This window comes from Bacillus massilinigeriensis, from assembly GCF_900117315.1.
Lineage (GTDB): Bacteria > Bacillota > Bacilli > Bacillales > Cytobacillaceae > Bacillus_BE > Bacillus_BE massilionigeriensis.
In genome coordinates this window covers 2,071,261-2,301,946 of record NZ_LT630337.1, presented here as the reverse complement: position 1 = coordinate 2,301,946, position 230,686 = coordinate 2,071,261, and the positions used below count along the sequence as shown (strand labels likewise).

Sequence of the window (230,686 nt, the reverse complement as noted above, 5' to 3'; positions counted from 1 at the left end):
GAATACGAGATTGCAAGACGTTATCGGGATACAGCAGTAGGCACCATTTATGCGGGATCTAATGAAGTAATGAAGATTATCATTGCTAAAAATATGGGTTTATAAAGAGTAGATGAATATAACTTGATACCAATACCCCTTATTTGAAAAATAAATAATTGACCCTTGAGGGAGGGAATAATGTGAATCTTTTCGCTGGTTTAGAGAGGAATGCAAGGAATAACTCACAAAAGACGGCCATCATTTATCAGGATAAAGCCCATACTTATGCTGATTTTAATCAGGAAGTAAATCGAATTGCGAATGGTTTAATCAGAGATGGAGTAAAAAAGGGTGATAAAATCGCCATCATGATGAAAAACTCCGATCAATTTGCCTTCATCTATTATGGAATACTAAAAGCCGGCGGGGTGGCTGTTCCAATTAATTTTCGCCTTACTGCACATGAAGTGAACTATATATTAAAGGATTCCGACTCGATTGTTGTTTTTGCTGATGAGGATCTTTCAGAAATTATTAGTGAAGCGGCTGAAGGGAATCACCTATTAAGGCAGAAAATCATTGTAGGTTCAATAAAAAAAGATCACCAAATCCTTCAATCAGAATTTCTTCATTCTTCCACAGAAGATCCTAACATTGGCGTTATGGAAGATGATGATGCCGAAATACTCTATACATCAGGAACAACCGGCCTACCTAAAGGTGTAGTACTTGATCATCATCGTATTTTACATGTTGGTTTTGGGACGATGGTTACGATGAAGATGGGGCCAGAGGATCAGTTGCTCCATATTGCTCCATTGTTCCATTCAGCCCAGCTGAACCTATTTTTGCTTACGGGAACGTTTCTAGGATGTACACAAGTCATCAGACAGGATTTTCACCCAGTCCAAACTTTGAAGGATATTGAACAGTATAAAATAAGCCTATTTTTCGGTGTTCCTACCATGTACAACTTTTTACTTCAGGTTCCAAACAAGGAACAATATGACTTATCCAGTGTAAAGAGATGTGGCTATGGTGCAGCACCGATGCATGTTGCTTTATTAGAACAAGCGATGGAATTATTCGGGACCGATCAATTTTATAATATGTGTGGTCTAACTGAAGGAGGACCTGGAGGCGTATTTCTTTTACCTGAAGAACATCAGCATAAGCTTGGAGCCTCCGGTAGAGCGAACCATTTTACCGATGCAAGAATTGTGGATGATAATGGAGAGGATGTAAGACCAGGTGAAGTAGGGGAGTTTATCATTAAAGGTGAATCCATTATGAAAGAATACTATAAAAAGCCTGAGGAAACGAAAAAGGCTTTAAAAGACGGATGGCTCTATACCGGTGACCTAGCAACCATTGATGAAGAAGGTTTCATTACCCTAGTCGATAGGAAAAAGGACATGATTATTTCAGGTGGAGAAAATGTTTATTCTACCGAAGTTGAACAAACCTTATATAAATATCCAGATATTCTAGATGCTGCGGTTATCGGGGTTCCAGATCAGGTATGGGGTGAAACGGTAGCTGCAATCATCGTTCCAAAACAAGGAAAGAAAGTCAACCATGAGGAATTACTTCAATTTTGCCGAAAACAATTAGCTGGGTACAAGATTCCTAGAGTGATATATGAAACTGACCAGCTACCAAGAAATGCTTCTGGGAAGGTGCTCAAATACCAATTACGCGAGGAGTACCGCGGAGTTAACGTGAAATAGGTGAAATAAGAGTTGATAAAGAAAAAGGGTGTTCCAAATTTGTTTCATTTGGAACACCCTTTACATTTTATTAGATGACTCCTTGGGCTAGCATTGCATCTGCAACCTTAAGGAATCCTGCAATATTAGCTCCTACAACTAGGTTACCCGGGCAACCATACTCTTCTGAAGCCTTTAAACTATTGTGGTAAATATCTACCATGATATCATGTAATTTTGAATCTACTTCTTCAAAAGACCATGATAGTCTTGCGCTGTTTTGAGCCATTTCTAATGCAGAAACAGCAACTCCGCCAGCGTTTGCTGCTTTTGCTGGCCCAAAAAGTACTTTGTTGTCTAAGAATACTTCAATTGCTTCTAGTGTAGATGGCATGTTAGCACCTTCGCCAACTGCTTTTACCCCATTATCTACTAAAATTTGTGCAGACTCACTGTCGATTTCATTTTGAGTGGCACAAGGTAAAGCAATGTCACAAGGGATAGACCAAATACCTGAGCAGCCTTCGTAGTATTCTGCATTTGGATTTTCATTTACATATTCGGAAATTCTTTTTCTTTCTACTTCTTTTAATCTTTTTACTGTATCAAGGTTAATTCCATTAGGGTCATAAATATATCCGTTTGAATCACTACATGCTACCACTTTCGCACCAAATTGCGTTGCTTTTTCAATTGCGTAGATGGCAACATTACCTGAACCTGAGACAACAACTGTACTACCTTCAAAGCTATGACCGTTATCTTTTAACATTTCATTAACGAAATATACTGTTCCATAACCAGTTGCTTCTGGTCTTGCCAAGCTTCCACCGTAGCCAAGACCTTTTCCAGTTAGTACTCCAGCCTCATATCCACCACGAATTCTTTTATATTGTCCAAACAAATAGCCAACTTCACGTGCACCCACTCCGATATCACCTGCAGGAACATCCACGTCAGGACCGATGTACTTGCATAGCTCTGTCATAAAGCTTTGAGTAAATCGCATAACTTCCATATCTGATTTTCCCTTTGGATCAAAGTCTGATCCGCCTTTACCTCCACCAATCGGTTGACCAGTTAAAGAATTTTTAAAGATTTGTTCAAAGCCTAAAAATTTGATGATGCTTGCATTAACGGATGGGTGGAATCTTAGACCACCTTTGTAAGGTCCGATATTGCTATTGAATTGAACGCGGAAACCACGATTTACTTGAATTTTTCCTTGATCGTCAACCCAAGGCACTCTAAAGGTAATAACTCTTTCCGGTTCGGAGATTCTTTCAAGAATTGCATTATCCATGTATTTTGGATGTTTAGCAAAGACAGGTACCAGTGAGTCAAAAATTTCTTTGACTGCTTGATGGAACTCGCTTTCATTTGGATTTCGCTTTTTCACTGTTTCAAATACTTGATTGACATACTCTTTTGCTTTAAGTAAGGAATCTTGCTTGACACTTTCTAATGTAGCCATGAACTTTCTTCTCTCCTTTAATGAAAACTAAGAAATAATTTTTGAATTTTTAGATTTTTGCAACCAATTTAATTAATTAATGATTAATTGACAGGAATAGTTTATATTTAAAATCAATCGAAAACAATATAAAATTTAGATGAAATTAATGCTAAAATGAGATTAATAAATGGAGGGTGGATGCAATGGAATTACGTCAAATTGAATATTTTATTGAAGTGGCCAAGCGAGAACATGTGACAGAGGCTGCCCACAATTTACATATAGCACAATCCGCCATTAGCAGGCAAATTGTTAATCTTGAAGCAGAATTAGGGGTTGATTTATTTATTCGTGATGGGCGAAATGTTAAGTTAACGCCTATTGGAAGCAGGTTTCTTGAACACATGGAAGAAGCGATGCAGGTAATAAAGAATGCCAAAAGAGAAGTTGTCGAGTTTTTAGACCCATTAAAGGGGACCATTAGAATAGGATTTTCAAGTAGCCTTGCAGTATATATGTTACCGACTGTTTTATCTGCATTTCGTAAGGAGTACCCAGATGTGAAAATTCTTCTAAGCCAACAATCTTATCGCTTGCTCATTGATTCTGTGTCAAGTGGGGAGATTGATTTAGCTTTACTAGGTCCAGTTCCAAGTCATGAAAAAAAGGTAGAAGGAGAAGCTTTATTTCTTGAAAAACTGGTGGCTTTGCTCCCATCAAGTCATCCACTCGCGACTTCATCAGCCCTACACTTGAGAGATTTGCAAAATGAATCATTTGTTTTGTTTAGGAAGGGCTTTGTTCTGCACAAAATGGTTGTGAATGCATGTCAAATGGTTGGCTTTACACCTAAAGTTTCTTTTGAGGGTGATGATATTGATGCAATAAAAGGCTTAGTTTCAGCAGGACTCGGTGTAACGGTGATTCCAGAAATAACCTTAATTGACAGTCTTCCAAGATTAACCGTTCAAGTCCCCATCGTAGAGCCGGAGATTACCCGATCAGTAGGATATATCATTTCGAACCAGCGCAATATACTGCCAACAATTAAACTATTTCTTGATTTTTGTAAAGATTTTTTTCAAGTATTAGAGAAGTATTCCTGATATTGAATAAGAGGCTGTTCCATTTGGTGCTTAGCACCTATTCTTGGAGCAGCCCTTTATATTAAATAAAAAAAATATATATATAGGAAAGAGATTTTTTATACCGATGAATCACTATATTGAACTCTATACTGCTTAGGGGTTATGCCACAATATTTTTTGAAGAGGGACGTATAATAGCTTTGATTACAAAATTTAAACAGATTGGCAATATCCGAAATAGGGAGAGAACCTAGAATTAAAAAATACTTCGAATCCTCAATTCGTTTCTTATTTATATATTCAGTAATATTTAGACCGACCTCTTGTTTAAAAACCTGAGATAAATAGTTAGGATGAATATTTAAAAATGATGCAATCTTATCAAGAGATAGATCGTTCAAAATCTCATGATGAATGTATGTTATTGCTTTGTTGACAACATATTGATAGGATTTTTTGCTTTGGTCTTTTTGAGTTTTAATGAAGGTATAGAGCATGTGATATTCAAGCTCTATAAGCTCACTGTTGATATCCGTTTCTTCTATTTTTTGAATAAAGGCGTCGCTTAAATTATAAGCATTTTCTGGATCGACCCCACCGTTAATAATTGCTCTGGTAAATAGGGTGCAAGAACATATGAGTGAATTTTTCAATGATCTTTTTGTATCCTTTGCAAGGATAGGGCGGTCGAGTCGATTAATCTCATTTAATATTTTTTCTGCTTCCTCTAGCTCACCTCTAGCAATACTGCTTAATAATCTTTGTTCCAGTGTAAAAGAAGGATGAAAATAAAAATTGTGTTGATTTTTCGTTCGAATCTCAAGGAATTTCTTAATCATGCTTTTATGTTGTTCAAAATTTGTTGTCGATGTCATTTTAAAGCCCTCATTTACATTAAATTATTAATAAAAACTTAATATTTTTAATATAACTGTAATTATTTTACCATTAAAATAAAGACATGTTATAAAAAGGAGGAACTAAAGTATGAAAAGTTTTAAAACAAAGTTGATAGCGCTATCATTAGTTTCCAGTTTAGCATTAGTCGGCTGTAACAGCGACTCAGGCAGTGACAAAAGCAAGGATGAAGGTACAAAAGACACAAAAACAGAAGAGCAAGTGGTGTTAAAGTTTGCTGCACAAAATGATAATACTCCTGCAACACAAGCTTTGATTGATGAATTTAATAAATCTAATGAAAAATATGATGTTGAATGGGTAGAAATGACAAATGATTCTGCACAAATGCATGATCAGCTATTAAACTCCCTATCTAGTGGATCAAGTGAATATGATGTCATGTCTCTTGACGTTGTATGGGCTGGTGAATTTGCTGGTGCAGGTTATTTAGAACCAATTGATGTGAATATGCAAAAAGCAGAAATGAATAAAGAAGACTTTAACTCAGGTTCTATGGCTTCAGGTAATTATAAAGGAAAACAATACACACTTCCATTCTTCCCTGACTTAGGATTACTTTACTTCCGTAAAGATATCGTAAGCTCAGAAGATGCTGCGAAGCTTGAAAGCGGAGATTATACTTACGATGATCTTTATGCAATGGCAGAGAAGTATACTGGTAAAGATGGTACAAATATTGGTCTAGCATACCAATCTAAGCAATATGAAGGGTTAACAGTTAACCTTACTGAATTTTCAAAATCATATCAAGATCTTGCTGGCGGACTTGAAACAATGTATAAATTCGCTACTGCAAAATTCACTCCTAAAAATATCTTGAACTATATGGAAGGTGAATCTCACGTAGCCTTCGAACAAGGAAAAGCAGTCTTCGAACGTAACTGGCCATATGCTTTCGGTCGTATTAAAGGAAAAGAAGATGGCGTAAAATTAGCTGTTGACCAAGTAGGTATTGCTCCACTTCCAAATGGCGGTGCTGTTGGTGGTTGGTTATTAAGCATTAACAAAGCTTCTGAAAATGCTGAAGGAGCATGGGAATTCATTCAATTCGCTGCTGGTGAAGAAGGACAAAAAATTATGTCAACAACAGGCGGATACTTACCAGGATTCAATTCTTTATTAGAAAATGATGAAGTAAAAGCTGCTAATGAAATGTTAGGCTATGAAGGTTTCCAAAATGCATTAAAAGAAACTATCGCACGTCCAGTATCTCCAGATTACTCTAAAGTATCAGATACTATTCAAGTTAATGCACATAAATACTTAAGCTCTGGTAGTGGCTTAGATGAAGCTGTTTCAAAAATTGAAGAAGCAGTTAAAGCGGAATAATTATTGAGAATAATGTTTTGGAGACAAGAAAAGGCTCTAATGATTTCTGGTTAGAGCCTTTTTATCATCATAGATTACAATTTTCTTACGATGAACAATAGAAAATTGTTACTTTCTTCTCTCTCCAAGAAAGGGTGAATAGCATGAAAAAACTTGGGTTTAAGGGATTTCTATTTCTTGTTCCGCTTTTAGTATTATTAGGTGTATTCTCCTTATGGCCAGTCGTTCAATCCTTTGCCTATACATTTTTTGACTATCAATTAAATGATCAGCAAAAATCAGGCTTATACGTAAACGAACGTTTCAACGTCGATTTATATAGTGAAACTTCATTGTATGTTTCAATGTTTTTAGAAGAAGAGGCTAATAACATCAATGATACAACAGACAAGGAAAACATTGCAAAAATTGTTAGTCGTGTAAATGAAACAGCTGATCAATATAAGAATGAAAAAAAGGTTATAAAAATTAGTAAGGATCAAAGAGCTGAAATCGAAAAGTTATATAAAGATTCCCGTGCTTTAGTGAAGGATTTAAACCAAAAATATGAACTTATTCATAAACAAGATTTACCTGATCTCATTGATGATTTTCAAAATAGTATTATTCCTTCCAACTTTATCGGTCTAGACGGTTACAAGAAGGCATTAACAGATGAAAGGATTGGTATTGCTTTTTGGAATACCTTGTTATTTACCCTCGTATCTGTATTCTTAGAGTTTGTGCTCGGATTGGGTCTCGCTTTAATCCTAAACAAGGCTATGTTTGGAAGAGGAATCATTCGGACGACATCCTTAATACCTTGGGCTATTCCTACGGCAGTTGCTGCCTTAATGTGGAGTTACTTATATGATGGTAATAGCGGGATTATCGCAATGTTCTTTGAGAATCTTGGTCTAGTAGAAGACTCTAGAAATCTATTATTATCTGGGGCTGGAGCAATGACCTCCACCATATTAGCCGATGTTTGGAAAACGACTCCTTATATGGCACTATTGCTACTCGCGGGACTACAAAATATATCTCCTGCATTATATGAGGCAGCGTCCATTGATGGAGCGGGTAAAATTCAATCATTCTTCCGAGTAACTTTACCACTTCTAAAACCTTCCATCCTAGTTGCTTTGTTATTTAGGACTTTAGATGCTTTCCGCGTCTTTGACTTAATTTACGTATTAACAGGTGGTGGACCAGGCGGAGCAACGGAGACATTATCAATCTACACCTATAAAGTTATGTTTGCTCAAACTAACTTTGGTTATGGTTCTGTTGTTGTTATGCTGATGTTCCTATGTGTTGCAATCATTGCAGTTATTTTTGTCAAAGTACTCGGAACTAACTTAATGGAGAAAAGCTAAAGGAGGGCTATTAGGATGAAATCTGCAAAACGGAAGCTTTGGATCACGTTTGGGATTTTTGTCATCGTCTATTTGTTTGCGATGGTATTCCCGTTCTTTTGGGTATTTGTAACCTCCTTTAAAACATCAGGAGAAATCTTTGGAGATGGAGCTTTTAGGGTTATACCCGATGCACCAACTCTAAAAAACTACATGATTGTATTATTTGATAAAGGAATACTAAACGCAGTTAAAAATAGTTTAATTGTAGCGACTACAACCACCGTTTACGTCATTATTGTGGCAACCTTTACAGCGTATGCAATTTCTCGCTTTGATTTTAAGGGAAAAAATTTACTACTTGGTCTTATCTTAGCGGTATCTATGTTCCCACAAATGATTATTACTGGACCAGTGTATAACTTGTTTTTGCACCTAGATTGGTTAAATAGCTACGCGATTGTATTACCATTCTCAACAATTACTCTTCCAATGGCTGTTTGGATACTGGTGACTCATTTTAATCAGATTCCACTGGCATTAGAAGAATCTGCAAGAATTGATGGGGCGACATCCCTGCAAATATTGTGGAAGGTTATCTTTCCACTTGCAGCACCAGGTGTATTCACAACTGCGATCATAACCTTTATTGCTGCATGGAATGAGTTCCTTTTAACGATTACAATGAACCCAGATCAAAAATATCATACTGTACCGGTAGGGATCTCATTTTTAAGAACACAATTTGAAATTCTTTGGGGAGAGGTATCCGCGGCAACTGCTATTGTTACTATTCCAACATTAATCATTGTTCTATTTTTCCAAAAGCAAATCGTATCGGGACTTACCTCTGGCGGTGTAAAGGAATAATTCCGATATTACCAGAAGGATATTTCCTAGAGGAAAAAGGGAGAGGAAAGGCTATCTCAAAACAATACAGTAAGGTATTTTTTGCGATAGCCTTCTTATTTAATTTATATCTTAATCCACAAACGTAAACGTTTACGTAAATTATTAACTTATTAAAGGAATCAATAGTAAGAATAATATCTAAGAATACATCAAAAGAGGTGTCCGAATATGTCATGGGCAATTAAGTCAGAAAACTACAACTTAGATAACCTCTTAATAGAAGAAAGTTTATTTTCCACAGGGAATGGTTATTTGGGGGTAAGAGGAAATTTTGAGGAAGGGTATACGAAGGACTCTAAAACGATCCGTGGGACGTATATTAATGCTTTTCATGATATTGTTGAAATTCCATATGGTGAAAAGCATTATGGATTTCCAGATACACAGCAAAAGCTGCTTAATATCATTGATAGCCAAACGGTTCTAATAGCTCTAGAGCATGATGGTATAGAAGAATGGTTTTCAATATTTGGGGAATCTGGAGATATCTTATCCTATGAACGAAAGCTTCATTTAGATAAAGGATTCACAGAAAGAATTGTTCACTGGAGGTCCCCATCTGGAAAAGAAGTGAAACTTCATTTCAAACGATTAGTATCTTTAACAAATCTAGAATTATTTATTCAAGAAATTATTATTGAGCCTATTAATTATAAAGGAAAAGTAAAGATATGCTCTGTGGTTAATGGGGATGTTTCGAATTATATTGACCCTACAGATCCGAGAGTAGCCTCTGGACATGCGAAAAGGCTACAAGTGACGAATATTCAAGTAGAAAAAGAAATTCCCGCCATTGAAGTTGAGACATTAGAGTCAAAATTAAAGTCTGCATGTTCGGTTACTTATGATATTAATAGAAAAGCAGAAATACAACATGTCAATCATGATTTATCCATTTCTTCAACTTTTAGTTTTCACCTTCTATCCAAAACTGTTTTTACAAAAAGAAGTGTCTTTACTGATACTCTTCGCCATGGAGATCAGCCCATTCAAAAAGCAATTGAACTTCAAAAGGAAATTTCGTTTGAAGGCGCATTAAGGGAACAAGAGACTTATTTAAGTGATTTTTGGAGTCATGCAGATATTCAAATTAAGGGAGATCTAAAACTACAAGAGGGAATCCGATTTAATTTATATCATTTACTTCAGTCAACTGGTCGAGATCCTCATTCTAATATTGCTGCTAAAGGGTTATCAGGTGAAGGTTATGAGGGACACTATTTTTGGGATACTGAAATCTTTATTTTCCCAGTATTTCTACTAACAAAACCTGAATTGGCTAAGCAGCTGCTACTTTATCGGTATTCCATATTAGATGCAGCGAGAGATCATGCGAAGGAAATGGGGCATAAAAAAGGAGCTTTGTTCCCTTGGAGAACGATATCTGGAACAGAATGCTCCTCTTACTATCCATCTGGGTCAGCGCAATATCATATAAGTGCAGATATTGCCTATAGCTTTATTCAGTATTTCTTTGCGACACAGGATCACGACTTCTTGAAGGATTTTGGTTCGGAAGTATTAATAGAAACTGCAAGGTTATGGTTAGAAGTAGGTCATTTCGATCAGGATCAGTTTAAAATTGATGCAGTTACAGGACCGGACGAGTATACATGTCTTATTAACAATAACTATTATACGAACGTGATGGCTAAACATAACTTAACCTTTGCTGCAAAAGCCTATTGGTACTTAAAATATGAAGCTCCGGTACAATATACCCAATTGCAAAGGCGAATTGGAATAGGAGATGAAGAAGCTTTAGCATGGGAGCGAGCTGCTCAACATATGTATTTGCCGTACGATGAGAATCTAGGAATTAATCCTCAGGATGATTCTTTTCTACACAAAGCAGTATGGGATTTTGATCATACTCCTGATGATCATTATCCACTTTTATTACATTATCATCCACTTACACTGTACCGCTATCAGGTATGTAAGCAGGCAGATACTGTATTAGCTCATTTCCTATTAGAGGATGAACAGGATTTTCAGATAATGAAGAAGTCATTTGATTATTATGAAAAAGTGACAACCCATGATTCCTCGTTGTCAACATGTATCTTTAGTATCATGGCAAGTAAAATTGGATATTTTGAAAAGGCATACAATTACTTTATTGAAACTGCGCGTCTAGACTTAGATAATACTCACGGAAATACAAAGGATGGTCTTCATATGGCCAATATGGGAGGGGCCTGGATGGCGATTGTCTTTGGATTCGCTGGTCTTCGTATTAAGGAAACAGGGTTATCCTTTACCCCCTCCATTCCTGAAAAATGGGAGTCATTATCGTTTCCAATTCAGTTCCAAGGCTCCATGCTACGAGTGACGATCAAAAAGGATCGTATCTCCTTAATTATCGAAAAAGGGGATTCTTTGACAATAAAAATATATGAAGTTGAATATATCGTTGGGAAGAATCAAACGACTGAAATCATGCTAAGAAAAGAAAGATAGCTAACCTTTATGTGGGATGGACGGTGATTATTGTTCCATCCTTTCTTTATATTTGTAATTTAGTAAAGAAATAAATACCGAAATAAATATTGGAATATTTAGAAAATTATCTTATAATTAAAATGATTGATGAAAATCGTAAATGAGAGGAGTAGAGCAGAGAATGACGAGCACGAGCATAGGCAATAAGGGTTATTTTGGTGAATTTGGAGGGAGCTTTGTTCCGCCAGACCTTCAGGAGGTTATGGATTATTTAGAGGAGCAATTTCTCCGATTTATGGATGACCCAGAATTTAAAGAGGAATTAAATTATTACTTGAAGGAATATGTGGGAAGAGAAAATCCATTAACCTTTGCACACAATTTAACAAAGCAATTAGGTGGTGCAAAAATCTATCTCAAAAGAGAAGATTTGAACCATACCGGTGCTCATAAAATAAATAATGCCATTGGTCAAATATTATTAGCCAAAAGGATGGGAGCAAAAAGAATTATTGCCGAAACTGGTGCAGGTCAACACGGTGTTGCAACAGCAACCGCTTGTGCCATGTTTGGAATGGAATGTGTCATTTATATGGGAAAGGTTGACACGGAGCGTCAAGCATTAAATGTTTTTAGAATGGAATTATTAGGCGCTAAGGTTGTGCCTGTGGAAAAAGGGCAGGGGCGGTTAAAGGATGCAGTAGATGAGGCATTAAATGACTTGGTCCAAAATTACAAAAATACCTTCTATCTACTTGGTTCTGCCGTTGGTCCTCATCCATATCCTACGATGGTCAAGCATTTTCAAGCAATAATTAGTGAGGAATCAAAACGGCAAATTCTTGAAAAGGAAGGTAGACTCCCAACAGCTGTAATAGCATGTGCCGGTGGAGGAAGCAATGCTATTGGTGCGTTTGCTCATTATCTTGATGATCAAGAGGTTCGTTTGATTGGTGTTGAGCCGGAGGAAGCACCAACTTTAAGTCAAGGAGTTCCAGCTGTTATCCATGGATTCAAATGTTTAACACTATTAGACGAAAAAGGGGAGCCGCAACCAACTTTTTCGATTGCTGCAGGTCTTGATTACCCTGGTGTAGGCCCTGAGCATAGCTATTTAAAGGTAAGTGGAAGAGCAGAGTATGTCACGGCAAGTGGGAAGGAAGCTTTAGATGCATTCCAATTGCTAAGTAAGACAGAGGGAATTATTCCAGCTCTTGAAAGTTCTCATGCAGTTGCTCATGCAATAAAACTTGCCAAACAATTATCTAAGGATGATGTGCTAATAGTAAATCTGTCTGGTCGTGGGGATAAGGATGTTGAGCAGGTTTTTCATATGTTAAATAAATAAATTTAAAAAGGGTCATCTGTTGAAGGGAATTTTCCCATGTATGTTAATTTATGGGGAGAGTTTCATTCAAAGATGCCCTTTTTGAATTTACTGAATTTTAATTATTAATCCTTAACTTTTCAATATATTGAATTTTGTCCTCAGTAATTAAATGATGACTTTGGAATTTCGGGGTTTTATGCAATTCCTTTTTAAGTTGTTCTAATAGAGGAAGCAGTTGATTTTCATCTATCATAGTATACTTTAAGCCATACTCAAAAACTTGATCCTTCATTTCATTCTGCCAAACAACATGTCCTTGTAATTGTATTTTTTTATCAAATAGTTCAATAGTAATTTGAAGAATGACTTCTGAATGAACTGGTAGCTTGATATGAGATAGAAAGTGTATTCCCCCTCGGCCAATATTATCAATAATGATCTCGGATACCCCAAGAGAGAGGGGTTGACCCTTTATTTGAGCTATCGTCATATCACTGCTAATTGGAAATGGTAGCTCAATTCGGTGACTTTTTCTCCGTTCTTTCATCTCCTTGGAGCATCGTGGAGTTTCAGGAAGGATAATCATGCTAGTTAGTAGCTTTTCAAACTTTTCTAGTTCAACAGGTTTACTAAATAAATAGCCTTGTACCTCATCGCATCCATAACTCTGTAAGAGCTTGAGTTGTTCTAATGTTTCAACACCTTCAGCCACCACTTTCATTTTTAAATCATGTGAAAGCCGAATCATTGATTTTACAATTAATCCATCTTGACTATTTTCCGTTATGTTTTGAATAAAGGATCGGTCAATCTTAATAAAATCAAATTGATAATGTTTTAAATTTGTGATGGATGCATAGCCTGTCCCGAAATCATCTAATGAAAGCTTGACTCCAAGATCCTTAATATATCCAATCGCTTTTTCAATGACTTCCTCTTTATGCAATATTGTATTTTCGGTAATCTCAAATTCAAGTAATGTAGGATCCACGTTTGTTTGATTAAGAATATGGCTAAGGGAAGTCTTCCAATTGTATTTTTGTAAACTTTTGGAGGATAAATTAATCGAAATTGGAACGACTGGTTTTAATTCCTGCTGCCATTTTTTTATTTGTTCACATACATGGAGAATGACCCATTTCCCTATTTCGATTATAAAGCCAGATTCTTCTGCTAATGAAATAAATTCCCCAGGTGAGACAAGACCCAAATCTGGATGTTTCCATCTTATCAAGGCTTCTGCACTGATAATCTTTTTGGACTTTAAATCTATTCTAGGCTGATAATATAGTTCAAATTGGTTGCTGGTTAATGCATGACGTAAGTCCTTTTCCAATAAAAAAGCCTTATAAGCAAGAATGTCGTGAGTTGGGGAATAGAATTGGTAATTATCTTTTCCAAGTTCTTTAGCTCGATTTAATGCAGCATGCGCATTAGTTAATACTTTTTTGAAATCGTTGCTGTCATTTGGAAAGATACTTATACCAATACTAGCTGTTAAGAATAACTCATATGAATCGATCTTAAAGGGTTCATTTATTTTATTAAGGAGACTTTTTGCAAAATGAGCAATTACTTCTGGACTCTCATAATTAGTAAATAGTATGGCATACTCATCGCCACTAATTCGAGCAAGGAAATGTTGATCTGATAACAAACTTAACATTCTTTTTGACATGCTTTTGATTAGTTGATCTCCTATGGCATGTCCTAATGAGTCATTAATTTGTTTAACACGATCTAAATCAATAGATAAAACAGCGAACCTTTCACCTGTTCGTTTAAACTCTTCAGCAATAGTGGATAATCTTTGTTCAAATGACCTTGCATTAGGTAAATGAGTCAAAAAGTCGTGATAGGCAAGATAGGTCATTTTTTCCTCGAATTCTTTTTGAGGGGTTATGTCACTAACCATTCCATATAATTGTGCGACTTTCCCTTCATGATTTAAGATTGGTATTGTATGATCCTGCACCCAACGAATGTCTCCATTTTTATGAAGGATTCGGTATTGATGATGGAGGGACTTCCCTTCTAATAATTGCTTTTGAAGTAATAAATACTCTGAGCGATCATCGGGATGAATGATATTCTCCTAGACTAATGAATTTCGATAGATATCTTTACGCTCATATCCACATATATTTTCAATAGCAGTTGACAAAAAATGGAATTGATTTGATTCAATATTCAGTGACCAGATTCCTGCATCCAGGTTATTATAGAGAGCTCTAAGCTGTTCTTCATTCTTTCTTAATTCTTCCTCTGCAAGATGCTTCCTTGTTATGTCCTGACATACCCCAATCTTTCGAATTAATTGGTTTCTTTCATCGAAAAATAATTGAACCTTTTCGTAAATATAGCGTATTTGACCATCATATCGTATGACTCGATATTCAAACTCATAATTTTTTTTATCCAATTGTGCCTTCCTAATCGCATCTGTGACTCTGAGACGATCGCTAGGATGAATGATTTCAAGAAAATTTTCAAATGAGGGAGGAGAGTCTTCATCATTCATTTTTACTCCTAAGATTTTGTAAAGATGCTTGGACCAGTAAGATTTACCGGTAATCATGTCAATATCCCAGTTACCGATTTTGACCATTTTTTGAGCGAGCTCAAGACTATTTTGAACCTTGAATAATGCATGTTCTTTTTCTTTTAGTTCACTAATGTCTTTGATGATTCCAAATAGGCCAATAATTTTCTCGTCAATAACCATTGGAACTGAAGTAATATTAACTTTTATCTCATGACCGTTTTTATGGATTAATTCCGAGTTGTAATTTTGTGGGTAACCTTCTAATACTAGCTTAAATTTATCTAAATTCTTTTTTAATTCACTCGTTTTCACGTATTTATTAAATGATCCACTAACTTCCTTTGGTGAATAACCAAGCATTTCAATTTTTTGATTAACCTCAAGAATATCTCCACTTTCATTTAGGGTGAAAATAAGATCAGTATGATGTTCAAATAGAGATTTGTAATTTAATTTTTGAGTGAATTCTATATTTGATTGAAGATTTTGTTTTTGATTAAGCTCAGTTGTACTGTTGGAAGAAGTGCCATCTGAAACATTTGGTTTCTTTTTTTTGAAGAAAAACATTAATTCGGCCCCCTGCTCTATGCTGATATAATACCTATAACCTAAGTGGTAGAAGTTAGGAGGTATTGCGGTTTGCTTTTAACGATCTAAAGAGTTTCATATATCTGGTTGGAACATTATTTTAATATTATAGGTTAATTATATTAATTATAAGGTAGTTTTATATTAATGTCATTATGATTATAGTATTAAGATGTTGGAAAATCATAATGGATAGGGGAAGTTAAGTTCGATATTGTTAGACTAAAAATTGGTCACTTATTCGGACAGTGGCGACTCTCTTCAGTATTGCCCAGTTCATTAGGTAATTTATTCGGACAGGGGAGCACCTTCTTTTATACCTTTGAAAAACCCATATTGAACAGTTAAATTTCGATGAATTGTGTTATTTGGTGGAAAGTATTGATTGGAAGTAAGAATCTTTTTAAGCATCATTAATGATTCAACGATATATGGACCCTTATTTAGCATGAAGCAATCGGCTCTTTTGCCCTGTGCGACGTCTGTCATTTCAGACCTGGTAGGGTTTCCTTGTTTTGTTAAACCCTCGAGGACACTTGTTGCCCAAATGGTTGGTGTATGTGCCGCCTTGCAAATATTAAGAATCTCATCCTGCACGAAAGGTAAATTTTCCAGGCCCACCTCTACTGCTAAGTCACCTCTAGCAATCATGATACCGAAGCCTCCATTAAACTTTAATCCTTCAAGGATGATCCTGGCTAGGTGGTGTATAGCATCCTTTGTTTCGATTTTAGCGACAACTGGAATATCTAAGCGAGAGTACCTTTCCAATTCTTCCCTTAGTTTAAGTAAATCGAGAGGAGAGTGGACAAAGGAAATTCCCACAATATCCGCATTTTCTGTAATAAAAGCCAAATCCTTCATATCCTTTTCAGTTAAGGAGGATAAATTTAAGCTGATAAGAGAATCAGGCAGATTCAGACCCTTTCCCTCTTTTATTTTTGCAGTCCTTTTCTCTGGAAAAAGGATTCTAACATCTACATGGTCATTTCGAATACGTTCAACCAAGCCATGAATCTTTCCATCATCTATATAGATGCGATCATTGATTCGCACATTTTTAAATGCCTTTACCAAAGTGACTGGGACGCCAGCAGGGCTTTCATTCGTTGCAGGGTGTCCTTTTTTTTCAGAATCAAGGTAAAGACGCAGCAAATCACCTTTTCTCACAAAAATCTTTTTCTGTTTTTTTGAATCCTGATGTTGGTTGTCTCTGCTAACCTTTCCAATGCGAATCTTAGGACCAGCTAAGTCCATATAAATTTTACAAAATTGATTTCTTAGTATGCCATGTTTTATTAATTTTCTTTCAGTAGTTCTTATAAGAGTAATGAGTTCTTTCCATATGAGCTCATTGTCATGGGCACAATTTATTCTTGCAATGGTCATCCCATTTGTTAAGAGGGACTCGACCAATGCTGGCTGGCTAATCATTTTTGCATCAAGGGTAACCATTATGGAAAAAGGAAGTTTCTCCTCTAATTTTCCGAAAATTATTTCTGAATGAAGCTTAGAGAGGTGTTTTGAATCAGAAGGGGAGATGACTTGAACATTTGGAGGTTCCACAGTCAATCCTTGATGGAAGAGTATTTGCTTTAGTGTATAGAGAGGATGGGGATTTGATGCATTTAAAGATGAGAAACCATGATTAACCAAATGATCTTCTAATTTAGGATTATGTTTTGCCATTATAGCTAAGTAAGTAAGCAGGTTGTCACGGCTTACAATTCTTGATTCAATAGGGTATTTTTCAAGTAATGTTTCACTATCATTAATCGCTTGGTGATATAAATTCAAAATTAATTGGGAAAAATCCTTTTGATTATATGTTTGGTTAATCAATTCCATCACATCCTTCTTCTCTTTTTGCATTCTTTAATATTTATTCAAAAATGGATGTAATGTGAACAATTAATGGAATAACAAAAAAAGTGTTGAGGGCTTTCGTTCGATTCACTTCTACATTTTGGAAAGAATCTATTGTATAATTGGAGGGAATTGTTATGGTGTATTGGATCCAGTTTTTGATTCTATTAATTTGTATTTTTATTGGGGTAAGGATGGGCGATGTTGACCTAGGAGTTATGGGTGGAGTCGGTTTATCCATCTTAGTTTTTTTATTTGGTCACCAACCAACTTCAGCACAATAGAGATTATAATTATGATTTTGGCGTTTGTTACAACTGCAGGTGCTACAGCTGTTGTAGCTATCTTCGGTATCGCGTGGATGGGTGATACTTTCTTTAATGGTAATTCTGAACTTATCTCTGGTTCCATTTCAGATTTAGTTACTGCTGCTCCTTGGTTATTTGCAGTCGCGTTATTTGCTTTGTCCATTCTATTATATAGCCAAGCGGCAACAGTACGAACATTAATGCCTCTGGGAGTTGCATTAAGCATTAATCCAGCTCTTCTTATAGCTATGTTCCCAGCAGTAAACGGATACTTCTTTATTCCAAACTACCCAACTGTTGTTGCTGCAATCAACTTTGATAGGACTGGTACTACAAAAATAGGAAAATATATTTTAAACCACAGCTTCATGGTCCCAGGCTTAATTGCAACCATCGTAGCTGTAGGGGTAGGTATTTTGTTAAGTTCCATTTTACTATAAGTCATCATTAATAATGAATAGGGGTTGAAGGTAATGAGCAGCTTGAAACGTATAGAGAAGGACTTCTTAGGTGAAAAGGAAATTCCTATTGATGCCTATTATGGTGTTCAAACGATGCGTGCAGTGGAAAACTTTCCAATTACTGGTTACCGAATTGACTCAAAGCTTATTACAGCGATGGCCACTGTAAAAAAGTCAGCTGCGATGGCCAACTTGGCTATTGGTCAATTAGATCAGTCTATCGCTGATGCTATTATTAAAGCATGTGATGAAATCATTGATGGGAAGCTTCACGACCAGTTTATCGTGGACCCAATCCAAGGTGGCGCAGGAACACCCATAAATATGAACACAAATGAAGTCATAGCCAATCGTGCACTAGAATTAATAGGGGAGGAAAAAGGAAATTATAAGGTGATTAGCCCAAATTCACACGTGAATATGGCACAGTCCACGAATGATTCCTTTCCAACCGCTATTCACTTATCTGTCTTAGATGGACTAGAAGAGCTACTCGAAACAATGGAAGAGTTATATTCAGAATTCATGTGGAAGGCCGAGGAATTTGACGGTCTAATCAAAATGGGAAGAACACATTTACAGGACGCCGTACCGATTCGTCTTGGACAAGAATTTGAAGCCTATGCGAGAGTATTAAGGAGAGATATTAAGAGGGTTACCCATACTAGAGAACATTTACTTGAGGTAAATATGGGTGCAACAGCTGTTGGTACAGGGCTAAATGCTGACCCTGAATATATAGAGAAGGCTGATTCGTATTTAGCCAAATTTAGCGGCTATCCTATAAGAGGTTCAAGGGACTTAGTCGACGGTACTCAAAACACAGATTGCTATGTTGAGGTATCCAGCTCCTTAAAGGTATGTATGCTGAACATGTCCAAGGTAGCAAATGATTTACGTTTAATGACATCTGGTCCAAGATGTGGTTTAGGGGAAATTAATCTTCCTCCACGTCAACCGGGTTCTTCCATCATGCCAGGAAAAGTAAATCCAGTTATGGCAGAAGTACTCAATCAAAGTGCGTTTCAGGTGGTAGGAAATGACTTAACTATTAGCATGGCCTCTGAAGCAGGTCAATTTGAATTAAACGTAATGGAACCAGTAATTGTCTTTAATCTTTTACAGTCTATTAATATAATGAATAATGTCTTTACAGTATTCCGTAAGTATTGCTTAAGTGATATTACAGCTAATCCAGAAAAAATGGAGGCCTACGTGAATAATAGTGTCGGTGTAATTACTGCAATTAATCCGCATGTAGGTTATGAAACAGCTGCTTCGATCGCAAGAGAGGCCATATTAACTAATAAGCCAGTAAGAGAAATCGTTCTTGAAAGAGGCGTATTAACAGAAGAAGAGCTTGATACGATTCTTCATCCATTTGAAATGACTCACCCTGGAATTGCGGGGAAAGAGCTGTTAAATCAAAAAAAAAGTAAAAAGGATGAAAAATTAGTTTTATCCTAGTTAACAACATTTTACAAAAGATAGAAAGCTGGTAAAAAAAGGCTTTCTATCTTTTTATTTATAGTATTGTAATAAATTGTATGAATAATCAAATTTGTTCAATAAATGTTCAAAAAAATATTTTTATTTTCCGAATATTTTCTACAAATATCTACAAATTTAGCAGTATGATAGAAATAAAGGAAAATAAAATAATAGAAATGCAGGTGAAAAGTATGAAGGCCTATTTAAAAAATTGGTTGATTACAAAAAGAAAAACGCCTGAAGCATTCTTATCCTTGGTTAAAGATGGAGATGATCTCATCCTTCCACTTACAAATGGGGAACCTAACATCCTATTAGATGTACTAGAAGAAAATGCTTCACGGTATAAAGGGGTAAAAATTCATCAAATGCTCACACTAAGGGACCGGCCATATATTCATGGTCAATTTAACGATTCGTTACAGCATGTCTCTTATTTCTTAAGTGGACCAACAAGAAAAGCCTTTTTACAGGGGCAATGTGAGCTTGTCCCGAACAATTTCCATGAAGTACCAAAGATATTATTATCAACGTTAAAATCGCCAAAGGTAATAGCTTGTGCTTCGCAGATGGATGAACATGGTTATTTTTCCTTAGGTACTCAAGCTGATTATGCCGCCAGCTTTATTGGAAAGATGCCATTTATTTTAGAGGTTAACAAGCAAATGCCAAGAACCTTTGGGGCAAATCAAATACATGTAAGTCAAATAGAGGGATTCATCGAAGCCGATTATCCATTGACAGAGTCTGGTTTTGCAACAATCACTGATACAGATATAAAAATTGCAGGTTTTATTGCTGAGCAAATTGAAAACGGTTCCACCCTTCAAGCAGGAATTGGTGCAATTCCAAACGCTGTTGTCAGCCAGCTTGAAAACCATCGTCACCTCGGAATTCATTCAGAATTAATCTCTGATGGTATCGTAGATCTTGTTGAAATAGGGGTTATTGATGGTATGTATAAAAATACCCACAAGGGAAAAATAGTCACCACCTTTGCCTTTGGCTCACAAAGACTGTATGATTTTATCGACAACAATGTGGGGGTTGAATTTTTACCGGTTGATGTTGTTAACGATCCAAGAGAAATTGCTAAAGAGGATAAAATGATTTCCATCAATGCAACTACGGAAGTGGACTTCTTTGGACAATGTGCATCAGAGACCATTGGAGGAAAGTACTATAGCTCCAGCGGTGGTCAATCAGATTTTGCAAGAGGTGCCATATTCTCTAAGGAAGGAAAAGGGTTCATTTGTTTACATTCCACTACAAAGGATGGAAGTATATCAAAAATCCAACCACATCTTTCAGCAGGTTCTGTCGTAACAACCTCAAAGAATGATGCAGACAGAGTGGTTACGGAATATGGAGTAGCAGAGTTAAGAGGTAAGTGTATATCTGATCGTGCAAAGGCACTAATTGCAATTGCGCACCCAAAATTCCGAGAAGAGCTTTTGTTTGAAGCCAAGAGACTTGGGTTTATTATTTAGGTAAATATAGTTTGATTCTAACCTATTTGTTAACATAATCTTATTATGGTAACTAGATGAAAGAGAAAGGAGTACCGAATTGGGTACTCCTTTTATCTTTCGTCTTGGTTGTTATAAAACTTAAAGGGTATTTTTACCAGCAAAAATAACAAGACTTAATCTAATGTTGTTTATTAGGAAGCTTTGACTCAGGATGGCCTTTTCCTCGCTTTTTATTCTTCTCAGCTTTTTTCTGCTGTTCATGTATTTTTTGAACAAATTCATGTGTATTTTCCATGAAGGTACCTCCCTGTGATGAATGCTATGATGTTACTATCCCCATTTTTCAATAAATCCATCCTTTTGAGATGAAGATTTCAATTTGTTCCCATTAAGTTACCCTGTATCAAAAACTTATTTTTATAATTGGATAGTGCTAGCAATGGATAAATATATCGGTAGCTGTGATAATGGATGTAAAATCCGCCACCCATCCCTTGACCAACCGGGTATGAATCCATCCATTCATCACGGTGGATATTATTAAGTAAAAAAGAAACTCCTTTTTCAATTTCGGATGTGACCACATTAGAGGCTGATATTAAAGCATCCAACGACCAAGCTGTTTGGGTTAAATGACTAGACCCAAGTGGAATGTATGAATTATAGATATCACTTTTGCATGATTCTCCCCAACCGCCATCATCATTCTGAATATTCTTTAGCCAATTCACTGCTTTTTGGATGGAAGGGTGCGTAGAACTTAAGCCCACTGACCTAAGACCTGTTACAGCTGACCATGTGCCATAAATATAGCAAATACCCCATCGTCCATACCACGAACCGTCTAATTCTTGATTTTTTAAAAGCCACTGAACTCCACGCCGTATAATGGTATGATCCTTTGAAAGTTTTGTATAGGTACCGATAAATTCTAAGGTTCTTCCAGTTAAATCAGAACTACTTGAATCTAGAAGTAGGAATTTTCCACCTTCAATCGGTAATTGGTTTAAGAACCTTTTATCAACATTTTTTTCAAAGGATGGCCATCCACCATCATCATTTTGCATGGTATATAGCCATTTAAGTCCTTTTTTCCAAGCATCTCGGTAAAGAGGATGAGACGATTTTTGCCTAAATATAGATCTTAAGGAGGCTGTTGTGTCGTCGATGTCAGGGTTTATGGTATTAATATCTGAAAATCCAAAGCCACCTGGTAATACACCAGGATTATGAATGGACCAATCTCCAAATCGGTTATGTTGTCTAGTTAATAAATACTGATGTGCTTTTTCAATCATAGGATCATTAGAGGGTAGCCCGGCATTTTGTAAACAAAAGCTGATTAATGAAGTGTTCCAAACATGAGCTGTTGTATATTGCATATGAGGATGACCATGAATGGAGCATTTCATAGCCTTTAACCCATCAACTGCACGGATAATGATTGGGTCATTTTTTGGGTGACCAAGTGACAAAAGGGCAAATATCATTAAAAATGTGGCACTGTAATAGCTGTACAAGGTGCCGTCCTTTTCAAGATGATTCAGCATATATTCTTTAGCGCGGTGAATGGCCTTGGAATGAATAGCTTGTGGCAATCCTATGATGTTTTTAATCCCTGTTTCCAAGAGTCTAAATAATTTCCGAACTCCTTGAGTGTCTCTCCAATGAAAAAAATCATCCTCCTCTCTGTGAACTATTAAATCAGAAAGATCAGGACTTTTCTTCGTCTTTATCTGAAATTTCTTAGAGGCCAAAATCATTAGTGGGGTAAGATTTGCCCTACCATAAACAGAGAAATCATAGAAGTTAATGGGGAAGCTGGTTGGTAAAAGAATGACCTCTACAGGAACCGGAAAAAATGATGGCCAACGATATTGACCTGTTAAGGCAAGCATGATCTTTGCAAACATATGTGCCTTTCTTAACCCACCATTAGACAAAATGAAGTCTTTGGCTTTCCTTAATCGATCATCGGTTTGATTGTAGTATCCTGAATATGAAAGAGCGTAATATGCTTCAACCGTTGATGTAATGTTTCCTTCTCCATCTTCATCAGCAAATAGCTTCCATGAACCATTTTCTCCTTGTTTACTCAAAATTCTTTTCGACAATTCCTTAATTAACTCTTCATCATGAATTTCAAGAGTTCTTAATAAAATGATCATATAGGCATCAGTGGAAATTCCAGTTTCAAATGGGTATCCCCATGAACCGTTTGTGCTTTGATTATCCCTTAATTTTTGTACTATTTCATTCATCACGATATCGAGCTTTTGCATAATAATCTAAACATCCCCTGCCTAGAAATATTTCATATTTATACATATTCCTTGGGGAGGTGAACAGTTATTTGTTTCTTTAAAAAAAAGACACCGCTCCCGGAAAATTTACTTGAGATAAAGAAAGAACTGAAAAGAAAAAGGAATGAGAATCAGCTTGTTGAGGGGGAAAAGCTAACCAAGGAGGATGAAAGATTAATAAAGGAAATCACAGTGAAATGTAGTGATTTCAATCAAAATAATGTCACTCGTACCAAAGCCTATCTCGATTTTTATAGAAAACACCCCCAGATTCATTGGGCATTCCTCGGTCATATGGTTTCTAGAAACGGGGGATGGAACATGACTGATTTAAAGGGGGAATTTCTTTCAAGGATTATGAATGACAGAACAAAAAAGGATTTTTACTCCTTTTTAGAGCGGGGGAACTGGCTGATTTTTCAAGATGTCTATCCACAATTTTTGCTGTATGAAAAAAGCCTGAAAAGAAATCATAATTTATTTTATTTATTGAGTCACTTTGGAGTATCTGTTTTTATGGAGCCAATATGGAATTACTTTTGGAAGACAAAGGATAGCTATATACTTACCGTTGCTCTTATTATTAATGAACAGAGTTATTTAGAAAAAAGAGTGGTCCAAAATGAAAAGTACAGGAGTAGGGTACTGAATACGATTCCATTTAAATTACAGGACATACTTACGTTTAATCAAATAGTATTTCCATACGATAAGGGTGGAATATCCTATGGAAGAGCTGAGCTGATCGGGCTTTCCCTTCATTATTTTAGTAGTTTACATGAGAGAATTCTCCTTGGCAAAAGATTGTACTCTTTACTCTTCCATCATGAAGAGGTTCTGGAAAAAGTCTTTCAATGGGCTGTTTCACATCCACATACAGGGTCGAGAAAGGATTACTGGCCAGACCTATTTAATGATGTAAAGGAGGAATTGCCGAATGAGTATTCTTCCCTACGTCTAAAGGATTGTCAGCTAAAAGAAGGGGCTAATAAAATATATAGTCCCAGGCTCGAATATGCCTGGAAAAATATTATCCAACCAAAAGCAGAACCAGGAGATTGGTTTAATAATTGGAGAATAATCGAATATTTAAAGAAAGAGGATGGACTAGTTGAAGGAGAAATTAAACGAGAATACTGCAAGACCCTTGAGACCCTTGAGCTCGCTGTTTTTGCGAAAAATGCGATATACTAGCCTTATCCCATATTTTGTAGCGAGCCTCTTTGCCTCTTTGCTTGGAACTTATTTAGATTTATATTTTGTCGGGAAAAAGCTATATTCCTTTCCAAGACGAAACTTTTCTGAAATATTTTCTATTGAAATCCTCATCCCGTTGCTCATTTTGCCAATCGCAACAGTTGTAGTATTATCTGTTATACAGCGGATGGAAAAATGGACGCGACTTTGCTTTCTTCTATTCATTAGTAGTTTGGTACCATTGGTAGAAAAGGTTTCAGAAGATTGGGGATTCTTTCAACATAGTGAGCAATGGAGACACGGCTATTCTTTCATTGGCTATTTATTATTTTTTTTAGTCATTTGGCGAGTTTTTCAATGGACAAAAAACTGGTTTTAAGTCGTTAGTTTTCATTATAAAAGACAAGCATGAGCTAAATGACAAGAAATTGTCGGTGTTTCTTTGGTCTTTGTTTGAATTGATATAAGTGAAACTGGTACAATAGAATGGTTATAGATTACATATTTATTAGGTTTTATAGGAGTGTGAATTCAACTAGTGCGACTTTCAAAAGCAATTCCGAACATGTTTACACTTGGGAATTTATTTTGTGGTTTTTTATCCATCGGATTTGCTTCAAATGGGGAATACAATAATGCAGCGATTTTAATATTAATAGGAATGATGCTAGACAGTATGGACGGAAGGCTTGCGAGAATGTTGAATGCTGATAGTGCATTGGGCAAGGAATTGGACTCATTAGCAGATATCGTGACATTTGGAGTTGCTCCCTCCTTTTTAGTATATTTTACATATTTTAGCCAATTTGGATTAATAGGAATGGTTGTTGCTGGATTATTTCCACTATTTGGGGCATATCGGTTAGCAAGGTTTAATATTGGTTCGAGTAAATCCTCCTTACATTATTTTGTAGGGGTTCCGATTACAGCAGCTGGTGGAATTTTGGCTTTGTTAACACTGTTCGGAGACACTCTCCCAAACATCATTACGACAGTTGTTTTCACCGCACTTTGCTTTTTAATGGTGAGTCGACTGAGAATTCCTAGCCTTAAAGAGGTTCCACTTCCGAAATACGGTACGATAGTAACCATTTTTCTAGGCTGCCTTTTGTACATTATTTATAGGCAGTCATATCATGATTTTCCTTACTTAATCTACATTGCAACACCGGTATATATCGGATATTTAGCCTATCGCTTTGTAAAAAGGAAAAACACAAAGGATTTTGATTAAAAAAAAGAGGCTCTCCCCATTCCTATGTGCATGGCACGTAAGAGGGAGAGCCTACTTTCTTAACGATTGGATGATTGAGTTCGTCGAAATTGATATTGCTTCCACTGAAATAGAATGAAGCAACCAATACAAAATCCAAGGATGGCAATAAAAGCCGCAAGAGCAACCATAATTGTGAAAATATATCCAACTATATCCCAATCCATTAAGAAACCAATTAGGCCTAAAGCTAAGCAGCTAACTGCAATGATTTGATTGAATTGTTGCTGTTCATAATCTTCAGGTATATATTTTGATGGGTCTTTTTTTAAAAATAACTTTGCAATTCTCATGACAGGATTGAAGCCAAATAAAATTCCCAGTAGCCCACACACCAATGGGATAGCTAGAAGCCACTCCATACTCGTTCCCCATGTTAATAGAACACTGATGACAATGACCCACTGATTCGTACGTACCAGTGGCCTTGGAATACTTTTTGTGATACTCCCCATATTAATCCCCACTTTTCTTATTGGTATTATTAATTTTAATTATTGTAACTTTTTTTCTTTGTTTATGGAAGTATTTTGCAACTTTTTCTTTTCCTTTACGACTAATAATTAGACAAAGTGGTAAAAGGAGGAAATGTACTTTTGAGAAAAATATGCATTTTATCAGTTTTCATATGTATCTTTTTGTTTAGTAGTGTCATTGTGTGGGCCAAAGAAAAAGATGCAGAAAGCGGGAATTTTAATCCTACATTCACATTAGTAAATGAACATTCATTATCAGAAATTGAAAAGAAGTTTGTTGAAATGGCGAAAACAGTGGAAGGTGTACACCACTACGGGGATCTTTATGTCATTTCCCAAGGAGCTAAGCCTAATTCTGGATATATGTTAGAATACACGGAGCAGCTTCAGAAATGGGAGCAGCTACAAATCATGGTAAAAAGCGTTGAACCAAAAAAAGGGGAGATGTATTCGGATGTCATTGTCTATCCATCTATCGTTGGGCGTCTTCAATTACCAGCGTATACGACGCTCTCTGTTCTCGATGAAACAACTCACAGACCATTTTTAAAACAGAAAAGCTTGCCATTTTCTTTTCAAAAACAAATGATTATTACTGAAAAATCGAAGACCTGGAAGATTCCATTAAAGAAGCCAATTACGAAGAAATCTCTAGCTGACTATCGAATTACATTAGAAAAGCTAGGGAAGGATTCCAAAACCATTCCTGTAAGGGTAACCCTTGAAAGGAAGAACAAAATACTAAAAATAAAACCAACACATTCATTTGAATATAACTCAAGCTATCTTCTACAAATAGAGAATAAAAATTCAAAGGAAAAGAAAACCATCATCCCATTTGAGGTGAAGCCCAAAACCATTAGGTTAAATGATGATTTTAATCATTCTTTAAATGGCTGGATTGGCGGATTCTCTGATTTACCTATCAATTATGACCAAGAAGCCTATCAATTAGAATTTGCACACTCCATTATACCGAGTAAGGATATTCGTTTGACCAAAGGCCTAAAGCTAAGTGGGATGAACAGAAGTGATGATCTTTTCATGTTTGCCAAGAAAAAAATAAGCAAAGAGGATGGTTTGGCACCGAGCACTAAATATTTATTAAAGATGGATGTTCAATTTTATACGAATGTGAATCCAAAGCAAATTGGTATTGGAGGGGCTCCAGGGGAAGCGGTATACGTAAAAGCAGGAGCTACCACAGTTGAACCAAAAGCGATTCCACACAATTCTGATTTAAGAATGAATATCGATAAGGGCGAACAAGCATCAGGTGGGAAGGATGCTGTTTTAATGGGGAATATTGCGAAAGAAAGCAGCTCAAATGATCAATATATACTTAAGAAATTATCATTGAAAAAAGAAATGGAAGTGACCACTGATAAAAACGGAGAGCTGTGGTTAATATTTGGAACGGACTCCGGTTTTGAAGGGAGGACTACTCTTTATTATCAAAATGTCGAAGTAATTCTTTCAAAAAAATAAAGGACCGTTGGACAAAGGAGATTGCCAATTTCGCAATCTCCTTTTCTCTTAACAATGATATAAGATAGTTTAAGATTATAGATGATCATTTATCCATTGTAAAATGTCTGAGAAAACCTCTTCTCTATTGATTTCATTCAATATTTCATGACGACCACCTGGGTAAAATTTATAGGATATGTCCTTTATTCCAACGGATTGTAATTGGTGAATATTTTGCAATACGCCTTTTGTATTTTTTCCAACAGGGTCCAATTCCCCAGATAAGAAATAAGCAGGAAGGTCCTTCGGTATTTTCCCATCCTCTTGATAAAGAGATAGCAGCCCCTTTAAGAAATCATCAAAAAAACCAGCTGTGAACACTCCTCCACAGAGGGGATCATTTATATATTTGTCAACTTCATCAACATCGCGAGATAACCAATCGAATTCAGTTCGAGTCGGATGGAAGGCCTTATTATAGCTTCCGAAAGTTAAGGAATTAAGCCTTTTGCTGGGTGTCCGTCTTCCATGCTTCTTGGCCTCACGAGTAGCAAGTATATGCCCGAGTTTTCCAACAAAACCCGGATGTCCACCGGTTCCGGAAAAAACGACTCCTTGTAGGCGTTTTCCAAAAAGCTGGATGTACCTCCTTGACAGGAAGGATCCCATGCTGTGACCGAAAAGGATAATGGGAGTATCGGGGTATTCTAGTTGAATGATATCTGTTAACGAGTTCATATCTTGGACAATCGTTTCGTATCCGTCATCATCGGCAAAATATCCGAGATCTTCATTCCTTGTTTCGGTGTGACCATGCCCACGATGGTCGTTTCCATAGACAAAGATGCCATGCTCGACCAAGTATCTTGCAAATTCATGATAACGTCCAATATGCTCTGCCATTCCATGTGAGATTTGCACAATTGCCTTTGGTTGACTATTAGATGTCCATTTCCTTGCAAAAAGCTGCTTCCCATCTTTTCCGTAAAAATAAAAAGTTGAGGTTTCCATGGTAATCTTCCCTTCTATTAGTTACTCCCCATTAAAACAAAAGGACTAGTACTTGATTTTATTATAATCAATACCAAATAATGAATATAGAAAAAATTCTTGCCTATTAATAAATTGGATAATTAAAATTCTTTTATTTAAGGTAAAAAAACGATTATTTATTCGTATAAGGTGACATATAGTTTTTAATACTATATAATAAGGTTATGGAATATTAATAAAAGTGATTAATAAAAGACGGGGATGATAAGTTGAAAATTATCTGTTTTGGGGATAGCCTAACTAGAGGGGTCTCTTTTGTGAAGGGAAGATTAAGAATTATTAAGGAAAATTATCCGACCTTCCTTCAGGAAATGTTTTCATCACTTTCTAATTATACAGAGAATGTCTCTATCGTGAATAAAGGTGTGTTTAATGATAATTCTGATTTATTAGTGATGAGACTCGAGAAGGACGTCATTCAAGAGCATCCCGATTATACAATTATCGGAATAGGTGGCAATGACTGTAACTTTCAATGGAAGGAAGTAGCAGAATATCCTGAAAATAACCACAACCCCATTGTACCTATAGATCGATATTTAGAAAATGTGAAAACCATTGTCACAAAATTAAAGGATGAGGGAATAACCCCGATCGTTCTCACTTTACCGCCATTAGATCCTGTGAGATATTATCAATATATTTCCAATTTATACGGGAAATCAATTAGTCATTGGATCAGTACTGTAGGTGGAATCGAGCATTGGCATGGACTTTATAACCGTGCTTTGAATGCACTTGTTGATGGAATTGATGCAATAAAAATTGATGTAAGAACCACCTTAAAGAGGGCAGGGGATATATCGCAGCTCATAAGTAATGATGGGATTCATCTCACTCCAAAAGGCTACGAGGAACTAAGTTATGCAATATTTCAGGAACTAACAAAAAGGCAAGAAGGATACGAGCTTAATTTTGTTCAGCTTGGAGAGGTTAAGCGAGCATAATATCAAAAAAGTGGCTTCAGATATCAAAAGGAGCCACTTTTTTGTATTATTTAGTTTGGGCTTTTTGCAGTGCCTTTTTTATGTCGATGATTCCATGGCCAAAATCATTGTCAACTCCTTTATCCCCAATATCAATAGCAGAGCTTCTAATAATATTCATCACCTGCTGATTGCTTAGCCTAGGGTTGATTGACAAAATAAGACCTGCAAGTCCAGCTACATGTGGTGAAGCCATAGATGTTCCTGAAAGGGACGCATATCGATTTTTGAAATAGGTGCTAGGGATGGAGACTCCCGGGGCAGTTACATCAATATAATCTCCGTAATTAGAAAAGTCTGCCCGACTTCCATCAGGGTTAACAGCAGAGACGCTTAATACTTCTGGAAATGCGGAAGGGTAGCTTGGTTGGGAGGTGGAATCATTCCCAGCAGCAGCCACAAGAACCACATTTTTATCAAAGGCATATTGAATAGCCTCTTGCATTACAGCGGATGGTTGATAGTTCCCGAGGCTTAAATTTATGACATCTGCTCCATGATCTGTAGCCCACACAATACCCTTTGCGATATCAAAGGAGGTACCATAGCCTTCCTTGTTCATTACCTTTACGGGCATAATTTTGTTATACCATGTGACTCCAGCGGTTCCTTCTTGGTTATTCGTTTCTGATGCAATAATTCCTGCAACATGAGTACCATGTCCGTTTTCATCATTTGGATGATTATTTTTCTTAAGTACATTATACCCTTTAAGCAACCTTCCTTTTAAATCTGGATGATTTAAATCTACACCCGTATCGACAACCGCAATTTTCACCTTTTTGTTTCCGCGTGAAATATTCCAGCCTGCTTCTGTTTCAATAATCGGTAGGTTCCACTGATATTTTTCTGTATAAAGAAAATCGTTTGGAAGATCAAATTGATTTTGCAAGTATAAATAATGAGGTTCTGCGTAAATAACTCCTGAAATTCCCTGAAAATAACGCAATAATTCTTTGGTCGTAAACGTACTGGAACGGAAAATATATACCCTATTTAATTCATTAAGGAGACTTCCGTTAATTGCTTTAAGGTATTGATTGATTTGGGATTTCCTTTGTGGATTTTGAAATTTGACAATCGCTTCATGATCGACATAATGACTTTTATCACGCACGTTATGATGAATAATTTGAACTTCAGGGTGATTGTTTAACCTTTGCTTAATTTCCTCCCCTTGTCCGATGGAATTGACCTGAAGGATATGAGGTTGGTCAATTGTCATTAATTGCTGAGTATGTGCTGTCACTTTGGGAGAATTTAAGCCCTTTTTATTAGTGCCAGGGCTAGCTTGATGGTCATTTTCATAATAGTATACAGCGCCAATTGATAAAAGAATAAATAATGCTATTAAAAACATAGAACTGCGCTTCAAGGAGACACACCTCACTTTTCAATAGTTTTTATCCTTATCCTTTTACAAAAGGTTTGAAAAAAACAAGGGAATGATTGGAGAAGATGTTTCAATATATTACAAAAGCTTTAAAATTGATTTGTAGTACGAACCTATTGATTATTTTTTTCATATACCATTAGTGAGGTGATGAAAATGGTGAAAATCTTTCTTGATCCTGGACACGGTGGAACTGATCCAGGTGCAGTAGGTAATGGATTACAAGAAAAAAATGTCACATTACAAATTGCATTGAAAATCCGAAATATTTTATCGGATGAATATGAGAATGTCTCAATTAAGATGAGTAGAACGAAAGACGAAACGGTTAGTTTGAATCAACGAACCAATGAAGCCAATTCGTGGGGAGCAGATTTCTTTCTTTCTATTCATATTAATTCAGGTAATGCTGTAGGATTTGAATCATTTGTCTACCCGAATGTTGGCAGGCCAACAACCTCTTATCAGGAAGAAATTCATGAAGCCGTCATCGATGCCACTTCATTTAACAACAGAGGAAGAAAACAAGCAGATTTTCATGTTCTTAGGGAATCCAACATGGATGCTGTATTGACGGAAAATGGATTTATTACTACAAAGTCTGATTCAGAAAAATTAAAGAGTAGCGCCTTTATTGAGAGAATTGCACGAGGACATGTAAATGGTCTAGCCAAGGCATTTAACTTAAAAAGGAAAAAGGGAAGTGGGGAACCAAGGAAAGTTGCTAAGCCTCCATTGTATCGAGTAATTGTTGGTTCTACGAAAGAATCAACAAAACGAGACACTCTTGTTAAGAAAGCTGAGGATAAGGGATTTAAAACCTATGTTTTTCAGAAGGATGGCTTATTTCATGTACAAATCGGGGCTTTTAAGGAAAAGGAAAACGCGGAAGACCTAATGAGAAAAGCCCAAAAAGCAGGTCTAGAAGCCAAAATAACTCTATAATATTTTAAGGCGGCGATTAATTCGCCGCCTTTGTTATACATTAAGAAGTGAATTTTTTTCCTTTTGTTAAAGGGACCTTTTCCTTCTTTTTTTCCTGTGAATGATAACTATGTAAAATCATACCGATAATAACAATCCCTATTCCCATCATAGCCATCGATGAAGGGAGCTCTGCATGGAGTAGAATAATTTCAAGAGCGACAGCAAAAAGAATTTCAATTGATTGAGTTGCTTCGACGGCTGCAAGGCTTTTCATATTATCCTTTACTAAATCTGTTGCCTGGAAAAAGAGAATAGTGGCAATAACACCAGAAGATATCGCAACTATTAGGGATTGAATCGTTTGATCGAAACTTGGACCTCCAACTGTATATAGACCAAAAAAAGAGAGAAGTAACCAAAATGGAAGGCTAGCAAGGGTCATGCCTAATGTACGCTGGTATACATCGATTCTCCCTTGACATACCTCCATCATTTTACGATTTCCAAGTGGATAAGCAAAGGTTGATATTAATACTGGGAGTATTCCAAATAACGTTTTCTTAATAGAGAGACTGTTAAAATGGTCCCATTGCATAAAAATAACTCCCACCAAAATAATCAATGACATGCTAAGGCCTTTAAATGGTATTCTTGCCCTTTTTCGAACCGGACCGTTTTCCGTTAGGATGGTTTCATAGAAAAGCGGGACTAGCAGGGATCCAGAAATTATGGTAATTTGCCATGTACCTGCAACTAACCAACCAGGACCAAATGCTGCTGCAAAGGTAATAGGAGCATAGAAAAATCCAAATCCAATGGTACTCCACAATAGCCACGCCCAAGGTTGCTTTTTCATTTCAAGCCATAATGAATGAAAATTCTTCCTCCACAAAACGATGACAAGTAGGAAGGGAACCATAAAAAAATATCTTAGGGAGGAACTCCAAATCCAACTTCCCCCAGATAATTCCATCGCTCGATTTAAAACAAAGGTAAAGGCAAAGAAAAAAGAAGACAATATCCCTAAAAAAATCGGTTTCATGCGTCACCTCCGTGGTGAATATAATATTCTGATAAATGGAGATAAACATAGATTAACAATTTAAGAAAATTCGGTCAAATATAATGGTCTTAATAATTTTTAGAATAATTTGTGTGAAACACTAAATATTTTGTTAAAATATGAGAATAATATTTTGCTTTTCCATTTGTGATGGCAGCAAAAAAATATTTATAATCAATCTTTTTTTAGTGTGAACGTTTGTAAAGGTTTGAAAAGTGACGGTGGAATACAATGTTTTCAGAGGAATTTTGGAATCCAATTTCAATATCTATTAGGGTTAGTTTGATTTCAATAATAGTGGTTACAATTCTGGGCATCCTTTTAGGGAAATGGATGTCAAATAGACGTTTTCGAGGAAAAACGGTAGTAGAAACGATTATTTTATTTCCAGTTGTATTACCTCCAACGGTTATCGGTTTTCTACTTATCATCTTTTTTGGGAAAAGTGGGTTTGGTGGAATTTGGATAGAATCAATCTTTAATCAGTCAATTATGTTCACTTGGGTGGCAGCAGTTATTGCAGCTTCTGTTGTGGCCTTTCCCTTTATGTATCAATCTGCAAAAACAGGCTTTGAAGGTGTAGATCATGAAATCGAAGATGCAGCTCGGGTGGATGGTGCAGGTGAATGGAAGCTATTCTATTATGTAACCTTCCCGCTTGGCCAAAAGGCAATAATTTCTGGCATAATTCTAAGCTTTGCAAGGGCATTAGGTGAGTTTGGTGCAACCTTTATGTTTGCAGGAAATATCCCAGGGAAAACCCAGACAATCCCAACAGCCATCTATTTAGCATTTGAATCGGGAAATATGAGGATGGCTTGGATGTATGTGATATCAATAATCATCTTTTCCTTTATCTTATTAGCCTCTCTTCGTAGGTTTCAAAGGGAATAACTGGGTTTCAAAGGGAATAACTGGGTTTCATGGGGATACATGAAATTTGAAAGTTAAATGACCTACTATTCTGATGATTCCTTTTCATTTTGCAGGGATTCATTTTCGCTTATTATTTTTTTAATTTCTCCTATATCGCCCTTTGCGTTAATGATTCTTACAAGGTCAGTCATATTTTCTGCATTCATATCATCTTTTTGAATATTTTCCATAATGAATGTCTCCTTTAAATTGATGGCCAGTATTTCTATCTTAGGTTGGCGATTATTTGTGAGTTTATACTTTTTAGTAAATAGAATTATATGCTGAATTAGTTGGCGAGGATTGTTTATTTAGGCTTAAACATATGAAGAAAGTTGGTAATTGGTAATGATGTGGAGAAGTCAATGGCTGAGAATTTAAAGCAGAACATGCAGTTTTGGTACAATGTTTGTAACGGTGAATTTTTTTGAAAAGGAAGGATTATTGGACAGATGACCTATTTAAATGAAAACTGTGTCCAATTGGATTTAACGGACAGAGAATCCGCTATATAGGGATGAATCAGCCAAGAAAGGGCTGATTTTGGAAAGATAGCGGAAGGAGAGTCCGGTAAATTCATGAAAAAGGAGTATTTTACATAAAAAGCGTAATATTAAAGTCTGTAACGGCGAGTTCCCAAAAGAAACCGGAACCGACCGAATTGACAAATCGTAAAGACACCAACTAAAACAGAAACATCAAACCCCCTAAGAACACATGTCTCTGCAACAGTTAAATCTCTTCCGAAATTGATGCCTCCAAAAAGAATATAGGAAATGCCTTAATGTATATCCTTTTTCTTAAATCTCCCGCCACGAACCTCCGAAATATCAGCAACTGCAAGGAAGGCAGAGTCATCAATTTCTGTCACGATATCTTTTAATTTTGCTTCTTCTAAGCGGTTGATCACGCAAAAAATGACCTTTTTATCATCACCAGAGAAGGCACCTTCACCTTGCATATAAGTGACACCACGACCCAGGCGGTTGAGAATAGCGTTCCCAATATCTTGAAAGTTCTCGCTGATAATCCATACGGATTTTGATTCATCTAAACCTGCGACAGTAACATCAATTGCTTTGAAGGCAATAAAATAAGCAATTAGTGAATACATAGCTCTGTCCCAAGAAAAGACAAAACCCGCACTTCCTAATATAAATAAATTAATAAACATGATGATTTCTCCAACAGAAAAGGGGAGCTTTTTATTGGCTAAAATGGCAAGGACCTCAGTCCCATCCAGACAGCCTCCATATCTAATTACTAGTCCAACCCCAACACCTAAAAGAATTCCTCCAAAAACGGTTGCTAGTAGTATATCCTGAGTAAAAGCAGGAACGGGATGTAGTAATGCTGTGGTAATTGAAAGAATTATGATTCCGTAGAGCGTGGAAAGGGCGAATGTTTTTCCAATTTGTTTATATCCGAGAAAGAAAAAGGGAATATTTAAAATAAAGATAAATAATCCTAAAGGTAAACCTGATAAAAAGGATGCCATGATTGAAATACCTGTTATACCGCCATCAATAACGTTATTTGGTACTAGAAATATCTCTAAACCTATCCCCATTATAATGGCACCTAGGGTAATTAGAAGGGCCCTTTTTACAATTTTTCTTATCGGAGCTCTTTTATGTTGAGGTTTATTGGCCGCTAATTCAACTTGTTCTGAGATACTTAATTGCTTGACTTCCGACATTAACATTCCTCCCCGTTTTTTTCTCTAATAAGAATATTATATCTAAAAAGTGTTGATTATGTTAGAAATATACCAATTTCTCAAAACGGATTACTGATTATTGTCCATTTTCATCTGGGCAATCTGAGATATTAAATCTTCGATACGATCACAACTAACAATATCCCCATTAACAATGGCGTATGGCTTTTTCTTACATAGATTACAATGACTCAAGCATTCGAATTCCTTATATTGAACTTTTGGAGTGTTTAGAATTTCTTGGAATTGCTTTATTAACGATTCTTCTAATAATCGATCTAGATTCTTTTGACAAAATTCGATTTCAATTGACTTTTTCTTTGGAAAAAACTTTGTAAGTAATGACATAATTTTATACTTCCTTTTAATTTAGAAAATGGTGGAAAAATACTCAATTTTGCTCAAAAATTCATTGAGGAGATGAAATCTTTATTAATTAAATTTTACATAAAAAAAATAAAGGATGTAAAGGAAGATGTCTTCTTTATTATTTGCTTAAAAATCCAGTATTCTAAAAAGAGCAAAGTGTTATTTTTGTCTTTCAAATAATCTTATTGTAAAATAATCGAATAAATACTATGAAAATAGTGATAAATCTATATAATCGATATCTTAGGAGGAAGTAAGTTGAAAATATTAGGAATATCAGGGGCACTCATTGGTGCAAAAACAGCTATAATCGTCAATGAGGTTTTAACATATGCAAAAGAAAAAAATCCAAACATTGAAGTGGAGCTTATTGATTTAAGAGATTATCAAGTAGAATTTGTTGATGGACGACCATTCGCTGCATACAATAATGATACACAAACAGTAGTCAATAAAATTCTTGAAGCGGATGCATTTGTCATAGGGACACCTATTTATCAATCCTCTATTACAGGTGTTCTAAAAAATCTTTTCGACCATTTACCTACTACTGTATTTGAGTCTAAAATTGTTGGGCTTGTATCTACTGCTGGCTCTAACCGCCATTTCTTAGTTGCAGAAACTCAATTAAAACCAATTATTTCATTCTTTAAAGCAATCATTGCTAGTAAAAATGTGTTTGTGACGAATGCGGACTTTAATAAAGAGAATGTTATCATTGAGGAAGATATAAAAACACGCTTAGCAGAGTTGGCAGAGGAAATAGTTACTCTACATCAAAAATTATACTCTTAATTCTCAACAAAAGTGTTTAGGAGAAACTATAATAAAATATGGTTCTAAGATTCCTGATAAGAGGCATAAGTTCTTTTTGGATAAGAAAAATTCTGTTTTTATATCCAATACCTTGAAAAAGGGGAGAAACGCATGCCAACAGGATTACATCAAGTGGATTTAAATGTCCCAATTGAGGAGGTTTGGAAATTTGTAAGTGTGATGGACCAATGGGCTCCACTGGTCCCAGGATATATTGAGCATCAAATATTATCCGACCTAGAATCTACTTGGACATTTATCAGTGACCTTGGATTAGTGAAGAAAAAGATTAGTTTAATGGTGAAGATTAGCTCAATCAATGCTCCAACTAAAGTGAAATTTGATTTAACTGGTATTAACGAGAATTTTTCAGGTAACGGGTATTTTGAGGCGAAAAATGTTGATGGTGACAAAACGCTAATGACAGGTTGTTTAGATATACAGGCACAGGGGATAATGGCAAAAATGGTTAACGGGATTCTTAAAACCTATGTTCCACAATTAACGATGGAGTTATCAGAGGCAGTAGGTGAAAAATTAAGAGAAATCACTAAAGCTAGAACGTAAAACGATTTTTTCTAATAGAAGAGAATTAATGCACCGGGATGAATAATAAAACTCGGTGCTATTTCTTTTTTATTATTGTATTGTTTTTCCCATGTTGCTATGTAAATATAAAGGAGAATTCATAAAAAAACAATCAATACATTTCAATACCATTTCTTGAAAAAGGAGAAACGAGTATGAACCGATGTGGGTGGGCTAGTCAAGACCCGATATATATAGAATATCATGATAAGGAATGGGGTGTCCCTGTTTATGATGACCGGCTTCTATTTGAATTTCTAAATCTAGAAGGTGCTCAGGCCGGTCTGAGCTGGATAACGATTCTAAAGAAACGGGATAATTATCGAAAAGCATTTGATCACTTTCGGCCAGAAATAATTGTTACCTACAATGACAAAAAAATAGAGGAACTTTTGCAAAATGAAGGCATAGTTAGAAATCGATTAAAAATTAATGCAGTAATAACAAATGCCAAAGCCTACTTAAAAGTAGTAGAGGAATTTGGTTCTTTCAGAGATTATATTTGGTCCTTTGTCGGTGGGAAACCAATTCAAAATCATTTCCAAAGGCTTGAGGATGTCCCTGCTTCTACTCCAATAAGCGATGCAATGAGTAAGGATTTAAAAAAACGCGGCTTTAAATTTGTTGGCAGTACAATTTGTTATGCATTTATGCAAGCAACTGGTATGGTTAATGATCATATTGTAACTTGTATTTGTTATCAGGGAGACAAGCTGGTACGCAAATAGCAGATTATTTCATGTACTTTCAGTTGAATTAGCTGTGATGTGAGATAATATAGAAAAATATCATTATGGAGGAATGACATAGATGAAACATTTACACGATACAACAGCCTTGCATAATGGCGTCAAAATGCCCTGGCTTGGATTAGGGGTCTATAAGGTAAAAGAGGGAGATGAGGTCTACAACTCCGTATCGGCTGCCCTTAAAGCTGGTTATCGAAGCATAGATACAGCAGCATTATATGGAAATGAAGAGGGCGTAGGGAGAGCAGTTAAGGATTCGGACGTACTTAGAGAAGAAATCTTTATTACAACGAAAATCTGGAATACTGATCAAGGCTATGATAAAACCCTTGAGGCATTTGAAACAAGCCTAAGAAAATTAGATTTATCGTATCTAGATTTATTATTAATCCATTGGCCAGTAAAGGAAAAATACAAAGATACATGGAAGGCATTTGAAAAATTATATCAAGATGGACTTGTTCGAGCTATTGGGGTTAGTAATTTTCAGATTCATCATTTAGAGGATCTCCTATCTATATCAGAGGTAAAACCGATGGTGAATCAAGTGGAATTACATCCTTTTCTAACACAGGTTGAACTGAGAAAGTTTTGCAAAAGTCAGGATATAAAAGTAGAAGCATGGTCCCCACTAGGCCGAGGTCATCTACTTAACCACGAGGTAATAACAAAAATAGCTGAGAAATACAATAAAACATCAGCTCAGGTAATATTACGTTGGGATTTGCAAAAAGAAATTATCACTATCCCAAAATCAACTAAAGAACACCGCATTATTGAAAATGCAAATATTTATGATTTTGAGCTTTCAGCAGAAGATATAAAAAGAATCGATGCATTAAATCAAGATAAGCGCTTTGGACAACACCCGGATCATTTCCACTTTGATTTTTAATTTATTAGGATAAAATAAATAGAAACATCCCCACTTCAATTATTGAAAGGGGATGTTTTTTTGTTAGAAAAACTTCTTTTTTTCAAAACTTATTAATTGTATGATAGAAATAAGAAGGATGTTATGGTTACTTTAAATAAAATAACGAGGATTCATTTTGACGGAGGATACAAAATATCATGAGCATTTATGAAATTATTCTGGACATAATTGGGAAAAAAGGTCCAGCGACGATTCCTTCCATCTTACAGGATATGAATGAGTCTGCTTATGTACAAGAGATTCAAGAAAAGCCAATTCAATTATCACAAGTGAAGGCGGCCATCAATCGCAAAAAAGATTTGTTTTCAGTTGAAGATAATCTTGTGTCCATTCTCCCTGAAAAGGAGCTCGTTTCTTTATCTATTTCAATAAATCACTTTGATGTTACGTACATGATTAGCATTGACTTTACTCAAAAGACCTTTCAGTTTTTTGAATGGTATTTTCAAAATCAAAGCCATCCAAAGGAAGAATCAACCAAAATAATCGGATCCTTTGATGAATTTACTAAAGAAATCTATCGTTTGAAAATATGGAATTGGGATGAGGATTTCCAAAGTGATGAAGTTCATATAGGCGGGACAAGCTGGGAAGTAAAGCTTGTTACGAAGGCAACTACTTATGACAGTAGGGGATATGAAAAATACCCAAAGGAATGGCGTAAGTTTTGCTTAGCACTTTCAAAATTGATCGGAACGAGTATTCTTTAATCATTATTCATAGAGACCATCTTCAATGGTTTAAGAAAAGGGTTCATTTTTTTCTTAAAAATATAATTATTTTTCGGATTTTGGAAAAAGCTATGAATGAAAAGATAATGCAGGAGGGTTCTATTTGAAAGAAAAAGAGTTCTTTCCTTGTCAGGAGGAAATGGATCGAATTCAACACCAGCTTGTGGAACAAATTGCTTTTATAAGTGTTAAGGAAGAAGAGGAAAGAATGAGATCGGAATTGGAGCACCAAGGAGAGGCTGATAAAAAATAGCCTCTTTTTTTTTGTCAATTATTTTTTCCTTAATAGTAAAATTCTACTATTTTGATTTATTTTACCGTAATTTACATTAATTTCAGATATAATTTAATTATTAAATAAATTGTCGTTTTGAAGTGTTTTGTTGAATTTTGTCGGCAATTTACATTCTACAAATATCGATAAAAATGCAGGGGTTTTGCAATAAAAGGAGAATATTTTATCAAAGATATGGGGAATTCGTCAGGTAGAAGGGAAATTTGGGATGAAATTTAGAACAAGACTTTACTTTGGCTTTGGTATTATTATCACAGTGATGACCACTCTTTTGGTCATTGTTTTCATAGTTTTAAACCATCTAAATACAAATATGATTCATGCTGTGGAGGAAAGGTATTTTGCCATTAAGCATATCAATCATGTGCGGCAGAGTTTAGTTTCACTTGATAAGGAAGTTGCAGCATTAGCGAATGAGAAGGACCTTACTTCAACTAATGCACTTTTACAAATAGAATCGTTGCGAGATTTGACCAATAGCATGAACTCAGAATATAACAAGTTGCAGGATAAAAATAAGTATAAGAATATTGAGGGCACATTAGATGAATTAAAATACCAATTGGATAATTATGGGATGGTTGTTGTTCAGCTAATCAATCTCTCAAATGATGAAGTATCAACAAAAAAAAGAAAACTGATGAACGAATCAGAACTTGAATTTGCTAAAACAATCGAGATAACAGAAAGATTTGTGAAGAAACTTGAGAAGAATATTGATGAATCCTTAATTCAGGAAAAAAAACAATTTACAAAAGCAGTCTTCATAAGTATAGGTTCAATAATATTTGGGATCTTTATTGGGATTGTTTTGACGATTTGGCTAACAAGGAGTCTTGCTGAAAGGCTTAGAAGTGTGAAAAATGTGATGAATTTGGTTGGAAAGAAAACTGAACAACTTCCACGTATTGAAATCACCACTCATGATGAAATTGGAGAGATTGCAAAGGCTTATAATACGATGGTCGATCAGTTAGAAACACATGAAGAAATTGAAAGGGCATATAAAAAAGAACTAGAAAAGCAAAGCTGGCTTAAAACAAAAATTGCTGAATTAGGGGAAATATCTCACTCTTATATGGATCAAAGTAGCTTAGGCACGGCTTATCTACAAGCGCTTGCAGAAATAGTTGAGGCAAATTATGGAGTCATTTATGTTAAGGAAGAGCTTAATCAAACTAATTATTATCGAAGGTTGTCCACTTATGCAGCATCTTATCAAGAAGACTTTATTTGTGGAAAGGAACGTATAAAGGTAGGGGAGGGTTTAATTGGGCAATGTGCTTCTGATCATAAACCTAAGAAATTAACCAATATCCCTCACGATTATATAGAAATTAGCTCCGGGTTGGGAGACACAAGCAAGGTGAACCTTGTGATATTACCAATTGAGGTAGATGATGAAGTGATTGCTGTGATGGAGCTTGCAAGTATTCACCCGTTCACTGAACTTCAGGATCAACTATTAGAAAATGCAGTACTACAGCTTGGCGCAATCTTAAATCGCATTCAAAAGCAGATGCAGGTGAGGCTGCTATTAGAGAAGGCCCAGAGTTTGAATGAAGAACTTCAATGTCAATCAGAAGAGCTTCAGATGCAGCAGGAAGAATTAAAGACGATGAATGAAGAATTAGAAGCTCAATACAGAAACTCAGAAGAAAAGTCCCAAGATTTAGAAAAGGCTAAATCCGCATTAGAGGAAAGAACAAGGGAGGTTCTTCTAAACTCACAATACAAAACAGAATTTATCGCAAACATTTCTCATGAATTTAGAACCCCACTTAATAGTTTGTTAATCCTAGCTCAAATGCTTATTGAAAATAAAGATGGAAATTTAAATGAAAAGCAATTGGAATATGCTCAAACCATTCATTCCTCGGGGAAAGAATTACTTGAACTAATCAATGACATTCTTGATTTTTCAAAAATAGAATCTGGAAAAATTGAAAGAAATGAAAGCGAATTAAATCTTCGCGAATTGTTGTCCTTTGCAGAAAAACAATTTAAACCAATTGCTGAACAAAAGGGAATCAATTTTTCCGTAATCATTGATGAAAAAATACCAGAGATGATTCGTACAGATGAACAAAAGGTTTATCAAATCATTAAGAATCTATTATCTAATGCCTTTAAATTTACAGAAAAAGGATTTGTTGAGCTAAGTGTCCTTCCTTTCACTTTACCGAGTAGAAATGAACCTGAAATTTTTGAGCGATTTATTGTTTTTCAGGTGAAAGACAGCGGAATTGGTATTTCTCCTGATAAGCAAGGCTTAATTTTTGAAGCATTTCGACAAGCCGATGGAACAACCTCTAGAACATATGGCGGAACAGGTTTAGGATTGTCAATCTGCAAGGATCTAGCTGAGCTTTTAGAAGGATCCATTAAGGTTGATAGTACTGAAGGAAAGGGCAGCACGTTTTCTTTTTATCTACCCCTTCAACTAAAGTTGGGCATTGTTGAGAATCAAATAGAGGCAGCAGTAGCAATGGAATCTCTTTCGTTAACCAGTGAGAGTCTGTCCCGTAAAGAAATATCTCAAGAGAAGAATGAAAAAATAAACATTCAATTTTATGACTTAATGAATGATGATCTATTAAGAGGAAAGAAAATCCTGGTCGTAGACGATGATATGCGAAATATCTTTGCACTTACCTCATTTTTAGAGGAATTGGGGATGAAGGTTATTTTTGCTGAAAACGGCAAGGAATCCATTGAAATACTCAAGGAACATCCAGATGTAAATCTTATCTTAATGGATATTATGATGCCAGAGATGGATGGGATTAAAGCCATACATAAGATTCGAGCGATCCCTGAATTTAAAACTCTGCCAATCATCACGATTACTGCAAAAGCTATGAAAAATGATCGTGAGAAATGCATCGAAGCAGGAGCTTCAGATTATATTGGAAAACCAATTCAGTTAGTCCAACTTTATTCACTATTGAAAGTGTGGCTATATAAGTCTTAATAATTAGTGAATATCTATATGAAACAAGAATCTCAAATAAACCAAACTTTCATAGAATGAGCGGATATTGTTATGATGAGAAATGAAAAGATATTGAGCATATATGCAAAGGAGAACAAGATAATAAGTACTTTAGAAGAGCGAAAGTTTGCAAATCTAGAAGAATTAGAGGTCAGGCTATTATTAGAAGGAATCTATTACCATTACGGCTATGACTTCAGAGACTATGCTACATCCACAATCCGTAGAAGAATACTATATCGGATGAGAGCAGAAAGATTAACAACAGTAACTGCTTTAATGGAGAGAGTTCTTCATGATCCTAAAATGATGGAAAAATTATTTTATGATTTTTCTATAAATGTAACAGAAATGTTTCGTGACCCATCCTTTTTCAAAACCTTTCGTGAAAAGGTCATCCCTCAATTAAGACAATACTCTCATATACGTATCTGGCACGCTGGCTGCTCAACTGGAGAAGAAGTATATTCTATGGCGATCCTTTTGTACGAGGAAGGGTTGTTAGAGAAGGCAAGAATTTATGCGACAGATATAAATGAACGGGTACTTGAAACAGCGAAAGTAGGAACATTTCCTTTATCAAAAATGAAGATGTATACACAAAATTATGTACTATCTGGGGGTATGAATGACTTTTCAGAATACTATTCCGTTTCAAGAGATAATGCCATTTTTAAACCATTTTTGTCTGAAAACATGGTCTTTGCCCAGCATAATCTAGTTACGGATCACTCTTTTAATGAATTTCATATCGTTATTTGTCGGAACGTATTAATCTACTTTACTCCAAAGTTACAGATCCGTGTTAACAAGTTATTTTATGAAAGCTTATGTGATAATGGTTATTTAGTGCTAGGAAAGAAGGAGGGTACTTCCTCATTTCTTCAATCGATTCGTTTAACAATGTTTGATCAAATAGAAAAAATATATCAAAAAACTAGAGTATGAGGATGATCTATGGAGAATTCAATTGTTAATATATTATTAGTCGATGATCGAAAAGAGAATCTGTTGGCTTTAGAAGCGGTACTCTCTTCATCAAATTATAATCTTATTAAGGCGAATTCAGGTGAGGAAGCATTAAAATGGATATTAATGGAGGACTTTGCTGTCATATTGATGGATGTGCAAATGCCTGGATTAGATGGATTTGAAACCGCAAGACTAATTCGGGAACGAGAAAAATCTAAGGATATTCCCATCATATTCATTACTGCTTTAAGCCAAAAACAGGAGAATATCCTTCAAGGGTATTCCGTAGGTGCAATTGATTATATTATCAAGCCGTTTGATCCGATTATTTTAAAATGTAAGGTAGATGGTTTTGTTTCCATGTATCTTAACCAAATGGAGATTCAGGTACAGAAGGAGATAATTAATGAGAGAACGAAAGAGCTTCAGGAAGCCTTTCTTCAACTAAAAAGGAATGAGATATTATCAAGAGCTCTCGGGGAGACGTCAATAGATACCTTTGTTGTATTAAATTCGCAAGGGAATATTTTATTAGTAAACCCTGCAGTAACGGAAATGTTTGGGTATTCCATTAAAGAAATAATGGGAAAACACATCAATCTTCTTTTAACTGAGTTGTCCCTTCAAAATTTATCATGTGTACCAAAAGGAGAACTAATTGAGACGAATGCACAGAGAAGGGATGGAACGAAATTTCCAGTTGATATCCAATTAACGGTTGCAGAAATAGAGAGTGGTTCCATTTTTGTCTGCTCTATTCGAGATATTACTGAAAGAAAAAACCAATTTAATATGCTAGAAGAGCTTGTTAAAGAAAGAACTCTTGAGCTTTGCGAGAGTGAAGAGAAATATCGCCTTCTTGTTGAGGAATCTCCAGAAGGAATTATTGTCAGAAAAATGAAAAGTAATCAATGGTCATTCATTAATAAGACCGGACTAAATATTTTGAAAGCAAAGAATATCCAGGATTTTTCTCACAAATCCTTTAATGATCTGATTTATCCTGATGATCGAGAACTCCTTAATAAGAATATAGAAAAGGTGAGAGAAGGGAAAATAATTGACGGATTTGAATTGAAATTTATTCGGGTTGATGGGGAAGTAATTGATGTAGAAGTAAAGATTATTCCTTTTATGTACGAAGGGGAACAGTCTTTGCACGTTATGTTTCGGGATATAACAGTCTTTAAACAAACACGTGAGTTTATGCATCAATCTGAAAAGCTTACTGTTGTTGGTGAACTAGCCGCGGGTATCGCTCATGAAATCAGAAATCCATTAACAAGTTTGCGTGGATTTACCCAGCTATTACAGTTTGACCTTGGGGCCAACCATGAATATGTTGATATCATGATTAATGAAATTGATCGCATTAATACTATTGTCAGTGAATTACTCCTTCTCGCAAAACCTAATAAATTTGAATTTAAACAAGTTTTATTACAAAAGCTGTTAGATGATATGATTACCTTAATGAATGGACAAGCAAATTTACACGGGGTAGAAATTCAATTAATATTAGAAAGCTCCATTGAAGATTGTTATATTTATGGAATTGAAAATAAAATTAAGCAGGTATTAATAAATATTGTAAAAAATGCAATAGAGGCCATGCCGGATGGAGGTTTGCTGATAATTAAAGTCGGATTTGATCAGGACCAGGTAGTCCTTCATTTTATTGACCATGGATATGGAATTCCAAGCGAGGTACTCGAAAATATCGGACAACCTTTTTATACTACGAAGGAAAAAGGAACAGGACTAGGTCTAATGGTTTGTTATAGCATTATTGAAAGCCACCAGGGGATTTTGTCGATTGACAGTCAGGAAGGAAAAGGGACAGTTGTACAAATAAAGCTTCCATGTGCAAGGAATAGGGTAGAAGTATTGAAGTAAGTTATGTTAAAGCTCATGTTGATGTTGAAAAGGAAATCAACAGACAAGTTACAAAGTATGACACAAAAAAAGGAGGCTGGGCCAAAAGCATTTTTGGCCTAGCCTTCTCTTATTTATTTTATTACATTAAAATATCTCGCATCGGGATGGGCAAAAACCATGGCTGTCACTGAAGCTTCTGGTTCCATCATACACTCTTCGGTTAGCTCAATGCCGATATCTTCAGGCTGAATAAGCTTAAAGAGTTTCTTTTGATCATCAAGCTCTGGACATGCAGGATAGCCAAAGGAATAACGTTGACCTTGGTATTTTGCCCCAAATCGATCCTTCATTGTCATATTGATTGGGTCAGGGAAGCCCCAGCGATCACGCATCACTCGATGGATTAGCTCTGCAAATCCTTCAGCACACTCAAGGGCAATAGCCTGCAAGGCATGGCTTTCTAAAAATCTTCCTTGTTCCTTTAATTCTGCTGCAGCCTTGCGCACTCCCTGTCCGGAGGTTACTGCAAAAAATCCAACATAATCCATGATCCCGCTTGACACTGGTTTCAAAAAGTCAGCAAGACATAATTGGGATCCTGATTCTTGTCTCGGAAAATGAAAGACCTCAATTACCTGCTTTGGCTGTTCTGGATTGTAAATCAGTATTTTATTGCCTTCAGATTGGGCAGGGAAGAATTGATAGACTGCGCCTGGATTCAACCAACCATTGGTACGAGCTCTATTTAGTAGGTCATCAACCATATCATTGACTTTCACCGCTTTTTCATCTTTTGTCTCCAATAATTTATCTAATTTTCCCTTTACCCCAAGGTGATGACCAATAAGCATCTGTTTATTAATATAAGGCTCTATATGTGATAGGGAGTAGTTTTTTAATAAATGTCTTTTTGTATCACTCGGAACATAAACAGGAACATTTGTTCTTATTTCTGATTTTACCCTAATAGCAGTTGCTACCCCAGATTTTATTCCAGTAGAACCTTCAGCCTGTAGAGAGCTAGATTTTTCATTCTTTTTCTGTAACAATCTTTGCATTTCCACGGGCTCTTGTAATTGATTAGCTAGGGATAAGCCTTCCATCGCATCCTTGGCATATAAAACAAGGCCATCGTATTCCTTTGAAATTCTAACTTCTGTAAATTTCCTTGTAAGTGCTGCTCCACCTACCAGAATAGGGATATCAATACCTGCTTGTTTCATATCATGGGCAGTTAACACCATCTGTTGAGCCGATTTGACTAATAATCCAGAAAGACCAACGACATCTGGCTTTTGTTCCTGAATCGCCTCAATTAATTGAGCAGGGTTTACCTTGATTCCTAAATCTATGACATCAAAGCCATTGTTTGTAAGGATGATGTCCACTAAGTTTTTACCAATATCATGGACATCGCCTTTTACAGTAGCTAGAAGAATTTTTCCCTTGGCTGCAGTTGTATCATTTTTCTCCATATGTGGTTCTAAGAAGGAAACAGCCGCCTTCATGACCTCTGCACTCTGCAGTACTTCCGCCACAATTAATTGGTTATCATTAAACAGTCTTCCAACCTCTTTCATTCCATCCATTAAAGGTCCATTAATGATATCTAGTGGGGCAGGGAAGGTATTTAATGCAATTTCCAAGTCTGGAATTAAGCCTTCTTTTGTGCCTTCGACAACGTAGTAGGAAAGGCGTTCCTCTAAAGTCATATTAGGAATTTGAGATTTTGTTTCTTTTTTCTTATCGCGATAAAAATCAGTAAACCGTGCTAAGGATTCATCTGTTGTATCAAAAAGGAGTCTCTCAGCCATTTCAACTTCTTCTTTGGCTATGGAAGCAAAGCGTTCTAGTTTTTCGGTATTAACAATGGCGTAATCTAAACCAGCTTGTGTGCAATGATAGAGAAATACAGAATTCAATACTTCTCTTCCAACTGGAGGAAGACCAAAGGAAACATTACTTATTCCGAGAATCGTTTGCACCTTTGGAAATTTCTCTTTAATGAGCCGAATTCCGTCAATGGTTGCTTTGGCTGATCCAATATATTGTTCATCTCCTGTACCAACAGGGAAGACAAGGGGATCAAAAATCAAATCCTCTGGTGAAACGTTGAACTTATTAACTAAAAGTTCATACGAACGGTCAGCAATTTCCAATTTTCTTTTTGCTGTAACCCCCATTCCAGTTTCGTCGATGGTACCGACTACAACGGCTGCACCATATTTATGGATAAGGGTAGAAATCCTTTCAAAACGTTCCTCGCCATCCTCTAGGTTAATTGAATTAATAATGGCTTTCCCTTGTGAGTAGGTGAGAGCTTTTTCAATGACAGCTTCATCGGTTGAATCAATGACAAGAGGAACTTTGATCTTTTTCACAACCTCTTTAATAAAGAGCTCCATATCCTCTATCTCGGTGCGGTCTGGGTCAGCTAAACAAATATCAATAACGTGGGCACCACCCTTGACTTGTGCCCTAGCAATCTCTGCTGCTTCCTCATATTTTCCTTCGCTAATTAGTCGTTTAAATTTACGAGAACCAATGACGTTGGTTCTTTCACCAACCATAATTGGGCGAAGGGTAGGGTCATCATAAATAAAAGGTTCAATCCCTGAAACCATATGGGAATGCTTTTGTGTAACGATACGTGGTTGATACTGTTTCATCTTCTCAGAAATCTTCTCAATATGTTCAGGTGTCGTTCCACAGCAACCACCTACAATGTTTAGCCATCCCTCTGAAGCAAAACCTGCAAGCTTTTCAGCTAATGATTCAGGAGTTTCATGGTAATGCCCTTCTTCATCTGGGAGTCCAGCATTTGGATAACAGCTAACTGCTGAAGTCGATAGGTTTGATAGGGAACGAATATGATCCTGCATAAATTCAGGTCCGGTAGCACAATTTAATCCGACAGCTAATGGTTTCATATGTTCAACAGATATGTAAAAGGCTTCTATCGATTGTCCAGCTAGAGTCGTTCCCATTGGTTCAATTGTACCTGAGATGATGATAGGTAGCTGAGTCTTCGATTTGGCAAAAGTACGTTCTACACCGATATAAGCAGCTTTAACATTAAGCATGTCCTGACTTGTCTCAATTAATAGTAAGTCCACTCCACCATCAATTAAACCTTGTGCTTGTTCTTCATAGGCTGCTGCTAGCTCTTCAAAGGTTGTTCCACCTGTAACACTCAAGGTCTTTGTTGTCGGCCCCATTGAACCAGCAACATAGCGTGGCCAGGTAGGAGTGGAAATCTCATCAGCTGCCTTTCTAGCAATCTCAGCCGCTATTTTATTTATTTCATATGCCTTTTTACCTAGATTGTATTCTTCGAGTACAATGCTAGTTGCACCGAACGTATTAGTTTCTATAATGTCACTTCCTGCAAGCAAATATTGGCGATGTATCGCTTCTATTACAGAAGGGGAGGTGAGATTAAGTATTTCATTACAACCCTCATATTCTTCACCGCCGAAGTCATCAACGCTTAAATTTGCTCTTTGTAGCATGGTTCCCATGGCCCCATCCATAATTAGAATTTTCTGTTTTAGTTGTTCAGTTAGTGATGGTTTTTGCATGTTGTTTCCTCCTTTGAAGCTCGGTGTTGTACGTACGGGCATGGTTTGCAAGCTCGACAGTCATATGATACCTCATAAATGGTGTGATTAAATAGATTCCATTAAATAGGTCAGCCGCTGCTTCCATTAAGTATTTTGTAATGGCAATCCCTTCTTTTTCAGAAGCGATTGGGTCATGTTTTAATTCAAACATTTGATCTCGAATAGATTGGTCAATCTTAATGCCGGGAACCTCATTGTGAAGAAATTCGGCGTTGTTGCTGCCAGTCAATGGCATAAAACCAATATAGATAGGTGCTTCAATATGTCGTGTTGCCTCATATACTTCCACTAATTTTTCTTCAGAGTAAATTGGTTGGGTGATAAAATAATCTGCACCAAACTTGATTTTCTTTTCCATTCTTTGAACGGCTTTTTCAATGGACTTGACATTCGGGTTAAATGCCGCCGCAATAGAAAAAGCTCCTTTTTGACCTAAATCCTTCCCTGTTAAGGAAAGACCTTCATTAAATTGCTTAATCATTCCAATTAATTCAAAAGAAGATACATCATACACTGAAGAAGCGCCTGGCAAATCACCAACTCTTGCAGGGTCGCCTGTAATGGCAAGAACATCGTGTAATCCAAGAGTATGAAGCCCCATCAAATGGGATTGCAATCCAATAATATTTCTGTCTCGACACGTAATGTGAATGAGAGGACGAAGATTAATTTGTTCTTTTACTAAATATCCAAGAGCTTCGTTTGAAATCCTAGGGGAGGCGAGGGAATTGTCTGCAAGAGTTATTGCATCAATTCCTACTTCCTTTAATGCCTTTGTCCCTTGGAAAAAACGGTCCGTATTCAACTTTTTCGGTGGGTCCAGCTCTACAATTACCGAAGGCCTTTCCTTTACAATCTCCTGTAGAGGGGGTACATCTCTGATTGGTGCTAATGGTTCTATGAGAATCGGACTCTTTTTAACTTTAATTTGTTTCTCTGTGATTGGTGTTACATTTTTTAGTTCACTTGCAAATGCATGGATATGCTCTGGTGTCGTTCCACAGCAGCCGCCTAAAAGACGAATTCCTTGATTTCTGAATGCATGGGCAGATTTTCGGAAGTATTCAGCATCTCCTTTATAATGGAATTTCCCATCTGTATAGGCTGGTAAACTAGCATTTGGATAGCTTGATAGAAAAGCATGCTTAGGTAGTTCCACTTCTTCTAAGGCGATTATCATCTGATGGGGACCGAGACGACAGTTGATTCCAACCACGTCAGCACCTAATCCATCAAGCCTTTTTAATGCTTCATTAATGGGAGTCTGATCCTGTAAAAAACCTACCTCCTGCATGGAGACTTGAGCAACAATAGGCAGATTGGTTTCTTTTCTTGCAATCTCTAAAACTGTTTCCATTTCATTCATATCATAATAGGTTTCGAGTAAAATCCCATCAATTCCTTCTAAAAGCAGACAATAAAGCTGCTCACGGAAGCTTCTTTTTATTTCCTCAATAGGAATAGAATTCGGCTTAATTCCCCGATTTCCACCGATGGTTCCAAGAATATAGGTTCTATCAGTCGCCGCTTTTTTGGCATTTCTTACGGCCATACTGTTAATTTCTTTGACTTGATCCTCTAATCCATATCTTTGTAGCTTTAAATAATTGGCTGCATAGGTGTTCGTTTGAATAACATCAGCACCTGCATCAATATAGGCCTGATGAATCTTAATAATTTCTTCCGGGTGTGAGAGATTAAGCTCTTCATAACAGCTATCAGTTCCATAAGAATATAGAAGGGTTCCCATAGCCCCGTCCGCAATTAAAATTCTTTTTTCCATTTCTTGAAGAAAACTCATTTTGTTGTCCCCCTTGTAATCAAAGCTGACGGGGAGGCTTTATCCAATGCTCTTGAAAAATCAACAATAAGATCATCAATATTTTCTAACCCAACTGAAAGACGAAGTAGGCTATTTGAAATTCCACGAGATAAACGTTCATCTTCAGGCATTGCTGCATGTGACATCTTTGCAGGATATGATAAAATCGACTCCACAGCACCAAGGCTAACAGCAAACACTGGGATGCTCACATTTTTAACGAATGCTCGGAGTGAATCCTCTGACTCTAATTCAAAGGAAAGTACAGCACCTGCATTTTTCGCCTGTTTGTGTTGAAGATCATAATGTGGATGTGTTTCGAGCCCTGGGTAATACACGTTCTTAACTAAAGGATGTTCATTTAAGAAATTTGCGATTTTTAACGCTCCTAAGCTCGATTGTTGTAGCCTTACAGAAAGTGTTTTTATTCCGCGCAGGACAAGCCAGCAATCCTGAACCCCAAGAACAGCACCAAAGGCATTTTGCAGTGCTCCAAGCCTTGAGGCCAATTCTTCATCCTTTACAACAGCTAGTCCTGCAACGACATCACTGTGACCAGACAAAAACTTTGTAGCACTGTGCAGTACAACATCTGCCCCAAGGTTTAGAGGCTTCTGTAATGCTGGGGTTAAAAAGGTATTATCAACAAAGGTAAAGGCACCGTGTTTTTTGGCCATTTGACTGATTGACTTTATATCCGTCACCTTTAGTAATGGGTTGGAAGGTGTTTCGACATAAATAACCTTAGTATTAGGCTGAATTGCTTTTTGAACTTCATCTAAATTCGTCATATCCACAAAGGTATGTTCAATCCCAAACCGAGTTAATACTTGTGTCACCATCCGGTACGTACCACCATATACATCCTCTGTTATTACGACATGGTCCCCTTGAGAAAGGAGGAGGAAGGCGGTAGAGATGGCAGCCATACCTGAGGAAAAGGCAAAGCCTCTTGTACCGTCCTCTAATTCTGCAATAACATCCTCTAAAGCCTCTCGAGTGGGGTTTAAGCTTCTGCTATAATCATATTTCCCAAATTGATCAATATCTGATTGATGAAAGGTAGAGGCATGTTGAATCGGAACGCTTACTGCCCCATTCGATGGGTCAAATTTATGTCGATTGTGCAATAGCCTTGTATCAAAACTGTAATAGTCATTTTCAATCATAATGCAACCTCCTGACTTACCTTAGCAAAAGCTTGTTCTAAGTCTTTGATTAAGTCTTTCGCATCCTCAATACCTACTGAAAAACGTAACAATCGGTTATCCACACCCGTTTCAATCCGAATATCCTCAGGGATGTCAGCATGTGTTTGTGTTGCTGGATAAGTGATGAAGCTTTCAACTCCACCTAAGCTTTCAGCAAATGTAATAAGGGAAAGATTTTGGAGAAAAGGGTTAACCCAAGCCTCCTTTTTTATTCGAAAAGATAGCATTCCACCATTACCTGGATAAAGAACATCTGTAACGGCATCGTGCTCGGTTAGGAATTGAACGATATTTTTCGCATTTTCCTCATGCTTTGCCATTCGTAAGGCGAGGGTCTTCATCCCTCGAATTAGAAGCCAGGAATCAAATGGGCTTAATACGGCACCGTTAGCATTATGATGAAGGGCAATAGAATCACAAAGTTCCTTTCCTTGTGCAACAATTAACCCAGCAAGAACATCATTATGCCCGCCTAAATACTTGGTTGCACTATGAATCACAATATCTGCGCCTTGAGGAATAGGTTTTTGTAAGATCGGAGTATAGAAGGTATTATCAACAATTAATAGGATGTTATGTTCCTTTGCAATTGTTGCAACCTTTGTGATATCCGTTTGCTCCATTAGGGGATTAGTCGGCGTTTCGAGAAAAATCGCCTTTGTATTCGAGGTAATTTCTTTTTCAATATTTTCTATGAAACTCGTATTTACGTATTTGGAGGAAAGCCCCCATTTTTTAAAACCTTGTTCAAGAATACGGTATGTACCGCCATATAAATCCTTAGAGACAATCCATTCATCTCCTGATTGAAAAAGGGAGAGAATAGTCAAAATAGCGGCCATACCGGAGCTACAGGCATAGCCTTGTTCACCTTCCTCAAGATCAGCGATAGCCTTTTCAAGAATTTCCCTTGTAGGATTTCCCGTTCTTGTATAGTCATATCCAGTTGATTGTCCAATTCCTTCATGACGGAAGGCCGTTGAAAAATAAACAGGGGGATTAACTGCTCCTGTGGCCTTTTCACTTCGATTTCCAATTTGTGCAAGCTTCGTTTGAATTCCTACCATTAACCATCACTCCTAAATATTTCAAATAAGTAAAAGATATTAATCAAACAGATACTGATTTGTTGTAAGCATATTGACCTAAAGCTGATATCTTCTGTTTGATAAAGATAAGAAGTGGGATATTTAACCCGTATATCGACAAATAAAAAAAGTCTTCTATAAGAAGAAGACTTTAATAATCAATCGTTAGCCGTTCTTCTTATCTGTCAAGTTTTTCACAAAACTTGCTGGAATTAGCACCTTTTCAAAGCAAAATATGGACGCTTTGATGGTTGCTGAGGCATCATAGGGCCAGACCCTCAACCTCTCTTGATAAGAAATTGTTATTATGAATTTACTACACTTTACTATAGGAAAGTATTATATGTCAATGTCTTTTTAGAATATTCTTTTTATTATGAGAGCTAAAATGAATCATAAATGGTCCATAATACTTGGCTATATTTCTTCAATTAGATTTAAAACAGGAACATCCCTTTCCTCAGAAGGATTTGTTTTATAATATATTCTTGCCATTTTCGTTGTTTCATCGACGTTTTGTATGATAACTGGGGTTCCCTCATAGGAAACAGCATGCATATCCGCACTCATCAAGATTTCTTTTGCTCGTCCAACGTTCACTTTCGTCATTCCTCCTAAACTGATATCAATCATAATTTATCTATTTTTCCATTTTTTATACATAATAAAAAAACAAGAAGAGATTAGACAAATTTTTTTCAAAAGATTCTAATAATTACCATCCAATAATAAAATAAAATCGATATAATAGTAATAGGGATAAATATTGGAGGGAATAAAGGTATGCAAGAATTTAATAATTGTCATCATCGCTATTCCATCAACGATGAAAATTTCACTTATACACCTGAGGATGGAATAGAGTTTATTGTGGTTGGAAACGTGTTACAGAAAAGCTCGACGTGTGGACATGTGGATTCTCCAATATCTTCAAAGGAAACGACAAAAATAAATTTGCATGAAAAAAGAAACTATCCTCATTCTCCAAAAGATCATTATGTTCATATCATAGATTTATTGTAAGCCGGGATTCCGGCTTTTTTTGTGCATTTAAAATAATAATTAGAATCAAAGAATGCGATTAAAATATTTTTTAAGAAAGTTTATCAGTATAAGAAATTATTTCCATATAAAAATCAAAGTTTTCACTATAAATGTGAGTAAAACTTTTGTGGAACGTTAATTAACATGTTAAAATGACATTGGAAACGTTTTATACTCTGAAAAATTTTACTATTCAATTTTTCGCAATTAATAGCATAGTTGTTTTTTCAGATATAAAACTTGTTAATAAAAATAATATTGAAAGATAAGATTTTGGGGGTATTTTTCATGGGAAAGCCTAAAACTGGTGAGGTTCCTGGTTGGCAAGGGTTCCTTGGACCAAATCTTGGCTATGTTATTGAGCAATATGAAATGTTTGTTGTTGATCCTGCTTCTGTTGATCCAGAAATGCGGAAGTATTTTGATGAATGGGGACCGCCACATATTCCTGCTCCTCCAGTAGATTCCGCATCACCCATTGAAGAGAAGTCACAGCCTTCACTTCAAACGATGAATAAATTCTTGAATGCTGTTCATCTTTCTGACCGAATTCGGTCATTTGGACATTTAGCGGCAAATATTTATCCACTGAATGACCATGAAAGAAATGATGAATTAATTGATATGGCTTCATATGACCTAAATAAAGAGGATTTGGAAAAGATTCCTGCAAGTTTTATTTGTATGGACGCACCCTCTTATATTCAAAACGGTTACGAAGCTATACAGTATCTAAAAAGTGTATACACAGGCACAATTGCATTTGAGTTTCATCATGTTCATGATGTTCGGGAAAAATTATGGTTAAGGCAAAAGGTTGAAAGTGGCAGCTTACTTCCAAGGCTTTCGAACGAAGAAAGATTAAGGGTGTATAAACGATTAACTGAAGTTGATTCTTTTGAAAGGTTTCTTCATAAAACATATGTTGGTCAAAAGCGTTTTTCCATTGAAGGATTGGATACACTTGTACCAATTTTAGACGAAATCATATCTGAATCTGTTCAAGAGGGTACTAAAGCCATAAATATTGGAATGGCTCATAGAGGTAGATTAAATGTATTAGCTCATGTACTCGGAAAGCCTTATGAAATGATTTTTGCTGAATTCCAACATGCACCAAATAAGGAGCTTGTTCCTTCTGAAGGTTCTATTGGGATAAACTTTGGTTGGACTGGAGATGTCAAGTATCATTTAGGAATCGATCGCCATATTAAAAAGGAAAATACAACAAAGGCTCGTCTAACACTTGCAAATAATCCAAGCCACTTAGAATTCGCCGGTGCTGTCGTAGAAGGATTTACTAGAGCAGCACAGGATAGTCGAACGGAAAAGGGATATGCAAAAGAGGATGTAAATTCGGCATTAGCTATATTAATTCATGGTGACGCAGCATTTCCAGGACAAGGGATTGTTGCTGAAACATTAAATTTAGGCCAATTAAAAGGCTATCGTACTGGTGGAACCATTCATATTATCGCAAACAATAAGATTGGTTTTACAACTGAATATCGTGACTCAAGGTCAACACGTTATTCCAGTGATTTAGCTAAAGGTTATGAAATTCCAATCATCCATGTTAATGCAGATGACCCAGAGGCATGTCTTTTAGTCGGGCAGCTGGCCTGGGAGTACCGCGCGCAGTTTCACAAAGATATTTTAATAGATTTAGTGGGATACCGGCGATACGGACATAATGAAATGGATGAGCCAATGAATACCAATCCGGTTATGTATAATTTGATCCATCAACATCCTAGAGTTAAAGAGTTATATGAAATAAAGCTAAAGAAGCTAGGAGTGCTTTCAGAGGATAAGTCAAAGGAAATTGATGAATCCATTCAATCCAAGCTAAAGGAGGCTTATGATAAAGTACCTGAAAAAAGAATGGAGCTAACGGAAATGAATCCACCGGTAACGGTTGAAAAGGGGATTCCAAAAGTAAATACTGCGGTGGATTTCAATCAATTAGTAAAGTTTAATCAGGAATTATTAAATTGGCCGAAAAACTTCCAGGTTTATAGTAAGCTAGAAAAAATATTAAATCGACGAAGAGATGCCTTAGAAGCGAATGGAAAGATAGATTGGGGACTAGCAGAATCGTTAGCATTTGCGTCTATTATTTCTGAAGGTACACCAGTTCGACTCACTGGTCAGGATTCTGAACGTGGAACCTTTGCACAAAGAAATCTAGTACTACATGATTATATGACAGGTAAAAAGTTCTCACCTTTACACACTCTATCCACTGCAAAGGCATCGTTTGCGATTTATAATAGCCCATTATCAGAAGGCTCTGTTTTAGGATTTGAATATGGTTATAATGTGTTTGCTCCTGAAACCTTAGTTCTTTGGGAGGCGCAATATGGAGATTTCGCGAATGCGGCACAGGTCATGTTTGACCAATTCATTTCTGCCGGTCGTGCAAAGTGGGGACAAAAGTCAGGCCTTGTTATGCTTCTACCACATGGTTATGAGGGTCAAGGTCCAGAGCATTCCAGTGGAAGAATGGAACGTTTCTTGACGTTAGCCGCTGAAAATAACTGGACTGTGGCAAATTTAACGTCCGCGGCTCAATATTTCCATATATTAAGAAGACAAGCAGCAATATTAGGTCGTGAAGAGGTTCGTCCATTAGTCTTAATGTCGCCAAAAAGCTTATTACGAAATCCACTTGTCTCATCAAGCCCAGAAGATCTTTCTGAAGGGAAATTCCGGACAATTTTAGAACAAAAAGGTTTAGGAAATCATCCTGAGAAGGTGGAAAGAATCGTATTTGGTTCTGGAAAAATCATGATTGAGCTCGAGGAAAAAATGAATAAGGATAAAGAGACACTGGATTGGATTCATATTTTACGTGTGGAGCAAATTTATCCCTTCCCATTTGAAGTCATTCAAAAAATTGTTTCTCTCTATCCAAATGTAAAAGAATTTGTATGGATTCAAGAGGAACCTAAGAACATGGGGGCTTGGAATTTTGTTGAACCTCGTCTAAAGCATATTGCAGGGGAAGAAATTGAAGTGAATTACATTGGTAGACGACGTCGCTCCAGCCCTGCAGAAGGTGATCCAAATATCCATAAAAAAGAACAAGCAAGAATAATAGAGAAAGTATTTACCCGAAAGGAAGAGGGAGGAAATTAAGATGGCGGAAATCGTCGTTCCAGAATTAGCTGAATCAATCAGTGAAGGGACCATTGCAAAATGGTTAAAAAAACCTGGGGATGTTATTGCTAAGGGAGATTACATTGTTGAATTAGAAACTGATAAGGTAAACGTTGAAATTATTTCAGAATACAGTGGAGTTTTACAAGAAGTAAAATTTCAAGAAGGAGATACAGTAAAGGTAGGAGAAGCAATCGCCATCGTTGGTGAAGGGAAGGAGGAATCACCAGCAAGTATAGCTCCTTCACAAACGGAACAAGTCAATCAGGCAATAGTGGAGGAAACAGTACATGTTCAAAATGAGCAACCTGAATCTGAAGAGGATAACCTAACAAAGATTGATCGCCCAATCGCCTCACCAGCAGCACGTAAATTAGCTCGGGAAAAAGGCATTAATCTTACAAATGTGCCGACCATTGATCCATTTGGCCGAATTCGCGCACAGGATGTCGCTGCCTATCAAGCAGTAAAGACTAAGGCTACAGAGGCTCCTAAGGAGAAAAGGAATGTAGAAAAAACAATAGATAAATCAAATGAAAGCAGTAAGCCTGTTGAAAGAATTCGATTAACTCGGCGACGCCAAACAATCGCAAATCGATTATTGGAAGTCAAGCAAACAACTGCCATGTTAACGACCTTTAATGAGGTTGACATGACCAATGTTATGAATTTGCGTAAGCGACGTAAGGATAAGTTCTTAGAGGAAAATGATGTAAAACTTGGCTTTATGTCTTTTTTCACTAAGGCCGTTGTTGCGGCACTTAAGAAATCGCCATTATTGAACGCAGAAATTCAAGGGAATGAAATCCTTTTGAAAAAGTATTATGACATAGGAATTGCCGTTTCTACCGATGAAGGATTGGTCGTTCCCGTCGTAAGGGATGCTGACAGAAAAAATTTCGCAGAGATTGAGCGAGATATTATGGAGTTTGCTAATAAGGCTCGAGCAAATAAGCTTTCTTTAAGTGATCTTCAAGGAGGGACATTTACTATTACAAATGGCGGTGTATTCGGATCCTTACTATCAACCCCAATATTAAATGGTCCACAGGTTGGAATACTGGGTATGCATAAAATTCAGCTGCGACCTGTTGCAATCGATGGTGAAAGAATGGAAAATCGTCCAATGATGTATTTAGCCCTTTCTTATGATCATCGAATTATTGATGGAAAAGAAGCGGTAACCTTCCTCGTTAGAATTAAAGAGTTAATTGAGGATCCTGAGTCATTATTATTTGAAGCATAATTCTAAAGGTTCGTTACAGAGTGGTTTCATGCCACTCTGTTTTTTTGAGCAAAAAAATATAGCTATATTCAATAAAAATGTCTATATACAATAAAGTTGGTTATAGGAAACATTTTAGATAAACAGAATATACATAAAGAAAATAATCGATGTCAAATGAAGGGAATAAAGGAAAAAAGGGGGAATGATGTGTTGCAATCATCAAAAACGGTTGACCTCTCTGAAGTAAAGGTAGGGGATGAGATAATAATTAAACGTCTTCAATTAACGGGTTTTATGAGAAGAAGATTAATGGACCTTGGATTTTTGACAGGGGTAAAGGTAAAGGTTTTACAAAAAAGCCCACTAGGTGATCCAGTTGCATTTTATGTAAATCATACAATAATAGCTCTTAGAAAAGAAGAAAGTAGCCAAATCATAGGGGAGGTCATTCATGATGGCAAATAGCTCTTTTCGAATAGCCTTAGCCGGTAACCCAAATACAGGAAAAAGTACTTTATTTAATCTACTTACAGGTTTACGTCAGCATACAGGAAATTGGGCTGGAAAAACGGTTGATTTACTCGAGGGAGATTTTTCATATAAACATAAAGAATATAAAATAATTGATTTACCAGGAACCTATTCATTACTAACAGAATCTCCTGATGAAGAGGTGGCTAGGGAGTATATCCTATTTGAAAGACCGAATATTACGATGGTTGTATTGGACGCCACCTCATTGCAAAGAAATTTAAACTTAGCATTGCAGGTACTTGAAATGACGGAAAATGTAATTATTTGTATTAATTTAATAGATGAAGCGGAAAAGAAGAACATCTATATTGATGAAGGAAAAATCATGAGAAGATTAGGAGTCCCTGTTATAAAAATTTCAGCACATACAAAAATGGGAATCCCTAAATTACTAGATACACTTGATCAAATGATTGAAGGAAAAATTAAAGCAGTCCCTCTTAAAATTCAATATAGTGATGAATTAGAAGCCAAAATTACAGAACTTACTCCTAAATTAGAGCAAATAATAGGAGGGAGGTATCCCTTAAGGTGGATTGCATTGCGAATTATCGAGGGTGATACAACCTTCCTCCGGTCACTTGAAAATAGATTGGAGGAGGATGCTACATGCAAATCTTAGACCATTTTCGAGACCATGTGGATGAGAATTATAAGGATGAAATAGTGCAGCAAATATATTTAACTAGTAAAAATATATGTGACACAGCAGTAAAAATGGGAAATACTCAAATAAATGGCCGTACTCAAAGGCTTGATGCTCTTTTTACATCAAGATGGTTAGGTTTCCCAATCATGCTGCTTATCCTTGGTGTCATATTCTACATTACAATAGCTGGTGCGAATGTTCCTTCAGGGATGCTAGCAGATGCCTTTAATTCTGTAGAAACAATATTATCCCAATGGTTAGCATTTCTTCATGCCCCTGAATGGGTGAACGGGGTTTTTATCTTAGGATTGTTTCGGGGGACAGCATGGGTGATTAGTGTGATGCTCCCTCCTATGGCCATCTTCTTTCCTATATTTGGACTCCTTGAGAATTATGGATATTTACCGAGGGTAGCCTTTAATTTAGACCGGATTTTTAAAAAGGTTGGAGCCCACGGCAAGCAATCTTTAACGATGGCCATGGGATTCGGATGTAACGCAGCAGCAATAATATCAACAAGAATTATTGAATCACCACGTGAGAGGATGCTTGCAATATTAACAAATAACTTTGTCCCTTGTAATGGTAGATGGCCCACTCTTATCTTAATAGCCACTTTATTTATGGCATCAGGTTTTTCCGTAGGAACTCAGCCCTTGATAACAACACTGACCCTAGTTGGGATGGTATTGATAGGAATAGCCGTCACTTTACAGGTTAGCTTTCTCCTGTCTAAGACGTTGTTAAAAGGGATCCCAACTCATTACACACTGGAATTGCCACCATATCGTCGTCCAAAGTTTTGGGATACAATTTTTCATACTTCCATCGATCGTTCCCTCTCCTTATTAAAAAGAGCCATTATCGTTGCAGCACCAGCTAGTATATTAACTTGGGTATTAGCGAATATTCAAATGGGGGATCTGAGTATACTTATGCATCTAGTAAACTTCTTTGATCCATTGGCAAAAACATTAGGCTTAGACGGTTTTATCCTGTTAGCATTTATTTTGGGTCTGCCTGCAAACGAAATCGTGATTCCGATTCTTTTGATGGGGTATTTATCAACTGGGGCATTAACAGAAATTGAAGATTTGACTCAAATAAAAAGCATCTTTATTGAACATGGATGGACTTGGTTAACCGCCTTAAACACTATGCTTTTTTCCTTGCTGCATTATCCTTGTGGCACAACCTTATTCAATATTTACAAAGAAACCAAAAGTATCAAGTGGATGTTTTTGGCTTTTATCATACCTACTGTCATTGCAGTTGGTGTTACATTTACCGTGACGCAAATTGCCCATTTTATTCAGTAGTACCAATATTAATGATAAAATCATAAACATTAGAAAACCACCAAAGCACTGAGGAATTGGTGGTTTTTAGCATTCATTTATTTAATTTTCATTAATGATGACTGGTTTCAGTCCTCGCTTTTGAATTTCTTCCTTTAATAACTTTGCCCATTCCTGATCCTTACCTGACTTTAATGCATCACGATACGAGAAAACCAATTGTTCATTACTCAGAATCTTCATCAGCATACCTCCTGGTAAAGGGTGAAATTATTAAACTTTAATTAATTGTAATGGTTTTTTCCAATTTTGAAAACCCATTTTTCCAATTTTTCAAAAAATATTAAATAATAGTGTTTTTCTAATCTAGAAAAGCTGTTAGACAACTACTCGGTTATTCATTATACTTAGAAATAGAAATTCTTGAAGGAGTGTCATATATGATTCATTTAAATTGGAATAAAACAGAGACGAAAAAGAGGGTAAAATGCGTTCACACGAATGCTGAAAAATACATTGTTAATCATGCATTAACTCCAGGTCAAATTTATGAAGTGAAAAACGAAACTGAAGAGTTTTATTTTATTGTTGATAACAGTGGAAAAGTTGGAGGATTTTACAAGGACTATTTTGAGGAAGTCTAGAGCATTTTGCTAACCGACTTAGAGGTCTCGCTTTTAGAGGCCTCTTTTCTCATGGAAGTATAAAGAAAGGAGAGACCAAGGTTGATATATTTGCTGGTTGGATTAGGGGGAGTGGTTGGAAGTTTGCTCCGTTATTTTGTATCTAGCTTATCCATCCACTTTCTAGGAACTGGATTTCCTTTCGGTACCGTTTTTGTCAATTTGACTGGTGCCTTTGTCTTAGGTTGGATTACTGGACATCTTACAAATCACACAAACATTCATCCATATTTTATTACTGCAATAGGAACCGGAGTAGTTGGTTCTTATACTACCTTTTCGACTTTAAGTGTCGAGACCATTACATTTATTGAGGAAGGATTATTACTGAGAGCATTCATCTATATTATCATTAGTCTAATTGGTGGAATAGCATTTGCCTCATGGGGGTTTCATTTTAGAAAAGGAAAAATACAGGGTGAAAACGGATGATTCATATTTTACTCATTGGCATTGGAGGATTTTTTGGTGCGATTTGTCGATTTGTTATTAGTAATTATGGAAAGAAACTAAAGCGGCAAATTCCTGTTGGAACCCTTATCGTTAATTTAGTAGGTTCTTTTTTATTGGGCTTCATCCTAGGTTTAAATGTGGGTAAACCACTATACGGATTATTTGGAACAGGTTTTATGGGGGCATTTACGACTTTCTCCACCTTTAAGGTAGATGCAATCATGCTTTTGAATCAAAAACAAAAGAGGGAATTTCTTTTTTATATCATCATTACATATACAGTAGGTATTTTGTTAGCGTTTTTCGGCTATAGTTTAGGGAAAATTCTATAATGATTTACTGGACTCCTTGGAGTTTTTAGCAAAAGCTGTTATGCAAATAGAAAAGGCAGATTCTTGAATTTAGAATCTGCCTTTAAAAATATTATGCTTTATTTGGTTTTGTTTCTTTATTAGGCTCAGAATAATACATCTTTTTCGAAATGTATGTTTGAATAATTAAGAACGTACCACCAATTGTCCAATATAACGGAAGTGCAGCAGGTGCATTAAGTGAAAACATAACAATCATAATTGGTGAAAGTAATCCCATAAATTTCATCTGAGTTTGTTGCTCTGCTGTCATGGTTGAAGAGGATACTTTAAACTGAAGGTAGTAAATGATACCGGCAGCTGCTGTAATCCAAATGTCTGGTTGTCCAAGGCTAAACCAAAGGAAAGTATGGTTCGCTATCTCGCTAGAACCTCTTATTGCATAATAGAATCCCATCAAGATAGGCATTTGAATCAACATAGGTAAGCAACCAATGGAAAGGGGATTTACATTATGCTTTTTATATAAACCCATCATTTCCTGTTGAAGTTTTTGCTGTTCCTTTTGATCCTTTGTATTTTTCAATTTCATTTGAATTTCATTCATTTCTGGTTTAAGAAGTTCCATTTTTTCTTTCATATGCTGTTGGTTTTTATACTGTTTAAGCATCAATGGCATTAAGGCAAAACGGATTAATAAAGTCATTAAAATGATAGCTAATCCGTAGCTTCCATTGAAAATCTCAGCAATCCCTTGTAATAAATAGCTGAACGGTTCCACAAATACATTGTGGAAAAAGCCATCGTTATTCCCCGTTTGTGTGGTTGCCTGTGTTGTACAAGCAGATAGAAAAATTACTGTAATCGAAAGTAATAAACCCAATAGTAAACTTTTATTTCTTTTCATGTTTCCTTTTTTCCTCCTAAAATGTTAAATGTATTTCTATGGTTGATAGAGGAAATATGGACCTTCTGGATCATCCGTTGAGCAGTATTTCTTTCTAACATATCTGATGATAAAGTGTAAGATCGGGTTGAAACTAATGAGCCCTTTATCACAGAATGTTGAATTGTTAAGGTTTAAGGTCAACTCAGTAGATGTATAAATGGAGTCAATATATGAACCACTAATTTTCCATCTCCAAATATATCTCAGTGTCAGACCAAAAACAATCCCTACATACAAAGTGTATATAGTTGAAAAATCATTAAACTCCATAATACCTGTAATCAAACTTTTCACCTCTAATTAAGGGCATGTAGAATATTATATATAATAATATGTAAGGAATCAATTTAATAGTTAATAATACGTATAGAAATCACTAAAGGATTCACATTTTCGAAAAAAAATAGGGCTATCACCTAAGGAATTAGAAATCAATCTTAGGCGATAACCCGATATTATGCAGATTGTTTCATGTTTGAACTGGTAGAAAATAGTAGTCTTGCGGATAATAGCCTTTTACGAATAATAATTCCAAGCCATGCAGCCAATGCAGCTTTAATGATTCCAACAACAACAAATGGAGTGAACCCACCTGTTATGGCTGCAGTCCACGTAAGCTCTGCAGAAATCTTTAACCAAATAGTACCGAAAATCAAAGTTACAATCATACCGATTAGGTTTGCGATAAATGCATGAAAAAGTGTAAACCTTGTCTTTTCTAGATAATATCCAATCAAGAAGGTTGCAGGAATGAAACCGACAAGATAACCGCCAGTGGGTCCGAATATTTTGGATATCCCGGCTGAAAACTCAGCAAAAACTGGGACGCCAATTGCCCCAATAATTAAATAGAGGATAGCAGATAAAGTACCATAACGTGAGCCAAGAATGGTTGCAGCTAATCCTATTGCCAAGGTTTGACCCGTAATTGGAACTAGGGGTAGCGGGATCGTAATTTGCGCTAATACACCTATAATAGCCGCAAAAAGGGCGGTCAAAATCATCGAACGCAGCTTTTGTTTCTCTTTTGTCATATGTATTCCTCCCAACAATATGTAAACCATTCTGGTTATTAAGTTTACATTAGATACTATAAAGTTTACAGAAAAATTTGTCAATAGCATAAAAATAAAAAAACAGTGATTTCCCTAAGTTTTTTCATTATCATTCAATCTCTCATTTTGTTATGATAAAATTTATAACAAGTTTATGAGAGAAAACTCTACGGATAGAGTGTTATCATAGGTATTGATAGAGTACATGATATCCACTTAACTGCAAACAATGTATATAAGGTGGAATATTTCAGGAGGTATAATAAATGAAAACTCGTTATGAAGATGATAGTCTTACATTACATACAGATTTGTACCAAATTAATATGGTAGAAGCCTATTGGAAGGATGGAATTCATAATCGAAAGGCCGTTTTTGATGTGTATTTTCGCAGGCTTCCATTCGGAAATGGATATGCGATTTTCGCTGGGCTAGAAAGAGTCATTCAGTACTTAGATGATTTTCATTTTAGTGAAACTGACCTTGACTATTTACATAAAGAGGTTGGGTATGGGCAAGAGTTCATCGATTATTTAAGAACGATCCGCTTTACAGGGAATATTCGTTCAATGGTTGAAGGAGAGCTTGCTTTTGGAAATGAGCCTTTATTAAGAGTAGAGGCACCACTGGCAGAGGCACAAATCATCGAAACAGCTATATTAAATATCGTTAATTATCAAACATTAATTGCAACAAAAGCTTCTAGAATCAAGCAAGTGGTCGGAAATGAGGTGGCAATGGAATTCGGTTCAAGACGTGCTCACGAGTTGGATGCGGCCATTTGGGGAACGAGAGCAGCGTATATTGGGGGATTTCAATCGACTTCTAACGTAAGAGCAGGGAAACTATTTGGGATACCTGTATCAGGCACACATGCCCATTCTCTTGTACAGGCTTATAAAGATGAATACATCGCATTTAACAAATATGCAGAAACCCATAAGGATTGTGTATTTTTGGTTGATACCTATGATACATTGAAGTCAGGGGTACCAACGGCTATTAAGGTTGCAAAGGAGTTTGGGGACAGAATCAATTTTATAGGGATACGTTTAGACAGTGGAGACTTAGCCTATCTTTCGAAAAAGGCCCGGAAAATGTTAGATGAGGCAGGCTTTCCAAATGCAAAGATTGTTGCTTCTAATGATTTAGATGAATATACAATTATGAATTTAAAAGCCCAAGGTGCAAAAATTGATATGTGGGGGATAGGGACGAAGCTAATCACTGCTTTTGATCAGGCAGCTTTAGGGGGAGTCTATAAGCTTGTATCGATTGAAGACGAAAAGGGACAAATGACTGATACGATTAAAATAAGTGGAAATCCCGAAAAACTAACCACTCCAGGTATGAAGAAGGTTTATAGAATAATCAACAAAAATAATAATAAATCTGAAGGGGACTATATAACCTTAGATGATGAAAATCCTCAAGAAGAGGATCGATTAAAGATGTTTCATCCTGTACATACATATATCAGCAAGTTTGTAACAGACTTTGAAGCAAGGGAGCTACATCAAGATATTTTCAAAGAGGGAAGATTAGTCTATCAGCTTCCAAATCTTCAAACCATACAAGAATATGCCACAAAAAATCTTGAACTATTATGGGATGAATACAAGCGGTCATTAAATCCTGAAAAATACCCAGTGGATTTAAGTCAAAAGTGTTGGGAAAACAAGATGAAAAATATAGAAAAGGTGAAACAAAGTTTTCATTTCTAATTAAATATGAAATAGTAATAAGAAATGGAGGAAAGACGGTTGACTATTCAAAAACATATAATTAATGCCCTGAACGTAAAATCTGTTATTGATCCAAAGGAAGAAATTCGCTCTAGAGTAAATTTTTTAAAAGAATATGTAAAAATGACTCATTCTCGAGGCTTGGTATTAGGGATAAGCGGAGGGCAGGACTCCACTCTTGCAGGTCGGCTTTGCCAGCTAGCTGTAGAAGAACTAAGAGAAGAAGGCTATGTTGCTAAATTCATAGCTGTAAGACTCCCTTATGGAGTACAGCATGACGAGGACGATGCTCAAATGTCTTTGAATTTCATCCAGGCGGATGAGGAATATATTTTTAATATTAAAGATTCAGTGGATAAGGTTCAAGAGGAGTATAATTCGATTACAAAAGGGGAGCTCCTTAGGGATTACCATAAAGGAAATGTGAAAGCCAGGATGAGAATGATTGCTCAGTATGCCATTGGTGGACAGGAAGGCTTACTTGTTGTAGGTACAGATCATGCAGCCGAAGCTGTTACCGGGTTTTATACAAAATACGGCGATGGCGGTTCTGATCTTCTCCCATTATCCGGTTTAACAAAGCGGCAGGGGAAGGCGCTACTACGTGAGCTTGGAGCAGACGAGCAGTTGTACTTAAAGGTACCTACAGCAGATTTATTAGACCAAAAACCAGGTCAAGCGGATGAAACTGAGCTCGGGATTACTTATAATCAGCTGGATGATTATTTAGAGGGAAAAGATGTTCCTTTTGAGGTTGCCGAAGTAATTGAAAAACGCTATAAATTAACAGAACACAAAAGACAGCTTCCAGCTACGATGTTTGATAGTTGGTGGAGGGAATAATTGAGAGTATAGAAAGGGCCAATCTTAGTGATTGGTCTTTTTTATGGCTGATGTGGGAGGGGAGATGAAAGTGAATTGGTATGGTAGTGACCATGGAAAAATGATGAATTTGAGTAATCGCGGATATAATAAGGATTTTCGCGGATAAATTGAAAAAATCGCGGATATATTCAAATTATCGCGGAAATATTATCAAAACCCGCGGATAAATTAAAATAATCGCGGATAAAAGAAAATCTGGTCAAAGGGAAGAAGTACGATAAGCAATTTTCAATAAAATTATATATTTTAGACCATTTTTCAGTACAATACCAAACCTCAAAATATATTTCCAATCAAAAAAGCTGTGCAAAATATCGCACAGCTTCAAAAATCAGGGAAAAGCAGATAGATTTTTATCAACAAATCTCCTGATTATAAATATTTCGTTAACAGCTCATATGCATGCTGAACTCTTTCATCACTAGGAGGATTAATATCTTTTAAAGGATAATCAAGTCCTAATGTCTCCCACTTATAAACGCCAAGCTTATGATATGGGAGGATTTCTACTTTTTGTACATTCCCTAATGTCCCGATAAATTCGCCTAGCTTTTCTAAATCTTCATCGATATCGGTAACAGTTGGTACTAGTACGTGACGGATCCATACTGGCTTTTCGATGTCTGAAAGATAGCGAGCAAATTCAAGAATATGATCATTCGCCATACCTGTTAATGAAATATGACGTTTGCGATTGATTTGTTTTAAATCTAATAGAATCAAATCGGTATATTCCATTAATTCCTTTAGCTGCTCCTGAAAGACGGGAGCGTGAGAGTAGCAGCCACCAGAAGAATCGATTGTAGTGTGAATCCCAATCTTCTTACATTCCTTAAACAACTCAATGAGGAAAGGTATTTGAAGTAAAGGTTCACCACCGCTTACTGTAATTCCGCCACCAGATGCCTCAATGAAGGGGAGGTAGGATTTTAAATCATCGATGATCTCGGAAACAGTCATTTCTTTTCCTGTACCAATTTCCCAAGTATCGGCATTGTGACAAAATTGGCAGCGAAGAAGGCAACCTTGTGTAAATATGACATAACGGATTCCAGGTCCGTCAACTGTTCCAAAGCTTTCAATAGAATGTATGTTTCCGTTCATGATGAAAATCTCCTCTCGTGTATAAGAGGGGAGAACCCTCCTATTAAGAAATGGTCTCCCCAATCAGTTCATATTATTACATTGATTCATGGAATGTACGGTTAATTACATCCATTTGTTGTTCTCTAGTTAATTTAATAAAGTTTACAGCGTATCCAGATACACGAATTGTTAATTGTGGGTATTCTTCTGGATGTTCCATTGCATCTAATAATGTTTCTCTGTTAAATACGTTAACATTTAGGTGGTGACCATGTTTTGCAGTATAACCATCTAAGATAGAAACTAAGTTAGAAACACGTGATTCTTCATCTTTACCAAGAGCTTTAGGTACCATTGAGAAGGTATTAGAAATACCATCCATTGAGTAGCTGTAAGGAATCTTAGCAACAGAAGATAGGGAAGCAAGAGCTCCTTTAGTATCACGGCCATGCATTGGGTTTGCTCCTGGTGCAAGTGGTTCACCAGCACGACGTCCGTCAGGAGTGTTACCTGTTTTCTTACCATAAACTACGTTAGAAGTAATAGTTAAGATAGACATAGTGTGAAGTGAATCGCGATATGTTTTATGCTTACGAAGCTTTTTCATGAATGTTTTAACTAAGCCAACAGCGATGCTATCTACGCGCTCATCGTTGTTACCATATTTAGGGAAGTCACCTTCAACTTCGAAATCTACAGCAAGACCATTTTCGTCACGAATAGGTTTTACTTTAGCATATTTAATGGCGCTTAGTGAGTCAGCTACTACACTTAGTCCTGCAATACCTGTTGCCATTGTACGAAGGATCTTAGTATCGTGTAATGCCATTTCAACACTTTCATAGCTATATTTATCATGCATGTAGTGAATGATATTTAAAGTATTAATGTAAAGGCCTGCTAACCAATCCATTGTTTTATCAAATTTTTCCATTACTTCATCATAATCTAATACATCAGCAGTAATAGGGGAGTATGCTGGGCCAACTTGAACTTTATGTTTTTCATCCATGTTACCATTGATTGAATATAGTAGGGCTTTAGCAAGGTTAGCGCGAGCTCCGAAGAATTGCATTTGTTTACCGATTTCCATTGCAGATACGCAACAAGCAATTCCATAGTCATCGCCATATTCAGGACGCATGATATCATCGTTTTCATATTGGATTGCGCTTGATTCAATAGAAACCTTCGCACAGAATTTTTTAAAGTTTTCAGGTAGACGAGAAGACCATAGAACTGTTAGGTTTGGTTCTGGAGCTGGTCCCAAGTTACTCAATGTGTGTAAGAAACGGAATGAGTTCTTAGTAACAAGTGAACGTCCGTCTTCTGCCATACCACCGATTGACTCAGTTACCCAAGTAGGGTCACCACTGTACAGTTCATTGTATTCTGGTGTACGAGCAAATTTTACTAAACGAAGTTTCATAATAAAGTGGTCAACGATTTCTTGTACTTCTTCCTCAGTAATTACACCATTTTGTAGATCTCTTTCAATATAAATATCTAGGAAGGTTGACACTCTACCCAAGCTCATTGCCGCGCCGTTTTGTTGTTTAACTGCAGCTAAATATCCAAAGTATAACCATTGGAAAGCTTCTTTTGCGTTTGTAGCTGGTTGAGAAATATCGAAACCGTAAGAAGCAGCTAATTGCTTAAGTTCTTTTAATGCTCGATATTGTTCGCTTAATTCTTCACGAAGACGAATAACATCTTCACTCATTACATCACCAGTAACAGCAAAGTCTTTTTGTTTTTCTTTCATTAAGAAATCTACACCATATAATGCAACACGACGGTAGTCACCGATGATACGTCCGCGTCCATAAGCATCTGGAAGACCAGTGATAATACCAACGTGACGAGCAGCTCTCATTTCTGGAGTGTAAGCGTCAAAGACACCTTGGTTATGAGTTTTGCGGTAGTCTGTGAAAATATGTTCAACTTCTTTATCTAGTTCAAAGCCGTATTCAGCAAGGGCTTGTTTAGCCATTCTCACGCCACCAAAGATTTGTAGAGAACGTTTGAATGGTTTATCCGTTTGGAAACCAACTACTTTTTCAGTTTCTTTATTTAAGTATCCAGGTCCATGTGAAGTAATAGTAGATACGATTTCAGTATCAGCATCTAAAACGCCGCCGTTTTCACGTTCTTGTTTTGATAGTTCCATTACTTGTTTCCATAGATCTTGTGTTGCTTTAGTTGGACCCTCTAAGAAAGAATCATTTCCTTCATAAGGTGTAAAGTTTGATAGAATGAAGTCACGTACGTTAACTTCTTCAGTCCAAGGACCTTTTTTAAAACCTTTCCATTGTTCCATGTTTTTCCACCTCTATAAATGGTTTTTGATGTGTTATCTGTTTACATTTAAATCTTAACTTGATTATAACAGATTTAAAGTGATAAAAATCACACATATTGTGAAATATTGAACAAATAATGTGAAATTATTATGAACATGCTGTTTTTAAAGGGTATTTCACTTTCAATTGGTTTAGTAATTAAAAAATTCTAAATGTTATTATTTCGAAAAGTACCTATCTGTACTATAAAATAATCCAAATTTATTCAAACTGTTATATAATATAAAGGAGTGTATTACAATCAAACTCCTTAGTTACTATAATAATAGAAAAAAGCATTGTTTTCATCATAAACTTAGTGAAAATGATAAAAATAATGCTTAGAAAGACAAAATATATTCACATTTAATCTAATCTACGACAATATAGCCAATCATGGGTCCATTTTCTTTTGTATCATGATGGGTTAAACAGATTAAGCGATAGATTCCTTCCTTGCCAAACTTTACATCAATCACCGTTTCTTCACCTTTTGAAACTGTTCCCTTATAATCAGTTCCTTCTATTATAAAAGGGTGTTCTTTTCCGTTGAACCCTAGTAGTTTAAGACGGACTGTTTCTCCTTTTTCTACAAAAATAGTCCCTGGGTCCCAACGATAGGATTCTAATTCTTTACCTTCTGAGGTAGTTGTTTTAAACTCTGTTGTTACAATGTGATATTCGCGTATTGGTTCTTCATCAGTCTCATTAAAAGCAGTAACATCGTCAGAACCGATATATAACCAAAAACCTACAGAAATAATTCCTATTAAGGCAACAATTGTCATAATCACTGTTTGTCTTTTAATAACGAAGAACATGGCTTCACCCCCAATATGTTTGTCCATTATTAAGATATGCAAGAGGAGCTTGATTTTGTCCAATTTTCTCTGAAAATGCTTCAATAGTTTGAATCTAGCATTTTAATTAAATATTTACTCTTTTTGGGGAAAACATTAACAGTAGCTTAATAATAGATTCATATTTCACCTTTATAGTCAAATGTGTAGGAAAACAATTATTAGGAGGTTGGAAAATTGGGGAACAAAAAATTAAGAAAAAAAGTGTTATCAATAGGTATGATGTCTGCTCTAGTTGTTGGAAGTTTAGTGGGGAGTCATTCAACATTTGCTGAGGCAAAAGCTGTAAAAAAGGAGCAGGAAATTAAAAACATAATTTTCTTAATTGGAGATGGAATGGGCGTTTCTTACACTTCAGCCTATCGATATTTAAAAGACAATGATAAAACGAATGTAGTAGAGAAAACTGCATTTGACTCCTATCTTGTCGGTAACCAAATGACCTACCCAGAGGATCCTGCTCAAAATATTACGGATTCTGCAGCAGCCGCAACTGCGATGTCCGCGGGAATTAAAACATATAATGCGGCAATTGCTGTAGACAATGATAAAAAGGAAGTGAAAACCGTATTAGAAGCGGCTAAGGAAAAGGGGAAGGCAACAGGATTAGTAGCTACCTCAGAGATAACTCATGCCACTCCAGCTTCATACGGAGCACATGATATTTCAAGAAAGAATATGAATGCCATTGCAGATGACTACTTTGATGAAAGAATAAATGGAAAGCATAAAATTGATGTACTACTCGGAGGAGGAAAGGATTTATTTATTAGAAGGGATAGGGACTTAACCAAGGAATTTCAAAAAGACGGCTATTCTTATGTTACCAATATGAGTCAGCTCCTTAGGGATAAAAATAGTCAAGTTTTAGGATTGTTTGCAGCTGGTGGAATGGATAAGATGATCGACCGTGATGAGAATACTCCATCATTGGAAGAAATGACAAAGTCCGCGATCGAACGATTGAAAAAAGATAAGGATGGTTTCTTCCTCATGGTAGAAGGAAGTGAGGTCGACTGGGCAGGTCATGATAATGACATTGTTGCTGCAATGAGCGAAATGGAGGATTTCGAAAAGGCATTTAAAGCGGCAATTGATTTTGCTAAAAAGGATAAGCATACTTTAGTTGTGACCACGGCCGATCATTCGACTGGGGGATATTCTATTGGGGCCAATGGTATTTATAATTGGTTTGGAGCTCCAATCAAAGCAGCAAAAAAGACTCCTGATTTTATGGCAGCAGAAATTGCAAAAGGTGCAAAGGTAGAAGATATTCTTAACAAATATATTGAACTAAAACTTACAAAAGAAGAAATTGAATCAGTTCGTATAGCAGCCGCGAAAATGGATGTCACTACAATTGATAATGCAATTGAGAAAATCTTCGATAGCCGTTCACACACTGGTTGGACAACGGGTGGCCATACAGGAGAAGATGTGCCTGTATTTGCGTATGGTCCAGGAAAAGAACGTTTTTATGGCCAAATAGATAATACAGATAATGCCAAGATCATTTTCAACTTGATTAAGAATGGGAAATAGATTGTCTATCTAACCTTCTAGCGGTTATGGCCGCTTTGAAGGTTTCTTTCATATTCTTTTGGAGGTTAATTATATGAAAAAAATAATATTTTTATTATGTATTATAAGTTTACTAACAGCTTGCTCTGCAAAAAAAGAAAAGAAGATTTTTCAAAATGAAGCGACTCAGGTTAAAAGTGAACAGGGTGAAGAAGAGGGGCAAACAGCTTTAAAAAACAGCTCTGAGAATATGAAACTTAATTTTGGAGCACATGCGCCTAGTCCACAAGTTTCAGATGATCAATTATTACAAAAGGTTGGTACTTCAATCACTGATTCAAAAGGAAAACTCACTTTAAGGGCAATGAACGATTCGAATATTATCGAGAAAATTGGCCCAATAAAATTAGAAATAAAAGAGATAAAGATGATGAACTATAGACCAGATTATAGTCTAATCGACTTTTTCCATTTTTATACCCATGATGAGGAGTTTGATCTTTTAAAGGTAAAGGTTGAACTTCAAAATACAAGTGATCATCCCGTTATGTTCAATCCCTTAGCATATTTATCCATTGGGAATGAGAAGAAGAGCTGGCTGGACGATGTCTACCTAGAAGAACTGAATGGAGTTATTAATGGTGGAGAAGTGAGAAGTGGAAATATTGGCTTTATAGTTAATTGGGAAGATGTAAATGAAGTAAAGATTATAACTAGTGATGCATTGGATGAAGCAAAAAAGGTTATATCAAAGGGGAAAAATATATCATTAAAGCTATAATGGCCGACTCATATGAGGTTATCCTACTAGCCCGGTGATGATTGAACGGGGTGGGATTAACCTCATTTTTTGAGTCAGCAGGAGTTTTAACTTAATTTATTCTCTACTTGCTGGCACACTTCGTCTGCAGAAAGACCATTCGCCTCAATTACAGATGCTGTAGTGGAAACATTTTGCATTCCCATGACATTAGAGTCAATCCCAGTTATGACACAAAAGTCACACCCACTAGCATCTTGCTCCTGTTTTAACTCTACGACCTCATGTCCTTTTTGTCGGAGTGCCTCTTGAATGTTTGTAAGTGATTGTTCAACACCAATTCTTGCCATACTAACACCTCCTCCAAGAATAGCATGTGTTTTTGCAACATTTTTATTCCTCTAGTATAAAAGCTCCTCTTGAATGAAAAGTTAATGATGGAGGTGTAGAAATGGGAAAACGGAAACATGATCCTTCAACCATAGGATTGAATTCTTCCCAAGTAGAAGGTCAGGGGACAACAAATAGGGAATTTGATGGAGTAAGCAAATCTTCAGCAAGAAAGAAGAAGAAAAAGCAGGATTATTAATAAAAAAGAAGGAAACAAATTTCGTTTCCTTCTTTTTTATTATGCATACATTTCAGTAATCTGTTTTTGCAAATCTTCATTTTCTAAATATTCATCGTAAGTCATTGTCTTATCAACCAGACCTTTAGGAGTAAGTTCCATGATCCGATTTGCTATGGTTTCGATAAATTGATGGTCATGGGATGAAAACATCAATGAGCCTTTATAATTAATCAGACCATTATTCAAGGCAGTAATTGATTCCAAATCTAAATGGTTTGTCGGTTCATCCAAGAGTAAGACATTTGCTCCACTCAGCATCATTTTGGAAAGCATGCATCGAACCTTTTCGCCACCAGAAAGAACACTTGCTTTCTTTAATACTTCCTCACCAGAGAATAGCATTCTGCCTAAAAATCCACGTAAGAAGCTTTCACTATCATCTTTTGGAGAGAATTGACGGAGCCAATCGACTAAGCTCAAGTCACAGTTCTCGAAGAAGCTGGAGTTATCCTTAGGGAAATAGGCTTGAGAGGTGGTTACTCCCCATTTAAAGCTTCCGCTGTCTGCTTCCAATTCTCCCATGAGAATCTTAAATAAAGTAGTTTTAGCTAATTCATTAGTTCCAACAAAAGCAATTTTATCCTCCTTGTTCATGACAAAGCTTATATTATCAAGGACCTTTTCCCCATCAATGGTTTTCGTTAATCCCTCTACTCGAAGTAAGTCATTTCCGATTTCACGGTCTGGTGTGAATCCGACATATGGGTAACGACGAGAGGAAGGCTTTATATCGTCTAAGGAAATTTTGTCTAGTAGTTTTTTCCGAGAAGTGGCTTGCTTAGACTTAGAAGCATTGGCGCTAAAGCGGGCAATGAAGCTTTGCAGTTCTTTGATTTTTTCTTCCTTTTTCTTATTTGCATCCTGAGCCATTTTCAATGCTAATTGACTTGATTCATACCAGAAGTCATAGTTACCAACATAGATTTGAATCTTCCCAAAGTCTAAATCGGCAATATGAGTACATACCTTATTTAAGAAATGCCGGTCATGGGAGACAACAATAACGGTATTTTCAAAGTTAATTAAAAACTCCTCAAGCCAGCCGATGGCCTTAATATCCAAGTGGTTAGTCGGCTCATCTAGTAGTAAAACATCAGGCTTTCCAAATAAAGCTTGTGCAAGGAGAACCTTTACCTTTTCAGCACCAGAAATATCAGCCATTTTCTTCGTATGAAGCTCTTCGCCAATCCCTAAGCCTTTTAATAAAATGGCTGCTTCTGATTCAGCTTCCCATCCGTTTAATTCGGCAAATTCACCTTCAAGTTCAGCAGCCCTCATTCCATCTTCATCTGTGAAATCTGCCTTCATATAAATCGCATCTTTTTCTAGCATAACTTCATACAATCTTGTATGCCCCATGATTACAACCTTTAATACTTCCTCTTCCTCATATTCGAAGTGGTTTTGTTTTAGAACAGCAAGTCTTTCTCCAGGTCCTAAATGAACATTTCCTGTTTGCGGTTCAATTTCACCTGAGAGAATTTTTATAAATGTGGATTTTCCAGCACCATTTGCCCCAATTAAACCATAACAGTTGCCGGGGGTAAATTTAATATTTACATCTTCAAAAAGCTTGCGGTCACCATAACGTAAGCTTACATCATTTACAGTAATCATTCATACATCCTCCAAAAAAACAATATCTTTTTTATTATAACATCCTAATAAGCTGAAAGGGAGTCTTTTCGATAATAGACTATTTGTCCCATCTATAACCAAATATGAATTTTTTTGGGAATGGAAGGTTATTACAGGTTTGGAAACGAATTATTACTATGAGGGGGTATAAAAATGGAGACAATGACTCAAAAGCAAGTGAAAAGAATGGCAAAATGGAAAAAAGTCTTATTATGGACCATTTCCATTTTGCTTATTATTGGATTAACTGCATTTATCGGAATCAATGCCTATATATCTCGCTCATTACCTATAACAGAGGGAGAAATTAAACTCCAAGGTTTAGAGGAAAGAGTAGAGGTAATAAGGGATGAGGAGGGGGTTCCTCATATTAATGCAGCAACTGAACGTGACCTTTTTATTGCACAAGGCTACGTTCAAGCTCAAGATCGATTATTTCAAATGGATCTGAGCAGAAGACAAGCGTCAGGTCGGTTAAGTGAGGTTATTGGGGAAGCCACTTTAGAGAACGATAAATATTTTCGAACACTCGGATTGAGAAGAGCAGCAGAACTCTCTTATGAACAATACAAGGGTCAGGCAAGAGATTCATTAATTTGGTTTGCAGAAGGCGTGAATGCTTATATCGATGAGCTGAAAGATAATGGGCGTTGGCCAATCGAATTTAAATTGCTGGGGTACAAACCTGAAAAATGGACTCCCATTGACTCTTTAACCATTGGAAAGTACATGGCATTTGACCTAGGCGGGCATTGGGAGGATCAAGCTTTTCGTTATTATTTGATGCAAAATCTTTCAGAGGATAAAGCCTATGATTTATTTCCGTCCTATCCAAAGGATGCACCTTATATTATCGGTAAGGAAAATTTAGATTTGGAAAAAACCCTCGCCTCAGCAGTAGTTCCTCATGAGTTCAATGGCAGCAATAACTGGGTAGTAAGTGGCTCAAAAACCCAATCAGGGAAGCCGATACTGGCAGATGATCCGCATTTATCATTAGGATCACCATCCATATGGTATCAAATGCATTTGGAAGCACCTTCTGTTAATGTGAGCGGTGTAATTTTTGCGGGAATTCCAGGAATCATATTAGGCCATAACGAGCATATCGCATGGGGAGTTACCAATACCGGTCCAGATGTACAGGATTTATATATTGAAAAAAGAAACCCAGAAAATAAAGACGAATTTCTTTATAACGACAAATGGGAAAAAGCAAGGATAATAAAGGAACCTATAAAAGTAAAAGACAAAAAACCTATTGATTATGAAGTGACTGTCACTCGACACGGTCCAGTCATCTCAGAATTTGCTGCTGATAGCGGAAAAAATACGGTTTTATCATTACAGTGGACAGCTCTTCATCCATCCAAAGAATTAGAGGCCGTACTTAATATGAATAAAGCGACGAATTGGAATGAGTTTGAAAAGGCTTTGGAAAACTTTGAAACTCCTACACAGAACTTCGTCTTTGCATCAAATGATGGAACCATTGCTTATAAAGCCAACGGAAAAATTCCAATTCGAAAAAAAGGGGATGGGCTTCTTCCTGTTCCAGGTTGGACAGATGAATATGGATGGGTTGGTTATATCCCGTTTGATGAGTTACCAAAAACAGTGAATCCTGATGAAGGATTTATCTCCACAGCAAACAACAAAGTAATCAGTGATAAGTATCCATACCATATTAGTCATAACTGGGCCCAGCCTTATCGACAAATGAGAATTCAGGAAGTACTAAAGGCTAAAAACAAGTTAACTATAAAGGATATGCAGGAATTGCAAATGGATAAAATGAACCTACAAGCAAGGGAATTTGTACCGTTATTTCTAAAAGAATTAAACGACAATAAGGATAAAAGGCTAGTTGAAGCTCTTGAACAATTAAAGGATTGGAATTTTGTTGATGAAGAAAAGTCAGCCGCACCTTTTATTTTTAATACATGGATGAAAAAGATCCCTGTTGTTTTATTCCATAAGGAAATTCCAGAAAAGATGTTAGACAAATTCGGTGGTCAAAAGCAGGCTATTGACGAGCTAATTAGAAGAGCGTCAGAAGGGAATCCGGGACCGTGGATGGTAGAAAATGGAGGTCTTAAGGAGGTTTTAGAAAAATCATTAAGTCTGGCATTAAAAGAAATCGAATCTAAGCAGGGGAAAGATGTTGAAGATTGGGAATGGGGCAAATATCATCAGCTATATTTTGCCCATCCTCTCTCAAGTGTAAAACCATTAAATTATTTATTTAATCGTGATGGCAAAATCCCGGTTGGGGGATCTAGTGTTACTGTTCAAGCTGCCGCAAATAAAGAAGATGGAACTGTTAATCATGGGGGCTCATGGAGATTTGTTATTGATACAAGGGACATGAACAGTGGATATCATATCGTAGGACCTGGTCAAGCTGGTCATCTAAAGAGTAAATGGTATCATAATCAAATCGAGGATTGGGCAACAGGAAACTATCATGAAACAAGCTTGAAGAAAAAAGCAGGGGAGACTCTATTATTAGAACCATAATACTATTTTTCTATCATAATTTTACAAAATAATTTGTTATTTACGAACCAAATTATCGAATTCTGACAGGATAAGTCGAATAATTAATGTTTTTGTAAAAACATATTAATGAAAATTTTCATTTGTTCATAGTTTTTTAATAATTATGATGTACAATAGACTGAAATAGAAGAGTTTGTTCAATAAAGGAGTCATTTATATGCCAAAAAAACAGCTCGTTGATTTAGTAAACAGTTTAAAAAAGTCAGGAATAAAAATAGGCTTTACAAAACCAAAATCAAATATACTACAAGTTCTTCATAGACCTCAGAATTTATCATCGTCAGCTAATTAAAAAAAATGTGAAAGAGCATCAAAGCTCTTTCACATTTTTTTTAATCAATTTTATCCATTATCTTTTCATAAACTTCTTTTTTATCAAAATCATCACCCATTGGGAATTTCTTAATATATTTATTCTCTTCATCGACTAGATAGACGAAAGTCGTATGAATATAAAATCCATCACCAGGGTCACGAAATTGGAATTGAAAGGGTTCTCCAACTCTTCGTATTTGCTTAATATCTCTTCTAATGTGATCTCTGTCCCCAGTTAAAAGAATCCAGTTTCCATCATCTTCAATATTATAATTCTTCATATATTTTCTTAATTCTTCAGGAGTGTCGCGGTATGGGTCGATTGAGACGGTAAGGAATTGAATCTTCTTACCATAGACTCCAGCTTTTTCTAAATCATTTTTTAGTAGATTCATTTTTTGAGTTGTGGTAGGACATATTTCTGGGCAATAGGTGTAGGCAAATTCAACAAGCTTTAGTTTTTTATCTGATTTAGCGAAATCATATACTTCATCATTCTGTGTTACTAGTTTAATATCATCAGGTATTTTGGCCATCTGGTCTCTAATAAGAAAGAAAGAAATACCTGCAGCAATCCCGATTGCAACAATTATGGAGCTTATGATATATATTTTTTTCGTGTTCATACAGTTCCCTCCCATACCTTAAAGATAAATAATAAGAGGAGAAAATCATATGGACATTATGTGAACAAAGCTGCAAATAGTTAAAAAAGCGAGAACTTTAAGATAGTTCCCGCCTTTCAATAAATATTACTCTTTAGTTAGTTGCAATCCACACGCTTTTAACTTCAGTATAATTATTTAAGGCATAAGATCCCATTTCCCGCCCTATACCGGATTGCTTATAGCCTCCAAATGGAGAAGCAGCATCAAAAGCATTGTAACAGTTAACCCAGACAGTTCCTGCCCGAAGGTTGTTAGCAATATAATGTGCTTTTGTTACATCCTGAGTCCATACTCCTGCTGCAAGACCATATTGGGAATTATTAGCACGGGCGATCAGCTCATCTAAATCTTCATATGGTAGAGCGGATATGACAGGGCCAAAGATTTCTTCCTTAGCGATGGTCATTTCATCACGTACATTAGCGAAAATAGTAGGGGAGACAAAATAGCCTTCCTCACGAGGCTTAATCCCTCCAATGAGGAGCTCTGCTCCTTCTTCAATTCCTTTTTCAATATAACCTAACACCCTATTTTGTTGCTCTGTTGATACTAATGGACCAATTTGTGTATCTGGTTGAACTCCAGCACCTTGCTTAATATTTTTCGCATGGCTAACCATATCAGCAACAACATTATCGAATTGTTTCTTTTGAATAAATACGCGGGAACCAGCACAGCAAACTTGACCTTGATTAAACATTACTCCATTTAACGCACCAGGAATGGCTTTAGTCAAATCTGCATCAGGAAGGATGATATTCGGTGACTTTCCGCCTAATTCGAGAGTCACTCGTTTTAATGTTTTAGAAGCTCTTTCCATAATTAACTTACCTACTTCAGTTGAACCAGTAAAAGCAATTTTATCAACGAGTGGGTGATCAACGAGTGGTTGACCTGCTGTCTCACCAAAGCCAGGAACAACATTAATTACTCCAGCTGGGAAACCTGCCTCTTCAATTAATTCTGCAAGATAAAGGGCAGATAGTGGTGTTTGCTCTGCAGGTTTTAATACAATAGTACAACCTGTAGCAAGTGCTGCACCAAGTTTCCACATGGCCATTAATAAAGGGAAATTCCATGGAATGATTTGACCAACAACTCCAACAGCCTCGTGTCTAGTATAATTAAAGTATGGTCCGTTTACAGGAATCGTTTGACCTACTATTTTAGTAGACCAGCCAGCATAATAACGCATATGTTCAATTGCAAGTGGAACGTCCGCAGCCGTTGTTTCGCGAATGGGCTTCCCGTTATCTAAGGTCTCTAAAAGAGCTAATTCTTCTTTATTTTCTTCCATTAAGTCTGCTAGTTTATATAGTAAGCGGCTTCTCTCAGCAGAACCCATTTTTGACCAAGGGCCTTCATCAAAGGCCTTTCTTGCAGCTCTTGCAGCCTTATCAATATCTTCAGCACCAGATTCATATACAACAGCTAATACTTCCCCTGTGGCAGGATTATATGATTCGAACGTTTTCTGTGAAGCACTTTCAACAAATTCCCCATTGATATAAAGCTTCTTTTTACCAGTTAAAAACTTTTCTAATCTCTCACTCATATTAACTGTTAATCGGCTCATCTAATTCCTCCTAAAATAGTTTTATATGTAACATAAAACAGTTGAAGCATAAAAAAACCTGTAGGTAAGTTACATTTTTATCCTAACATTTATAAAAACTGGTAATCAATGAAAAATAGAATAAATATTCTGACAATAGTTGACAGCTATTTTCGACATGATGAAAAAAATGTAAATTATAGGAACCAATATTGTTCCTGTCATCATCGTAGTTCTCATTAAAAGATATAGACTTGATACAGTTTTTTTCAAACTAATTAGATTATTAGGTATTATTAGTAATTTGCGAATATTGATAGACGAAAATGAATTATTCTCTATAAACACGCTGAGCTATAAAATATCCAATGGACTTTCAATATAAGGTGCTTGCCATAATAAAGATATCAGCATCTAGAATCATTAGTAACAAATGTTATTGGATTTATTCACGCGTTGACTGGCTCCTTCGTATGAAATTTTTTCATTACAGTATATTTACATTAAATGTGATATGCGCCTATACCAATTTCTTGCCTAGTACATAAAATACCGGTAGATGTCATGGGAGGTGGATAACATGAGTGCAGGCGCTGGTTACGGCGGAGGCTTCGCCTTAATTGTAGTATTGTTTATTCTTTTAATTATTGTGGGTTCAGCATATGTAGGTTGGGGATTTTAATCTGACGAAAGGATGTGCGGTTATGCCATTTGGTGGATACGGATATGGATGTGGTTATGGCTTTGGAGGGTATGGTCATGGCGGTGGTTTTGTATTAATCGTCGTTCTATTTATCCTTTTAATCATTGTTGGAGCAGCTTGGCTCTAAGCCTTATTAGGATTTTTCATATGGTGCTTGGCATCCAAGGTGCCTGGCACCATTTTTTAGTATGTTTTTTAAACTTTTGTATAAAATAACCCTATACCTTTTGAAAGGGGCTGTTCTATATGAAAGAAAGGAACCAAAATGAGCAAGCAGGTATTGCCGATCGAGTATATGAGCCAGAAGACTATCAAAAAAAAGATCAGGTTTCCTCTGGGTTAGCAACAACTCATGAACAAGTAAGCGATACCTTCACTGAAGGAGAAATTCACGCCGTTTTGGACGATGTTAGTGGGGAAGATATTGAAATACCTAGAAAAGGATACGATGAATAAATAGTCTGAAGAAGCTCATTCTTATTCATGAATTGGTTGTGAGAAAAAAGGAGGGATTTTTATGGCTCCAAAAGAAGCTCAAGATGACATGAGTCAATATAAAATGCCTAAAGCATTAAGGGAAAAAAGAACAGCGAGCTACCGGGTAGGATACACAGCAACTACAGGTAATCAAACTCCAGGAGAACCCGATTTAGGAAAGAGGTCTGATTTACGAAATTAGTTCAAAGAAGCAGTCTATTGACAAGCTTCTTTTTCATTTGTTTTCTTCTAAGATAGAAAATTTGTTCTGAAATTTCTATTACATGAATATAATAAAAATTGGTACAATAAGTAATGAACTTCCTTTTTTTGGTCAATACTTGTATAAAACGAACTAATAGTTTTTTATATGGATATTAAGGGGGCGTTACCGATTTTTTTTAATAAAAAAGGGCAGGATGATAAACCTGAAATGGTGATGACGGATGTTGAAGTATACTCATGCATGGATGACAATTGTAATGGGTGGATGAGAAAAGAATTTGCCTCCAATGATTTGAAATGTCCTTTGTGTGGAAATGAAACTTCCATGGAAATTCGTGAGCTTCCGAAGATTTGAGTCATTCATCTCTAGTGAATTGACCCACTTAAACCAATGCTGTTTAAGTGGGTTATTTGTGTTTTATATTGGTTTACAAAGCGTTGTTTTCATTTTGCTGGCCCAGTTCCTTTTGAGCAATTATGGCGTTTCCCTCTTCAAGATGTTTGTGCTCTGCTATCGAATCCCCGTGAACTCTTTTTAAATTAGGGAAGGCTTGATCGGTCTTAATGGTCATCTTTTGTTCTTTAGGCGCGTTTGTTAAATAGCTTTCTTCGTTTTTATCTACATCCACTTCATTCACCTCTTAATTCTTCCATACTAGTATCATTCCTTATTTTTCACCTCTCATGTAGGCAATTTTTATGTGATTTGCATCCATTTTTCAATCTATTTTACTTTATTAGAATACTTTTATAAATTGACTTCAAGTTCTCCTTCTAGTACCCTTATTGACATAACTTAATTATTATTTCCTCATCAGCTCAAGGTGAGGTAGAGGTTGCGGTGTTTATTAGTATGTTAAATGAGAGGCAGGGAACTCAGAGATTTTAACAAAAAGGAAACATTGCCGAAGCGCTAAAAATTCTCTGGTTTTGGTAGCTGGGACTGTCTCCGAATAGGAACAGGACTGTCATAGCTAATGCTATGTTGAACTATCCATTTTTCCTGATGCGGCTGCGAATAGCACACGTATCGTGTGTTTTTTTTATGTCTAAATAAACACTGGATAATATCTATAATATGGGCTCGAGGGATAATCGAGAGGAGATACTGATAATGGGTCAAAATAAAAAATTTGGATTTTGGATCTTAACTGCTCTTGTTGTAGGGAATATGGTTGGATCTGGAATCTTTATGTTGCCGAGATCGTTATCTGAAGTTGCAAGTCCTGCTGGAGTAATTGGGGCTTGGCTGTTAACTGGGTTAGGTGTACTGTTCACTGTATTAGTATTTGGAAATTTAGCTATTCGGAAACCCGAGCTTTCTGGTGGACCACAAATATATGCAAAGGAACTATTTAAAGCAGGCTCCAAAGCTTCCATTCTCTCAGGATTTATGGCTTCATGGGGTTACTGGATAGGAAACCTAGCCGGAAATATCGCCATTATTACAACCTTTGCTGGGTATTTATCAACATTTTTCCCTATTTTGACAAGCACGGCTGTATTATTTTCAATTGGATCATTTACTTTAAAGGTCGGAAATGCATTAACTTTTGCTGTATGTACTCTATTATTGTGGGGAACAACCTTTATTGTTTTAAAAGGAATGGAAGGTGCAGGTAAACTAAATTTCGCTGCGACTGCAGCAAAAGTAATTGGCTTCCTACTATTTATTATTATTGGACTTTTTGCATTCCAAAAGACGATTATTTTACCTTTTGTAGCACCAAGGGTCGATGAAGCCGGGAATACTCTTGGATTTTTCGGACAGATCAACAAAGCTGCAATTACCACACTTTGGGCTTTTGTCGGAGTTGAATCAGCTGTTGTATTTGCACCTCGTGCTAAAAAGGTAATCGATGTAAAAAGGGCCTCTATTTTAGGGCTATTTATTGCTTTAGCAATCTACATGGGAATTAGTACTCTTGTTATGGGGATGTTAACTCAAGAGCAATTAATTTCATCTGAAAAACCTTTAATCGACGCAATTGAAGTGGTGTTAGGTCCAATTGGTGCAAAATTATTAGCAGGTCTTGGATTAATTAGCTTATTTGGCTCTTGCTTAGGCTGGGTGATGTTAACAGCTGAAATCCCATATCAAGCAGCCAAACATGGACTGTTTATTCCAAAATTCGGTTGTGAAAATAAAAAGGGTATCCCTGCATTTGCTTTAATTACTACCAACATGTTTGGACAGTTGTTTATATTCTCGACTATCTCTAATTCAATCTCACAAGCTTTTGATTTTGTCATTTATATTGCAACACTATCCTATCTCGTTCCTTATTTCATCTCGTCGGTGTTCCAACTAAAGCTTGTCTTAACAGGAGAAACATACAATGGAAGCATTCGAGCAAGAAGAATGGATGGGATAATTGCAGCTATTGCTACTATTTATTCTGTTTGGGTCATCTATGCAGGAACAGCCGATATAAAGCTGTTTATATTTGGTGTTTTATTGATTGCAAGTGGAATCATGTTTTATCGCCAAGTAGCAAAACCATCTTTAAAAAACAGTGGGAAAGAAAAAGAAGAAAGGTTAGCATAATAAAAAAAGTATGAGCCCATTCTTATAAGAATAGGGCTCATTTTATATTCTGAATACACTTTTTCCGTCCATTACTCAGATTTTTTTGAAAGGCAATGATCACATTCTAATAGGTAAGACTCTGCTTGTTCTTCAATTTGTTGACCACACTCTGGACAAACCTTTTTAGGCAGTGTACGGAAAAACTCAACTGGACTTTGAATCATTTGAAATCCCCCTTTTTATAATACAGTTAATAGTATTCCTTTCTGTTGTAGTACAGTATACACAAAATTTTATCTTTTGTGTAGGCTTTTTTATAAAATTTTCTAAAAGTTTAGACAGGATTAGAGGGAAAATTAGAGTAGATATTGAATATGGAGCCATTATTATATTTTACTATATTATCTCGATAAAGTTTTTCTTCCATGTTTTATTGGTTTCCATTACAATCATAGTAGTAACTAACGTGCCATTGAGGTGAAAAATGTGAATGAAATATTTTTTTCATACGATCCAATCTTATTAATTACTGCGATTATCATTACTTTTATTTCTTTATTCACTGCAATAGATTTATTTACATTAATTGATTCATCCGAAAGAAATAAACGCTTTTTGTTTTTAGGAGGCTCATTTTCGCTAGGGATAGGAATCTCTGTCATGAACTTTATTGGTGTCTTAGCCCTTGAAAATAATGATTCCATTACCTATAACATCCCAATTATCATTCTCTCTGTCTTAATAGGCATTTTATTTATAAGCCTTGCCTTTTATTCAGTTATCAATCGTAGGGTAAAAATATTGCATATGATTATTGCAAGCAGCTTTATGACCTTAGCTGTTTTTTTCATCTATTTCTTTGGAATGTATGCAATGAATGTTCATATCAAATTTCAACCAGTTCTGTTATTAATTGGTGGGATATTAATATTTTGTTCATTTTTATTCGTCGTATGGATGCTATTTCATTCAAAAAGCTTTTTATACACTTATCAAATGTGGCTGAAACCAGTAAGTGCCATTATTGGAACTGGTTCTATTATTGAGGCTCATTTCTTATTGATTAAGTCATCAACTTTTTTCACAAGAGATGAATTACAGCAGTCACAGGCAACCCAAATTGTTTACCTTGTTCTTTTGCTTTCTCTCCTTATTGTGGCAGGGTTAATCGTTTCGAGTACGCTAATCAGTAAGCGCTGGATTGCTTCTAATAGGTATTTAAAAGATATCAAATTTGCCTTAGACCAATCTGCTATTGTTGCTTTCACAGATGCAAAGGGAATGATTACGAGTGTGAATGATAAGTTTTGTGAAATATCTGGGTATACTCGCGAGGAATTAATTGGAAAAAACCACAGCATTCTTAATTCCGGCTTTCATTCAAAGGCCTTTTTTAAGGAACTTTGGAAAACGATTGGTCAAGGTAGGGTTTGGAAGGGGGAAATTCGTAATCGTGCAAAGGATGGTCACTATTACTGGGTAGATACAACCATCGTGCCATTTTTGGACGAGGATGGAAAACCATATCAACACTTATCGATTCGAAGTGATATTACTGAGAAAAAGAAAACAGAGTCTATCCTACATAGACAAGATAAGCTTGCAGCAGTGGGCCAATTAGCAGCGGGGGTTGCACATGAAATTCGCAATCCACTAACTTCGATGAAGGGATATGCCGAATATTTACATGAGAATATAGCAGATATACAGAAGAAGGAATTTGTAGAGATCATTTTAGACGAAATTGATCGAGTCAATCACATTGTTGAGGATTTTATGGTACTCGCAAAGCCAAAGGCAGCCCTTTTAGAAGAAAAAAATATCATTCCTATGATTCATAATGTGATTTCATTACTTGAATTCGAGGCAAAAAGAAGGCATGTAAAGATCATTTTTGAAGCGGAGAAAGATATGATCCAAATTGAATGTGATGAAGACAGGCTAAAGCAAGTATTTATAAATTTAATCAAAAATGGGTTGGAAGCAATGCCTCATGGTGGTGAACTGACAGTAAAAGTAAATATGCAAAAAAATCAGGTGAAAATCTCCGTTCACGATACTGGTGTAGGGATTTCAGAGGATAACCTGAAAAATATTGGAGAACCATTCTTTACAACCAAGGAAAACGGGAATGGTCTAGGATTAATGGTCAGCTTTCAAATTATAGAAAGCCATAATGGGAAGGTATTTATCGAGAGCGAGCCTAATAAAGGATCAACCTTTACTATTTTATTACCTTTAGAAACAGAAGTAATTTAAAAGCATTCAAATTTGACATAAATTTCATTCATTTCGTTTACATGAAAATCCTCATTTTAGAAATAATATGACTTGTACTGAGTACATTAATTGGATAAAGGGGATGAAATTGTGACTGTAGGTTCCCAGGTTAAGCAAACAATAGCAGGCTTAAAAAGTGCACAAGCGAATTTTGAAACATTTGCATTGGGTACAGAAAATAAAAATGCAAAACAATTATATCAACAGGCGGCTCAGCAAACACAAGCGATCATCGATCGTGTTCAGCCACGTCTTAAAGAAATAGAACAAGAAGAACCCCAATATAATCAATAATTTTGAGCTGTCCCAATGATAAAGATGTAGGGCGAAATATCATTATTGGTATTTTGCTTAGCATCTCATGGGACAGCTTCCTTATATTTCTACATAGAGGTTAATTTTGCAATTGGAGTGGAATGAGACTCTTGACTTTGAAAGACATCAAATAAGGGAGAAATAATTATGACAATCGCTTCAAACGTAAATCAATGTATCGCCACATTAAAAGGGATTGAGGCTCAGCTATCAAGTTTAGCTATAAACTCTCAAGAAGAGACTGCTCAAAAAATTTTTCACGAAACGATGCTTGTAATAAATGATATCCACTCAGAGTTAACGAAGAGGAAAACAGAGCTTGAGTTAGAAGAACCACAATATAAGCCTTCATAAACTTTCCTGAGGTGAATCATATGTCAGAATGGTTTGAAATTATCCTGCGGTCATTGCTATATCTCATAACTTTATTGTTAATGACAAGAATTATTGGTAAAAAGCAGTTGTCAGAATTATCCTTATTTGAATACATCTCAGGGATTACCATTGGAAGTATTGCGGGCGAAGTAATTATGGGGTTGGACGGGAATATCTTTCACGGAGTGCTTGCCATTGGTATCTTTGGGATTGCTACCGTTTTAGTAGATATTTTAACCATGAAAAGTAAAAAAATGCGAGAGCTTATTGATGGAAATGCCACCGTTTTAATAAAGGATGGAAAAATATTAGAGGAAAACTTGAAAAAGGAAAAGTATACAATTGATGAACTAACATCACTTCTAAGACAGAAAAATGTATTTAAATTGGCAGATGTTGAATTTGCCGTATTAGAGCCTAAGGGTGATTTAAGCGTCCTGTTGAAAAGGGATAAGCAGCCTCTTACTCCAAAGGATATTCAGTTGCAGGTTCCACCAGAGAAGGAGCCTCACACCATTATCATGGATGGAAAAATAATAGATGAACCTTTAACCGCTTCAGGGAAAACAAGAAAATGGTTAAATCTAGAGCTAACAAAACTGGGAGTGACTCTAGATAATGTGTTTCTTGCTCAAATTGATTCCTATGGTGAGCTGACCATTGATATATACAATGATAAATTAAATGTACCTAGTCCGATGCAGAGACCCTTACTATTTGCAATGATGAAAAAATGTCAAGCAGATTTAGAATTATTTTCACTAAGCACAGAGTCTCAGGAAGCTAAGAAGATGTATAGCAGAAATGCTGAAAGATTAATGGAATGCATAAAGAAAATTAAGCCATTTTTAACCTCATAATGACACAAATTTAAGAGCATCCAAAATGATGCTCTATTTCTATTAGTTGGAAGCAAAATAACTAAAGGTAATACTCCTGTAATATTTCTGTTATATCCGTCATTGAATTAATATATGCTTGTCCCAAACCTGAAATAATTATTTGTTATGATAAAAACCGATAGCGAAACAAGCAAATCGGGAGGTTTTTTATTTGAAGAAAGCTTTACTAGCGATTTTGGCAGCCGCTACCATCACAAGTTCCTTCGCTGCAAGTGCACAGGCACAAGAGATTACAGTTAAAAAAGGGGACACACTTTCAGGTATCTCAAAAAAATATCATGTCTCTGTATCTGATTTGAAAAAATGGAATCAATTAAAATCAGATAAAATTATCATAGGTAAAAAGCTAGAAGTTTCACCAGCTAAAAGATACATAGTAAAGTCAGGAGATACAATTTCAGGCATTGCTAAAAAATATCATGTGTCTACAGCTTCAATCAAGAAGTGGAATAAATTAAAGTCTGATAAAATAGTTATCGGCCAAAAACTTGTCATCAATTCAAGTACAAATATTTCAAGCCCTGTATCAAAAGCTGCAACTAAATCATCTGCCAAAAAATCAACACAAACAAAAAAGACAAAAGAAATTACCGTTACAGCAACTGCATACACAGCAAAATGCAAAGGCTGCTCAGGAGTAACAGCAACGGGTTTTAATCTTAAAAAGAATCCAAAGGCAAAAGTTATTTCTGTTGACCCTAAAGTGATTCCATTAGGCTCCAAGGTGTACGTTGAAGGTTATGGTTATGCACGTGCAGAAGACACTGGCGGTGCCATAAAGGGGAAAAAAATTGATGTATTCGTAAGCTCCCAAAAGAAAGCATTAAAATGGGGGAGAAAGAAAGTTAGGATAAAAATTATTGACTAACTAAATTAATAGATTAGTAGAATAAAAGAAAAGGTTCTAGCAAATTTTTGCTGGAGCCTTTTTTCACTTCTTGAATATTATGTAATAAATGCTTATTCCTAAATGGTTTATTAGCCTGAATAAGGACAAGTTCCTCAGGTTAGAGTAACATTGAAAGGAGTTGAAAAAGGTTAGCAATGAGTATACGGCCATTCATTATTTCGCTATGGAATCTGTTTGATCCCATATATTTTATTTTTACTCGACTCCACTATATACCCTCAAACAGTGATATACCTTGTATTTTTCGAGTAAGAACAACACGATATAGAGGGGCTGATATCATATTATCTGATGGTACATCAATTAAGAAAAATGACCTTCTCTTGAAAATTCACCTTCATAATTCACGAATATTAAAGGAATCATTAATTATTCGCCATTCATTAAAAAAAGGAAGAGTCGTTTATAAAATGGTTTTACATTCTATGCCCATTCTTGCGGAATATATCGAAAAGCATCCAAAACGCCAATTAATTAAAGGAATTATAGGAGTAACGACCATTAATAAGGGAGTTAAGTCCCTTGGCTTTGACCTCGTCTTTCCAAAAAGTAAATTATACCAATTACTAAAAAGAATTATGCAATTTCCAATTTATGCTCTTTCAGCTACAACCTTTTCACTTGAACAGATAAAGAAAAACAAACCAGTGTATTTACTCATGTCCGTCGATAAGCTTTGTCAAAAATATTTAAAAGTATAGGCTGGTTTTTCTTCTATTCATCCCGAAAACGAATATCCAGATTCCCCATCAACTCCCACTTTCAAATTCCCCTTTCTCTTAATATACTTTTAAGAGGAGGGGGATAAAATGTTTATTATTATCGTAATTTTTGCCATATGTTGTATTGGATTTTTCCTTTATAGATCTTATGAAAATACCAAAGACGTTGTTATGAATACAATTAAAATGTCCCACTCAAAAATCACTGTTGCTCAAAAGAATCTAACCATCCTCCATCTATCGGATATTCATTTAGAAAATATCTCGATATCTCCAGAGGATCTTTATAATAAAATTAAACGACAGCCCATTGACATAATCGTATTAACAGGGGATTACTTGGATAGAAAACGAAGCATACCAAAGTTGATTCCTTATTTAGAAACGTTGAATAGAGTTAAACCAACATACGGAACATATGCTGTTTTTGGAAATCATGACTATTTTCTAAGAACCTCCAACTTTAATCGGTTGAAGCAAACATTAGAGGAAAACGGTTGTTTAACTATGCAGAATGAGCATATTAGTCTAGATATTAATGGGGAAGCATTAAATATTATTGGAATAGATGATCATAGTACAAAACGAAGTGACATGAAAAAAGCCTATAAAAATTTACCTAAAGGGTATAACCTTATCATAACTCATGATCCCAATATCGTACTGGACATGAGGGAGTATCATTATGATTATCTCCTTTCTGGACATTTTCATGGCGGACAAATTCATTGGCCAAAGCCTTATCATTTATTAAAAATGGGGCGGCTAGTCCGAAAGAAAATGGTGAAAGGCTTGCATTATCATGACGGAAAGCCTTTTTATATTAGTGAAGGTTTAGGACAAACCGGGGTTAACATAAGAGTAGGTAGTAGACCTGAAATAACCATTCATGAAATTTCAATATAAAAGCGTCAGCTCCACATGAAGAAATCCCATGGATTCGTGCATGTGGAGCTGACATTTTACATTACAATAATAATTCATATACTTCATTCAATTGATACGCTCTTTTATCATCGTTCGCTTCCTTAGCATGATTTATTTCCTCGGGTAAAATCCTATTTAAAAAATCTACTTCCTCTTCGCTTAAGTCTCTAACAAATTCACCTTCAGATTGATAGGAATGCTTTTGAATCTTTTTATAAATATGTTGGCTTAGAGAATTTCGGTCTGTATAATTGGATAATATTTCACGTAAATAAGCCAAAGTATGATCCATTCTTTATCTACTCCTCAAAAAAGTCTTTAAATTCCTTTATATTTGTTTCTTCACTGTTGTGAAAATAAGGATTGTTTTCTGTAGAATCCTTTGGATCTAAATTTGTTTTAATTACTAGAATTGGTTTTGAGGAGGACCGTTCTGCAATGATTCGGTCATCCAATGAATCAAAGTCCGGCAATTCTTTGTTTCCTGGTTTTCTAGGTTCCAAAATCAGCACCTCCATTATTAGATATTCTTCTCACAATATGTATCAACCAATTGTTCAATTTGATCATGCTCGGGGAATTTTCCATTAAAATTGAAGGGAATTTCTTCAATGAATTCTCCATTTTTATATACATGTACGGCTCCTTTTTGATGAATTACGCTAAATTCAGGCTCAAATCGAAGCCCATTTTTTTCTATTGCACCCACAAGCAAGCCTCCTGTTGTAATCGTGTGCATTTCATGTTATCTCTCATATGGAAAATCGATATGAACTCCATTAATAGAAGCAGGTTTATCATGATTATGTTCTACTGAATACATGTATTCTCGAAATTCTCTTTGAAGTTGGATTGGTGCTCCTTCCTTTAAGTGCCAATTACCTGGCTCATCGACAAAATATGGACTATTCATAAAATCAGGTCGTTTTCTAGGCATATTGTACACCTCACTTTGAATATGATTATCAGTAGTATGATTCAAATTATAGGCTGCAATTCATCCACGTATAACAAAAATTTTACAAAATTTCTGAAAAATGGTTGATTAAGTCAATTTGATAGGTTATATTTCAAGGTGAAAAATGATCGAAAAGGGGAGAAAGGAATGGCTGTTAAAGAAACGATAGAGGGTTTATTAAATAGAATCAATGAAAGTCCTGAAGGTATTTCAGGTGTAAATGTTACCTATCAGTTTAATTTAAGCGGAGAAGAAGCGGGAGTATACCAATTGAAATTTGCTGAGCAAACGGGAAAATTAATAGAAGGGGAGAATGAGAAAGCAAACTGTACATTAAAGCTTTCTGATAAGAACTTTTTAAAATTAATCAATGGAACTTTAAATCCAACAACTGCATTTATGATGGGTAAAGTAAAAATTGAAGGCGATCTAGGATTGGCAATGAAGCTGCAGTCGATATTAGGTAAATATCAATCTGCCTAAGAATTCCAATAAGTATATTGAAGAAAAGCAATTAGGCTTATCTAATTGCTTTTTTTATCGTCTTCCGTTTTGATCCATTCTTTTGACCATTTTTCAAGCTCATTGAGCACTGGTCCGAGTGAAGCTCCTTTTTCTGATAATGAATATTCTATTCTGACTGGTGTTTCAGGAAAAACCTCACGTATAACAATTTCTTCCTGCTCTAAGCTTTTTAATCTGTCAGAAAGTAGTCTTCCGCTAATAGGAAGGGATGACTCGATATGGCAAAAACGCTGTGGTCCAGACATTAATTGATAAATAATTAGTCCAGTCCATCTTTGGCTTAGAATACTCATTGCTTTTTCGAATTTTGGACATAATACCTTTTGATCTTTATTCATATTTTAAACACCTCTTCTATATTATATAAAAAAATTAATAGAAGTAACAAATTTATTAATATAAATTAGTTGAATTGACATAATTAATTTATTAAAGTAAACTTACTTACATAAAGTAAGTATTAGGAGGATTTTTAAATGGTACCATCCTTATTCTTGGCACATGGTTCCCCAATGCTTGCCATGGAAGATAATCAATATACAAGATTTCTAAATTCCTTGGGTGAACAAATTCATCCAAAGGCAATAGTCATTTTTAGCGCCCATTGGGAGAGTGAAGTCCTTACCATATCCTATACGGATGATGAGTATGAAACGATTTATGATTTCTATGGGTTTCCAGATGAGCTATATGCTATTAAATATCCTGCAAAAGGCTCAAAAGAAGTGGCGAATATTATTGAAAAGAGACTGGAAGCCACAAATATTAAAGTGCAGAGGGATCATTCGAGAGGCTTAGACCATGGTTCATGGACTCTTCTATCAAAAATGTATCCTAAAGCAGACATCCCGGTCATTCAAGTATCTGTACATCCTTTTCTTTCACCAGAGGATCAATACAAGATTGGTTCAGCATTGAAGGGTCTTGGAAAAGAAGACATATTGGTGATAGGTAGCGGGGTTACGGTTCATAATCTTAGAATGGTAAATTGGGGCTCGAAAACACCAGAACCATGGGCTATTCAGTTCGACGATTGGTTAATTGAAAAGGTTGAAAATAATGACCTTCAATCACTTTTTCATTATGAACAATTAGCTCCCAATGCAAAATATGCTGTCCCAAGACCTGAGCATTTTGTCCCATTCTACATTGCATTAGGTAGTGGCGAAGATACAAAAAAAGCAAAGATTATTTATCGTAGTTATGAATTTGGTACTCTAAGTTATTTGTGCTACCAATTTTAGAAGCAGGGACGGTTGCTTACTTCATTTTTGGTTGGATGTGTTAATGCTCATTGTTGATAGGTTGATAGTATGAAATGTTGATTTACGTTCCAGATGCGTAGAATCCTCTAAAATGCTATCGCATCTTTATCATGCAGTGTTTTATTAATGAAGATGGTTCAATGTACTACTGTAGGAGTTCAGGCAGGGGAGACTCGACAGGAGCGTACGCGATGAGGAGACTCCCCGAAATTCCTGGGAACCGCTCTTACCTGGAACGGAAATCAACATTCAAGTTTTAACTAGCTTTTGATTAGGAAGCAGAGAACCGTCCCCATGCTTCCATAAATTTTATTTTTCCTTGAAATCATGAGATAATATGACAGTGAAAAATGAGTTTAGAAGGAGATATCACCATGAATGTGAAAATCAATCGAAATGCAGCAAAGGTATTGAAGAAGATGCTTGAGAGGGAAGATGCTCAAGGGAAAATGTTACGAGTGTTTGTATCAGAGAGACATGGAGATCATGCACACTATGCAATAGATTTTGATACGCCTAATGAACATGATGAAATTGTTCATACTGATAAAGGAATCGATGTTCTTCTAGATAAAAGAGATAAACATCTTGATGGCGTCTGGATACAATACTTCTATGTTCCGAAAGAAGAATTTGTTGTAACCAATCCATCAATGGGTTATCATCATCATCACTAGGTAAAAAATAGCTTTCACTTTCATTTCCATAGTTTCTCATGTATGATAAATTTGGCTTTTGAATAAAAAGGAGATGTGAACATGACAAAAAAAGGATACATACAAATGCAATCCGGTGAAAAAATTGAATTTGATTTATTTGAAAATGAAGCACCAGGTACAGTTGCAAACTTTGAAAAATTAGCAAATTCAGGATTTTACAACGGAGTCACTTTTCATAGGGTAATTCCAGGCTTTGTTTCACAAGGGGGAGATCCTACCGGAACAGGAATGGGTGGCCCTGGCTATACTATTAAGTGTGAAACAGTAGGAAATCCGCATAAACACGTTGAGGGATCGCTATCTATGGCACATGCTGGTAAGGATACAGGGGGAAGCCAATTTTTCATCGTACATGAACCTCAACCTCATTTAAATGGTGTTCATACTGTTTTTGGTCAAGTTACATCAGGTATGGATACAGTAAAAGCAATGAAAAATGGAGATGTTATGGAAAAAGTAGAGGTTTTTGAAGCATAATTGTTTCAACAATAATAAAAGAGATCGCTTCTAAAAGAAGTGATCTCTTTTACTCTTTTGTCTGTTATTAATTAAATACCTTCACGATAACCCGTATTGGCACGTACTTCAACTTCAGCATATCTCTTCGCGTCTGATTTTCTAGAAAGAACCGTTCCAACATAGGCCCCTATGAAACCAAGCGGAACTGATACAATCGCTGGATTTGTTAATGGGAATAATGGTTCCCCAACGAAAATTGCAGCTCCTTCCACTGGGTTAAATACATTTGGACTAATTGCAACAAGGACGATTGCAGATATTAAACCTGTAAGCATTCCAGTAATTGCACCTGCTGTATTAAACTTTTTCCAATAAATCGTATAAATAATAATTGGTAGATTTGTACTTGCAGCAATACAGAATGCGATGGAAACTAGGAATGCTACATTCATTTTTTGAGCGAACAAGGCAAGTAGGATTGAAAATGCTGCAACTCCAACAGATGCCCAACGAGCAGCTAACATTTGTTGTTTTTCAGTGATCTTGCCTTTTTTGATGATTTGACCATAAATGTCATGGGCGAATGCTGAAGCGCCAGTTAATACTAGACCGGCAACAACCGCTAGAATTGTGGCGAATGCAACTGCAGCAACAAAGGACATTAAGAAGTCTCCACCAAGAGCTTTTGCTAGAAGAGGGGCAGCCATATTACCTGCAGCATTTGCACTAATAATATCTTCAGACCCTACAAAAGCAGCTGCTCCAAAACCAAGGAAAATAGTCATGACATAGAAGATACCAACAATCCATGTAGCCCAAATAACGGATGAACGAGCTGTTTTTGCATCTTTAACGGTAAAGAAACGCATTAGAATATGTGGTAATCCAGCAGTTCCTAGAACTAGGGCAATCATAAGTGAAACTGTGTCTATTGGATTTTTATACTTTACACCAGGATTCAGATAGGCCTCACCTAATGGAGTAGCAGTTTTCAATTCATCAAACATGCTAAAAATATTAAAATTAAATTTTAAAAGAACTAAGAAGGAAATGACAATTGTTCCTGCCATCAAAAGGATAGCCTTAATAATTTGAACCCAACTAGTTGCAGTCATACCACCAAATAGAACGTAGATTGTCATCATTACTCCGACAATTAAAACGGCCATCCAATAATCAATACCGAATAAAAGTTGAATAAGTGCACCTGCTCCAACTAATTGTGCAATCATATAAAAAATTACAATTGTAAGAGTACTTAATGCAGCTGTAGCTCTAACCTTTTTCTGATCAAATCGAGCGCTAATCATATCAGCAATCGTATATTTACCGAGATTCCTTAATGGCTCAGCAACAATATACAATACAACTAAATAAGCAACTAAATAACCAACACTAAAGAAAAATCCGTCAAATCCACTTAATGCAATGGATCCAGCGATACCTAAGAAGGAAGCCGCGGATAAATAATCTCCAGAAATGGCAATCCCATTTTGCCAACCGGTTAAGCCTCCACCTGCTGTGTAAAACTCATTAGCCGTTTTTGTCTTTTTCGCAGCGATATAAGTAATGTAGAGTGTGATTCCAACAATGATTAAAAAAAGTATGACAACTGTAGCGTTCAATACTATTCACCGCCTTTTAATTGGTTTTCATCTAATATTGCTTTTGCTGATTCATCAAATTTTGCAGCCTTATTAACATATACATGGCATAAAATCCAGGTTACAATGAATAATGAAAGCGCATACAGCCAAACCCAAGTAATAGATCCGATGGCCGGTTGGTGTAAGACTTTTGTGTAAGATGTGAGAATAGGAAGTAAGATATAAACTGCGAGAAAAAAGATCGTGAGGGGTACAATAAATTTGGTTTTCTCTTTTTTAAGCTGTTGGTACTTTTCACTACTGGCAATTCTCTCAAAATCTACTGCTTTTCCTTTTTTTGCAGATTTAACATTTTCTGCAACTTGTTGCATTGAAACATCCCCTTTCTAAAATTCGAAATTTTTTACATTTTTAGAATATATTGAAATGTGTCAAATTGTCAAACAACTTTTCGCAAAAATTCCAATAAATTTTCACAAAGTTTTCCTTGAATTAGGGTGAATACTATTGCAAAAAAACGTAATATATGATTGAAAATATCGAAGTATGCATAATAATAGGTAAATGTTGTAAATATCATGGTTGTTTGAGAGGGAAGTTATTCTATTAATAAAGTATATTTTGAATTCGAGATAAATACTATTTATTCTAACCCTTTATATTGTAAAATAACTTTCATTACGAAAAGGAAAAAATGGAATGATGAAGAGAAAACCCTAAAAAATGAAAAATGGTCATAAACAAAAAAAGAGACTGAACAAGGAAATGTGAACAGCACAATTCATTAGTCAGTCTCTAATTATTCTATAAAAATTTTACACAAACAGGATCAGGAACAGCAATATCTGATTGTAATAAAGCGAGTTTTCCTGATTCTGGATTTCTTTCAAATAAAACAAGATTTCCTGATTCTTGATTAGTTGCTACAATAAATTTCTCAGTCGGATCAAGGACAAAATCCCTCGGCCAATGACCTTCTGTTGAAACTCGTTCGATTAAGTTAAGTTCATTGGAAGCTTCATCAACGCTAAAAACAGCAATGCTATTATGACCTCTATTCCCTGCGTAAACATATTTTCCGTCTTTCGAAATATGAATGGCACTCCCTTGATTTTTCCCAGTGAAGTCAATCGGTATGGTAGAAATAACCTGTTTAACTGTAAAGCTTCCATCCTCTGAAAGGTATTGTAATACAATCACCTCTGAGCTAAATTCAGTCATGACATAGGCAAATGGCTTTCTTGGATGAAAAACTATATGTCTAGGTCCGCTGCCAGGATGGACTGATAAAGTATTTCTTTTCGTAAGTTGACCATCCTTAAAAGAGTAGGTGATAATTTTATCTATTCCAAGATCAACTGCAATGATAAATCTTCCATCTGGTGTAAATCCACTAAAATGAGTATGGGCCTTTTCCTGCCTCTCGTCAGGACCAGAACCTTTGTGTTGTGAAATGGAAGAAGTAGATTGAATACTTCCATCCGGATTTAAAGAGGATGCCTCAATTGTCCCTTTATGATAGTTCGCTGATAGAACGGTATGAAGTTCCTGATTAACACCGACATAACAAGGGGGTGCTCCTTGAGAAACGTGACTATTTATAAAATTGAGTTGTCCATTTGGATTGATGGAGAAACTTGCAATACCTCCGTTTTCCCCTTCTTTTGCAACAGAATAAAGGAACCTTTTGTCATCTCCTATTGCGATATAGGTTGGATTCTCTATTTTTGCCGCAACTTTTACATCCTCAATTTTTTTTGCTTTTGTATCAAGCATAAAAGAATAAATTCCTTCACTTTTTCCGTTCGTGTATGTACCAACATAACCAATGTATTGATTCTGTTCTGCCATAAATTGAATGCCTCCAAGGGAATAAATTATTTGTTGGTTAGTCTCCAATAATAATAAAGTAAATTAATAAATATTCCAAGTAACAGCATTTCCATTTTGCTCAACAAATAATTGGTGAAAATTGATCATCATTATAGTACTCATAAAGGGAAAAATAAAAATGAAACTCTTTTGTTTTTTATTCGTATAATATCTTGTCAAAAAAATTGATAGCAAAGTTTTTTGAAAGAAAAAGAGGGGGATTATTTCTAAATGTTTAAGAAAATTATCACAGCTATATTGACCTTTACTATCATGTTTTCACCAGTAGGGAATAGCATAGTACATGATCAACAAACTGTAAGTGCTAAAGGCTACAAGTCAGGAATCAAAAAGTATAGAAGCGGAGGAAATAATCAATATCAAAAGCAAAATCCAACCTTCAATAAAAAATATAATTATTCGAAAAAAAGTAATTATAGATCCACAAGAAATCGAGGTTTTATGCGTGGTATGCTTTATGGCGGCCTTGCTGGATTTTTAATTGGTGGTCTACTGAATAGTCTAGGACCATTCGGAGCAATAGTTGGATTAGGAATTAATTTACTTGGAATTTTCGTTTTATTCCTAATCATTCGCAGAGTCCTTTCATCGATGAGACGGAATCGATATTAGGGGAGTGGATGCGGCTTTGACACTCAAAATATCAGAACAGGATATCGTGAATTCCATTTGCTTGTATATTGCAGAAAAGAAACAGATCTCTCCAGAAGATGTTGAGGTGGAATTGATGTTTGATGATGATTATGGATATTCGGCTGAGGCTTATTCCTTGGGGCGAAAACAAATTCTGATTACTCAAAACATCATTGAAGCCATTCGAATTTGGTTAGAGCATGTTCTCCATCAAGACCCTTTTTCACCAATTGAACTAATATTGGATGATGAGGAAGGGATTATTGCTATAGTTGGCTAGACTTTAGTATGAAATCAACTCCATTGAAAATACCTATCAGGAATTGGGCTAAAGTGGAGTTGTTAAATAATAAATAACCGGGCGGTTTTTGCCCGGTTTATTTTTCTTAATATCATTCCCTCACTGACCAAAGGTGAGTATTTCCTTTGACAGTTTATGTGAGGCACTTGGAACCTTTTTTGGCTCATAATTTATGATATCAGAGGAGAAAATTCGAATAAGGACTCTTCCGTGATTTGCTCTTGTTCGTATCAAAATGGGCTGGTTGTACTCATTTTGAAAGCTAAAATCGGGTCCATACCAGCTTACCGTTGCATCTCTTCCTGGTGGCACATAAGGGACGAGCTTACTGTGAGAATAGCGTTTGAGTATTTTTAGACCAGCATTATCAACTGCATTAAACAATGTGGAGGATACTTGACAAATCCCGCCACCAATCCCTTCAGAGAGCTCTCCCTTAACGATCACAGGAGCAGTTAAATATCCTTTTGCAGCTGTACGTTTTCCGACTACTTTGTTAAAAGAAAAGGTTTCACCAGGAAAAAGAACATAATTATTGATTGCGTTGGAAGCAAGAAGAATATTTTGTGACCGCGCTTCATTATTGGCATTAAAATAAGTTACATATTCACCAATTTTGTGAGAATTAATTTGTGAAATCAATTCGCTATCTACTCTTGGATAAATGGTTTGAATGGGTATCTCCATTTTTCCGCCACCCTTACCAAAATAGTAGGTCAAAAAAAGCTCATAGAATCTTTGCCTATTTAAGGTTGAACCCGCTCTTTCTTGAATAATTCGGCCCTTCTCATCTAGGCTTGCGTTAATTGGCATCTGGTAAACAATTTTTTCTAATTTATCGGCAAAACCTTTCACCATCTCTTGGTAAATAAAGGGTTGCCCCTGATAAGGTATAGAAAAAAAGTTGCGATTAACTGAAGTGATTGGCATGTTATTATGGGTGACCAATAAGTTATCATCTTCCATATTGGTAGGACTCGCCAAAAGTATAATAGCTGATAGCCATAACATTTTCATTCTATCCTTCAACCTCCTATCTCTAGTGTCTTCCAATCATTTATTTAATATGAATAAAAACATAATAGGAATTGTATAAGGTGGTGGATGCTTGAAACAAGTTTCATTCGATATTTTTTCAATTTTCAAGCAATTATGGTTGATTATGTCAATTTTGTTTAATATCATAAAACTATAAATATATTTCCTTCCTCTAGAATAAAATGTTTTAGATTGTACTAACCTGCTTCACCAATAATCGACCAGAAGGGGGAATACCTTTGATTTCATTTAAACCAACAGATGATGAAATAGCATTTGTAGAACTAGCAAAAACATTTGCTGATGAAAAATTGCGTCCAAATGCAAGATTGGTAGAAAAAGAAAAGAAAGTAGACGATCTAATCGTAAAGAATATTAACGAATTAGGGTTTACTAGTCTAGAACTTCCAAATCTTTGGGAGGGGATGGAATTACCTCTAACTTCTCAAGTACAAATTCTCGAAGCCTTAGCTTTTGGTGATCTGGCAATCGTCCAAGGATTACCTGGCATTGGAGAGGCTTCCTCATTCATACGTAATCAGCCACAAAATCCTACATTCACTACGTTAAAAGCATCTCAACAAAATGGCCATTGGCCAACAGCAGCATTTCTATATGATCAAGAAGCAAAAATAAATATTCACTTTGATGGGAATCGATATGTACTAAATGGATGTTCTAACCCAGTAAAAATGGCACAAATGGCAAAATTTCTACTAATTGCTGGAAATGATTCAAACGGAGAACCTATTATTCTTTTCCTTAAAGAAAACAATCTTGTTGGAAGGAAGAAGGAAGGAGAATATCGGCTGGGGCTATTGGCATCAGGATTTGCACGATTGAATTTTGAAAATACTGTCATTGAAGTAGATAGTATTGTAGCAAAAGGAGAATCTGCAAAAAGTCTTTTGGCTGACTCATTGACACGGATTCGAGTGATAGAGGCTGCAAAAGAGGTGGGTCTAATGTCTGCCGCATTAGCCTATGTGATCGACTATACTTCAAGCAGGAAGGCTTTTGGACAGGAGATAGCAAAATTCCAAGGTGTATCTTTTACAGCTGCACAAATGGCTATTCATACTCAGAGCGCCCGAAATCTAGTATTATATGCAGCTGATCGTGTTGATAAACAAGACGAGGATGCTAGCTTACATAGTCTATCGGCATTAAATTTTGCCCATCGTGCCTTACGTTTTGTAACTGATAATGCTGTTCAGCTTCTCGGAGGACATGGCTACGTTCAAGATCATCCAGTAGAAAAGTGGATGAGAGACGCACAAGCTCAGGTAAATATGTACGAATCGGAACAAAATTTACTCAATCAGAGTGGAGAAGAAATTTTATCACGTCTGAAGATGGAGGTCGTCTTATGATATCTTTTGAGCTTTCACCTGAACAGAAGCAATTAAAGGAAATCGTTCATTGGTTTGCAAAAAATGAAATGAGACCAATCTCTTTACTTGCCGATCAGCTAAAAATGGTACCAGATGATTGGCTTCAAAAGGTAAATAAGATGGGAATAACAGGCGGTGCTGCTTCGTTTGCAAATAGGTTAAGTAAAAGCAAGAATGAAAATATGGAAGATCAAAAAAAAGAAATGCAAGCAAATCGAATGGGAGTCATTGCCGCAGAGGAAATGGGCTGGGGTGATGCTGCTNAGGAAATCGTTCATTGGTTTGCAAAAAATGAAATGAGACCAATCTCTTTACTTGCCGATCAGCTAAAAATGGTACCAGATGATTGGCTTCAAAAGGTAAATAAGATGGGAATAACAGGCGGTGCTGCTTCGTTTGCAAATAGGTTAAGTAAAAGCAAGAATGAAAATATGGAAGATCAAAAAAAAGAAATGCAAGCAAATCGAATGGGAGTCATTGCCGCAGAGGAAATGGGCTGGGGTGATGCTGCTATCGCATTAACCCTTCCTGGACCTGGTTTAGGTGGGCCACCTGTACAATCAAGTGGTACTCCAGAACAAAAGAAACGTTTTCTGTCCATCTTTTCTAAGGATGAGGAGCCACGCTGGGGAGCTTATGCCCTGACAGAACCAGAAGCAGGTTCTGACGTGTCTGGGCTTCAAACAACTGCAGTTAAAGTTGATGGTGGTTATGTATTAAATGGTCAAAAGATTTTTATTACTAATGGAAAGCGTGCCTCATGGGTAGTTGCCTTTGCAACAATTGACAAAAGCTTAGGAAGAAGGGGCCATCGCGCATTTGTGGTTGAAAAAGGAACACCGGGATTTACGTGTTCAAGAGTTGCAGACAAAATGGGTCTTCGAGCATCTGAAACGGCCGAGCTAGTCTTTGAGGATTGCTTTGTTCCTGATGAAAATTTGCTTGGTGGTGAAGAATACTATGCTAATAAAAGCTCTGGTCCATCGGGATTTCGCGTTGCGATGAAAACGTTTGACAGCACACGTCCAATTATTGCGGGAATGGCAACGGGAATTGCCCGTGGAGCTTATGAAGAAACACTAAATATTATTAAACAGGAATTTCCAAAGCATGGGAGAAGCTATTATATTGCATCAGAATTAATGGCACAAATTCATCAGTCTATTGTAGCCGCAAGACTCCTAACATGGGAGGCAGCATGGAAGGCAGATACCGGTCAAGCAAATGCAAAGGAAGCGGCTATGTGTAAGGCCTATTCAGGTAAAATTGCAATAGAGGTTACTTCTAAATGCTTAGAATTACTTGGCTCGGCTGGATTAGAAAATAATATAGTTGAAAAGCTATACAGAGATGCAAAAATATATGATATTTTTGAAGGAACCAATCAAATTCAACAGCTAATTATTGCTCGCCACTTATATGAGCCGTATGGTATAAGAGTTTAATAGAAAAAAGCTGTCCCAACATGCCCCTGGCACATGGAGACAGCTTTTTTCTATTGGCTGTGTTAAAGTTCATTGTTGATATTAAGACATGTTGATCTACCTTTCAGGCGTGAAGACTCCTCTAAAAATGCTTTAGCATTTTTATCGTGCGATGTGATTTCAATGAAGCCTTTCAATGTCCTCTAAAAATGCTATAGCATTTTTATCGTGCGATGTGATTTCAATGAAGCCATTTCAATGTCCTCTAAAAATGCTTTAGCATTTTTATCGTGCGATGTGATTTCAGTGAAGCCTTTTCAATGTCCTCTAAAAATGCTTTAGCATTTTTATCGTGCGGAGTTTTATCAATGAGGCGATTTCAATGTCCTCTAAAAATGCTTTAGCATTTTTATCGTGCGATGTGATTTCAGTGAAGCCTTTTCAATGTCCTGCGGGAAAACGGGGAAGGGGAGACCCCGCAGGAGCGTTAGCTAGAGGTAAGCTCCCCGTCACGCCCACGAACCGAACGCGCCTGGAACGGAAATCAACATTCAAGTTTAACAGAGCCTTTCTATTAATATACCAACAATATCTCAAACCCTACCTAAATATTTCATAGGGTGATATACTAAAAAAATAAAAGCTCTTTCAACATTTGAAGGTGTTCATTTTTTATGTTTAAATGACAGAATATTTTGAGATTTAGACTAACGCACACGGGTAAATCTATAGATTTTTTTGAGAGGAGTTAAAAATGTTTCCATTTGCCGTGAATCTATCAACTATTTTTACAGAAGTACCATTCATAGAGCGATTTCAAAAGGCTAAGGAAGCTGGCTTTTCAAATGTAGAATGCCAATTTCCATATTCCTTTTCTATCCCAAGCATTAAAGAAGCTCTAGATCAGAATAATCTTTCTTTAGTTTTAATTAATCTTCCACCAGGAGAATGGGAGAGTGGGGAACGTGGTATCGCGATCTTTCCTGAAAAAATTGAACAATTTCAGAAGTCTGTTTTCGAAGGGATTGAATATGCCAAAGCATTAAATGTGCATAAGATTCATTGTATGGCAGGTATATTGCCTTCGGAAAATCAAAAAGAGATGGCAAGAAAAACATACATAAAAAATTTAAAGTTCGCTGCTGAAAAATTTGCAGAACATAATCTGACATTATTAATTGAACCCATAAATAGGGAGGATATGCCAGGATATTTTCTTACGGATATTATTGAGGCAGTTCATATAATTGAAGAGGTAGCCGAGCCAAATCTTAAACTTCAATACGATTTTTATCATATTCAAAAAATAAAAGGAAATCTTCTTTCCACTTTTGAACAGTATTTTCATTTAATTGGACATGTTCAAATTGCTGATGTTCCTGGACGGCATCAGCCAGGAACAGGTGAAATCAATTATAACCGTGTCTTCGAATTTATTTTAGAGAAACATTATCCAGGGTTTATTGGTTTAGAATACACCCCACTGGGAGAAAGTGAAGAAAGCTTTGATTGGGTACAGATAATGGGTTTTGGAGGTAATCGATCATGAAAATTGGTTTTATTGGAACTGGAGTCATGGGATCGAGAATGATTACACGTCTTTTGCAAGCTGGGTATGAGGTGAGTGTTTTCAATCGTACTCCAGAGAAAACAGAGGGATTATTAAAATTAGGGGCAAGAGGCGCTAAAGATATTGCTACACTTGCTGAGAGCTCGGAGGTTATTTGTACATGCCTTTCCATGCCAAAGGATGTATTGGATGTTTATTCTGGGCAAAATGGTATCTTGGAAAATGCACACCCTGATACGATCTGTATAGATTTTACCACTGTTGGAGTCGATACAAGCCAGGTGGTTTATGAAATTGGAAAGGAAAAGAGAATACATTTTCTGGATGCTCCAGTTAGTGGGGGACCAGAAGGAGCAGAACAAGGTTCCTTAACCATTATGGTTGGTGGAGAACGTGGATATTTTGAAAAAGTCCATCCAATCTTAAATGTGTTAGGGTCTACAGTGGAATATTTAGGTGCTAGTGGTTCCGGTAGTACGGCTAAGCTAATCAATCAATACTTGGTTGCTGTTCATTCCATTGCTGCATCTGAAGCAATGGTTGCTGGTGCAGCATTCGGTCTGGATTCAGAGCAGCTTTATCAAATCTTAAAAGTTAGCTATGGGGATAGTAGAATGCTAGAAAGACATATGGAACAATATGTATTAGACCGTAGCTTCAAGCCCGGCGGAGCATTAAAATATGTGCATAAGGATGTAGCTTTAGCCAACCAAATGTTTGAGAAAACTGGAATGGATGATTTTCTTGGTCGTTTTGCTGAAAAGTCATTCTATGAAGCAATGGGACTCGGGTTAGAGGATTTAGATATGTCAGCTGTTATTCAACCACTTGAAAAAGAATGTGGTGTTGAAGTGAGTAAAGCAAGTATAAAGCAAACAAAATAATCAGTTGCTTTATTCTATATACACATTAATTAAGTGATTTTTCTTCGTTTAATTGATATATTAGTATTGTAGTAGAACGATTATAGATTGTAATGCAAGGAGAATATACATCTTATGAAACTAGTATCATGGAATGTGAATGGCCTTCGAGCCTGCGTTCGTAAAGGGTTTTTAGATTATTTTCACGAAGTGGATGCTGATATCTTTTGTATTCAGGAGACAAAGCTTCAGGAAGGGCAAATTGATCTCGAATTAGAGGGATATTATCAATTTTGGAATTATGCTGAAAAGAAAGGCTACTCTGGAACTGCGATCTTTTCAAAGATCAAGCCTTTAACCGTTCATTACGGAGTTGGGGACAAGAATGATGAATCAGAGGGAAGAATTATCACCCTTGAGTTTGCCGACTATTACCTTGTGAATGTGTATACACCAAATTCTCAGAGGGATCTTGCGCGCCTTGACTACCGGTTGGAATGGGAGGATGAAATACGAATTTACTTGCAGAAATTGGATGAGGAAAAACCTGTTATCTTATGTGGTGACTTAAACGTTGCCCATGAGGAAATTGATTTACGTAATGCGAAATCCAATCACGGGAATTCTGGTTTCACAACAGAAGAACGTGAAAAAATGACAAGGCTTCTTTCAACAGGGTTTATTGATAGCTTCCGTCATTTTTATCCTGAGAAAGAAGGGGCCTACACTTGGTGGAGCTATATGAATAAGGTGAGAGAAAGAAACATCGGGTGGAGAATTGATTATTTTATCTTATCAAAGAGATTTACCCCAAAACTAGCTGATGCAGAAATTCATGCTGAGGTTTTAGGTAGTGACCATTGTCCGGTGGCATTAATAGTAAAATAAAAAAAGCTCGCTTTAACCAATTGCTTGGCTTAAAGCGAGCCTTTTTTATTAAAGCAAATTTAATGAATTTTGAATCCAACATTCGAATGGGCAGTCGTGTAAAAGGTGAAATTTCTGTTATCATATTGGATTTGGTCTTCAGTTAGTCTTCGTATATTTATTTTCCGATAATCATTATATCTCAAAAATAATATATAATTGGATGTTGGAAATTGATTTAGAATATCTAAGCTAATTACAACCTTCCCATTCCCATTTTCATTGACTATAACTGGAAATGAAAATTCTCTTGTGATTTCATCACGATCTCTCAATAATACATCAGTAATATCTCCAACATAATCACCATATACATCGAATTCTAAATGATAATGCCCGTTTTCAAAGTATCCGGTTTTATAGATGGCAAACATCGGCATACGAATGAGCTTCTGATCCCCATCTAAAACGGGGCTAACCATGTAGGGTAATTTGTCTCTGATGACAAATTTTTTAATTTTATCGTTTTTGTTCCACTGATAAAGATCAGCAATTTTATTTGTCTTTCCTTCTTTTATTAAATCATAGGCTACCCTGTTAATCGGTTCAAAGAAATTTTCGGAAAACTCGTATCTTAAGTCTTCGGTAGTTTTTAAGACCTCCTTAAACTTTTGAAAGTATAACTCCTTTAGTTTTGTTTTGTGAAAATGATTTGTATTAAATAGCCTTCGGATGGAATCAAATTCATATAAGCGATTGAGAATGACTTTTTCTTTATCAATATCTAGGTTTTTACTTTTTACATACTCAATCACTTTAAGATTGCTATCTGTTTTTTCCATGATATTCGTTTGCTTAGTTAAAGAGTGATTATTATCATCTAGTCGATTTAAATAGTAAATGACCTTAGTTGTTGTAGAGATGGTCTCACAATGGATTAGTACGTCAATGAAGAATTGTTTATCTTCAGCAAACTTCATTTCTGGAAATGTAATATGATTTTCTTTGATAATGGATGACTTTATCATCCGTGAACGTGGCCCCAAATGCTGAAAAATATGAGGAATTGAATAAGGTGATACGTTTCTTCTCTCCTTGCAGGATTCATGTTCACCAACGATTTTTCGACTGCTATTTTTGACCTCTATTGTTTTCCCTACGACATAATCATCTCCAGATTCCTCCATAATGTCATACAAGGTTTTAATTCCTTCCTCGTGAAGCCAATCATCTGCATCAAGAAAGGTAAGATATTTCGCTCTGGAGAGTTGAATTCCAAGGTTTCTCGGTTGAGCAGGTGTTCCTGTATTATCCTTTAAAAATACAACAATGATATTTTCGTACCGATCAGCATATTCAAGTAATATTTCTCTAGAGGAGTCGGTTGAACCATCATCAACAAGAATATATTCTATGTTTGAAAACCCGATGGACTGGTTTATGACAGAATCTATGGTCTTATGAAGCTTATCTGCGGCATTATAGACGGGGGTGATAACCGAAACTAATGGGACTTTTCTATTTTCATTTTCCATTGTCTCATTTTTTATATAATAGCCTTCCGAGTTATAATCAAAGTTGACCAGACTCTTTGAATTCTTTTTTTTCGTGAAAATTTTTAGATTAAACATGAACATTACCCCAATTTTCTCTATACTCTTTCTGTATGTACATTTATTGCCTATTTTTGTGATTTTTATTAGTAATTTATAGGATATTTCAAAATCTTATTAAGGTTTTTAAATAAAAAGTCCTGCTTAGGACTAAGCAAGACTGATTAGTGTGGAAATTTTATACGATCTATGACTTCTGGAAAGTCAATGAGTGGGTTTCTATTTCCTTGAATTTGATAAATTGCTTGATTCCTATGTCTTTCATAAAGAGAGACAGGAAATTTCTTATGCCACTGAATTAGAAGGGGGATTTTAACTTGAACTCTAAATGACTTTCTTATTGATCTTGGATAACGTAACAGAAAATACAACATTGCTCTTGCGACGGCTCCTTTTCCGTTTTCAGGCTCAAATCTTCCTTCGTTGGTAATTCCGCAATGATTACGGATTTTTTCTTGCTCTGACTCCGGATTGTAAAATTGGAAATCGTCATAAGGAAAATTGGAGCGGGCAATATTACATTCTGGTTGGCAAACAAAAAGGTGGTGTAAATCGCCCTTCATTGGTTCAAGACCTCCAAACCATGATTGGGGAACAATATGCTCAGTATTCAGCTTAAGTTTCCATTCAATTGCTTTGAGCTCTTTGACTAAGTCATACTCCTTTTTATTAATCTTATGTAGGCATCTTTGAAACTCCTCAAACCTTTCGCCAATGGTTACATAATCCTCAAGAATCATTGATTTAGGATCCTTTGTTTCCCCAGTATAAATACTTTTAACCGTTCCATCTGGATGCAAATCAACCCAAGTATATAAATATAGGTCCTTACTAATGAAATAAGGTACACGATTTTTATGAGTTCTATTAAGCAAATCTTGAATTTGATAAAATAGTGGGCTTTCGATACTTTGATCGATGGATATCGATTGATAATATGAGCGTACATCTAATAAATCCTGTTTCTTATTATAGTAGAGGACCTCATCTTCATGAATTTTTCGCCTATTTTCTCTTAATAGGGTTAATTGTTTATTTAAATTTAATAATTCAGAAGAATTTTCCCACAAGCTTGTCACGTTTTTTCTCTTTTTTGCCATCGTTGGTTCTCCTCAGATCAATCATTCTTTAGTCTAAAATCATGATTATTTTCATTATATCAAAATATATATAAGATCTGCCTATAGCCTAAATATTTAGGCGATGTTGGTACTTGAAGCCTCATTGATGCTTTTTTCTTTTGGTAAACAAATGCTTAAAATAGAAGCGAATCCGAGTAATAATGCAGCTGCAAAAAATGAACTTGTATAGCTTCCAGATTGATCAAATAAAACACCAGGTAAATATGAACCGAGGGCAGAGCCTAATTGGTGACTCATAAAAAGAAACCCAGTAATCACCCCAAGAGATGGACCATCATAGTAGCTTGAAAGGAGTTTAATTGTTGGTGCAACAACCGCAAAATCAACTATTCCAAAGGAAATCGAAAATACATAAAGTAGCCAAGGATATTCTAATAACAGGGAAAGTCCGTTTATATTCAAAGTGAATAAAAGCAGAAAAACAATGGATATCCCTCTCAGAAAATAAATGGCCGAAATCAATAATCGATTATTCCAACGATCTGCTATAAACCCTGAAACAACTGTACCTCCTGTATTAAATAATGCCAGAAGACTAACAGTAAGCCCTGTTACACCTACAGAAAAACCACATGTTTGAGCAAATGGAACTAAATGGGTATCCATCAACCCCGTCGTAGTAACCCCGCAAATGAAATAAGGAATAATCAAAAACCAAAAGGAACGTTCCTTAAAAAATCTCTTTCTCGAGCTATGTTGGACCATATGATGACCTTTGTTATCCATATTCTTATCTACCATTTCTTCCTCTCCCAAGGCTTTAACCCCTTGATCTGCTGGGGTGGATTTAAGAAAGAGCAGGAGAATAGGGGATATGAACAATAGTAAGAAGGCACCTAGGTATAGAACAGAATGCTTCCAACCAAATTGTTCGATTAAAAACAAAGAGCTTGACACCATGACCATTTGACCTGCACCAAAACCAGCCTCCACTAGTCCTAATGCGAACCCTTGTTTTTTCTTGAACCATTTTGTTACTATCAAGGATGCTGTCACACCCGATGCCCCGCCAAATCCAAGCGAAGAGATCACTCCATATAGGAAAAAAAGGTGCCATATACGAGTGGCAAAGTAAGTAGAAATAGTACAAGCTCCCAATAAAATCATACTTGTAACAAATATTTTTTTGACTCCAAATTTGTCAATCATATTTCCAACTATCGGCTGTGAAATGGCAAATATGATGTAACTAACAAGAGAAATGGACGAAACAGTACCCCTTGAAACAGAAAAGTCATCCTCCCACGGTGACATAAAAGCACCAAAGGACAGTCTCAATCCTTGTGCGGCAAGTACTCCTAGGAAAGTAACTGCAAGGATTATCCAGCTATAATGTATTCTTTTCATCAGTTCTTTCCTCACATTCGTTTGTTCTATCTATATATCATAAAATTATTTTTTGAAAATTGGTAGTATTTTAAATGAATGGTACAAAGTACAGATATCATGATTAGGAATACTTGGTTATGTGTTAATTTCATTAAGACCTTTATTGTGACTATGCTTTGAGGATAGTAATGATCGGTGAAGGAGTTTATGCTTTTCTGTTTGGAAAAATAATTTAACTTGATATGGTCAATATTAATTATAGGAAAAAGAACAAATCAGTTAAGGGGACAAAAGAAATAAGGGGAATAAGTCATGACATTAACTCCAGAACAGCGAATCGAATTACACGGATTCAATAATTTAACTAAAACATTAAGCTTTAATATGTATGATATTTGTTATACAAGGACTCGTGAGGAACGGGAGGCATATATTGATTATATTGATGAACAATATAATGCTGAGCGTTTAACCAACATTTTGAATAATGTGGCGGATATTATTGGGGCCCATATTTTGAATGTTGCTAAACAGGATTACGTTCCTCAAGGTGCAAGTGTCACCATGCTGGTTTCAGAAGGCCCAGTGGTTGAGGTACCATCAGAATCATATGAAGAGTCACCTGGTCCATTACCGGGTTCAGTCGTAGTGCAGCTTGATAAAAGCCATGTGACTGTTCATACTTATCCAGAATATCATCCGGATGAGGGTATTAGTACCTTTAGGGCAGACATCGATGTTTCGACCTGTGGTGAAATTTCCCCATTAAAGGCACTCAATTTTTTGATTCATTCTTTTGATGCTGATATCATGACTATCGATTATCGTGTAAGGGGTTTTACACGTGATATCAGAGGGAGAAAGCTATTTATCGATCATGAAATAAGCTCAATCCAAAACTATATTCCGGATGAAGAAATTGAAAGGTATGATATGATTGACGTTAATATCTATCAGGAACATATCTTTCATACAAAATGTAAGCTGAAGAAGTTTGATTTAAACAATTACTTGTTTGGCTATACAAAAGAAAAGCTCGATCCAACGGAAGAAAAGGAAATTACCGAGCGCTTAAAAACTGAAATGGATGAAATATTTTATGGCAAAAATATCGAAGGCGACCGTTCTTTTTAGTGAAGACGGTCGTTTTTGTTTGGAAATTGATTAAAAAAGTGAATTCCATCATTATTCCCCATTGGTTGATTTTTTTATGAAAATGATAACAAAAAAAGGAAATGTCATAATTTGTATGGAATAGAGTATATAGCTAGTAGCAAAAGTCATTTTAAAAGGGGGAATAAATAATTGAAACCGATTACAGCAGGTGAATTGCTTTGGCAGCCAACAGAAGAACAGATAAAAAATACAAATTTAACAAGCTATATGCAATGGTTAAGTGAAAAAAAAGGAGTTACTGTACATAATTACCAGGAGCTATGGCAATGGTCAGTGGATGAATTAGAGAACTTTTGGGAGTCTATCTGGCAGTATTGTGGTGTTCAAGCATCAAAAGGCTATGAATCTGTTTTAAATAAACGTGAAATGCCTGGTGCTAAGTGGTTCAAAGGTTCGAGGCTAAATTATGCAGAGAATGTGTTTAAAAACTTTCAAGATGAGAAAACGGCCATCTATTTCCGATCTGAGCGTTTAGCGAAGCGGGAGATTAGTTGGAAGGAGTTAAGGGATAAAACTGCATCTGTTGCAGGTGCTTTAAAAGATCTTGGTGTCAAACCAGGTGATCGCGTTGTGGCATACATGCCAAACATTCCAGAAACTGTTTTTGCATTCCTTGCATGTGCAAGTATAGGAGCTATTTGGTCCAGTTGTTCACCTGATTTTGGGGTAAGGAGTATAGTGGACCGTTTTAAACAAATCGAGCCCGTTGTCTTATTTGCCATCGATGGCTATCAGTATAATGGGAAGAAGTTCGATTGTCTCACAACCATATCTAAGCTTCAAGAGGAATTACCCACAGTCAAACAAACGATTTTAATCCCATACTTAGAGCATGAAGAAACTAGTGACATACTTCAAAATATGACCACATGGAATTCCATCTTAAATTACTCCAAAGAAATAACCTATGAACAACTACCTTTCGATCATCCATTATGGATTCTATACTCTTCTGGAACGACAGGATTACCAAAACCAATTGTACAAGGTCATGGAGGTATTCTTTTAGAACATCTTAAAGTGGTCAGGCTTCAGCAAGATTTTTCTGAAGAAGATGTATTTTTCTGGTTTACTACTACAGGGTGGATGATGTGGAATTTTCTCCTTGGCGGTTTCCTTGCTGGTGCAACCATTGTTTTGTATGATGGAAGCCCAGGTTATCCGGATATGGACTCTTTATGGGGTCTAATAGAAGAATCGGGTACCACCTTTTTTGGAACAAGTGCAGGATATATTAGTTCCTGTGTTAAAGCGGGTATTAAACCGAAGGAAAAATTTAACCTAAGCCATTTAAAAGGGATTGGCTCAACCGGCTCTCCATTAACAGCTGAGGGATTTTCATGGGTATATGAAAATGTAAAAAATGATTTATGGCTTGTATCAACGAGTGGGGGAACCGATGTTTGTACAGCCTTTGTTGGCGGCTCTTCAATTTTACCTGTCAGGGCGGGAGAGCTTCAGGCGAGGGCACTTGGAGCAAATGTTCAGTCCTTTGACGAAAACGGGAATCCACTCATCGATGAGGTTGGAGAATTAGTTATCACAAGTCCGATGCCGTCAATGCCACTATTTTTCTGGAATGATCATAATAATAAAAGATATTTAGAAAGTTATTTTGACACCTATCCAGGAATTTGGAGACATGGCGATTGGATTAAGATTGATGAGAAGGGAAGTAGTATTATTTACGGTCGCTCAGATTCAACAATCAATCGTCAGGGAGTTCGATTAGGTACAAGTGAAATCTATCGTGTCGTTGAAGGCGTTGAGGAAGTCATTGAGAGTTTAGTGATTGATTTAGAATTGCTTGGTAGAACATCATTCATGCCATTGTTCATAGTCCTGCAGCAAGGTACTGTGTTGGATGAGAGCCTTCAAACGAAAATTAAGAATGAAATTCGTACAAAAATATCTCCTCGCTTTGTTCCAGATAAAATCTATGAAGTAGAAGAAATTCCGAAAACCATTAGTGGGAAAAAGCTGGAGGTTCCAATTAGAAAAATACTATTGGGATTTGAGCCAGAAAAAGTAGCCAATCCAGACTCATTGGCCAATCCAAATTCACTTGTCTTTTATAAGGAGCTAGCAGAAGTATTGAAGGATAGAAATTGAAGAATTATTATTTACCCATTTTCGTGATGGGTAATTTTTTTTTGGTGATATTAGAAAATGGGGAACAATAAAGGTGTAGGGATAAATTTGATGAGGTGAAAAAATGATGGAACAAAATATGCATTATGGAGATGATTATAAATTTATTCCGGCAACTTCTATTGCTAGCGGATTAGGACAACAGGTATTGCCAGATGTTTATTGTCACACCATTCAAATCGTTAATATTTGCCTAATTGGAAATTCAGACAGCTTTGTGTTAATCGATGCCGGAATGCCTGGATCAGAAAACAAAATCATCACATTGATCGAGGATCGTTTTGGGAAAGAGGCAAAACCAAAAGCGATAGTCTTAACTCACGGTCATTTTGATCATGTGGGAGCGATTATTGAGTTGGTGAATCATTGGCAAGTACCTGTATTTTCACACGAATTTGAAATGCCATATTTAACAGGAGTAAAAGGCTATCCAACACCAGATAGCACTGTGGAAGGTGGCCTTGTAGCCAAAATGTCTCCCATGTTTCCTAATGAACCAATTAATCTTGGTCAACATGTAGAGAAACTACCATCTGATAAATCCATTCCATTTATGGAAGGGTGGCGGTGGATTCATACGCCTGGTCATGCTCCAGGTCATGTATCATTTTTTCGAGAGGCTGATGGAGCCCTTATTGTAGGAGATGCTTTTGTCACCGTTAGACAGGATTCCCTCTATAAGGTCTTTACTCAAGAATTAGAAATTAGCGGTCCGCCGCGATACTTAACGACCGATTGGAAAGCGGCAAAGAGATCGGTTGAGAAATTAGAAGCATTACATCCATCCGTTGCCGTTGTCGGCCATGGAATGCCACTATCGGGTGAAGATTTGACAAAGGGCTTGCAGAAATTAGTGACTGAATTTGATCAAATAGCGATACCTGATTATGGGCGATATGTGGATGATGAAATAAATTAAAAAGAATGGAAGGTAAAGGGCGTATTCAAATAGAAGCGTCCTATTTTTTTTACCAAAATTCATGTATCATATATTAACAAAAAAAGGATTCGGATTCATGAAAGGTTACAAATCCAAGGAATTTTTATCAATATACAAGGTAGGTTCATAATGACTTCAACATTAACTTTTATTAAACGATGGCAAAAAGCCCTTCAAATAGAAATCTCTCATTTGAAAAAATTTGGAGGAACCCATTATCTTATGAAGAATGGGCGACTCCTTCCCAATCAATCTCCTTATACGTATTATTTTGAAACACAGCAAAATGTTAGAGTACCAATAGGCTCTAGTGTTCGAGTCCAATGGGGATCGATTAAGGTGGAAGGGAGAATCCTCTCTGCTGAAGGTCAAGGAGTGATTGTCATGATTGAACAGTCAATGGGCGACTTGGTGGAAGAGGCATCTTTAATGCATGATCCTTGGGAACTGCTTGATTTGTTAATTGATCGGTTGGAAGAAATAAAAAAAAGTAAAAGAAAAAGAGGAAGAATCAAGAACCTAATGAATCCTGAGATGGAAGCGAAGCATCCAACTGAGAAGATAAAATCCAATGTACATGAATTAGTTCTTCGGTCAAAATATAACCCTGTCACTTATGTGTGGGGACCACCGGGAACTGGAAAAACCTATACCTTAGCAAGAGTGGCTGCTAATAAATATATAAAAGGGAAAAGAGTATTGATTCTCTCTCATAGCAATCAGGCAGTCGATGTATTAATGTCTGAAACTAAGATATTCATTGAAAAAAAGGGGAAATTTCAAGAGGGGGACCTCCTTCGTTACGGATCTCAAATGGGGGAAATTATTCTTAAGCACGAATCATTAACAGCTAACCAATTACTAAAAAGGAATTTTCCTGAGCTTGCCGATAAAAATGACCAACTCGCAGAAGAACGTAGATTACTTCAAAAGGACTTATCACGATCCTTTAGTATGCGCGATTCAGAACAATTACTGCAAATTGAAACAAAGCTAGCAAGAATAATGGAAAAAATTCGCCAAAAGGAAATACAATTTGTCAAGGATGCTCAAGTTGTTGGTACGACCTTAGCCAAGGCAGCGGGTGACCCGGCGATTTATGAAAGTAATTTTGACCTTGTTATCCTAGATGAAGCGAGTATGGCGTTTGTTCCACAAGCAGCCTTTGCCGCATCATTGGCAAGGAGGGTGATAATTTGTGGCGACTTTAAACAGCTACCACCAATAGCAAACTCAAACCATCTACTTGTAAACGAATGGCTGAAGGAGGATATTTTTCACCATGCAGGTATGGCTGAATGGGTAAAAAGAGGTGAGCTTCATCCGCATTTATTTCTTCTTAAGGAACAGCGGAGGATGCATCCAGATATCTCGTCATTTACGAATAAATATATTTATCATTCCTTTGTAAAAGATCACAAAAGTGTAAGAGAGCTTAGGAAAGAAATTGCAGCTAAGTCCCCCTTCCCACAACGTGCTGCTGTTCTTCTCGACACAAGTTATATGGGAAACTATTGTTTTACCGGTCCTAACAATGGTTCGAGAATGAACCCATGGCAATTACTTCTTGCCTTTCAATGCATACACGAGGCTTATCTTTCTGGAAATCGCTCCATCGGATATGTTACACCTTATCGTGCCCAAGCAACTTTTATGGAAAAATTATTAGCTGACCTGTATGAAAAGGAATTAAAAACTGCGGACATCATCGCTGCAACTGTTCACCGTTTTCAAGGAAGTGAAAGGGATGTGATGATTTTTGACACAGTCGATAGCTATCCGATAGAAAGAGCGGGAATGCTTTTAACAGGGAAAGAAAGTGAAAGGCTGATTAATGTAGCTATAACAAGAACGAAAGGAAAATTCATCCATATAAGCAATCGATCCTTTATCCACCAGCATGTCTTCCCATCAAAAACCTTGCGGAAATTAATTGATCATCAACAGCAAATGGACCAATTGATCGCATCACAAGAAATAGGAAGATGGATAAAAAATCAGCATCCTCGGCTTCGATGGATGCATGCTCGAAGAAATGAGCCTATCGTAAATGATATTCAATCAGCTAATAAGGAGATTGTGATTTCCATAGGGAATGATAGGGACCTTCCAATGGAATGGATTCATGCGTTGAATCAAAGGAATAAAAGGGTAAGGCTAACTTTGATTTCTTCGAAAAATGTAGAAGCCCTACAGCTTAATGATTTCATTGAACAAGCTTTTCCTTTTCCGTTTGTATGTATAGACCATGAAATCTTGTGGTTAGGTGTTCCATTAAATGAACATAGTTCAATACGCCCACCCTATGTAACAGTAAGATTAGACTCTACAGTAGTTACTGAGTACTTTCTGTCACAAATTCAAAAATAATTTGATCCTGCAGAGTGGAGAAATGTAAAAATTTTCCCACTCTTTTTCCTCAAATCATGATAGTATCAATGATAAAGATAAATCAGAATTGAGAAAAGGGGAGTTTCGTGGAGATTATCAAATTGTTAAACCTTGCCATTAGGTTTTGCTTAGAATTATGTGCTTTGGGAATCATGGGTTATTGGGGTTTTACAACAGGTAAAGGTACCATGTTCAAAATACTATTTGGGTTGGGGGCGCCATCGATAATTGCCTTAGCTTGGGGAACATTCGGCTCACCGAAGGCACCCATCCCTTTCCAATTACCATGGAATTACCTACTAGAATTAATCGTATTTGGATTACCGGTCATCGCCTTACTATTTATCGGTAAATCTACATTAGCATTGTACTATGGAATCATTGTCATCCTTAATCGAATTTTAATGTTTGTTTGGAATCAATAATAAGAAAAGAGAATGACCATCTCCTCTGAGGTGGTCATTCCATTTGAAATAATCAGTTTCCTTGTTTTAAGTTGGTTAAAATGTTAATAGCAAATAATATAATGGCAAGTACTAAAACCGTTCCACCTGCGGCTACAGCTGGAACTAATGATTCATTTCCTTGAACAACAAAAGCTAATCCAAGCATCATAATTGGAAGGGAAATATTGTGGAGCCAAAAGTGGGTTTTTGCCAGAACTGTTAAAGCAAGATGTGGAAAAAGATGATATAAAATACCGGCTAGAGTTAATGCTGTCCATCCTAATAAATTAATGTGTACATGGACCGGAGTCAAGGTGTAAGAGTGGGCAATAGACATATACAATCCAATACAAACCCCAATGGTAAAATAACAAACAGAGATTTTAATGAGGCGAATACCCATATAGTGTCACCTCCTTATAAAGGAATGATTTCATAATACTATATGCATAATTCTTATGTAGGAATGACTCATTTTTAAATAAATAGAGGGAAATTTTAAATGTAGGTTGAACAGTCACCACATATAGTAATATAAATTTGTGTGTGAGATATTGAAAGAATATTTATTATCTTTAAAATATTTTTCTACAAAAAATTTGTAATATTGCCAAGATATAGTTAAGCCATTACAATAAAAAGAGGTACTAAGTCCTAAGAAACATGGAGGATGTTCTTATGGAGTTGCTGAATGGTCTACTAATCAATCTTCTTTTTATTCTTATTTTAATATTACTTGCTAATATGCTTTTATGGACGAAATACAAGATCTTCCGATTTCCTAATCAAAAGTGGATCATTTTTTTTGTAGCAGCATTATCAATTGTTTTATGTTTACTTTTATCAGTGCCAATGGGAGAGGGGTATAGATACGATTTAAGATTTATTCCTTTTCTCTTAGGTGCTATTTATGCCGGTAAGAGGGTTACAATTGGATTAGCTGGCTTTCTCCTTACTACTCGCTATTTACTAGGCGGTGATGGTTTTTGGGTATCATTGGTCTTAACTACTATTGCAGCGGTACTGATCATCTATATTAGGCCTTTATTTTTAAAGAGATCGACAAAAACAAAGGTAATGATTGTAACAAGTTCTTCCTTTGTCTATTCTCTTTTTGGTTATTTGGTACCTTCTTTGTTCTATCCATTTTCGAGTATCAAAAATTATTTGATTTATGCTTTTGTCCTTACTATTTCAACTTTTTTTGTATCCTACCTTTTAGAAATTCTTCGAGCTACTCATGTTTTACAATTAGAAGCAATTAAATATGAAAAGATGGAAATCGTCAGCCATCTTGCGGCTAGTATCAGTCATGAGGTACGAAACCCACTTACAACCGTTATTGGATTTCTGCAGCTTATTCATGAACACAAAAAGACGGATGAAGATTGTAAAGCATACGCGAAGTACGCAATAGAAGAGGCAAATCGCGCATCAGAAATCATTAATGACTATTTAACATTTGCTAAACCTCATTCAGAGAAAAGACTTTTGATGAATATTGAAAATGAAGTAAATAAATGTGCTGAGATTCTTCGACCACTTACGATAAAAGAAAATATCCATGTTGAAAAGAATTTCTTTCATAAGGGAAAAATAAACGGTGATCCCCACAAATTTCATCAGGTATTATTGAATATTTTTAAAAATGGAATTGAAGCAATGCCGAATGGGGGAAAGCTGTCCATTATAACAACGGAAGAAAAGGGGCTCATCCACATACGGATTACAGATACAGGTCATGGAATGAAGGAAGAACATATTGCAAGATTGGGAGAGCCTTATTTTTCTCTAAAGGAACAAAAAGGCACAGGTCTTGGAATGATGGTTGTCTATAAAATTGTTGATAGCATGAAAGGGTCAGTTTGTGTTTCAAGTAAATTGAATATCGGTACATCAATCACCCTGACATTTCCGAGTATTAAGTAATAATTCTTTTAATGAAACCGTCGACCACAAAAGAATGATGTTTTTAGCTTCATGGCACGATACATGATGATTGCGTTTCTACCCATTTGTGTACGAGGATTCATCTTTGGTTTTAAACAATTCATAAATTCAAAATCACATTTACAAGAAGAACGGCCTCTCTTAAGACATTGATCATGTCGCATGCAGCAAGTATCTACTTCATTAATCGGTCTTCCAGGCCCACTACATCCAGGTCCACACCATTTGTATCCAGGAAAAATACAAAGTGAAAATGGGTTTCTATTTTGCCTTTTTTCTAACATCACACACATCCTATTCATTTTTTATGATAATTTATGCTTGAAGAAAATAGATGATTTGGCAGAAACACTAATCATCCAAAATTTGGACAGATAAAAAATCCCTTAATCTATGAAACGATTTATTATCACTTATGCTATGATAGGAATAAGAAAATAGAAAAAGGTGGATTTTCATGGAGCAACGTTCACTTATCTTGCTTGGTTTGCTCATGTCAGAAAGTCAGCACGGATATCAATTAAATGACTTTATTGAGAAGAATCTTAGTACCATGACCAATATGAAAAAACCAACCGCATATGCCACTTTAGAGAAGCTTTGTAATGAAGGCTATATTGAGGTTCAGGTTGAACAAGAAGGAAACAGACCACCTCGTAAGGTCTTCTCGATTAATGAAGAAGGAAAACAATACTTCTATACCTTATTAATATCAAATTTATCTTCCGCTGAAAATGTGAATTTTCAAGGGGATATTGGACTCATGTTTTTGGACCATCTCCCAATTAATAAAGCAATAGAAGCCTTAGAGGAACGACTAAATCAAACAATGGACATAGTAATGATGCTAGAAGAGACACCAAGCCATGGTAAAGGGACTGGAATTGATATTGCCATTGAACATAAGATTACTATGCTCAAAGCTGAGGTATCCTTTATTGAGAAAACCGTGGAGAAGCTTCATTTAAAAAAGCAAGGAAATATTGATACTATCTGATTCATAAAGGCTGTCCATAAGATCTTTGAATCTTCTGGACAGCCTTTTGTTATGCTTCATAAATAGTTTAATATTCGGAAAAATAAATTCGTATTTGATTGACTACCAATCTAGCAAACTATATAATCTTGTTAAATAGTCAGATGTGACTAATCAAAATACAAATATAAGGAGTGCCAAACATGTTTCTTGCTTTAAAAGAACTAAAACATGGAAAACTGCGCTTTTTCATGATTGGAGTCATTTTAATCCTTATCGCATGGCTTGTTTTTATTTTATCGGGATTAGGTAATGGACTTTCTACACTAAGTGCGGCAGCATTCAAAAATATGGATGCAGAATATGTAGTATTTGAGGAAGGGTCAAGAGCTTCAATGAGTCGTTCTTTACTTTCTGAATCACTAGTAGATGACTTGGAAAAGCAACCAAATGTTCAAGCTGCATCACCAATGGGAAGTGCAATGGGAGTCATTTTAAAAGAAAACTCTTCAAAGGATAAGGACAAAGTAGACATTGCCATTTTAGGAGTAAGACCAGGAAGTTTTCTTGAGCCCAAGGTGATGGATGGTGCTTCACTTTCAGAAGATAAACCATTAGAAGTGATTGCCAATCATACGTTAAAGGATAAAGGGTTTAAGATAGGTGATACCCTTATTCTAGAAGGATCAATTGAAAAAATGAAGATAGTCGGATTTGTTGAAAACCAAACCTATAACCATTTACCAGCTATTTTTACAACATTAGATAAGTGGCGTTCGATTAATTATGCTGCTCCAGGATCAAATAAAGGGGTTAATGACCCAGTGAACGGGATTATGCTCCAAGGTGAAAAGATTGATGCAAACGAAATAAATAAATCTATTTCTTCCATCGATACAGTAACTAAAGCCAAAGCTGTTCAAGGAATGCCAGGATATAAGGAAGAGAACGGAACCATTATGATGATGCTTGCCTTTCTACTGGCCATTTCTGCTTTTGTATTAGGTGTGTTTTTCTATGTATTAACGCTGCAAAAAACAAATCAATTTGGAATTTTAAAGGCAATGGGTGCAAGCAATGGCTTTTTAGGTAGAACCATCGTTGCTCAGGTATTTACCTTATCACTTGTTAGCATATTAATTGGCATTCTCTTCACATATGGGACAGCCCTCATTCTCCCAAAGGATATGCCATTTACACTCGACATAAAACTTGTCTTAATATACGGATTAATTTTATTAGTGATTTCTGTTCTCAGCTCTCTTTTATCTGTTAGGAAAATTACAAAGATTGATCCACTACAAGCAATCGGGAGGGTAGAGTAATGTCAGGAATACAGTTGAAGTCTGTTTCGAAATTCTATCAAGAAGGAGATAGTAGAATTGTTGCTTTAAACAAAGTATCTCTTTCAGCAGAGCCGGGAGAATTCATTGCGGTTATTGGTCCATCTGGGTCTGGGAAGAGCACGTTCCTATCCATTGCAGGTGCATTGCTTAAGGCCTCCGAAGGCGAAGTGATATTGAATGGGAAAGAAATTTCACAACTTAAATCAAAAGAGCTTTCAAAGATAAGACTCCAAGAAATTGGATTTGTTCTTCAAACCTCAAACCTAGTTCCTTACTTAAATGTACTGGATCAGCTACTTGTGGTTAAGAAAATGAAGGGTAGGATTACTCAGGAAGATGAACTATTTGCAAAGCAATTGCTTACTGAGCTTGGTTTAGGGGGAAAATTGAAAAAATATCCAAATGAGCTATCAGGTGGTGAGCGTCAACGAACTGCAATCGCTCGTGCCTTTATGAATAATCCTAGTGTTATCTTAGCGGATGAACCCACTGCAAGCCTAGATACGAAAAGGGCACATGAAGTGGTTCAGCTAATTTCTAAAGAGGTAAAGGCTAGAAATAAAGCAGCCATCATGGTAACCCATGATGAAAGGATGCTTGAATACTGTAACAAGGTTTACCATATGGAAGATGGGTGTTTAACAGAAATCCAAAGGGAGTAATTAGCCTTTCTAAATTTAAAAAGGGGAAGGAGGATGAGAATGTCCAGGTCTATATCCTCCTTTTCTGTTTCGTTTGGTTATGGTTTGGAAACCTTCACATTTTTAAATAAAAACTCTGTGGTTGCTTTGTTCCGTGTTAATAACATTACATCGATTTGTTTTGTGGTTGGACTAAGCAATGCATCCAGCTTCAGTGGTTGCCAATCATCCGTTAAACGGATAGGCTGTGAAGCGGTTTCTTTAATAAAAGTGCCTCTCGCATCCGTCTCTTCTATTTTTATAAAAACCTCTTCTGTTCCTTTTAAATCTAATTCAACAGACACTTTTTGACCTCCTTGGATATTTGCAGGTGTAAAAACAATGCCTTCATTTTCCTTCTTTCCTTGAGTCTTAACAGTATAAGAAGTGCCATCACTTGATGGTGATACTTCCGCCCCTACACCAAAAAATGTATACTCAGGCTTCTCCGCTGCGGTTGCATGTAAACCTGAGAAGAGAAACATCAGACATAGACTTATCCAAATAGTGAATTGTTTTTTCATTTTGCGATCCTCCCTGAAATATTACTTCATTCCTAAAACAGAATTTAATTTAGTTATGGTTTGTGGACCGGCAATTCCATCTGCTTTTAACTTGTATTTCTTTTGAAAATTGATAACAGCGGTTTTTGTTGTTGAGTCAAACTTTCCATTTGCCGTCTTTTTATAATGACCGGTTTTTCTTAATTTGTTTTGTAAATCTGTTACAGCTGTTCCTTTTGAGCCGTACTTTAAAGTCGGGATGGGTATTGGCTTGGATTTAAGTTGGGAATACAATACCCAACCAGTTGTACTTTTGTTTTGAACCTTTACCCATTTTGCTCCTTTTTTGTCTGTATATTCTTGTGTGATTTTCACCTCATCCTTGGTAGATAGATATTTGACAATCTTATTTGTCGATGAGGTACCACTTCTCATTGCTGTTTTACTAGCCTTTGGCACCATTATTTTTCCAACTAGAGTTTCTTTTTTAACAGTTGGGGTTGTCACTGTTTTTGGTGCTGGTGCTGGTGTAGGTGCTGGAGTAGTTTTTGTGGCGACGGTTGTCGGAGGCTTGACCGGAACTGGCTCCACCTTTGTTTCATTTGTTGCTGTTGGTGCTGTGACTGGTGTTTGTGTTGGAGAAGGGACAACATATAGGACCTGTCCAACATAAATCATGTCACTTGAAAGATAGTTGTATTGCTTAAGTTGAGTTGTAGTTAATCCAAATTGAGTGGCGATTTTCCAAAGGGTATCTCCAGATTTTACAGTATAAGTCGGATACAGTGTTTTTGCATCCTCTTGCTCGTTAACTGGAAGAGTTGCCTCCTTAGTAGGCGTGGACCCTCCGTGGGTAGTCATCCACACCTTATAATCCTCCCAAATCACAGGATTTTCTTGCCCTAAACTCCAGCTGCCTGTACCCTTAATATTGTATTTGTGGACTAAATCAATCTTAGCTTTAATCGATTCACTATTTTCAAACCAAATATGATAGGTTCCTGGTCCCAATGTTTTTCCTGCGATAACAGTGGTAGGATCCCCATCCTTAATAGTAATCGTAGCTTTTGGCGACTTTGATTTTTCATCAAAAACTACTGTTCCTCCATATTTCGCCAACATTTCATCGACTCTACGATTGGAAATCCCATCCCCACCAGTTGCTGCTCCTTCTTTCCAATACCTCCCGTAAAAGGGAAGTCCCAATACAATTTTCTCCTTCGGTACTCCTTGGTTAATGGCATACTGGATTGAACGTTCCACCCAGGGATAACTTGCAACTGGACCCTCAGGACCTCCAGGATAACTCTCATCATACGCCATAATCATTAGATAACTAGCGTACTTGGCTAATTCATTATAGTTATAGGATCCGTGCCATCCCTTTGTCCAGCTGTTTGGATTAGCAGCGACCGCGACAGATACCTCTTTCTGCTTTGGGATTTTTTCTCTGAGTAAACGGACTAATTCCGTGTAATTACCTTGGTCGATGTCTGTTACATTCTCAATGTCCACTTGCACACCATCAAGATTATTTTTCACAATGAAATCGGCTATTTGTTCAGCAAGTTTTTCTCTGTTATGTAATGCTGCACGACCGATGTTTCTGTCCCAATGATTACTTAAAAAAGGGACGACCTTAATCCCTCTTTTATGCATTTCATCAACAAACTTTGAATCGAATTGAGTGGTAATTTTTAGAGAACCATCCGTATTCAAATCAAAATAGCTAGGGGAGACAAGATTTAAATTACCTTTTGTTCGGTCAACTTGAGAAATATAGGTTTGCGAATTTCCAAAATATAGATAGGTCATATTGAAATTTGCTTCATGTGCATGAGCCTTTTCTAAAGGGAAAATGGTTAGTAATACCGTACCTGCCATAATGATAACGGAGGCCTTTTTTATTTTTGGAAGATGTGTTTTGACAAAAGAAGACGCGGATTCTTTGAGATTGTTTTTCTTGTTTTTAATAATGACTCCAAGCTCTGATGTGAATTCTTCATTAAATGGCTTAAGTTGAAGAATGATTTTGTATTCACCATTTTCCTCTTTTATTTCATATCCTTGAAAAAGTTCGTCGTTCATGATATCACCCCCAAAGATTATAATCCTTGCTTTGATTTCCATCTTAATGTTTGTTATTCTTTCATATTCATTCATGATTTTGGTTGAACTGATAAACATAAATTGTCTCTTTTTGAAGAAAGATAATGAAATAAGTTCTAACGAAAAGAATAAGAAAGGAGACAAAAATGGAGCTATTTAAAAATTACGAAATTAGAAAATTAAACACGGAAAATAATGAATATGAATTAATTCTTCGTTTAGATAATCAATTAACGGAGTTTGCAGTTGAATTAGGCAAAAAGCCAAGCGAGTCAAAGGATTATTTAACAATTGCAAGGCAAATTGTAAAAGATCGTTACCCTGGTATAAAGGTAACCATGGTAAGGGTAATAGTTGGAGGGCTTGCCGTTTCAGTTATGCCTTTTATGGCAGATTCCAAAGAGGCAAAGGCAGCTGGAACCTCAGATCAAACGACAGAGGAAGCTCAGAGCTACTCCATGTTTTATAGTGTGGCACCAGGTGATACGCTTTGGGTGATTTCGAAGAAGTTTAACACCTCAGTAGCAGATATCAAAAAAGCAAATGATTTAACCTCAGATATAATCAAAGTCAACCAACAATTAATGATACCAAAAGCCTTTCATACTGTGGGAACCGGGGATTATTTAAGTGTACTAGCGAAAAAATATGGAACAACAGTTAATGCTATTAAATATGCAAACCATCTAGCTAGTGATTCAACTCGCCTCGGGCAAGTATTAATTATTCCATTGCTTATCAGCGATAACGAAACAAGATCCACTGAACCTGTTCAACCTCCAGCAAGTAAAGAGCAAACGGAAGAAAAGGAAGCAACAAAGTATACAGTAGTGTCTGGGGATAGTCTATCTGAAATAGCCAAACGGTTTGGAATTACGACGGAAGCATTGAAGGAAGCAAATGCATTAACTTCAGATGTAATTCGTGTTGGACAAACATTGACGATTCCTAATGCAAAAACGGAAACACCACAAGCACCAACACCGATTGCTAGACCTTCTTCCTACACCGTGGTGTCAGGTGACAGCCTCTCTGAAATAGCCAAACGGTTTGGAACTACGACCGAATCATTGAAGGAGGCAAATGCATTGACCTCAGATGTAATTCGTATTGGACAAAAGTTGACGATTCCTAATGCAAAAACGGAAACACCACAAGCACCAACACCGATTGTTAGACCTTCTTCCTACACCGTGGTCTCAGGTGACAGCTTATCTGTTATTGCCAAGAAATTTGATCTTTCAATTGATACTATACGTAAGGCCAATCACTTAACTACAGATATTATCCGGGTGGGGCAAGTTCTTGAAATTCCAGAAAAAGACTTGCAAGTCAAAGAAGAACCTTCTGTAGTTGAAAAGGCCCCAGGCTCCGAAGAAAATAGGAAAACCTTTGATTATTCCGTTCGCTCAGGAGATAATCTCTCTGTCATTGCAAAACGTTTTTCTGTAACTGTTGACAATATTCGTGATGAGAATCAATTAAAAACAGATACCGTATATGTGGGACAAATTTTAACCATACCTAACGGGTTACATGCTCCGACGGAAACAGGAGTAAATACCATTACCTATAAAACTCATACGGTTGTTTCAGGCGATAACATCTGGAATCTAAGTGTCCAATACGGGATCCCACAAGCTGAACTCTTACGGGCAAATAATTTAACAGAAAGTAGCAGACTTTCTCTCGGTCAAAAATTGAAAATACCCGTTCATAATATCGCTGTGAAAGACGTTGTTAGTGCAAAACACGGAGAATACCTCGACTGGTTTACTGAAGCACAATATGTGTTTCCAATAGGCAAAACGGCAAAAGTAACGGATATGGGAACAGGTAAGAGCTTTAAAATTAAACGAACCATTGGAGCCAATCATGCAGATTCTGAGACTCTTACGGTTGCTGATTCCAATATGGCAAAGTCTATTTGGGGTGGTTTTTCATGGAAAACTCGAGCGGTAATTGTTGAAGTTGATGGAAGAAGGCTTGCTGCAAGTATGAGCTTTATGCCTCATGAACAGGATTATATTGCTGATAATGGGATTACCGGACATTTTGACGTGTATTTTGGGAATAGCATACGCCATATTGATGGAAGGCCAGACCCGGCACATCAAGCACAAGTAGAAAAAGCAGCTGGTATTAGGTAATTTGCACTAAGGAGTAAGGTAAGCATTAAAGTATTGGAAGGAAGACATGAGGATTGGGAAAAATAATGAAAGTACTAGTTTGTGTCTATCTATTTGTCAGTCTTAGCCTCAGTTCCATCAACCCTGCTAACAAAACAAATGCACAAACTATTGAGAATCTTGGATACCGAAAGCAGGAATTAGATGAATTAATCCATTCAAACCCTTCGTTAAAAGGTGCCATCACAGGTATTAGCATCCGTTCAAGTTCAACCGGAAATATATTATATGAGCATCTTGGTGATACCCGTTTAATACCTGCTTCCAATCTAAAGCTGTTTACAGCAGCAGCTGCCCTGTCCATTCTGGGAGAGGAACATACCTTTACAACTGAGGTACATATCGATGGAAAGGTAAAAAGAAAAGTGTTAATAGGAAATCTTTATTTAAAAGGGAAGGGAGATCCCACCCTATTAATGAATGATTTTGAAAAAATAGCGAATGAAATTAGAAAAAAGGGGATAAAAGTCGTTCAGGGGGATTTAGTAGGAGATGATACATGGTTCGATAAGATACGCTATTCGGTGGATTTACCCTGGAGTGATGAACAAACCTATTACGGTGCACAAGTATCGGCTTTAACTGCCTCACCAGATAAAGACTATGATTCCGGGACTGCATTGATAACGATAAAGCCTGCTAGATTTACAAGGCTTAAAGGGAAAATGAACATTTCTCCTAGAAACGATTATGTGCAGATAGAGAATAATACGAAAACCATCCCGTCTAAGAAACGGAGTAATATTAAAATGTTTAGGGATCATGGATCTAATCGAATCATTGTTACAGGAAATATCCCATTAAAGCATAAGCCGATAAAAGAAACCCTTTCCGTATGGAACCCAACTAGTTATGCCCTTCATTTATTTAATCAAGCCCTGAAAAATAATGGGATCGAGGTAAAGGGGAAAATAAAGGAAGGGAAAATCTCTTCAAATACTACTACGATTTTGGTTCACCAATCCATCCCCTTATCTAAGCTCCTAATCCCATTTATGAAATTAAGCAATAACGGTCATGCAGAAGTATTAGTGAAGGAAATGGGGAAGATAGTTCGGAACAAAGGGAGTTGGAAGGAAGGGATAAAAGTAATGAAAAAAGAGATCGAAACATACGGTGTTTCCACGGGTACACTAGTTATCAGAGATGGTTCAGGTATTTCTCATATTAATTTAGTCCCCGCTAATGAGATTACCCAATTATTATTTGCCATCCAAAAGGAAAAATGGTTCCCCACTTATTTACGTGCATTACCAGTAGGTGGAGAAAGCGAAAGAATGGTTGGAGGTACCTTGAGAAATCGGATGAAGGCGCCATCCTTAAAGGGAAAGATTATCGCAAAGACTGGCTCTTTGACAACAGTAAGCACGTTATCTGGATACATAAAAACCAAAAGAGGCGAAACCCTTATTTTTTCCATCCTATTAAACCATTTAAAAGATGAACAAAAGGGTAAGGCAATTGAAGATGAAATTGTATCGATTTTGAATCATTAAACGGCTAAGCCTTTATCGTTATGTTAAGAAAAAGCTCCTCGGATGAATGTTAATACTTAAGAATAAGAGGATGATTCCCAGGGAGCAATGGATTATCCTCTTAATCATGTTTCAATATGACATTTATCATATATTGTTCATGACATGTATGACTTCAAAACATATATCCACTTTTGTATAGTTAGAACAAGAAAATGACGAAGGGAAGCAAAAAATGAATATTCATAATCAAAAAGATTTGAGAAGGCATGTCTCCCAATATGAAAAATCTAATTTTAGAGATAGTATCATTCAAATGGTTAATACCGTAATTCCTTTTTTCTCGTTATGGCTATTAGCCTATTTTAGTTTGTCCATTTCAGTCTTATTAACAATTACTCTTAGCGTCATAGCAGCAGGATTCCTAGTGCGAATTTTTATCATTTTTCACGATTGCTGCCATTACTCTTTCTTCAAAAATCGAAAGCTGAATAACGTCATTGGAACCATTACAGGGATTCTTACCTTTTTTCCATACAACCAATGGCAACATGATCACTCCGTACATCATGCAACTAGCTCGAACTTAGACAAACGTGGTGTAGGAGACATTTGGGTATTAACCGTTGATGAGTATATTTCATCTTCTCTATTTGTAAAATTAGCTTATCGTATGTATCGTAATCCATTGATCATGTTTGGTTTGGGCCCAATTTATCTTATTATCCTTAAGAATCGCTTTAACAGAAAAGGAGCAAGAAGAAAGGAACGGTTGAATACTTATTTAACCAATGTTTCTATTGTCGCATTGATTTTTCTTGTCATACAGCTCGTTGGCTGGCAGGCCTTTTTATTGATCCACGGAACCATTATTTATGTTTCCGGCATTGCTGGAATATGGCTATTTTACATTCAGCATACCTTTGAGGATTCCTACTTTGAGGAGGATGAGCATTGGGATTATGTGAAAGCGGCTGTTGAAGGCAGTTCTTTTTATAAACTACCGAAGATTCTTCAATGGATCACTGGAAATATCGGGTACCACCACGTTCATCATTTAAGTCCAAGAGTACCAAACTATAAACTTGAGGAGGCACATAATGGGACTCCACCTTTACAAAAGGTTCCAACCATTACTCTGAAGACAAGTTTGGAATCATTAAGATTTCGACTTTGGGATGAGGAAAAGCAAAAGTTCGTTGGATATCAGGCCGTTAAGAAATTAGCTATCAAGCAAAGAAAGCGTGTGTCATTCTAGGGGAGTCACTTTTTTGGATGGTAATGAAATAATCAAATTGATCTTAAAATGGCCTATCGCTGATATATTGTTATTATCGCGGATATATCTTGAAAATCGTGGAAATATTCTGGAATTACGAGGATATATCTTAAAAATCGCGGATATCTTAAATTTATTAAATAACAAAGGCAGAAATGTTCTACAAAATTGACAAAATAATATGTATGTCCCCTCTAATTTGCATTGAAGAGAAGCTATTTTACAAAAAGCAGAAAAAATAGGGGGGATTTTCAGTGTCACTTTATAAAAATTTAATAATGATGATTAAGCTAAGGCAACTATCCGTTTCAGTGACATAAAAAATAATCGACCTTCTGGAGATATTACGTTAAAATTCAATAAAAGGCTATGATATAAAAAACAATTGGGGTTTGTAATGAAAAAAAAATTAATGTTTCTCCAGAAAAGCTCAGGTATTTCTCCTTATATATGGAGCGTTTTTAGCATATTGCCGTTTTATTTTGTTTTTGAATCTTCCTCAACAGCAGAAATAATCGTGGGGATAACGTTAACGATTCTTTTTTTCATTTTTTATCGTTTAGCTTTTATCTCTAAAAAATGGTTTGTTTATGTATGGACCTGTATACTAATAGCCATTTCTTTAACCATGTCCATTCTATTTAATTTTGTTTACTTTGCTTTTTACATTGCGTACTATAACGGAAACATAAAAAACCGCGTGGCATTTTTAACTCTGTATATTATTCATCTAGTTTGTACTACTATTGCGATCAATTATAATTTTGTTATGCAGGATTCGGATTTTTTAAAGCAATTGCCATTTATCATTATTATTTGGATGAGCGTCATACTCCTCCCATTCAATCTTTATAATCGAAAAAAACAGGGGAAGCTTGAGGAGCAGCTTGAGGATGCAAATAAAAGAATTTCAGAATTAGTGAAACAAGAGGAGCGTCACCGAATTGCCCGTGATCTTCATGACACACTCGGCCAAAAGCTCTCGCTGATAGGCTTGAAAAGTGAATTGGCTCGAAAAATAATACACAAGGATCCTGAACAAGCGAAAAGTGAATTAAAGGATGTACAACAAACAGCAAGGACAGCATTGAATGAGCTAAGAAGCCTAGTTTCTCAAATGCGAGGAATTCGTTTAAAAGAAGAAATCGTTCACGTTCAGCAGTTATTGAATGCGGCAGAAATTGAATTAATAACTTCAGAGATGGATGTGACCGAAGTTTCAATCTTTCTAGAAAATATTCTTAGTCTTTGCTTAAAAGAAGCTGTTACAAATGTTGTTAAACATAGTCGTGCTACGAGGTGCATCATTCGCCTCGAACCATCCTGGAATGAAATACGTCTGACTGTTCATGACAATGGCATCGGGATATCGGAAAGTCCCGAGCACAAAAAAGGAAATGGTTTGTTAGGGATGAAGGAGCGTTTGGAGTTTGTGAATGGTCATCTTGAAGTTCAAAGATATGAAGGAACGATGGTTATCATGACCGTACCTAATATGGCAAGGGTAGACAATTGAAGTGAATGTGGTATTCGGATTTGTGTTTTATGTAAAATACAATTGCTGAGGGATGTTGTTTAGTGACTGATACCAAGTAAAAGGGGAGGGATTCAAATGATTCGAGTAGTCATTGCCGAGGATCAGCGTATGATGTTAGGTGCATTAGGATCTTTACTTAATCTAGAAGATGACATTGAAGTGGTTGGAAAAGCTAGTAACGGAGCAGAAGCAATATCTCTCGTTCACCAACTTCATCCCGATGTTTGCATAATGGACATCGAAATGCCAGAAAAAAGTGGCTTAGATGCCGCAGAAGAGTTAAAGGAGCTTGGCTGCAAGGTGATCATTTTAACTACATTTGCAAGATCAGGCTATTTCAAACGAGCGATAAAAGCAGGGGTAAGTGGTTATTTACTGAAGGATAGCCCGAGCGATGAGCTAGCAAGCTCTATTCGAAGCATCATGTCAGGAAGACGAATCTATGCACCGGAGCTTATGGATGATTTTTATAATGAAGAAAACCCACTGACTGATCGCGAGAAGGAAGTATTAGAGCTTGTGGCAGATGGAAAGAACACAAAGGAAATTGCTGATCAATTACGGATAAAAACAGGAACCGTGCGCAATTATATATCAACCATTCTTGATAAACTGGAAGTGAAAAACAGGATAGAGGCGATTACTCAGTTTAAGGAGAAGGGGTGGTTTAAGTGATGGGATGGTCTTAGGGTTTTTTTAGTTGAGGTGAGGAGTGGTAAGGGGTTAGTTGGGTGTTTACATAATATAATTATCGTAAATAATATTATATTTTTTCTTATAAGAAAAGACTAGCAATCTAAAAAAATGAGGGATTTTAGAGCTTTGGAACTTTGAGATACAAAAATTGTATTTAAATAGAATTGAGGTTCCTATTTTTCCATAAAAAAAGGGGAGGGAAGTGTTTATTCGCGAAAATAGTAGTTATATTCGTGAATTTTGCTATTTTATTCGCGAAAATGACTGTTTAATTCGCGACACTCCTGAAATACTCGCGAAAATTCCAAAATACTCGCGAAACTCCTGAAATACTCGCGAAAACCCAAAAATACTCGCGAATCCCCGACATACACAGGAACCCCCAAAAATCTCGCGAACTCCCAACATCCACACAAACCCCCAAAAATCTCGCGAACTCCCAACATCCACACAAACCCTCTTCAACCCATCAAAAAAATACCCACAAAAAAAAGACAGACGAATCGTCTGCCCTTACAATCAGATTTTCAAATATTTATCACTACTAATCTTCAAGCGATTTATTGCATCAATATAAGCATTTGCACTTGCTACGATAATGTCCACATTAATCGCTCTACCTTGGACGTATGACTCATTGCTTTTTACTTTTACAAATGCTTCACCGATTGAATCTTTCCCTCTGGAAACGGAATTAATTTTATAATCAATTAATTCTATATCATTTAGTTGAAGCGCTGCATCAATTCCCTTATAAATCGCATCAATTGGTCCATTTCCTTCTCCAATTCCTTCTATCACATTGTCATTGCTACTGGTGATGTTGACAAATGCTCGATAATGATTGTCACCAAGGATTTGAAGACTTAGATCCTTAAATGAATAGGAAGCAGTTACATCATTCCTAGGTTGTGTTTCTAATAGGGCGATGATGTCTTCATCAAAGATTTCTTTCTTCCGGTCAGTTAAATCCTTATACTTTTTAAAGATCTCCTTAAGCTGCTCTTCACTTACAATATAGCCGAGCTCCTCATATCTCTTTTTCAATGCGTTTCTGCCGGAGAGCTTGCCAAGGACTAATTTGGTTTCATTGAATCCTACACTTTCAGGTGTCATAATTTCATAAGTGGATTTATCTTTAATTACTCCATCCTGATGAATACCTGATGAATGAGCAAAGGCATTCCCACCAATGACGGCTTTGTTTGGAGGGATGGCAATTCCAGTAAGTCTGCTAACTAGCTTACTAGTCTTTGCAATTTCTTTAAGATTGATTCCGGTTTCCTTTTGATAATAATCCTTACGAGTTTCTAATATGGCAGCAACTTCTTCAAGCGCCACATTCCCAGCTCGTTCGCCAATTCCATTGACGCAGCCCTCGACCTGAAGGGCACCAGCAGTAATAGCAGCAATACTATTACTTAACGCCATACCAAGGTCATCATGGCAATGACAGCTTAAACGAACGTTTTCAATTCCTTTTGTATTATCCAGTATATAGCGGAATAGCCTCGTATACTCTTCCGGAGTAGTGTATCCAACAGTATCAGGGAAGTTTAACACCGTTGCTCCAGCAGCGATTACATGTTCTGAAACCTCGCTTAAGAAATCGAGCTCTGTACGAGTAGCGTCCTCACAGGAAAACTCAATATGTTTAAAATAGTTAGAGGCATAGGAGACACATTCGACGGCTTTAGCGATGACCTCCTCCTTTGTCATGTTTAACTTACGATCACGATGAATAGGAGATGTTGCAATAAAAATATGAATTCCTGTATTGTCTATATCCCCAATTGCTTGAATAACAGAATCGATATCTGCTTTATTTGACCTTGCAAGACTGACCACCATTGGTTTTGTAACTGCTTTGGCAACTGCTCGAATTGCCTCAGCATCACCAGGTGAAGCTGCAGCAAAGCCAGCTTCAATCACGTCAATTCCTAAGCTTTCTAATCTCAAAGCAATTTCAACCTTTTCGTCTTGATTAAGATTTACCCCTGGTGTCTGCTCGCCATCTCTTAATGTTGTATCAAAAAAATAAATTCTCTTTCCCATGTTAATAACCCCCTAAAAATAATAAAAATACCTAAACTTAACCTGAGGGACGAGCAAACTCGCGGTACCACCCTCATTCCCTGCTTCCTCACGGATAACAGGCTCGGTAAGTAAAGGTATTACTTTTGACATAATAACGGTATGTATACCGTTCTTCCTACTAATCGTTCAGAAGAAAATCTCCAAGGCGAGACAGATTATTTCTTCTACCTGTTTCCAGCAACCACAGGCTCTCTGAAAGAAAAATATAATCAAACTCCTTTTCACAGACAATTTAAAATATTCAGGTTTAAATTTAAAGATATATTACTACATTGAATATTTTAATTCAACAGTTTTTTTATAAACAATTGAAATATATTAGATTTTAATTTGCATACCAATAGATAAGAAAGTTTTTTCATGAAAACAATCAGGCTGAAGATGATAATTCACTAATTGATATGGAGGTTACATTACCAATGGCCTTTGTGGATCAAAAAAGGATTGGAAAAAATAGGTAGATTACAGAAATGATATTAAATCGACCAGAGGCTCGAAATGCTTTTCATTCAGAAATGGCGAAGGAGATACTAGAGATTTGTCAATCGATAAAAAGAAAGTGATAAGAGAGTGGTGTTGATTACTATTTACCAAAATCTTATTAAAAATTAACCATTGTTCAATTTTTCCAGAGGAACTTGAAACCTTTAAGTAGAAATATACTGACATACATATTTCTAAAAAGGGATTCCTTTGGAGGTGAATTTGGTTGAAATATCATGAATGGAGGAACACCTATTCGAGGAGAATAACAACTGCTGAAAGAGCAATCTCCTTAATTCAATCCTTTCATAAGGTTTTTTTAGCCCCTTTCTGTAACGAACCTCAGACATTAGTTGAAGAGTTAATACAGCAAAAGAGCAGGTTAAAAAATGTATTCCTCTACAATATCGTTCTTGGCAGTCCATGTCTCTATGGAAACATAGACTGTAATTCGCATTTTAAAATTAGAACATTTTTGAGCTCAGCTAGCTTAAGGAATGCCTTTGTTCATGGAGATGCTGAATATTTGCCTGTTAATCTATCAGAAATTCCTCGTCTCCTTGGTCAAGAGAAAATGGATGTGGCATTGATACAAGTGACCCCTCCTAATGAAAAAGGGTTTTGCAATTTAGGCTTGTCGGTGGATGTTGTTCAAACATTAATAAAAAGCTCGACCATAGTCATTGCGGAAGTGAACAGTCAACTTCCATATACATATGGAAACACCTTTGTACATGTATCAGACATTGACTTATTTGTTCCTACTAATCGACCATTACTGACAATTCATAGCAGAGTCCCTAATGACGATGAAAGAATTATTGGAGAGCTGGTGTCAGAACTAGTTCCTGATTATGCGACGATTCAAGTAGGGGTAGGAAAGCTATCAGATAGCATTTTATATTCTCTTAAAGAGAAGAAGGGTTTAGGTATTCACACAGGCCTAATCACGGATCCAATCGTGGATTTGATGGAGTTAGAAGTGATAACAAATGAAGAAAAGGAAATTAACCATTATAAAACAGTAGGGACTACTTTAACGGGAACAGAAAAATTATATCAATATGCACATCGAAATGCATTAATCGAGCTACACTCGACTGATTATACACATAATGCAGCCGTCATATCGAAAATAAGCAATTTTCATGCAATTAATTCAGCTTTAGAGGTCGATTTATTTGGCCAAGTCAATGCAGAACTGATTGGAAATTATCCAATCGGTGGTGTGGGTGGTCAAATGGATTTTATTCACGGTGCGAGGCTATCAAAGGGTGGAAAATCAATTATTGCCCTACCTTCGACAGCCAAAGATGGTGCCTATTCACGAATAAAAGTGACAAATCCATATGTCACATCAATAAAATCCGATATTGATTATGTAGTTACGGAATTTGGTATTGCTTCTTTATTTGGAAAGTCACTTAAAGAAAGAGCAAGAGAATTAATAGCCATTGCCCATCCGGATTATCGAGACCAGCTATTAAAGGATTTCAATAGCCTTTAAGAAAGTATTCCATTTTTCGCCTCTGTTAAGTTAAGTAACACTATGAAAAAGGCTAAAAGAACGATTTTATCGCTCTTTTAGCCTTTCATAATCTTTGAAGGATTATTTATTTTATATAAAACTGGGGTATCAATGATGTATTGCTCCTCGACGTACTTACCTTTAGGTAATTTCTTTTTGACAATTTTTCCATCAAATTCAAGCTGATCACCTGGATTTAACTCAAATTTTTTCAAGGTTTTGGAGTGAGAACAATAGGCTAGTCCAACTTCAATAGGCAATTCCTGCTGTATCACTACGTTTTCAAGGACCACTACTTCATCATTTTCTTCATTAAAATTATTCCAGCTAAGTGCAAATTGCTTTACAGTTGCTGAAAAATGAACCTTATCTAAAGGTAAATCAAGCTTGCTTGCTTTCTCTTTCTTTTGTTTTGTTTCATTTTTAACCTTTGGAGAGTTAGTTTTACTTTCTGATTGAATATTTTTTGTTTCCTTTGAATGTAAATTTGTTTCGGCGCCATCCGGGTTTGAAGAGGCAGATTGCCCCGAAGGATTTGAAGAAATTCCTTTTGAAAAGCTAGGGGACTGCATTTCCTTCAGATAGGCTGGATGTATGCAGCTTAAATTTCCATCCTGGAATTCAATGACAATGGTATCGTATTCACCTGTGAATCCGTATTGTTCATAGCCCTTAATGGTTACTATCCGTTGATGAGTTGCTTCTTTATACCAAAATTGTTTTTTTACTTCCTTTGTGGTTGATAATCCCCATTCTCGAACCTTTTCCGCATAATGAGCTTCATCATAAAATGTTATGTAATCCCCTTTAGGAGGAAGGTATAACGTATCATTTGCATCTTCAATTTGTGGTAAATTGTTCGCCATCATACCACTACCTTTCTTTTTTGTTCATTTTCTAATTTATCATTTTCGCATTCCTTTATAAAGGGTTTCGGATGAGCAATTAAGAATATAATTAAGATAGAAGTGATTTGACTTAAGAATTTATTAGTATTTTGAAAAAGGAGTTTTTGCTAATGAAAATTTATACATCTAGAAATGAAGTACCCTTACATGAAAAATGGGCCTTATCAGATATCTATTCTGATTTTAACAAATGGGAGAAAGATTATCAGCAAATAGAGGAATTAGGAGAAAAATTAAAAGGCTTTGATGGTCACATTCAAAGTGGGTCATCCCTCTTTCAATATTTAAAAACGAGTGAGGAATTATCCTATCTTCTTAATAAATTATTTGCTTATGCCATGCTGTTAGTTGATGAGGATACTCGGGAATCAAAGTCGCAGGTCTTGCTTGATCGTGCTAGACAGCTAAGTGTAAAAGTGAATTCATCAACCTCCTTTTTCATGCCATTTTTATTAAGTTTGGAAGAGGAAACGTTAAAGAAATACATATCGGAAGAACAAGGTTTGGAATACTTTGAAAAGGATTTAATGGAATCCTTCCGTTATAAACCTCATGTATTAAGTAAAGAGCAGGGATCCATTCTCTCACAATTAGGGGAGGCATTATCCGTTCCAAGTAAGACCTTTGGAATGATTAATAATGCAGATATAAAGTTTGGGGAAGTAACTGGTGAAAATGGGGAAAAGATTGAACTTACTAGAGGATTGTATTCCAAATTAATTGAGGACGAGAATCGGGATAAAAGAAGGGAAGCCTATAAATCATATTACAAGCCCTATGTTCAATTGAAGAATTCTATTGCTTCAACCTTATCATCAGCGATAAAGAACAATGTGACATTAGCAAGGATACGAAATTATCCATCGGCACTTGAAAAAGGGATGTTTGGGGATAGGGTTCCAAAAGAGGTATATGAAAATCTTATTTTCACAACGAAAAAAAATATTAGGCCTCTTCATCAATATAATCATATCCGAAAAGAAAAGCTCCAATTGAATGAGCTGCGGCAATATGATATGAGTGTTCCACTAGTTAAAGGTGTAAAGTCCGAAATTTCTTTTAAGGATGCCTTTGATACGATGTTGAAGGCTTTGGCACCACTTGGTGAAGAGTATGTTGAGTTGCTAAAAGAGTTTAAAATTAAAAGGTATATCGATGTTCGTGAAACTCCAGGAAAGAGGTCAGGTGCTTATAATCTTGGTGTTTATGGAGTTCATCCATACATTTTATTAAATCATCATGATGACTTGGACAGTTTATTCACTTTAGTGCATGAATGTGGTCATGGGGTTCATAGTATGCTCAGTTCATTAAATCAGCCTCAGATTTATGCAAGATATAGTATTTTTGTTGCAGAGGTGGCATCTACTGTCAATGAGGTTTTGTTAATCCTGTATTTATTAGAGAATGAAAATGATTTAGAGGTTCGAAAGCATTTGCTCAATCACTTCATTGATCAATTTAAGGGGACCTTTTTTACTCAGGTAATGTTTGCTGAGTTTGAAATGAAAATTCATGAGCTTGCAGAAAAGGGAGAGCCATTAAACGTTGAAGTTTTTAATCAAACCTACGAGTCCTTATTCAGGGAATATAATGGGGAGGAAGTTGTATTTGATGATGAGGTGAAATATGGTTGGTCAAGAATCCCTCATTTTTATCGACCATTTTACGTCTACAAATATGCAACGGGATATGCATCAGCCATCCATTTAGCAACAAGAATTTTTGAGGGGGAAGAGGATACACTTAAAACCTATTTAGAATTCTTAAAAAGCGGAAGCTCTGACTACCCTCTTGAACTATTAAAGAAAACTGGAGTGGATTTAACCACACCATATCCAATAGAAAATGTATTAAAAAGATTTGGAGAATTAGTAGAGGATTTTTCGAAGGCATAAAATTTCTCCATTGAGGTTTTAGTTTTGAGACATTATTAGTCGGGAACCTTGATAGTCAAATGATCGTTCCCGGCTTTTTGAAAAATGTGATTGAAAATTATAATAAAGGGTGGGGAAAATGTGATAGTTATTCCAAAACCAGCTTCAACCGTAATATTGATGGACGAACAAAATCGTGTATATTTAACGAAAAGACCGAAGACAATGAAATTTTTAGGTGGATTTTATGTTTTTCCAGGTGGGGCTGTTGAAGATACTGATGATGGAGGAAGTAAGCAAATTAAAAATGGGGACCTAAATAATCCCTTTCAAATAGCCTATTATGTTGCGGCAGCAAGGGAGTTGTTCGAGGAAGTAGGGATATTATTATGTGAAGAAGACGACGGATCAATCGTTCAATGGAGCCTAGAAAAAGAGAGGAATTACCGACGCCTTCTAATTCATGGTGAGATTTCCTTCTTACAAATACTAAAGCAGGAAGGAATTTATCTTAATCTAAATCAACTAAAATACTTCGGAAATCTAATCACTCCAAAGGGAAGCCCCTATCGTTTTGATACCAAATACTTTCTTTCCTCATTACCCCTAGGTCAAACTCCAAGACCAGATAATTATGAAATTGATGAGGCATTTTGGTTAACCCCAGAAGAGGCGATTGCAAAATTCCAAAAAGGAGAACTCCCAATGATAAAACCGACTATTCTTGTACTTCAAACTATAATTCATCATTTACAAGGTGGACCTTTAATGATCCCAAAAATGAGTGATGAATTATAAGAAAGGGAGTAGCTTCCAAAACTATTGTCTCATCAATTAAATCGTTTTAATAGAATAGAATAAAAGGTACCATGCTTTATAATATGTCCATCCTTTATCGACTTAATGAGATGTGCCTCAATTGTTCTCTTTGCAACGTCAAACACACTTGGATGAATATGATTTTGATAAATTAGCTCGGTCAATTCTAAGGATGTAAGCTGATTAAATTCTTGAAGAAGAGAGAGGATTTGAGATTCACGTTGTAATCGACGATTTAATACAAAATCTATATGTTCGTATGGACTGTGTATCCAATCGCCATGGCCAGGAGCTATTTTTTCTAGGTTTAATTGTTTTAGTGAAGTTAGTGTTTGGAGGTAATCACTCATATCACCGTCTGGTGGACCAATCCAGGAGGTCCCCTCAGCCACTAAGTTATCTCCTGAAATTAAGGTCTTTTCAGAAGGTATATATAAATTTAAATGACCGGTAGTATGTCCAGGAGCATGGATGACTTTTATGACTTCACCTGCAATCGAAAGAAAATCCCCATCTTCAAGACACAATAGGTCATCCCAAGGATGAATAGAATCAAGAACGGCTTGACGTTCATTTTTATGGCAAAATACAGTAGGGGACCAATCCATTAGTTGGCGAATACCTGGAGCATGATCAAGGTGATAATGTGTGAGGACAATCGATTTTGGGATGGCCAACTGATGTAACTGAATTGCTACTTCTAATAGCTCTTTGGTTACAGGTTGGTCAAATCCAGCATCAACCATAATACATTCCCTCTCATTTCCGATTAAATAGCAATTGGTTGTGGTGTTCGGCCACAAGGTGGGAGTTGGAATCGGAACACGAATAATTTTCATTTTTAACTTTTTTTCCAAATACCTCATCCTTCCATTTTTAATAAAATATAACCTATTTCTTTATGTATTTTCAAAGGGCTCGATTTAGAATCATGAAAATGAAAATGGCCGGAAAGAAGCAAAGAGGCTGCTCATAAATATCTCAGGAAATTGGTTTCTTAAGATATTTATGGGCAGCCTTTGTTTAATATTTTATTGTAAATGAGTGAAAGACATTGGTTTCATCTGATTGTTGTATCTGAATATCGATTACTTCAGAAAATGGATTTCCTTCACGCAATTCTTTTACAAACTGATCTAAATTTTCCTTCTGTCCACTGGCGATGATTTCGACGCTTCCATCATCCAAATTTTTCGCCCATCCTGTTATACCATAAGTCATGGCTTTCATTTGGGCAAAATATCTGTAGCCTACTCCTTGAACATTACCAGAAACGAGAATATGTAACTGGTTCAAATCATTCACCTCTAATTTCTACGTTGAACGTCAACCTATTGGTTTAATGCTCCCATATAATACTCGAATTTGCAATACAATATATGTCGTACCACTGTATTATGCTCATCCATGGTGGGCCAAAACTCTTATTTCTTATATTATATCAAGAAAATTTCTAAGAACAAGAATTTATTAAATAGCATTTTCATTTTCAATATTATTTTTTCCTCAATCTCAGGTTCTACTTCCTCAATTCGAACTATTGTAGATACTAGATATATTTGATAGAGTTTTAATTAGTATGGGAAAAAAGGAGGGAGAGAGACACCATTTTTTGTTAGCAATTTAATCGGCTAACCTTATGATCATTATGTATCATAAATATTTTTCTAGTAAAAAACATAGTTTATCAATCTTTTTAATTTGTTTTTTACTAGATAACAAAGCCTTCAACAATTCTATATGGACGAAAGTTACAACTGTTTAACAACTTTATTCACAATTACAAGCCTAGCTACAATTTAATACAACGATTAATGGTTATGCTTGATCAAGAATTTGTTGAAAAGGCAAAACTTTATGGGAGGTACTTTTTATTGTGATTAAGGTAAAAAAAACAAGTGTATATTTTTTAATTCTAATACTAGTTTTGCAGTATCTTCCAATTCAGGTCGCCGCTAATACTTCAATAGAAGAGTCTGTTGAACAAGCGAATGTTGAAAAAATGATTGTATTTTCAAAAGTAATTGGCGGAACTACCGATCTTTTTCAAGAAGACTCTAAAAATAGCGAAATATTAACAAAAATCCCTGATGACACTGAAATCACTGTACTAGAAAAAAATTCAGAGTTTAGTAAGATTTCCTATGTTGAAAAAGTGACGGAAAATATTTGGCTTGGATATGTCTTAAACGATAGCCTCATAGAATCCTTAAAAGCCGAAGAATATCGCCTTCAGCGGACTTCCGAATTAACAGGAAGCGATGTTTCAGAGGAGACCAAAGGTACTAATGAACTGGCTAAAGAGGAAGACGGAATGAGTATAGTTCAGGAGCCTGCTGAATCGGATGACCTAGAAGGAGATGTACGAGTTGAAAAACAGTTAGATCGCACCATGAAGACTCTTTCTGCTCAGAATGTGGCAATGAATGGAATTGCCCTACAAAGTCCTACTAATATTTACTCTACTACCTCCACAGGCTCTAGTATTCTAAAGAGCTATGGTCAAGGAACTATTTTAAAGTATAAGGTTCTGTCAGCAGATTGGTATGAAGCAACGGTTTTCGTAAATGGAGAATCAATAACAGGATACATTCATGCCAGTGATGTGACTCAAAATGTTAAAGGAATCGCATTAAAGAGTCCAACGAATATTTACTCAAGTATGTCAATCAGCTCAAGTATTCTGAAAAGCTATACACCAGGAACTATCCTAAAGTTTAAGGTACTTTCAAGAGACTGGTATGAGGCAACTGTCGTTGTGAATGGAACCAAAAAAACAGGCTATCTTCGCGCTGAAGATGTTCAAAATTTGGTATTTACACAAGAGACATTAAGAGGAATTGGGATAAAGAGTCCTACCAAGATCTATTCCAAGGCATCTAAGAGTTCGAAGGCATGGAAGGAATATTCACAAGGTACTATCTTGAAATATAGAACCCTGTCTAAGGATTGGTATGAAGCAACGATTTATGTGAATGGTATATCGAGAACTGGATATTTTTCAGTGGATGATGTTCAAAACCTAGTAGATTCCCAAGAAGCCTTTCGAGGAATCAGTATGAAGAGTCCAACTAGCATCTACTCAAGGGCATCTACAAGCTCTAAAGTGTTGAAGAGTTATGCTCAAGGAGTCATCTTACAATATAGAACATTATCAAAAGATTGGAACGAGGTCACCGTTTATGTAAATGGGAAACGAAGAACAGGCTATATAAAGAAATCAGATGTTCAAAATATAGTTGATGTACAAGAAACTGTTAAGGGTGTGGCATTAAAAAACCCGACCAGGATCTATTCGAGAGCTTCTACAAATTCAAATGTCTGGAAAAGCTATGTACAAGGAGCAATCTTGAAATATAGGACTCTATCAAAAGACTGGTACGAGGCGACAATTACCATTAGTGGTAAGAAAAAAATAGGCTACATTAAGAGAAGTGATGTGGAAAATGCGACATCCAATCCAACTAACCAATATGTATTAGGCTTATTAAAGAATGTCAATGTTTATTCCTATGCTTCAACGAAGGCAAAGGTACTCAAATCCTATGGTAAAAACAATGTATTAAAAGTTCAAACTTTTACCTCTTCCTGGTATTCAGTTACATTTTATATTAATGGAAAAGAAGGATCAGGTTATATCAAAAAGACGGATGTAAGAGGTTCTTACTCGAAAGTAAGATATAATATTAGCTTGAAGGATGCCATTGCTAAACAATTGGGATACAACCCAGTTACTGAGCCTGTCATTAATGGAAAATGGACGCCTGCAACCTCAAAGCAAGTGGAAGCATACCTAAATCCTCAAAGATTTAGTATTGGCTCTAATGAATACTTTCAATTTTTACTATTATCCTCTTATGCTGGTACAAACGCTAGTGAGGTTAATCAAAAAATCCTTAATGGCAAAGGCATACTAGAAGGCAAAGCAAGCTACTTTATCACTGCTGCTAAGACGCATAAAATTAATGAAATTTATTTAATTAGCCATTCTCTATTAGAAACAGGCAATGGGACAAGCAGTCTAGCAAAAGGAATAAAAGTAAATGGTAAAACGGTATACAACGTTTATGGTATCGGTGCATTTGATAGAGATCCTGAGAGATTAGGGGCACAATATGCATACGAGCAAGGCTGGACAACACTGGAAAAAGCAATTATTGGTGGTGCGCAATTCGTTTCGGAAAACTATATACATGCTGGCCAAGACACTTTATATAAGATGCGCTGGAATCCAGAAGCAATGGTAGAGGATGAAATTCCACACCAATACGCTTCGGATATCGGTTGGGCCGTGAAACAAACTACTAGAATTGCGGAAATGTATGGTCTATTAACAAGATATGCATTATTTTTTGATGTACCAGATTACCTTTAGATAAAACAGGAAATGATTTTATGGGGCTATCTCATAAGGTGCGTAACACCTTTCTTTTGAGACGGCCCCGTTTTTATTTCATACAAGATGAATAAGTTGACACAATCTAAAGAATATGATATTTAAAAAATATCTGTTAGCACTTAATGTTTCCGACTGCTAATGTGTAAATTCGTTTTTTAATTATCTATTACCTATGTAATACTTTGTTTACATAGTTTTAGTTTTGAAAGGAGCAACTGTTATGGGAAAAAAGGAGTTTCAAGCAGAGTCAAAACGATTATTAGAAATGATGATTAATTCTATTTACACTCACCGAGAGGTTTTTTTAAGAGAGTTAATCTCTAACGCAAGTGATGCCATTGATAAGATTTATTACAAAGCTTTAACGGACGATCAATTAAATTTTGATAAGGACAGTTACTACATAAAGGTAACCCCAAATAAAGAAGGTCGTACATTAACCATTCTTGATACTGGTATAGGAATGACAAAGGAAGAACTCGAAAATAACTTAGGAGTTATCGCAAAAAGTGGCTCCTTAGCTTTTAAACGAGAAAATGAGCTAAAAGATGGTTTTGATATCATTGGTCAATTTGGTGTTGGCTTTTATGCAGCTTTTATGGTCGCTGATGTTGTTACCGTCATAAGTAAAGCATTGGGTAGTGACGAAGCGTATAAATGGGAATCAGAAGGGGCGGATGGGTATACCATCGAACCATGTGAAAAGGATCTAGTAGGGACAGAAATCATTTTAAAAATTAAAGAGAATACAGAAGAAGAAAACTATGATGAGTATCTAGAAGAGTATCGCTTACAATCAATTATTAAAAAGTATTCTGACTTTATCCGTTATCCAATCAAAATGGATGTAACAGGTAGGAGACCAAAAGAGGACAAAGAGGATGAATACGAGGATTATGTTGAAGAGCAAACCATCAACAGTATGGTTCCGATTTGGAGAAAGAATAAAAGCGAACTTACGGATGAAGATTATACTAACTTTTATTCGGAAAAACGCTACGGCTTTGATAAACCATTAAAGCATATACACATTAGCGTGGATGGAACAATCAGATATAATGCCATCCTTTATATTCCTGAGAAAACACCTTTTGACTATTATTCTAAGGAATATGAAAAAGGATTAGAGCTTTATTCAAATGGCGTTTTAATCATGGAAAAATGTGCTGATTTACTACCAGATCATTTTAGCTTCGTCAAGGGGATGGTTGATTCAGAGGATTTATCCTTGAATATCTCAAGAGAAATGCTCCAACATGACCGTCAATTAAAGCTCATTGCTAAAAATATTAATAAAAAAATTAAAAGTGAGCTCCTCAGCCTACTTAAAAATGAAAGAGAAAAGTATGAGGAGTTTTATCAATCCTTTGGTAGGCAGTTGAAATATGGTGTTTACAGTGATTTTGGTGCAAACAAAGAAGCCCTTCAGGATCTATTAATGTTCTATTCCTCAAAGGAGAAAAAATTAGTCACTTTAGATGAATATATTTCAAGGATGCCTGAGGATCAAAAATTCATTTATTATGCATCTGGTGATTCCAATGAAAGAATTGAAAAGCTTCCACAAACAGAACTTGTGGCAGACAAAGGCTATGAAATTCTATATTTTACTGATGAAATCGATGAGTTTGCAATCAGGATACTCATGAACTATAAAGAGAAAGAGTTCAAATCTGTCTCAAGTGGTGACTTAGGCATTGAAGCAGAAGATGACCAAAAGGAAAATGAAACGGAAGAGACAGAAAACAAAGAGCTATTTGATTACATGAAAGAAATATTATCTGATAAAGTAAAGGATGTCAGAGTATCAAAAAGATTAAAAACCCATCCAGTGTGTTTATCAACAGATGGTGAATTAACGATTGAAATGGAAAAGGTATTGAACATGATGCCTGACAATCAAAATATTAAGGCGGATAAGGTGTTGGAAATTAACACTCATCATGAAGTGTTCCATTCCTTAAAGGATGCATTTAAAAACGACAAAGAAAAATTAAATCTGTTTACAAATCTTCTATACAATCAAGCACTTTTAATTGAAGGCTTGCCAATTCAAGACCCAGTAGAATTTACAAATGATATTTGTAAAATAATGGTGTGATAATAATTATTATGATAACAGCCCTAGTCTAGATTAAGATATAAGGGCTGTTTTTTATTATCTTTAATGAAAATATTTGATTCTAATAACATTTTCATATATTCATATTTCTTTCTTTTCTGAAAATGATAAAATATATAAATAACAAATTCAAAAAAGAGAGGCTCAAAATGATTAAAGCAGTTTTTTTCGATTTAGATGATACACTACTTTGGGATCAAAAAAGTATTAAGGAAGCGTTTGTTTCAACTTGTAAAGTTGCAGAAGAACGCTATGGTTTAAGCCCTAGTCAATTGGAGGAAGCAGTGCGGGATACGGCAAGAAATCTATATTCGTCCTATGAAACGTTTCCTTTTACTCAAATGATCGGAATCAATCCATTCGAAGGAATGTGGGGGAACTTCTTAGACGATGAAGAAAATTTTAGAAAATTAAAGGAGATTGTTCCTATTTACCGCAGAGATGCTTGGACCTTAGGGCTAAAAGCAATGGGAGTGGATGATCCCAATTTTGGATTTGAATTAGGAGAGCGTTTTCCAGTTGAGCGGAGGAAAGTCCCTTTTGTTTATGAAGACACTTTTTCAACTTTAGATCGGTTAAAAGGGAAGTACCAATTATTACTATTAACAAATGGGTCACCAGATTTACAAAAGACAAAGCTAAGGATTACGCCAGAACTAGTCCCATATTTTGACCAAATTGTCATTTCTGGTGATTTTGGAAGAGGAAAACCGGACCCTTCCTTATTTGAGCATGCATTATCACTCATGGGCTTAGAAAAGGACGAGGTGATTATGGTCGGGGATAATTTAATGACAGATATTCTTGGTGCAAATCGTGCTGGTATCAAGTCAGTCTGGCTAAACCGTCATGGAAAAGAAAGAAATGAAGTGATTCCAATCTATGAAATCAAGCATTTGGACGAGCTCTTTGAAATATTAGAGAAGTTAAATGAGACAGTAAAAAAGTAAAGGATAATTCCACGGACATGAAATCCGTAATTTAGTTAAAAACAGCCATAAAATTGAAATTATCGGACAGAGATTCCGCTATTGTCGGAAATTTACTTGTTTATCGTTTAATAGCGGAATGAAAGTCCGATTACCTTTCAAAAATCTACAAAATTTGATCATTAACGGAACATGTGTCCGTGTACAACACTAACCTCGTTATTTTACCCGAAATGTTCTTGATACGGATTTCGAATAATAATTGCTTACCGAAGTGTTAGAAGTAAGCTTGTACGTTCCTTTTTTCGAGTATTTACTTACCTTCAATTGGAAGTTCGCTTCACCTTTTGAGTTTGTTCTTAAGGTTACAGACCAGGTCTTTCCCTTCGGAGGGGTGATAGATAGCTTAATTGTACCTTTATAGATTGCCTTTCTTGAACTTTGGTCTAGTGCAACTAGTTTGATATAAACCTTATTCCCAGAATAATAGGTTGATTTATTCGTAGTGACTGAAGCTGAAAGTCTTTTCTTTGTAACGACTGTTTCCTCTTTATCTGTAGTTGAAGTTTTTGTGTTCTCGGTTATTGTTTCTCTAGGAGAAGGAGATATGACTTGATTAGATACGGTTGGTGCCTGAATCAAACCGAATCCGTAATAGTTATCAGGCCCATTTGTACCCAAATCAATAGCATTATTTCTTAATTTTTCCCTTAATTGGTAAATCGAATCACCTGGATTTGCCTCCTTTAATAGGGCGAGAGTGCCTGAAACATAAGGAGCAGCCATAGATGTTCCACTCATATAAGCATAACCGTTATTAAGAAACGTACTTAATATATCCACTCCAGGAGCAGCTACTTCAATCGTATTACCAGTAGCTGAGAAATTTCCGCGGATATTATTAGGATCGGTAGCGGATACTGCAATAGTTGAGTCATAGCGAGCAGGATACATAACTGTATCTCCAGTTCCATCTACCCTTCCATAATTTCCTGCAGCTGCTACAACAAGGATTCCGTTTTTATATGCTCTGTCGACCACTTGATGTAATGCATAAGAATCATAAGCAGCTCCCAAGCTTAGATTAATTATATTCATTTTATTAGTAATTGCCCAATCAATCCCAGAAATAATATCAGAGACATAGCCATTACCTTCTTGGTCCAAAACCTTAACGGCATAAAGGTCAGCATCAGGAGCAACACCAATAGTACCAAAATGATTATTTTCAGCGCCAATGATTCCAGCCACATGTGTTCCATGGCCGTTATCATCATAATAAGATCTTGTGTAAGAAGTGATTGAAACGCCTCCAGTCATCTTAATATCCGGGTGGGGAGAGATACCAGTATCTACCACTGCAATCCTTACCCCTTTCCCTGTTAAATTGGCGTTCCAAGCTTGTTGAGCATGAATCTTTTGCATACCCCAATCCTGAATTTGTCCACTTATTTTTACTTGCTGGTCTAATTCAACCGATTGAATATCCTTATCCTTCTTTAAGAGAGGAATAGCAGCTTCTGGTACCTCCCCAATTAATACAGGAATGTTATCATATGTTTGATTAATTTCTCCATTAACACTAGTGATTGCCTTCTTATCAATTTCATCCTTAAAAACTACAATGACATTCTCCTTAGGAGCATGAGCATGTGCAATAGGTGCTATTGAAGAAGTAAATAAAAAAGATGATAAGGATAGGAATAGGAATTTTTTTAGCATGTACAACCCCCCTAGAAGTAACTATTTCCATTTAATCATCTAATTCAATAGACTCATATTCAGTGTAAGTTCAATTACTCAAAGTATTTCGAAGTAAAAGTATAATTTAAATATAATAAAATCCAGTTTGAAAAAATAGAGGAATTATTTAGTGTGAAAACCATAATTTGGGAGGAAATCTGACAAAGAAAATCAATGACCGCAAAAATATAGTTGAAAAATAGGCATATGAATCATTTAAAAAGGTTTATTGGCAAAAAATTGAAAGCTCTCGTATAATATTAAAATAAGAGAAGGAGAAAGCGCTAACATATTGAAATTTGCTTTAACATGTTTAATAAAGGATTCTTAGTCTACACTGAAAAGTAACGATAAAAGTTATGGGGTGTAAAGATATGCATACAAATGAAGCCATTGAAGTCATTGACCGCATGCGGTTGCCAAATGGTGCCTATACAGCAAGTCTTTCACAGGATTACCGATACGTCTGGATTCGAGATGTCGTATATACCGTACTTCCATTTATTCAAGTGCCAAATGAACGTTATGAAAAAGCATTTCATGCATTGTTTGATATGTTTAGGTCATATGAATGGAAAATTGATATACATCGAGAAAAGCGTCCTGTATATTTATATGAATATATTCATTCACGCTACTCAACTGATTTGAAGGAGATTAATGCTGAATGGGGACACGCCCAGAATGATGCCATAGGCGCATTTTTATGGGGAGTTGGGGAAGGTTGGCGTTTAGGTCAAAGAGTCATTCGTGATGGAAAGGATTTAGAAATTGTTCAAAAGCTTGTAGATTATTTATATTGTCTTGAATATTGGCAAGCTAGCGACAATGGCATGTGGGAAGAAAACATGGAGGTTCATGCATCAAGTATTGGTGCTTGTGTTGCTGGTTTACATGCTGTGAAGCTACTCGTTCATGTGGATGAAGAAATGATTAAAAAAGGAGAGGAAGCATTACGAAAGCTTCTTCCAAGAGAGAGTGAATCAAAGGAAACAGACTTGGCTTTACTTTCTCTTATTTTTCCTTATTGTATTGTCGAGCGCGAAATGGCATTAAAGATCCTTGAAAATGTTTCGACAAAATTAGAACGAAGGCATGGAGTTATTCGCTATGTGAACGACCAGTATTATAATAATGGAAGCGAGGCTGAGTGGTGCTTTGGCTTTCCTTGGCTAGGTCTATGTTATTTAGAGCTTGGTAATTACAAAAAAGCGAAGGAATATATTGAGAAAACAAAAAGGATTATACCTGATAACTGGGAGGTTCCCGAATTATATGTTGGTGGATCCAATATTCCTAATGGAAATACTCCACTTGCATGGTCCGTTTCCCTCTCTTATATCTTTATTAAAAGGATGGAAGAACATATTATTAGCTAAAGCAGAATAAATGTTGACTGAACGAGACCATCTGAATGTCTCGTTTTTTTATTGTGAAAAGATCTAAAGCAATGGGAGAAGGCCATTGAAAAATCAAATATTGGAAAAAATAGGATTATATTAATATAATGATTAACCAAGCGAATATTAAAATAATGGTTCTTTTAGCTTACGGATATGAAAGCGGATTCAATTTCGGTGTAAAAAAATGCTTGTCATAGATAATAATTTTTTTAATTAAAGGACAAAATAAGACATTTTTCTTCAAAGGATTTCGTTTATGATTAACGAATAAAAGAATAATAACAAATTTTACGGAATAAGGAATTACTGTTAATTAAAGGAGGTCTTGTTGTGAATTCCATGGCGCTAAAAAATACGGAACTTTCGCCAAGTGATTATGAATTATATTTGTTTCATGAAGGAACTCTCTTTGAAAGCTATAAAATGCTAGGAGCTCATTTCACGACAAAGGACGGGATTGAGGGAGTTAGGTTTTCTGTATGGGCGCCACATGCGAAAAAGGTTTCGGTGGTCGGGGATTTTAACCAATGGTGTGGTGGTTGTCATCTGATGGAACGAATAAGAGATTCAGGGGTATGGGTCATTTTTATTCCTGGTTTAAATGATGGAGATCTATACAAATATGAAATAGAAACGGTTAATGGGGAGAAAAAGTTAAAGTCAGATCCTTATGCATTTTATTCGGAAGTTAGACCAAATACAGCATCCATTGTGAAGCGATTGGGTTGCTATGAATGGAATGATAAGAAGTGGCTAACTAAAAGGGAAAAGGTACATTCATACAACCAGCCAATGCTAATTTATGAAGTTCATGCCGGTTCATGGAGGAGAAGGGAGGATGGTTCATTTTATACCTATCGAGAGATTGCTGATGAATTAATAGATTATGTCAAAGACCTCGGCTTCACACATATTGAATTGATGCCCGTAATGGAACATCCATTTGATTTATCATGGGGCTATCAAATAACTGGTTTTTATTCCATAACAAGTAGATACGGAACACCGGAAGATTTCATGTATTTTGTTGACAAATGTCATCAAAGAGAAATTGGTGTCATTCTTGATTGGGTACCTGCCCATTTCTGTCGTGATGAACATGGACTGGGAAGATTCGATGGCACGCCTCTTTATGAACCACAGGACACACAAAGAGCCGATCGGCCACTTTGGGGTACATATAGCTTTGATTTTTCTAAGCCTGAGATTCATAGCTTTCTAATTTCCAATCTTATGTTTTGGATGGATGTGTATCATGTTGATGGATTTCGTGTAGACGCCGTTTCCTCCATGATTTTCCTGAATCATGATAATCCTCAAGAGATACCGCTTAAAAATCAATATGGTGGTGAAGAAAATTTAGAAGCCATTGATTTCCTCAAAAAGCTGAATATTGCCATTTTTGGAAAGTACCCTGGTGTGTTAATGATTGCAGAAGAGGCAACCGATTATCCATTAGTCAGTTCTCCGACAACCATTGGGGGTTTAGGTTTCAATTATAAATGGAATATGGGTTGGGTCAATGACTTATTGAAATATATGAGATTACCTTCAAAAGAAAGACGTTATCATCACCATCTACTGACCTTTTCATTCTTCTATGCATTTTCAGAAAATTTCGTACTTGCATTTTCCCATGATGATTTTGTCCATGGAAAGAAATCTCTTTTAAATAAAATGTCGGGTGATTATTGGCAAAAATTCGCGAATTTACGACTTCTATATGGCTATTTCTTAACCCATCCTGGAAAAAAATTACTCTTTATGGGTACAGAATTCGGTCAATTTGACGAATGGAAGGAACTAAAAGAGCTGGATTGGCAATTACTTAAGTTCGAATCTCATTCTAAGCTGCATACTTATATAAAAGTGATTCAACAGTTTTATAGAAATACCTCTTGTCTATGGAGACTGGATCATGAACAGGCTGGATTCGAGTGGATTGATGCCGATAACCATGAACAAAGTGTGATTACTTTTATAAGACACGGTAAACGAAAGGGAGATTATTGTATAGTTGTCTGCAACTTCTCTACAGAAGTGTATAAGGATTACAGGATTGGTGTTCCCTCATTTGGTCAGTATATAGAAGTTTTGAACAGTGACGAGCAAATATATGGCGGTTCTGGTCAAATCAATGAAAAACCAATCTCAGTAGAGAAACAACCATGGCATAATCAGCCTTATAGTATGAAAATCACGGTACCGCCACTTGGTATGGCTGTTTTCATGAAACGAACAAAAATGCGTCAAGGGAGAGTCATGCAAAATGAGATCTAAAAAATGGATTGCAATGTTGTTAGCAGGGGGGCAGGGATCAAGGCTTGGCGAACTTACTTCTGATCTTGCGAAGCCAGCTGTCCCATTTGGAGGTAAATACCGAATTATCGATTTCCCTTTAAGTAATTGCACACATTCAGGGATTGATACTGTAGGGGTACTAACTCAATACCAGCCTCTAGTCTTAAATAACTATGTTGGAAATGGACGCCCCTGGGATCTAGATCGAAATGGTGGAGGTGTGTCCGTTCTTCCTCCATATCAAGGTAAGGATGGTGGTGAGTGGTATAAGGGGACGGCCAATGCCGTTTATCAGAACATCCAATATATTGATCAGTATAATCCGGAATTTGTCCTTATTTTATCGGGGGATCATATTTACAAAATGGATTACAGTAAGATGCTAAAATATCATCTCGAAAAAGGGGCATCCGCCACTATTGCCGTCATCGAGGTTCCATGGGCAGAAGCTAATCGTTTCGGAATAATGAATACCCATCCAGATGGAAAAATTGTGAAATTTGAAGAAAAACCTGCCAATCCGATGAGTAACTTAGCATCGATGGGTGTCTATTTATTTAACTGGAGGCTACTGAAAAAGTATTTAATCGAAGATGAGAAATCAATTTTTTCAACAAATGATTTTGGAAAGGATATTATCCCTAAGATTTTAGCGGATGGCAACCAGCTTTATGCCTATCGGTTTGAAGGTTATTGGAAGGATGTTGGTACCATTGAAAGCTTTTGGGAGGCTCATATGGATCTGTTAGAGGAAGTTCCTGGATTCGACCTTTATGATCCACATTGGCCATTTTACACGGGTTGTGCAAATCACCCGCCACAATATATTTCACCCAGTGCAAGAGTCACTCAATCTCTTATCAATGAAGGAAGTATTATTAATGGCTACATAGACCATTCTGTGTTGTCGTTTAATGTCCAAGTGGGCAAAAATTCGACTATTAAAGATTCTGTTATTATGCCTAATGTCAAAATTGGACGTAATGTAAAAATTCATAATGCGATTATTGCGAGCGACATATGTATTGTCGATGGAACCGTCATCGGTTCATCATCACCTACTGAAAAAATTACATTAGTAGGTGAAACCTATCATGTTTTACCAACGAAATAATCATGGGATGTAAATATATCATTGTGAGTAGTGACTTAATACAGGGGTGATGTTTTTGGATAAGGTAATTGGTGTGATTAATCTAGTAAATGAGAAACAATATTTAAAAGAATTAACAGCCAACCGCTGTTTTGCAGCAGTTCCCTTTGGTGGTAGATATCGGCTCATTGATTTTACCATGTCAAATTTTCTCAATGCGAATATTAAGAAGGTAGCCATTCTCACAAAGGATAAATATCGGTCTATTATGGATCATTTAGGTACTGGAAAGGAATGGGACCTAGATAGGCGAAATGGCGGATTGTTTATCCTTCCACCTGTACATCCTGATGAGAATATTAAAGGGGATTTACAACAGTTCAAGGATCATATTGAATTTTTCCTTCGTTCTCCTGAAGATACGGTCATCATCTCTCCTGGACATCATGTAAATAAAATTGATTTCAATGATGTGATTCGGAGACATAGAGAAAGTGGAGCCGATATCACGGTTATTTATAAAGAATTTGATGGTGAACCAGTTGAAAAACCGATCTATCATAAATGCTCAATTAATGAAAATGCAAGGGTAACCAATATTGAACTTTATACGTCTCCGGAAAAAGGAGACCCAGTTTGCTTGGAGACATTTGTTTTTAATAAGGATTTATTGATAGAAATTATTAACAAATGCTATGAAAATGGTGAATATGATTTCATAAAGGACGGAATTAAGGCGAACTTAGGTCACTTAAAGGTAAATAGCTATCGTTTTACCGGTTATATGCCTTTTATCCATTCTATTACTAGCTTCTTCCAAAGCAATATGGACTTTCTTAATCCTGTTTTAATAAAAGAGTTCTTTTATGACACATGGGATATTTATACAAAAATTAAACATGAACCACCTGTGAAGTACTCTGCATTTTCAGATGTATCCAATTCGTTAATTGCAAATGGGTGTGATATAGAAGGAAGGGTGGAAAATAGTATTTTATTCCGAGGTGTAAAAATACATAAAGGTTCCGTAGTAAAGAACTGTATTATTATGCAAAAAAGTGAGATAGAAGAAGGCACATATCTTGAGAATATGATTACAGATAAACAAGTCAAGATTTCAACTAACCAAGTAATAATAGGAGAACTATTTCCACATGTCATTAAAAAAGCGGAAATTATTTAGCGGAGGAACTATTTATGAACGTATTATTTGCCGCATCGGAATGTGCCCCATTTTTTAAAACTGGAGGTCTAGGGGATGTCATTGGTGCTTTACCCAAGGCTTTGCAGAGTATAGGAGTAAATGTCACAGTTATTTTACCGAAATACGGAGATCTTGATGATCGATACAAAAATCAATTGGAATTAATAAAAATTATTGAAGTACCTGTAGGATGGCGCATGCAATATTGTGGTATCGAAAAAATGACGCACGAAGGTGTATCAATTTACTTTCTTGACAATGAATACTATTTTAAACGGCATGGCAGCTATGGCTATTTTGATGATGGAGAGAGATTTGCTTATTTTTCAAGGGCTGTGCTTGAAGCAATTCCTCATTTAGAGGCAAAAACAGATATCATTCATTGTCACGATTGGCAGACAGGACCTATTCCTGTACTTTTGAAGGCCCATTATATATTCCATCCATTATACCAAAATATTAAAACGGTTTTTACTATTCATAACTTACGCTATCAAGGAGTTTATCCGAAGTCTGTGTTAGCAGAGCTACTCGATTTAAGTGAATTATATTTTCATATTGATGGGCTAGAGTTTCATGGGAATGTAAGCTATTTAAAAGCAGGTCTTGCGTTTGCCAATTATATAACGACTGTTAGTCCTACCTATGCTCAGGAAATTCAAACCCCTTATTATGGCGAAAATCTTGATGGGTTTCTTAGAAAAAGGGAAGGAAATTTACTTGGGATAGTGAATGGGATTGACATTGAAGCTTATAATCCCAAAAATGATCCCGCTATTTATTTGGAATATGATGATTTTGCAGGGAAAGTGGAGAATAAGAGGCTGCTTCAGGAGCAATTGGGACTTCCAGTAGATGAAGGTATTCCAATGATTTCGATGGTTACAAGGTTAGTGGAACAAAAGGGGATTGATCTCGTATTACATGTTTTTGAGGAAATTATGCAACAAAACTGTCAGGTGGTTCTGCTTGGAACTGGAGAAGAGATATATGAGAATGCATTCCGGGATTTGCAGCAAAGATTTCCAAATCAAGTATCAGCAAATATCTTTTTTGATGAGGATCTTGCTCATAAAATCTATGCAGGCTCTGATATTTTTCTCATGCCCTCTCAATTTGAGCCATGTGGAATCGGGCAATTGTTAGCCTTTAGGTATGGAACGATCCCACTTGTAAGAGAAACAGGGGGTCTTAAGGATACGGTTCTTCCTTATAATGAATTTTTTGATGAAGGGAATGGTTTTAGCTTCACAAAATACAATGCACATGACATGCTCTATACCATAGAACGTGCCCTCTGGTTTTTCCGTTTTCAACCTAAGAAATGGAAGGAATTATCGGAAAGAGCGATGAAGATTGATTATAGTTGGGAAGCCTCATCAAAGGAATATAAAAAATTGTATGAGGAATTAGCATAGTTTGTAGAAATAATCCGAGAAACACGGCACTAAATCATAATAGTTCTCGGATTATTGTTCTTTTGAATAATATCGGTTTGTTTTACTCTTCATAAATCATCTTTCGTGTCATTCCGCCGTCCACTACTAAATTAATACCAGTCACAAAATCATTTTCCTTTCCGGTTAAATACAAGCAAGCCTTTGCTATATCATCTGGTCTTCCTACACGTTTTGAAAAATGCTGTTCATGATCGCTTGGTTTTAATTGGTCGTAATCACCAGTTTCAATCCATCCTGGGGAGATGGCATTTACTGTAATATGATAAGGACTTAAGGATGCAGCAAGTGCATGTGTTAAGGCTAGAATTCCACCCTTTGTTGCGGCATATGCTTCTGAATTTGGCTCAGACATAATTGCACGAGTAGAGGCGATATTTACGATTGAGCCCCCACTTTTATTTTCTTTCATAAGAATAGCGGCAGCCCTTGAAGCTAAAAAGACACTTCTCAAATTCGTTTGGATGGTGTCATCCCATTCCTCAATGGTTAATTCAAAAATGGATTTAAACATTCCTTTTCCTGCATTGTTAATTAGAATATTCATTTTTCCAAATGTATCCTTCGTCGTTTTCATTAAATGAATGATTTCCTTTTCTGAGCGAACGTCTGTGTTAATAAAGAGGGAATGACCCCCGTCTTTGATAATATCAGAAGAGATTCGATTTCCCGCTGTCTCATCAATATCTGCAATTACAACGATGGCTCCATTTTTTGCATAGGTATGAGCGATTCCTGCACCAATTCCATTTGCTCCACCAGTAACAATGACAACCTCTTCTCGAAAATTCATTTTGATTAACCTCCTAGTGCGTAATGTTGACTATATTGTACATCAAGGTTAATAACATTTCATTTCTTAATAAGTATGGGAAATTTATTCCAATGAGGGGGAGTTTTGGAAAAAAAGAGACTTTGTTTCCATTATTCTGATAATATATAATTATCATACTAGTTTAATATAGTTAGTAAGGAGAGAGGGCATTGACATTTCCTTTCTATATATTTGGGATTCATCCTCATTTTTTATTCGAAGCATTAGCTTATTTTATCGGGTTCCGAGTGTATTTATATACTAGAAGCAAAGAGCGTATCCCAATGGATAAGGCCCTTTGGGTAGTGGTTGGTGCGACACTTGGGGCTGCAATTGGCTCAAAGGTTCTATATTGGTTTGAAGACCCGATTGTAACGCTGGAAAATTGGAATAACCTCGTTTACCTAATGGAAGGGAAGACGATTGTAGGCGGTCTACTAGGAGGATTAATCGGTGTGGAGTTATCTAAAAAAATAATTGGTTGGACACGTTCAACTGGAGATGACTTTGTTCTACCACTGACAGTAGGAATGATGATTGGTAGAATTGGTTGCTTTTTAACTGGTTTGGATGACCACACCTATGGAATGTCTACGAATTGGATTACAGGAATTGACTTCGGTGATGGGGTAAGAAGACATCCGACTCAGTTGTATGAATTCATATTTTTACTAATTTTGATCCTTGCATTAACACGCTTGAAAAAGGAAGGAATTGGGTGGGAAGGTCTTCTTTTTCAATTATTTATGCTTAGCTATCTTTGTTTTCGTTTGATGATAGATTTTATCAAACCAACACCACATCCCTATCTACAGCTTAACAATATCCAAATTGCTAGTTTGCTAGGAATTTTGTATTATATCTGGCTTATTAGAAGAAAACATCAATTACATAAAAGGAGAGAGTTGCATGCCTAACCGCCCATATATCTTTTATGAATTAACCAATAGCATTTGCTCTACTTGTTTACGCAAGGTCGAGGCAAAGGTGATTATTGAGCAGGAAAAAGTGTATCTAGTAAAAAACTGTTTGCAGCATGGTCGAGAAAAGGTATTAATTTCAACGGATGTCGATTATTTTAAATGGTGCAGGAACTTTATTAAGCCAGCCGAAATGCCTTATCGCTGGAATACTCCAATCAAGTACGGCTGTCCTTATGATTGTGGCTTATGTCCCGATCATGAGCAGCATAGCTGTCTCACCTTATTAGAAATCACTGAACGCTGCAATTTAAATTGTCCGATTTGCTATGCCGAATCTTCACCGCAAAAAGGCAGCTTCCGTAGTTTGGAAAAGATAGAATTTATGCTTGATAACATTATAAAAAATGAAAGACAAGCAGATATTGTCCAAATAAGCGGAGGAGAACCTACTATTCATCCACAATTTTTTGACATACTTGACTTGGCAAAATCCAAGCCCATAAGGCATATAATGGTAAATACAAATGGACTGCGAATCGCGAACGATAAGGAATTTGTTAAGAAATTAGCGACCTACTCACCAGGCTTTGAAATTTATCTTCAATTCGATAGCTTCGAAAAAGAAGCCCTAGAGGAATTAAGAGGAATGGACTTAAGAGAGGTTCGCCAAAAAGCGATTGATCATTTAAATGAATTCAATATTTCAACAACACTAGTTGTGACTTTAAAAAAAGGATTAAACGACCATGAAGTCGGGGAAATCATTCAATATGGTCTAAAGCAAAGATGTGTTCGTGGGGTAACCTTCCAACCAATCCAAGCAGCGGGAAGATTAGAGGAGTATGATCCCTCAACCGACCGCCTGACTGTCAGTGAAGTACGTCAAATGATTCTTGATCAATCAGGAGTATTTAATGCGAAGGATGTCATTCCTGTGCCATGTCATCCTGATTGCCTTGCTATGGGTTATGCCCTGAAGTTAAACGGTGAAGTGACTCCTTTAACTGGATTAATCGATCCGAACCTATTATTAGAGGGGGCAAAAAACACTATTGTATTTGAACAGGATGAAAGTATGAAAAAAATGATCTTTAATTTATTTTCGTTAAATCATTCGCCTGATTCATCAGCATCCTCTCTAAAGGATTTATTATGTTGTCTTCCAAAAGTATCAATACCAGGAGAAATAGGATATCAAAATGTTTTCCGTGTTATTATTATGCAATTTTTAGATGCCTATAATTTTGATGTGCGTTCGGTTAAAAAGTCTTGTGTTCATATTGCTCATCCAGATGGCCGAATTATTCCATTTGACACGTATAACCTATTCTATCGGGATGATAAAGAGCAGGTGGTTAAAAAAATACAGGAAGAGTTGAAAGAGAAAACGGTTCAAGGAAGTATGAACCGACCATGATTTTTGCTAGAGATGGGGAGGGAGATGTATTTGAATCAAAATCAAGATAAAAATGGGTCAATGAGTGACCTATGGATTGGTATTTTTATTTCAATTGGGATATATTTAGGAGCACTTATGCTTATTTTTTCCATGTTAGGACTATTTAGCTTCATTGTTGCTCTAATTGTATATTTAGTCGTCATTGTTTGGGCTTTTAATAAAGGAAAAAAAAGAATGGGACAGGGGCTGTTAATCGGTTTTGCAGTAGTCATATTGCTTAATGCAGCCTGCTTTGGATTGCTGATAACCTCCCTTTCAGGATAAGTAGCTATTAATAATGCCAGGCAGAACTTTTGACAGCTTCTTTATTAAATAATTTTTATTAATTCTATCTATTTGGTTGTTAATAAGGCATTGTCCTATTTTTCTAAAATTCCTATTATTTTAGTGGTGTAAACGTCAGCATTTCCAGATATTAGCTAGAGCAGGATTAACAATTATGATTCAGAATTGGAAAGGTCCAGTGGCCATTACGGTCTTCAAGCGATTTATGAAGGCGTCGGTATGGCAAATGGAACAATAATTGAAAGAATAAACCAAGCATTGAACAAATATAGAGGCTGTCCCATATTAAGATGCATGGCATCCGAAGGGCAGCCTCTTTTCTATTATAATAGAATTATCTAAAATGAGAAAAAGAGTGTTCCTTCAATTATATAAGAAATTGGAGGAAGATTAGTTTTGAATATGACATATAGAAATTACCATTCATCTATATTCGATTTTCTTAATAACAAATCCTAGTCCAAAATTATATATAGGGGGATGAAAAAATTGTTAGATAAAATAAAGGGCGGATTATTCGGTGTTGCCATCGGTGATGCTATAGGCGGGACAACGGAATTTATGTCAGCTGATGAAATTATCAAGAGGCATGGTCGCCTCACTGATATGATTGGAGGAGGGGTATGGAATCTAGAACCTGGTGAAACGACAGATGATACTGCTATGACCATGGCTGTTTGTGAAGGGATAATAATTAATCCTGAAGATCCCATTCCATATATTGGAGAGAGTTTTTTAAAATGGTACGACTCAAAACCAAAGGACATTGGTAATATAGTGGAATCTGTCTTAAGACAATATAACGGAGATTGGTTTCAAACTTCAAAGAAGGTCTGTGTTCAAATGGATGGGATGTGTGCTGGAAATGGAACACTTATGCGAACCTTACCAGTTTCACTCGCTTATCCTTCATTACAAAAAATGTTAGAAATCACTCACCTTCAATCAAATATGACACATAATGACGAAGAAACAGCCTATATTTGTCAAATATATAATAAAATAGCCCATCGGTTATTAAAGATGGAATCAATTAATGAAGCGATAGAAAAGGAAATAGATGGTTCGGGCTTCACATCTATTTACAAAAAGAGACCGATAGTACCTCCTGATGGTTATGTCGTAAATACCTTCTTCTGGGTACTCTATTATTTGTATCATATTGATGATTTTCAAGAAATTGCATTTGAAGCTGCTAATAATGGAGGGGACAGCGACACTATTGCTGCAATTGCATGTGGGTTAAAAGGAGTAGAGGTGGGGTTTAATAGGCTTCCTGAGGATTTAAAAAATAAAATTCTTGTAAAAGCGGAATTGAATGAGCTTTCAGAAAAGCTATATATATTAAGAATGAGGCTTGAAGATAATGCGATTTGAATATATATATTATGGTAGTTGAAGTAAATATTTCTAAATTCTACAAGAACCATCCAAGAACATAAGATATTATTACTAGATATTTTTTGTCCAATTCCTAACTTTTGTCGTATTTTTTGATTAATGAAAAGCAAAGTGGTTTTATTTGTTGTATAATGAGAACTTGTGAGAGAAAAGATTTAAGAGATGGAGGATATATATAATGTTAGGATGGGCGTTAACCATACTATTCGGCATTTCAGCAGCGTTGCTCATTTATTCTTTAGTACAAATAAAACAATCTTCAAATAAAGAGCAAAGAGAAATTGATTCTATTTATTTTTCCATGATGGAAGAAATCAGTAAACTGCAAAATCATATTCGTAACCTCGAATTGGATGTAGAAATTATATCTCAGAATACAGAAAATAAGGCTATATCAAATGAAGAAAGAGCTTTATTGCGAGAACTGCTAGACTTGTATAAAAGAGGATACTCCGTTCAAAGCATTGCTGGAGAGAAAAATATGAATGAAGTAGAAGTAGAACAAATATTGGCTCCTTACAAAGCTTCCAAAAAGGAAAGGAGTGCCACTGTAAATGAACGCTAAGTTGATTTTCAGTTTTGCAGCAGGACTATTTCTCTCTTCAACCATTCTAGGTGGCTTTTATTTATCAGAAATTGAGGCAAATACTAATAATGGTACTAGTGTAAAGATTCCAACGGAAAAAGAAATGAAAGATAAGTTAACTTCTTCAGGATATGTGATCCATACAAAAGAGGAGTTCAATAAGGTCATTGCAAGTGTTGAATCAGAAAAAAATGAAAAAGAATCATCAAGTAAAGAAAATAAATCTACTAGTAATGCAAAAGAAAAAATAATTTATCGAACATTTCTTACGGTTTCTGAAGGTATGACAAGTATTGATGTTGGGAAAGTATTGGTTAGGGCAAATATCATCGACAATGCTTATGCTTTTTCTAATAGAGTGGAAAAGAAAGGGTTGGCGAACAACCTGCGACCTGGGACATATAAAATTGATAGCGATATGACTGCAGATGAAGTTATTTCGATTGTGTTTAAAAAATAAGTATAAAAAGCTAGAAATTTTTTTAGGGTGTTAGCCCCACATCATTAATCAGGATGAGGGATCCTAACACCTTTTTATATTTCAAAAATAATATTTATACAATAAACAGGAGCGTATGTTCGGTAATTTTGATATAATTGAGAAGCAATAGATGTGGAAGCTCTTGGGTGGTTAGCTCATCCCCAGATGAAAGGGGGTGGTGCTGTGTCAGTATTCGAAGCGTTAATGTTTGCCTGTGCGTTTGCAAGCTTAATCTTAGCAATCCTGTCATTTAACCAAAAAAAATAACCCACCCATGAGCTGCTAGGCAATAGGTGGATTATCCCGCTATTAGCTGACCCCCTTGAAGGGAATCTTCTATTGGGAGACCGATTGGTGTAACTAGCACCAACGGTCTTTTTTACTATATGCATTTTGATACTATCATTATACCTAATCTATTTTGGAATAGCCAGTTAGGATCTTTAGGTAAATAGATATTATTTAACTTTTTAGAGCTAATACTCCAAACGATGTATTTCATTCAAATACCTATTTGAATATGAATAAATTCAGAGTATACTAAATTCAAATGAATCTTTGAATAAAAAGTGGTGAGAAGATGAAAAGAAATGATACGTGTGAGGTTTATTGTTTTGATGAAGAGAAGGTTAATCGCTTACAGGGAATGTTAAAAAAAGTGGATATGGCAAAAATGGCCCTTATATTTAAGGCTTTGGCTGATGAGAACAGGGCGAAAATTGTCTTTGCTTTATGTCAAGATAAGGAACTTTGCGTGTGTGACATTGCTAATATTATTGGTTCTACTGTAGCAACCGCTTCTCATCATCTCCGAACACTACATAAGCAAGGAATCGTCAGTTTCAGAAAAGAAGGAAAAATGGCCTTTTATTCAATAGATGATAAATATATTATGCAGCTCGTTCATATTGCATTACACCAACAAGGAGGTGAACTTCAATGTCTGAGCAGGAAGTAAAAACGTACCGTGTTCAAGGATTTTCCTGAGTGAATTGTGCTAAAACGTTCGAAACGAACGTGAAACACCTGGATGGTGTTTTAGATGCGACAGTCAATTTTGGTGCTTCCAAGATAACAGTGACAGGGAAAACGACGATTGAAGAGCTTGAAAAAGCTGGAGCATTTGAAAATCTAAAATTACGTGCAGAAAGTGAAAAGAAGGTTAAAGGAGAGCCTTTTTGGAAACAAAAGGAAAATATTAAGGTCTATATATCTGCAGTTATTCTAATAATCAGTTGGTTAATTAGTAGACAATATGGTGAAAATCAACTACTTTCAATAATTGGTTACGGTGTAGCGATAATTATTGGCGGATACACGTTGTTTATTAAAGGGTTTAATAATCTCATCCGCTTCATTTTTGATATGAATACACTTATGACAGTGGCAATTTTGGGAGCTGCAGTTATCGGAGAATGGAGCGAAGGGGCAACCGTTGTTATCCTTTTTGCCATTAGCGAGGCGTTAGAACGTTTTTCCATGGATAAAGCTCGTCAATCAATTGAGTCGTTGATGGATATTGCGCCGAGAGAAGCATTAATTCGCCGTGGAGTAGAAGAAATTATTGTTGAAGTTGAGGATATTCAAATCGGAGACGTCATGATAGTTAAACCTGGTCAAAAATTAGCCATGGATGGAATCGTGATTAAAGGTACCTCCACATTAAATCAATCTGCCATTACTGGGGAAAGTGTTCCAGTTACAAAAACGATTCAAGACGAGGTTTTTGCAGGAACCTTGAATGAAGTAGGGTTGCTCGAGGTAAAAGTTACAAAACGAGTAGAAGATACGACTTTATCAAAAATCATTCATCTAGTAGAAGAAGCACAGGCGGAAAGGGCTCCTTCTCAGGCATTTGTCGATAAATTTGCTAAATACTATACACCAATTATTATTGTGCTTGCCCTACTTATTGCGATCGTTCCACCAATAATATTGGGCGGAGATTGGAGTGAATGGATTTATCAAGGATTAGCAGCCCTGGTCGTTGGTTGTCCATGTGCCCTGGTCGTTTCCACACCAGTAGCAGTTGTAACAGCAATAGGAAATGCAGCTCGAAATGGCGTGTTAATCAAAGGTGGTGTGTATCTTGAAGAGGCAGGGGCCATTAAAGTCATTGCTTTTGATAAAACAGGTACATTAACAAATGGAGTTCCAGTTGTAACAGACCTCATCACGTATGATTCTTCCAAAGACGAGGTACTTACCATTTCAGCCGCGATTGAAAAAGGGTCTCAACATCCACTTGCCTCTGCAATAATAAGGAAATGTGATGAAGAAGGGTTAAACTATCATGAAGTAATGGTAGAGGAGTTCCAATCCATAACTGGTAAAGGTGTAAAAGCCGTAGTTAAACATGAAATATTCTATATAGGTAGCCCCAAGCTGTTCAAGGAATTACACAAAGTGATTGATAGTGACAAAATGCAAAAAATAACAGATTTGCAGAAACAAGGGAAGACCGTTATGATTTTAGGGACAGAAAAGAACCTTCTTGCCTTATTTGCTGTGGCAGACAAATTAAGGAAATCTTCAAAAGATGTAATTCGCAAATTACACAAAGCAGGAATCGAAAAGACAGTGATGTTAACAGGGGACAACCAACGAACCGCCGAAGGGATTGGAAAAGAAATCGGGGTTTCAGAAATTAAAGCAGAACTTCTTCCAGAAGATAAACTTAACTTTATTAAGGTACTTCGAACAAATTACTCGAGTGTCGCAATGGTGGGAGATGGGGTTAATGATGCACCAGCTTTAGCAGCATCCACTGTCGGTATCGCAATGGGTGGAGCTGGAACTGATACAGCTATTGAAACAGCTGATATTGCAATAATGTCCGATGATTTAAGCAAATTGCCATATACGATAAAATTGAGTCGCAAGGCATTGGCAATTATCAAGCAAAATATTACCTTCTCTATAGTGATTAAAGCAATTGCCTTATTATTAGTTATTCCAGGATGGTTGACTCTTTGGATAGCAATATTTGCTGATATGGGAGCAACATTGATTGTTACATTAAATAGTTTACGGTTATTGAAGGTGCGCGAAAAATAATGTATATGAAAAAAGTTATCCTGTATGGTTTCGGGATAACATTTTTATGATATCTTTAAGATACAATTTATAATAAAGGTGACCAAAATGCCGAAAAAACAAAAAGTAGAAGAACCAAGATTACCAAAGATTTTATCTCCAGCAAATTTTCAAGAAATATTCTATAAAGAAGACCCTTATCTCGAAAGCTGTACGATATCAAATTGCATCATTGATAAAGAGAAGATAGATAAATTAGTATTTTCACAAGTAATTTTTCAAAATGTTACTTTTAGTGAAGTTGCTTTCAAGAATATTGAATTAATTGATGTTGTATTTGATCATTGTGATTTATCTAATGCAGATTTAATGGAAGCAATCATCCACCGAGCAAAATTTAAGAATTCAAAATTACTTGGAGTCAATCTATCAGAGTCCAATCTGAAGAATGTTCATTTTGAAGATTGCAATTTAAACCTTAGTTCCTTTGGATATAGCTCCTTAAACCAAGTTATGTTCGATAGTTGTTCGCTAAGAAATGGAGATTTTTACGAATGTGGATTTAGTCATGTGAATATTCAACAATGTGATTTAGATGATGTCAATTTTATTGGAACCACTTTAAAAGGGGTCGACTTGAGCAATTCTAATTTTAATCGACTTTCGGTTGGAATTGAGGATCTTGAAGGTTGTGTTGTATCATCAGAACAAGCTATCGGATTTGCTGCCTTGATGGGTTTGGTTATAAAATAAGGTGCCAGGCACCATCCAATATTTGGATGGTGCCTGGCACCTGAATTGGAGGAATTACAAAATTGAGTATTAATAATGTAAGAGATGATTTAATCATTAGAACAAAAAAAGGAATTTCCATGATTTATGTTGGGGTATGCTATTGGCTGATTTTGGGTGTTTTGAGTTTTATTGAAATGGACATCAAATTATTAGGGCTGATATACTTTATAGGTGCTGGAATGATCTTCCCAATGGGAATAATGGTATCAAAACTGTTGAAAATGGATCTTATGGCAAATGACAATCCTTTAGCCCCGATTGGTGGAGTATTGGGTGGGATGCAAATTCTTTTTTCTCCTGTACTAATTCTTATTTATGTAGAACATATCCAATGGCTACCATTCTTTATTGCCGTATTAACAGGAGCTCATTTCCTCCCCTTTGCTACGATATATAAAAGCAAGGCCTACATTTTTCAATCCATTGCAGTGATAGTGGTTACCTCAATTATAGGATTGATTGCAATGGAAAAAATTTATGTGATTTTACCTTTTGTCTTAAGTGCTATCTATTTTTGCACATGTCTTTTATTGATAGGTGAAAATAGAAAAGTGAAAAACTCGGATCCAATGAATATGATTAAATCAAAAAACGTTTAATATATTAATACTTGTAAACATAACTCCGACTTGCTAAACCGATTTATCAAACAACATTTATTTTAATAGCTCTTATAAAATCTATCATGAAAATGATAGATTTTTTTGTAAACCATAAACAAGTGAAGATTCCTTGAAGAGTATCATATGGTAAAATGTAGTAGGAAAATATCTTTATTAAAAAAGGATTAATTTCAATAAGGGATGAAATAGAAACCGATAGATTTTTGGATTATTATTGAAGAAAATTGTGGTCATATAATTAGAAAGAGAGGAATACTAGGGGAATGGAAATCTACCAATTAATAAGATTTATTCTTATCATTTTTATTATCAGTCTATTAGTTATGTCCATTGTTTTATTAGCACCAAAAAAATTTAAAACAATCGTCAATGGATTCACAGTTGGCTTTATTTCAATTATTTCAATATTAGTATCCAGTATTATATTAATTATTATTGGATACATAGCAGATGAACAAAATAAGAATGGAGATACTCTTTCCACCTTTTTATTTTTTATCATTATCGGAATCAATCTAATCAATTGGATAATTTACAAAAGTTTTTATGCAAAACCAACTGATGCTAATTAAGTATTTGTAATTTGAGAGGACTAGTACTTGAAAAAATATTAATTTTAGGGGAATTATTTGCTATCCAAGTAAAATCCCTCTTTCCTTTTGTTGAATTTATCACCATGTTGATGAGCCTTGGATTTTCTATTTTCCTTTTTTAAAAAATCCAAGGGTTGCTTTTATATAAGGGCTACCTTCTAAGCAGCACAAATTTATAGAACTAAATTTAATAAAAACCTTAATGAACTTGTTTAGGGCTTTGATCTTGTATTGGTACATGTTTAGGAAGATCGAGTTTTGACTTTTCACCGGGATTATCAGATGCAGTAAGGTCGTTTCTTTGATCTAAAACTCTACCTGTATAGGTCACTGCATTTCTTTTCGCCATGATTTTTCACCTCCATTACATAGGATGGCTGAATTTAATGGACAAATGACAGGGAATTTCTACTTTCTGTTATTGCAATAAGTAAACAATGAAGAGGGACAGAGAAAAAGATGATATTTAATAAAAAGGAATTTTTTGTTAATGGTTTAAAATATACTATTAGATCTGCCAATGAGACTGATGCAAAAGAATTATCAGAATTAAGATTAACGATTGATGGCGAAACCGAAAATATGGACAGAGAAAGAGGGGAGGCCTTTATTGATACCGAAGGCTTCAAGCATTTAATAAAGTCGGACACCTAACTTCCAAGAAACCTTTTTTTAGTAGCTGAAACTGATAATCGTCTCGTTGGTTTTTCAAGATGTGAGGGAGTATATTTAAAAAGGTTCTCTCATAAAATTGAGTTTGGTGTATGTATATTAAAGGAATTCCAGGGATTAGGGATCGGGAAAAATCTTTTAAAAGAATCCATATCCTGGGCGGATTCAAACGGAATAAGAAAAATGATATTATATGCATTAGAAACAAATGAATCTGCGATAAACTTATATAAAAAGCATGGATTCGTAACAGAAGGTTTATTAAAAAACGACAGAGTTCTGTCAGACGGAAATTACTATAATACCATTGTTATGGGGAGATTTATTGAATAGAGTAGAAAAGATTTAAACCCATTTTGATTAGTCAAAATGGGTTTTTAGCTATTATTAAAAATGCACTTCCTTTAAAAAAGTCCAACTCTTCTAGCAGCTTCAAAGCTATTCCTTGCAAATTCAAATGGATCCCCAACATTTTCCCAGTGCATGTACATTAATCGTGGTTCATCAAAAAGCCAATGGTTATGAACAGCAGTAACAATTAATCCTCGTCTCCTTAATTCAGTTAAAAATGGATTAATCTCTTTTTGAAGAATCACAGTTTCACCTAAATTTAGGGTTTCACCTTTTCGATTGTTTTCAAAGGAAAGCGCGAAGGGAAGGGCTAATGGGGATTGGGTGCGACGGCCTAAAATCGTTGCATTGATATTTCTAAGACGTTGAACGACGCAAACAGGAGCTGCAGTGATGACCTCGCCACCAATAATATCAGCAAGCTGTTGACAGGTTGAAATTTCCCTCCTTCTATCACCATGACGTGATTCTTTTTTACTACTCTTTCTTGTCATATTCCCATGAAATTCTGAAGGGGATTCGTCTTTTTTATCAAACTCATCTCTTAAATCACGATTATCCCGATTTGAATTCAACAATAACTGATCCCAAAATTCTCTTCTTTCCATCCAATATCATCTCCTTTACCTTTTGTTTTCAGTTTATTCAGAGATAAGGGACATGTTTAGTTTATTAACCTAGGACAAGCAACTTTTCTAAATAGATGGGAGCTAACGATTAATAGCGGTTGGAAAAAAGGAAAAGTGTCTTTCGTAAGGGTTATGAAGGACGAATCCCGGTTGGATAACAAGCAAAGCGTCTTTCATCATAGAAATAATCAAAACTATTATATTTGAGATTCCGTAAATAAAAGAACACCCCATGCATAGGGGTGCCATTAATTGTTGTAAAGCTCATCCTTGAACTTTGACATGATGAAAACCATCATTATTGACATATACTTCATACCACTGATATTTTGCGGACTTGAACCATTCGAACTGTGACAGATAAACCAAATATATCATATTACCTTCAGAATCCAGTATTGTCTTAAAAATCTTTGCGGCTCTATAGCCAAAGGTTTGGTCCAAGTAACCTTCTATGCCTTCTCTAATTAAATTCTTTAGATTTTCTTTTTCCTTTTTATGTAGCTCCATCAGTCCATCAATGAAGATTCCCATCAAGATAAAAGTAATAATAAATAAAACAACAACTAAAAGCTTTAACACAAAATAACCTCCTACATAATTGTAGAAAACTTGATGCAATTTTTGACTTTCGAGAGCTCAACTCTGCTCTTGTTAATCGTATGAATCATAAAAATTGTACATTTGAAAGTAAAAAAAGGTTGTGATATAAATAACATTTTTCCAATAAAAAATAGCCCTTTACCAAAGTTGTAAAATATTAAGAATTTTGCTTTTTCTGTATATTCAAGGTACGATTTGACAAATTTTATTTAGTAAATTGCAGATTGAAACATTTTTTGAAGTAATTCGTATGTAATCCTATCAGAAGAAAAGAGGGGAGATATGAATGAATGTCGGGTTAGAGCAAGGAGAGTTTGTACATGTGTATTTGTATTTCCAAAAGAGGAGCAAGTCGAAGAGGTTACAGTAAATACAGCACAATTGGCCGCAATATTAAACACAAAACAGGTATGGATTGAAAGCTTTAGTCAAAACCTGAAAATAGAAAATACAGTATGGTCTTTTAGGAACAATAAAGTCTCTTTTCAGATTTACTTGAAATAAGGTTATTTAATAAAATGAATTTACATAAAGGTAACATCACAAAAGGAGACGTTAACGATACTTAACCTATTATTTTGGATCATTATTATCGCTTGTTTTATCTTTAGTTTTGTAGGATTGATATACCCAATTGTTCCGTCTGTGCTAATCATTTGGGGTGGGGTTGTATTATATCATTTTGGAATAAATTCAAATGAGCTGTCATGGATTTCGTTTACTATGCTTCTTTTATTAACAATTCTGTTGTTTTTAGCTGATTATTTAGCAAATCTTCATTTTGTGGATAAAGCGGGTGGCTCTAAATGGGGAACAAGAGCAGCAACAATTGGGTTAATTGTTGGAAGCTTTGTGATTCCGCCTTTTGGCGTCATCATCATTCCATTTGTTCTTGTATTAATCACAGAAATGGTTCAAAAGAAAGCAATCAAGGAAGCTTTAAAAGTTGCGTTTGCTACCTTAATTGCCTTTTTAAGTGGTACCTTTGCAAAAGGCGTTATCCAGCTAATTATGGTTGTAGTCTTTTTTATAGATGTCTTCATTTAATCACTGCCACCATATAATTGGGTGCAAATAAAAAATAACCTCATTTTTGAGGTTATTTTTTATTGATCTGGCGTCCACTTTTTTTCTGACTTTGTGATTTTGAGTTTCCCATTTGGTAGTCTGTTCCTAATTCAACATCATTCCTTTTATCATGTTTTTCGATTTGCTCTCTTGTTTGATTGTTGTTTTGGATTCCTTGTTTAGACATAATTTATTTCATCTCGCTTTCTAAAACTTTGCTTTTATTATGCGCAAAATCATTGAAAACATAAGGAAAAACGCTAAGGTACTTTTTTAAAAAATGACTAGATGCATATTGTTTAATAAATATAGTACCAAGTAATAAAACTAGATGTTATAATGTGATATAAGGTTAATTTTATTGGTGATTAAAGGAGTTCTTGAATTAACCATTCAGAATAATTTAAAAAGAGGATGACGTACCTTGAATTTAAAGATGTTAATTGCACCAGAACATTATAATATTGCAAACGAGATTGATCAGCATTTCACAGAAAAGACAGCTTTAATTTTCGAAGATGAGTTAGGTGAAGTGAAAACCATTACCTATTCTAGTTTAATAAAAAAAGCAAACCAACTCGCCAATGGATTAACCGGCTTAGGATTAAAAAAAGGAGATCGGGTCGTTGTTATGACGACTCGTCTAATTGAATCCTATTATATTTACTTAGCATGTTTAAAGGCTGGATTGGTCATTAGCCCAACTTCTGAAATGCAGCGAGCGAAGGATTTAAGCTATCGACTAAACCATTCAGAGGCAAAGGCAATAATTGCTTACCATCCATTGGTTACTGAGTTTGACCTAATTAAAGAAGAAACACCGCATTTACAATATAGGATAGCTTTTGGACAAAAGGTACCAGGCTGGCATTCAATGGAAGATCTTATGGCTAGTGAGTTAGAAACTTATACTACAGTTGATACTTCCAGTGAGGATTATGCCTTTCTTGCATACACCTCTGGAACCACAGGTATGCCCAAAGGAGTGGTGCATAGTCACGGCTGGGGGTATGCTCACTTAAGGACTGCTGCTTCTAAATGGTTGAATATTGGCCAAAATGATATTGTGTGGGCAACTGCAGCCCCAGGCTGGCAAAAGTGGGTATGGAGCCCATTTCTATCCATCCTTGGTTCTGGGGCGACAGGTTTTGTATGTAACAAAAAGTTCAGTCCCCATCAGTATTTACAACGACTTCAGGGTTATAAAATAAATGTGTTATGCTGCACCCCAACGGAATACAGGATGATGGCGAAAATGGAGGATATAAATACCTTTAATCTGTCTCATTTGCATACAGCAGTCTCTGCTGGAGAAGCATTAAATCGAGAAGTAATCGACATCTTTCAAAAGAATTTTGGAATCCAAATCCGTGATGGTTATGGTCAGACTGAAAGTACCCTCCTTATTGCAAATTTAAATGTAAAGCCTGAAAAAATAGGATCCATGGGGCAGCCCTTGCTAAAGGATTATCTCGAAATTGTGGATAATAACGGAAGACCTGTTCCTAGTAATGAGGTTGGTACCATCGCTATCAGAAAGGACTTCCCTGCTTTATTTAGCCATTATTACAAAAATGAGGAAAAGACAAAAGAGGCATATCGAGGAAACTATTATTTGACTGGTGATAGAGCTTCTAAGGATAAAGACCATTATTTTTGGTTCCAAGGCAGGAACGATGATGTCATCATTAGCTCTGGTTATACGATTGGACCGTTTGAAGTAGAGGATACATTAATGAAACACGAGGCTGTCAAAGAGTGTGCGGTTGTTGCTCATCCGGACTCGGTCAGAGGAAATCTTGTAAAGGCATTTGTTGTTTTAAAAGAGGGAATTGCCGAGAGTGAGCACTTAGTAAAAGAGCTCCAACAGTTTGTAAAAAGATTAACCGCGCCTTATAAATACCCAAGAATCATTCAATTTATCAAATCACTACCCAAAACAGATTCTGGGAAAATTAAAAGGGTTGACCTACGGAATGGTTATTTTGAAAATCCATTGAGATAACAATATTTCTATAATAAGAGCGTCTGTCTGGGATGGACGCTCTTTTCCATGAACATTTGAAATTTATTGGCATTTGGGATATACATTTAAAATGGCAATTCATTCAAAAAAGCAAAGATAAAAATATATTCCTAAGATATTCTTTGAATCCATTAATCCAATATGTTATATTTTTAACATTCACTTATTAAAGATGTTTAATAAGTCCGGAATTAGGGTGGTGATATTGATGAGTAAGCTTATTGCGACTCCAAAATCAATGAGGAATGTTATCCTTCGTGGCATTCGCACAACTCTTCTAGAACTTGGAAGTGCAACAAAGGTTGAACTATGTGAAAAACTAGGAATAAGTTTTCCAACAATCAGTAAGTTCCTTACACAGATGGAAAAAGACGGGGAACTATTGTTAGTTGGTCTTGATGATTCAAGTGGAGGAAGAAGGGCAAAACGTTATACATACAATCCTGAGCATATGTTGGGTTTGGCCATTTTCTTAGAGAAGTCGGAAACAAATTACATCATATTTAATTGCTTAGGAGAAGTGAAGGAGCAAGAAAGAACGGAAAGTGTACTGGTCAGCGATGATTTAGGTCTTTTAACCAAATGTATTGAAGGGGTCCTTGAAAAATATCCGAAAATCAGTTCAATTGCCATTGGTGTACCGGGTTCCGTTAATCATGGTCGAATTTTTTATATTCCGGGCTATGAGCAATTTCATCACTTCGATTTAAAAGGATATTTGGAGGGACTATTTTCAATCCCTGTCGTCGTGGAAAATGATATGAACGCTGCCGTTCTTGGTTATCACAATAATCATAGGAAAAATGACAATCCATCTCTTGTCTATTTGTATTCTGGACAAAATGGACCAGGTGCTGGAATGATCATTAATGGAAATGTCGTACGTGGAAGTACTTCATTTTCCGGTGAAATCTCTTTCGTCCCTCAATATGATCATTCTAATTTTCACCAGGCTTTTTTAAAAAATAGTGGTAAAAAGGGAACCATGATAAAAGAGGACAGAGAAATCGATGCGATAAGCCGGCTAGTCGCAACCTTTGTATCCATCATTAATCCACATACCATTATTTTTTCCAAGGATGAGGTGGACTTATCAATTATTGAGCGAATTGTTTCGACCAGCTCTACCTATGTACCTTCAGAGCACCTTCCAGAGTTTACCATGAGTGATTGGAAGCAAGATTATTTAAATGGCTTACTAAGCCTGGGGCAAGAACTCATGGTTTCAAGGTCTAACAGGTGAAATAACATCAATAATAGAATACTAAAAAATTAGATTAAGGCGGGTTCGAATATGGCAACATTCTTTTTAGTAATTATCTATTTGGCTTTTATCAGCTTAGGATTACCTGATTCTTTACTAGGAGTGGCATGGCCGGTGATGAAATCAGATTATGGAGCTCCGTTGGAGATGGCGGGTTTGTTCTCAATGACAATTTCAATTGGAACCATCATCTCTAGTTTAGTAAGTGGAAAGGTTCTTAAAAGATTTGGAACGGGAAAGGTCGCCTTTGTTAGTACCTTGATGACTGCTATCGCTCTATTAGGTTTTAATTTTGCTCCATCTGTTATTTGGATAGTCATCTGTGCGATTCCGCTTGGATTAGGGGCCGGGGCGATTGATGCAGGGCTAAACAATTATGTCGCAACACATTATAAAGCACATCATATGAGCTGGTTACATTGTTTCTGGGGAATAGGCGCCACTCTTGGGCCAATCATCATGGCCCAGTATATTTCAGGAGAAAGCTCTTGGAGAAATGGATATTTTACCATTGCTGGTATCCAATTCGCATTAGTTATTGTTTTATTCTTAACATTACCTTTATGGAAAAGAAACGAAAGCAACAATTCTAAAAATGAAATAGAACAATCAAAAAGTGAAATGAGGAATGAAAATACTCAAAAGACGAAGCCCTTGCAAATTAGGGGAGTGAAGCTTGCCCTCATATCCTTCTTCTTTTATTGTGCTGCTGAAGCAACTATGGGTCTTTGGGGAAGTAGCTTTCTAATTAATAATAAGGGGTTATCCACGAGTGTAGCTGCCAGGTGGGTATCCCTTTATTATGCCGGTATTACCATTGGGAGATTACTAACTGGCTTTATTACCTTAAGGGTTAGCAATCGTATAATTATTCGAATTGGGCAAGTTACTGCATTAGCCGGCACAATCTTATTATTTTTACCATTGCCATCAAGTTTTTCCCTTATTGGTTTTATCCTGATTGGATTAGGATTGGCTCCAATTTTTCCATCTATGTTGCATGAAACACCAACTAGATTTGGTAAGGTAGAATCTCAAACCATTATGGGCTATCAAATGGCTGTAGCATACACAGGTAGCACGTTTATGCCTCTATTTCTTGGGTATTTGGCATCCAAAATAACAATTGAAATCTTCCCGTTCTTTATTGCTCTTTATGCTCTAGCAATGATTTTGAGCTCTGAGAGATTGAATAATCTATTGAACCTAAAAAAGGGTGATTCTCAAAACTCGATTGTACAGGTTTTTTTTACAAAAGAAGGGGCTAAAAATGAATAAGGAGGGATAATTATGGGGATTAAACTAATAGCAGTAGATATGGATGGAACGTTTCTAAACGATCATATGGATTTTGACCGTGAGCGTTTTGCTAAACAATATCAACAATTAAAGGAAAGAGGAGTTCACTTTGTTGTAGCGAGTGGAAATCAATATTACCAATTAAAATCCTTTTTTGGAGAGTTCCAAGATGAAATCAGTTATATCGCTGAAAACGGTGCTTTTGTTGTGGATCGTGGGACAGAAGTATTTTCTGTTGAGATTCCAAAAAAGGATGTAAACCTCATTATCGAAGAAATTTCGAGGTATCCGCAATTATCCTTTGTATTATGTGGAAAAGAAAGGGCTTATATTCTAGAAAATGAATCCGATGAGTTTTATCGAATGGTGAATTTATATTATCACCGTTTGAATCGGGTACAAGATTTTGAAGGAACGAATGATAAAATATTAAAATTTGCTTTATCCTGCCCCATGGACCAAACGGATTACCTAATAGGTTTGCTTAAAAGGAAAATTGGTCATCTTGTCACACCAATTTCAAGCGGTCATGGGAGTATCGATTTAATCGTCCCTGGTTTTCATAAAGCTTCGGGTCTTCAACTACTTCAAGATAGATGGGGGATTAAAAAGGAAGAAACCATGGCATTTGGCGATGGAGGCAATGATCTCGAAATGCTAAAAAGTGTTCAATATGGCTTTGCCATGGAAAATGCGAGTGATGAAGTTAAAATGATGACGAAATATAGAGCACCCTCAAATAATAATTATGGAGTTCTCGAAATCATTGATCAATATTTTTCAAGGCTTGGACCATTTAAAGAAATAATAGATTAGCATAAGACAATGGATAAAAAAAAGGAGTGAAAATGTTGGAAATTGAACATGTAGCCATATGGGTAAAGGATTTGGAAGGCATGAAATCCTTCTATGAAAAATATTTTAATGGAAAATCGAATGAAAAATATCATAACAAAGATAAGGAATTTGAATCCTATTTTCTTCATTTTGATAGCGGAGCAAGAATAGAGATTATGCGGAAATCCAGTGTGAATATACGAGATCTGGAAAATCGATTTGGATGGGCGCATATCGCATTTTCTCTTGGGAGTAGGGAGGCAGTGAATCAATTGACAAGGCAATTACAAGAGGATGGATATCACTTGGTCAATGGTCCACGTATGACCGGGGATGGGTACTACGAGAGTGTCTTTGAAGACCCAGAAGGTAATCTAATAGAATTGACGGAGTGAGAATAAAGAACAATTTCTGATGCTATTAATATAAAAAAAGCCTCCTATCATGGAGACTTCTTACCAGCTTGCTTTCTTTACACCAGGAATTTGTCCTTTATAAGCAAGTTCTCTGAAGCAAATACGGCAGAGTTTAAATTTACGATAAACAGAATGTGGACGGCCACATCTTTCACAACGAGTATATTCTTGAACCTTAAACTTAGGTGTACGTTTTTGTTTAACAATCATGGACTTTTTAGCCATATGATAAACCTCCTTTTCATTTTGGTAGGAGACTTTATTAATTATAATACAATAATTATTCTAATAACACAGGTATCCATTGGTAATTAACAAGGTAAATAATTTTACTAAAAGATTGGTTGTGTTAAAGCTTATTGTTGATATTAAGACGTGTTGATCTACGTTTCAGGCGCGAAGACTCCTCTAAAAATGCTAAAGCATTTTTATCGTGCGATGTGATTTCAATGAAGCCTATTCAATGTCCTCTAAAAATGCTAAAGCATTTTTATCGTGCGATGTGATTTCAATGAAGCCTATTCAATGTCCTCTAAAAATGCTAAAGCATTTTTATCGTGCGATGTGATTTCAATGAAGCCTTTTCAATGTCCTCTAAAAATGCTAAAGCATTTTTATCATGCGATGTGATTTCAATGAAGCCTTTTCAATGTCCTCTAAAAATGCTAAAGCATTTTTATCGTGCGATGTGATTTCAATGAAGCCATTTCAATTTCCTCTAAAAATGCTAAAGCATTTTTATCGTGCGGTGTGATTTCGATGAAGTCTTTTCAATGTCCTCTAAAAATGCTAAAGCAATTTTAACGTGCGATGTGATTTCGATGAAGTCTTTTCAATGTCCTCTAAAAATGCTAAAGCATTATTATCGTGCGGTTTGATTTCAATGGAGCCTTTTCAACGTCCTGCGGGAAAACGGGGCAGGGGAGACCCCGCAGGAGCGTTAGCTAGAGGTAAGCTCCCCGTCACGCCCGCGAACCGTTCGCGCCTGGAACGGAAATCAACATTCAAGTTTAACAAAGCCAAAAGATTAATAAAGGGTAGATTCTTAGATTAAAAAAGAATGTAGAAAATTTCTCTACATTCTTTTTTAAGTTAAATAATAAAATTTTTTCCATACTGACCATGGTTATTGATCACAGGATTTTCAATCTGTACAGTAGTATGCTCAAGTAAATATTTATCCTTTAAAAGTTTGTTAATTTCAGAGATTAGTCTGTATGGTTCATAATTTTCTTGAATAAAAATATGTGCTGTAAATGAGTAATGATCTGTTGTAATTGTCCAAAGATGTAATTCATGAACATCTTTAACCCCATCCATTTTATTTATATCCTCCCGAATGATTTCAAGATTGTACTTTTTCGGAACCGCTTCCATTAATATCAAAAAAGATTCATGAATTATCTTTGCCCCACCAACAAAGATTACACCACCAATTATTAAGCTGATGATTGGATCGAAAACAGAAGAATTTGTAAAATAAATGAATATCCCTGAAAGAATCACACCAATTGAGTTCAACAGGTCTCCTATAAAATGCCAGAGGGCACTTTTGATATTTAAGTTATTTTCAGCCCTCGTACTACGAACTAGTACAATCGTAAGTATAATATTTACTAATAAACCAATGGAAGCCACAATGAACATAAAAGTTAAATCTACATCTCTTGGACTAATAATCCTCTTAATCCCTTCAACAAAAATTCCTAAAGAAATAATAATTAATGCAAGCCCATTTAAAAAGGATGCCAAGATTTCAAAACGAAGAAATCCAAAGGTATACTTTTGGGTTGCATTTTTGGTTGCCATATAAATAGCAGTAATACTCAAACCTAAAGCAAGAACATCAGACATCATATGTGCAGAATCAGATAAAAGAGCCAACGAATTAGCAATAAGACCACCAACAATTTCAACCAGTGTGAAAAAGAGAGTGAGAGCTAATGTAATCCACAGGGTTTTCTTTGATTTCTGTTGTTCTTTAACATGCTTTAAGTGGTGAAAATCATAGCTTTTCATTTTATTCATCCCCTTATATGACCATCATACTTCTTTCAAAATTGCATTGTCAATTTAATTGAGAAAATTATTTTCTAATTGATAATAAGACTCATGTAGAGAGCTAGTTTAATAGGGATTTTGTTAATTGATAAGGATTATTAATGATAATTATTATTGTTTGCGGGGGTAAAAAATGATAATTAATATAATAATAATAGAAGCAATATTTAATAAGAAGCTTTTGTTATATTTCGCGAATTCTGCTTATATCATTGATAAAAGCCTATAAAATAGGGGGTAATAAAAATTCTTCACCTTATTTATTCGGTAGTATCTATAATATTTATGGTAGAATGTTGCATAGAATGATATTTTAGTATAATGAGATGGTGTTTTTAACGGTAGACAAAGTGCTTCGATCAAATACATCTTGTTTAACAACATAGAAAGAGGAGATATGTTAGTATGGGATACAAATTAATTGCGAGCGACATGGATGAAACATTATTAAATGATCAACATGAAATCAGCCAACGAAATATCGATATCATAAAAAGGGCAAGAGAAGAGTATGGTGTAAAATTTGTACCAGCAACAGGAAGGGGATTTATGTCCATACAAAGATATTTAAAGGATCTAGATTTGTATGATGAAATAGGAGAATATGTTCTTTCCTTTAATGGTGGGGCAATTACCGAAAATAAGGACAATCGATTATTGCAATTTAAAGGTTTAAATTTTGATAAAATGAAAGAAATTTTTGAGTACGGTTTGAATAAAGATGTGTGTATACGTCTTTATACAAAAGATACACTATATGTTTACAATTTGTCTGAGAGCGAAAAAGAAAAAATAACAAATGCAAAGGAAGTATGCACATTTGTTGAGGAAAATTCGGTGGATTTCTTGAAGGATGAACCTATTGCAAAAATTCTCTTCCAAAATATGGACGTTCCGTATTTAATGTCATTGGAACAAGATATGAAGCATATTACCGAAGGCCATTGTACTGTAAGCTATTCTTCTAATCGATATATGGAATTTAATGCATTAGGTGTAAATAAGGGACAAAGTCTAAAGGACTTAGCGAAAATGTTAAATATCGATATCGAAGACACCATAGCAGTCGGCGACAATTATAATGATATGGCGATGTTGAAGGTCGCTGGATTATCCGTAGCTGCAGGAAACGCGGTTGAGGATGTAAAAAAAGTATGTGATTATACAACGAAATCTGATAATAACGAAGGTGTTATTGCTGAATTAATTGAACAGTTTATCTTTAATAAATGATAAAAATTGAGAAAGCTGCCAAGAGGGCAGCTTTCGTTTTGTAATGGTATATTTATAAACGCAATATGTTTTTTTTAATGTAATTGTATCTTTATGATTTTATTCAATTTCCCAAGATAAAGTGAATTCACCTTTATGTTTTTTACCTTCAACCTGCATCTTATATTTATCAGGTTCTTTAAGTTTCAAAGTCTCTCCAGATTCCAAGAATTGAATAGTCTTTCCGTTAGAATCAATTACCTTTGCATGGATTTTTCCTTTTTTTGTGTCTGCTGAAAAGGTTGCACGTAGTGTTTCACCATCTTTTACTTTAATTTTTTTAAAATAGTGACCTGTAAAGCTATTGTATTCTCCATATATTTTATTATTAAAAGCTTCAATCTCACCAATGGTAATTCTATAAGACCCACCTGAACATCCAAACAGGCTGAAACTCATTACAATCACTAATAAAAAGGGCATTAGTTTCTTAATCATGAAAAACCCACCTTTCAAATGAAGTATAGAGGAAGGAGAACAATTCTGAGAATGATATAAATATTCTAGCACTTAATGGGTAACCTGTAACATTATCATATGTATGGAAAAAGAAACCTTTGTGTCTATCGTTAGAGTAGTCAACATGTTAATATATTGGTGAGTGTATATAGATCAAATCAAAAATATAGATGAAAATTTTGGCATTTTTGGCATGGGAATTAGGTATCATTTTTAGTCAGCTATATTTGATTAAATATGCATAGAAGGTTGTGGATAGAGTGAATTCACCATCAGAACAAGCAAGGAATAATTGGAAGAGAAATATTATTCTCTTTTTAAGTAGTCAAACCATCTCTCTCTTTGGTTCATCCTTAGTTCAATATGCGATTATGTGGTATATCACGCTACATACTAAATCGGGTGTAATGATGACGGTATTTATCATTTGTGGATTCATACCAGCCTTTATTTTATCTCCAATAGCTGGAGTTTGGGCAGATCGCTACAATCGTAAAATTTTGATAATATTATCGGATGCCATGATTGCTCTTGCAACATTAATTTTGGCAATAGTTTTCTTAATGGGCTATGATGCAACTTGGTTACTCTTTTTTATGGCAGCAATCCGAGCTGTGGGAACAGGTATTCAAACCCCTGCTGTAGGTGCGATATTACCGCAAATTGTGCCAAAGGATAAATTGACGGGTGTGAACGGAACAAATGGGACCATACAAGCAGTTATTATGTTTATTTCACCAATGGTCAGTGCGGCATTATTAACCTTGGTTTCAATCGAAATGATTTTCTTTATTGATGTCATAACGGCAGCCATGGCAATTCTCACGTTATTCATATTTTTTCATATTCCTGTCCACAAGAAGGCATCTATTAAACAAGACACAAGCTATTTCAGTGACTTAAAGGAAGGCATTATCTATATCCATAATCATGATTTTTTAAAGAAATTCTTTCTGTTTTTTGCTATTTTCTTCGTGCTACTAGCACCTGCTTCCTTTCTCACACCTCTTCAAGTAACTCGCTCATTTGGAGATGATGTTTGGCGGTTAAGTGCAATTGAAATCGTGTTTTCAGTCGGAATGATGATAGGTGGAGGAGTCATTGCATCATGGAAGGGGTTTCAAAACAAGGTGCATACGATGATGTTATCGACTCTTATCATGGGTGCATGTACCTTTGCACTCGGAATTGTCCCTATTTTTTGGATTTACTTAGTTTTTATGGGGATATTTGGAGTCGCCATGCCTATTTTTAATACACCAGCTACTGTGTTATTACAGGAGAAGGTGGAGGAAAGTTATTTAGGAAGAATATTTGGTGTCTTTGGGATGATTTCGACATCCATGATGCCAATTGGTATGCTCATTTTTGGTCCAATTGCTGATATCATTAGAATAGAATGGCTTCTCATTGGAACAGGAGTACTTGTATTTATTTTGGCTTTCTTCCTGGGCAAAAATAAAGAATTACTGGAAGCAGGAGGAGCGGTATAAGAATCGACTCTATTTATTGTCGAGTTTAAAACTATATTACTAAATAAATGTCAGATAGAAACGAAAATTTTTATAGGAGGAGATAAAAATGATCGTTACAGGCATTATCATTGGCTTCTTTGTTATCTTTGGAATCGTCTTATTAAATGGTAAGGGTTCGTTCTTAATCGCAGGCTTCAACACCTTACCAAAAAAAGAAAAAGAGAAGTATGACATTGTTGCTTTATGCAAATTCATGGGGAAAGCGATGTTTGCATTATCATTTAGTATGGTGTTTTGGATACTTAGTGACGCATTGAATATTACATGGTTATTTATCTTGGGATTTGTTTTATTTATTGGTATTGTTGTATTTATCCTTATTTATTTGAATACAGGAAATCGCTTTAAGAAGACAAAGAACTAATCAAGTCTGTTTATTGATTAGTTATACTTTAATCAGGTTAAACGTTATGATAAAATAAAAGTCCTTGGCAGGGGCAGCATACTATATATGATTTAAATAAGCAGGAATTTCCTTATGGGGATTCCTGCTTATTTTATTTTTGAAGAGCGTGTTTTACTACAAAATCTATCAGACCTTAACAAAAATCAGAAAATATGGAATTTTTTTCTTTACAAACGAAACAGCAATGTATTATATTAATTTCAGAAGTTGAAACTTCATTTATTGAAATAAGGAAGTTTCAACTTCAGTGGTATCCAATCGAAATATGAGGAGTAACTTATATGCTGAAAGAAAGAATCAAACAACATTACGATCAATTAACCAAACATCAAAGGAAAATAGCGAAATTAATGATGAATGAACCTGAGGTTGTAGCCTTAAAATCAGCAAAAGAGATTGGAAATATGACTGGTACAAGTGAAACAACGGTGATTCGATTTTGTTATTCTCTTAAATATGATGGATATTCGTCATTACAGGAAGAAGTGAGAAAAACAATTCTTTCACCATCTGAAAAAGAAAGTCCCATTAAAAAGTTTAGAGAAATGACTGAACAATCATTAGAGGAAGATGAACTAATTTCGTATACCTTGGAACAGGACCAATTTTATTTGAATAAAACATTGAATTCACTTGAAAAAGAGCAAATTCATCAAATCATCCAATCGATTATCCAAGCAGACAATGTTGTTGTAGTTGGGTTAAGAACATCGAGTGCTCCAGCCAATTGGCTTTCTCAAACTCTAAACATAATAAAAGGTAGTACATTTTTATATCGTGGAGAGACAGAAGATACGAGCTACCTACTAGCAAAGATAAAAAAAGGCTCTTTAGTTATCACCTTTTCCTTTCCAAGATACTCGGATGCGACGATTTCTTATGCTCAAACCGCAAAAGAACTTGGGGCAAAAATTATTTCAATCACAGATGATGAACTCTCACCTGTTGGTCGTATTTCTGACCATGTCTTAAAGGTCTATACGCCAAGCCCGAGTTCAATCAAAGGGATGCCCATTATATTCTCAGTCTTAAATGTATTGATTTCAGGTATCATGACTTCGAATAAGGAAAAAGTTCAAAAGCGAATTCAGTATTACAATGAGATTAGCGAAAAATATCAATCTTTCTTTAGAGAGTGAGGAAAATATCTTGAATATTGAGAAAATCCAGCTACAGCGTTTAAAAATGCCGCTCAAGTCAAGCTTCGAAACGAGCTTTGGAACGACTGTAGAGAAAGACTTTATCATAGTCCGTGCATTTGGAGATGGAAAAGTTGGATTTGGAGAAAGCGTTGCGTTGTCCTATCCAACCTACAATGAAGAAACGACAGATACTGTTTGGTATATGTTACAAACATATCTGATCCCTGCTTTATTTCTTAAACCCATTGAAACACCAGATGATTTAATAGGAATCTATCAACCTATTAAACGAAACAAAATGGCAAAAGCCGCTTTAGAAGGTGCTATTTGGGATTTATATGCAAAACAGAAAGAAGTCCCATTAGCTACTGCACTTGGTGGAACCAAAGATGAAGTTGAAGTAGGAGTAAGTATAGGGATTGAGAAGGATATTCCAACCCTGTTGAAAAAAGTAGAAGGAGTGATTCAACAAGGCTACAGAAAAATAAAAATAAAAATCAAGCCAGGATGGGATATTGAACCAATAAAAGCCATACGCAAGGAATTTGGAAATGATGTTCCTCTCATGGCAGATGCGAATTCTGCCTATAGCTTAAATGATGCAAAAACTCTCATAGAATTGGATAAGTATAATCTAATAATGATCGAACAACCTCTAGCTCATGATGACATCTATGACCATTCTAAACTTCAACCCCTTCTTTCTACTCCAATTTGCTTAGATGAAAGCATACATAGTGTAGAGGATGCAAGAAAAGCAATTGAACTACAAGGTTGTAAAATAATCAATATCAAAATAGGACGAGTTGGGGGATTATCTGAGGCCAAAAGGATTCATGATTTATGTGAGTCTTACAGAGTTCCGGTATGGTGTGGTGGAATGCTCGAATCAGGAGTTGGAAGAGCACACAACATTGCGATTGCTTCGTTAAATAATTTTACCATCCCAGGGGATACCTCTGTTTCGAATCGTTATTGGGAACATGACATCGTTGTTCCCGAGGTAAAGTTTTCCCGCCCTGGATACTTATCTGTTCCAAAACAAATTGGGATTGGCTATGAAATCAATGAAAGCAGCGTAGAAAACTATTTATTAAAAGAAAAAGAGTTTCAAGCTGCCTGTTCAAAAAGCTTTACAACAAATTGAGTTTGCGGTTTGCAGGAAATAATAGGTGCCAGTCGGTTATTAAGTATGAAGAGTAAGGGGGATTAGACTCCTATATGATGAAAGAATTTGAATCGTACCTACATTCACTTATGAAACAATCCAGTATACCCGGGATTGGAATAGCCATCGCAAGGGATGGAGAGTTAATCTATCAGAAAGGCTTTGGTTTTCGTAATATTAAAGAACAATTACCCATTGATATCCATACAGTTTTTGGAATAGGATCGTTGACAAAATCTTTTACTGCTACAGCTATTTTGCAATTACATGAAAAAGGAAAAATAAACATCTACGAATCCATCACTAATTATCTCCCAGAATTATGCATCAAGTCTGCAAATGAAATGAGCATCCATCACTTGTTAACACACTCTACTGGTATACCACCCTTGTCGTCTTTATTTAAATCATTTATTCAAGATTTTGATAGAGGAGAAGATTCAAATCTGTTCGGATATATCAATACATCAAATACATTTATCGATTCATATGGTAAGTTGATTCATTATATTAACGAGAATGTGAACGAATTATTAGGAACCCCTGGAACAGAATTTAGTTATTCCAATGATGGCTATGCCTTGCTTGGCTACATCATAGAACGAGCTAGTGGAGAAGGTTATTGGGAATACATTAGAAAGAACATATGTGAGCCACTTAAAATGAAACGAACTGTTCTATATTTAAAATACTTAGGAGAACATGGTAATACTTCGACTCTTTATTCTATTAATGAGAGAAACAAGAATAAAAAAATAGTCGAATCGAATGTCTGGCTTGACGCTCCAACCATGCACGCCGCAGGATTTCTAAAATCAACCTTAAATGATTTAATTAAATATTTTTCTCTCATATCCGGCAATAAAAATATAGAAAATAATACTGTTTTATCTCAAAGTAGTATTGAAAAAATACTAAAACCTCATATTCAAATGGAGCCTAATAAATATTATGGATATGGTCTAAATATTATCCAAGATTATCATGGCAACAAAATGATTGAACATGGAGGATCATTACACGGGGTTTCCTCCCACACAATTGTAATTCCGGACAAAGGAATTACAGCGGTTATCCTTTCAAATATAGAAAATGTACCTGTTTTTCGTCTATTAAACTATGCCATCAACATACTAGATGGTAGAGAGATGAAGGCAAGGCATAATACATTTGTTCAAAACTCACTTAAAAAGGAAGAAGAATATGAATATTGTGGAACATTTGAATCTGAAGAAGGTATGTCCCTCATTATTGATCAGAATGATTATGGTTTAACTTTCTCATCAGCGGGTTTAAGAAATCTACCATTACAATATGTCAATGACGATTCGTTCATTATTCAGCATAATGATGCAGTTAATTTGATTCGATTTATTCGTGATAGTAAACAGCAAATATGCCGCGTTTATTTTGGATTGAGACAATTAATGAAAAAAAACTAAACAAATTTGGAGGTAAAAATAAATGAAGCTTAGTATGACTCAAGCAATAAAAATTCTCTTCATTACAATAATATTATCAATATTTATGGTAGGTTGTTCATCTGAAGAAAGCTCAAAAAAAGATGATGGTAAGAGCGACAAACCAAAGGACGGCGGAACGATTACAATTGCCATGACTCAAGAACCAGAAACATTGGACGTACATAAATCAAGTATGACTTCTACTCAAAATATTGCGAGCAAAATGGGGGGAGGATTACTAACTGTTGACCCTAAAACATTGGAAATCATCCCGTATTTGGCAGAGGATTATAAAGTTTCAGATGATGGTTTAAAATTAGAATTTAAAATTCGCAAGGGAGTTACCTTTCATGATGGAACAGCATTAACTTCAAAAAGCTTTAAGGAAACATTTGATCGTGCGCTGAATCCAGCAACCCAAAGTAAAAATGTGGCCTATTATTTAGCTAATGTGAAAACAATAAATGCACCAGACGATTCTACATTAGTAATTGAATTAAAGTCACCATCAGTTCCATTCTTACGTTCCTTAACTTATGGAGGATGGCTACAGCCATATTCTATGGAGACAATTAGTGAAAGTGGCGATGAATTTGGAAGAAATCCTGTTGGAGTTGGTCCATATAAATTTGAAAGCTGGAAAACAGGGAATGAAATCGTGTTAGCAAAGAACAAAGACTTTAAATGGGCAGAAAGCTTTTTTGAAAATAAAGGAGCGGCGCATCCTGATAAAATCGTATATAAAATGATCAAGGATGTACAGACCATAGTTGCAGCACTAAATAGTGGTTCCATTGACATTGCAGATGTTCCAGCGAAGGACATTGCCAAATTCAAAAATAATGACAAATTTCAAGTACTAGAATCGCTTGGACAGGGTCTTGGATTATATTTGGAATTGAATACAAAAAACACTCATCTACAGAACCAAAAGGTACGTCAAGCTCTAAATATGGCAGTTAATAAAGAGGCAGTTATTAAAGCAGTATTACAGGGCGAAGGCGTTCCAGTCAATGGACCACTACCTCCTACAGTTTTTGGCTATGATTCAACTGTAGAGGAATACGGATACGGATTTAATATCGAAGAAGCAAAGAAATTACTTGAACAAGCAGGATATAGACTAAATCAAAATGGTGTATTGGAAAAGGATGGAAAGGAACTTAGCTTAAAGCTAGCATCACTACCCCAATGGTCACTAGATGCCCAGTTATTACAAGGGATGTATAAAGAAATAGGGGTTAAAGTTGAAATACAAAATTATGAGGCTGGAGCCCTCGTTGCAGCAGTAACAAAAGGTCAATTTGACATGACAGTAATGGCCTGGACTGCAGATGACCCATCTATCCTTTCTCAACGATTCCATTCAAGTCAAATTGGGGTAGGAAATTTTAGTCAGGTGAATGATCCATCCTTAGATACGTTACTTGTTAAGGGACAAACAACCATGGACCAAGAAGAGAGAAAACATATTTATGCAGAAATTCAAAGGCATATTGTAGACAAGGCATACTGGGTGCCTGTTTATACTCAAAAAGTATTTACTGTAGTAAACAAAAGAGTTCAGGGTATTGAATTAAGTAAAGCAGGGTCCCTTCTCTATCATGATAGCTGGGTGAGCGAATAATGCTTGCCTTTCTAATCAAAAGGATCTTTTCTGGGATATTTGTGCTATTAGGTATTATGGTTTTTGCCTTCCTACTCATCCATATGATTCCAGGTGATCCAGTAGGTATTATGTTAGGTCAAAATGCCACTCCTGATCAAGTGAAGCAGCTTACAGAACAATTGGGGCTTAATAAGCCCCTTGTTGTTCAATTTTTTGATTATTTTATTGGTGTCATCAGCGGAGATTTAGGCATGTCATATAAATCAGGAAGACCCGTACTAGTAGAAATTTTAGAAAGGCTTCCGTACACCCTTAGACTTGTATTCTCAGCAATAACGTTTGCAACCATTTTAGGAATTGGACTAGGAATCCTTGCAGCAAAACACAAAAATACATGGCTTGATCGAATCGTTATGTTTTTTTCAACTCTTGGTGTCTCCATTCCGGGATACTGGCTTTGTATCTTACTAATTATTGTTTTTGTTGTGAAATTAGGCTTTCTACCGATTGCAGGTGGAACGGGTATGAAGGACTTGATTCTACCTGCAACCGCAATGGGACTGTTACTCTCAACAATTATATGTAGACTAACTAGAACAGGGATGATTGAAGTATTATCAAGTGATTATATACGAACTGCTCGATCAAAAGGACTAAGTGAAACAGTTGTAATGTTACGACATGCCCTACGAAATGTGTTAATACCTGTTGTTACAATTATTGGTCTGCAGTTAGCAGGGTTATTGGGAGGATCCATTATCATTGAACAAGTATTTACCTGGCCAGGTCTAGGGACATTGTCGATAGGTGCTATTGCTTCAAGAGACTTCCCCATGGTGCAAGGAATGGTCTTATTTATGGGTTTTGTCTATGTAACCATTAATATTTTAGTCGACATCCTTTACCACTTACTTGATCCTCGAATCAAATTTGGTCAAGAAAAGGGAGGGATATAGGATGCAGGCGGAGACAATGAAAAAAGCCACTATTATTACCAATAGAAAAAATAAAAATAATCTCATCTATTCCATCACTAGGAATCGTAAAGCTCTGTTTAGCTTTCTTTTACTTCTTATTTTTATAATCATCGGACTTATTGGACCATTTATTATAACAGTAGACCCAAATAAGTCAGACATTAATGAATTACTACAATCACCTTCCTCAAAACATCCATTTGGAACGGATGCTTTAGGGCGCGATGTTTTTACAAGAATAATCTATGGTACTAGAATTACAATCACCGTTGCCTTGTTAGCTGTCGCTATTACTGTTACGATTGGAACTTTTCTTGGTGTCATGAGTGCTTATCTCGGGGGATTCGTAGATAATTTAATTAGTAGAATTACAGAGATTTTTTTAGCTTTACCAGGAATTGTGTTAGCATTAGCTATCGTTGCTGTCTTGGGTCCTAGTTTAACGAATGCAATGATAGCGGTTGGTATAGCCTCTATCCCTGGATTTACAAGACTTATCAGGGGTACAACATTATCGATTATTCAATCAGGATATGTTGAAGCAAGTCGTTCAATAGGGAGTTCAAGCTGGTGGATAATATTTCATCAAATCATTCCAAACATTACAAGTATCTTAATTGTTTATACAACCCTTGCAGTCGGGGGAGCAATATTAGAAACCTCAGCACTAAGCTATATCGGTTTAGGAGCACAACCTCCTACTCCTGAATGGGGAGCAATGTTGAACGAAGGAAGTGGGTATTTAACAGAAGCTTGGTGGTTATCCATCTTCCCAGGAATTTCAATAACAGTTATAGTGTTTGCAATCAATTCATTTGGTGATGCATTACGAGATATTTATGATCCGAAAGCAAAATAAAGAATGAGGATAGAATGATGGAAAAGATATTAGAAGTTAAAAATCTAGTAACTCAAATGAAGAAGGAACATAACTATACTACTATTGTTGATCATGTTGATTTAGTTCTCCATAAAGGAGAGTCTTTAGGCATTGTCGGGGAATCTGGGTGTGGGAAAAGCATGACCATTTTGTCCATTATGCGCCTTTTGGGTACGAATGGGAGAGTTCAGAAAGGAGAGATTCTTTTAAACGGAGAAGATATTCTTGCATTGTCGGAAAAAGAAATGAGAAAAATTCGTGGGAATGAAATGAGTGTCATCTTTCAAGACCCGATGACCTCATTAAATCCTGTCATGAAAATTGGAAGACAGATTAGTGAAATACTTGAAAAACATAAGCAGATGACTAGAAAAGAGTCATATGCTGTTGTGATTGACCTATTGAACAAGGTAGGAATATCTCGTCCAAAGGAAATTTACAATGAATATCCTCATCAGCTCTCAGGGGGAATGAGACAAAGAGTGATGATTGCTATTGCTATAGCATGTACACCAAAATTATTGATTGCGGATGAGCCAACTACGGCATTAGATGTAACCATTCAAGCTCAGATTATTACACTATTGCAAGAAATTCAAAAGGAATCAGGTATGAGCCTATTATTAATTACTCACGACTTAGGTGTTGTTGCAGAGCTTTGTGATCAAGTGATGGTTATGTACGCAGGACAAGTAGTAGAGGTTTCTGACGTTAGAACTTTACTTAGGAACCCTCATCATCCTTATACAAAAGGTTTAATAAAATCGACTCCCAATCAACTTGATGGAAATAGTCGCCTATACTCGATTAAGGGCAATGTCCCTTCCCCTGACCAGATGCCAAAGGGTTGTCGATTTGCAGATCGATGTGACTTTGTCATGAAACGCTGTTATCTGGAAGAACCAAGATTAAATACAATTGATGAAAAGACTAGCTACCGCTGTTGGTTGCACCAAAAGGAAATGGAAACCGTAATGGAGGTGCATACATGAATCCGCCATTATTAGAGGTAAAAGGTTTAACAAAAAGTTTTCCAATTTCGGGAAGTCGTTTTCGAGAGAAAAAGTATGTTCATGCCGTAAATGGCGTGAACCTAAAAGTAAGCGAAGGAGAAACCCTTGCCATTGTTGGTGAATCAGGTTGTGGGAAATCAACAACTGGAAGGCTATTGCTAAGGTTATTAGAACCAGATGAAGGAATAATTTTATACGAAGGGAAAAACTTAATGGATTTAGGGAAGAAGGAAATGAAGGAAGTGAGAAAAGATTTTCAAATGGTCTTTCAAAATCCCTTTGATACCTTAAATCCAAGACATACAATAAAAAAAATTTTATCCGAACCTCTTATCGCACATAAAATAGAAAGGGAAAAACGGGACTACCTAGTTGAAGAAATGATTGAAAGAGTTGGTCTCACTAGAGAAAGCTTAACCCGTTATCCTTTCGAATTTTCAGGGGGGCAAAGGCAAAGAATTGGAATTGCCCGTGCATTAATGTTAAAACCAAAACTAATAGTCGCAGACGAACCGGTTTCCGCACTAGATGTTTCGATTCAATCTCAGATTCTTAATCTTTTACAGGACTTACAGGAACAGTTGAATTTAACCTATATATTTATTTCACATGATTTACAAGTTGTTCAGTACATAGCAACTAATGTGGCAGTCATGTATTTTGGAGAAGTTATTGAATATGCGAAAAAAGAAGATATCTTTACAAATCCTTATCATCCTTATACAAAGTCATTATTAACTTCTATCCCTAAAAAAGATCCCGATGAGCAGCGTGAGAAAATTATTCTAACAGGAGATTTTCCATCACCATCAAATCCACCGAGCGGATGTAAGTTTCACACTCGCTGCCCGATGGCAAGAGAAAAATGTAAAAAAGTGGCTCCGACTTTATTAGATTATGAGAATCGAAAAGTTGCCTGTCACTTCGTAGCAAACTAATGTTTGTTCATAAGGAGTAGTGGATATGAACCAAATAAGTCCTTTTATTGAAAAGACAATATATAAATTGAACCACACGGAAAGTATAAATGAATTTTGGGAGGATGTTCAGTCACATGAATATCCTATATGGGAAAACAGCAGAAATAATCAGGAATCTCTCTTGGTAACATTTCTATATAAGGGAAATAGTTCAACAAAAAATGTTGCCCTCATTTCACCATTAATCATGGACCAATCTGATGACCTATTTTTTAGTAACATAGAAGGAACTGATATTTGGTATAAAACAATAGAAGTCCAACCTAATACATTATCAATTTATTTTTACTCGGTAAATGATGATTTCGGAGAAGATTGGATGGCGAGGGAGAAGAATTTAATCCCTGATCCATTGAATTGTCAACAATTTCACTTTTTTGCCAATCCAAATGAGCCAGATGACAAAGATCAAATTTGTTCTGTAATATCTCAAAATCATCAATGCTTTGAAAATAAACATCGAGAGATTCCTAAAGGGAAAGTGGAAAGAAAAGAGGTATACAGTCAAGTTTTGAACTCTAATAGATGTATATGGGTGTATACACCTTCAAGATATTCAGATGAAAAAAGATATCCAGTATTAACTATTTTTGATGGATTCACTTATATGAAGTCTTTGAATATCCCAGAATTATTAGATTATTGGATTCATAATCTTGACATACCTCCTATTGTTGTAGTATTTGTGGATAATCCATTACAAGTACGTAATAAAGAGCTACCTTGCAATCCAACATTTGCCGAATTTGTATCGGAGGAATTGTTACCAATCATTCAACATACATATTCGATTTACAAGGATCCTAGATACTCCATTATTGCTGGGTCAAGCTTTGGGGGATTGGCTGCAACATTTACCGCTTTTTATTATCCAGAAGTATTTGGAAATGTTATTTCACAATCAGGTTCTTATTGGTGGAAGGACCCATCAAATAATGAGCTGATTTTTAGCTTATTTAATGAATCCGAGAAAAAATCAATTGATTTTTATCTTGATATTGGGATTTATGAAAAAAAAGAAAGCATGATTCAAACAAACCGTTCCTTTTATGAGTTGTTAAGAAAAAAGGGTTATCATGTCACCTATCACGAATTCGCTGGTGGTCATGATTATATAAATTGGAAGTACACTATATTAGATGGTCTCCATGCTTTGCTGTGTGAAAAAAATGAGCAAATAGGAGGAAACTATGACAACTAATTTGAGAACTAAATTATCCCTAATTGATGAGTACTTATTAAATGACAAGCTGGATATTGAAGCTGGAAGGGCAGTTGTCATTTCTTATGACGGAGAAACCATTTTTTCCAAAGGCTTTGGAAAAGCGAGACTAACAGGGAATGTCACAGATATCACAACAGACACAATCATGAGCATTCAGAGTATTTCAAAGAGCTTTGCTGCAACTTGTATTATGAGTTTAGTAGAGAAAGGATTAATCCAAATTGAAGATCCTGTGGTGAAATATCTACCATATTTCAAATTAGCAAATAAGGAAGTCAGTGATTCTATTACAGTCAAACAGTTACTAAGTCACACATCGGGACTAGGAATGTATCCAATTGCCAACATGGCGTGTACCAATCGAAAGGAATTTCCGATATTTGAGAAAATGTATAAGGACTATCATATTACAAAAGAAATGGTTGCTCAGATACAAAAACGAGAGGATATTACAAAGTCATTTTCAAATGTAGAGTTAACTTATGCACCAAGTAATGGGTGGAACTATTGCTCTGATGCGTACGCAATTATAGGAGATATTATTGATAAGGTTGCTGGGGAGCCTTGGGAAAATTATGCGCAAAAACATATTTTTGAGCCACTGCAAATGACAAGAACGACGCTAGATCCAACCGTGGCCATGAATGATAAGAATAGTGCAAGGTACTATACTATGAATGTACATAGTGTGAAATCTTACGGGCAACCCAATCCAGAACTTCCAATCGTTGAAGCTCCGTTTCCTTCTAATCCAATTGCCTCACCTATTGGGTTCATCTATTCGACTGCTAATGATTTAACTAAATATATGACTTCACAAATGGGAATTGGAAAATATATGATTCTAACAAATCAAAGCCTTCAGACGATGCATTCAACTGTCAAAGAGATTGACAACAAAATAGGATATGGGTTGGGTTGGTTTACAAGAACATTTAAAGACGAAATAGAAATAATTGAGCATGGTGGGGGATATGTCGGGGTTAACAGTCATATATTAATGGTTCCAAAGAAAAAGATTAGTATTGCTGTTTTATCAAACTATGATAAGTTTCAATCTCAAGAGGTGGCAACAAGAATTTTAGAGTATCTAATATAACACTATTAGGCATCCATATTTCTGGTTGCCTATTCCTTTGACTAGAATGGATTTTATAAAAATTTCATTTAACCTTAAGTTATTTTAGGGATAGGGGAACTATTCTTTGGTTTAGAGGAATCTAGAAAACCTTTTAATATATTTTTTAATACAAAGGGAGAAGCATGGGGGAATTTAGAATGTTAATAGAAGACCGTCTATTTCAGCTACAAAAGAATTCAGTTATTATCGATGGTCATTTTGACCTCTTAATGGATGTAGACATGCAAAGAAAAGCAGGGAGACAAAGGGTAATCGAAACAGATTATCTAACTAGATTTTTAAATGGTGGGGTTAACGTAATCCTCGCTGCAGTTTATGTGGATAGCGCCTTTCTTCCTGATCATGCTACAACTAAGGCAATTGAACAGATTAAATCCCTGTATGTAGAAATAACTGAATCATCAGATAAGCTCATGCTTGTTCAAAATGCAGCTGACATTCAGCTCGCCATTGAAACTGGAAAAATTGGCTTTTTACTATCATTGGAAGGCGCAGAACCAATAGGGGATAATATCGAAAATCTTAAGGTTTTTTATGACCTTGGAGTAAGGAATCTCGGTCTTGTCTGGAGCAGAAGGAATTTAGTTGGAAGCGGTAGTGAATTCTCAGCTAATAGGACTGGAAGTAGCGAGGGAATTACAGCCTTTGGCATAGAACTGATCAAAGAGGCTGAAAATCTAGGAATGATGATTGATGTGTCTCATTTAAACGACCAGGGTTTTTGGGATGTCTTTGAAATAACTAAAAAGCCTATTATTGCTTCTCATTCAAATTGTCGTTCCTTAGCTGGTACAATGCGTAACTTAACGGATGAACAAATTAGAGCAATTGCAAGTATAAATGGAGTAATTGGAATAAACGCAACAAATCTATTAACTTCAGATGATGATGAAAATAGTAATATTGAAAATTTAGTCAATCATATTGAATATATCGTTGATTTAGTTGGAATCAACCATGTTGCTCTTGGTTTGGACTTGTGTAAGGATGTAATGAAATATGTGGATTCGAAGGACTTGGAAAAATTACCCAGGACTCCTTTTGATGTCATTGACGGTCATCAAAGTCTTTCAAATCTGACTAGGGAGCTGATATTACGCGGTTTCTCTGATAAAGAAATTGCTCTCATATTAGGTGAGAATTATTTGAGAGTCTTTAATGAATTATTAAAAAATAATAAACTAATTGTCTAACTTGAACGACCAGGAAAAATGGATATCATCCCTGGTCATTTTTTTACTTCAAATTGAAGGATTCACAACATTTTTAGTATATATTGATTGGAAATCCTACAAATGCTAAAATATTCAAAAAATAACATAAAAAGGATGACATGACGATGAATGAAAGGATAAGAACACATTTCGCTTCTCTTACTCCAAGCCAAAAAATAGTTGCAAGGTTCATTTTGGAACAACCTACGCTAATTGCTATTCATTCAGCGAAAAGGATCGGAGAAATGACAGAGACAAGCGAAGCTACAGTTATCCGTTGCTGTAATGCACTTGGGTATGATGGTTACACCTCGATGCAAGAAGATATTCAAAAAAAGACCATCCTCCTTCAAAAAAATCAAGGGCCATTCAGAAAATATCAAGAAACCAATAAGAATATCAATACAGAAAATTTTGCTAACCACGTCATTCAAACTGACTACCAATCTCTGAAACATGCAGAGGAAGAACTTGATCTTCAATTATTCCAGAAAGGAGCTGAAATGATCACAAATGCAGAAAAAATATTGGTGGTAGGTTTCAGATGGTGTCATATTCCTGCCCAATGGCTATCTTCTGTACTTAATACCATTAAAGGAAATACCCATCTTTATAAGGGTGGGATGGATCAATCAGATTATCTAATCACAGAAAGAGAGAAAAAGTGGCTTGTGATTGTTATAAGCTTCCCACGACATCCTAAAGAAATATTAGATTTTATTAAAGCTGTAAAAAAGTTGGGGGTCAAAGTGTTAGCTATCACTGAGGGGGAGCTTTCTCCTATAGGAGGTGATGCAGACCTAATGATAAAGGTCCACGCTCCACAACCAGTCGCAACTCAAGGAATGACGACATTGTTTTCCATTCTTAATGTATTAACAACTGGAGTGATGGTTCTTCAGCCGCAATCGACTCAACAACGATTAAAGGATTTTGATGAAATTAGCGGCAAGTTTTATGCATTTATTGAAGATCTTAATGGAGGTGGAATTTTATGACACGGATGAAATTTGTAGCAACAGGGGATAGCTTTATCACACGAACAATTCCGACAAATACAGAATCTTTTCAAAGCTTGACGAAGATGATCAATCAAGCAGATGCGAGGTTTACCAATTTGGAAACAACTGTTCACCAGAATGAGGGCTACCCTAGTCCATTTAGTGGAGGAACTTGGGCTATGTCTTCACCCGGTGTTTTAGGAACGATAAAAGATTATGGCTTTAATCTGATTGGATGGGCGAATAACCATACACTTGATTATCTTTATGGAGGTCTTGATGCGACTTATAAAAATCTTGATAAGTATGAATTGGTTCATTCAGGAGTAGGATATCATTTGGCAGATGCTTCATCACCACGTTATTTAGGTACTCCGACAGGGCGTGTCGCCATTATCTCTGCAGTTTCCACTTGTTATCCTTGGTGGGTTGCAGGAGAGCAACGTCCAGATACGATGGGGAGACCAGGTATTAATCCTCTAAGAGTAATAACAAATCATGTAATTACTCCTGAAAAAATGAATCAATTAAAAGATATTGCAAATTCAACAGAAATAAATATCTTCACCAACATGATGATTGAAGAAGGCTTTATGCCAAGTCCAGGCAATGATGTTTTTCTATTCGGTTCTGCTCGTTTTATTGAAGGTAAGGAAGAAGGAACGGTTACAGCTCCTCACCCGAAGGATATGAATAGAATTGAAAAATCAATCATGCAAGCTAAAAGGATGGCTGACTACGTTATCATTAGCATACATTCCCATGAGATGAAAGGAGCGGAAATGGAAAAACCAGCAGATTTTTTGGAAAGATTTTCTCGGTTATGTATCGATTCCGGAGCGGATGCGATTATTGGTCATGGCCCTCATGTATTAAGAGGAATTGAGATTTATAAAAATCGACCAATTTTCTATAGTTTAGGAAATTTTATCTTTCAAACAGAAACTGTCCTAAGTCAACCTTCTGATATGTATGACAATTTTGGATTAGATTCCACTCATAATGTGGTGGAGGCTTTAGATGCGATGAGCGATGGTTATACAAGGGGATTATGCACTTATCCAGAGGTTTGGGAATCTGTTTTACCACTATGGACCATGAAAGATGGGGCGCTAGAGGAAATCCTTCTTTATCCAATCGAGTTGGGATTTAACGAACCTATTTATCGAATGGGGAATCCAGTTCTGACAACGAATGAACGAATATTAAACAGACTTCAGGTTTTAAGTGAGCCATATGGAACAGAAATTAATATTGAAAATGGAGTTGGAAAAATTAAAGGAGGTTCTTCATGAGAGAGAAACTCTTTAACCAATTAGAAGCTTTGTTTGATAGATTAGTATGCATTCGTAGGGATTTTCATATGTATCCTGAATTATCCTTTCATGAAGTAGAAACTCCTAAGAAAATTGCCACCTTTCTTCGTGAATGCGGACTAGAAGTAGAAGAAAACGTTGGTGGAAGAGGAGTTATAGCTGAAATAAAGGGAAAGAATCCAGGGAAAACAATTGCCTTCCGTGCAGACTTTGACGCTTTACCAATCCAAGATGAAAAAGAGCTCCCCTATTCCTCTAGAGTACCTGGTATCATGCATGCATGTGGTCACGATATTCATGCGACTTCACTTTTAGGTGTTGCTTCTGTACTAAGTCAAAATAAAGAATGTATATCAGGCATTATCCGATTTATTTTTCAATTTGCTGAAGAACAACCACCTGGAGGAGCAAAATTTATGATTGAAGATGGTTGTCTTAAAGGGGTCGATATGATATATGGGGCACATGTGGCATCAATCTTACCCACTGGAATGATAGGCGTTGCATCAGGTCCAGTCAATGCTTCTGCAGATAATTTTGAAATTGAAATCATCGGACAGGGAGGCCATGGAGCATTTCCGCATTCAAGTATTGATCCCATTGTTTTAGGGGCATCATTGGTCATGCAACTACAACAAATTGTTAGTCGCCAAATCGATCCTTTACAATCAGCAGTTCTAACTATAGGAACCTTCCATAGCGGTACCACTAATAATGTTATTCCCGAAAAGGCAATAATCACTGGAACTGTACGTACCCTTGATGAAAATACCAGAGGATTCATAGAACAAAGAATTGAGCAAATTACAAATTCAATAGTTGGAGGTGTAGGAGCAACAGCAAAGATCAAATATGAAAAAGGATATCCTGTTTTAAATAATACAATCGAAGAAACGACAATCGTTGAGAATACTGCTAAGGAGGTATTCGGTCATTCTCATGTATTAAATATACCTCCTCTGATGGGAGGAGAGGATTTTGCCCAATATCTTCAACATGTACCAGGTTGCTTCTTTTATGTAGGAGGAAGTTTTTCAGAATCCGAAAAGAACTATCCACATCATCATCCAAAATTTGATGTAGATGAACGTTCAATGATTCATATTGGAAAAATGTTCCTTTCATTAGTTTTAAACGGATAAAGGAGTGATAATATTTGAAATGGGTGACTGCGTTATTTCTATTTGTTTTATTTATGATTAATTATGCGGATAAATCAATTGCTGGTTTTTCTGCAGTGCACATTATGGAAGAGTTTAACCTAACTGCAGGTCAGTGGGGAATTGTTGGCAGCAGTTTCTTCTGGTTATTCTCTATCGCTGGAATTATTGGTGCAGGATTATCAGATAAAATTGGAACAAAAAAGATGTTAGCAATTTTGGCCATTTGTTGGACGGTTGTTCAAGTAGGCGCATTTGTCATTTATAGTTTGCCCATGCTTATTTTCGCTCGTATCTTACTTGGAATAGGGGAAGGACCAACATGGGCAACAATGGTTAGTCATTTAAGTAAATGGTTCCCAGAAAGACGAAAAGGGATGATATTTTCCCTGGTCAATTTTGGGGCTTTTATTGGTGCAGTCGTTCTCACTCCAATCCTGGTGAATTTGATAGAACTTCAAGGGTGGAGAGTAGCTTGGGCATTTTTAGGAGTACTTAGCTTTATATGGTTAATTTTATGGATTTTTCTTGGCAAAGAGCGACCAGTAATACCCGAGGAACCAATGTTAACTAGCAAAGAATATATACCAAAAGCAAATCGGAAACAAATAGTGAAGGTCTTATTTTCTGCGAGCTTTATTTTCTCATTTTTTATTTATTTTGCTCAAATGTGGGGAACAGCATTTTCAACCGTATGGCTTCCAGTTTACTTAGTAAAGGTCACCCATTTGCCAATGATTAAAATGGGAGTGACTATTGGAATAACAGGTATCATAGCTGGAATCATGACAATCTTTATTTCAACCTTCGCCGATTATTTATATAAAAAGACAAATCTTATTAGAAAGTCATATGTTCCTATTGGAGGAATCTCCGTTATTTTAGGTGGAATCTTTTTCTATATTATTTCCATCACATCAAATTTAACTTTAATTCTTATTGCTCTAACACTTGGTCAAGGGTTTGCCTTTTCAGTCGGTACTATTTCATCCGTTATTGCGAGTGGTTTATTACCTGAAAGAAGGGGTTTAATTGTTGGCACAATGTCAGGCTTAGTTACTGTTGCGGGAATACTCTCTCCTATCGTCACAGGAAATATAGTGGAAGCAGCAGGAAGTAATGTAGCTTTAGGTTTTAATCATGCGATGATAATAAACGCAATTATCTTTATTATTACAGGTATCCTTTTTCTTCTATTTGTTAAGAGAGATGAAAAGGGTTTGCCTTCCAATTCAATTCCACATCAGATTGTAAAATAATAGTTAAATAATAATAGCCTAGATAGATTTCTAGGCTATTTGATTTTCCTCTGACTAAATACATATTTAAAATTTAGAATATGAAGAGGGCGAAATTTTCTTTATAATAGGGTAAAATAGGGAAAGTTAATTGAACATCACTGGCGAAAAATAAAAAATATAACAATTGAATGGAAATTACTGATTTTATTATTTTTATATAGCAACTAAAATGAAGAGGAACAGAAATAAATCTTTAGAAGCGACCAAAAAGGAAGAAGGAAATGTGTGGATATACATTTCAATTATTATTCTCTATTTAAAAAATGAAGCGAATTAACAATAAAAGGTAGAAACAATAGGGTTGAAATACTAGATTATGTAACGCAATAAATAATAATGACTTTCCCTCAAACGAACGTGAGTGTAGGGGTGTATCCAATTGAAACCAATTCCAGATCATCTTCAAAAAAATCTTAATATTCTATTTGTTGGCTTTAACCCTAGCATCCGTTCAAGCGAAACAGGATACCATTACGCTAATCCAAATAATCGCTTTTGGAAATTATTATATGAAGCCGGGTTAACACCAAGGAAATTTGACCCTTCTGAAAATAAGCAGTTGTTGGAATTAGGCTACGGCCTAACTAATATTGTCTCTAGACCAACAAAAAGTGCAGAGGAAATTACACCCGAAGAATACAAAAAAGGTAGAGAGGAACTAAGAGAGAAAATCCTCTTTTACAAACCTAAAATCGTATGCTTTGTTGGAAAAGGCGTGTATCAGCAATTCAGTAAAAAGAAGACTATCTCATGGGGAAAGCAGAAGGAATCAGTAATTGAAGGGACCATTGATTTTGTTGCTCCATCTTCTAGTGGATTAGTACGGTTGAAGGTGGATGAAATAGTCTCCATTTATAAAGAGCTTCGTGAACTAGCGCTTGGAATGAAATAGAAGACATAGAAACAATTATCAACGAATATATATTTCATTTAGAATTTTTCTCAAACGGGTTTTCCTAAAAATTGGCTTGAAATATCAACGAACGTAAAGAATAAAAAGAATAAATAATAAAGTGGGATTAAAATTTTCTTAGGCAGATCATATTAGAGGTTCTGCCTTTCTGTTTGTTCATAATCGAAATCATTTGTATTAGTTGAAGGAATTTCCTTGTCCAATGTCGAAAAAACATGAAACTACTATCACCCTAAAAATTCCATTGAAATGAGTGAAAAAGGTATGATCGGGTTTATCAATGTAAAAAATTTGTATAAATCATTTGAAAAGCAAAATGTTCTGCAAAATGTTAATTTGCAAGTGAAAAAAGGAGAAATCGTGGGGCTACTTGGTCCCAATGGAGCTGGAAAAACAACATTAATTCGTATTTTAAATGGGGTCATTAAGGCGGATCAGGGGGAGATATCAGTTAATGGAAGAGATCCTGTTACTGATGGCGATGAAATTAGAAGGATATCAGGAATCGTAACAGAAAGCGCTGGACTTTATCATCAATTAAGCGGTGAGGAAAATTTAAGATTTTTCGGGGACTTATATGGTGTGACCGATCAAAGAAGAATAGAGGAGCTTTTGAATCTATTTGAATTGACAGAACATAAGAATAAAATGGTTGGAAAGTACAGTACAGGAATGAGGAAGAGACTTGCATTAGCTAAAGCACTCATACATAATCCGGAAATTCTATTTCTTGATGAACCAACCAACGGATTAGATCCTGATGGAATCCAGCAGGTTCTCGCATATTTGAAAAAATATAATGAAGAAACTGGGACGACAATCATCATCTGCTCGCATGTCCTACACCAATTGGAAACCGTATGCCATTCCTTTGCCATTATTGATAACCGTACAATTGTCGAACAAGGAAGCTTACAAGCTCTAGAAGATAAATACATAAAAGAGATATCAGTAAAAGTCAACACTACCTTTCATCCATCAGAACATGAGTTTGGGTATCCATTCAGATTAACAGGTGAAAATATGGTTACCTTTGATTTGCCTTCTAAGTGCGAAATACCTACTTTGCTGAAAGAGATCTTGAAAACGGATCCGATTTATTCTGTAACACAGGAAAACACCGATTTACAATCGATTTACTTCAAAGTTAGGGGGCAGAATCATGAACAAATTCTTTAGTAAGTCTCTTATCAAAAAGGATATCTTAGATATTGTCAGAAGTAAGACTCTAATCATTACATTAATCATCATTCCCATCATATTTTCTATCATTATTCCTTCATTGGTAGTGGGAGGATCCTTAGTTTATGACATGGAAAAGGCCGCTGGGAAGGATATGGAAAAGATGATAAATTCCTTTGTCTCAACTGCGATGGGTGATTCCATAGCTGCTTATACGACTGAACAACAAATCGTCTATATTTTTATCAATTTCATCCTTCCAAATTTGTTTTTACTAGTACCAATTATTACGGCCATGACCGTTTCCGCGAATAGTTTTGTAGGAGAGAAGGAAAGACGAACGATGGAAAGCCTGTTGCTGTCGCCAATATCCATAAGATCATTATATTTTAGTAAGGTGATAGCATCCTTTATCCCACCATTTTTTGTATCATTGGTTAGCTTCTTGGCATGTGGATTTCTAATCAATTTTTTAGGGTACCCATTATTTGACGAACTAATCTTCCCATCGGCAAATTGGGTTGTAATGATCCTCTTATTATCTCCGATGGTCATATTACTTGTGGTTTTGATCAACATACTGATTTCATCAAGAGTGAAGACCTATCAAGAGGCTCAAAACATTGGGGGAATTATCGTCCTACCTGTCATCGGTTTGCTTGTTGGACAAGTGAGCGGGCTGTTTTTTGTCGGAGTTCAATTGACGATAACAATATCAATCGGAATATTAATCATCAATCTAATTCTATTGAATAGAATTTCTAAACATAACGACCGATTTGTCTTATTTGAAAAGCAAATTCACTAAACGAGAATTTGATCCTCTTTTTATATGGACATTACAAAACAACAACTGACAGTTTATTCCTTACTAATTAAATAGAAAGGCAATTTTAGTAATAAAGAATGGCCTGATGAAAATTTTCGAATGTTTGAATTGAACAACAAACGGGGAGAGAGTGGTTGTAATGAAGATTAGCCAACAAAATGCAGAGCATTACAAATGGGGAGATGATTGTGATGGTTGGCATTTAGTTAACAATAAGGATTTAAGTGTCATTCATGAACGCATGCCTGCAAATACAAAAGAGGTATTGCATTACCATCAACAATCTCGTCAATTTTTCTATGTTTTAGCAGGAAATGCAATAATTGATGTCGATGGAGAACGTATTTCATTAAACCCTAAAGAAGGAATTGAGGTATCTCCTCTTACGCCACATCAAATGTTTAATGAGTCAGACCAAGAAGTGGAATTTTTAGTCATATCTCAACCTAATAGTCATATTAAAAGCGACAGAGTCATCTTATAATTTTGCTAATTTACCAATGGGTTTCAAGAGGTGTAAACGGATGCTTTGACTCCCTTTTATTAAGCGATAAAAGAAAAACTGGGCATTATGGAAATCATTTATTTGGAAGAGGTATGTTATGAAAGTGTTTAGTAAAATGTCAATTTCATTTATATTTGTTGGTTTCCTTACCTTTTCATTAAACTGGATCATAGAGGGTTATTTTGAACCGATAGCTATTATTTCAACTTTATTTCTATTAGTAGGAATGATAGGTAGTTTTATTGCTATCTTCAAGAAGGAAGTAGGTAGTATCAAGTATATTTCACTCACAATTATTTTTTTAATCCTTTTATTAATAACGTGGTTTAGGCCATTTCAGGTTCTTCGAATATTGACTTGGCTTAAAAATATGACATAACTCAGGGTTCGGTGCTTTAAATACTTGGCTCATATTATTAACAAACCTGATAAACAAAATTGTCAAAATATAAAGGAGAATCGGTGATTTTTATAGAATTATGTTATTAAATGAAGGATTTACGTAAAGCGAGAGTCTCCTTACTAGAATTATGAGGTGAAAATAATGAAGCAAAAGATAATTGTTCCAATTGATGATTCGGGTTATTCCCATCGTGCATTAGAATTTGCCATTTCAGTAGCAAAACAAGTAGATGGGGAAATTGTTCTTGTAAATGTTCAACCAGCTTATTCGACTCCGAATGTTCACCGTTTTATCTCTAAAGAAGCAATACAGGAGTTTATTAATGAGACCGCAGGGGAAATTTTAGATAGAGCAATTGAATCTGTTTCAGACCGAGACGTTGCCATTGAAAAAGTTATTCTTACTGGTATTCCTAAAGTAGTGATAACCAACCTAGCAAAAGAACTGAATGCTTACTGTATTGTTATGGGAACACGCGGAATGGGAGCTGTTAAGAGTGCTTTGATTGGAAGTGTAAGTTTAGGTGTATTACAGTTATCACCATGTCCGGTAACAGTAGTGCCTTAAAAAAAGGAAAACAATCAAGGAAGGTTTTACGAGCGTTGTTCTAAAAAGGATAAACGCTCTTTTTGTATAACTAGAGGAGGTTAAAAACATGAAAGCAATTCGAGTTTCCCAATTTGGTGGACCTGAGAAATTAGTATATACAGATGTTGAGGATGTAGTAGCAGGTAAAGGAGAGGTATGTGTTCGATTATTTGCGGCTGGGGTTAATCCGAGTGATACATATACATTAACTGGTACATATGCGTTTAGTATCCCTCAGTTACCATATACTCCAGGATTAGACGGCGCAGGGATAATTGAGGCGATTGGAGAAGAGGTAACAAATGTTAGTGTAGGTGATCGCGTATTTGTTGCGTCCTTGGCTGGAAGTAGTAGTACTGGCACATTTGCACAGAAAATGGTCTGTGATGCCACTTTGGTTCACCCTTTACCAGAGCATGTTTCTTTTGAACAAGGAGCGGCATTAGGGGTACCAGCATTAACAGCCTATCGTGCATTATTTCAACGGGCCAGCTTGAAGCCCGGTCAAACCGTGTTAATACATGGAGCTAGTGGTGGCGTTGGGTTACAGGTTGTGCAAATGGCGAAATCTCATGGTGCTAAAGTAATTGGAACAGCAAGTAAACCAGAAGGTAAAAAAATGGTACAGCAAGCTGGTGCAGATTATGTAATTGATCATGTAACAGAAGAGACAATTGATGATGTGCTCACCCTAACAGATAGTACTGGCCCTAATGTAATTATCGAGTTTTTAGCCAATAAGAATCTAGAAACAGATTTAAAGCTGATTGCACCATTTGGTAAAATCGTGATTATCGGAAATCGAGGATCCATTGAAATAAATCCACGCCTTGCTATGCAAAAGGAATGTGATATTTTAGCAACAGCACTTTGGAATGCACCTAAAGAGGAATACCAACAAAGCATTGATGGGGTTATTGGCATGCTAAAAAGCGGTGCGCTTTCTCCGATTATTGGTACAACCTTGCCGCTCAGCCAAGCATCGCAGGCCTTTGAACAGTTAGCAAAGGGTGTTGGAAATGGAAAACTTGTTTTGAAAATTGAATAAAATTTTCACATAATTAATTGTTCTTATCCAATAGCTTTTGAGATAATGGAACTATTTTGCAGCATAATCGAAATGTACTTAAAGTAAAGAATAGCCATTCTTTTAGTTGAGGAATGGCTTTTTCCTATTATAGAAATTGAAGTTATAAAACATACAGAGAATTAGTCAAATTTTTAAAAGAGAATAACCGAAATGAATAAGTTGAGTATAGTTTTATCCAAATACTAAAGAATTTGAACTAGGCACTCACCCATAATTAAAAAATGAATATCGTATGTTGAAACACTATTTTATTTATGGAGGTATTTTTATGGGTTATTATGTCGCGGTGGAGCCTGGTGTAAATCTATATGTGGAAGATATTAACCCTGGAGGGAGCAAAACCATCGTTTTTATTCATGGCTGGCCATTAAGCCATAAACAGTTTGAATATCAATTTAATATTCTTCCTTCGATGGGTTACCGCTGTATTGGAATTGACTGGAGGGGGTTTGGAAAATCGGATAAACCAATCAGTGGATATAATTATAATAGATTAGCAAAGGATGTCCGTACAGTTGTTGCAGCCCTTCGGTTAGAAAATTTCATTCTCGCAGGTCACTCTACCGGTGGCGCCATTGCCATTCGATACATGTCAAGATACAACGGTTACGGAGTATCTAACCTCGTCCTTATTGACGCAGCTGCTCCCACTGGATTCACAAAAGAAACAGCCAATAGACTTCTAAACGAAACATTCAATGACCGTCCCAAGATGATGCAAGGAATTACTGATAGCTTTTTCTTTCAATATATTACAAGCTCCTTTTCAGATTGGTTTAATCAAATGGGTTTACAAGCTGCAAGCTGGTCGACAGCTGCAGTCATTCTCTTACTAAGGGATGAAACCCTACATGATGATTTATCAAAAATAGCTGCACCCACTCTCATTATTCACGGGAAACACGATAAGGTCATTCCATTTTCTCAAGCTCAGGAACTAAATCAAAAAATTTCGAATTCCAGGCTTATTCCATTTAAATATAGCGGTCATGGCCCTTTCTGGGAAGAGCGAGACAAGTTTAATCATCTTTTTAAACAGTAAATCTCTTGAAGTTAGTTACACGATAGGAGCATATTTGTTAATTCGACGACATTTAAAAAGGAAAATCGCCATTAATGATTAATATGAACAAAAATCGGCTGCCACATAGGCTGTCTTTTTTTATTTGGCGATAAACTGATAGCTAATTTCTGTAAGTCCAAGATTATATACAAATAATGTTCAAAAAAGTTGCCGATTCAGAATAAATAATTATCTATAATTGATATAACAGTAATATTCCTACGAAGAATCCTTAAGTCCAGTTTTTATTCAATAGGAGATTAACTTTAGCAAAATTACAATGAATATTGAAGAAAGGGGTGGTCTGGTTGGAACAACATGAAATAAAGAATGAGATTTTAAGAATCTTATCAGAATATCGCATGGGGACACTTACAACCATGAAAGGGGATCAACCGTATTCTAGATTTATGATCTTCCGTAATGAAGGTTTTTTATTACATATGATATCAAGTAAAAATACTGAGAAGGTTGAAGATATTTTAAAGAATCCCAAGGTTCATATCCTTTTTGGTTTTGAAGGAGGAGGCTATGGAAAACCCTATTTAGAAATAACGGCTATTGCCACTATTCATGATGAAAAGGAAATGAAGGAACATTTTTGGCATGATAATTTTTTAAAGTATATATCAGGACCAGATGATCCGAACTACATTGTCATTCGTTGTGAACCGAAAACCATTCGATTAATGAGGCATCCTGATTTGGATGGACCTTATACTTTATCACTTTGAAAAAACTCTTGTTTCATAGGGGGGCATTATGCCCTTTGTTTAATTAATTATGCAACAGAACTTTGGGAAATATGCCCCTAATAGATGTAGGCAGCTACCAAAAGTTCGTCGCTACCAAAAATATTTTTGACGAACTTTACTTTTACAAAAGTTGACTAGTATCTGTTCTACTGGAAATTTCCCCTTTAACCTGCTTTAACGTCGCAACTATGAGGAAGCTAACAATCACTAATAAGAGCCAAGAGCTCACCTTTCCAAGATGAACAAGACTCCATGCATCGGTTTGGTTTGGATACTCCCATGCTCCAAAGAAAGTTGCGATATTTTCGGCAACCCAAATAAAAAATCCAATTAGCACGAAAGAAAAAGCGATTGGCATACGGTAGCGAGTTCCATTAACCTCGTAGGTAACCCACGATTTCCAAAACACAATAATGACAAGTCCAGATAACCAAAAGCGGATGTCAATCCAATAATGGTGCGTGAAAAAATTTAAATAAATAGCAGCCGCAAGTGGTAAAACTACCAAAAACGGTGGCCACTTAACCAGTTCAACCTTCAGCCTCCTCCAAGCCTGGCAAAGATAACTCGCCACACTTGCGTACATGAATCCACTATACAAAGGCACACCTAGGATTTTTATATATCCTTCCTCTGGATAGGACCAGGATCCCATATGTACTTTGAAAACTTCCAAAGCAAGTCCTATGAGGTGAAACAATGTAATGACTTTTAGTTCATCCTTAGTTTCAAGTCCAAATCTCACCATCGACCACTGCATTAGAAGGCAGATAATAAGTAGCCAATCATATCGTGGAAGGAAGGGAAGGGGAATGATTTGGGTAATAGCCAAAGACGCAAATATTACGACAGGAAACAAACATGATAGAGCTTGCTCCCAACCAAAACGAAGGAGCTGTTTTGAAGCTCTCATGATTTGTGCCTTTAATGTATTATTCTGAAATTCCTTTTGTATTGTTAAATTCATGAGGATTTCCCCTTAATATATTTGTTGATGATCTTTCAATATTAAAAAACCAAATAGTTAATCTTGGGTTTTCTTTTCATTTCGATATTCTAATAAATCTCCCGGTTGACATTCTAATGCCTTACAAATTGCCTCTAAAGTTGACAATCGAATCGCTTTTGCCTTTCCATTTTTCAATATAGAAAGATTGGCCATTGTAATTCCAACTCTCTCCGAAAGCTCTGTTACGCTCATTTTCCTTTTAGCCAGCATCACATCAATATTGATAATTATCGCCATTTTTTTCACCTCAGACCGTTAAATCATTTTCTGATTTTATATCGATGGCTTCTTGCAATAATCGTTGAAGAACTGCAGAAAAGACTGCAATCACCATGGAAGCAAATATTAAAACCAACCCGATTAATATAATCCCTGGGGCGTCATCCTTCTCGGCAATAAGATAGAAGAGTGGAAGGCCTACTACATATAATGCACTGATTGTGATGGCACAGAATTTAATATTCTTTAGAGCTTTTACAGAAATTTGCGAGAAAGCATTATTCTTGTCGATATAACTTAGTAATTTAAAAGCTTGATACAGAGCCATGTAAAAGGGAAGCGCTGCTGCATACAAATCGGTAAAAACAAGATATTTTAAATAATCATGCTCTGGATACAATTCAGCAGCAAAATTTCCTATCTCAGGTACAAAAAATATACACAAAAGTAGAACTGGGATTCCAATAAGAATAACAGCAATCTTTAAAAAGAGGGTTGATCCTCGTTTCATAAAAAACCACCTCGATTACTTTTTATATTTAAGATTTTAACACAATTTTATCGTTTTACAATAAAATATTATTGAATTTTATCAAAAAGTTATTGTTAGGCGAAGAGTCATTTTATTATTAAGCGATGTAATGATTTTCATTATAAAAAAATGGGCTTCAGGGGGGATTAATGATTTCGTGTTGGAAGGTATGTATTCCTTTCTTTTGAGTTAGTATGAAGAACAAGGTCTTTTGGAATAGTGTGTGAACTGTCTTTCATCGTGCTTAAGAATGACAAAATCTGTGAGAATAGTAGTAAAACGGCCTTTCATGGCGGTTATGAAGGACAAAACTGGTGGAAGGAGTGAAAAAAGCTTGTGTCAACTGCATAATTCATTAGCAAAACACCCCCTAATAACTAAGCTAATTCCTCTGATAAATAACTAAGTAATTGGCAATTTATGTTAAAATTATAATTTGGATTGTGAATTAGTGTACTTAAAGTAACGGGTGCTTTTGTTAAATATCACAACTTATCAATAAGCTGAAAATATGCAATCTTTTATTCACCCTCTAACCCTAGGGGGGTTCAAATCTCTACACCTATCAATATGGCGACCGCGCCCCAGCCACACGCGAAAAATCGCATAATTCGATAGGGGGGGTACCCCTAAACCGCGAAAATAAAGCCACATAGTCTTGTAAACCTTGATATTAAAGGGTTTTCGGGTTATGTGGCTATTTTTATTTTGTTTAAAAGTATAGGTTTTCGATATGAAATTGCCTATTAAAACCTTGATTTAATGCCATTTTTGCCCCTTAAAATGTGGAGGATGACTTGATGTTTTCGCAAAATTGAGTGATGTATGTAATAGCGAAAATACAGGAGGTGTTTGAATGAAGGCATTATTTGGTCGAAAGTTTACTGATATTAAGGAATTGAGGGAAGCTACGGAGAATGCGAGGAAAAGAGGGATTGTTGGCTCAAACTACACAGTCATACGAGAGGTAGAATTAAGTGACCACGAGTTTCAGAGGTTTTGCAGCGATTTTTTAGAGGATCAGCCTTGGATAGAAAAAACCGATGGCGGTAGCAATGTAGCCGGGGAGCTTCGCTGCATCAGAGTTAAGAATGTGGAAACTGGTGAGCGGATATTAGTCAACACAGAAGGGTATGAATACCCACGTTACACTGCTATAGAAGAATAAAGAGCATTGAGAGAGCGGGTCTAAGGGCTCGCCTTTTAAAAGAGTAAGTATAAAAATTCTTCTTTAATATGTTGTAGAGGTTTTTACTATTTGAAATAATTGTTATGGAACTAACTGATAGTAGTGGTGAACAAGAAAGTGGATTTTTATGGTAAAGTAAAGTTATATAGTTTTATCGAATTAAGGGGAGAGAGGAGGGCAGGAGATGAAGAAGAATAATATCATCCCATTGATTGTCGTTATTGGCTTGGGCATATATGTTGGACTAAGCATGAATAATAAGGGTAATCCAACTGAACAGTCAACTGTTGCGAATGTGTCCGAAAGTGAAATCAATGAAGAAAGTAGTGTTGGGGAGCTTTCTTTAGAGGAAAAGCAGAAAAGGTTTATGACATATTATGAAAACATTAAGCAAATTTTTGATAGTTTTGAAAAGATTGATGAGGCAGTTAAAACCATGTCAAATAGTAATCCATCAAGGCTTGAATCGTATCAAAACTTTCAAAAATTAAGAGACCTTATGGAGGAGGGACAAAGAAGGCCAGTCTACAATCCTGAAGGTTTCAATGAGTCAGAAACAGAAATGTTTAAAGCGGTCGATTCAGGTTTGTCTGAAGCCTTTCAATACAGAAAATTTGCTTATGAACACATGATGGAATACCTAGATACGGATAGCTTAGCAAAAGCAGATGAAGCAAAACAGTGGTTAGAAAGTGCCAATCACAGTTTGAACTCAGCAATGATTAATCTTGCTACACTTAAATTAATGTATGATCCTAGTGAAAAAAATGAAACGAAATAAGGGATAATAGATATATTTGAAATAACAATTTTCAGGTTATGGAATTTATGGGATTGAGTGAAAGAAGGGATCATCTTTTGATGGTCTTTTTTTTCGTACACAAATGACTTGCTATTCTGTGGCTTCAGAGTGATATATAGTGTAACCAAAAAATGAAAGGAAGATGAATAATGGAATTCAAAATCACTTATGAAGTCAAAGGACAGCGAAGAAAGGAACTGGTGCAGGCAATCAGTGAGTTCTTAAACACCATACCCAAATACAAAGGTGTTCCAACATGTGCTTACGAAATTGGAGACTTAGTGGTTGACAGGGAGGGAGCGGTTATACTAAATGACAGTATGACCCCCGCAGAAGTTGACCACATGGTAACGGTGTTAGAAGAACAAGGGTTTCAGCCTACAAATTACGGTGAGAATGCCTTTGACGGCATTGAGGTAGCCATGCCAAGAGAGATGTTCACAGATAAGGCCATCGAGAATCTGCACAAGATCGTAAACGCCAAAGGAGAACTCATCAGCAAGGCCATCGGCACCATGGACTTAAGAATCATCGAAAACGATGTGAAAGTAAAGTTCCTATGGTTTCTAAAAACAGAGGACAGCGAGGAAGTGGCCCATTACACACAGTTTATTGAAGCCTTATGCAAAATGGCCATCGAGCGAAACCGAGTGGCTTCCACACCAAAGAAAAGCGAGAATGAGAAATACGATTTCAGATGCTTTCTATTAAGACTAGGGTTTATCGGGGACGAGTACAAGGCACTTAGAAAGTTCCTGCTTCGAAACCTAACAGGCAACGCAGCCTTTAAACATGGAAGGCCTAAAAAGGATGAAAACTAAAAAGAAGCGGGTAGGAGTGTGGACATTGACGTCTTCTCTTACCCGCTTTTCTTCTATTATCCTAGCTGAAGTAGTTTGATAGATTCTGGGATGATCAGTTTCGCATCCAGTCGCTCAAAGGCCGCAAAGCCAATTTGACCTTCCAGACTGTATCTCTCGTTTAACACCTTCACCGTAAGCGGCTGACGCTCAATAACCCAATAGTAGCTGAAGTCACCGAAGGCAATAGCTTTTTCGAGACTCTCGATGCCCGGCATATAAGGTGAATAGACGATCGGCTTTCCTAGAATGGTGTTATCTGCATGATTCCACAGATAGTTTCCGCTGGTGTCTTTAAGCGTTCGAAGGTAAAGAGCGGTTTCATCGTTCATGACCCACACTGCATTTTTACGATAGTGCTTATCAAGCGAGAAGTACAACTTGATCACTTCATCATAGGTGATGGCATCGGTTCCTGCCGCTGTTACGCCGACTTGTGCGCCTTCTGTGGGGTGCAAAATGCCAGTAGGGGCATCCATGCCATCCCCATTAATAAAGGCGTTTTCTTCCTCTCTGCCAAACCTGCGGGCAAATTCATTCTTCAAATAGTTCTCTAAATCAAACTTATTGTCGCTGACAAAGGATTGCTTCAACCTTGTCAAACTTGCTAGTTTATAAGATTCTAATGCGAATTGTGTAACGGTATCGGCACTTTCGGGGATAGCGATGTTTTCACCTACCCATGCAGCTGTACCGGTTGAAGTGACCGCATGAATCTTTCCTTCTGTAGAAGTGGTTTTAACCACAGTTGCAATTCTTCTAAAGAGATTTTCCTTTTCTAGGGCGTTCGTATAACTGTCGATGAATTCATCTGGGGCAGGATAGCTCCCTGTGCTATCGGCCATGTCCCTTACAGTCGGATAGGCTTCTTGACCTCTCATTGTGTTCCAGAATGCTTTGTTATAAGTAGTTTGATTTGTCATTTTGTTTCCTCCTAATTTTTATGATTTTTAACCCAGTTACGGGAAATGCAATAATGTATGACTTCATTCAGTGTTTGAAAATAATAGCCGGAGCCTTGGTATTGGATGCACCAATGAGCTTTAGCATCTGACCGTTTATCTCTCATCACCACAACGGGATGTGAGTCGCTAAGTGGGATGATGTGAAACACTTCAAAGTTTTCTAAATCTAGATTTTTCTGTATATGTTTTGGTAGTTTATCGATTTCTTCCATGGTCTTCACCTCCTATACTAAAAATTTGGTGACAGTTTTATCAATTTGGTGATTGTTAGGTACAGTTGTAGTGAATGTGCTGTACCCTCTTAAACCCTTTAATACCAAGGGTTTAAGGGGTTTTGGTGACAGTAGTGACAGCTTTTTCAACTTTACCTTTATACTCTTATATACCGTTATATATATATTTTATTTTTATTTATCTCCTTAGAAGTTAAAAGAACTGTCACTACTGTCACTAACCTTTCCTAAAGTGTTGATATTACTGGGTTTGTCAGAGTAAATCTTGTGGAATTACTGTCATCAAAACTGTCACCTAACATTCACCTCTGTCACTAACTGGATGAGAGAAGCGGCAACTCATCGTAGCCATAAGCGCTTTGATAAGTGGCTTTAGCCTCATCCGTTAAGGTATAGCTGCGATAGAATGTACCTCCTTTGCCTCTGCGAACAGTCATATCTACAAAAGTGGTTTCAAGATACTCTGCCAGTTCATTACGGAAATCCTTTGCGGTCTTGGCATAGCCATGATTGTTATCTACGCACCAAGCCTTATACACTTTGTAGACTCGACCGGTGGTGCAGCTGTCTTTGATTTTTTCAAAGGGTCTTGTCTGCATACATTCATTAAAGAAAGCAATGATGGTATTGTTATCTGCCATATAAATGGATCTGGCATTTTCCACACATTGTGGTTCTGTAAAGGTGTATCCATTTTGAATGACTTGCTTGAGTGCCATGATTGCTTTATAAACAATGCCATCACGCTCAGCATACATTTTATCTAGCAGGAGCTTATCCTGTTTGTCCTTTGGAATGACATTGTTGCAGTTGACCTGCATGATGCGGTCATACACCCACTTCCCATCATCGCCACCAAATTTAGGTAGGCGGTTCATACAGAACCAGAAGAGCCCTTTGTAGGTGAACTCAAATCCGTTTTGCCCTTTGAACTCTGCAAAGATGCTATCTCCACCAGTACATTGTTTGAAAATGCGAAGTTCACCAACGGTCAAGAAACTCATATCGGAGCTTCCTGCAAGGCGCTTATTGTAGAGATTACCGGTGCCAAATCGGGACTCCATCTCTTTTAGATCAATCCCGATGAAGTTGCCACTTCCCAGTAATCGTTCTGTCAGACGTTTTAACTGTGATTTCCAGTATCGCCTTTGCCAACCATGAAAAGTGATTTTTTCATGCGATGTCCTTTTACATTGGAGAGAGTCGCTCCCATAAACTCAAGAAGCAGATTCTCCACTTCCACATCACTGTTGGTGAGGTCAGTCATGAACTGATCAAAGACCGGTGTGGGTTTAGGAGCTCCCACCCAATCACAAGGAATCTGAATGGTACTTAACACATTAGGGCTGTGGGGGAGTAGCTTCATATCAGACAGCCTAAGTAGGCCATTTTGGAAATTGATGATATCCTCATCGGCGTTCAGTTCCTCATAGGTTTTGAATTTCAAGTCAGTGGTGATCTGACGAAACACTTCATCTACATCTCGCATCTGCAAGATATTTTCATCAAAGGCTGTAATGTAATTTTTGATGATGCCCCTTAGCATTTCATCCGCATAAAGTCGGTAGCAGCCATCCTCGTAGACATATCGTAAAACGCCACCATTGGCACTATCACGAACGAAGATGTAGTGAAGGTTCTCTCGGATATATCTTGCTAGCACGGGACAGTTAACCTTTATGCGTTTGGAACGCTCATCGTAATAAATGTAAGAAGGCATATCCCTACTGCCCATATAGAACTGACCCTGACAACCTTCAACGGCTTTTTCCATAGTAGATGTGCGATAATCATCACGCTCCCACTTCTCCCGGTATAGCTTGGACTGTCTGAACAGACTATCTATCTGTTCGATATCTCCACCGGTGTAGAAAGCTAGGATATTACAAAGTGCTTGGTCGGCTTCTGAAGGGCTGCCGTAGTCCGAAATGTCACCTTTGTCAAAGAGAGCAATAAATTTATCGCCATTCTTAGCTTTTCTGGCGGTGACGATGATATCAAAGTTATCATTAACAAAAGGACTTTCAATCTCAGAGTCTATGAAACTATCTTTTTTCATGAATCTGTCCAAGAAGGCAATCACTTCATTGGTTCGCTCCATCACCGGCTGATCACTTATCATCACATTTCCCGTAAAGGTAAGGTAGCGATTAGTCAGTCCACCGATGTAGATTTCCATCTGGTTGTGTGGATTCTTGGAGTAATATTCGCTGGATAGCTTTCCATTTGATGAAGGAATCTTTTCTACATCCACTTTGAATAGATGATGAATGCCTTCACCGCTAGGGGAAAGTTCCTCATAGGTGTTTATCAGCGCTCTAACTTCTTGAGCCAGCTCACTGTCTACATCCACATGATCCAAATCGATACCACCAATACCATATGGAAGAACAAGGCCAATACCATCAAATGCATGAGCTTTCACGGCTTCTGTGGCTTCCTCGAAGGTTGTCCACTGTGATTTGTATTTCTTACTGGTACCGGTTTTGTAGCCTTTGGTGTTGTATAAGACTTTGGTACGGCGGCCCTTTTGCATTTCATAGCGCCAACATACCCAAATCTTTTGTTGTTTTAACTGTTCCATAGCCGCCGCCCCCTTTTCTGTTTAGTCTTCATCAAAAAGTTCATCTGCACATTTCTTGCATAGAAATCCAGCATAGATGGAATCGTTGTCGATGCTGTCATGCATTGAGCGGATAACAGTTGAAACATCAATTGTTGCAATATGATCGCAGTTTTTACATTCGATTTTGATATCCATAAATATCATCTCCTTCCGGTTTTTCTGAGCCATCGAGTTGGCTGAGTTGTTCGCATAATTTTTCATAATTGATGTATGCCTTCTTGCCCACGAAGATGGCAGGGAGCTTACCTGCTTTAAGCAGAAGCCTTAAGGCGTGTTCAGGGAGGATGCCTGTTTTAGCCGTTTCCCTTACGGTCAGCATGGTTGGTTTCTTGTTTTCCGACACGGGCTTTCTCCTCCTTGAGTTTTTTCTCTGCCTTTTTCAGCCAGTAGTTCTGGTTGTGTTTCTTCACCTTATCAGCATTATTGCGGCGCCACTCTCGAAAATATTTCAATCGTTCTTCCCTTGCAGCGGCTTCAAGTGTGTTTTTATCCATGAAACATACCTCCTTCTATAAATTCTGTTTCTCTTTACTTTCGCTTGAAGTATTGCGTTTCATCTGATATTCTTATGGTAATTCAGATAAAACAAAATAACAAGCATAAGAGAACTAGAATAGTAAAGTTCAAGTAAAACAGAAAAATAGAGGTGGGTTTAGTGGGAAATCAATTCAAAGGGTTCGATAATATTTTTGCCTTAACTTTACGAAGCATGATGGAAGAGCATCCTCACACTGGGGAGAAAACCACACAAAAGGCACTGGCCAAAGCCATTGGTATCCGTCCACAGACCGTTAGTTTGTATATGGATGGCTCTACTCAGCCTACTGCAGATAACTTGTATAAGATTGCGAGATACTTTGATGTATCTGTGGATTATCTACTAACAGGAGTTAGCTCTGAGAACAAGGAGATACATAAAATCCTTGGTTTGTCAGAAGGGTCGGTCAACCTTATTAAAAGAGCACATAATACAGACAAATTTGGATCTTATTCAGAAGTTGTACCGGTGTTGGATGAGCTTTTATCAGATGTGGACTTTTATCGTTTTCTAGAAGACTTGTCGCTAAAGATGGAGAACTTAAAAAAGCTGGCGCAGATGTCACCAGACGAGAAGGAAAAGATGATGCCCGGTCTAAATGTTGAAGGATACTGGGCATGGGATTTGAACGCTTATGTGCAGGAGTTCATTAAAAAGGAACTAGATAAACGAGGTATTTCTCTGCGTGAGGACTAAAGAAAATAACCACACATTTTGGTGTTTATATACTTGCTTTATAACACCGTTAGAGTGATAGATACCATAAGAGAAATGAATTCTCGCTAGGAAGGAGGAAACGAAATGCCAAGTATCAAAAAGCGAGGGGATACCTATAGAATTATGGTTTCCCTCGGCTATAACATGGAAGGCAAGCAAATCAGAAAGACTACCACATTTACGCCACCACCAAATGTCACGGAGAAAAAGGCGGAAAAACTAGCTACAGCCTTTGCTTATGAATTTGAGAAGAAATGCATGGGGATGACAAACTTCAATGAGAATATGCGGTTTTCCGAGTTGTGCGAATGGTACTTTGAACAAATCGCACCACACAAGTTAAAGGAAAGAACGCTTTACACCAACAAGGAATTGATGAAGAGTTATGTATTGCCATACATCGGGCATTTGAAACTCAAGGACATCACCACCGCTAGAATTGACGAAATGCTGAACCATCTCCACAAGCGAGGGAAAATCAGCAGATTTTATATCATGAAAGACCTATCGTTGCTTAGTGACGGGACAAGAAGGCCGACTGCAAGAAAGGCTGGTCTTTCCCTAGGTACCATTAAAACAGCGGCAAGAGGCGGCAGGGTGTCTAAGGCAACCGCAGAGAAGATTGCAGGGGCATTCGGCAAAAAGCTGAACGAACTGTTTGTCGAGGAAGAAAGACCCGAAAAGGACAGAGGGATAGATAGCACTTCTATTGCCAGAGTTAGAACCGCAACATCATCCATTTTTAGCACCGCACTTAAAAAGGATATTATATGGAAGAACCCGGTGGTACACGCCACTTCGCCAAGGGGGACAGAAAAAGAAAAACTGTTCCTTGATGATAAACAATGCAAGCAGCTTCTAAAATATCTTGAGGAAATACCCAACAACAATGCAAGAGTTGCCCTAACCACACTTATGTACACAGGGATGCGTTCGGGGGAAGTTTGTGGGCTTCACTGGAAGGATGTTGACTTGGAGAAAGGAACCATTCATGTCCGCTATTCCCTCTACCGAGCAGAAGGGCAGTACAAGCTATCAACGCCAAAGACCAAATCAAGTTTAAGGATGATTGCGATACCCGCTGAACTCATTACCATCCTAAAAGAGCATAAAAAGTGGCAAGAAAAATACAAAGAGTCGCTAGGGTCAAAATGGATTGAACGAGGAGCAGTGGTAACCGGCATGGAAGGAGAATACATCAGCGGGGTTTATCTCAACTCGACTTTAAAGAAACTGCTTAAGAAGCATGACTTACCAGATTTACATGTTCACGACTTGCGCCACGCCAATGCTTCACTACTCATAAACGCCGGAGTGCCGGTCAAGTTCATCTCAGAGCACCTTGGGCATTCCAACACAAAAACCACGGAAGATATCTACGCCCACGTTTATAATGCAACAGCGGAAAAGGTAGCTAGCGCCATCAGCCAAGCCTTGGATGGGGTGACATGAAAATTACTTTTTAGATTTGAGATTAGGGCTATATGATACAATCAATTTAATACAAAAACCATGTTAAGGAGGAATAGATATGGCACGTACTTTTAAAGATTCTTTTTCAGGATTTGGTAGGGAAATTCTAGAGCGTATAAGGGAGGACAACTACGCAAGGTTAGATCAAGCTGCCTTTGAAGAAAGAGTAATTGGAATTGAAAAAGCAGTTGCGGCTCTATGTGAAGCGGAGGTTGAGGATGGGAAAATCATATCCCTATTGCAAAAATATTGGGATTTGCGTCTTAGTGAAGCTGAGGAATTTTTGCAACACGAAAGGCGAGTTCGAGAGAAGTAACTCATACTTGTGGTGAAACAATGGATGAAAGTTTGCATAAAATTAGTGTGCTCCAAGCGGGTACACTACGCAAATTCGAGTGTGCTGTAAGGCTAAAATAATCCTTGCAGCACATTTTTTCTTGAAAAGTGTACTTTTAGAGAAATAGTTGGTGTTTATCCGGTGTTTTAATTTACGATAAAAGCCAAAATGAAACTGTACGATACACAATCTACTCTCAACAAATCCCGACTTTATGCGGGTTTCTGGCACGTTCTTAAACACTACGAAACTACTTTTTACGGTTCGGAATTTGTTAAGAGAGTAATTTTAGAATAATAATGAAAATATTTATACTAGGAAAAACAGCAGATGAACCTAGGGATAAAAGAAGGGTATAGCTTGAGTAGGAAACCTTATCATTTATATTGACAAAATACCATCAGGGGTATAATATAGGCGATATAGTCGTAAAGAAAAACATCTGGTTAAGGAGGGTAGATTAATGGAGTACGATGCAAAGACGAAAAATCGCATTAAACGAATTGAAGGTCAATTAAGAGGAATTTTAAGAATGATGGAGGAGGATAAGGATTGTAAGGATATTATTACTCAACTATCAGCAACAAGAAGCGCGATTGACCGGACGATAGGGGTAATCGTAAGCTCTAACCTCGTTCACTGTGTCAAAACAGCGGAGGAGAATGGCGATCATAACACAGAGCAACTAGTGAAAGAAGCGGTTAATCTGCTTGTGAAAAGTCGTTAATCAAATCATCTGAAGTACCTCTACTAAGTATCAGTAGAAAAATAAATGGGCTAGCACCCTTTTTATTTTTAACTAGTATATACCCTATAGGGTAAAAAAGAACCATATGCAATAAAATACCCTCCAAAGTATTATCCATGATTGTTATTTTAATAGGCGACATACTAAAGACCATATAATAGAGAGGTTGAATGAAACTTGAGTTATTTATCATATATTATTCTCATTCTTTTAGTCCTATTGTTATTGCAAAGAATGCTTCCAACAAAAGGTGTGAAACAAATTACAACCGCACAATTGCATGATGAATTGAAGGACAAGAGTAAACAATTTATTGACGTAAGAACACCGGCTGAGTATAAAGGGTATCATATTCCTGGCTTTAAAAATATCCCACTTCATCAGTTTAATCAAAGGGCAAAAGAATTATCGAAGGATAAAGAAGTGGTAGTTATCTGTCAAAGTGGAATGAGAAGTCAAAAGGCGAGTAAGGTATTAAAAAAGCTTGGGTATTCTAAAGTCACAAACGTTAAAGGCGGAGTAAGTGCCTGGAGATAAAAAGACCTGCGGTAATATGTCAACCAAAAGATAATTAGTATTTTGTTATCAAGAATCAAAATTTCAGAAAAAAGGCAGCACTAAACTAAACCAGTAATAGTTTGTTAATTACTGGAATTAGTGAAAAAGGATGAATTAACGCTTATGCGTCATTTATTCACGCTCCTTTTCGGCGTGTAAATTTGGTGATTGCGTAGTAGCGCATCTACCAAACGCACTAATTTTCTTGCAGTTAGAACGAGTGCTCTTTTGTGTTGATGTTTCGGTACTTCCTTGTACTTTTTCTCGTAGTACTCTTGGTACTCGGGTATATGCTTTCTTACTGAGTTGGCGGCTTCAACTAAGTAATATCTTAGATATTGGTTCCCGTTGCGAGAAAGGGAAGTATCATCTGCGGTAAAGCGTCCAGATTGGTGTTTTCGCCAGTAAAGGCCACCATATTTGGCTACTTTTGTTTCATCTTCAAAGCGTTCGATTTGGCCAATTTCAGCGATAATGCCAGCTGTGAAGACTGGTCCGATCCCAGGAATGGATAGAAGAGTCTGTCTCTCTTCTAGGCCAACCATGATGCGTTCAATTGCCTTTTCAATCTCCTTCACTTGTTTTTGAAGGGTTCGAATCACTTCAATGGATGTGCCAAGGAGAACGTCAATGGAATCTTCGACTACCTTGTCTAAGCGATAGGAAGAACGTACAGCTTTTTTTATGGATTTCGCCACGCACTCTGGGTCATTAAATCGATTTTTCCCTTTTTCCTGAAGAAAATGGGCTAAATCTTCTAATGGCATTTCTGCTAGTTCGTCTAGGCTGAACTTTTCGGAGAACATTTCCATCATGGCGTTTCCGAATACAGATGAATCCACTTCTAGTGAAAAGGTATTACACTTATAACTCAAATGTTGTAAGAAATGTTGTTTTTCTCTAGCCACTTGATGGATAAGTTGGTAACGTGAGCGAGTTAATTGTTGTAAAGCAATATACTGTTCTTCTTTCACCACGGACATGGAGTTACGTCCGAAACGAAGATAATCAGCAATAACGAACGCATCAATTTCATCCGTCTTATCCATATCGGAATAGCTTTTCTTAAAGTTAGCAATCTGTTTGGGATTCATGACAAACACTCGGGCTCCCAAAGCTTTAAGAGATTCATCGTTGTGTAGGAACATCGATGGATGAAAGCTATAGACGGACGTGGATTCCAGTCCAATTTTTAACGCTTGAATGGTTTGATTTTTGGTACATTCTAAAATACGATCTCGGAGTTCTGTTGCGCCAGGTAGATCGTTACAGACAGAAAAGGATTGAAGTTTCTCTCCTTCATCGCCCAAAATACAAACCTTAATATCAAAAGAACTAATGTCTAAGCCAACAAATAATTTCATGGGGTGTCCCCTCCTTTCAAATTAGAATCATAGGTACATTTCTAGGATGCCCTGAGATATCTCTAGTGTGAACGCCGACCAGCAACCTCGTGTATCAGAACTTGCCCTGGTTCGAAAGCCGCCCTAGAGCTACTACCATCTAGGTTCGAAGAACAGGGAGAACAGCCTGCGAGTAGGAAGCACCGCACGAACACTGAGAAACAGTCTTTAAATGTGGTTAAGCCCACAGGGGGATAAAGAATTGTCCCAAATGATCCTAATCTCATTATCTAGAAATATCTCGGGACACCCAAGAAATTTGATTTATTTTGTACAGGAAAAGTAGGGATTACGGTCCTCAAATAAAAGGGACTAAACATAATATACGAGGAGGATAAAAAATGAGACAAATTTCGGCGAAAGAAGTAAATGAACAATTAAAAGAGGGAAAAGTATTAAATATTATCGATGTGCGTGAGGTATCAGAAGTAGCTGGAGGTAAAATACCTGGTGCAGTCAATATCCCATTAGGATTACTGGAATTTCGTGTGCATGAATTAGATAAATCCAAAGAATACACCATAGTTTGTCATTCAGGTGGAAGAAGTGCCATGGCGACTCAATATCTTGAAGGACAAGGATTTAAGGTAACTAACATGTTAGGCGGAATGCTGGCATGGGTAGGAGAGATTGAATAAAATAGCTTATTATTATCTATGAATTGTGTAAATATCACATTTATTAATAAAGAAAAGACCGCTAATAACTTCTTAGCGGTCTTTTCTTTGTATTATTCAGCTTGAGCCGTTTGCCCTTTGAATTTCACCATGAAAACGACAAAGGCCAAAATAGCACTGACAACTAAATAGATCAATAATATGCCTGAATTTGACCAGACAATATCAAAGCTTCCTAAAGTAATAATATTTCTAAAACCTTCTATTGAGTAGGTTAAAGGTAAATAAGTACTTAGGTTGCGAAGATTTTCTGGTAACATTTCGATTGGAAGACTTGATCCAGTGGTTGACAATTGAAGAACGATAAATGCTAAGGAAATGAATCGTCCGATATTACCACCAATTGCAACAAGGAAGAATACAATCATTAAGAACGTTAAGCTTGCACCTATAGAGAACAATATGAAACTAAGGGCGCTTTCAACTTCAAGTTTTAATATAACTAATGCAAATAATGAAACGATTAGTGATTGTGCAATTGCTAATACGGAAAGATTCAATAGTTTGCTAGTAAACCATGAAAAACCTGAGGCAGGCATTAAAGCAGGCTTTTGGAATTCAACCACAAAAGACATGATTATTATACCCACAAATAAAGCTAAGGATAGAATGTAAGGAGCGTTTGAATCTCTGTAGAAAGGATATTTGTTGATCACATCTCCAGTAAATTCTACAGGGGAAGCAAACATTGTCATGTTTTCTTCGCTAGGTTTTAATTTACTTGTTTGTTCTGCTCCGTCTTTTAGTCCAGTAGCTAATTCATTGCTTCCAGTTTTTAATTGTCCAAGTCCATCATCGACTTGTTTAACGCCGTCAGTTAATGTAGTCCATCCTTCTTTAACAGACAGATTTCCGTCGCTTACCTTTGCCATACCATTATCAAGTTCTCCTGCTCCAGCTGAAAGTTGCTTCCATCCGCTATTGACAGTTTGGTTCCCTTTGCTAATTTCGGTTGAACCAGCATAAAGTTGACCCGCACCTGCTGTAAGCGTTTTCCAACCAACTTCAACTGTAGCGTTACCAGTAGAGATCTGTGTGGCCCCTGCAGCTAATTCTTTAGCTCCATTGTTTAGCTTTGTTTGCCCAGCAACAAGTTCTTTAATTCCAGATTCCAGTGATTTTGAACCTGGTGCAAGCTGTGTTACGCCTCCGTCAATTTGTTTCGCTCCATCCTTAATTGTAGTCATACTTGTCGATAAACCAGTCATTCCTGTAGATAGTTGTGCACTATATGCAACAAGCTTTTGAACATCTGGATTATCCTTTAATAAAGGATGTGCAGCAAGTTGTTTTATTCCATCAGCAACACCTTTAGCAAGTGTATCTAATTGTTTAGCGCCTTCTTCAGCTTTCACGGTACCTTCAGCAAGAGACTTAGTTCCAGGAGCTAAAGTTGATATACCAGTACTTACTAGGTAGCTTCCAGCCTGAGCTTTCTTAAGACCGTCAAGTACTTGTGCAGAACCTTTGCTAAGGTCTTTGGCACCTTTTTCTAGGGATTTTGCTCCGTCTGCTAATTCCGAAATACTTCCTGATTTTTCTTTAAGGTTACTGTACAGTTCATTTGTACCATTTTTTAATTGGACAGACCCTGCCGCAAGTTTCGAAATATCGCCTTGTTTAGAAGTTAAGCTAGAAAGTAATTCTCCAGTTCCAGCTTTCAATTGTCTAGCTCCATCAGCAAGGGTTCCAATATCCCCTGATTTTTCTTGTAAAGAGCTTAAAATTTGGGAAGTTCCATCCTTTAGCTTCGTAGAACCGTCAAATATTTGCTCAGAGCCATCAGCTGCCTCTTTGAATCCATCACTAACACCGCCGAGTTGTGAGAAAACGTTTTTTGTATAGGTTTCAGTAACTTTATTGGCAAGCTGTTCACGAAGTTGATTCATAGCATTTTTGGTAACTTGAGCAGCCATAAAATGTAATCCTTCGTTTTGAGTAAACTTAAGCTCTGCCTTTTTAGGTGATGGATCTAAAACCGTCGTTACATTTTGTGAGAAGTCTTCAGGAATTTCGATCACCAAATAATATTCCATGTCATTCAAACCTTGTTTGGCTTGCTCAGAGGAAACAAAGTCCCATCCTAATGCCTTGCCCTTTTTTAAATCGGCGACCAAGTCATTCCCTACATTAATTTCTGTCTCACCTGACATTGCCCCTTTATCTTCGTTTACAACAGCGACAGGAAGATTGTCTAAATTGTCGTATGGACCCCATTTAGGAGATAAGATAATTGCAGCATAAACCACCGGGACAAGTAAAGCAGCAATAACGGATATTAACACCCCTTTCTTTTCTTTGATTTTGGCCAGTTCAGCCAAAAACAAATTAAATGAATTCATACATCTACCCCCATGCTCAAAATGAAATGCTTAACAAGGTGAACAAAAATGAATGATCATTCACCTTATTATTCTTTATATTCTGAATCTTAGTACAAAATTCCTCCTAATTATTTAAAATATTTCAAAAAAATTACATCTACTATTGTAAAAAAATATAGCAAACAAGGAAAATGCCTATTTGCTATAAAGGATAAAAATATGAATAAATACTAGTATTCGATTATCGATGGAATACAAACTGAATGTAGAACTATAGTATTACAATATTAAAATAAAAATTTTTAATAAACGATAACCAATTCCTAAAATGTAAAGTAACCATACTAGCAAACTCATTGATGATAGTTGGAGGTAACTTTGTGGTAATGTGGGTGGGACCAAACGTGAAGACCTGGAGCAAATATGATCCAATAAAGTTAAACATGTTCCTGTAGTTGGAATTCTGAATAATTCAAAAGCAAATAGAGTCGAACAATCATTAAAAATTAGCTATAAAGTGATTAATACGGTCATAAATACTTTTAGAGAGGTTTTATCACAATTGTTTATAAGTTAATAATAAAGGTGGTGCAATATGGGGACAAAAAAATTTGTTAAGCAAGTTACAGAAATACCAGGCCCTATATCAAGAAAACTACAAGAACGAAGAGGCAATATCGTTCCAAGGGGAATAAGCAATAATTGTACATCCTTTGTGAAAAAGGCAGAGGGTGCGATCGTTGAGGATGTTGATGGTAACACTTATATTGATTTTGCGGGTGCGATTGGAACGATTAATGTCGGTCATTCCCATCCAAAAGTTGTAAGTGCTATCCATGAACAAGCTAGTCAATTTATCCATACAGGCTTTAATGTAATGATGTATGAATCCTATATTGAACTGGCAGAGAGGCTTGCTGAACTTGCTCCAGGCCACTTTGCAAAACAAGTGGCTTTTTTTAACAGTGGAGCAGAAGCAGTAGAAAATGCCGTAAAAATTGCAAGGAAATTCACAAAACGTCAAGGGGTCATTTCATTCACCAGAGGATTTCATGGAAGAACTCTGTTGGCTATGACAATGACTAGTAAAGTCAAACCATATAAATTTGAATTTGGGCCTTTTGCACCAGAAGTGTATAAAGCCCCGTACCCTTATCCATATAGAAGACCAGATGGAATGAGTGAAAAACAGTATAGTCAGTTTATGATTGAACAGTTTGAGCAATTCCTCATCTCAGAAGTGGCCCCAGAAACGATTGCAGCCGTAGTAATGGAACCGGTTCAGGGAGAAGGAGGATTTATTGTCCCTGATATAGAATTCGTTCATGCAGTAAGGGAAATTTGTACTAAATATGGAATCATATTCGTTGCAGATGAAATACAAACTGGTTTTGCACGAACAGGAAAATACTTTGCTATCGACCATTTTGGAGTTGTCCCTGATCTAATTACGATTTCTAAATCAATGGGCGCTGGGGTACCGATTAGCGGAGTGATAGGAAAAAAAGAAATCATGGATTCAGCAGATGTCGGTGAAATAGGCGGAACCTACTCTGGAAGTCCTCTCGGTTGTCGTGCAGCTTTAGCAGTTTTGGATATCATTGAGGAAGAGGGATTAAATGCTCGATCAGAATACTTAGGAAATAAGGTGAAAGAAAGACTGAATCAGCTTGCCAATAAGTTTGAGCAAATTGGAGATGTTCGGGGCCTTGGTGCTATGTGCGCAATGGAACTAGTAACTAATAAAAAGGAAAAAACACCGGACAAACTTGTCGTTGGAAAAATAGTAAAAGAAGCAAACAAAAGGGGTCTTTTACTACTCAATGCCGGGATTTATAGTAATGTAATAAGGATATTAATGCCATTAGTAATTACGGACGAACAACTGGAGGAAGGCTTAGAAATTCTCGGAGAATCAATTGAGGCGGTATTAGTACTCCAAAGTCAGTAAGGGGTGGAAAAATGAGCAACGTCAATGAAAAGTATCAAATATTTCCTATGTATATAAATGGGCAATGGATAGGAAATGATCATGAAGTATTTACAGAAATTATCAATCCTGCAACCAAGGAGGTTATCGGGGCAGTACCTTCCGGAGGTGAAATTGAAGCTCTTCAAGCAGTGGATGCTGCCCATCGTGCATTTAAGACTTGGTCAAGAAAGACTTCAGAAGAACGCTATCATATATTAATGAAATGGCATCATTTAATCGAGCAAAACAAGGTTGAGCTTGCAAAAGTGATGACTATTGAACAAGGTAAGCCATTAAAGGAAGCAATAGGAGAAATCTCTTATGCAAATGGGTTCATCTCTTGGTTTGCAGAGGAAGGAAAGCGGATTTATGGTGAGACAATACCTGCTTCTCATCCAAATAAACGGATCCTCGTTAGAAAAGAGCCAATTGGTGTTATAGCCGCAATAACACCATGGAATTTTCCCGCAGCTATGATTACAAGAAAAGTGGCTCCAGCTTTAGCTGCTGGATGTACAGCCGTTGTTAAACCAGCCAATCAAACACCGCTAACCGCCTTAAAAATGGCAGAGCTTGCAGAGGAGGCTGGAATCCCAGCGGGGGTACTAAATATTGTAACAGGAAGGTCATCAGAAATAGGTGAAACCTGGTTGAAGGATAGTAGAGTAACTAAATTAACCTTCACAGGGTCAACTGAAGTTGGAAAAACAATAATGAGAGGTGCAGCGAACACGGTAAAGAAGGTTTCTTTAGAGCTTGGTGGAAATGCGCCATTTATAGTCATGGATGATGCGAATTTATATAAAGCTGCAACAGGACTAATTCAATCGAAATTCCGAAATGCTGGTCAGACATGTATTTGTACTAATCGAATATATGTACATGAGGCTATTGCAGAGGAATTTATCAATATATTTATGAAGGAATTAGAAAAGATAAAGGTAGGGAATGGACTTGAAGAAGGGGTTGATATAGGTCCATTAATCGACCAAGCAGCTATAGAAAAAGTAGAATCATTAGTTGGAGATGCTATTCATAAAGGTGGAAGAGTTATCTATCGCGGGAATACACCGGATACTAAAACAGGATACTTTTATGCGCCAACAATTATTGATAATGTAAAAGATGATATGGAATGTGCAAAAGAGGAGATATTTGGACCAATTGCTCCAATATCAACTTTTAAGACAGAAGAGGAAGTAATCACCCGTGCAAACCAATCGAATTATGGCTTAGCGGCTTATGTCTATACAGAAAACCTTAATCGTTCTTTCAGAATTACTGAAGGATTGGAATACGGAATAATTGGCTTGAATGATGCCTTGCCATCAACCGTTCAAGCACCATTTGGTGGATATAAAGAAAGTGGTTTAGGTAGGGAAGGCGGCCATTATGGAATTGATGAGTTTTTAGAGATCAAATATATCTCAATCGGTTTAGATCTTATCTAGTATTGAAGAGGCAATCCCTTAAAGGTACCTATCACTTTAAGGGATTGCCTCATTCTATTATTTAAGTTGATATAATCAAATTACCTAATTATATTAATAGAGTAATAATATTACTGTTGAAATCTTATATAGGAAAATGATATTATAGATGATGTCGATTGGATTATTGCTTAATTTTTAGAAGCATATAGAAAATATTCTTTTAAAATAATAAAAAACATTGACGATAGCAATGATTTGTGATAATATTTATTTCTGGCTTCGTGATTAATCAGCTTTTTGAAAAATATATTTCAAAAATTGGTTGACGAACACTAGAGAAAATGTTATAGTAAGAAAGTTGTTTTAATTGCTCTTTGAAAACTAAACAAACCATACGTCAACGTTAATTCTATTTTTAAAATTTTAAGAGCTAATCTTACTCTTTTTCGGAGAGTTTGATCCTGGCTCAGGACGAACGCTGGCGGCGTGCCTAATACATGCAAGTCGAGCGAATCTGAGGGAGCTTGCTCCCGATGATTAGCGGCGGACGGGTGAGTAACACGTGGGCAACCTGCCTGTAAGACTGGGATAACACCGGGAAACCGGTGCTAATACCGGATAATTCTTTTCTACTCATGTAGAAAAGCTGAAAGATGGCCTCGGCTATCACTTACAGATGGGCCCGCGGCGCATTAGCTAGTTGGTGAGGTAACGGCTCACCAAGGCGACGATGCGTAGCCGACCTGAGAGGGTGATCGGCCACACTGGGACTGAGACACGGCCCAGACTCCTACGGGAGGCAGCAGTAGGGAATCTTCCGCAATGGACGAAAGTCTGACGGAGCAACGCCGCGTGAGTGATGAAGGTTTTCGGATCGTAAAACTCTGTTGTTAGGGAAGAACAAGTACCGTTCGAATAGGGCGGTACCTTGACGGTACCTAACCAGAAAGCCACGGCTAACTACGTGCCAGCAGCCGCGGTAATACGTAGGTGGCAAGCGTTGTCCGGAATTATTGGGCGTAAAGCGCGCGCAGGCGGTCTCTTAAGTCTGATGTGAAAGCC

220 protein-coding genes, 1 rRNA gene, 2 pseudogenes, 2 riboswitches and 1 other annotated feature (2 of these 226 running past the window's edge) are annotated in these 230,686 nt (G+C 36.3%); of the genes and pseudogenes, 151 read left to right on the top strand and 72 right to left on the bottom strand.

All coding sequences use genetic code 11. The features are described from left to right. Together BQ6100_RS11430 and BQ6100_RS11425 are read left to right on the top strand one after the other, a co-directional pair. Positions 1 to 105 carry the 3' portion of an acyl-CoA dehydrogenase family protein gene (locus BQ6100_RS11430; protein WP_075981752.1) on the top strand. It extends 1,038 nt beyond the left edge of the window, so 105 of the gene's 1,143 nt are visible here — the last part of the coding sequence; its start codon lies beyond the left edge, outside the window; its stop codon occupies positions 103 to 105. Between the two features lie 77 nt (positions 106 to 182). After that, positions 183 to 1,712: a class I adenylate-forming enzyme family protein gene (locus BQ6100_RS11425; RefSeq protein WP_075981751.1), complete on the top strand. Its 1,530-nt coding sequence runs from the start codon at positions 183 to 185 to the stop codon at positions 1,710 to 1,712. A 70-nt stretch (positions 1,713 to 1,782) separates the two neighbouring features. Here the strand turns inward: BQ6100_RS11425 and gdhA are convergent, their stop codons facing one another. Next, on the bottom strand, positions 1,783 to 3,165 hold the full coding sequence (gene gdhA, locus BQ6100_RS11420) for an NADP-specific glutamate dehydrogenase (RefSeq protein WP_075981750.1): 1,383 nt from the start codon (positions 3,163 to 3,165) through the stop codon (positions 1,783 to 1,785). Between the two features lie 185 nt (positions 3,166 to 3,350). Here gdhA and BQ6100_RS11415 point away from each other — a divergent pair, with 185 nt between their 5' ends. Continuing rightward, positions 3,351 to 4,253 carry a LysR substrate-binding domain-containing protein gene (locus BQ6100_RS11415; RefSeq protein ID WP_075981749.1) on the top strand — a complete coding sequence of 301 codons (903 nt, stop codon included), beginning with the start codon at positions 3,351 to 3,353 and terminating at the stop codon, positions 4,251 to 4,253. 98 nt (positions 4,254 to 4,351) lie between these two features. Here BQ6100_RS11415 and BQ6100_RS11410 read toward each other — a convergent pair whose 3' ends face one another. Then, complete coding sequence (locus tag BQ6100_RS11410; RefSeq protein WP_075981748.1) at positions 4,352 to 5,110, bottom strand: AraC family transcriptional regulator; 759 nt, start codon at positions 5,108 to 5,110, stop codon at positions 4,352 to 4,354. 112 nt (positions 5,111 to 5,222) lie between these two features. Between BQ6100_RS11410 and BQ6100_RS11405 the strand changes: the two genes are divergently transcribed. The 5 genes from BQ6100_RS11405 (at position 5,223) to trpB (ending at position 12,527) form a co-directional block, all read left to right on the top strand. Next, complete coding sequence (locus tag BQ6100_RS11405; RefSeq protein ID WP_075981747.1) at positions 5,223 to 6,485, top strand: extracellular solute-binding protein; 1,263 nt, start codon at positions 5,223 to 5,225, stop codon at positions 6,483 to 6,485. Positions 6,486 to 6,628: 143 nt separating this feature from the next. Beyond that, positions 6,629 to 7,843, top strand: a complete 1,215-nt coding sequence (locus BQ6100_RS11400; protein ID WP_075981746.1) for a carbohydrate ABC transporter permease — start codon at positions 6,629 to 6,631, stop codon at positions 7,841 to 7,843. Between the two features lie 15 nt (positions 7,844 to 7,858). After that, complete coding sequence (locus BQ6100_RS11395) at positions 7,859 to 8,692, top strand: carbohydrate ABC transporter permease (protein WP_075981745.1); 834 nt, start codon at positions 7,859 to 7,861, stop codon at positions 8,690 to 8,692. 210 nt (positions 8,693 to 8,902) lie between these two features. Continuing rightward, entirely contained in the window at positions 8,903 to 11,197 is a 2,295-nt protein-coding gene (locus tag BQ6100_RS11390; protein WP_075981744.1) for a glycoside hydrolase family 65 protein, read from the top strand. A 163-nt stretch (positions 11,198 to 11,360) separates the two neighbouring features. After that, on the top strand, positions 11,361 to 12,527 hold the full coding sequence (gene trpB / locus BQ6100_RS11385; protein ID WP_075981743.1) for a tryptophan synthase subunit beta: 1,167 nt from the start codon (positions 11,361 to 11,363) through the stop codon (positions 12,525 to 12,527). Positions 12,528 to 12,624: 97 nt separating this feature from the next. On the opposite strand, the gene BQ6100_RS21585 is transcribed toward trpB, so the two are convergent. From BQ6100_RS21585 to BQ6100_RS11370, 3 genes are all read right to left on the bottom strand, one after another. Continuing rightward, a complete protein-coding gene (locus tag BQ6100_RS21585; protein ID WP_235816585.1) occupies positions 12,625 to 14,595 on the bottom strand; it encodes an EAL domain-containing protein in 1,971 nt (656 codons plus the stop codon). A gap of 9 nt (positions 14,596 to 14,604) precedes the next feature. Next, positions 14,605 to 15,621 carry a PAS domain-containing protein gene (locus tag BQ6100_RS11375; protein ID WP_075981741.1) on the bottom strand — a complete coding sequence of 339 codons (1,017 nt, stop codon included), beginning with the start codon at positions 15,619 to 15,621 and terminating at the stop codon, positions 14,605 to 14,607. Positions 15,622 to 15,930: 309 nt separating this feature from the next. Continuing rightward, the gene (locus BQ6100_RS11370; RefSeq protein WP_159433151.1) at positions 15,931 to 17,484 is read right to left on the bottom strand and encodes a pyruvate kinase; all 1,554 of its coding nucleotides are present in this window, start codon (positions 17,482 to 17,484) and stop codon (positions 15,931 to 15,933) included. Positions 17,485 to 17,645: 161 nt separating this feature from the next. On the opposite strand from BQ6100_RS11370, the gene BQ6100_RS11365 reads away from it, so the two are divergent. From BQ6100_RS11365 to BQ6100_RS11350, 4 genes and pseudogenes are all read left to right on the top strand, one after another. Beyond that, positions 17,646 to 17,792, top strand: coding sequence for an anaerobic C4-dicarboxylate transporter family protein (locus tag BQ6100_RS11365; RefSeq protein WP_084780349.1), 147 nt, complete (start codon positions 17,646 to 17,648; stop codon positions 17,790 to 17,792). Between the two features lie 26 nt (positions 17,793 to 17,818). Further along, positions 17,819 to 18,256, top strand: a pseudogene (locus BQ6100_RS11360) (anaerobic C4-dicarboxylate transporter family protein); the annotation flags it as partial. 33 nt (positions 18,257 to 18,289) lie between these two features. Then, entirely contained in the window at positions 18,290 to 19,744 is a 1,455-nt protein-coding gene (gene aspA / locus BQ6100_RS11355) for an aspartate ammonia-lyase (protein ID WP_075981739.1), read from the top strand. A gap of 215 nt (positions 19,745 to 19,959) precedes the next feature. Then, positions 19,960 to 21,258, top strand: coding sequence for an acetyl-CoA hydrolase/transferase family protein (locus BQ6100_RS11350; RefSeq protein ID WP_097677916.1), 1,299 nt, complete (start codon positions 19,960 to 19,962; stop codon positions 21,256 to 21,258). A 160-nt stretch (positions 21,259 to 21,418) separates the two neighbouring features. Here the strand turns inward: BQ6100_RS11350 and BQ6100_RS11345 are convergent, their stop codons facing one another. Together BQ6100_RS11345 and shc are read right to left on the bottom strand one after the other, a co-directional pair. Further along, on the bottom strand, positions 21,419 to 21,535 hold the full coding sequence (locus tag BQ6100_RS11345; protein WP_075981738.1) for a DUF4023 domain-containing protein: 117 nt from the start codon (positions 21,533 to 21,535) through the stop codon (positions 21,419 to 21,421). Between the two features lie 79 nt (positions 21,536 to 21,614). Next, a complete protein-coding gene (gene shc, locus BQ6100_RS11340; RefSeq protein WP_075981737.1) occupies positions 21,615 to 23,522 on the bottom strand; it encodes a squalene--hopene cyclase in 1,908 nt (635 codons plus the stop codon). 69 nt (positions 23,523 to 23,591) lie between these two features. Here shc and BQ6100_RS11335 point away from each other — a divergent pair, with 69 nt between their 5' ends. The 3 genes from BQ6100_RS11335 to pssA all read left to right on the top strand — a co-directional run bounded on the left by BQ6100_RS11335 (position 23,592) and on the right by pssA (position 25,974). Next, positions 23,592 to 24,737, top strand: a complete 1,146-nt coding sequence (locus tag BQ6100_RS11335) for a DUF2515 family protein (RefSeq protein ID WP_075981736.1) — start codon at positions 23,592 to 23,594, stop codon at positions 24,735 to 24,737. Then, positions 24,724 to 25,119, top strand: coding sequence for a CBO0543 family protein (locus BQ6100_RS11330; RefSeq protein WP_075983535.1), 396 nt, complete (start codon positions 24,724 to 24,726; stop codon positions 25,117 to 25,119). The genes BQ6100_RS11335 and BQ6100_RS11330 overlap by 14 nt, the downstream gene beginning before the upstream one ends. 159 nt (positions 25,120 to 25,278) lie before the next feature. Then, positions 25,279 to 25,974 (top strand): CDP-diacylglycerol--serine O-phosphatidyltransferase, encoded by a 696-nt coding sequence (pssA, locus tag BQ6100_RS11325; RefSeq protein ID WP_075981735.1) that lies wholly within the window; start codon positions 25,279 to 25,281, stop codon positions 25,972 to 25,974. Between the two features lie 59 nt (positions 25,975 to 26,033). Here pssA and BQ6100_RS11320 read toward each other — a convergent pair whose 3' ends face one another. Continuing rightward, positions 26,034 to 26,468: a DUF4395 domain-containing protein gene (locus tag BQ6100_RS11320; RefSeq protein ID WP_075981734.1), complete on the bottom strand. Its 435-nt coding sequence runs from the start codon at positions 26,466 to 26,468 to the stop codon at positions 26,034 to 26,036. Positions 26,469 to 26,609: 141 nt separating this feature from the next. Between BQ6100_RS11320 and BQ6100_RS11315 the strand changes: the two genes are divergently transcribed. Next, entirely contained in the window at positions 26,610 to 27,977 is a 1,368-nt protein-coding gene (locus BQ6100_RS11315) for a protease complex subunit PrcB family protein (RefSeq protein ID WP_075981733.1), read from the top strand. A gap of 75 nt (positions 27,978 to 28,052) precedes the next feature. Here BQ6100_RS11315 and BQ6100_RS11310 read toward each other — a convergent pair whose 3' ends face one another. After that, positions 28,053 to 28,970 (bottom strand): alpha/beta hydrolase, encoded by a 918-nt coding sequence (locus BQ6100_RS11310; RefSeq protein WP_075981732.1) that lies wholly within the window; start codon positions 28,968 to 28,970, stop codon positions 28,053 to 28,055. 251 nt (positions 28,971 to 29,221) lie between these two features. On the opposite strand from BQ6100_RS11310, the gene BQ6100_RS11305 reads away from it, so the two are divergent. Then, complete coding sequence (locus BQ6100_RS11305) at positions 29,222 to 29,959, top strand: SGNH/GDSL hydrolase family protein (RefSeq protein ID WP_075981731.1); 738 nt, start codon at positions 29,222 to 29,224, stop codon at positions 29,957 to 29,959. Positions 29,960 to 30,005: 46 nt separating this feature from the next. On the opposite strand, the gene BQ6100_RS11300 is transcribed toward BQ6100_RS11305, so the two are convergent. Continuing rightward, a complete protein-coding gene (locus BQ6100_RS11300) occupies positions 30,006 to 31,358 on the bottom strand; it encodes a S8 family peptidase (protein WP_075983534.1) in 1,353 nt (450 codons plus the stop codon). A gap of 189 nt (positions 31,359 to 31,547) precedes the next feature. Here BQ6100_RS11300 and BQ6100_RS11295 point away from each other — a divergent pair, with 189 nt between their 5' ends. After that, positions 31,548 to 32,336: an N-acetylmuramoyl-L-alanine amidase gene (locus tag BQ6100_RS11295; protein ID WP_075981730.1), complete on the top strand. Its 789-nt coding sequence runs from the start codon at positions 31,548 to 31,550 to the stop codon at positions 32,334 to 32,336. A gap of 40 nt (positions 32,337 to 32,376) precedes the next feature. Here BQ6100_RS11295 and BQ6100_RS11290 read toward each other — a convergent pair whose 3' ends face one another. Beyond that, positions 32,377 to 33,360, bottom strand: a complete 984-nt coding sequence (locus tag BQ6100_RS11290) for a DMT family transporter (RefSeq protein WP_075981729.1) — start codon at positions 33,358 to 33,360, stop codon at positions 32,377 to 32,379. Positions 33,361 to 33,612: 252 nt separating this feature from the next. On the opposite strand from BQ6100_RS11290, the gene modB reads away from it, so the two are divergent. Then, positions 33,613 to 34,275 (top strand): molybdate ABC transporter permease subunit, encoded by a 663-nt coding sequence (gene modB, locus BQ6100_RS11285; protein WP_075981728.1) that lies wholly within the window; start codon positions 33,613 to 33,615, stop codon positions 34,273 to 34,275. Between the two features lie 65 nt (positions 34,276 to 34,340). Here modB and BQ6100_RS21260 read toward each other — a convergent pair whose 3' ends face one another. The 3 genes from BQ6100_RS21260 to BQ6100_RS11275 form a co-directional block, all read right to left on the bottom strand. Then, positions 34,341 to 34,487: a hypothetical protein gene (locus BQ6100_RS21260; RefSeq protein WP_159433150.1), complete on the bottom strand. Its 147-nt coding sequence runs from the start codon at positions 34,485 to 34,487 to the stop codon at positions 34,341 to 34,343. 590 nt (positions 34,488 to 35,077) lie between these two features. Continuing rightward, positions 35,078 to 35,995 (bottom strand): YitT family protein, encoded by a 918-nt coding sequence (locus tag BQ6100_RS11280; RefSeq protein WP_075981727.1) that lies wholly within the window; start codon positions 35,993 to 35,995, stop codon positions 35,078 to 35,080. Positions 35,996 to 36,085: 90 nt separating this feature from the next. Then, positions 36,086 to 36,364 (bottom strand): DUF1450 domain-containing protein, encoded by a 279-nt coding sequence (locus BQ6100_RS11275; RefSeq protein WP_084780345.1) that lies wholly within the window; start codon positions 36,362 to 36,364, stop codon positions 36,086 to 36,088. Between the two features lie 279 nt (positions 36,365 to 36,643). On the opposite strand from BQ6100_RS11275, the gene BQ6100_RS11270 reads away from it, so the two are divergent. The 9 genes from BQ6100_RS11270 to BQ6100_RS11235 all read left to right on the top strand — a co-directional run bounded on the left by BQ6100_RS11270 (position 36,644) and on the right by BQ6100_RS11235 (position 46,364). After that, on the top strand, positions 36,644 to 37,180 hold the full coding sequence (locus BQ6100_RS11270; RefSeq protein WP_075981726.1) for an NADPH-dependent FMN reductase: 537 nt from the start codon (positions 36,644 to 36,646) through the stop codon (positions 37,178 to 37,180). Positions 37,181 to 37,312: 132 nt separating this feature from the next. Next, positions 37,313 to 37,768, top strand: coding sequence for a CoxG family protein (locus BQ6100_RS11265; protein ID WP_075981725.1), 456 nt, complete (start codon positions 37,313 to 37,315; stop codon positions 37,766 to 37,768). A 176-nt stretch (positions 37,769 to 37,944) separates the two neighbouring features. Beyond that, positions 37,945 to 38,517, top strand: coding sequence for a DNA-3-methyladenine glycosylase I (locus BQ6100_RS11260; RefSeq protein WP_075981724.1), 573 nt, complete (start codon positions 37,945 to 37,947; stop codon positions 38,515 to 38,517). Between the two features lie 82 nt (positions 38,518 to 38,599). Next, on the top strand, positions 38,600 to 39,433 hold the full coding sequence (locus tag BQ6100_RS11255) for an aldo/keto reductase (RefSeq protein WP_075981723.1): 834 nt from the start codon (positions 38,600 to 38,602) through the stop codon (positions 39,431 to 39,433). 179 nt (positions 39,434 to 39,612) lie between these two features. Further along, positions 39,613 to 40,185: a hypothetical protein gene (locus tag BQ6100_RS11250; protein WP_075981722.1), complete on the top strand. Its 573-nt coding sequence runs from the start codon at positions 39,613 to 39,615 to the stop codon at positions 40,183 to 40,185. A gap of 124 nt (positions 40,186 to 40,309) precedes the next feature. After that, a complete protein-coding gene (locus tag BQ6100_RS21465) occupies positions 40,310 to 40,459 on the top strand; it encodes a hypothetical protein (protein ID WP_173719841.1) in 150 nt (49 codons plus the stop codon). Positions 40,460 to 40,709: 250 nt separating this feature from the next. Next, on the top strand, positions 40,710 to 43,475 hold the full coding sequence (locus BQ6100_RS11245) for a response regulator (RefSeq protein ID WP_075981721.1): 2,766 nt from the start codon (positions 40,710 to 40,712) through the stop codon (positions 43,473 to 43,475). 93 nt (positions 43,476 to 43,568) lie between these two features. Beyond that, the gene (locus tag BQ6100_RS11240) at positions 43,569 to 44,444 is read left to right on the top strand and encodes a CheR family methyltransferase (RefSeq protein ID WP_390622406.1); all 876 of its coding nucleotides are present in this window, start codon (positions 43,569 to 43,571) and stop codon (positions 44,442 to 44,444) included. A 9-nt stretch (positions 44,445 to 44,453) separates the two neighbouring features. Continuing rightward, positions 44,454 to 46,364, top strand: coding sequence for a PAS domain S-box protein (locus BQ6100_RS11235; protein ID WP_075981720.1), 1,911 nt, complete (start codon positions 44,454 to 44,456; stop codon positions 46,362 to 46,364). 113 nt (positions 46,365 to 46,477) lie between these two features. On the opposite strand, the gene metH is transcribed toward BQ6100_RS11235, so the two are convergent. The 5 genes from metH to BQ6100_RS11210 form a co-directional block, all read right to left on the bottom strand. Next, positions 46,478 to 49,927, bottom strand: a complete 3,450-nt coding sequence (metH, locus tag BQ6100_RS11230) for a methionine synthase (RefSeq protein WP_075981719.1) — start codon at positions 49,925 to 49,927, stop codon at positions 46,478 to 46,480. Continuing rightward, a complete protein-coding gene (locus BQ6100_RS11225) occupies positions 49,905 to 51,770 on the bottom strand; it encodes a bifunctional homocysteine S-methyltransferase/methylenetetrahydrofolate reductase (protein WP_075981718.1) in 1,866 nt (621 codons plus the stop codon). The genes metH and BQ6100_RS11225 overlap by 23 nt, the downstream gene beginning before the upstream one ends. After that, positions 51,767 to 52,960, bottom strand: a complete 1,194-nt coding sequence (gene metC, locus BQ6100_RS11220; RefSeq protein WP_075981717.1) for a cystathionine beta-lyase — start codon at positions 52,958 to 52,960, stop codon at positions 51,767 to 51,769. The genes BQ6100_RS11225 and metC overlap by 4 nt, the downstream gene beginning before the upstream one ends. Then, a complete protein-coding gene (locus BQ6100_RS11215) occupies positions 52,957 to 54,069 on the bottom strand; it encodes a methionine biosynthesis PLP-dependent protein (protein ID WP_075981716.1) in 1,113 nt (370 codons plus the stop codon). The genes metC and BQ6100_RS11215 overlap by 4 nt, the downstream gene beginning before the upstream one ends. 196 nt (positions 54,070 to 54,265) lie before the next feature. Beyond that, positions 54,266 to 54,388, bottom strand: a riboswitch (SAM riboswitch). A 119-nt stretch (positions 54,389 to 54,507) separates the two neighbouring features. Next, on the bottom strand, positions 54,508 to 54,699 hold the full coding sequence (locus BQ6100_RS11210) for an H-type small acid-soluble spore protein (RefSeq protein ID WP_390622405.1): 192 nt from the start codon (positions 54,697 to 54,699) through the stop codon (positions 54,508 to 54,510). Positions 54,700 to 54,873: 174 nt separating this feature from the next. Here BQ6100_RS11210 and BQ6100_RS11205 point away from each other — a divergent pair, with 174 nt between their 5' ends. From BQ6100_RS11205 to BQ6100_RS11180, 6 genes are all read left to right on the top strand, one after another. Next, positions 54,874 to 55,113, top strand: coding sequence for a hypothetical protein (locus BQ6100_RS11205; protein ID WP_075981714.1), 240 nt, complete (start codon positions 54,874 to 54,876; stop codon positions 55,111 to 55,113). A gap of 309 nt (positions 55,114 to 55,422) precedes the next feature. Further along, entirely contained in the window at positions 55,423 to 58,275 is a 2,853-nt protein-coding gene (sucA, locus tag BQ6100_RS11200; protein WP_075981713.1) for a 2-oxoglutarate dehydrogenase E1 component, read from the top strand. A gap of 1 nt (position 58,276) precedes the next feature. After that, a complete protein-coding gene (odhB, locus tag BQ6100_RS11195; RefSeq protein ID WP_075981712.1) occupies positions 58,277 to 59,542 on the top strand; it encodes a 2-oxoglutarate dehydrogenase complex dihydrolipoyllysine-residue succinyltransferase in 1,266 nt (421 codons plus the stop codon). Between the two features lie 192 nt (positions 59,543 to 59,734). Beyond that, positions 59,735 to 59,989 carry a FeoA family protein gene (locus tag BQ6100_RS11190; protein WP_097677915.1) on the top strand — a complete coding sequence of 85 codons (255 nt, stop codon included), beginning with the start codon at positions 59,735 to 59,737 and terminating at the stop codon, positions 59,987 to 59,989. Then, positions 59,976 to 60,680: a FeoB small GTPase domain-containing protein gene (locus tag BQ6100_RS11185; protein WP_084780341.1), complete on the top strand. Its 705-nt coding sequence runs from the start codon at positions 59,976 to 59,978 to the stop codon at positions 60,678 to 60,680. Before BQ6100_RS11190 ends, BQ6100_RS11185 begins: the two co-directional genes overlap by 14 nt. Beyond that, positions 60,668 to 62,026, top strand: a complete 1,359-nt coding sequence (locus BQ6100_RS11180; protein ID WP_075981710.1) for a nucleoside recognition domain-containing protein — start codon at positions 60,668 to 60,670, stop codon at positions 62,024 to 62,026. The genes BQ6100_RS11185 and BQ6100_RS11180 overlap by 13 nt, the downstream gene beginning before the upstream one ends. Before the next feature lie 81 nt (positions 62,027 to 62,107). Here BQ6100_RS11180 and sda read toward each other — a convergent pair whose 3' ends face one another. Continuing rightward, positions 62,108 to 62,248, bottom strand: coding sequence for a sporulation histidine kinase inhibitor Sda (sda, locus tag BQ6100_RS11175; protein ID WP_075981709.1), 141 nt, complete (start codon positions 62,246 to 62,248; stop codon positions 62,108 to 62,110). Between the two features lie 197 nt (positions 62,249 to 62,445). On the opposite strand from sda, the gene BQ6100_RS11170 reads away from it, so the two are divergent. From BQ6100_RS11170 to crcB (BQ6100_RS11160), 3 genes are all read left to right on the top strand, one after another. After that, positions 62,446 to 62,649: a DUF6501 family protein gene (locus BQ6100_RS11170; RefSeq protein WP_075981708.1), complete on the top strand. Its 204-nt coding sequence runs from the start codon at positions 62,446 to 62,448 to the stop codon at positions 62,647 to 62,649. An 81-nt stretch (positions 62,650 to 62,730) separates the two neighbouring features. Further along, entirely contained in the window at positions 62,731 to 63,120 is a 390-nt protein-coding gene (gene crcB / locus BQ6100_RS11165) for a fluoride efflux transporter CrcB (protein ID WP_075981707.1), read from the top strand. Continuing rightward, positions 63,117 to 63,473 carry a fluoride efflux transporter CrcB gene (gene crcB, locus BQ6100_RS11160; RefSeq protein WP_075981706.1) on the top strand — a complete coding sequence of 119 codons (357 nt, stop codon included), beginning with the start codon at positions 63,117 to 63,119 and terminating at the stop codon, positions 63,471 to 63,473. Before crcB (BQ6100_RS11165) ends, crcB (BQ6100_RS11160) begins: the two co-directional genes overlap by 4 nt. A gap of 91 nt (positions 63,474 to 63,564) precedes the next feature. On the opposite strand, the gene yidC is transcribed toward crcB (BQ6100_RS11160), so the two are convergent. Together yidC and BQ6100_RS11150 are read right to left on the bottom strand one after the other, a co-directional pair. Next, entirely contained in the window at positions 63,565 to 64,359 is a 795-nt protein-coding gene (yidC, locus tag BQ6100_RS11155; protein ID WP_075981705.1) for a membrane protein insertase YidC, read from the bottom strand. Positions 64,360 to 64,856: 497 nt separating this feature from the next. After that, entirely contained in the window at positions 64,857 to 65,435 is a 579-nt protein-coding gene (locus tag BQ6100_RS11150) for a biotin transporter BioY (protein WP_075981704.1), read from the bottom strand. A 287-nt stretch (positions 65,436 to 65,722) separates the two neighbouring features. Between BQ6100_RS11150 and BQ6100_RS11145 the strand changes: the two genes are divergently transcribed. Continuing rightward, positions 65,723 to 67,180: a nicotinate phosphoribosyltransferase gene (locus tag BQ6100_RS11145; protein ID WP_075981703.1), complete on the top strand. Its 1,458-nt coding sequence runs from the start codon at positions 65,723 to 65,725 to the stop codon at positions 67,178 to 67,180. Positions 67,181 to 67,219: 39 nt separating this feature from the next. Further along, positions 67,220 to 68,044: an ammonia-dependent NAD(+) synthetase gene (nadE, locus tag BQ6100_RS11140; protein ID WP_075981702.1), complete on the top strand. Its 825-nt coding sequence runs from the start codon at positions 67,220 to 67,222 to the stop codon at positions 68,042 to 68,044. Between the two features lie 414 nt (positions 68,045 to 68,458). On the opposite strand, the gene pflA is transcribed toward nadE, so the two are convergent. The 3 genes from pflA to BQ6100_RS11125 all read right to left on the bottom strand — a co-directional run bounded on the left by pflA (position 68,459) and on the right by BQ6100_RS11125 (position 72,335). Beyond that, complete coding sequence (gene pflA / locus BQ6100_RS11135; protein WP_173719906.1) at positions 68,459 to 69,193, bottom strand: pyruvate formate-lyase-activating protein; 735 nt, start codon at positions 69,191 to 69,193, stop codon at positions 68,459 to 68,461. A gap of 73 nt (positions 69,194 to 69,266) precedes the next feature. Beyond that, complete coding sequence (gene pflB / locus BQ6100_RS11130; RefSeq protein WP_075981700.1) at positions 69,267 to 71,492, bottom strand: formate C-acetyltransferase; 2,226 nt, start codon at positions 71,490 to 71,492, stop codon at positions 69,267 to 69,269. A gap of 393 nt (positions 71,493 to 71,885) precedes the next feature. Continuing rightward, the gene (locus BQ6100_RS11125; protein ID WP_075981699.1) at positions 71,886 to 72,335 is read right to left on the bottom strand and encodes a cupredoxin domain-containing protein; all 450 of its coding nucleotides are present in this window, start codon (positions 72,333 to 72,335) and stop codon (positions 71,886 to 71,888) included. A 216-nt stretch (positions 72,336 to 72,551) separates the two neighbouring features. Here BQ6100_RS11125 and BQ6100_RS11120 point away from each other — a divergent pair, with 216 nt between their 5' ends. Both BQ6100_RS11120 and BQ6100_RS11115 read left to right on the top strand, forming a co-directional pair. After that, complete coding sequence (locus BQ6100_RS11120; protein WP_097677914.1) at positions 72,552 to 73,916, top strand: alkaline phosphatase; 1,365 nt, start codon at positions 72,552 to 72,554, stop codon at positions 73,914 to 73,916. A gap of 73 nt (positions 73,917 to 73,989) precedes the next feature. Next, positions 73,990 to 74,676, top strand: a complete 687-nt coding sequence (locus tag BQ6100_RS11115; RefSeq protein ID WP_075981698.1) for a membrane lipoprotein lipid attachment site-containing protein — start codon at positions 73,990 to 73,992, stop codon at positions 74,674 to 74,676. Between the two features lie 86 nt (positions 74,677 to 74,762). On the opposite strand, the gene BQ6100_RS11110 is transcribed toward BQ6100_RS11115, so the two are convergent. Continuing rightward, positions 74,763 to 75,005 carry a YkuS family protein gene (locus BQ6100_RS11110; RefSeq protein WP_075981697.1) on the bottom strand — a complete coding sequence of 81 codons (243 nt, stop codon included), beginning with the start codon at positions 75,003 to 75,005 and terminating at the stop codon, positions 74,763 to 74,765. A gap of 101 nt (positions 75,006 to 75,106) precedes the next feature. On the opposite strand from BQ6100_RS11110, the gene BQ6100_RS20960 reads away from it, so the two are divergent. After that, positions 75,107 to 75,244, top strand: coding sequence for a YuzL family protein (locus BQ6100_RS20960; RefSeq protein ID WP_075981696.1), 138 nt, complete (start codon positions 75,107 to 75,109; stop codon positions 75,242 to 75,244). Positions 75,245 to 75,283: 39 nt separating this feature from the next. Here BQ6100_RS20960 and BQ6100_RS11100 read toward each other — a convergent pair whose 3' ends face one another. Then, complete coding sequence (locus tag BQ6100_RS11100) at positions 75,284 to 76,903, bottom strand: ABC-F family ATP-binding cassette domain-containing protein (protein WP_075981695.1); 1,620 nt, start codon at positions 76,901 to 76,903, stop codon at positions 75,284 to 75,286. 174 nt (positions 76,904 to 77,077) lie between these two features. Here BQ6100_RS11100 and BQ6100_RS11095 point away from each other — a divergent pair, with 174 nt between their 5' ends. Continuing rightward, positions 77,078 to 79,444, top strand: coding sequence for a penicillin acylase family protein (locus tag BQ6100_RS11095; RefSeq protein WP_075981694.1), 2,367 nt, complete (start codon positions 77,078 to 77,080; stop codon positions 79,442 to 79,444). 374 nt (positions 79,445 to 79,818) lie between these two features. Here the strand turns inward: BQ6100_RS11095 and BQ6100_RS11090 are convergent, their stop codons facing one another. Beyond that, the gene (locus tag BQ6100_RS11090) at positions 79,819 to 80,427 is read right to left on the bottom strand and encodes an SCO family protein (protein ID WP_075981693.1); all 609 of its coding nucleotides are present in this window, start codon (positions 80,425 to 80,427) and stop codon (positions 79,819 to 79,821) included. Positions 80,428 to 80,560: 133 nt separating this feature from the next. Beyond that, positions 80,561 to 82,045, bottom strand: coding sequence for an aldehyde dehydrogenase family protein (locus tag BQ6100_RS11085; RefSeq protein ID WP_075981692.1), 1,485 nt, complete (start codon positions 82,043 to 82,045; stop codon positions 80,561 to 80,563). Between the two features lie 559 nt (positions 82,046 to 82,604). Between BQ6100_RS11085 and BQ6100_RS11080 the strand changes: the two genes are divergently transcribed. The 5 genes from BQ6100_RS11080 (at position 82,605) to BQ6100_RS11065 (ending at position 83,784) form a co-directional block, all read left to right on the top strand. After that, positions 82,605 to 82,706 carry a YjcZ family sporulation protein gene (locus BQ6100_RS11080; RefSeq protein WP_075981691.1) on the top strand — a complete coding sequence of 34 codons (102 nt, stop codon included), beginning with the start codon at positions 82,605 to 82,607 and terminating at the stop codon, positions 82,704 to 82,706. 22 nt (positions 82,707 to 82,728) lie between these two features. Beyond that, a complete protein-coding gene (locus tag BQ6100_RS11075) occupies positions 82,729 to 82,854 on the top strand; it encodes a YjcZ family sporulation protein (RefSeq protein ID WP_075981690.1) in 126 nt (41 codons plus the stop codon). Between the two features lie 119 nt (positions 82,855 to 82,973). Then, positions 82,974 to 83,183 carry a YozQ family protein gene (locus tag BQ6100_RS11070; RefSeq protein WP_075981689.1) on the top strand — a complete coding sequence of 70 codons (210 nt, stop codon included), beginning with the start codon at positions 82,974 to 82,976 and terminating at the stop codon, positions 83,181 to 83,183. A 61-nt stretch (positions 83,184 to 83,244) separates the two neighbouring features. Beyond that, the gene (locus BQ6100_RS21460; protein ID WP_173719833.1) at positions 83,245 to 83,406 is read left to right on the top strand and encodes a hypothetical protein; all 162 of its coding nucleotides are present in this window, start codon (positions 83,245 to 83,247) and stop codon (positions 83,404 to 83,406) included. A gap of 168 nt (positions 83,407 to 83,574) precedes the next feature. Beyond that, complete coding sequence (locus BQ6100_RS11065) at positions 83,575 to 83,784, top strand: cold-inducible protein YdjO-related protein (RefSeq protein WP_084780340.1); 210 nt, start codon at positions 83,575 to 83,577, stop codon at positions 83,782 to 83,784. A 73-nt stretch (positions 83,785 to 83,857) separates the two neighbouring features. Here BQ6100_RS11065 and BQ6100_RS11060 read toward each other — a convergent pair whose 3' ends face one another. After that, positions 83,858 to 84,058 (bottom strand): hypothetical protein, encoded by a 201-nt coding sequence (locus BQ6100_RS11060; protein ID WP_075981688.1) that lies wholly within the window; start codon positions 84,056 to 84,058, stop codon positions 83,858 to 83,860. Positions 84,059 to 84,251: 193 nt separating this feature from the next. Next, positions 84,252 to 84,430, top strand: a riboswitch (Lysine riboswitch). Positions 84,431 to 84,543: 113 nt separating this feature from the next. Here BQ6100_RS11060 and BQ6100_RS11055 point away from each other — a divergent pair. Further along, complete coding sequence (locus BQ6100_RS11055) at positions 84,544 to 85,977, top strand: amino acid permease (RefSeq protein ID WP_075981687.1); 1,434 nt, start codon at positions 84,544 to 84,546, stop codon at positions 85,975 to 85,977. Between the two features lie 71 nt (positions 85,978 to 86,048). On the opposite strand, the gene yhfH is transcribed toward BQ6100_RS11055, so the two are convergent. Beyond that, positions 86,049 to 86,183, bottom strand: a complete 135-nt coding sequence (gene yhfH / locus BQ6100_RS11050) for a protein YhfH (protein ID WP_075981686.1) — start codon at positions 86,181 to 86,183, stop codon at positions 86,049 to 86,051. Between the two features lie 262 nt (positions 86,184 to 86,445). Between yhfH and BQ6100_RS11045 the strand changes: the two genes are divergently transcribed. The 7 genes from BQ6100_RS11045 to BQ6100_RS11015 all read left to right on the top strand — a co-directional run bounded on the left by BQ6100_RS11045 (position 86,446) and on the right by BQ6100_RS11015 (position 92,369). Then, positions 86,446 to 88,218 (top strand): ATP-binding protein, encoded by a 1,773-nt coding sequence (locus BQ6100_RS11045; protein WP_075981685.1) that lies wholly within the window; start codon positions 86,446 to 86,448, stop codon positions 88,216 to 88,218. A gap of 111 nt (positions 88,219 to 88,329) precedes the next feature. Further along, positions 88,330 to 88,533: a DUF1657 domain-containing protein gene (locus tag BQ6100_RS11040; RefSeq protein WP_075981684.1), complete on the top strand. Its 204-nt coding sequence runs from the start codon at positions 88,330 to 88,332 to the stop codon at positions 88,531 to 88,533. A 168-nt stretch (positions 88,534 to 88,701) separates the two neighbouring features. Then, positions 88,702 to 88,908, top strand: a complete 207-nt coding sequence (locus BQ6100_RS11035; RefSeq protein WP_075981683.1) for a DUF1657 domain-containing protein — start codon at positions 88,702 to 88,704, stop codon at positions 88,906 to 88,908. A gap of 11 nt (positions 88,909 to 88,919) precedes the next feature. Continuing rightward, positions 88,920 to 89,789: a DUF421 domain-containing protein gene (locus BQ6100_RS11030; protein ID WP_075981682.1), complete on the top strand. Its 870-nt coding sequence runs from the start codon at positions 88,920 to 88,922 to the stop codon at positions 89,787 to 89,789. A gap of 193 nt (positions 89,790 to 89,982) precedes the next feature. After that, positions 89,983 to 90,699 (top strand): 3D domain-containing protein, encoded by a 717-nt coding sequence (locus BQ6100_RS11025; protein ID WP_075981681.1) that lies wholly within the window; start codon positions 89,983 to 89,985, stop codon positions 90,697 to 90,699. A gap of 176 nt (positions 90,700 to 90,875) precedes the next feature. Next, on the top strand, positions 90,876 to 91,442 hold the full coding sequence (locus BQ6100_RS11020; RefSeq protein WP_084780338.1) for a YkoP family protein: 567 nt from the start codon (positions 90,876 to 90,878) through the stop codon (positions 91,440 to 91,442). A gap of 108 nt (positions 91,443 to 91,550) precedes the next feature. Continuing rightward, on the top strand, positions 91,551 to 92,369 hold the full coding sequence (locus BQ6100_RS11015) for a metallophosphoesterase (RefSeq protein ID WP_075981680.1): 819 nt from the start codon (positions 91,551 to 91,553) through the stop codon (positions 92,367 to 92,369). Positions 92,370 to 92,430: 61 nt separating this feature from the next. Here BQ6100_RS11015 and BQ6100_RS11010 read toward each other — a convergent pair whose 3' ends face one another. From BQ6100_RS11010 to BQ6100_RS10995, 4 genes are read right to left on the bottom strand one after another with little or no spacing between them, the layout of a single operon-like run. After that, positions 92,431 to 92,682, bottom strand: a complete 252-nt coding sequence (locus tag BQ6100_RS11010) for a sigma-G-dependent sporulation-specific acid-soluble spore protein CsgA (RefSeq protein WP_075981679.1) — start codon at positions 92,680 to 92,682, stop codon at positions 92,431 to 92,433. A 7-nt stretch (positions 92,683 to 92,689) separates the two neighbouring features. Continuing rightward, a complete protein-coding gene (locus BQ6100_RS11005) occupies positions 92,690 to 92,893 on the bottom strand; it encodes a hypothetical protein (RefSeq protein ID WP_075981678.1) in 204 nt (67 codons plus the stop codon). A 17-nt stretch (positions 92,894 to 92,910) separates the two neighbouring features. Further along, positions 92,911 to 93,099: a YbxH family protein gene (locus BQ6100_RS11000; RefSeq protein ID WP_075981677.1), complete on the bottom strand. Its 189-nt coding sequence runs from the start codon at positions 93,097 to 93,099 to the stop codon at positions 92,911 to 92,913. A 36-nt stretch (positions 93,100 to 93,135) separates the two neighbouring features. Next, the gene (locus BQ6100_RS10995) at positions 93,136 to 93,327 is read right to left on the bottom strand and encodes a hypothetical protein (RefSeq protein ID WP_075981676.1); all 192 of its coding nucleotides are present in this window, start codon (positions 93,325 to 93,327) and stop codon (positions 93,136 to 93,138) included. Positions 93,328 to 93,495: 168 nt separating this feature from the next. Here BQ6100_RS10995 and BQ6100_RS10990 point away from each other — a divergent pair, with 168 nt between their 5' ends. Further along, on the top strand, positions 93,496 to 93,831 hold the full coding sequence (locus BQ6100_RS10990) for an SCP2 sterol-binding domain-containing protein (RefSeq protein ID WP_075981675.1): 336 nt from the start codon (positions 93,496 to 93,498) through the stop codon (positions 93,829 to 93,831). Positions 93,832 to 93,872: 41 nt separating this feature from the next. Here BQ6100_RS10990 and BQ6100_RS10985 read toward each other — a convergent pair whose 3' ends face one another. Next, complete coding sequence (locus BQ6100_RS10985) at positions 93,873 to 94,211, bottom strand: winged helix-turn-helix transcriptional regulator (protein WP_075981674.1); 339 nt, start codon at positions 94,209 to 94,211, stop codon at positions 93,873 to 93,875. A gap of 138 nt (positions 94,212 to 94,349) precedes the next feature. Here BQ6100_RS10985 and BQ6100_RS10980 point away from each other — a divergent pair, with 138 nt between their 5' ends. The 3 genes from BQ6100_RS10980 (at position 94,350) to BQ6100_RS10970 (ending at position 96,334) form a co-directional block, all read left to right on the top strand. After that, positions 94,350 to 95,117 (top strand): DODA-type extradiol aromatic ring-opening family dioxygenase, encoded by a 768-nt coding sequence (locus tag BQ6100_RS10980; protein WP_075981673.1) that lies wholly within the window; start codon positions 94,350 to 94,352, stop codon positions 95,115 to 95,117. Between the two features lie 395 nt (positions 95,118 to 95,512). Beyond that, entirely contained in the window at positions 95,513 to 95,815 is a 303-nt protein-coding gene (locus tag BQ6100_RS10975) for an iron-sulfur cluster assembly accessory protein (RefSeq protein WP_075981672.1), read from the top strand. 81 nt (positions 95,816 to 95,896) lie between these two features. Beyond that, positions 95,897 to 96,334 (top strand): peptidylprolyl isomerase, encoded by a 438-nt coding sequence (locus BQ6100_RS10970; protein WP_075981671.1) that lies wholly within the window; start codon positions 95,897 to 95,899, stop codon positions 96,332 to 96,334. 71 nt (positions 96,335 to 96,405) lie between these two features. Here the strand turns inward: BQ6100_RS10970 and BQ6100_RS10965 are convergent, their stop codons facing one another. From BQ6100_RS10965 to BQ6100_RS10955, 3 genes are all read right to left on the bottom strand, one after another. Further along, entirely contained in the window at positions 96,406 to 97,941 is a 1,536-nt protein-coding gene (locus BQ6100_RS10965; protein WP_075981670.1) for a solute symporter family protein, read from the bottom strand. Positions 97,942 to 97,943: 2 nt separating this feature from the next. Further along, positions 97,944 to 98,294, bottom strand: a complete 351-nt coding sequence (locus tag BQ6100_RS10960; RefSeq protein ID WP_075981669.1) for a DUF485 domain-containing protein — start codon at positions 98,292 to 98,294, stop codon at positions 97,944 to 97,946. A 433-nt stretch (positions 98,295 to 98,727) separates the two neighbouring features. Beyond that, positions 98,728 to 99,774, bottom strand: a complete 1,047-nt coding sequence (locus BQ6100_RS10955) for a lactonase family protein (protein WP_075981668.1) — start codon at positions 99,772 to 99,774, stop codon at positions 98,728 to 98,730. Between the two features lie 252 nt (positions 99,775 to 100,026). Between BQ6100_RS10955 and BQ6100_RS10950 the strand changes: the two genes are divergently transcribed. Both BQ6100_RS10950 and BQ6100_RS10945 read left to right on the top strand, forming a co-directional pair. Then, a complete protein-coding gene (locus tag BQ6100_RS10950; RefSeq protein ID WP_075981667.1) occupies positions 100,027 to 100,428 on the top strand; it encodes a hypothetical protein in 402 nt (133 codons plus the stop codon). 16 nt (positions 100,429 to 100,444) lie between these two features. Further along, a complete protein-coding gene (locus tag BQ6100_RS10945; RefSeq protein WP_075981666.1) occupies positions 100,445 to 100,729 on the top strand; it encodes a YxcD family protein in 285 nt (94 codons plus the stop codon). Between the two features lie 120 nt (positions 100,730 to 100,849). Here the strand turns inward: BQ6100_RS10945 and BQ6100_RS10940 are convergent, their stop codons facing one another. Then, entirely contained in the window at positions 100,850 to 101,767 is a 918-nt protein-coding gene (locus BQ6100_RS10940) for a VanW family protein (RefSeq protein WP_075981665.1), read from the bottom strand. A gap of 260 nt (positions 101,768 to 102,027) precedes the next feature. Here BQ6100_RS10940 and BQ6100_RS10935 point away from each other — a divergent pair, with 260 nt between their 5' ends. From BQ6100_RS10935 to BQ6100_RS10910, 5 genes are all read left to right on the top strand, one after another. Next, positions 102,028 to 103,161 carry an acyl-CoA dehydrogenase family protein gene (locus BQ6100_RS10935; RefSeq protein ID WP_075981664.1) on the top strand — a complete coding sequence of 378 codons (1,134 nt, stop codon included), beginning with the start codon at positions 102,028 to 102,030 and terminating at the stop codon, positions 103,159 to 103,161. A gap of 263 nt (positions 103,162 to 103,424) precedes the next feature. Then, positions 103,425 to 104,627: an acyl-CoA dehydrogenase family protein gene (locus tag BQ6100_RS10930; RefSeq protein ID WP_075983527.1), complete on the top strand. Its 1,203-nt coding sequence runs from the start codon at positions 103,425 to 103,427 to the stop codon at positions 104,625 to 104,627. 733 nt (positions 104,628 to 105,360) lie between these two features. Beyond that, positions 105,361 to 106,155 (top strand): hydroxypyruvate isomerase family protein, encoded by a 795-nt coding sequence (locus tag BQ6100_RS10920; RefSeq protein WP_075981662.1) that lies wholly within the window; start codon positions 105,361 to 105,363, stop codon positions 106,153 to 106,155. Beyond that, positions 106,152 to 107,060 carry an NAD(P)-dependent oxidoreductase gene (locus BQ6100_RS10915; RefSeq protein WP_075981661.1) on the top strand — a complete coding sequence of 303 codons (909 nt, stop codon included), beginning with the start codon at positions 106,152 to 106,154 and terminating at the stop codon, positions 107,058 to 107,060. The genes BQ6100_RS10920 and BQ6100_RS10915 overlap by 4 nt, the downstream gene beginning before the upstream one ends. Positions 107,061 to 107,174: 114 nt before the next feature. Then, a complete protein-coding gene (locus BQ6100_RS10910) occupies positions 107,175 to 107,927 on the top strand; it encodes an exodeoxyribonuclease III (RefSeq protein ID WP_075981660.1) in 753 nt (250 codons plus the stop codon). 59 nt (positions 107,928 to 107,986) lie between these two features. Here BQ6100_RS10910 and BQ6100_RS10905 read toward each other — a convergent pair whose 3' ends face one another. The 3 genes from BQ6100_RS10905 to BQ6100_RS10895 form a co-directional block, all read right to left on the bottom strand. Beyond that, positions 107,987 to 109,537: a glycosyltransferase family 2 protein gene (locus BQ6100_RS10905; protein WP_084780335.1), complete on the bottom strand. Its 1,551-nt coding sequence runs from the start codon at positions 109,535 to 109,537 to the stop codon at positions 107,987 to 107,989. Positions 109,538 to 109,683: 146 nt separating this feature from the next. After that, positions 109,684 to 110,619 (bottom strand): endonuclease I family protein, encoded by a 936-nt coding sequence (locus BQ6100_RS10900; protein ID WP_075981658.1) that lies wholly within the window; start codon positions 110,617 to 110,619, stop codon positions 109,684 to 109,686. Between the two features lie 96 nt (positions 110,620 to 110,715). Continuing rightward, complete coding sequence (locus BQ6100_RS10895; protein WP_084780333.1) at positions 110,716 to 112,008, bottom strand: MFS transporter; 1,293 nt, start codon at positions 112,006 to 112,008, stop codon at positions 110,716 to 110,718. Positions 112,009 to 112,302: 294 nt separating this feature from the next. Here BQ6100_RS10895 and speD point away from each other — a divergent pair, with 294 nt between their 5' ends. The 5 genes from speD (at position 112,303) to BQ6100_RS10870 (ending at position 119,073) form a co-directional block, all read left to right on the top strand. After that, a complete protein-coding gene (speD, locus tag BQ6100_RS10890; protein ID WP_075981657.1) occupies positions 112,303 to 113,124 on the top strand; it encodes an adenosylmethionine decarboxylase in 822 nt (273 codons plus the stop codon). 171 nt (positions 113,125 to 113,295) lie between these two features. Next, entirely contained in the window at positions 113,296 to 115,278 is a 1,983-nt protein-coding gene (locus BQ6100_RS10885; RefSeq protein ID WP_075981656.1) for an acetoacetate--CoA ligase, read from the top strand. Between the two features lie 106 nt (positions 115,279 to 115,384). Continuing rightward, positions 115,385 to 116,236 carry an MBL fold metallo-hydrolase gene (locus BQ6100_RS10880; RefSeq protein ID WP_075983525.1) on the top strand — a complete coding sequence of 284 codons (852 nt, stop codon included), beginning with the start codon at positions 115,385 to 115,387 and terminating at the stop codon, positions 116,234 to 116,236. A 150-nt stretch (positions 116,237 to 116,386) separates the two neighbouring features. Then, on the top strand, positions 116,387 to 118,627 hold the full coding sequence (locus BQ6100_RS10875) for an AAA domain-containing protein (RefSeq protein WP_075981655.1): 2,241 nt from the start codon (positions 116,387 to 116,389) through the stop codon (positions 118,625 to 118,627). A 107-nt stretch (positions 118,628 to 118,734) separates the two neighbouring features. After that, the gene (locus tag BQ6100_RS10870; RefSeq protein ID WP_075981654.1) at positions 118,735 to 119,073 is read left to right on the top strand and encodes a YrdB family protein; all 339 of its coding nucleotides are present in this window, start codon (positions 118,735 to 118,737) and stop codon (positions 119,071 to 119,073) included. A 52-nt stretch (positions 119,074 to 119,125) separates the two neighbouring features. Here the strand turns inward: BQ6100_RS10870 and BQ6100_RS10865 are convergent, their stop codons facing one another. Continuing rightward, positions 119,126 to 119,497, bottom strand: a complete 372-nt coding sequence (locus tag BQ6100_RS10865; RefSeq protein WP_075981653.1) for a cytochrome-c oxidase — start codon at positions 119,495 to 119,497, stop codon at positions 119,126 to 119,128. Positions 119,498 to 119,772: 275 nt separating this feature from the next. Here BQ6100_RS10865 and BQ6100_RS10860 point away from each other — a divergent pair, with 275 nt between their 5' ends. Continuing rightward, positions 119,773 to 121,023: an ATP-binding protein gene (locus tag BQ6100_RS10860; protein WP_159433148.1), complete on the top strand. Its 1,251-nt coding sequence runs from the start codon at positions 119,773 to 119,775 to the stop codon at positions 121,021 to 121,023. Between the two features lie 8 nt (positions 121,024 to 121,031). Here BQ6100_RS10860 and BQ6100_RS10855 read toward each other — a convergent pair whose 3' ends face one another. Then, positions 121,032 to 121,328, bottom strand: a complete 297-nt coding sequence (locus BQ6100_RS10855; protein ID WP_075981651.1) for a phospholipase — start codon at positions 121,326 to 121,328, stop codon at positions 121,032 to 121,034. A 173-nt stretch (positions 121,329 to 121,501) separates the two neighbouring features. Here BQ6100_RS10855 and BQ6100_RS10850 point away from each other — a divergent pair, with 173 nt between their 5' ends. From BQ6100_RS10850 to BQ6100_RS10840, 3 genes are all read left to right on the top strand, one after another. Then, positions 121,502 to 122,041, top strand: a complete 540-nt coding sequence (locus tag BQ6100_RS10850) for a PadR family transcriptional regulator (RefSeq protein WP_075981650.1) — start codon at positions 121,502 to 121,504, stop codon at positions 122,039 to 122,041. A gap of 182 nt (positions 122,042 to 122,223) precedes the next feature. Then, complete coding sequence (locus tag BQ6100_RS10845; protein WP_075981649.1) at positions 122,224 to 123,345, top strand: ABC transporter permease; 1,122 nt, start codon at positions 122,224 to 122,226, stop codon at positions 123,343 to 123,345. Then, positions 123,345 to 124,028 carry an ABC transporter ATP-binding protein gene (locus BQ6100_RS10840; protein WP_075981648.1) on the top strand — a complete coding sequence of 228 codons (684 nt, stop codon included), beginning with the start codon at positions 123,345 to 123,347 and terminating at the stop codon, positions 124,026 to 124,028. The genes BQ6100_RS10845 and BQ6100_RS10840 overlap by 1 nt, the downstream gene beginning before the upstream one ends. 77 nt (positions 124,029 to 124,105) lie before the next feature. On the opposite strand, the gene BQ6100_RS10835 is transcribed toward BQ6100_RS10840, so the two are convergent. Both BQ6100_RS10835 and BQ6100_RS10830 read right to left on the bottom strand, forming a co-directional pair. Beyond that, positions 124,106 to 124,570: a hypothetical protein gene (locus tag BQ6100_RS10835; protein WP_075981647.1), complete on the bottom strand. Its 465-nt coding sequence runs from the start codon at positions 124,568 to 124,570 to the stop codon at positions 124,106 to 124,108. A 21-nt stretch (positions 124,571 to 124,591) separates the two neighbouring features. After that, positions 124,592 to 126,637: a glycosyl hydrolase family 18 protein gene (locus BQ6100_RS10830; RefSeq protein WP_075983524.1), complete on the bottom strand. Its 2,046-nt coding sequence runs from the start codon at positions 126,635 to 126,637 to the stop codon at positions 124,592 to 124,594. 167 nt (positions 126,638 to 126,804) lie between these two features. Here BQ6100_RS10830 and BQ6100_RS20855 point away from each other — a divergent pair, with 167 nt between their 5' ends. From BQ6100_RS20855 to BQ6100_RS10775, 5 genes are all read left to right on the top strand, one after another. After that, the gene (locus BQ6100_RS20855) at positions 126,805 to 128,808 is read left to right on the top strand and encodes a LysM peptidoglycan-binding domain-containing protein (RefSeq protein WP_084780331.1); all 2,004 of its coding nucleotides are present in this window, start codon (positions 126,805 to 126,807) and stop codon (positions 128,806 to 128,808) included. A gap of 53 nt (positions 128,809 to 128,861) precedes the next feature. Continuing rightward, positions 128,862 to 130,343 (top strand): D-alanyl-D-alanine carboxypeptidase/D-alanyl-D-alanine endopeptidase, encoded by a 1,482-nt coding sequence (gene dacB, locus BQ6100_RS10795; RefSeq protein ID WP_075981646.1) that lies wholly within the window; start codon positions 128,862 to 128,864, stop codon positions 130,341 to 130,343. A 214-nt stretch (positions 130,344 to 130,557) separates the two neighbouring features. Continuing rightward, complete coding sequence (locus BQ6100_RS10790) at positions 130,558 to 131,580, top strand: Delta(5) desaturase DesA (protein ID WP_075981645.1); 1,023 nt, start codon at positions 130,558 to 130,560, stop codon at positions 131,578 to 131,580. Between the two features lie 418 nt (positions 131,581 to 131,998). Next, positions 131,999 to 133,117, top strand: coding sequence for a sensor histidine kinase (locus tag BQ6100_RS10780; RefSeq protein WP_075981643.1), 1,119 nt, complete (start codon positions 131,999 to 132,001; stop codon positions 133,115 to 133,117). 96 nt (positions 133,118 to 133,213) lie between these two features. Beyond that, on the top strand, positions 133,214 to 133,813 hold the full coding sequence (locus BQ6100_RS10775) for a response regulator transcription factor (RefSeq protein WP_075981642.1): 600 nt from the start codon (positions 133,214 to 133,216) through the stop codon (positions 133,811 to 133,813). 540 nt (positions 133,814 to 134,353) lie between these two features. On the opposite strand, the gene BQ6100_RS10770 is transcribed toward BQ6100_RS10775, so the two are convergent. Then, positions 134,354 to 135,889 carry a 2-isopropylmalate synthase gene (locus BQ6100_RS10770; RefSeq protein ID WP_075981641.1) on the bottom strand — a complete coding sequence of 512 codons (1,536 nt, stop codon included), beginning with the start codon at positions 135,887 to 135,889 and terminating at the stop codon, positions 134,354 to 134,356. Between the two features lie 42 nt (positions 135,890 to 135,931). Continuing rightward, positions 135,932 to 136,165 (bottom strand) — a binding site (T-box leader). Between the two features lie 475 nt (positions 136,166 to 136,640). On the opposite strand from BQ6100_RS10770, the gene BQ6100_RS10765 reads away from it, so the two are divergent. Next, a complete protein-coding gene (locus BQ6100_RS10765; RefSeq protein ID WP_075981640.1) occupies positions 136,641 to 137,921 on the top strand; it encodes an acetyl-CoA hydrolase/transferase family protein in 1,281 nt (426 codons plus the stop codon). 77 nt (positions 137,922 to 137,998) lie between these two features. Here the strand turns inward: BQ6100_RS10765 and BQ6100_RS10760 are convergent, their stop codons facing one another. Beyond that, complete coding sequence (locus tag BQ6100_RS10760) at positions 137,999 to 138,808, bottom strand: hypothetical protein (RefSeq protein WP_075981639.1); 810 nt, start codon at positions 138,806 to 138,808, stop codon at positions 137,999 to 138,001. 152 nt (positions 138,809 to 138,960) lie between these two features. On the opposite strand from BQ6100_RS10760, the gene pepF reads away from it, so the two are divergent. Together pepF and BQ6100_RS10750 are read left to right on the top strand one after the other, a co-directional pair. Next, positions 138,961 to 140,748, top strand: a complete 1,788-nt coding sequence (gene pepF / locus BQ6100_RS10755; protein WP_075981638.1) for an oligoendopeptidase F — start codon at positions 138,961 to 138,963, stop codon at positions 140,746 to 140,748. Positions 140,749 to 140,868: 120 nt separating this feature from the next. Next, on the top strand, positions 140,869 to 141,525 hold the full coding sequence (locus BQ6100_RS10750) for an NUDIX hydrolase (RefSeq protein WP_075981637.1): 657 nt from the start codon (positions 140,869 to 140,871) through the stop codon (positions 141,523 to 141,525). Between the two features lie 32 nt (positions 141,526 to 141,557). On the opposite strand, the gene BQ6100_RS10745 is transcribed toward BQ6100_RS10750, so the two are convergent. Both BQ6100_RS10745 and BQ6100_RS10740 read right to left on the bottom strand, forming a co-directional pair. Beyond that, complete coding sequence (locus BQ6100_RS10745; protein WP_075981636.1) at positions 141,558 to 142,403, bottom strand: MBL fold metallo-hydrolase; 846 nt, start codon at positions 142,401 to 142,403, stop codon at positions 141,558 to 141,560. A gap of 166 nt (positions 142,404 to 142,569) precedes the next feature. Beyond that, positions 142,570 to 142,851 (bottom strand): acylphosphatase, encoded by a 282-nt coding sequence (locus tag BQ6100_RS10740; protein WP_390622404.1) that lies wholly within the window; start codon positions 142,849 to 142,851, stop codon positions 142,570 to 142,572. Positions 142,852 to 143,422: 571 nt separating this feature from the next. On the opposite strand from BQ6100_RS10740, the gene BQ6100_RS21920 reads away from it, so the two are divergent. From BQ6100_RS21920 to BQ6100_RS10725, 3 genes are all read left to right on the top strand, one after another. Next, positions 143,423 to 145,921 (top strand): N-acetylglucosaminidase, encoded by a 2,499-nt coding sequence (locus BQ6100_RS21920; RefSeq protein WP_075981634.1) that lies wholly within the window; start codon positions 143,423 to 143,425, stop codon positions 145,919 to 145,921. Positions 145,922 to 146,165: 244 nt separating this feature from the next. Continuing rightward, on the top strand, positions 146,166 to 148,046 hold the full coding sequence (gene htpG / locus BQ6100_RS10730; protein WP_075981633.1) for a molecular chaperone HtpG: 1,881 nt from the start codon (positions 146,166 to 146,168) through the stop codon (positions 148,044 to 148,046). 170 nt (positions 148,047 to 148,216) lie between these two features. Next, a complete protein-coding gene (locus tag BQ6100_RS10725) occupies positions 148,217 to 149,017 on the top strand; it encodes an HAD family hydrolase (protein WP_075981632.1) in 801 nt (266 codons plus the stop codon). A 198-nt stretch (positions 149,018 to 149,215) separates the two neighbouring features. On the opposite strand, the gene BQ6100_RS10720 is transcribed toward BQ6100_RS10725, so the two are convergent. Continuing rightward, positions 149,216 to 150,718, bottom strand: a complete 1,503-nt coding sequence (locus BQ6100_RS10720) for a S8 family peptidase (protein ID WP_075981631.1) — start codon at positions 150,716 to 150,718, stop codon at positions 149,216 to 149,218. A 395-nt stretch (positions 150,719 to 151,113) separates the two neighbouring features. On the opposite strand from BQ6100_RS10720, the gene BQ6100_RS10715 reads away from it, so the two are divergent. The 5 genes from BQ6100_RS10715 (at position 151,114) to glgA (ending at position 158,158) form a co-directional block, all read left to right on the top strand. Then, positions 151,114 to 152,118 (top strand): glycoside hydrolase family 15 protein, encoded by a 1,005-nt coding sequence (locus tag BQ6100_RS10715; protein ID WP_075981630.1) that lies wholly within the window; start codon positions 151,114 to 151,116, stop codon positions 152,116 to 152,118. A 363-nt stretch (positions 152,119 to 152,481) separates the two neighbouring features. Then, positions 152,482 to 154,422, top strand: coding sequence for a 1,4-alpha-glucan branching protein GlgB (gene glgB, locus BQ6100_RS10710; protein WP_075983523.1), 1,941 nt, complete (start codon positions 152,482 to 152,484; stop codon positions 154,420 to 154,422). Then, the gene (locus BQ6100_RS10705; RefSeq protein WP_075981629.1) at positions 154,412 to 155,557 is read left to right on the top strand and encodes a glucose-1-phosphate adenylyltransferase; all 1,146 of its coding nucleotides are present in this window, start codon (positions 154,412 to 154,414) and stop codon (positions 155,555 to 155,557) included. The genes glgB and BQ6100_RS10705 overlap by 11 nt, the downstream gene beginning before the upstream one ends. 55 nt (positions 155,558 to 155,612) lie before the next feature. Continuing rightward, positions 155,613 to 156,719, top strand: coding sequence for a glucose-1-phosphate adenylyltransferase subunit GlgD (glgD, locus tag BQ6100_RS10700; RefSeq protein ID WP_097677912.1), 1,107 nt, complete (start codon positions 155,613 to 155,615; stop codon positions 156,717 to 156,719). A 14-nt stretch (positions 156,720 to 156,733) separates the two neighbouring features. Continuing rightward, a complete protein-coding gene (glgA, locus tag BQ6100_RS10695) occupies positions 156,734 to 158,158 on the top strand; it encodes a glycogen synthase GlgA (protein ID WP_075981627.1) in 1,425 nt (474 codons plus the stop codon). A gap of 82 nt (positions 158,159 to 158,240) precedes the next feature. Here glgA and BQ6100_RS10690 read toward each other — a convergent pair whose 3' ends face one another. Beyond that, positions 158,241 to 158,990 (bottom strand): glucose 1-dehydrogenase, encoded by a 750-nt coding sequence (locus BQ6100_RS10690; protein ID WP_075981626.1) that lies wholly within the window; start codon positions 158,988 to 158,990, stop codon positions 158,241 to 158,243. 191 nt (positions 158,991 to 159,181) lie between these two features. Here BQ6100_RS10690 and BQ6100_RS10685 point away from each other — a divergent pair, with 191 nt between their 5' ends. The 12 genes from BQ6100_RS10685 to BQ6100_RS10635 all read left to right on the top strand — a co-directional run bounded on the left by BQ6100_RS10685 (position 159,182) and on the right by BQ6100_RS10635 (position 169,172). Beyond that, entirely contained in the window at positions 159,182 to 159,928 is a 747-nt protein-coding gene (locus BQ6100_RS10685; protein ID WP_075981625.1) for a prolipoprotein diacylglyceryl transferase, read from the top strand. After that, a complete protein-coding gene (locus tag BQ6100_RS10680; protein ID WP_075981624.1) occupies positions 159,921 to 161,351 on the top strand; it encodes a radical SAM protein in 1,431 nt (476 codons plus the stop codon). Before BQ6100_RS10685 ends, BQ6100_RS10680 begins: the two co-directional genes overlap by 8 nt. A gap of 30 nt (positions 161,352 to 161,381) precedes the next feature. Continuing rightward, positions 161,382 to 161,657, top strand: coding sequence for a hypothetical protein (locus tag BQ6100_RS10675; protein ID WP_075981623.1), 276 nt, complete (start codon positions 161,382 to 161,384; stop codon positions 161,655 to 161,657). A 186-nt stretch (positions 161,658 to 161,843) separates the two neighbouring features. After that, a complete protein-coding gene (locus BQ6100_RS21255) occupies positions 161,844 to 162,020 on the top strand; it encodes a hypothetical protein (RefSeq protein ID WP_159433146.1) in 177 nt (58 codons plus the stop codon). Between the two features lie 138 nt (positions 162,021 to 162,158). Further along, complete coding sequence (locus BQ6100_RS10670; RefSeq protein ID WP_075981622.1) at positions 162,159 to 163,055, top strand: ADP-ribosylglycohydrolase family protein; 897 nt, start codon at positions 162,159 to 162,161, stop codon at positions 163,053 to 163,055. 202 nt (positions 163,056 to 163,257) lie between these two features. After that, positions 163,258 to 163,644 carry a hypothetical protein gene (locus BQ6100_RS10665; protein WP_075981621.1) on the top strand — a complete coding sequence of 129 codons (387 nt, stop codon included), beginning with the start codon at positions 163,258 to 163,260 and terminating at the stop codon, positions 163,642 to 163,644. Further along, positions 163,634 to 164,125 (top strand): hypothetical protein, encoded by a 492-nt coding sequence (locus tag BQ6100_RS10660; RefSeq protein ID WP_075981620.1) that lies wholly within the window; start codon positions 163,634 to 163,636, stop codon positions 164,123 to 164,125. Before BQ6100_RS10665 ends, BQ6100_RS10660 begins: the two co-directional genes overlap by 11 nt. Before the next feature lie 601 nt (positions 164,126 to 164,726). Next, complete coding sequence (locus BQ6100_RS10655; protein ID WP_075981619.1) at positions 164,727 to 165,104, top strand: ArsR/SmtB family transcription factor; 378 nt, start codon at positions 164,727 to 164,729, stop codon at positions 165,102 to 165,104. After that, a complete protein-coding gene (locus tag BQ6100_RS10650; RefSeq protein ID WP_084780328.1) occupies positions 165,086 to 167,203 on the top strand; it encodes a heavy metal translocating P-type ATPase in 2,118 nt (705 codons plus the stop codon). The genes BQ6100_RS10655 and BQ6100_RS10650 overlap by 19 nt, the downstream gene beginning before the upstream one ends. A gap of 87 nt (positions 167,204 to 167,290) precedes the next feature. Next, a complete protein-coding gene (locus BQ6100_RS10645; RefSeq protein WP_075981618.1) occupies positions 167,291 to 167,935 on the top strand; it encodes a pentapeptide repeat-containing protein in 645 nt (214 codons plus the stop codon). Between the two features lie 62 nt (positions 167,936 to 167,997). Next, positions 167,998 to 168,576, top strand: a complete 579-nt coding sequence (locus tag BQ6100_RS10640) for a DUF7010 family protein (RefSeq protein WP_075981617.1) — start codon at positions 167,998 to 168,000, stop codon at positions 168,574 to 168,576. Between the two features lie 287 nt (positions 168,577 to 168,863). Beyond that, on the top strand, positions 168,864 to 169,172 hold the full coding sequence (locus BQ6100_RS10635; RefSeq protein ID WP_075981616.1) for a hypothetical protein: 309 nt from the start codon (positions 168,864 to 168,866) through the stop codon (positions 169,170 to 169,172). A 220-nt stretch (positions 169,173 to 169,392) separates the two neighbouring features. On the opposite strand, the gene BQ6100_RS21250 is transcribed toward BQ6100_RS10635, so the two are convergent. Continuing rightward, complete coding sequence (locus tag BQ6100_RS21250) at positions 169,393 to 169,542, bottom strand: hypothetical protein (protein WP_159433145.1); 150 nt, start codon at positions 169,540 to 169,542, stop codon at positions 169,393 to 169,395. Between the two features lie 110 nt (positions 169,543 to 169,652). Between BQ6100_RS21250 and BQ6100_RS10630 the strand changes: the two are divergent. Continuing rightward, positions 169,653 to 170,198: pseudogene (locus tag BQ6100_RS10630) on the top strand (N-acetyltransferase family protein). A 71-nt stretch (positions 170,199 to 170,269) separates the two neighbouring features. On the opposite strand, the gene BQ6100_RS10625 reads toward BQ6100_RS10630, so the two are convergent. Then, a complete protein-coding gene (locus tag BQ6100_RS10625; protein ID WP_315970017.1) occupies positions 170,270 to 170,824 on the bottom strand; it encodes a DUF1259 domain-containing protein in 555 nt (184 codons plus the stop codon). Between the two features lie 285 nt (positions 170,825 to 171,109). After that, on the bottom strand, positions 171,110 to 171,427 hold the full coding sequence (locus BQ6100_RS10620; protein WP_075981615.1) for a hypothetical protein: 318 nt from the start codon (positions 171,425 to 171,427) through the stop codon (positions 171,110 to 171,112). A 303-nt stretch (positions 171,428 to 171,730) separates the two neighbouring features. Between BQ6100_RS10620 and BQ6100_RS10615 the strand changes: the two genes are divergently transcribed. Both BQ6100_RS10615 and BQ6100_RS10610 read left to right on the top strand, forming a co-directional pair. Next, the gene (locus BQ6100_RS10615) at positions 171,731 to 171,952 is read left to right on the top strand and encodes a hypothetical protein (RefSeq protein WP_075981614.1); all 222 of its coding nucleotides are present in this window, start codon (positions 171,731 to 171,733) and stop codon (positions 171,950 to 171,952) included. Between the two features lie 117 nt (positions 171,953 to 172,069). Next, the gene (locus tag BQ6100_RS10610; RefSeq protein ID WP_315970016.1) at positions 172,070 to 172,495 is read left to right on the top strand and encodes a DUF456 domain-containing protein; all 426 of its coding nucleotides are present in this window, start codon (positions 172,070 to 172,072) and stop codon (positions 172,493 to 172,495) included. A 52-nt stretch (positions 172,496 to 172,547) separates the two neighbouring features. Here the strand turns inward: BQ6100_RS10610 and BQ6100_RS21455 are convergent, their stop codons facing one another. Next, complete coding sequence (locus tag BQ6100_RS21455) at positions 172,548 to 172,703, bottom strand: hypothetical protein (protein ID WP_173719830.1); 156 nt, start codon at positions 172,701 to 172,703, stop codon at positions 172,548 to 172,550. A gap of 249 nt (positions 172,704 to 172,952) precedes the next feature. Between BQ6100_RS21455 and BQ6100_RS10605 the strand changes: the two genes are divergently transcribed. The 5 genes from BQ6100_RS10605 (at position 172,953) to BQ6100_RS10585 (ending at position 178,337) form a co-directional block, all read left to right on the top strand. Continuing rightward, complete coding sequence (locus BQ6100_RS10605) at positions 172,953 to 174,521, top strand: acyl-CoA synthetase (RefSeq protein ID WP_075983521.1); 1,569 nt, start codon at positions 172,953 to 172,955, stop codon at positions 174,519 to 174,521. Positions 174,522 to 174,750: 229 nt separating this feature from the next. Next, a complete protein-coding gene (locus BQ6100_RS10600) occupies positions 174,751 to 175,785 on the top strand; it encodes an ROK family transcriptional regulator (RefSeq protein ID WP_075981612.1) in 1,035 nt (344 codons plus the stop codon). Between the two features lie 51 nt (positions 175,786 to 175,836). After that, positions 175,837 to 177,084, top strand: coding sequence for an MFS transporter (locus tag BQ6100_RS10595; RefSeq protein ID WP_075981611.1), 1,248 nt, complete (start codon positions 175,837 to 175,839; stop codon positions 177,082 to 177,084). A 12-nt stretch (positions 177,085 to 177,096) separates the two neighbouring features. Beyond that, positions 177,097 to 177,921: a Cof-type HAD-IIB family hydrolase gene (locus BQ6100_RS10590; protein WP_075981610.1), complete on the top strand. Its 825-nt coding sequence runs from the start codon at positions 177,097 to 177,099 to the stop codon at positions 177,919 to 177,921. A gap of 35 nt (positions 177,922 to 177,956) precedes the next feature. Continuing rightward, positions 177,957 to 178,337, top strand: coding sequence for a VOC family protein (locus tag BQ6100_RS10585; RefSeq protein ID WP_075981609.1), 381 nt, complete (start codon positions 177,957 to 177,959; stop codon positions 178,335 to 178,337). Positions 178,338 to 178,397: 60 nt separating this feature from the next. On the opposite strand, the gene rpsN is transcribed toward BQ6100_RS10585, so the two are convergent. Next, a complete protein-coding gene (rpsN, locus tag BQ6100_RS10580; RefSeq protein ID WP_066366377.1) occupies positions 178,398 to 178,583 on the bottom strand; it encodes a 30S ribosomal protein S14 in 186 nt (61 codons plus the stop codon). Between the two features lie 867 nt (positions 178,584 to 179,450). Next, positions 179,451 to 180,377, bottom strand: a complete 927-nt coding sequence (locus BQ6100_RS10570) for a cation diffusion facilitator family transporter (RefSeq protein ID WP_097677910.1) — start codon at positions 180,375 to 180,377, stop codon at positions 179,451 to 179,453. Between the two features lie 447 nt (positions 180,378 to 180,824). On the opposite strand from BQ6100_RS10570, the gene BQ6100_RS10565 reads away from it, so the two are divergent. Beyond that, positions 180,825 to 181,652 carry a Cof-type HAD-IIB family hydrolase gene (locus BQ6100_RS10565; RefSeq protein ID WP_075981606.1) on the top strand — a complete coding sequence of 276 codons (828 nt, stop codon included), beginning with the start codon at positions 180,825 to 180,827 and terminating at the stop codon, positions 181,650 to 181,652. A gap of 99 nt (positions 181,653 to 181,751) precedes the next feature. Here BQ6100_RS10565 and BQ6100_RS10560 read toward each other — a convergent pair whose 3' ends face one another. Further along, positions 181,752 to 182,129: a hypothetical protein gene (locus BQ6100_RS10560; protein WP_084780324.1), complete on the bottom strand. Its 378-nt coding sequence runs from the start codon at positions 182,127 to 182,129 to the stop codon at positions 181,752 to 181,754. Positions 182,130 to 182,410: 281 nt separating this feature from the next. Here BQ6100_RS10560 and BQ6100_RS10555 point away from each other — a divergent pair, with 281 nt between their 5' ends. The 26 genes from BQ6100_RS10555 to BQ6100_RS10430 all read left to right on the top strand — a co-directional run bounded on the left by BQ6100_RS10555 (position 182,411) and on the right by BQ6100_RS10430 (position 208,988). Continuing rightward, positions 182,411 to 183,643 carry an MFS transporter gene (locus BQ6100_RS10555; RefSeq protein ID WP_075981605.1) on the top strand — a complete coding sequence of 411 codons (1,233 nt, stop codon included), beginning with the start codon at positions 182,411 to 182,413 and terminating at the stop codon, positions 183,641 to 183,643. An 88-nt stretch (positions 183,644 to 183,731) separates the two neighbouring features. Then, positions 183,732 to 184,049, top strand: coding sequence for a DUF3784 domain-containing protein (locus BQ6100_RS10550; RefSeq protein ID WP_075981604.1), 318 nt, complete (start codon positions 183,732 to 183,734; stop codon positions 184,047 to 184,049). A 323-nt stretch (positions 184,050 to 184,372) separates the two neighbouring features. Then, complete coding sequence (locus BQ6100_RS10545; RefSeq protein ID WP_075981603.1) at positions 184,373 to 185,230, top strand: MurR/RpiR family transcriptional regulator; 858 nt, start codon at positions 184,373 to 184,375, stop codon at positions 185,228 to 185,230. A 10-nt stretch (positions 185,231 to 185,240) separates the two neighbouring features. Then, positions 185,241 to 186,380, top strand: a complete 1,140-nt coding sequence (gene menC, locus BQ6100_RS10540; protein ID WP_075983519.1) for an o-succinylbenzoate synthase — start codon at positions 185,241 to 185,243, stop codon at positions 186,378 to 186,380. A 74-nt stretch (positions 186,381 to 186,454) separates the two neighbouring features. Then, a complete protein-coding gene (locus BQ6100_RS10535; RefSeq protein ID WP_075981602.1) occupies positions 186,455 to 187,843 on the top strand; it encodes a serine hydrolase domain-containing protein in 1,389 nt (462 codons plus the stop codon). A 22-nt stretch (positions 187,844 to 187,865) separates the two neighbouring features. Beyond that, entirely contained in the window at positions 187,866 to 189,491 is a 1,626-nt protein-coding gene (locus BQ6100_RS10530) for an ABC transporter substrate-binding protein (protein ID WP_075981601.1), read from the top strand. Then, positions 189,491 to 190,429 carry an ABC transporter permease gene (locus BQ6100_RS10525; RefSeq protein ID WP_075981600.1) on the top strand — a complete coding sequence of 313 codons (939 nt, stop codon included), beginning with the start codon at positions 189,491 to 189,493 and terminating at the stop codon, positions 190,427 to 190,429. Before BQ6100_RS10530 ends, BQ6100_RS10525 begins: the two co-directional genes overlap by 1 nt. A gap of 1 nt (position 190,430) precedes the next feature. Then, the gene (locus BQ6100_RS10520; protein WP_097677909.1) at positions 190,431 to 191,309 is read left to right on the top strand and encodes an ABC transporter permease; all 879 of its coding nucleotides are present in this window, start codon (positions 190,431 to 190,433) and stop codon (positions 191,307 to 191,309) included. A gap of 17 nt (positions 191,310 to 191,326) precedes the next feature. Beyond that, on the top strand, positions 191,327 to 192,322 hold the full coding sequence (locus tag BQ6100_RS10515) for an ABC transporter ATP-binding protein (RefSeq protein ID WP_075981599.1): 996 nt from the start codon (positions 191,327 to 191,329) through the stop codon (positions 192,320 to 192,322). After that, positions 192,319 to 193,281 (top strand): ABC transporter ATP-binding protein, encoded by a 963-nt coding sequence (locus BQ6100_RS10510; protein ID WP_075981598.1) that lies wholly within the window; start codon positions 192,319 to 192,321, stop codon positions 193,279 to 193,281. Before BQ6100_RS10515 ends, BQ6100_RS10510 begins: the two co-directional genes overlap by 4 nt. Before the next feature lie 25 nt (positions 193,282 to 193,306). Beyond that, a complete protein-coding gene (locus tag BQ6100_RS10505; RefSeq protein ID WP_075981597.1) occupies positions 193,307 to 194,524 on the top strand; it encodes an alpha/beta hydrolase-fold protein in 1,218 nt (405 codons plus the stop codon). After that, entirely contained in the window at positions 194,514 to 195,647 is a 1,134-nt protein-coding gene (locus BQ6100_RS10500) for a serine hydrolase domain-containing protein (RefSeq protein ID WP_075981596.1), read from the top strand. Before BQ6100_RS10505 ends, BQ6100_RS10500 begins: the two co-directional genes overlap by 11 nt. A 179-nt stretch (positions 195,648 to 195,826) precedes the next feature. Continuing rightward, positions 195,827 to 196,882, top strand: a complete 1,056-nt coding sequence (locus BQ6100_RS10495; RefSeq protein WP_075981595.1) for a dipeptidase — start codon at positions 195,827 to 195,829, stop codon at positions 196,880 to 196,882. Between the two features lie 146 nt (positions 196,883 to 197,028). Then, positions 197,029 to 197,901 (top strand): MurR/RpiR family transcriptional regulator, encoded by an 873-nt coding sequence (locus BQ6100_RS10490; RefSeq protein WP_235816514.1) that lies wholly within the window; start codon positions 197,029 to 197,031, stop codon positions 197,899 to 197,901. Then, positions 197,898 to 199,199, top strand: a complete 1,302-nt coding sequence (locus tag BQ6100_RS10485; RefSeq protein ID WP_075981593.1) for a CapA family protein — start codon at positions 197,898 to 197,900, stop codon at positions 199,197 to 199,199. The genes BQ6100_RS10490 and BQ6100_RS10485 overlap by 4 nt, the downstream gene beginning before the upstream one ends. Beyond that, complete coding sequence (locus BQ6100_RS10480; RefSeq protein WP_075981592.1) at positions 199,196 to 200,362, top strand: M20 metallopeptidase family protein; 1,167 nt, start codon at positions 199,196 to 199,198, stop codon at positions 200,360 to 200,362. The genes BQ6100_RS10485 and BQ6100_RS10480 overlap by 4 nt, the downstream gene beginning before the upstream one ends. A 23-nt stretch (positions 200,363 to 200,385) precedes the next feature. Continuing rightward, positions 200,386 to 201,639 (top strand): MFS transporter, encoded by a 1,254-nt coding sequence (locus tag BQ6100_RS10475; protein ID WP_235816583.1) that lies wholly within the window; start codon positions 200,386 to 200,388, stop codon positions 201,637 to 201,639. 421 nt (positions 201,640 to 202,060) lie between these two features. Continuing rightward, a complete protein-coding gene (mug, locus tag BQ6100_RS10470) occupies positions 202,061 to 202,573 on the top strand; it encodes a G/U mismatch-specific DNA glycosylase (RefSeq protein ID WP_075981591.1) in 513 nt (170 codons plus the stop codon). Positions 202,574 to 202,885: 312 nt separating this feature from the next. Beyond that, the gene (locus BQ6100_RS10465) at positions 202,886 to 203,773 is read left to right on the top strand and encodes an ABC transporter ATP-binding protein (protein WP_235816513.1); all 888 of its coding nucleotides are present in this window, start codon (positions 202,886 to 202,888) and stop codon (positions 203,771 to 203,773) included. Next, positions 203,757 to 204,584, top strand: coding sequence for an ABC transporter permease subunit (locus BQ6100_RS10460; protein WP_075981589.1), 828 nt, complete (start codon positions 203,757 to 203,759; stop codon positions 204,582 to 204,584). Before BQ6100_RS10465 ends, BQ6100_RS10460 begins: the two co-directional genes overlap by 17 nt. 160 nt (positions 204,585 to 204,744) lie before the next feature. Continuing rightward, positions 204,745 to 205,089, top strand: a complete 345-nt coding sequence (locus BQ6100_RS10455) for a cupin domain-containing protein (RefSeq protein ID WP_075981588.1) — start codon at positions 204,745 to 204,747, stop codon at positions 205,087 to 205,089. 136 nt (positions 205,090 to 205,225) lie between these two features. Continuing rightward, on the top strand, positions 205,226 to 205,489 hold the full coding sequence (locus BQ6100_RS10450) for a hypothetical protein (RefSeq protein WP_235816512.1): 264 nt from the start codon (positions 205,226 to 205,228) through the stop codon (positions 205,487 to 205,489). 165 nt (positions 205,490 to 205,654) lie between these two features. After that, the gene (locus tag BQ6100_RS10445; protein ID WP_075981586.1) at positions 205,655 to 206,080 is read left to right on the top strand and encodes a universal stress protein; all 426 of its coding nucleotides are present in this window, start codon (positions 205,655 to 205,657) and stop codon (positions 206,078 to 206,080) included. Positions 206,081 to 206,168: 88 nt separating this feature from the next. Next, positions 206,169 to 207,149: an NADPH:quinone reductase gene (locus BQ6100_RS10440; protein ID WP_075981585.1), complete on the top strand. Its 981-nt coding sequence runs from the start codon at positions 206,169 to 206,171 to the stop codon at positions 207,147 to 207,149. A 310-nt stretch (positions 207,150 to 207,459) separates the two neighbouring features. Continuing rightward, complete coding sequence (locus BQ6100_RS10435; protein ID WP_084780322.1) at positions 207,460 to 208,233, top strand: alpha/beta fold hydrolase; 774 nt, start codon at positions 207,460 to 207,462, stop codon at positions 208,231 to 208,233. 329 nt (positions 208,234 to 208,562) lie between these two features. Then, entirely contained in the window at positions 208,563 to 208,988 is a 426-nt protein-coding gene (locus BQ6100_RS10430) for a pyridoxamine 5'-phosphate oxidase family protein (protein WP_075981583.1), read from the top strand. A 142-nt stretch (positions 208,989 to 209,130) separates the two neighbouring features. On the opposite strand, the gene BQ6100_RS10425 is transcribed toward BQ6100_RS10430, so the two are convergent. The 3 genes from BQ6100_RS10425 to BQ6100_RS10415 all read right to left on the bottom strand — a co-directional run bounded on the left by BQ6100_RS10425 (position 209,131) and on the right by BQ6100_RS10415 (position 210,748). Next, positions 209,131 to 209,922: a DUF817 domain-containing protein gene (locus tag BQ6100_RS10425; protein ID WP_075983516.1), complete on the bottom strand. Its 792-nt coding sequence runs from the start codon at positions 209,920 to 209,922 to the stop codon at positions 209,131 to 209,133. 111 nt (positions 209,923 to 210,033) lie between these two features. After that, positions 210,034 to 210,255: a helix-turn-helix domain-containing protein gene (locus tag BQ6100_RS10420; protein WP_075981582.1), complete on the bottom strand. Its 222-nt coding sequence runs from the start codon at positions 210,253 to 210,255 to the stop codon at positions 210,034 to 210,036. Positions 210,256 to 210,265: 10 nt separating this feature from the next. Continuing rightward, entirely contained in the window at positions 210,266 to 210,748 is a 483-nt protein-coding gene (locus tag BQ6100_RS10415) for a DUF2975 domain-containing protein (protein ID WP_075981581.1), read from the bottom strand. A gap of 877 nt (positions 210,749 to 211,625) precedes the next feature. Between BQ6100_RS10415 and BQ6100_RS10410 the strand changes: the two genes are divergently transcribed. The 3 genes from BQ6100_RS10410 to BQ6100_RS10400 all read left to right on the top strand — a co-directional run bounded on the left by BQ6100_RS10410 (position 211,626) and on the right by BQ6100_RS10400 (position 213,581). Beyond that, positions 211,626 to 211,937 carry a hypothetical protein gene (locus tag BQ6100_RS10410; RefSeq protein ID WP_075981580.1) on the top strand — a complete coding sequence of 104 codons (312 nt, stop codon included), beginning with the start codon at positions 211,626 to 211,628 and terminating at the stop codon, positions 211,935 to 211,937. A gap of 205 nt (positions 211,938 to 212,142) precedes the next feature. Further along, the gene (locus tag BQ6100_RS10405; protein ID WP_075981579.1) at positions 212,143 to 212,739 is read left to right on the top strand and encodes a hypothetical protein; all 597 of its coding nucleotides are present in this window, start codon (positions 212,143 to 212,145) and stop codon (positions 212,737 to 212,739) included. 170 nt (positions 212,740 to 212,909) lie between these two features. After that, on the top strand, positions 212,910 to 213,581 hold the full coding sequence (locus BQ6100_RS10400; protein ID WP_075981578.1) for a hypothetical protein: 672 nt from the start codon (positions 212,910 to 212,912) through the stop codon (positions 213,579 to 213,581). Positions 213,582 to 213,637: 56 nt separating this feature from the next. Here BQ6100_RS10400 and BQ6100_RS10395 read toward each other — a convergent pair whose 3' ends face one another. The 7 genes from BQ6100_RS10395 to BQ6100_RS21040 form a co-directional block, all read right to left on the bottom strand. After that, positions 213,638 to 214,543: a phage major capsid protein gene (locus BQ6100_RS10395; protein ID WP_075981577.1), complete on the bottom strand. Its 906-nt coding sequence runs from the start codon at positions 214,541 to 214,543 to the stop codon at positions 213,638 to 213,640. An 11-nt stretch (positions 214,544 to 214,554) separates the two neighbouring features. After that, the gene (locus BQ6100_RS10390) at positions 214,555 to 214,797 is read right to left on the bottom strand and encodes a hypothetical protein (protein ID WP_075981576.1); all 243 of its coding nucleotides are present in this window, start codon (positions 214,795 to 214,797) and stop codon (positions 214,555 to 214,557) included. A gap of 335 nt (positions 214,798 to 215,132) precedes the next feature. Next, the gene (locus BQ6100_RS20955; protein WP_235816582.1) at positions 215,133 to 215,897 is read right to left on the bottom strand and encodes a primase-like DNA-binding domain-containing protein; all 765 of its coding nucleotides are present in this window, start codon (positions 215,895 to 215,897) and stop codon (positions 215,133 to 215,135) included. A 44-nt stretch (positions 215,898 to 215,941) separates the two neighbouring features. Beyond that, on the bottom strand, positions 215,942 to 217,402 hold the full coding sequence (locus BQ6100_RS20950; protein WP_097677907.1) for a phage NrS-1 polymerase family protein: 1,461 nt from the start codon (positions 217,400 to 217,402) through the stop codon (positions 215,942 to 215,944). Between the two features lie 21 nt (positions 217,403 to 217,423). After that, positions 217,424 to 217,579, bottom strand: coding sequence for a hypothetical protein (locus tag BQ6100_RS21245; protein WP_159433144.1), 156 nt, complete (start codon positions 217,577 to 217,579; stop codon positions 217,424 to 217,426). Further along, complete coding sequence (locus tag BQ6100_RS10380) at positions 217,557 to 217,763, bottom strand: hypothetical protein (protein ID WP_075981575.1); 207 nt, start codon at positions 217,761 to 217,763, stop codon at positions 217,557 to 217,559. The genes BQ6100_RS21245 and BQ6100_RS10380 overlap by 23 nt, the downstream gene beginning before the upstream one ends. Then, the gene (locus tag BQ6100_RS21040) at positions 217,738 to 217,938 is read right to left on the bottom strand and encodes a hypothetical protein (protein WP_075981574.1); all 201 of its coding nucleotides are present in this window, start codon (positions 217,936 to 217,938) and stop codon (positions 217,738 to 217,740) included. Before BQ6100_RS21040 ends, BQ6100_RS10380 begins: the two co-directional genes overlap by 26 nt. Before the next feature lie 161 nt (positions 217,939 to 218,099). Between BQ6100_RS21040 and BQ6100_RS10370 the strand changes: the two genes are divergently transcribed. From BQ6100_RS10370 to BQ6100_RS10350, 5 genes are all read left to right on the top strand, one after another. Continuing rightward, positions 218,100 to 218,678 (top strand): transcriptional regulator, encoded by a 579-nt coding sequence (locus BQ6100_RS10370; protein ID WP_075981573.1) that lies wholly within the window; start codon positions 218,100 to 218,102, stop codon positions 218,676 to 218,678. A gap of 105 nt (positions 218,679 to 218,783) precedes the next feature. Continuing rightward, positions 218,784 to 220,151 (top strand): site-specific integrase, encoded by a 1,368-nt coding sequence (locus BQ6100_RS10365; protein WP_075981572.1) that lies wholly within the window; start codon positions 218,784 to 218,786, stop codon positions 220,149 to 220,151. Between the two features lie 79 nt (positions 220,152 to 220,230). Continuing rightward, a complete protein-coding gene (locus tag BQ6100_RS10360; protein ID WP_075981571.1) occupies positions 220,231 to 220,488 on the top strand; it encodes a hypothetical protein in 258 nt (85 codons plus the stop codon). A 484-nt stretch (positions 220,489 to 220,972) separates the two neighbouring features. Next, positions 220,973 to 221,236 carry a metal-sensitive transcriptional regulator gene (locus BQ6100_RS10355; protein ID WP_075981570.1) on the top strand — a complete coding sequence of 88 codons (264 nt, stop codon included), beginning with the start codon at positions 220,973 to 220,975 and terminating at the stop codon, positions 221,234 to 221,236. 198 nt (positions 221,237 to 221,434) lie between these two features. Next, complete coding sequence (locus tag BQ6100_RS10350) at positions 221,435 to 221,794, top strand: rhodanese-like domain-containing protein (protein WP_075981569.1); 360 nt, start codon at positions 221,435 to 221,437, stop codon at positions 221,792 to 221,794. Positions 221,795 to 221,943: 149 nt separating this feature from the next. Here BQ6100_RS10350 and BQ6100_RS10345 read toward each other — a convergent pair whose 3' ends face one another. Then, on the bottom strand, positions 221,944 to 223,179 hold the full coding sequence (locus BQ6100_RS10345; RefSeq protein ID WP_075980186.1) for an IS110 family RNA-guided transposase: 1,236 nt from the start codon (positions 223,177 to 223,179) through the stop codon (positions 221,944 to 221,946). Between the two features lie 380 nt (positions 223,180 to 223,559). Between BQ6100_RS10345 and BQ6100_RS10340 the strand changes: the two genes are divergently transcribed. After that, a complete protein-coding gene (locus BQ6100_RS10340) occupies positions 223,560 to 223,856 on the top strand; it encodes a rhodanese-like domain-containing protein (protein WP_075981568.1) in 297 nt (98 codons plus the stop codon). Between the two features lie 92 nt (positions 223,857 to 223,948). On the opposite strand, the gene BQ6100_RS10335 is transcribed toward BQ6100_RS10340, so the two are convergent. Continuing rightward, positions 223,949 to 226,237: a YhgE/Pip domain-containing protein gene (locus BQ6100_RS10335; RefSeq protein WP_075981567.1), complete on the bottom strand. Its 2,289-nt coding sequence runs from the start codon at positions 226,235 to 226,237 to the stop codon at positions 223,949 to 223,951. Positions 226,238 to 226,814: 577 nt separating this feature from the next. Between BQ6100_RS10335 and gabT the strand changes: the two genes are divergently transcribed. From gabT to BQ6100_RS10320, 3 genes are all read left to right on the top strand, one after another. After that, a complete protein-coding gene (gabT, locus tag BQ6100_RS10330) occupies positions 226,815 to 228,170 on the top strand; it encodes a 4-aminobutyrate--2-oxoglutarate transaminase (RefSeq protein ID WP_075981566.1) in 1,356 nt (451 codons plus the stop codon). 11 nt (positions 228,171 to 228,181) lie between these two features. Next, on the top strand, positions 228,182 to 229,642 hold the full coding sequence (locus tag BQ6100_RS10325) for an NAD-dependent succinate-semialdehyde dehydrogenase (protein ID WP_075981565.1): 1,461 nt from the start codon (positions 228,182 to 228,184) through the stop codon (positions 229,640 to 229,642). 425 nt (positions 229,643 to 230,067) lie between these two features. Beyond that, positions 230,068 to 230,686 (top strand): 16S ribosomal RNA (locus BQ6100_RS10320) (it continues 932 nt past the right edge of the window).

Excerpts from the sequence above, each read along its gene's own strand:
- gdhA (WP_075981750.1), bottom strand. The coding sequence starts at position 3,165 with ATGGCTACATTAGAAAGTGTCAAGCAAGATTCCTTACTTAAAGCAAAA.
- BQ6100_RS11415 (WP_075981749.1), top strand. The coding sequence starts at position 3,351 with ATGGAATTACGTCAAATTGAATATTTTATTGAAGTGGCCAAGCGAGAA.
- BQ6100_RS11410 (WP_075981748.1), bottom strand. The coding sequence starts at position 5,110 with ATGACATCGACAACAAATTTTGAACAACATAAAAGCATGATTAAGAAA.
- BQ6100_RS11405 (WP_075981747.1), top strand. The coding sequence starts at position 5,223 with ATGAAAAGTTTTAAAACAAAGTTGATAGCGCTATCATTAGTTTCCAGT.
- BQ6100_RS11400 (WP_075981746.1), top strand. The coding sequence starts at position 6,629 with ATGAAAAAACTTGGGTTTAAGGGATTTCTATTTCTTGTTCCGCTTTTA.
- BQ6100_RS11395 (WP_075981745.1), top strand. The coding sequence starts at position 7,859 with ATGAAATCTGCAAAACGGAAGCTTTGGATCACGTTTGGGATTTTTGTC.
- BQ6100_RS11390 (WP_075981744.1), top strand. The coding sequence starts at position 8,903 with ATGTCATGGGCAATTAAGTCAGAAAACTACAACTTAGATAACCTCTTA.
- trpB (WP_075981743.1), top strand. The coding sequence starts at position 11,361 with ATGACGAGCACGAGCATAGGCAATAAGGGTTATTTTGGTGAATTTGGA.
- BQ6100_RS11375 (WP_075981741.1), bottom strand. The coding sequence starts at position 15,621 with ATGTTTTTCTTCAAAAAAAAGAAACCAAATGTTTCAGATGGCACTTCT.
- BQ6100_RS11365 (WP_084780349.1), top strand. The coding sequence starts at position 17,646 with ATGGTGTATTGGATCCAGTTTTTGATTCTATTAATTTGTATTTTTATT.
- aspA (WP_075981739.1), top strand. The coding sequence starts at position 18,290 with ATGAGCAGCTTGAAACGTATAGAGAAGGACTTCTTAGGTGAAAAGGAA.
- BQ6100_RS11350 (WP_097677916.1), top strand. The coding sequence starts at position 19,960 with ATGAAGGCCTATTTAAAAAATTGGTTGATTACAAAAAGAAAAACGCCT.
- BQ6100_RS11345 (WP_075981738.1), bottom strand. The coding sequence starts at position 21,535 with ATGGAAAATACACATGAATTTGTTCAAAAAATACATGAACAGCAGAAA.
- shc (WP_075981737.1), bottom strand. The coding sequence starts at position 23,522 with ATGCAAAAGCTCGATATCGTGATGAATGAAATAGTACAAAAATTAAGG.
- BQ6100_RS11330 (WP_075983535.1), top strand. The coding sequence starts at position 24,724 with ATGCGATATACTAGCCTTATCCCATATTTTGTAGCGAGCCTCTTTGCC.
- BQ6100_RS11320 (WP_075981734.1), bottom strand. The coding sequence starts at position 26,468 with ATGGGGAGTATCACAAAAAGTATTCCAAGGCCACTGGTACGTACGAAT.
- BQ6100_RS11310 (WP_075981732.1), bottom strand. The coding sequence starts at position 28,970 with ATGGAAACCTCAACTTTTTATTTTTACGGAAAAGATGGGAAGCAGCTT.
- BQ6100_RS11300 (WP_075983534.1), bottom strand. The coding sequence starts at position 31,358 with ATGTTTTTAATAGCATTATTTATTCTTTTATCAATTGGCGCTGTATAC.
- BQ6100_RS11295 (WP_075981730.1), top strand. The coding sequence starts at position 31,548 with ATGGTGAAAATCTTTCTTGATCCTGGACACGGTGGAACTGATCCAGGT.
- BQ6100_RS11290 (WP_075981729.1), bottom strand. The coding sequence starts at position 33,360 with ATGAAACCGATTTTTTTAGGGATATTGTCTTCTTTTTTCTTTGCCTTT.
- modB (WP_075981728.1), top strand. The coding sequence starts at position 33,613 with ATGTTTTCAGAGGAATTTTGGAATCCAATTTCAATATCTATTAGGGTT.
- BQ6100_RS21260 (WP_159433150.1), bottom strand. The coding sequence starts at position 34,487 with ATGGAAAATATTCAAAAAGATGATATGAATGCAGAAAATATGACTGAC.
- BQ6100_RS11280 (WP_075981727.1), bottom strand. The coding sequence starts at position 35,995 with ATGTCGGAAGTCAAGCAATTAAGTATCTCAGAACAAGTTGAATTAGCG.
- BQ6100_RS11275 (WP_084780345.1), bottom strand. The coding sequence starts at position 36,364 with ATGTCATTACTTACAAAGTTTTTTCCAAAGAAAAAGTCAATTGAAATC.
- BQ6100_RS11265 (WP_075981725.1), top strand. The coding sequence starts at position 37,313 with ATGCCAACAGGATTACATCAAGTGGATTTAAATGTCCCAATTGAGGAG.
- BQ6100_RS11260 (WP_075981724.1), top strand. The coding sequence starts at position 37,945 with ATGAACCGATGTGGGTGGGCTAGTCAAGACCCGATATATATAGAATAT.
- BQ6100_RS11255 (WP_075981723.1), top strand. The coding sequence starts at position 38,600 with ATGAAACATTTACACGATACAACAGCCTTGCATAATGGCGTCAAAATG.
- BQ6100_RS11250 (WP_075981722.1), top strand. The coding sequence starts at position 39,613 with ATGAGCATTTATGAAATTATTCTGGACATAATTGGGAAAAAAGGTCCA.
- BQ6100_RS11245 (WP_075981721.1), top strand. The coding sequence starts at position 40,710 with ATGAAATTTAGAACAAGACTTTACTTTGGCTTTGGTATTATTATCACA.
- BQ6100_RS11235 (WP_075981720.1), top strand. The coding sequence starts at position 44,454 with ATGGAGAATTCAATTGTTAATATATTATTAGTCGATGATCGAAAAGAG.
- metH (WP_075981719.1), bottom strand. The coding sequence starts at position 49,927 with ATGCAAAAACCATCACTAACTGAACAACTAAAACAGAAAATTCTAATT.
- BQ6100_RS11225 (WP_075981718.1), bottom strand. The coding sequence starts at position 51,770 with ATGAGTTTTCTTCAAGAAATGGAAAAAAGAATTTTAATTGCGGACGGG.
- metC (WP_075981717.1), bottom strand. The coding sequence starts at position 52,960 with ATGATTGAAAATGACTATTACAGTTTTGATACAAGGCTATTGCACAAT.
- BQ6100_RS11215 (WP_075981716.1), bottom strand. The coding sequence starts at position 54,069 with ATGGTAGGAATTCAAACGAAGCTTGCACAAATTGGAAATCGAAGTGAA.
- BQ6100_RS11210 (WP_390622405.1), bottom strand. The coding sequence starts at position 54,699 with ATGACGAAAGTGAACGTTGGACGAGCAAAAGAAATCTTGATGAGTGCG.
- BQ6100_RS11205 (WP_075981714.1), top strand. The coding sequence starts at position 54,874 with ATGCAAGAATTTAATAATTGTCATCATCGCTATTCCATCAACGATGAA.
- sucA (WP_075981713.1), top strand. The coding sequence starts at position 55,423 with ATGGGAAAGCCTAAAACTGGTGAGGTTCCTGGTTGGCAAGGGTTCCTT.
- odhB (WP_075981712.1), top strand. The coding sequence starts at position 58,277 with ATGGCGGAAATCGTCGTTCCAGAATTAGCTGAATCAATCAGTGAAGGG.
- BQ6100_RS11185 (WP_084780341.1), top strand. The coding sequence starts at position 59,976 with ATGATGGCAAATAGCTCTTTTCGAATAGCCTTAGCCGGTAACCCAAAT.
- BQ6100_RS11180 (WP_075981710.1), top strand. The coding sequence starts at position 60,668 with ATGCAAATCTTAGACCATTTTCGAGACCATGTGGATGAGAATTATAAG.
- sda (WP_075981709.1), bottom strand. The coding sequence starts at position 62,248 with ATGAAGATTCTGAGTAATGAACAATTGGTTTTCTCGTATCGTGATGCA.
- BQ6100_RS11170 (WP_075981708.1), top strand. The coding sequence starts at position 62,446 with ATGATTCATTTAAATTGGAATAAAACAGAGACGAAAAAGAGGGTAAAA.
- crcB (WP_075981706.1), top strand. The coding sequence starts at position 63,117 with ATGATTCATATTTTACTCATTGGCATTGGAGGATTTTTTGGTGCGATT.
- yidC (WP_075981705.1), bottom strand. The coding sequence starts at position 64,359 with ATGAAAAGAAATAAAAGTTTACTATTGGGTTTATTACTTTCGATTACA.
- BQ6100_RS11150 (WP_075981704.1), bottom strand. The coding sequence starts at position 65,435 with ATGACAAAAGAGAAACAAAAGCTGCGTTCGATGATTTTGACCGCCCTT.
- BQ6100_RS11145 (WP_075981703.1), top strand. The coding sequence starts at position 65,723 with ATGAAAACTCGTTATGAAGATGATAGTCTTACATTACATACAGATTTG.
- pflB (WP_075981700.1), bottom strand. The coding sequence starts at position 71,492 with ATGGAACAATGGAAAGGTTTTAAAAAAGGTCCTTGGACTGAAGAAGTT.
- BQ6100_RS11125 (WP_075981699.1), bottom strand. The coding sequence starts at position 72,335 with ATGTTCTTCGTTATTAAAAGACAAACAGTGATTATGACAATTGTTGCC.
- BQ6100_RS11115 (WP_075981698.1), top strand. The coding sequence starts at position 73,990 with ATGAAAAAAATAATATTTTTATTATGTATTATAAGTTTACTAACAGCT.
- BQ6100_RS11110 (WP_075981697.1), bottom strand. The coding sequence starts at position 75,005 with ATGGCAAGAATTGGTGTTGAACAATCACTTACAAACATTCAAGAGGCA.
- BQ6100_RS20960 (WP_075981696.1), top strand. The coding sequence starts at position 75,107 with ATGGGAAAACGGAAACATGATCCTTCAACCATAGGATTGAATTCTTCC.
- BQ6100_RS11100 (WP_075981695.1), bottom strand. The coding sequence starts at position 76,903 with ATGATTACTGTAAATGATGTAAGCTTACGTTATGGTGACCGCAAGCTT.
- BQ6100_RS11095 (WP_075981694.1), top strand. The coding sequence starts at position 77,078 with ATGGAGACAATGACTCAAAAGCAAGTGAAAAGAATGGCAAAATGGAAA.
- BQ6100_RS11090 (WP_075981693.1), bottom strand. The coding sequence starts at position 80,427 with ATGAACACGAAAAAAATATATATCATAAGCTCCATAATTGTTGCAATC.
- BQ6100_RS11085 (WP_075981692.1), bottom strand. The coding sequence starts at position 82,045 with ATGAGCCGATTAACAGTTAATATGAGTGAGAGATTAGAAAAGTTTTTA.
- BQ6100_RS11080 (WP_075981691.1), top strand. The coding sequence starts at position 82,605 with ATGAGTGCAGGCGCTGGTTACGGCGGAGGCTTCGCCTTAATTGTAGTA.
- BQ6100_RS11075 (WP_075981690.1), top strand. The coding sequence starts at position 82,729 with ATGCCATTTGGTGGATACGGATATGGATGTGGTTATGGCTTTGGAGGG.
- BQ6100_RS11070 (WP_075981689.1), top strand. The coding sequence starts at position 82,974 with ATGAAAGAAAGGAACCAAAATGAGCAAGCAGGTATTGCCGATCGAGTA.
- BQ6100_RS21460 (WP_173719833.1), top strand. The coding sequence starts at position 83,245 with ATGGCTCCAAAAGAAGCTCAAGATGACATGAGTCAATATAAAATGCCT.
- BQ6100_RS11065 (WP_084780340.1), top strand. The coding sequence starts at position 83,575 with ATGGATATTAAGGGGGCGTTACCGATTTTTTTTAATAAAAAAGGGCAG.
- BQ6100_RS11055 (WP_075981687.1), top strand. The coding sequence starts at position 84,544 with ATGGGTCAAAATAAAAAATTTGGATTTTGGATCTTAACTGCTCTTGTT.
- yhfH (WP_075981686.1), bottom strand. The coding sequence starts at position 86,183 with ATGATTCAAAGTCCAGTTGAGTTTTTCCGTACACTGCCTAAAAAGGTT.
- BQ6100_RS11035 (WP_075981683.1), top strand. The coding sequence starts at position 88,702 with ATGACAATCGCTTCAAACGTAAATCAATGTATCGCCACATTAAAAGGG.
- BQ6100_RS11020 (WP_084780338.1), top strand. The coding sequence starts at position 90,876 with ATGAGTATACGGCCATTCATTATTTCGCTATGGAATCTGTTTGATCCC.
- BQ6100_RS11015 (WP_075981680.1), top strand. The coding sequence starts at position 91,551 with ATGTTTATTATTATCGTAATTTTTGCCATATGTTGTATTGGATTTTTC.
- BQ6100_RS11010 (WP_075981679.1), bottom strand. The coding sequence starts at position 92,682 with ATGGATCATACTTTGGCTTATTTACGTGAAATATTATCCAATTATACA.
- BQ6100_RS10995 (WP_075981676.1), bottom strand. The coding sequence starts at position 93,327 with ATGCCTAGAAAACGACCTGATTTTATGAATAGTCCATATTTTGTCGAT.
- BQ6100_RS10990 (WP_075981675.1), top strand. The coding sequence starts at position 93,496 with ATGGCTGTTAAAGAAACGATAGAGGGTTTATTAAATAGAATCAATGAA.
- BQ6100_RS10985 (WP_075981674.1), bottom strand. The coding sequence starts at position 94,211 with ATGAATAAAGATCAAAAGGTATTATGTCCAAAATTCGAAAAAGCAATG.
- BQ6100_RS10980 (WP_075981673.1), top strand. The coding sequence starts at position 94,350 with ATGGTACCATCCTTATTCTTGGCACATGGTTCCCCAATGCTTGCCATG.
- BQ6100_RS10975 (WP_075981672.1), top strand. The coding sequence starts at position 95,513 with ATGAATGTGAAAATCAATCGAAATGCAGCAAAGGTATTGAAGAAGATG.
- BQ6100_RS10970 (WP_075981671.1), top strand. The coding sequence starts at position 95,897 with ATGACAAAAAAAGGATACATACAAATGCAATCCGGTGAAAAAATTGAA.
- BQ6100_RS10960 (WP_075981669.1), bottom strand. The coding sequence starts at position 98,294 with ATGCAACAAGTTGCAGAAAATGTTAAATCTGCAAAAAAAGGAAAAGCA.
- BQ6100_RS10955 (WP_075981668.1), bottom strand. The coding sequence starts at position 99,774 with ATGGCAGAACAGAATCAATACATTGGTTATGTTGGTACATACACGAAC.
- BQ6100_RS10950 (WP_075981667.1), top strand. The coding sequence starts at position 100,027 with ATGTTTAAGAAAATTATCACAGCTATATTGACCTTTACTATCATGTTT.
- BQ6100_RS10940 (WP_075981665.1), bottom strand. The coding sequence starts at position 101,767 with ATGAAAATGTTATGGCTATCAGCTATTATACTTTTGGCGAGTCCTACC.
- BQ6100_RS10920 (WP_075981662.1), top strand. The coding sequence starts at position 105,361 with ATGTTTCCATTTGCCGTGAATCTATCAACTATTTTTACAGAAGTACCA.
- BQ6100_RS10915 (WP_075981661.1), top strand. The coding sequence starts at position 106,152 with ATGAAAATTGGTTTTATTGGAACTGGAGTCATGGGATCGAGAATGATT.
- BQ6100_RS10910 (WP_075981660.1), top strand. The coding sequence starts at position 107,175 with ATGAAACTAGTATCATGGAATGTGAATGGCCTTCGAGCCTGCGTTCGT.
- BQ6100_RS10905 (WP_084780335.1), bottom strand. The coding sequence starts at position 109,537 with ATGTTTAATCTAAAAATTTTCACGAAAAAAAAGAATTCAAAGAGTCTG.
- BQ6100_RS10900 (WP_075981658.1), bottom strand. The coding sequence starts at position 110,619 with ATGGCAAAAAAGAGAAAAAACGTGACAAGCTTGTGGGAAAATTCTTCT.
- BQ6100_RS10895 (WP_084780333.1), bottom strand. The coding sequence starts at position 112,008 with ATGAAAAGAATACATTATAGCTGGATAATCCTTGCAGTTACTTTCCTA.
- speD (WP_075981657.1), top strand. The coding sequence starts at position 112,303 with ATGACATTAACTCCAGAACAGCGAATCGAATTACACGGATTCAATAAT.
- BQ6100_RS10880 (WP_075983525.1), top strand. The coding sequence starts at position 115,385 with ATGGAACAAAATATGCATTATGGAGATGATTATAAATTTATTCCGGCA.
- BQ6100_RS10875 (WP_075981655.1), top strand. The coding sequence starts at position 116,387 with ATGACTTCAACATTAACTTTTATTAAACGATGGCAAAAAGCCCTTCAA.
- BQ6100_RS10865 (WP_075981653.1), bottom strand. The coding sequence starts at position 119,497 with ATGGGTATTCGCCTCATTAAAATCTCTGTTTGTTATTTTACCATTGGG.
- BQ6100_RS10860 (WP_159433148.1), top strand. The coding sequence starts at position 119,773 with ATGGAGTTGCTGAATGGTCTACTAATCAATCTTCTTTTTATTCTTATT.
- BQ6100_RS10855 (WP_075981651.1), bottom strand. The coding sequence starts at position 121,328 with ATGTTAGAAAAAAGGCAAAATAGAAACCCATTTTCACTTTGTATTTTT.
- BQ6100_RS10850 (WP_075981650.1), top strand. The coding sequence starts at position 121,502 with ATGGAGCAACGTTCACTTATCTTGCTTGGTTTGCTCATGTCAGAAAGT.
- BQ6100_RS10845 (WP_075981649.1), top strand. The coding sequence starts at position 122,224 with ATGTTTCTTGCTTTAAAAGAACTAAAACATGGAAAACTGCGCTTTTTC.
- BQ6100_RS10840 (WP_075981648.1), top strand. The coding sequence starts at position 123,345 with ATGTCAGGAATACAGTTGAAGTCTGTTTCGAAATTCTATCAAGAAGGA.
- BQ6100_RS10835 (WP_075981647.1), bottom strand. The coding sequence starts at position 124,570 with ATGAAAAAACAATTCACTATTTGGATAAGTCTATGTCTGATGTTTCTC.
- BQ6100_RS10830 (WP_075983524.1), bottom strand. The coding sequence starts at position 126,637 with ATGAACGACGAACTTTTTCAAGGATATGAAATAAAAGAGGAAAATGGT.
- BQ6100_RS20855 (WP_084780331.1), top strand. The coding sequence starts at position 126,805 with ATGGAGCTATTTAAAAATTACGAAATTAGAAAATTAAACACGGAAAAT.
- BQ6100_RS10790 (WP_075981645.1), top strand. The coding sequence starts at position 130,558 with ATGAATATTCATAATCAAAAAGATTTGAGAAGGCATGTCTCCCAATAT.
- BQ6100_RS10780 (WP_075981643.1), top strand. The coding sequence starts at position 131,999 with ATGAAAAAAAAATTAATGTTTCTCCAGAAAAGCTCAGGTATTTCTCCT.
- BQ6100_RS10775 (WP_075981642.1), top strand. The coding sequence starts at position 133,214 with ATGATTCGAGTAGTCATTGCCGAGGATCAGCGTATGATGTTAGGTGCA.
- BQ6100_RS10770 (WP_075981641.1), bottom strand. The coding sequence starts at position 135,889 with ATGGGAAAGAGAATTTATTTTTTTGATACAACATTAAGAGATGGCGAG.
- BQ6100_RS10760 (WP_075981639.1), bottom strand. The coding sequence starts at position 138,808 with ATGGCGAACAATTTACCACAAATTGAAGATGCAAATGATACGTTATAC.
- pepF (WP_075981638.1), top strand. The coding sequence starts at position 138,961 with ATGAAAATTTATACATCTAGAAATGAAGTACCCTTACATGAAAAATGG.
- htpG (WP_075981633.1), top strand. The coding sequence starts at position 146,166 with ATGGGAAAAAAGGAGTTTCAAGCAGAGTCAAAACGATTATTAGAAATG.
- BQ6100_RS10725 (WP_075981632.1), top strand. The coding sequence starts at position 148,217 with ATGATTAAAGCAGTTTTTTTCGATTTAGATGATACACTACTTTGGGAT.
- BQ6100_RS10720 (WP_075981631.1), bottom strand. The coding sequence starts at position 150,718 with ATGCTAAAAAAATTCCTATTCCTATCCTTATCATCTTTTTTATTTACT.
- BQ6100_RS10715 (WP_075981630.1), top strand. The coding sequence starts at position 151,114 with ATGCATACAAATGAAGCCATTGAAGTCATTGACCGCATGCGGTTGCCA.
- glgB (WP_075983523.1), top strand. The coding sequence starts at position 152,482 with ATGGCGCTAAAAAATACGGAACTTTCGCCAAGTGATTATGAATTATAT.
- BQ6100_RS10705 (WP_075981629.1), top strand. The coding sequence starts at position 154,412 with ATGAGATCTAAAAAATGGATTGCAATGTTGTTAGCAGGGGGGCAGGGA.
- glgA (WP_075981627.1), top strand. The coding sequence starts at position 156,734 with ATGAACGTATTATTTGCCGCATCGGAATGTGCCCCATTTTTTAAAACT.
- BQ6100_RS10690 (WP_075981626.1), bottom strand. The coding sequence starts at position 158,990 with ATGAATTTTCGAGAAGAGGTTGTCATTGTTACTGGTGGAGCAAATGGA.
- BQ6100_RS10680 (WP_075981624.1), top strand. The coding sequence starts at position 159,921 with ATGCCTAACCGCCCATATATCTTTTATGAATTAACCAATAGCATTTGC.
- BQ6100_RS10670 (WP_075981622.1), top strand. The coding sequence starts at position 162,159 with ATGAAAAAATTGTTAGATAAAATAAAGGGCGGATTATTCGGTGTTGCC.
- BQ6100_RS10665 (WP_075981621.1), top strand. The coding sequence starts at position 163,258 with ATGTTAGGATGGGCGTTAACCATACTATTCGGCATTTCAGCAGCGTTG.
- BQ6100_RS10660 (WP_075981620.1), top strand. The coding sequence starts at position 163,634 with ATGAACGCTAAGTTGATTTTCAGTTTTGCAGCAGGACTATTTCTCTCT.
- BQ6100_RS10655 (WP_075981619.1), top strand. The coding sequence starts at position 164,727 with ATGAAAAGAAATGATACGTGTGAGGTTTATTGTTTTGATGAAGAGAAG.
- BQ6100_RS10645 (WP_075981618.1), top strand. The coding sequence starts at position 167,291 with ATGCCGAAAAAACAAAAAGTAGAAGAACCAAGATTACCAAAGATTTTA.
- BQ6100_RS10635 (WP_075981616.1), top strand. The coding sequence starts at position 168,864 with ATGGAAATCTACCAATTAATAAGATTTATTCTTATCATTTTTATTATC.
- BQ6100_RS21250 (WP_159433145.1), bottom strand. The coding sequence starts at position 169,542 with ATGGCGAAAAGAAATGCAGTGACCTATACAGGTAGAGTTTTAGATCAA.
- BQ6100_RS10625 (WP_315970017.1), bottom strand. The coding sequence starts at position 170,824 with ATGGAAAGAAGAGAATTTTGGGATCAGTTATTGTTGAATTCAAATCGG.
- BQ6100_RS10615 (WP_075981614.1), top strand. The coding sequence starts at position 171,731 with ATGAATGAATGTCGGGTTAGAGCAAGGAGAGTTTGTACATGTGTATTT.
- BQ6100_RS21455 (WP_173719830.1), bottom strand. The coding sequence starts at position 172,703 with ATGTCTAAACAAGGAATCCAAAACAACAATCAAACAAGAGAGCAAATC.
- BQ6100_RS10605 (WP_075983521.1), top strand. The coding sequence starts at position 172,953 with ATGTTAATTGCACCAGAACATTATAATATTGCAAACGAGATTGATCAG.
- BQ6100_RS10600 (WP_075981612.1), top strand. The coding sequence starts at position 174,751 with ATGAGTAAGCTTATTGCGACTCCAAAATCAATGAGGAATGTTATCCTT.
- BQ6100_RS10595 (WP_075981611.1), top strand. The coding sequence starts at position 175,837 with ATGGCAACATTCTTTTTAGTAATTATCTATTTGGCTTTTATCAGCTTA.
- BQ6100_RS10590 (WP_075981610.1), top strand. The coding sequence starts at position 177,097 with ATGGGGATTAAACTAATAGCAGTAGATATGGATGGAACGTTTCTAAAC.
- rpsN (WP_066366377.1), bottom strand. The coding sequence starts at position 178,583 with ATGGCTAAAAAGTCCATGATTGTTAAACAAAAACGTACACCTAAGTTT.
- BQ6100_RS10570 (WP_097677910.1), bottom strand. The coding sequence starts at position 180,377 with ATGAAAAGCTATGATTTTCACCACTTAAAGCATGTTAAAGAACAACAG.
- BQ6100_RS10565 (WP_075981606.1), top strand. The coding sequence starts at position 180,825 with ATGGGATACAAATTAATTGCGAGCGACATGGATGAAACATTATTAAAT.
- BQ6100_RS10560 (WP_084780324.1), bottom strand. The coding sequence starts at position 182,129 with ATGATTAAGAAACTAATGCCCTTTTTATTAGTGATTGTAATGAGTTTC.
- BQ6100_RS10550 (WP_075981604.1), top strand. The coding sequence starts at position 183,732 with ATGATCGTTACAGGCATTATCATTGGCTTCTTTGTTATCTTTGGAATC.
- BQ6100_RS10545 (WP_075981603.1), top strand. The coding sequence starts at position 184,373 with ATGCTGAAAGAAAGAATCAAACAACATTACGATCAATTAACCAAACAT.
- BQ6100_RS10535 (WP_075981602.1), top strand. The coding sequence starts at position 186,455 with ATGATGAAAGAATTTGAATCGTACCTACATTCACTTATGAAACAATCC.
- BQ6100_RS10530 (WP_075981601.1), top strand. The coding sequence starts at position 187,866 with ATGAAGCTTAGTATGACTCAAGCAATAAAAATTCTCTTCATTACAATA.
- BQ6100_RS10525 (WP_075981600.1), top strand. The coding sequence starts at position 189,491 with ATGCTTGCCTTTCTAATCAAAAGGATCTTTTCTGGGATATTTGTGCTA.
- BQ6100_RS10520 (WP_097677909.1), top strand. The coding sequence starts at position 190,431 with ATGCAGGCGGAGACAATGAAAAAAGCCACTATTATTACCAATAGAAAA.
- BQ6100_RS10515 (WP_075981599.1), top strand. The coding sequence starts at position 191,327 with ATGGAAAAGATATTAGAAGTTAAAAATCTAGTAACTCAAATGAAGAAG.
- BQ6100_RS10510 (WP_075981598.1), top strand. The coding sequence starts at position 192,319 with ATGAATCCGCCATTATTAGAGGTAAAAGGTTTAACAAAAAGTTTTCCA.
- BQ6100_RS10505 (WP_075981597.1), top strand. The coding sequence starts at position 193,307 with ATGAACCAAATAAGTCCTTTTATTGAAAAGACAATATATAAATTGAAC.
- BQ6100_RS10500 (WP_075981596.1), top strand. The coding sequence starts at position 194,514 with ATGACAACTAATTTGAGAACTAAATTATCCCTAATTGATGAGTACTTA.
- BQ6100_RS10495 (WP_075981595.1), top strand. The coding sequence starts at position 195,827 with ATGTTAATAGAAGACCGTCTATTTCAGCTACAAAAGAATTCAGTTATT.
- BQ6100_RS10490 (WP_235816514.1), top strand. The coding sequence starts at position 197,029 with ATGAATGAAAGGATAAGAACACATTTCGCTTCTCTTACTCCAAGCCAA.
- BQ6100_RS10485 (WP_075981593.1), top strand. The coding sequence starts at position 197,898 with ATGACACGGATGAAATTTGTAGCAACAGGGGATAGCTTTATCACACGA.
- BQ6100_RS10480 (WP_075981592.1), top strand. The coding sequence starts at position 199,196 with ATGAGAGAGAAACTCTTTAACCAATTAGAAGCTTTGTTTGATAGATTA.
- BQ6100_RS10460 (WP_075981589.1), top strand. The coding sequence starts at position 203,757 with ATGAACAAATTCTTTAGTAAGTCTCTTATCAAAAAGGATATCTTAGAT.
- BQ6100_RS10455 (WP_075981588.1), top strand. The coding sequence starts at position 204,745 with ATGAAGATTAGCCAACAAAATGCAGAGCATTACAAATGGGGAGATGAT.
- BQ6100_RS10450 (WP_235816512.1), top strand. The coding sequence starts at position 205,226 with ATGTCAATTTCATTTATATTTGTTGGTTTCCTTACCTTTTCATTAAAC.
- BQ6100_RS10445 (WP_075981586.1), top strand. The coding sequence starts at position 205,655 with ATGAAGCAAAAGATAATTGTTCCAATTGATGATTCGGGTTATTCCCAT.
- BQ6100_RS10440 (WP_075981585.1), top strand. The coding sequence starts at position 206,169 with ATGAAAGCAATTCGAGTTTCCCAATTTGGTGGACCTGAGAAATTAGTA.
- BQ6100_RS10435 (WP_084780322.1), top strand. The coding sequence starts at position 207,460 with ATGGGTTATTATGTCGCGGTGGAGCCTGGTGTAAATCTATATGTGGAA.
- BQ6100_RS10425 (WP_075983516.1), bottom strand. The coding sequence starts at position 209,922 with ATGAGAGCTTCAAAACAGCTCCTTCGTTTTGGTTGGGAGCAAGCTCTA.
- BQ6100_RS10420 (WP_075981582.1), bottom strand. The coding sequence starts at position 210,255 with ATGGCGATAATTATCAATATTGATGTGATGCTGGCTAAAAGGAAAATG.
- BQ6100_RS10415 (WP_075981581.1), bottom strand. The coding sequence starts at position 210,748 with ATGAAACGAGGATCAACCCTCTTTTTAAAGATTGCTGTTATTCTTATT.
- BQ6100_RS10410 (WP_075981580.1), top strand. The coding sequence starts at position 211,626 with ATGAAGGCATTATTTGGTCGAAAGTTTACTGATATTAAGGAATTGAGG.
- BQ6100_RS10405 (WP_075981579.1), top strand. The coding sequence starts at position 212,143 with ATGAAGAAGAATAATATCATCCCATTGATTGTCGTTATTGGCTTGGGC.
- BQ6100_RS10400 (WP_075981578.1), top strand. The coding sequence starts at position 212,910 with ATGGAATTCAAAATCACTTATGAAGTCAAAGGACAGCGAAGAAAGGAA.
- BQ6100_RS10395 (WP_075981577.1), bottom strand. The coding sequence starts at position 214,543 with ATGACAAATCAAACTACTTATAACAAAGCATTCTGGAACACAATGAGA.
- BQ6100_RS10390 (WP_075981576.1), bottom strand. The coding sequence starts at position 214,797 with ATGGAAGAAATCGATAAACTACCAAAACATATACAGAAAAATCTAGAT.
- BQ6100_RS20950 (WP_097677907.1), bottom strand. The coding sequence starts at position 217,402 with ATGGAACAGTTAAAACAACAAAAGATTTGGGTATGTTGGCGCTATGAA.
- BQ6100_RS21245 (WP_159433144.1), bottom strand. The coding sequence starts at position 217,579 with ATGGATATCAAAATCGAATGTAAAAACTGCGATCATATTGCAACAATT.
- BQ6100_RS10380 (WP_075981575.1), bottom strand. The coding sequence starts at position 217,763 with ATGCTGACCGTAAGGGAAACGGCTAAAACAGGCATCCTCCCTGAACAC.
- BQ6100_RS21040 (WP_075981574.1), bottom strand. The coding sequence starts at position 217,938 with ATGGATAAAAACACACTTGAAGCCGCTGCAAGGGAAGAACGATTGAAA.
- BQ6100_RS10365 (WP_075981572.1), top strand. The coding sequence starts at position 218,784 with ATGCCAAGTATCAAAAAGCGAGGGGATACCTATAGAATTATGGTTTCC.
- BQ6100_RS10360 (WP_075981571.1), top strand. The coding sequence starts at position 220,231 with ATGGCACGTACTTTTAAAGATTCTTTTTCAGGATTTGGTAGGGAAATT.
- BQ6100_RS10355 (WP_075981570.1), top strand. The coding sequence starts at position 220,973 with ATGGAGTACGATGCAAAGACGAAAAATCGCATTAAACGAATTGAAGGT.
- BQ6100_RS10345 (WP_075980186.1), bottom strand. The coding sequence starts at position 223,179 with ATGAAATTATTTGTTGGCTTAGACATTAGTTCTTTTGATATTAAGGTT.
- BQ6100_RS10340 (WP_075981568.1), top strand. The coding sequence starts at position 223,560 with ATGAGACAAATTTCGGCGAAAGAAGTAAATGAACAATTAAAAGAGGGA.
- BQ6100_RS10335 (WP_075981567.1), bottom strand. The coding sequence starts at position 226,237 with ATGAATTCATTTAATTTGTTTTTGGCTGAACTGGCCAAAATCAAAGAA.
- gabT (WP_075981566.1), top strand. The coding sequence starts at position 226,815 with ATGGGGACAAAAAAATTTGTTAAGCAAGTTACAGAAATACCAGGCCCT.
- BQ6100_RS10325 (WP_075981565.1), top strand. The coding sequence starts at position 228,182 with ATGAGCAACGTCAATGAAAAGTATCAAATATTTCCTATGTATATAAAT.